The 230,686-nt window shown below is 64.1% G+C and carries 185 protein-coding genes, 6 rRNA genes and 5 pseudogenes (2 of these 196 cut by a window edge); 90 read left to right on the top strand and 106 right to left on the bottom strand.

What is annotated here, in order from left to right; translation table 11 throughout:
- Positions 1-762 carry the end of a heavy metal translocating P-type ATPase gene (locus tag B843_RS12145; RefSeq protein WP_025253764.1) on the top strand. The gene continues 1,125 nt to the left of window position 1, outside the view, so only the last 762 of its 1,887 coding nucleotides appear in the window; its start codon lies off the left edge, out of view; the stop codon is at positions 760-762.
- Between the two features lie 88 nt (positions 763-850).
- On the opposite strand, the gene B843_RS12150 is transcribed toward B843_RS12145, so the two are convergent.
- The 18 genes and pseudogenes from B843_RS12150 to B843_RS12230 form a co-directional block, all read right to left on the bottom strand.
- Positions 851-2,098: a DUF4185 domain-containing protein gene (locus B843_RS12150; protein WP_025253765.1), complete on the bottom strand. Its 1,248-nt coding sequence runs from the start codon at positions 2,096-2,098 to the stop codon at positions 851-853.
- Between the two features lie 193 nt (positions 2,099-2,291).
- Positions 2,292-3,845, bottom strand: coding sequence for an acyl-CoA carboxylase subunit beta (locus tag B843_RS12155; protein ID WP_025253766.1), 1,554 nt, complete (start codon positions 3,843-3,845; stop codon positions 2,292-2,294).
- Between the two features lie 64 nt (positions 3,846-3,909).
- Positions 3,910-5,007 (bottom strand): annotated as a pseudogene (locus tag B843_RS14305) (alpha/beta fold hydrolase); the annotation flags it as partial.
- 125 nt (positions 5,008-5,132) lie between these two features.
- Positions 5,133-8,787: pseudogene (locus tag B843_RS12160) on the bottom strand (beta-ketoacyl synthase N-terminal-like domain-containing protein); the annotation flags it as partial.
- Positions 8,788-9,026: 239 nt separating this feature from the next.
- A complete protein-coding gene (locus B843_RS12165) occupies positions 9,027-9,482 on the bottom strand; it encodes a YbjN domain-containing protein (RefSeq protein WP_025253768.1) in 456 nt (151 codons plus the stop codon).
- On the bottom strand, positions 9,479-9,913 hold the full coding sequence (locus B843_RS12170) for a YbjN domain-containing protein (RefSeq protein ID WP_025253769.1): 435 nt from the start codon (positions 9,911-9,913) through the stop codon (positions 9,479-9,481). Before B843_RS12170 ends, B843_RS12165 begins: the two co-directional genes overlap by 4 nt.
- A gap of 53 nt (positions 9,914-9,966) precedes the next feature.
- Positions 9,967-11,556, bottom strand: coding sequence for a hypothetical protein (locus B843_RS12175; RefSeq protein WP_155895163.1), 1,590 nt, complete (start codon positions 11,554-11,556; stop codon positions 9,967-9,969).
- Positions 11,557-11,571: 15 nt separating this feature from the next.
- Positions 11,572-12,462 (bottom strand): ABC transporter ATP-binding protein, encoded by an 891-nt coding sequence (locus tag B843_RS12180; RefSeq protein WP_025253771.1) that lies wholly within the window; start codon positions 12,460-12,462, stop codon positions 11,572-11,574.
- Between the two features lie 140 nt (positions 12,463-12,602).
- Positions 12,603-14,447, bottom strand: a complete 1,845-nt coding sequence (locus B843_RS12185; protein ID WP_025253772.1) for a FadD32-like long-chain-fatty-acid--AMP ligase — start codon at positions 14,445-14,447, stop codon at positions 12,603-12,605.
- 329 nt (positions 14,448-14,776) lie between these two features.
- The gene (locus B843_RS12190) at positions 14,777-15,691 is read right to left on the bottom strand and encodes a cutinase family protein (RefSeq protein ID WP_025253773.1); all 915 of its coding nucleotides are present in this window, start codon (positions 15,689-15,691) and stop codon (positions 14,777-14,779) included.
- 5 nt (positions 15,692-15,696) lie between these two features.
- Entirely contained in the window at positions 15,697-16,233 is a 537-nt protein-coding gene (locus B843_RS12195; protein WP_244877333.1) for a DUF732 domain-containing protein, read from the bottom strand.
- Entirely contained in the window at positions 16,233-18,161 is a 1,929-nt protein-coding gene (locus B843_RS12200; protein WP_025253775.1) for an alpha/beta hydrolase-fold protein, read from the bottom strand. Before B843_RS12200 ends, B843_RS12195 begins: the two co-directional genes overlap by 1 nt.
- A gap of 531 nt (positions 18,162-18,692) precedes the next feature.
- Positions 18,693-20,216, bottom strand: coding sequence for an IS1634 family transposase (locus B843_RS12205; RefSeq protein ID WP_025251850.1), 1,524 nt, complete (start codon positions 20,214-20,216; stop codon positions 18,693-18,695).
- 317 nt (positions 20,217-20,533) lie between these two features.
- Positions 20,534-21,532: an alpha/beta hydrolase gene (locus B843_RS12210; RefSeq protein ID WP_025253776.1), complete on the bottom strand. Its 999-nt coding sequence runs from the start codon at positions 21,530-21,532 to the stop codon at positions 20,534-20,536.
- Positions 21,533-21,756: 224 nt separating this feature from the next.
- Positions 21,757-23,673, bottom strand: coding sequence for a flagellar motor control protein ZomB (gene zomB, locus B843_RS12215; protein ID WP_025253777.1), 1,917 nt, complete (start codon positions 23,671-23,673; stop codon positions 21,757-21,759).
- A 185-nt stretch (positions 23,674-23,858) separates the two neighbouring features.
- Positions 23,859-24,836 carry a decaprenyl-phosphate phosphoribosyltransferase gene (locus tag B843_RS12220; protein ID WP_025253778.1) on the bottom strand — a complete coding sequence of 326 codons (978 nt, stop codon included), beginning with the start codon at positions 24,834-24,836 and terminating at the stop codon, positions 23,859-23,861.
- A gap of 2 nt (positions 24,837-24,838) precedes the next feature.
- The gene (locus tag B843_RS12225; RefSeq protein ID WP_025253779.1) at positions 24,839-25,351 is read right to left on the bottom strand and encodes a phosphatase PAP2 family protein; all 513 of its coding nucleotides are present in this window, start codon (positions 25,349-25,351) and stop codon (positions 24,839-24,841) included.
- Between the two features lie 2 nt (positions 25,352-25,353).
- Positions 25,354-27,390, bottom strand: a complete 2,037-nt coding sequence (locus B843_RS12230) for a glycosyltransferase (protein WP_025253780.1) — start codon at positions 27,388-27,390, stop codon at positions 25,354-25,356.
- Between the two features lie 224 nt (positions 27,391-27,614).
- Between B843_RS12230 and B843_RS12235 the strand changes: the two genes are divergently transcribed.
- The gene (locus B843_RS12235; RefSeq protein WP_025253781.1) at positions 27,615-28,958 is read left to right on the top strand and encodes a DUF5129 domain-containing protein; all 1,344 of its coding nucleotides are present in this window, start codon (positions 27,615-27,617) and stop codon (positions 28,956-28,958) included.
- On the opposite strand, the gene B843_RS12240 is transcribed toward B843_RS12235, so the two are convergent.
- The 3 genes from B843_RS12240 to aqpZ all read right to left on the bottom strand — a co-directional run bounded on the left by B843_RS12240 (position 28,913) and on the right by aqpZ (position 30,951).
- Positions 28,913-29,440, bottom strand: a complete 528-nt coding sequence (locus tag B843_RS12240) for a phosphatase PAP2 family protein (protein WP_025253782.1) — start codon at positions 29,438-29,440, stop codon at positions 28,913-28,915. The two genes, B843_RS12235 and B843_RS12240, sit on opposite strands and share 46 nt — an antisense overlap.
- A complete protein-coding gene (locus B843_RS12245; protein ID WP_025253783.1) occupies positions 29,441-30,043 on the bottom strand; it encodes an arsenate-mycothiol transferase ArsC in 603 nt (200 codons plus the stop codon).
- Between the two features lie 197 nt (positions 30,044-30,240).
- On the bottom strand, positions 30,241-30,951 hold the full coding sequence (gene aqpZ / locus B843_RS12250; protein WP_025253784.1) for an aquaporin Z: 711 nt from the start codon (positions 30,949-30,951) through the stop codon (positions 30,241-30,243).
- Positions 30,952-31,392: 441 nt separating this feature from the next.
- Here aqpZ and B843_RS12255 point away from each other — a divergent pair, with 441 nt between their 5' ends.
- The gene (locus B843_RS12255; protein ID WP_025253785.1) at positions 31,393-33,441 is read left to right on the top strand and encodes a YhgE/Pip domain-containing protein; all 2,049 of its coding nucleotides are present in this window, start codon (positions 31,393-31,395) and stop codon (positions 33,439-33,441) included.
- 133 nt (positions 33,442-33,574) lie between these two features.
- On the opposite strand, the gene B843_RS12260 is transcribed toward B843_RS12255, so the two are convergent.
- Complete coding sequence (locus B843_RS12260; RefSeq protein WP_025253786.1) at positions 33,575-35,065, bottom strand: ATP-binding protein; 1,491 nt, start codon at positions 35,063-35,065, stop codon at positions 33,575-33,577.
- Between the two features lie 618 nt (positions 35,066-35,683).
- On the opposite strand from B843_RS12260, the gene B843_RS12265 reads away from it, so the two are divergent.
- The 5 genes from B843_RS12265 to B843_RS12280 all read left to right on the top strand — a co-directional run bounded on the left by B843_RS12265 (position 35,684) and on the right by B843_RS12280 (position 44,235).
- Entirely contained in the window at positions 35,684-36,103 is a 420-nt protein-coding gene (locus B843_RS12265; RefSeq protein WP_169729857.1) for a hypothetical protein, read from the top strand.
- A gap of 287 nt (positions 36,104-36,390) precedes the next feature.
- Positions 36,391-38,163 carry a hypothetical protein gene (locus tag B843_RS12270; RefSeq protein ID WP_155895164.1) on the top strand — a complete coding sequence of 591 codons (1,773 nt, stop codon included), beginning with the start codon at positions 36,391-36,393 and terminating at the stop codon, positions 38,161-38,163.
- A gap of 45 nt (positions 38,164-38,208) precedes the next feature.
- Positions 38,209-39,798, top strand: coding sequence for a class I SAM-dependent DNA methyltransferase (locus B843_RS12275; RefSeq protein WP_038595547.1), 1,590 nt, complete (start codon positions 38,209-38,211; stop codon positions 39,796-39,798).
- Positions 39,799-39,815: 17 nt separating this feature from the next.
- Complete coding sequence (locus B843_RS13615) at positions 39,816-41,015, top strand: restriction endonuclease subunit S (protein ID WP_169729858.1); 1,200 nt, start codon at positions 39,816-39,818, stop codon at positions 41,013-41,015.
- A gap of 1 nt (position 41,016) precedes the next feature.
- Positions 41,017-44,235, top strand: coding sequence for a type I restriction endonuclease subunit R (locus B843_RS12280; protein ID WP_038595550.1), 3,219 nt, complete (start codon positions 41,017-41,019; stop codon positions 44,233-44,235).
- A gap of 752 nt (positions 44,236-44,987) precedes the next feature.
- Here B843_RS12280 and B843_RS14310 read toward each other — a convergent pair.
- The 3 genes and pseudogenes from B843_RS14310 to glf all read right to left on the bottom strand — a co-directional run bounded on the left by B843_RS14310 (position 44,988) and on the right by glf (position 47,079).
- Positions 44,988-45,305, bottom strand: a complete 318-nt coding sequence (locus B843_RS14310) for a Fic family protein (protein ID WP_404825236.1) — start codon at positions 45,303-45,305, stop codon at positions 44,988-44,990.
- Positions 45,279-45,431 (bottom strand): annotated as a pseudogene (locus tag B843_RS14315) (DUF5635 domain-containing protein); the annotation flags it as partial. The gene B843_RS14310 and the pseudogene B843_RS14315, both read right to left, overlap by 27 nt.
- Before the next feature lie 451 nt (positions 45,432-45,882).
- Entirely contained in the window at positions 45,883-47,079 is a 1,197-nt protein-coding gene (gene glf / locus B843_RS12290; RefSeq protein WP_025253792.1) for a UDP-galactopyranose mutase, read from the bottom strand.
- Positions 47,080-47,388: 309 nt separating this feature from the next.
- Here glf and B843_RS12295 point away from each other — a divergent pair, with 309 nt between their 5' ends.
- The gene (locus B843_RS12295; protein ID WP_038595553.1) at positions 47,389-49,500 is read left to right on the top strand and encodes an N-acetylmuramoyl-L-alanine amidase; all 2,112 of its coding nucleotides are present in this window, start codon (positions 47,389-47,391) and stop codon (positions 49,498-49,500) included.
- 78 nt (positions 49,501-49,578) lie between these two features.
- Here B843_RS12295 and glpK read toward each other — a convergent pair whose 3' ends face one another.
- Both glpK and B843_RS12305 read right to left on the bottom strand, forming a co-directional pair.
- The gene (glpK, locus tag B843_RS12300; RefSeq protein WP_034649273.1) at positions 49,579-51,057 is read right to left on the bottom strand and encodes a glycerol kinase GlpK; all 1,479 of its coding nucleotides are present in this window, start codon (positions 51,055-51,057) and stop codon (positions 49,579-49,581) included.
- 24 nt (positions 51,058-51,081) lie between these two features.
- Complete coding sequence (locus B843_RS12305; RefSeq protein WP_025253794.1) at positions 51,082-51,570, bottom strand: GNAT family N-acetyltransferase; 489 nt, start codon at positions 51,568-51,570, stop codon at positions 51,082-51,084.
- Positions 51,571-51,736: 166 nt separating this feature from the next.
- Here B843_RS12305 and B843_RS12310 point away from each other — a divergent pair, with 166 nt between their 5' ends.
- Together B843_RS12310 and B843_RS12315 are read left to right on the top strand one after the other, a co-directional pair.
- Positions 51,737-52,582, top strand: a complete 846-nt coding sequence (locus B843_RS12310) for a universal stress protein (protein ID WP_025253795.1) — start codon at positions 51,737-51,739, stop codon at positions 52,580-52,582.
- Positions 52,583-52,585: 3 nt separating this feature from the next.
- A complete protein-coding gene (locus B843_RS12315; protein WP_025253796.1) occupies positions 52,586-54,121 on the top strand; it encodes an APC family permease in 1,536 nt (511 codons plus the stop codon).
- 20 nt (positions 54,122-54,141) lie between these two features.
- On the opposite strand, the gene B843_RS12320 is transcribed toward B843_RS12315, so the two are convergent.
- Genes B843_RS12320 through serS form a run of 3 tightly spaced genes read right to left on the bottom strand, consistent with a single transcriptional unit; the run spans position 54,142 to position 57,279 of the window.
- Positions 54,142-54,975, bottom strand: a complete 834-nt coding sequence (locus B843_RS12320) for a Cof-type HAD-IIB family hydrolase (protein ID WP_025253797.1) — start codon at positions 54,973-54,975, stop codon at positions 54,142-54,144.
- A gap of 35 nt (positions 54,976-55,010) precedes the next feature.
- On the bottom strand, positions 55,011-55,973 hold the full coding sequence (locus B843_RS12325) for a lysophospholipid acyltransferase family protein (protein WP_025253798.1): 963 nt from the start codon (positions 55,971-55,973) through the stop codon (positions 55,011-55,013).
- A gap of 46 nt (positions 55,974-56,019) precedes the next feature.
- Positions 56,020-57,279 (bottom strand): serine--tRNA ligase, encoded by a 1,260-nt coding sequence (gene serS, locus B843_RS12330; RefSeq protein ID WP_025253799.1) that lies wholly within the window; start codon positions 57,277-57,279, stop codon positions 56,020-56,022.
- A 145-nt stretch (positions 57,280-57,424) separates the two neighbouring features.
- On the opposite strand from serS, the gene B843_RS12335 reads away from it, so the two are divergent.
- The 4 genes from B843_RS12335 (at position 57,425) to B843_RS12350 (ending at position 60,689) form a co-directional block, all read left to right on the top strand.
- On the top strand, positions 57,425-58,174 hold the full coding sequence (locus tag B843_RS12335; RefSeq protein ID WP_025253800.1) for a GntR family transcriptional regulator: 750 nt from the start codon (positions 57,425-57,427) through the stop codon (positions 58,172-58,174).
- 46 nt (positions 58,175-58,220) lie between these two features.
- Positions 58,221-59,243, top strand: a complete 1,023-nt coding sequence (locus B843_RS12340; RefSeq protein ID WP_025253801.1) for a septum formation family protein — start codon at positions 58,221-58,223, stop codon at positions 59,241-59,243.
- Complete coding sequence (locus B843_RS12345; RefSeq protein WP_025253802.1) at positions 59,240-59,587, top strand: metallopeptidase family protein; 348 nt, start codon at positions 59,240-59,242, stop codon at positions 59,585-59,587. The genes B843_RS12340 and B843_RS12345 overlap by 4 nt, the downstream gene beginning before the upstream one ends.
- 100 nt (positions 59,588-59,687) lie before the next feature.
- Entirely contained in the window at positions 59,688-60,689 is a 1,002-nt protein-coding gene (locus tag B843_RS12350) for an HNH endonuclease (protein ID WP_025253803.1), read from the top strand.
- 19 nt (positions 60,690-60,708) lie between these two features.
- Here B843_RS12350 and B843_RS12355 read toward each other — a convergent pair whose 3' ends face one another.
- Positions 60,709-61,356 carry a histidine phosphatase family protein gene (locus tag B843_RS12355; protein WP_081751590.1) on the bottom strand — a complete coding sequence of 216 codons (648 nt, stop codon included), beginning with the start codon at positions 61,354-61,356 and terminating at the stop codon, positions 60,709-60,711.
- On the bottom strand, positions 61,357-62,283 hold the full coding sequence (gene pheA, locus B843_RS12360; protein WP_210766215.1) for a prephenate dehydratase: 927 nt from the start codon (positions 62,281-62,283) through the stop codon (positions 61,357-61,359).
- Positions 62,284-62,328: 45 nt separating this feature from the next.
- Between pheA and B843_RS12365 the strand changes: the two genes are divergently transcribed.
- The 3 genes from B843_RS12365 (at position 62,329) to B843_RS12375 (ending at position 65,752) form a co-directional block, all read left to right on the top strand.
- Positions 62,329-63,576 carry an amidase gene (locus B843_RS12365; RefSeq protein ID WP_404825199.1) on the top strand — a complete coding sequence of 416 codons (1,248 nt, stop codon included), beginning with the start codon at positions 62,329-62,331 and terminating at the stop codon, positions 63,574-63,576.
- 53 nt (positions 63,577-63,629) lie between these two features.
- The gene (locus B843_RS12370; protein WP_025253805.1) at positions 63,630-64,310 is read left to right on the top strand and encodes a CPBP family intramembrane glutamic endopeptidase; all 681 of its coding nucleotides are present in this window, start codon (positions 63,630-63,632) and stop codon (positions 64,308-64,310) included.
- Positions 64,311-64,480: 170 nt separating this feature from the next.
- Positions 64,481-65,752, top strand: a complete 1,272-nt coding sequence (locus tag B843_RS12375) for an LCP family protein (RefSeq protein WP_038595560.1) — start codon at positions 64,481-64,483, stop codon at positions 65,750-65,752.
- Between the two features lie 84 nt (positions 65,753-65,836).
- Here B843_RS12375 and B843_RS12380 read toward each other — a convergent pair whose 3' ends face one another.
- From B843_RS12380 to B843_RS12400, 5 genes are all read right to left on the bottom strand, one after another.
- Positions 65,837-67,375, bottom strand: a complete 1,539-nt coding sequence (locus B843_RS12380) for an alanine/glycine:cation symporter family protein (RefSeq protein WP_025253807.1) — start codon at positions 67,373-67,375, stop codon at positions 65,837-65,839.
- Positions 67,376-67,655: 280 nt separating this feature from the next.
- A complete protein-coding gene (locus B843_RS12385) occupies positions 67,656-68,570 on the bottom strand; it encodes a DUF5926 family protein (RefSeq protein WP_025253808.1) in 915 nt (304 codons plus the stop codon).
- A 42-nt stretch (positions 68,571-68,612) separates the two neighbouring features.
- Positions 68,613-69,329: a glycerophosphodiester phosphodiesterase family protein gene (locus B843_RS12390; RefSeq protein ID WP_025253809.1), complete on the bottom strand. Its 717-nt coding sequence runs from the start codon at positions 69,327-69,329 to the stop codon at positions 68,613-68,615.
- A 16-nt stretch (positions 69,330-69,345) separates the two neighbouring features.
- The gene (locus B843_RS12395) at positions 69,346-71,184 is read right to left on the bottom strand and encodes a pyruvate kinase (protein ID WP_025253810.1); all 1,839 of its coding nucleotides are present in this window, start codon (positions 71,182-71,184) and stop codon (positions 69,346-69,348) included.
- 255 nt (positions 71,185-71,439) lie between these two features.
- The gene (locus B843_RS12400) at positions 71,440-72,978 is read right to left on the bottom strand and encodes a catalase (RefSeq protein ID WP_025253811.1); all 1,539 of its coding nucleotides are present in this window, start codon (positions 72,976-72,978) and stop codon (positions 71,440-71,442) included.
- Positions 72,979-73,158: 180 nt separating this feature from the next.
- On the opposite strand from B843_RS12400, the gene B843_RS12405 reads away from it, so the two are divergent.
- The gene (locus tag B843_RS12405) at positions 73,159-73,722 is read left to right on the top strand and encodes an RNA polymerase sigma factor (protein ID WP_025253812.1); all 564 of its coding nucleotides are present in this window, start codon (positions 73,159-73,161) and stop codon (positions 73,720-73,722) included.
- 155 nt (positions 73,723-73,877) lie between these two features.
- On the opposite strand, the gene B843_RS12410 is transcribed toward B843_RS12405, so the two are convergent.
- Positions 73,878-74,909, bottom strand: a complete 1,032-nt coding sequence (locus B843_RS12410; RefSeq protein WP_025253813.1) for an aspartate-semialdehyde dehydrogenase — start codon at positions 74,907-74,909, stop codon at positions 73,878-73,880.
- A gap of 354 nt (positions 74,910-75,263) precedes the next feature.
- Between B843_RS12410 and B843_RS13960 the strand changes: the two genes are divergently transcribed.
- The gene (locus tag B843_RS13960) at positions 75,264-75,404 is read left to right on the top strand and encodes a hypothetical protein (RefSeq protein WP_169729859.1); all 141 of its coding nucleotides are present in this window, start codon (positions 75,264-75,266) and stop codon (positions 75,402-75,404) included.
- A 56-nt stretch (positions 75,405-75,460) separates the two neighbouring features.
- On the opposite strand, the gene B843_RS12415 is transcribed toward B843_RS13960, so the two are convergent.
- Positions 75,461-76,726, bottom strand: coding sequence for an aspartate kinase (locus B843_RS12415; RefSeq protein WP_025253814.1), 1,266 nt, complete (start codon positions 76,724-76,726; stop codon positions 75,461-75,463).
- Between the two features lie 272 nt (positions 76,727-76,998).
- Between B843_RS12415 and B843_RS12420 the strand changes: the two genes are divergently transcribed.
- Together B843_RS12420 and B843_RS12425 are read left to right on the top strand one after the other, a co-directional pair.
- Entirely contained in the window at positions 76,999-77,850 is an 852-nt protein-coding gene (locus B843_RS12420) for a DMT family transporter (protein ID WP_025253815.1), read from the top strand.
- Positions 77,851-78,116: 266 nt separating this feature from the next.
- On the top strand, positions 78,117-79,070 hold the full coding sequence (locus B843_RS12425; RefSeq protein ID WP_025253816.1) for an L-lactate dehydrogenase: 954 nt from the start codon (positions 78,117-78,119) through the stop codon (positions 79,068-79,070).
- A gap of 5 nt (positions 79,071-79,075) precedes the next feature.
- On the opposite strand, the gene B843_RS13870 is transcribed toward B843_RS12425, so the two are convergent.
- The 3 genes from B843_RS13870 to leuA all read right to left on the bottom strand — a co-directional run bounded on the left by B843_RS13870 (position 79,076) and on the right by leuA (position 83,777).
- A complete protein-coding gene (locus tag B843_RS13870) occupies positions 79,076-79,666 on the bottom strand; it encodes a hypothetical protein (protein WP_155895165.1) in 591 nt (196 codons plus the stop codon).
- Positions 79,667-80,315: 649 nt separating this feature from the next.
- Positions 80,316-81,629 (bottom strand): ISL3 family transposase, encoded by a 1,314-nt coding sequence (locus B843_RS12435; RefSeq protein ID WP_025253818.1) that lies wholly within the window; start codon positions 81,627-81,629, stop codon positions 80,316-80,318.
- A 330-nt stretch (positions 81,630-81,959) separates the two neighbouring features.
- Positions 81,960-83,777, bottom strand: a complete 1,818-nt coding sequence (leuA, locus tag B843_RS12440) for a 2-isopropylmalate synthase (protein ID WP_025253819.1) — start codon at positions 83,775-83,777, stop codon at positions 81,960-81,962.
- Positions 83,778-83,779: 2 nt separating this feature from the next.
- Here leuA and B843_RS13875 point away from each other — a divergent pair, with 2 nt between their 5' ends.
- From B843_RS13875 to B843_RS12465, 6 genes are all read left to right on the top strand, one after another.
- Positions 83,780-84,052, top strand: a complete 273-nt coding sequence (locus B843_RS13875; protein WP_155895166.1) for a hypothetical protein — start codon at positions 83,780-83,782, stop codon at positions 84,050-84,052.
- Between the two features lie 105 nt (positions 84,053-84,157).
- Positions 84,158-85,273, top strand: coding sequence for a hypothetical protein (locus B843_RS12445; protein WP_025253820.1), 1,116 nt, complete (start codon positions 84,158-84,160; stop codon positions 85,271-85,273).
- A gap of 48 nt (positions 85,274-85,321) precedes the next feature.
- The gene (locus tag B843_RS12450; RefSeq protein ID WP_025253821.1) at positions 85,322-87,091 is read left to right on the top strand and encodes an alpha/beta-hydrolase family protein; all 1,770 of its coding nucleotides are present in this window, start codon (positions 85,322-85,324) and stop codon (positions 87,089-87,091) included.
- 143 nt (positions 87,092-87,234) lie between these two features.
- On the top strand, positions 87,235-88,275 hold the full coding sequence (locus B843_RS12455) for a LacI family DNA-binding transcriptional regulator (RefSeq protein WP_025253822.1): 1,041 nt from the start codon (positions 87,235-87,237) through the stop codon (positions 88,273-88,275).
- The gene (locus tag B843_RS12460; protein WP_025253823.1) at positions 88,272-89,180 is read left to right on the top strand and encodes a ribokinase; all 909 of its coding nucleotides are present in this window, start codon (positions 88,272-88,274) and stop codon (positions 89,178-89,180) included. The genes B843_RS12455 and B843_RS12460 overlap by 4 nt, the downstream gene beginning before the upstream one ends.
- 43 nt (positions 89,181-89,223) lie before the next feature.
- Positions 89,224-89,913, top strand: coding sequence for an HAD family hydrolase (locus B843_RS12465; protein ID WP_025253824.1), 690 nt, complete (start codon positions 89,224-89,226; stop codon positions 89,911-89,913).
- Positions 89,914-89,944: 31 nt separating this feature from the next.
- Here the strand turns inward: B843_RS12465 and B843_RS12470 are convergent, their stop codons facing one another.
- From B843_RS12470 to msrA, 5 genes are read right to left on the bottom strand one after another with little or no spacing between them, the layout of a single operon-like run.
- Positions 89,945-90,661 carry an ABC transporter permease gene (locus tag B843_RS12470; RefSeq protein ID WP_025253825.1) on the bottom strand — a complete coding sequence of 239 codons (717 nt, stop codon included), beginning with the start codon at positions 90,659-90,661 and terminating at the stop codon, positions 89,945-89,947.
- A gap of 48 nt (positions 90,662-90,709) precedes the next feature.
- Positions 90,710-91,657, bottom strand: coding sequence for an ABC transporter ATP-binding protein (locus B843_RS12475; protein ID WP_025253826.1), 948 nt, complete (start codon positions 91,655-91,657; stop codon positions 90,710-90,712).
- A 59-nt stretch (positions 91,658-91,716) separates the two neighbouring features.
- Positions 91,717-92,394, bottom strand: a complete 678-nt coding sequence (locus tag B843_RS12480; RefSeq protein ID WP_081751591.1) for a response regulator — start codon at positions 92,392-92,394, stop codon at positions 91,717-91,719.
- A complete protein-coding gene (locus tag B843_RS12485; RefSeq protein ID WP_081751592.1) occupies positions 92,391-93,602 on the bottom strand; it encodes a sensor histidine kinase in 1,212 nt (403 codons plus the stop codon). Before B843_RS12485 ends, B843_RS12480 begins: the two co-directional genes overlap by 4 nt.
- A gap of 58 nt (positions 93,603-93,660) precedes the next feature.
- On the bottom strand, positions 93,661-94,323 hold the full coding sequence (gene msrA / locus B843_RS12490) for a peptide-methionine (S)-S-oxide reductase MsrA (RefSeq protein ID WP_025253829.1): 663 nt from the start codon (positions 94,321-94,323) through the stop codon (positions 93,661-93,663).
- Positions 94,324-94,601: 278 nt separating this feature from the next.
- On the opposite strand from msrA, the gene B843_RS12495 reads away from it, so the two are divergent.
- On the top strand, positions 94,602-95,204 hold the full coding sequence (locus B843_RS12495; RefSeq protein ID WP_025253830.1) for a superoxide dismutase: 603 nt from the start codon (positions 94,602-94,604) through the stop codon (positions 95,202-95,204).
- Positions 95,205-95,707: 503 nt separating this feature from the next.
- Here the strand turns inward: B843_RS12495 and B843_RS12500 are convergent.
- On the bottom strand, positions 95,708-96,976 hold the full coding sequence (locus tag B843_RS12500; protein WP_025253831.1) for an O-acetylhomoserine aminocarboxypropyltransferase/cysteine synthase family protein: 1,269 nt from the start codon (positions 96,974-96,976) through the stop codon (positions 95,708-95,710).
- A gap of 161 nt (positions 96,977-97,137) precedes the next feature.
- Between B843_RS12500 and B843_RS13335 the strand changes: the two genes are divergently transcribed.
- From B843_RS13335 to B843_RS12515, 4 genes are all read left to right on the top strand, one after another.
- The gene (locus tag B843_RS13335) at positions 97,138-97,443 is read left to right on the top strand and encodes an AEC family transporter (RefSeq protein ID WP_051483515.1); all 306 of its coding nucleotides are present in this window, start codon (positions 97,138-97,140) and stop codon (positions 97,441-97,443) included.
- Between the two features lie 39 nt (positions 97,444-97,482).
- Positions 97,483-98,067, top strand: coding sequence for an AEC family transporter (locus tag B843_RS13340; RefSeq protein ID WP_051483516.1), 585 nt, complete (start codon positions 97,483-97,485; stop codon positions 98,065-98,067).
- A gap of 67 nt (positions 98,068-98,134) precedes the next feature.
- Positions 98,135-99,355: an MFS transporter gene (locus tag B843_RS12510; RefSeq protein ID WP_404825201.1), complete on the top strand. Its 1,221-nt coding sequence runs from the start codon at positions 98,135-98,137 to the stop codon at positions 99,353-99,355.
- Positions 99,356-99,401: 46 nt separating this feature from the next.
- On the top strand, positions 99,402-102,050 hold the full coding sequence (locus tag B843_RS12515; RefSeq protein WP_025253833.1) for a multicopper oxidase domain-containing protein: 2,649 nt from the start codon (positions 99,402-99,404) through the stop codon (positions 102,048-102,050).
- Positions 102,051-102,057: 7 nt separating this feature from the next.
- On the opposite strand, the gene B843_RS12520 is transcribed toward B843_RS12515, so the two are convergent.
- Entirely contained in the window at positions 102,058-103,617 is a 1,560-nt protein-coding gene (locus tag B843_RS12520; protein ID WP_025253834.1) for a TM0106 family RecB-like putative nuclease, read from the bottom strand.
- 81 nt (positions 103,618-103,698) lie between these two features.
- Between B843_RS12520 and B843_RS12525 the strand changes: the two genes are divergently transcribed.
- Positions 103,699-104,331, top strand: coding sequence for a DUF6474 family protein (locus B843_RS12525; protein WP_025253835.1), 633 nt, complete (start codon positions 103,699-103,701; stop codon positions 104,329-104,331).
- Positions 104,332-104,794: 463 nt separating this feature from the next.
- Complete coding sequence (locus B843_RS12530) at positions 104,795-105,127, top strand: histone-like nucleoid-structuring protein Lsr2 (protein WP_025253836.1); 333 nt, start codon at positions 104,795-104,797, stop codon at positions 105,125-105,127.
- Between the two features lie 6 nt (positions 105,128-105,133).
- Here B843_RS12530 and B843_RS12535 read toward each other — a convergent pair whose 3' ends face one another.
- Both B843_RS12535 and B843_RS12540 read right to left on the bottom strand, forming a co-directional pair.
- Positions 105,134-105,772, bottom strand: a complete 639-nt coding sequence (locus B843_RS12535; RefSeq protein WP_025253837.1) for a LuxR C-terminal-related transcriptional regulator — start codon at positions 105,770-105,772, stop codon at positions 105,134-105,136.
- 56 nt (positions 105,773-105,828) lie between these two features.
- Complete coding sequence (locus tag B843_RS12540; protein ID WP_169729867.1) at positions 105,829-107,100, bottom strand: sensor histidine kinase; 1,272 nt, start codon at positions 107,098-107,100, stop codon at positions 105,829-105,831.
- 25 nt (positions 107,101-107,125) lie between these two features.
- On the opposite strand from B843_RS12540, the gene B843_RS12545 reads away from it, so the two are divergent.
- Positions 107,126-107,713: a DUF2020 domain-containing protein gene (locus B843_RS12545; RefSeq protein WP_025253839.1), complete on the top strand. Its 588-nt coding sequence runs from the start codon at positions 107,126-107,128 to the stop codon at positions 107,711-107,713.
- Here B843_RS12545 and B843_RS13880 read toward each other — a convergent pair.
- Together B843_RS13880 and B843_RS12555 are read right to left on the bottom strand one after the other, a co-directional pair.
- Positions 107,710-107,862 (bottom strand): hypothetical protein, encoded by a 153-nt coding sequence (locus B843_RS13880; protein ID WP_025253840.1) that lies wholly within the window; start codon positions 107,860-107,862, stop codon positions 107,710-107,712. The genes B843_RS12545 and B843_RS13880 overlap by 4 nt on opposite strands.
- On the bottom strand, positions 107,862-108,701 hold the full coding sequence (locus tag B843_RS12555) for a class E sortase (protein WP_025253841.1): 840 nt from the start codon (positions 108,699-108,701) through the stop codon (positions 107,862-107,864). Before B843_RS12555 ends, B843_RS13880 begins: the two co-directional genes overlap by 1 nt.
- A gap of 145 nt (positions 108,702-108,846) precedes the next feature.
- Between B843_RS12555 and yidC the strand changes: the two genes are divergently transcribed.
- Positions 108,847-109,986, top strand: coding sequence for a membrane protein insertase YidC (yidC, locus tag B843_RS12560; protein WP_025253842.1), 1,140 nt, complete (start codon positions 108,847-108,849; stop codon positions 109,984-109,986).
- Here the strand turns inward: yidC and B843_RS12565 are convergent.
- From B843_RS12565 to B843_RS12575, 3 genes are all read right to left on the bottom strand, one after another.
- Entirely contained in the window at positions 109,983-110,618 is a 636-nt protein-coding gene (locus B843_RS12565; protein WP_025253843.1) for a TetR/AcrR family transcriptional regulator, read from the bottom strand. The two genes, yidC and B843_RS12565, sit on opposite strands and share 4 nt — an antisense overlap.
- A gap of 173 nt (positions 110,619-110,791) precedes the next feature.
- The gene (locus B843_RS12570) at positions 110,792-111,052 is read right to left on the bottom strand and encodes a GlsB/YeaQ/YmgE family stress response membrane protein (protein WP_025253844.1); all 261 of its coding nucleotides are present in this window, start codon (positions 111,050-111,052) and stop codon (positions 110,792-110,794) included.
- A gap of 105 nt (positions 111,053-111,157) precedes the next feature.
- The gene (locus tag B843_RS12575) at positions 111,158-112,372 is read right to left on the bottom strand and encodes an MFS transporter (RefSeq protein WP_025253845.1); all 1,215 of its coding nucleotides are present in this window, start codon (positions 112,370-112,372) and stop codon (positions 111,158-111,160) included.
- 101 nt (positions 112,373-112,473) lie between these two features.
- Here B843_RS12575 and B843_RS12580 point away from each other — a divergent pair, with 101 nt between their 5' ends.
- Positions 112,474-112,869 carry a VOC family protein gene (locus B843_RS12580; RefSeq protein WP_025253846.1) on the top strand — a complete coding sequence of 132 codons (396 nt, stop codon included), beginning with the start codon at positions 112,474-112,476 and terminating at the stop codon, positions 112,867-112,869.
- A gap of 89 nt (positions 112,870-112,958) precedes the next feature.
- On the opposite strand, the gene rrf (B843_RS12585) is transcribed toward B843_RS12580, so the two are convergent.
- The 5 genes from rrf (B843_RS12585) to B843_RS14230 all read right to left on the bottom strand — a co-directional run bounded on the left by rrf (B843_RS12585) (position 112,959) and on the right by B843_RS14230 (position 120,125).
- Positions 112,959-113,075 (bottom strand): 5S ribosomal RNA (gene rrf, locus B843_RS12585).
- A gap of 100 nt (positions 113,076-113,175) precedes the next feature.
- Positions 113,176-116,259, bottom strand: a 23S ribosomal RNA gene (locus B843_RS12590).
- A 481-nt stretch (positions 116,260-116,740) separates the two neighbouring features.
- Positions 116,741-118,260 (bottom strand): 16S ribosomal RNA (locus B843_RS12595).
- Together the 16S, 23S and 5S rRNA genes form the textbook arrangement of a ribosomal RNA operon.
- A 589-nt stretch (positions 118,261-118,849) precedes the next feature.
- Positions 118,850-119,749, bottom strand: a complete 900-nt coding sequence (locus B843_RS12600; protein WP_025253847.1) for a universal stress protein — start codon at positions 119,747-119,749, stop codon at positions 118,850-118,852.
- Positions 119,750-119,993: 244 nt separating this feature from the next.
- The gene (locus tag B843_RS14230) at positions 119,994-120,125 is read right to left on the bottom strand and encodes a hypothetical protein (protein ID WP_269319759.1); all 132 of its coding nucleotides are present in this window, start codon (positions 120,123-120,125) and stop codon (positions 119,994-119,996) included.
- Here B843_RS14230 and B843_RS12605 point away from each other — a divergent pair.
- Positions 120,061-121,116, top strand: coding sequence for a pseudouridine synthase (locus tag B843_RS12605; RefSeq protein ID WP_038595569.1), 1,056 nt, complete (start codon positions 120,061-120,063; stop codon positions 121,114-121,116). The two genes, B843_RS14230 and B843_RS12605, sit on opposite strands and share 65 nt — an antisense overlap.
- Before the next feature lie 130 nt (positions 121,117-121,246).
- Here B843_RS12605 and rrf (B843_RS12610) read toward each other — a convergent pair.
- From rrf (B843_RS12610) to B843_RS12625, 4 genes are all read right to left on the bottom strand, one after another.
- Positions 121,247-121,363: ribosomal RNA gene (gene rrf / locus B843_RS12610) — 5S ribosomal RNA — on the bottom strand.
- Between the two features lie 100 nt (positions 121,364-121,463).
- A 23S ribosomal RNA gene (locus B843_RS12615) occupies positions 121,464-124,549 on the bottom strand.
- Between the two features lie 481 nt (positions 124,550-125,030).
- A 16S ribosomal RNA gene (locus B843_RS12620) occupies positions 125,031-126,550 on the bottom strand.
- A gap of 525 nt (positions 126,551-127,075) precedes the next feature.
- On the bottom strand, positions 127,076-127,450 hold the full coding sequence (locus B843_RS12625; protein WP_025253849.1) for a GntR family transcriptional regulator: 375 nt from the start codon (positions 127,448-127,450) through the stop codon (positions 127,076-127,078).
- 215 nt (positions 127,451-127,665) lie between these two features.
- Between B843_RS12625 and B843_RS14320 the strand changes: the two are divergent.
- Both B843_RS14320 and B843_RS14325 read left to right on the top strand, forming a co-directional pair.
- Positions 127,666-128,103 (top strand): annotated as a pseudogene (locus B843_RS14320) (NYN domain-containing protein); the annotation flags it as partial.
- 444 nt (positions 128,104-128,547) lie between these two features.
- Positions 128,548-128,979, top strand: a pseudogene (locus B843_RS14325) (NYN domain-containing protein); the annotation flags it as partial.
- Positions 128,980-129,029: 50 nt separating this feature from the next.
- Here B843_RS14325 and B843_RS12635 read toward each other — a convergent pair.
- Positions 129,030-129,893: a PspA/IM30 family protein gene (locus B843_RS12635; RefSeq protein ID WP_025253851.1), complete on the bottom strand. Its 864-nt coding sequence runs from the start codon at positions 129,891-129,893 to the stop codon at positions 129,030-129,032.
- 256 nt (positions 129,894-130,149) lie between these two features.
- A complete protein-coding gene (gene trxA / locus B843_RS12640) occupies positions 130,150-130,521 on the bottom strand; it encodes a thioredoxin (RefSeq protein ID WP_025253852.1) in 372 nt (123 codons plus the stop codon).
- A gap of 182 nt (positions 130,522-130,703) precedes the next feature.
- On the opposite strand from trxA, the gene B843_RS12645 reads away from it, so the two are divergent.
- Positions 130,704-130,904 (top strand): heavy-metal-associated domain-containing protein, encoded by a 201-nt coding sequence (locus B843_RS12645; RefSeq protein ID WP_025253853.1) that lies wholly within the window; start codon positions 130,704-130,706, stop codon positions 130,902-130,904.
- 104 nt (positions 130,905-131,008) lie between these two features.
- Entirely contained in the window at positions 131,009-132,340 is a 1,332-nt protein-coding gene (locus tag B843_RS12650) for an MFS transporter (RefSeq protein ID WP_025253854.1), read from the top strand.
- Here the strand turns inward: B843_RS12650 and dnaB are convergent.
- Positions 132,337-133,788 (bottom strand): replicative DNA helicase, encoded by a 1,452-nt coding sequence (gene dnaB, locus B843_RS12655; protein ID WP_025253855.1) that lies wholly within the window; start codon positions 133,786-133,788, stop codon positions 132,337-132,339. The two genes, B843_RS12650 and dnaB, sit on opposite strands and share 4 nt — an antisense overlap.
- 176 nt (positions 133,789-133,964) lie before the next feature.
- On the opposite strand from dnaB, the gene B843_RS13345 reads away from it, so the two are divergent.
- Positions 133,965-134,921, top strand: a complete 957-nt coding sequence (locus tag B843_RS13345) for an HNH endonuclease (RefSeq protein ID WP_025253856.1) — start codon at positions 133,965-133,967, stop codon at positions 134,919-134,921.
- 13 nt (positions 134,922-134,934) lie between these two features.
- Here B843_RS13345 and B843_RS12665 read toward each other — a convergent pair whose 3' ends face one another.
- The 8 genes from B843_RS12665 to B843_RS12700 all read right to left on the bottom strand — a co-directional run bounded on the left by B843_RS12665 (position 134,935) and on the right by B843_RS12700 (position 143,643).
- A complete protein-coding gene (locus tag B843_RS12665; protein ID WP_025253857.1) occupies positions 134,935-136,812 on the bottom strand; it encodes a glycoside hydrolase family 15 protein in 1,878 nt (625 codons plus the stop codon).
- A gap of 564 nt (positions 136,813-137,376) precedes the next feature.
- A complete protein-coding gene (rplI, locus tag B843_RS12670) occupies positions 137,377-137,829 on the bottom strand; it encodes a 50S ribosomal protein L9 (RefSeq protein WP_025253858.1) in 453 nt (150 codons plus the stop codon).
- A gap of 118 nt (positions 137,830-137,947) precedes the next feature.
- On the bottom strand, positions 137,948-138,544 hold the full coding sequence (locus B843_RS12675) for a single-stranded DNA-binding protein (protein WP_025253859.1): 597 nt from the start codon (positions 138,542-138,544) through the stop codon (positions 137,948-137,950).
- 79 nt (positions 138,545-138,623) lie between these two features.
- Positions 138,624-138,911 carry a 30S ribosomal protein S6 gene (gene rpsF / locus B843_RS12680; protein WP_025253860.1) on the bottom strand — a complete coding sequence of 96 codons (288 nt, stop codon included), beginning with the start codon at positions 138,909-138,911 and terminating at the stop codon, positions 138,624-138,626.
- A 147-nt stretch (positions 138,912-139,058) separates the two neighbouring features.
- The gene (locus B843_RS12685; RefSeq protein WP_025253861.1) at positions 139,059-139,250 is read right to left on the bottom strand and encodes a hypothetical protein; all 192 of its coding nucleotides are present in this window, start codon (positions 139,248-139,250) and stop codon (positions 139,059-139,061) included.
- A gap of 15 nt (positions 139,251-139,265) precedes the next feature.
- A complete protein-coding gene (locus tag B843_RS12690; RefSeq protein ID WP_025253862.1) occupies positions 139,266-140,720 on the bottom strand; it encodes a glycosyltransferase family 87 protein in 1,455 nt (484 codons plus the stop codon).
- Between the two features lie 144 nt (positions 140,721-140,864).
- Positions 140,865-143,009 carry a transglycosylase domain-containing protein gene (locus B843_RS12695; protein ID WP_025253863.1) on the bottom strand — a complete coding sequence of 715 codons (2,145 nt, stop codon included), beginning with the start codon at positions 143,007-143,009 and terminating at the stop codon, positions 140,865-140,867.
- 253 nt (positions 143,010-143,262) lie between these two features.
- Positions 143,263-143,643 carry a DUF5318 family protein gene (locus B843_RS12700; RefSeq protein ID WP_025253864.1) on the bottom strand — a complete coding sequence of 127 codons (381 nt, stop codon included), beginning with the start codon at positions 143,641-143,643 and terminating at the stop codon, positions 143,263-143,265.
- Between the two features lie 127 nt (positions 143,644-143,770).
- Between B843_RS12700 and B843_RS12705 the strand changes: the two genes are divergently transcribed.
- The 5 genes from B843_RS12705 (at position 143,771) to B843_RS12725 (ending at position 147,956) form a co-directional block, all read left to right on the top strand.
- The gene (locus tag B843_RS12705; protein WP_025253865.1) at positions 143,771-144,223 is read left to right on the top strand and encodes a MarR family winged helix-turn-helix transcriptional regulator; all 453 of its coding nucleotides are present in this window, start codon (positions 143,771-143,773) and stop codon (positions 144,221-144,223) included.
- 47 nt (positions 144,224-144,270) lie between these two features.
- Positions 144,271-145,230, top strand: coding sequence for a universal stress protein (locus tag B843_RS12710; protein ID WP_025253866.1), 960 nt, complete (start codon positions 144,271-144,273; stop codon positions 145,228-145,230).
- A 16-nt stretch (positions 145,231-145,246) separates the two neighbouring features.
- Positions 145,247-145,906, top strand: coding sequence for an SDR family oxidoreductase (locus tag B843_RS12715; RefSeq protein ID WP_038595580.1), 660 nt, complete (start codon positions 145,247-145,249; stop codon positions 145,904-145,906).
- A gap of 73 nt (positions 145,907-145,979) precedes the next feature.
- The gene (locus tag B843_RS12720) at positions 145,980-146,441 is read left to right on the top strand and encodes a hypothetical protein (RefSeq protein WP_034651788.1); all 462 of its coding nucleotides are present in this window, start codon (positions 145,980-145,982) and stop codon (positions 146,439-146,441) included.
- A 90-nt stretch (positions 146,442-146,531) separates the two neighbouring features.
- Complete coding sequence (locus tag B843_RS12725; protein ID WP_025253869.1) at positions 146,532-147,956, top strand: lamin tail domain-containing protein; 1,425 nt, start codon at positions 146,532-146,534, stop codon at positions 147,954-147,956.
- Here the strand turns inward: B843_RS12725 and trhO are convergent.
- The gene (trhO, locus tag B843_RS12730) at positions 147,953-148,882 is read right to left on the bottom strand and encodes an oxygen-dependent tRNA uridine(34) hydroxylase TrhO (RefSeq protein ID WP_025253870.1); all 930 of its coding nucleotides are present in this window, start codon (positions 148,880-148,882) and stop codon (positions 147,953-147,955) included. The genes B843_RS12725 and trhO overlap by 4 nt on opposite strands.
- Positions 148,883-148,919: 37 nt before the next feature.
- On the opposite strand from trhO, the gene B843_RS12735 reads away from it, so the two are divergent.
- Complete coding sequence (locus B843_RS12735; protein ID WP_025253871.1) at positions 148,920-149,732, top strand: Fpg/Nei family DNA glycosylase; 813 nt, start codon at positions 148,920-148,922, stop codon at positions 149,730-149,732.
- Positions 149,733-149,746: 14 nt separating this feature from the next.
- On the opposite strand, the gene B843_RS12740 is transcribed toward B843_RS12735, so the two are convergent.
- From B843_RS12740 to B843_RS12750, 3 genes are all read right to left on the bottom strand, one after another.
- The gene (locus tag B843_RS12740; protein WP_025253872.1) at positions 149,747-150,271 is read right to left on the bottom strand and encodes a VanZ family protein; all 525 of its coding nucleotides are present in this window, start codon (positions 150,269-150,271) and stop codon (positions 149,747-149,749) included.
- 64 nt (positions 150,272-150,335) lie between these two features.
- The gene (locus B843_RS12745) at positions 150,336-151,100 is read right to left on the bottom strand and encodes an aldose epimerase family protein (protein ID WP_025253873.1); all 765 of its coding nucleotides are present in this window, start codon (positions 151,098-151,100) and stop codon (positions 150,336-150,338) included.
- Between the two features lie 38 nt (positions 151,101-151,138).
- Entirely contained in the window at positions 151,139-151,651 is a 513-nt protein-coding gene (locus tag B843_RS12750; protein ID WP_025253874.1) for a VanZ family protein, read from the bottom strand.
- A gap of 49 nt (positions 151,652-151,700) precedes the next feature.
- Here B843_RS12750 and B843_RS12755 point away from each other — a divergent pair, with 49 nt between their 5' ends.
- Both B843_RS12755 and B843_RS13620 read left to right on the top strand, forming a co-directional pair.
- Complete coding sequence (locus B843_RS12755; RefSeq protein WP_025253875.1) at positions 151,701-153,386, top strand: FAD-binding dehydrogenase; 1,686 nt, start codon at positions 151,701-151,703, stop codon at positions 153,384-153,386.
- A 131-nt stretch (positions 153,387-153,517) separates the two neighbouring features.
- Positions 153,518-154,489 (top strand): SLAC1 anion channel family protein, encoded by a 972-nt coding sequence (locus tag B843_RS13620; RefSeq protein WP_081751596.1) that lies wholly within the window; start codon positions 153,518-153,520, stop codon positions 154,487-154,489.
- Positions 154,490-156,383: 1,894 nt separating this feature from the next.
- On the opposite strand, the gene B843_RS12775 is transcribed toward B843_RS13620, so the two are convergent.
- Positions 156,384-156,596 (bottom strand): helix-turn-helix transcriptional regulator, encoded by a 213-nt coding sequence (locus tag B843_RS12775; protein ID WP_025253879.1) that lies wholly within the window; start codon positions 156,594-156,596, stop codon positions 156,384-156,386.
- A gap of 178 nt (positions 156,597-156,774) precedes the next feature.
- On the opposite strand from B843_RS12775, the gene B843_RS12780 reads away from it, so the two are divergent.
- From B843_RS12780 to B843_RS12790, 3 genes are all read left to right on the top strand, one after another.
- Entirely contained in the window at positions 156,775-157,497 is a 723-nt protein-coding gene (locus tag B843_RS12780; RefSeq protein ID WP_025253880.1) for a hypothetical protein, read from the top strand.
- A 32-nt stretch (positions 157,498-157,529) separates the two neighbouring features.
- Positions 157,530-158,099: a TetR/AcrR family transcriptional regulator gene (locus B843_RS12785; protein ID WP_025253881.1), complete on the top strand. Its 570-nt coding sequence runs from the start codon at positions 157,530-157,532 to the stop codon at positions 158,097-158,099.
- Between the two features lie 375 nt (positions 158,100-158,474).
- Entirely contained in the window at positions 158,475-159,548 is a 1,074-nt protein-coding gene (locus B843_RS12790) for an AbrB family transcriptional regulator (RefSeq protein ID WP_025253882.1), read from the top strand.
- Between the two features lie 25 nt (positions 159,549-159,573).
- Here the strand turns inward: B843_RS12790 and B843_RS12795 are convergent, their stop codons facing one another.
- The gene (locus B843_RS12795) at positions 159,574-161,007 is read right to left on the bottom strand and encodes a plasmid pRiA4b ORF-3 family protein (protein ID WP_025253883.1); all 1,434 of its coding nucleotides are present in this window, start codon (positions 161,005-161,007) and stop codon (positions 159,574-159,576) included.
- A gap of 232 nt (positions 161,008-161,239) precedes the next feature.
- Complete coding sequence (locus tag B843_RS13350) at positions 161,240-162,808, bottom strand: plasmid pRiA4b ORF-3 family protein (protein ID WP_025253884.1); 1,569 nt, start codon at positions 162,806-162,808, stop codon at positions 161,240-161,242.
- Positions 162,809-163,548: 740 nt separating this feature from the next.
- On the opposite strand from B843_RS13350, the gene B843_RS12805 reads away from it, so the two are divergent.
- A complete protein-coding gene (locus B843_RS12805) occupies positions 163,549-164,355 on the top strand; it encodes a PTS sugar transporter subunit IIA (RefSeq protein WP_025253885.1) in 807 nt (268 codons plus the stop codon).
- Between the two features lie 12 nt (positions 164,356-164,367).
- Positions 164,368-165,945, top strand: a complete 1,578-nt coding sequence (locus tag B843_RS12810; RefSeq protein WP_025253886.1) for a PTS ascorbate transporter subunit IIC — start codon at positions 164,368-164,370, stop codon at positions 165,943-165,945.
- Positions 165,946-166,061: 116 nt separating this feature from the next.
- On the opposite strand, the gene B843_RS12815 is transcribed toward B843_RS12810, so the two are convergent.
- A complete protein-coding gene (locus B843_RS12815) occupies positions 166,062-167,846 on the bottom strand; it encodes a GmrSD restriction endonuclease domain-containing protein (RefSeq protein ID WP_025253887.1) in 1,785 nt (594 codons plus the stop codon).
- Between the two features lie 769 nt (positions 167,847-168,615).
- On the opposite strand from B843_RS12815, the gene B843_RS13635 reads away from it, so the two are divergent.
- Positions 168,616-171,408, top strand: a complete 2,793-nt coding sequence (locus B843_RS13635) for a DEAD/DEAH box helicase (RefSeq protein WP_081751600.1) — start codon at positions 168,616-168,618, stop codon at positions 171,406-171,408.
- 176 nt (positions 171,409-171,584) lie between these two features.
- Positions 171,585-172,532, top strand: coding sequence for a restriction endonuclease (locus B843_RS12825; protein WP_025253889.1), 948 nt, complete (start codon positions 171,585-171,587; stop codon positions 172,530-172,532).
- 437 nt (positions 172,533-172,969) lie between these two features.
- On the opposite strand, the gene istB is transcribed toward B843_RS12825, so the two are convergent.
- Entirely contained in the window at positions 172,970-173,767 is a 798-nt protein-coding gene (istB, locus tag B843_RS12830) for an IS21-like element helper ATPase IstB (protein WP_025252294.1), read from the bottom strand.
- Positions 173,764-174,309: a Mu transposase domain-containing protein gene (locus B843_RS14330; protein ID WP_404825237.1), complete on the bottom strand. Its 546-nt coding sequence runs from the start codon at positions 174,307-174,309 to the stop codon at positions 173,764-173,766. The genes istB and B843_RS14330 overlap by 4 nt, the downstream gene beginning before the upstream one ends.
- Between B843_RS14330 and B843_RS14145 the strand changes: the two genes are divergently transcribed.
- Together B843_RS14145 and B843_RS12840 are read left to right on the top strand one after the other, a co-directional pair.
- Positions 174,232-174,438: a hypothetical protein gene (locus B843_RS14145; protein WP_244877334.1), complete on the top strand. Its 207-nt coding sequence runs from the start codon at positions 174,232-174,234 to the stop codon at positions 174,436-174,438. The two genes, B843_RS14330 and B843_RS14145, sit on opposite strands and share 78 nt — an antisense overlap.
- Positions 174,439-174,486: 48 nt before the next feature.
- Positions 174,487-175,827 carry an IS256 family transposase gene (locus tag B843_RS12840; RefSeq protein ID WP_210766213.1) on the top strand — a complete coding sequence of 447 codons (1,341 nt, stop codon included), beginning with the start codon at positions 174,487-174,489 and terminating at the stop codon, positions 175,825-175,827.
- Here B843_RS12840 and B843_RS13645 read toward each other — a convergent pair.
- The 5 genes from B843_RS13645 to B843_RS14040 all read right to left on the bottom strand — a co-directional run bounded on the left by B843_RS13645 (position 175,778) and on the right by B843_RS14040 (position 182,575).
- Entirely contained in the window at positions 175,778-176,419 is a 642-nt protein-coding gene (locus B843_RS13645; RefSeq protein ID WP_280512675.1) for a helix-turn-helix domain-containing protein, read from the bottom strand. The genes B843_RS12840 and B843_RS13645 overlap by 50 nt on opposite strands.
- Before the next feature lie 284 nt (positions 176,420-176,703).
- Entirely contained in the window at positions 176,704-179,259 is a 2,556-nt protein-coding gene (locus B843_RS12845; RefSeq protein ID WP_025253891.1) for a DEAD/DEAH box helicase, read from the bottom strand.
- 2 nt (positions 179,260-179,261) lie between these two features.
- Entirely contained in the window at positions 179,262-181,109 is a 1,848-nt protein-coding gene (locus tag B843_RS12850; RefSeq protein WP_038595592.1) for a site-specific DNA-methyltransferase, read from the bottom strand.
- Between the two features lie 316 nt (positions 181,110-181,425).
- The gene (locus B843_RS12855; RefSeq protein WP_025253893.1) at positions 181,426-182,277 is read right to left on the bottom strand and encodes a hypothetical protein; all 852 of its coding nucleotides are present in this window, start codon (positions 182,275-182,277) and stop codon (positions 181,426-181,428) included.
- A gap of 154 nt (positions 182,278-182,431) precedes the next feature.
- A complete protein-coding gene (locus B843_RS14040) occupies positions 182,432-182,575 on the bottom strand; it encodes a hypothetical protein (protein WP_155895167.1) in 144 nt (47 codons plus the stop codon).
- Positions 182,576-182,726: 151 nt separating this feature from the next.
- Between B843_RS14040 and B843_RS12860 the strand changes: the two genes are divergently transcribed.
- Entirely contained in the window at positions 182,727-183,293 is a 567-nt protein-coding gene (locus tag B843_RS12860) for a Panacea domain-containing protein (RefSeq protein WP_025253894.1), read from the top strand.
- A 526-nt stretch (positions 183,294-183,819) separates the two neighbouring features.
- On the opposite strand, the gene leuS is transcribed toward B843_RS12860, so the two are convergent.
- From leuS to B843_RS12875, 3 genes are all read right to left on the bottom strand, one after another.
- A complete protein-coding gene (gene leuS / locus B843_RS12865) occupies positions 183,820-186,687 on the bottom strand; it encodes a leucine--tRNA ligase (protein ID WP_025253895.1) in 2,868 nt (955 codons plus the stop codon).
- Positions 186,688-186,984: 297 nt separating this feature from the next.
- The gene (locus B843_RS12870; RefSeq protein ID WP_025253896.1) at positions 186,985-187,689 is read right to left on the bottom strand and encodes an ABC transporter ATP-binding protein; all 705 of its coding nucleotides are present in this window, start codon (positions 187,687-187,689) and stop codon (positions 186,985-186,987) included.
- 32 nt (positions 187,690-187,721) lie between these two features.
- Complete coding sequence (locus tag B843_RS12875) at positions 187,722-188,786, bottom strand: ABC transporter permease (protein ID WP_025253897.1); 1,065 nt, start codon at positions 188,784-188,786, stop codon at positions 187,722-187,724.
- Between the two features lie 237 nt (positions 188,787-189,023).
- Here B843_RS12875 and B843_RS12880 point away from each other — a divergent pair, with 237 nt between their 5' ends.
- The 5 genes from B843_RS12880 (at position 189,024) to B843_RS13895 (ending at position 194,947) form a co-directional block, all read left to right on the top strand.
- Positions 189,024-190,238 carry a sensor histidine kinase gene (locus B843_RS12880; protein ID WP_051483599.1) on the top strand — a complete coding sequence of 405 codons (1,215 nt, stop codon included), beginning with the start codon at positions 189,024-189,026 and terminating at the stop codon, positions 190,236-190,238.
- A 3-nt stretch (positions 190,239-190,241) separates the two neighbouring features.
- On the top strand, positions 190,242-190,859 hold the full coding sequence (locus B843_RS12885) for a response regulator transcription factor (protein WP_038595598.1): 618 nt from the start codon (positions 190,242-190,244) through the stop codon (positions 190,857-190,859).
- Positions 190,860-193,764: 2,905 nt separating this feature from the next.
- Complete coding sequence (locus B843_RS13890; RefSeq protein WP_155895168.1) at positions 193,765-193,908, top strand: hypothetical protein; 144 nt, start codon at positions 193,765-193,767, stop codon at positions 193,906-193,908.
- 342 nt (positions 193,909-194,250) lie between these two features.
- A complete protein-coding gene (locus tag B843_RS14235) occupies positions 194,251-194,382 on the top strand; it encodes a hypothetical protein (protein ID WP_269319752.1) in 132 nt (43 codons plus the stop codon).
- Between the two features lie 424 nt (positions 194,383-194,806).
- Positions 194,807-194,947, top strand: a complete 141-nt coding sequence (locus B843_RS13895) for a hypothetical protein (RefSeq protein WP_155895169.1) — start codon at positions 194,807-194,809, stop codon at positions 194,945-194,947.
- Positions 194,948-195,175: 228 nt separating this feature from the next.
- Here B843_RS13895 and B843_RS12890 read toward each other — a convergent pair whose 3' ends face one another.
- Entirely contained in the window at positions 195,176-196,669 is a 1,494-nt protein-coding gene (locus B843_RS12890; protein WP_025253900.1) for a DUF1846 domain-containing protein, read from the bottom strand.
- A gap of 84 nt (positions 196,670-196,753) precedes the next feature.
- Between B843_RS12890 and B843_RS12895 the strand changes: the two genes are divergently transcribed.
- Positions 196,754-197,416, top strand: a complete 663-nt coding sequence (locus tag B843_RS12895) for a cation diffusion facilitator family transporter (RefSeq protein WP_025253901.1) — start codon at positions 196,754-196,756, stop codon at positions 197,414-197,416.
- A gap of 73 nt (positions 197,417-197,489) precedes the next feature.
- Here B843_RS12895 and B843_RS12900 read toward each other — a convergent pair whose 3' ends face one another.
- From B843_RS12900 to B843_RS12910, 3 genes are all read right to left on the bottom strand, one after another.
- Entirely contained in the window at positions 197,490-198,161 is a 672-nt protein-coding gene (locus B843_RS12900) for an NAD(P)H-binding protein (protein WP_034652160.1), read from the bottom strand.
- 207 nt (positions 198,162-198,368) lie between these two features.
- A complete protein-coding gene (locus B843_RS12905; RefSeq protein WP_025253903.1) occupies positions 198,369-199,907 on the bottom strand; it encodes a multicopper oxidase family protein in 1,539 nt (512 codons plus the stop codon).
- A gap of 23 nt (positions 199,908-199,930) precedes the next feature.
- Positions 199,931-200,557, bottom strand: a complete 627-nt coding sequence (locus B843_RS12910) for a CueP family metal-binding protein (protein ID WP_025253904.1) — start codon at positions 200,555-200,557, stop codon at positions 199,931-199,933.
- Between the two features lie 307 nt (positions 200,558-200,864).
- On the opposite strand from B843_RS12910, the gene B843_RS12915 reads away from it, so the two are divergent.
- Complete coding sequence (locus B843_RS12915; protein WP_025253905.1) at positions 200,865-201,590, top strand: response regulator transcription factor; 726 nt, start codon at positions 200,865-200,867, stop codon at positions 201,588-201,590.
- Positions 201,587-202,810: a sensor histidine kinase gene (locus B843_RS12920; RefSeq protein ID WP_025253906.1), complete on the top strand. Its 1,224-nt coding sequence runs from the start codon at positions 201,587-201,589 to the stop codon at positions 202,808-202,810. Before B843_RS12915 ends, B843_RS12920 begins: the two co-directional genes overlap by 4 nt.
- Positions 202,811-202,909: 99 nt before the next feature.
- On the opposite strand, the gene B843_RS12925 is transcribed toward B843_RS12920, so the two are convergent.
- Positions 202,910-204,154, bottom strand: coding sequence for a dicarboxylate/amino acid:cation symporter (locus tag B843_RS12925; protein WP_025253907.1), 1,245 nt, complete (start codon positions 204,152-204,154; stop codon positions 202,910-202,912).
- Between the two features lie 372 nt (positions 204,155-204,526).
- Between B843_RS12925 and B843_RS12930 the strand changes: the two genes are divergently transcribed.
- From B843_RS12930 to B843_RS13650, 10 genes are all read left to right on the top strand, one after another.
- Positions 204,527-204,979 (top strand): SdpI family protein, encoded by a 453-nt coding sequence (locus B843_RS12930; protein ID WP_025253908.1) that lies wholly within the window; start codon positions 204,527-204,529, stop codon positions 204,977-204,979.
- A 271-nt stretch (positions 204,980-205,250) separates the two neighbouring features.
- Complete coding sequence (trpB, locus tag B843_RS12935) at positions 205,251-206,603, top strand: tryptophan synthase subunit beta (protein WP_025253909.1); 1,353 nt, start codon at positions 205,251-205,253, stop codon at positions 206,601-206,603.
- Between the two features lie 48 nt (positions 206,604-206,651).
- Positions 206,652-208,199 (top strand): anthranilate synthase component 1, encoded by a 1,548-nt coding sequence (locus tag B843_RS12940; RefSeq protein WP_025253910.1) that lies wholly within the window; start codon positions 206,652-206,654, stop codon positions 208,197-208,199.
- Positions 208,199-208,834 (top strand): anthranilate synthase component II, encoded by a 636-nt coding sequence (locus tag B843_RS12945; RefSeq protein WP_025253911.1) that lies wholly within the window; start codon positions 208,199-208,201, stop codon positions 208,832-208,834. The genes B843_RS12940 and B843_RS12945 overlap by 1 nt, the downstream gene beginning before the upstream one ends.
- 35 nt (positions 208,835-208,869) lie before the next feature.
- Positions 208,870-209,898, top strand: a complete 1,029-nt coding sequence (gene trpD / locus B843_RS12950; protein WP_025253912.1) for an anthranilate phosphoribosyltransferase — start codon at positions 208,870-208,872, stop codon at positions 209,896-209,898.
- A complete protein-coding gene (gene trpCF, locus B843_RS12955) occupies positions 209,885-211,297 on the top strand; it encodes a bifunctional indole-3-glycerol-phosphate synthase TrpC/phosphoribosylanthranilate isomerase TrpF (protein ID WP_025253913.1) in 1,413 nt (470 codons plus the stop codon). Before trpD ends, trpCF begins: the two co-directional genes overlap by 14 nt.
- A 20-nt stretch (positions 211,298-211,317) precedes the next feature.
- Positions 211,318-212,571 carry a tryptophan synthase subunit beta gene (gene trpB, locus B843_RS12960; RefSeq protein WP_025253914.1) on the top strand — a complete coding sequence of 418 codons (1,254 nt, stop codon included), beginning with the start codon at positions 211,318-211,320 and terminating at the stop codon, positions 212,569-212,571.
- Between the two features lie 2 nt (positions 212,572-212,573).
- A complete protein-coding gene (trpA, locus tag B843_RS12965) occupies positions 212,574-213,410 on the top strand; it encodes a tryptophan synthase subunit alpha (RefSeq protein WP_025253915.1) in 837 nt (278 codons plus the stop codon).
- Positions 213,411-213,575: 165 nt separating this feature from the next.
- A complete protein-coding gene (locus B843_RS12970; protein ID WP_025253916.1) occupies positions 213,576-214,001 on the top strand; it encodes a helix-turn-helix domain-containing protein in 426 nt (141 codons plus the stop codon).
- 27 nt (positions 214,002-214,028) lie between these two features.
- The gene (locus tag B843_RS13650; RefSeq protein WP_081751603.1) at positions 214,029-214,241 is read left to right on the top strand and encodes a hypothetical protein; all 213 of its coding nucleotides are present in this window, start codon (positions 214,029-214,031) and stop codon (positions 214,239-214,241) included.
- A gap of 268 nt (positions 214,242-214,509) precedes the next feature.
- On the opposite strand, the gene B843_RS14045 is transcribed toward B843_RS13650, so the two are convergent.
- Entirely contained in the window at positions 214,510-215,775 is a 1,266-nt protein-coding gene (locus tag B843_RS14045) for a TM2 domain-containing protein (protein WP_025253917.1), read from the bottom strand.
- Between the two features lie 262 nt (positions 215,776-216,037).
- On the opposite strand from B843_RS14045, the gene B843_RS12980 reads away from it, so the two are divergent.
- The 7 genes from B843_RS12980 to B843_RS13010 all read left to right on the top strand — a co-directional run bounded on the left by B843_RS12980 (position 216,038) and on the right by B843_RS13010 (position 223,916).
- Positions 216,038-216,601 (top strand): hypothetical protein, encoded by a 564-nt coding sequence (locus tag B843_RS12980; protein ID WP_025253918.1) that lies wholly within the window; start codon positions 216,038-216,040, stop codon positions 216,599-216,601.
- Positions 216,602-216,757: 156 nt separating this feature from the next.
- Entirely contained in the window at positions 216,758-217,105 is a 348-nt protein-coding gene (locus tag B843_RS12985) for a Rieske (2Fe-2S) protein (RefSeq protein ID WP_025253919.1), read from the top strand.
- A gap of 246 nt (positions 217,106-217,351) precedes the next feature.
- Positions 217,352-218,836: a cytochrome ubiquinol oxidase subunit I gene (locus tag B843_RS12990; RefSeq protein ID WP_025253920.1), complete on the top strand. Its 1,485-nt coding sequence runs from the start codon at positions 217,352-217,354 to the stop codon at positions 218,834-218,836.
- A gap of 3 nt (positions 218,837-218,839) precedes the next feature.
- The gene (gene cydB / locus B843_RS12995) at positions 218,840-219,823 is read left to right on the top strand and encodes a cytochrome d ubiquinol oxidase subunit II (protein ID WP_025253921.1); all 984 of its coding nucleotides are present in this window, start codon (positions 218,840-218,842) and stop codon (positions 219,821-219,823) included.
- Between the two features lies 1 nt (position 219,824).
- Complete coding sequence (locus tag B843_RS13000; protein WP_025253922.1) at positions 219,825-221,372, top strand: ABC transporter transmembrane domain-containing protein; 1,548 nt, start codon at positions 219,825-219,827, stop codon at positions 221,370-221,372.
- Complete coding sequence (cydC, locus tag B843_RS13005; protein WP_038595603.1) at positions 221,369-222,880, top strand: thiol reductant ABC exporter subunit CydC; 1,512 nt, start codon at positions 221,369-221,371, stop codon at positions 222,878-222,880. Before B843_RS13000 ends, cydC begins: the two co-directional genes overlap by 4 nt.
- Before the next feature lie 55 nt (positions 222,881-222,935).
- Positions 222,936-223,916, top strand: a complete 981-nt coding sequence (locus B843_RS13010) for a bile acid:sodium symporter family protein (protein ID WP_025253924.1) — start codon at positions 222,936-222,938, stop codon at positions 223,914-223,916.
- 37 nt (positions 223,917-223,953) lie between these two features.
- Here the strand turns inward: B843_RS13010 and B843_RS13015 are convergent, their stop codons facing one another.
- Positions 223,954-224,949 (bottom strand): LacI family DNA-binding transcriptional regulator, encoded by a 996-nt coding sequence (locus tag B843_RS13015; RefSeq protein WP_025253925.1) that lies wholly within the window; start codon positions 224,947-224,949, stop codon positions 223,954-223,956.
- Between the two features lie 130 nt (positions 224,950-225,079).
- On the opposite strand from B843_RS13015, the gene B843_RS13020 reads away from it, so the two are divergent.
- Entirely contained in the window at positions 225,080-225,394 is a 315-nt protein-coding gene (locus tag B843_RS13020; protein WP_025253926.1) for a hypothetical protein, read from the top strand.
- On the opposite strand, the gene B843_RS13905 is transcribed toward B843_RS13020, so the two are convergent.
- The 5 genes from B843_RS13905 to B843_RS13040 all read right to left on the bottom strand — a co-directional run bounded on the left by B843_RS13905 (position 225,391) and on the right by B843_RS13040 (position 228,836).
- Complete coding sequence (locus B843_RS13905) at positions 225,391-225,570, bottom strand: hypothetical protein (protein WP_155895170.1); 180 nt, start codon at positions 225,568-225,570, stop codon at positions 225,391-225,393. The genes B843_RS13020 and B843_RS13905 overlap by 4 nt on opposite strands.
- A 99-nt stretch (positions 225,571-225,669) precedes the next feature.
- Positions 225,670-226,032: a branched-chain amino acid transporter permease gene (locus B843_RS13025; RefSeq protein WP_038595605.1), complete on the bottom strand. Its 363-nt coding sequence runs from the start codon at positions 226,030-226,032 to the stop codon at positions 225,670-225,672.
- Entirely contained in the window at positions 226,025-226,753 is a 729-nt protein-coding gene (locus B843_RS13030; RefSeq protein ID WP_025253928.1) for an AzlC family ABC transporter permease, read from the bottom strand. Before B843_RS13030 ends, B843_RS13025 begins: the two co-directional genes overlap by 8 nt.
- On the bottom strand, positions 226,753-227,358 hold the full coding sequence (locus B843_RS13035) for a YqgE/AlgH family protein (RefSeq protein WP_025253929.1): 606 nt from the start codon (positions 227,356-227,358) through the stop codon (positions 226,753-226,755). Before B843_RS13035 ends, B843_RS13030 begins: the two co-directional genes overlap by 1 nt.
- Positions 227,359-227,360: 2 nt before the next feature.
- The gene (locus B843_RS13040; RefSeq protein WP_025253930.1) at positions 227,361-228,836 is read right to left on the bottom strand and encodes a CCA tRNA nucleotidyltransferase; all 1,476 of its coding nucleotides are present in this window, start codon (positions 228,834-228,836) and stop codon (positions 227,361-227,363) included.
- Between the two features lie 114 nt (positions 228,837-228,950).
- On the opposite strand from B843_RS13040, the gene B843_RS13045 reads away from it, so the two are divergent.
- The gene (locus B843_RS13045) at positions 228,951-229,748 is read left to right on the top strand and encodes an NUDIX hydrolase (protein WP_025253931.1); all 798 of its coding nucleotides are present in this window, start codon (positions 228,951-228,953) and stop codon (positions 229,746-229,748) included.
- Positions 229,745-230,686, top strand: partial view of a hypothetical protein gene (locus B843_RS13050; protein WP_025253932.1) — the start only. Its footprint extends 1,854 nt past the window's final position; only the first 942 of its 2,796 coding nucleotides appear in the window; its start codon is at positions 229,745-229,747; the stop codon falls past the right edge of the window. The genes B843_RS13045 and B843_RS13050 overlap by 4 nt, the downstream gene beginning before the upstream one ends.

The following is a 230,686-nucleotide window of genomic DNA, read 5'->3' on the forward strand; positions in this document are numbered from 1 at the left end:
GGCATCCGCGCCCAGGTTGGCGGCAGGGAGGTCACCGTCGGCTCCGCGGCGCTGCTTGCGCAGCCCCCGAGCACCGATCTCACCGAGCTCAACGAGCAGGGCAAGACGGCGATGTACGTCGGAATCGACGGTAGCGCGGTCGGGATCGTCGCCGTCGCCGACACCGCCCGCCCCGAGGCCGCCGCAGCGATAAGGTCGTTGCACGATAAGGGAGTCCGCGTCATCATGGCCACCGGCGACGCGCGCCCGGTCGCGGAGAGCATCGCACGGCAGCTGGGCGTTGACGAGGTCCACGCGCAGCTCATGCCCGAGGACAAGCAGACCATCGTCACCGACTTGCAGTCGCGCGGCTACACCGTTGCCATGCTCGGGGACGGCGTCAACGACACCCCGGCGCTGGCCCAGTCGGACATCGGCGTGGCCATGGGCGCCGCGGGCTCCCCCGCCGCCATCGAGACCGCCGACATCGCGCTCATGGCCGACCGGCTCACCCGCCTGCCCTACGCTCTAGGGCTCGCCCGCCGCACGGTGCGAACGATGCGCCTCAACATCTCCATCGCGCTCGCAACGGTGGCGCTGCTCGTCGCGGGCGTCATCGCGGGCGGGGTGACCATGGCGATCGGTATGCTCGTCCACGAGGCCAGCGTCCTCGTCGTCATCGGCATCGCGATGCTGCTCCTGCGCCCCACGCTCAAGGAAGTTGGCGTTGCGACGCCTACGGCACCGCACCGCAAGGACACGGCCCAGCCGCTGCACTCCTAAGCCACCGCAAAGTCGCTGCAAGCGCCCGGATCCCAGGTCAGCTGGGGTCCGGGCGCTTGTGCCGTAGGCGTCGATAAGCGATGCGAAACTACAAGACGGTCGTGTCGCTATCGGTGACGGTGACGTCGACGTCGGCCTGGTTCGTGGTCGGCGCCGGGTCGGGACCTGCGAGGTTGATGCCGAAGAAGGTGTCGAGGCCCTTCACGTTGAACTGCGTGCTCGTGTAGGTGGAGTTGTTGCTCGTGTTCCAGTGCGAGACGATGAGGTCCATGTTGTCGATCGTCGAGCCGGGCACGATGTAGCCGCCGTAGAGCTGCGTGAAGTTGTTCGGGGACTGGGCCGATCCCCAGCCGCCGGTGCCCGCGACGACCACGTAGGCCGGCGCGATCTCGTTCCAGTCGCGGGCGATTTCGTCGGAGATGCGCACCTCGATCGCCATGGTCGCGGCGTTGAACATGACGTGGACCCAGTGGCCCTGGATGTAGCGCAGGCACATCTCGCCCGCGCTGACGTTGGTCCTAAGGATCGCGGTCCCTTCGTTGCTCCAGACGCCGGTGGTGGGATCGTAGATCTCCCACTTGGTGCGGTCGCCGATGTCCTCGATGCGGAAGCGCGACAGGTACACCGGGTCCTTGCGCTTGAACTCGGAGGAGGTGACGTAGATGTAGCCGTCGGGGCCGCGGTCCCAGGAGATAAGGTTGCCTTTCCCCTTCATGTACGAGGTCGAGGTCTTGCCCTCCGACTGCCAGGTCATCCCGTAGTCGGCGGAGGAGAAGATCTCGGTGGACAGCACGTTGCCGATGCCCTTGTTCCACATGCCCTGCATGTAGAGGGTGCCGTCGATGTTGATGATGTCCGAGGGGATGAGGGTGAGCCCGTCGGTGTGCGCGTAGTCGATGAGCTGCTGCACCTCCGCGCCGTCGTTGAGCGGGCGGGTGATGGTGATCGAGCCGTCGGCGCCCATCTGCGCAACGACCCCCACGGGGCTCATCCACGTACCACCGAGCCTCTCCGCGGTAAAGGAATCGCCGAAGACGATGGCGAACTCCTCGCCCGCGCCCACCGGCGCCATGACACCCAGGTCCGCGCCGACGAGGCCGATTTGGCCCGTCTGCGCGCGGCCCACGATGTCGCCGATGAGGGTGACGTCGAGGCCCTCGGAGATCGCGCGAATCTGCTGGCCGATGGGGTCGGAGTTGTTCACGAGCGAGGATCCGGAGCTTCCCGAGAGGTTTGAGGATCCGGAGGACTGGGCGTGGGCGGGGACGGTCGCAAAGGTCGCTGACGCGGTAAGCGTTGCGGCGACGGCGAGGCGCGCGAGGCGGGTCTTAAGCATGAGGAGGGGATTTTCTTCAGGTTGTTATTGGGGTTGGGCCGTTGTTAAAGATAATGGAATCGCCACCCGTCAATAACGCGAGCGGCGTTTTTACCCCCTCCGCTTGTCGACGCCTTCGGCGCCGTAGGCGTCGGAAAGCATGAAAAAGCTCCCCTGCCTGTAACGGCGAGGGGAGCGAAAGTCGTTGCAACGACTACATCGGGGCGATCGTGTGCTTCTTCTCCAGGTCCTTTTCCTGCTTGTCAGAGAGCTGGCGCAGCGCCTGGCGCAGCATGAGGCGGGTCTGGTTCGGCTCGATGATGGCATCGAGGTACCCGCGCTCGGCGGCGACGTACGGGCTGGTCATGTTCTCGTCGTAGAAGTCCATGAAGACCTTCTTCATGTAATTGCGCTGGGCCTCGTCCTCGATCTTGGCCAGCTGCTTGCCCTGGATCATGACCACGGCGGCGGACGCGCCCATGACGGCGATCTGCGCGGTAGGCCACGCGAGATTGATGTCGCCAGTCAGGTTCTTCGAGCCCATGACCGCGTACGCTCCGCCGTAGGCCTTGCGCACGATGAGCGAGACCTTCGGCACGGTCGCCTCGACGAGCGCAAACGCGAGCTTGGCGCCGCGGTGGATGAGTCCCACCTGCTCCTGCTGCACGCCGGGCAGGTAGCCGGGGGTGTCCACGACGAAGATGAGCGGGATGTTGTAGGCGTCGCAGATGCGGATGAAGCGCGCGGCCTTGTCGGCGGCGTCGGCGTCGATGCAGCCCGCAAACTCCAATGGCTGGTTGGCCACGATGCCTACGCTGCGGCCGTCGACGCGGGAGAACGCAGTGATGATGTTCGACGCGTAGTTCGGCTGGATCTCTTGGACATCATCGTTGTCGAAGAGCTTGTTGAGCAGATCGTGCATGTCGTAGCCGGCGTTGGTGTCGTCCGGCATGAAGGTGTCGAGCGTTTCGTCGACTGCTACCGCTTCGTCCGCTGGCGCCCAGTATTCGGGGACGGGATCGTTGCAGGTCAGCGGCAAGCGATCGAGAAGATCATGCACCCAGTTGAAGGCATCCTCCTCGTCGCGGGCGACATAGGAGACGTTTCCGTTGAGCTCCTGCTGGCGGGCGCCGCCAAGTTCGGCGGAGGTGATCTCCTCGCCGGTGACCTCCTTGATCACGGCGGGGCCGGTGACGTACATCTCGGCCTCGCCGTCGACGGCGATGACGAAGTCGGTGGTCACGGGCGCGTAGACCGCACCACCCGCGGACTTGCCCATCATGATGGAGATCTGCGGGCTGCGGCCGGACAGCGGAAGCTGGCGGCGGGCGATCTCGGAGTACATGGCCAGAGACGTCACGGCGTCCTGGATGCGGGCGCCGCCGGAGTCCTGGATGCCGATGACCGGGCAGCCGATCTTGATGGCCATGTCCATGACCTCGCACACCTTGCGGCCGAAGGTCTCGCCGACGGAGCCGCCGTAGACGGTCTTGTCGTGGGCGTAGATGGCCACGGGGCGGCCGTCGATGCGGCCGTAGCCGGTGACCACGCCGTCGGAGTACGGCGCGTCCTTGTCGTCCGGGGTGCGGCCCAGCGCACCGATCTCCACGAACGAGCCCTTATCCAACAGCCTGTTGATGCGCTGGCGCGGGGTGGTGCGTCCGGCCTCGTCGCGCTTGGCGCGAGCGCGCTCGCTGCCCGGGTCCTGCGCCTTTTCCAAGCGTGCGCGAAGATCCGCCAGCTTCTCGGCGGTGGTATTCAGGCTCACTGTGGTTTCCTGCCTTGCTTTCCTAATTCTTGATGGTGCTGCTTTCGCGCAAGCACTAGGGGTGTTACTTGCTCAGCTCGGCGATGCGCTTGCTGAGCGCCACGCCCACCTTGCCGATCTCCGGCTCGTCGACGACCGCGAGGTGATCTCCCTTGAGGTGAATGATGTCCAACTCGTCTACGATACTCGACCAGCCGCCATCCTCCGCAATCTCAGCGTACGCCGGCTCCAGCTCGATGGCGCCGTCGTGCATGCGCTCCGCACGGAAGAGCATGACGGGCACGTCCACGTCCGCCCAGCGCTGCATGTCCATGCGGTCCAGAATGCGGTTGTCCACGAAGGAGGCGCGCTGGTGCTCGAGGACACCCGCGGACAGGCCGTGCTCGGAGGCGTCGGTGTTGGCCAAGAACTCGGCCATCATCGTCAGCAGCGCGTCCTCGCCCGCGGTCTCCAGCAGTTCGTAGGGCACCGGGAAGTCGAGGCCGTAGGTCTTCTTGGCGAAGGTGGAGTAGCGCTCCCAGCGCTTCTTGGTCTCCTCCATTGTGTCCGGTGCCGGGTTCTTCGGCGAGACGGTGTCCAGCAGCGCAATGGTGGCGACCTTCACGCCGGTGTTCTTCACCGCAAGCTGGTGGGCGACCTCGTAGGCGAGCGCGCCGCCGAAGCTCCAGCCGCCGAGGATGACCGGGAGGCCGTCGGAGTACTGCTTGATCTCGTCGAGGTAGTGGGCTGCGCGGTCCTCGAGCGAGCCCTCGAGGCGCTCGACGCCGTAGACCGGGACCTCGGCGGGAAGTCGTCGCATGAGCGGCTGGTAGACCACCGAGGAACCGCCCGCCGGGTGGAACATGAACACCGCGGGCGCGGTGGATCCCTCCGGGCGCGCCCGGAGCACGCGGATGTTGCCCTCGACCTCGGTCTCGAGCCCCTCGCGCACAATGTTGGCCAGCGGCTCGAGGGTCTCGGCCTCGAGCACCTGCTTCGTGGTCACTGTGGCGCCGGAGCGCTCGGTGAGCCGCTCGGCGATCTGGGTGGCGGTGGCCTCGTCGATGGACGGCAGCTCGCTGGTCACGCCAGCCGCTGCGGCGCCGGTGATGCCCGCCCAGGTGGCGAACACGAGGCGCTCGGAGGCGTCGCGCGGGGCAACACCCACGCCCTTGGCGCCCTCGTGAGCATAAGCAGGCGCTGCAGCAGAATCAGGCTCAGCGGAAACAGGCTCATCCGCAACAGATTCATCGGCAACAGGTTCCTCGGCGGCTGCCTCGGCCTCAACGGCCACCGGCGCCGCCCCCCGCTGCGCGACGAGATCCTCGACGAGCTTCACAGCGTCGGCGACAGACGCGTCGCGCAGCGCCTGCACCTGCAGCTCCGGGATGTCGAAGTCGTGCTCGATGCGGTTCTTGATACGCATGCCCATGAGCGAGTCTAGGCCCAGGTCGATGAGCGGCAGCTCGGCGGGCAGGTCCTCGACGTCGTAGCCCATCGCCTCGGAGACGATGGTGCGCATGCGCTGCTCGACCGTCTCGCCGCTGGTGGGATCCCACTTGAAGGTCTCCTCGCCGACGAAGTCCGACGGTGCCTCGTCCGCCGTGGCCGTGCCCGCAGCGGACTCCGGGGAGGCGATGACCGGCGCGCCCACGTTGAGGCCCGCCTTCACGGCGAAGCCCTCGGCGACGAGCACGCTGGCCTCGTCCATGACGCGGTGCACGGTCACCGACAGGCCGCCGACGTTCTTGCTTACGACGGTGGTCAGCTCGCCGGTCGGCGGCAGCGTGCCGCGCTCCTCGACGGCGATGAGTGAGGCGTCCGGGTTGACCGCCGCCACGGCGGCCTCGATGAGCGCCACCGGCGACGGGACCAGCTCGGCGCTGACGGAAAAGGCGACGCTGCCGTCGGGCAGGACGACCTTCGCGCCCGGCATCTCGGTGGTGCCGCCGCTCGACGGGCGCGCGGCGGTCCAGTAGCGCTGCTTCTTCCACGGCATGTGCGGCGCGGCGAGCATCTCGCCGTCGCCGTAGAGCTTGGAGAAGTCGATCGGGGCGCCCGCGACGTACATCTTGGCCAAAAGGTCGCGCAGGGACTCGCCCGCCGGGACCTTGCGCTTCAGCGAGAACAGCAGCTGTGCATCAGGCTTGCCGACGCTAAAGGCGGTGTTCATCATGCCCATGAGCGCGACTGGGTTCGGGGAGATCTCCACCATCATGGTGTGCCCGGCGGCAAAGGCCTGCTCGGTGGCGTCCTGGAACCACACCGACTGGCGGGTGCAGGTCAGCCAGTAGTCCTCGTCGTGGACGACGGAACCCGGCTGGTAGACCGCGCCGCGGTGGACGGAGCTAAACAGCGTGGTGTGCAGCGGGCGGGCTTCGATGCCCGCAATCTCGCCGGCGAGCTCGCCGAGCAGCGGCTCGACGGCGCTGGTGTGGCCCGCGCCCTTGACGTTGAGCAGGCGGGCGAACTTGTTCTCGGCCTCGAGCTTCTCGACGAGCTTGACCACGGCCTCGCGCGGCCCGCCGACGGTGGTCATGCCGGGGGCGGCGTAGACGGCCGGCTCGATGCCCGCGAACTCGGGGTTCTCGGCGATGAAGGTGTCGAGCGCCTCGACGGAGAACTCCACCACGGCCATGGCGCCGAGCTGGTCCTCTGGCAGGGACTTCTCGCCCTCGCCCATGAGGCGGGAGCGGTGGCAGGCGATGAGCATGGCGTCCTTGTCGGACAGGCCGCCTGCGGCATACGCCGCGGCGATCTCGCCCATGGACATGCCCATGACACCCGCGGGCTTCGCGCCGAAGCTGGCGAGCAGGTCGGTGAGCGCGATCTGGATGGCGGTGATCGCCACCTGCGCGGTCTCGGTGTCGTAGGTCTGCTCGTCGTCGGCGACGAGATCCATGATCGACCATCCGGACTCGAAGTCGACGATCTCGTCGAGCTCCTCGAGGCGGGCCCTGAACTGCGGCGACAGCGCGACCAGGTCCTTGACCATCTTGCGGTGCTGCGAGCCGAAGCCGGAGTAGACGAAGACCGGGCCCATGGCGCTGGGCGAATCGGCGGCGGCGATGCCCACCGAGACCTTGCCGTCGGCCACCTGGCGCAGGCGCTTGACGGCGTCGGCGACGGTGTCGGCGAGCACGACCGCGCGGGAGCGGCCGTGGTTGCGCTTCGCCAGCGAGCGCGCGAGCGGCACGAGGTCGGCGTCGTCACGCCCCTCGAGGAAGTCGGCGACGGCGGCGGCCGCCTGCCGACGCCTCGACGGCAGCAGACCCGAGACCGGCAGCGCGACGGCGTTGCCGTCGGCAAGCTGCGCCTCGACGGGGCTGCCCGCCTCGTACTCGGAAGGATCGAAGGAGGAGAGCACGACGTGGGCGTTGGTGCCGCCGAAGCCGAAGCCGGACACGCCCGCGATCTTCTTGCCGGAGTACTCCGGCCACTCGCGCGGGTCCTCGATGACCTCGATGTGCTCGGCGTCGAAGTCGACGTAGCGGTTGGGGGCGGTGAAGTTCAGCGACGGCGGGAGCACGTCGTTCTTGATGGCCAGCACGGTCTTGATGAGACCGGCCGCGCCGGCGGCGGACTCGGTGTGTCCGAAGTTGGTCTTGGCGGAGCCCAGCAGGGTCGGGGCGTCGTTGCTGCGGCCGCGGCCGAGCACGGCGCCGATGGCGGTGGCCTCGATCGGGTCGCCCAGGATGGTGCCGGTGCCGTGGGCCTCGACGTAGTCGACGGATGCCGGGTCAACGCCCGCGTCGGCGTAGGCGCGCTGGAGCACGTCGACTTGCGCGTCCGGGTTCGGGGCCGTAAGCCCGTTGGAGTGGCCATCGGAGTTGACGGCAGAGCCCTTGATCACGGCGAGGATGTTGTCGCCGTCGCGCACGGCGTCGTCGACGCGCTTGAGCACGAGCACGCCCGCGCCGTCGGAGCGCACGAAGCCGTCGGCGTCGTCGGAGAAGGCGTGGATCTTGCCCGTGGGGCTGAACACGCCGAGCTCGCCGAAGGCGGTGGACACGAACGGGGAGGCCAGGATGTTCACGCCGCCAGCGATGGCGACGTCGGCCGCGCCCTCGCGGAGGGCGCGCGCGGCCTGGTGGGTGGACACGAGCGAGGAGGAGCAGGCGGTGTCGACGTTGACCGACGGGCCGCGGAAGTCAAAGGCGTAGGAGACGCGGTTGGCGATGATCGAGCTCGCCGTGCCGGTCAGCGCGTACGGGTGCGCCTCGGCTGTGTCGGCGGAGATGAGCATGCCGTAGTCGTTGTTGGAGGAGCCGATGAACACGCCCACCGGGGCGCCGCGCAGGTCGCTCGGGGCGATGTGGGCATTCTCGAGGGCCTCCCACGTCAGCTCCAGGATGATGCGCTGCTGCGGGTCGATGTTGACGGCCTCTAGCGGGGATAGCCCGAAGAACTCGGCGTCGAAGGAGGCGATGTCATCGAGGTAGCCGCCGGTGAGGTTCTGCTCGGCCATGCGCTTTTGCATGACCTCGTCGCCCGCGTACTCCGACCAGCGCCCGATCGGCAGCGGGCCGACGCCGTCGCGGCCCTCGACGAGCATGGACCACATCTCGTCCACGTCGTTGGCGCCGGGGTACTTGGCCGCCATGCCCACCACGGCGATGTCGTGGGTGCCCGGCGACTGCGTCAGCGCCGTGGGGTTGAAAGCCGTAGGCGTCGATACGCGAGAAACGGATTCGCCTTCCACGAGGCGCTTGGAGAGCGCGGCGATGGTCGGGTACTCGTAGGCGATCGTCGCGTCGAGCTGGGTGCCGAGGAGGTTTTCCAGCTCGCCGGAGAGGATGACGACGTCGCGGGAGGACAAGCCGAAGGACTGCATCGGTTTGTCGTCGGTAATCTCCTCAGCCGGGAGGCCGGTTGTCTTAATAACCCAGTCGCGCAGCCACGTGCGCAGCTCGTCGACTGTCATGGCCTGGCTGCCGGCAGCGGCAACGTGCTTTTCTTGCATCGGAGATTTTTCCCTCTATCTCGGCTCTACGTTGACCCGCGCCGCGGTTTTGACGCCTGACGCGCAAAGTTAACGATTTAGAACATAAGTCCGTCTATTCTATATCGCCACAATGGTCACAATCGTTTCACGGGATTCGCCACACATTACTCCCAGAAACTTTTTATCTTTTCCACTGACAAATTCTATTTCGCCCCGGTCCGCACTCGTTCCACCGGGGGAGCATGTCGCGGCAGATTCTAGGTTTGCTTTTCGCTTATCGACGCCAAGGCCACCCGCTCGTAGTCCCCGATCGCGGTGGCGGCCTGGTTGATCGCCGTGGCCACCCACGCGGTGAGCTGGGCATCGCTCGCCCCGGCGGGTAAAAGAATGACCACCTCCACGGCCGCGGCGACCGCCGTGGGGGTGTCGATCGACCCCTCGTAGAACAGGTGGGTCGAGCACAGCCGGTTGACGCTGGCGAAGCGGTTGCACCACGCCATGACCTCGGGTTTCTTCTCCAGCGCGAGGAAGGTCGTGGGGTAGGCCGTGACCACGAGCGCGTGCGTGGCGATCCCGGCACCCACGCTTATTCGCGCCCCCTTGTACTTGACCGCGAGCATCTGCTGCTCCTCGTTGGCCAGCGCCTGGAAGCCGAGCCTGTCGACGGCCGCGCGGACGCGGTCAAAGTCGACCTCGCGCACGTGGTCACTCATGGTTTTCCCCCGTTAGCGTGGGACTCGACGAGCTCGGGGAACCGGGCCGCGAGCATGCCCGCGGCCGCGGCGTGCAGCTGGATCTGGGTGTCCAGCAGCGCCACCAGCTGCGGGGTGGAAAGCCCCCCGGCAATGGGGTGGTCGCTTTTGAGGGTGAGGACGTACCCGGAACCGGTGTCTTGAAAGGTAAACGCGGGCGCGATGAGGTGGGAGTTGCGCTCGGCGACGAAGTCCGCGAGCTCCGCCCGGCGCGAGGCGGGGATCTCGTAGCGCCAGCGGGAGGTGGACATAAACAGCAGGTCGCTGACGGTGAGGTACAGGGAAAAGTCGGAGTAGGGAACCACCACTCCCCCGGCCTCCGTCTGACTGAACGTGAAGTTTCCGCGCGTGAGAATCTCTGCGACCCTGGCCATCGTGATCGGGGTGGTCATGCGCGCCCTCCTTCCGGTCGTGCTCCGCTTCGGGCATCACCTCGACTCTATAGCTAGGTGGTCACCTCGCGCCTGCGAACTCCCCACACGCCCACGCCCGCGAGCGCGAGCCCCAAGAGGGAGAGCACCACCGCGTGGGCCACGTGCGCGTTCTCCAGCGTGTAGGTCATGCTAAACGGCGAGTAGTCCACCAGCCACGAGGGCAGGGAGAAGATCTCGCCGAACGCGGTGACGAACGCGGAGGCCACCACCGGCGCCCACGCCCACAGCGACCACCTCGGCCACAGCCCCACCAGCGCCGCGGCCAGCCCGACGAAGAAGGCGCCTGGGCCGAACAGGCTCAGGGTCACTTTGGCAAGCACGTCGTACAGGTCGCCCAGGTGGGTGGACAGCCCGATGGCCCCGCCGAGGAAGAGCCCGACCAGGAGGAGGATAAACGCCGCGAAGACCACGATGAGTTCCTCGAGCAAGGGGCTGTGCCTCGGCCTGCCCGTCGAGCGGACGATCTCGACGATGCCGGCCTGCTCGAGCCTGCGGTGGGTGAGCACGAGCTGCACCACGGCCACGGCGACGAGGATGGAGGTAAACGTGGTCATGTAGATGAGGAAGTTGGTGATGAGATCGCCCTCGGGGAGGAGGTCGACGAAGACCTGGCCCGCGTGGTCGTCGGACTCGATCATCTCCTTGATGCTCGCCGACAGCGAGACCATGAACGCCTCGATGGCGGTGACCACCACCAGCCACGTCCACACCTGTCCCCTGCTCACCCGCCACAGGATGCCGGGCACCGTGCGGAAAGCGCGCGCCTCGGTCGATTCCGCGTGCCTGCGCTCGCGCACGAGGCTTGCGCCGAAGGGCCGAAGGCCGTCGACAAGCACGAGCAAGGCGGCGACGACGCCGCACGCGCCGCACAACAGAAGCCCCTTGCGCCAGTCGTTGTCGTTGTAGGGGTCTATGACGGATTTCCATCCGAGGGGGCTGAGCCAGTTGAGCCAGCCGTGGTTGCCGGTGCCAGCGCTGTCCGCGTAGGCGCGCACGACGTAGTTGAGCCCCAGCGAGGACATGCCGATGCGCCCCGGCGAGGAATGCCCGCCCGCGAAGAGCTGGAAAACCCCCGCCAGCAGCACGGAGCCGAAGGTCGACAGCCAGACCATCCAGGAGAAGTACGCCGCACCGGTCCAGTCGAACTCGTCGAAGAAGTAGACCTGGACGCCTAGTGACAAGAAGGTGAGCACCGCCAGCGCGCCGGTGAGTACGAAGCTGGAGACGAGCGCCGCGATGATCGGCGTCCTGCGGCGCATGCCGCCCGCGCGGACCAGCTCGAGGCGGCCGTCGTTCTCCCACGTGCGGTAGCTTGCCGAGTAGTGCAGCACCGCCATGACCGCGCCGAGGAGCACGACCCACATGGCCATCTCCCAGTTGATGACCTGCCCCAGCGTGCCGGGTTCCTCGAGGGTGCCGTAGAGGGCGCGGGTGGCCTTGTTCGAGCGCATGCTGGCGACCAAGACCTGCCGGTCCGAGACCTCCGGGTAGTAGTCGAAGTAAGACCACGGAAAGATCGAGACCGCGAGCGTGAGGCACAGAAGCCAGACGAGGTTGACGCGGCGGCGGGCCCGGAGGTGGAAGGCCGCGAGTGCGGACACGGAGCGCAGCATCGCTTAGCCTCTCTCGCCGGGTGCGGATTGGTAGTGCGCGACGAAGGTCTCCTCGAGGCTCTCGGTCTGGCAGCTAAAGTCCGTGGCGCCGAGGTCGACGAGCGCCTTGAGCAGCGCGGGGACCTCGTCGCGCGGGACGGCGCGTTCGATGCGCTCGCCGTGGCGGGTCCACTCCCCCAGCTCGGCGGGCGGCTCTTGTGCGAGCCGGACGGCGACCTTCTCCGCGCTGAGCCTCGCGATGCGCTCCATCGTGTCAGACTCGATGGCACGGCCGTCCTTGATGAGCGTCACGCTGTCGCAGAGCTTCTCGACCTGGCTCATGATGTGGCTCGACAGCAGGACGGTCACGCCGCTGCTGCGCATCCGGTGCACCTCGTCGACGAAGACCTGCTCCATCAGCGGGTCGAGACCCGCCGTAGGCTCGTCGAGAAGCAGCAGCTCGGCAGGCGCGGACAGCGCGGCGACGAGCATGACCTTGCGCCGATTGCCGGTGGAGTACTCCTTGACCCGCTTGCCGGTGTTGAGCTCGAAGACGTCGATGAGCTCGCGCTCGCGGGCGCGGTCGCTCGGGGTGCCGCGCATGCGCTCCAGCACGCGCAAGGTTTCCGCGCCGGTGAGTGTGGGCCACAGCGACACGTCGCCGGGCACGTACGCCGTGCGCGCCAGCACCCTGGGCTTTCGCCACGGGTCGCTGCCGAGCACGCGCACAGTGCCGCGGGCGGGCTTGAGCAGCCCCAGCAGCGTGCGGATCGTGGTGGACTTGCCGGAGCCGTTGGGACCGAGGAAGCCGTGGATGCTTCCCGTGTCGACGAGGAGCTCGAAGTCGTCGAGGACGGTGGTCTTTCCGTAGGCGACGGTGAGCTCCTGTACCTCGATGGCGCGCGATTCGCTCATGAGCGGCCTTTCATAAGTAGTTCGTTAACCATCATGGTATGGCCTTCCACGCGGGCAGGAGGTGGCAGTGAGAAAAGCAATACCCCCGCTCCCCCTCGGCGAGAGGGAAGGCGGGGGTATGCGAAGAAGGCGCCGGAAGCTTACTGCTCCAGGTAGCGCTTCTTGGCCACGCGGCGGGCGATCTTGCCGGAGGAGGAACGCGCGATCTCGTCGGGGTTCATGATCCGGATGTCGCTCGGCACCACGCCGTGGGCCTCGGAGACCGCGGCGCGGATGGCCTCGACGGCGGCGGCGTCGCCCGAGGGATCCTTGTCCAGGTCGCGCTCGGCGAGAATGATGAGCTTCTCCACGTCGTCACCCTCGACGGCGAAGGCGGCCACGCACGCCGGGCGGACCTGCGCGGAGGCGTGATCGACGGTGAACTCGATGTCCTGCGGGTAGTGGTTGCGGCCAGCAATGATGATGAGGTCCTTCAGGCGGCCGGTGATGTAGACCTCGTCGTCGATGATGACGGCGAGGTCGCCGGAGGCCATCCAGCGGTCGTCGTCTGGGGCGCCCTCGGCGCGGGAGTTCTCCGGCAGGCGGCCAGCCAGGGTGTTGCGGAAGGTCTCCGCGGTGTCCTCCGGGCGGTCGAGGTAGCCCGCGGCGGTGTTCTCGCCGTGGGTCCACAGCTCGCCGATCTGGCCGTCGGGAAGCTCCTGCTTGGTCTCCGGGTCGACGATGACCAGCTGCTGCGGGCGCACGACCTGGCCGCAGGAGGCAATGGCCACGGTGTTCGGGCCCTTCTCCACGATGACGGCGCGGCCGGCGGCCAGCTCCTCGCGGTCGAAGTGGGAGATCAGCGGGCGGTTCGGGGTCTGCGGGGTGGTCACCAGCAGGGAGGCCTCGGCCAGACCGTAGGACGGGCGGACCGCCTCGGTACGCAGGCCGTACTTGGAGAACACCTCGAGGAAGCCCTCGACTGCCTTCTCGGTAACCGGCTCGGAGCCGACGATGAGGCCCTCGATGGCGCTCAGGTCGAGGGTCTCGCCCTCGGCCGGGACGGCGTAGCGGGCGGCGAGCTCGAGCGCGAAGTTGGGCACCACGGTGTAGGTGTTCACGTCGGTCTCGCGGCGGTTGAGCTGGTCGATCCAGCGGGAGGGCTGCTGGATGAAGTCGCGCGGGGCCATCATCTCGAACTCGAGGCCGATGATCGTGATGAAGGCGGCCAGGATGATGCCCATGTCGTGGTGCAGCGGCAGCCAGGAGACCAGGCGCAGGGGGGTCTTGAGCTGAACCGCGGTGAAGATCTGCAGGACGTTGGTGACGATCGAGCGGTTGGTCAGGATGACACCCGCCGGGATGCGGGTGGAACCGGAGGTGTACTGCAGGAACGCGGGCAGGTCCACCGGCATGGACTGGGACTTGGCCAGCATGACCTGGGCTGCCTCGGTGGTCAGCGGGTTGACGAAGCTCGCCGCCAGCGAGTCCGGCAACGAGTCCACGGACAGGATGCGCGGGCGCTCGCGGGAGGGGACGTCGGCGAAGAACTTGCGCACCGAGCCCGCGGAGCGGGAGTTGGTGAGCACGACCTTCGGGTTGGAGTCGCCGATGACGGCCTTCAGGTGGTCGGCGTGGCCGGGCTCGTTCGGGTCGTACAGCGGGATCGGGACCATGCCCGCGTACAGGGTGCCCAGGAAGCTGTACAGGTACTCCGGGGAGTTGTTGGCCAGGATCACCGCGCGGTCGCCGATGGTGCCGACCTGCTGCAGGCGGGCCGCCACGGATTTGATGCGGGTGTTGACCTGCTGGCGGGTGAAGTCGACCGGGGTGCCCTCGCGGGACTCGGAGAAGTCCCAGAAGCGCAGGGTGTGGCGGTCCGCGCCGCCCTGCATGGCGTCTGCCTGGTAGAGGACCTCACACAGCCCTGCGAGAGTCAGCTCCGGCTTGAGGGTGATGTTCCCCTTCTCGTCAAAGAATTGGCTCATGACCGCATGTAAATCCATTTTTCTCCTTATTTGTTGGCGATTTGTTGGCGGGCGTCCCGCAAGGCTTCGGTAGGCAAGGCGAAGGAAACTCCGTGCACCCTCGCGGCGCGGGCCGCAGGCCGCGGGCGACGACGCTGGTCATCGTTTCCGGTTACTACATCGTAGGTTTTGTACAGTGTATTACTTCCCGCACAAAACTACTTAATTTTCTTTTGCAACAGACGGCAACAATTCTAACACCGCCCCTGAAATGAGGGGATGGAAAAAGGGCCGCGAACTGCGCCTCCGTAGAAAAAGGAATGCGCGTCCGCGACCCTTGGCCGTCGGCAAGCGAAAAGCAAGAACGCCTAGGAGTTGATGAGCCCCTCGGCCCAGCCAACGATCCAGTCCGAGGCGGTCGAGCCGGGGACGACGTTGGGGTTGGTCGCGTAGAGCGAGTGCGCCACGTTCGGCTGCACCAGCTGCTGCGCGCGGGCGATCGCGTTGCCCACGTCCTGCGGCGCGTCGCAGATGGAATCGTCCGGCGCGCACAGCTCGAAGACCTTGTCGTTGAGCGTGCCGAAGCCGCTGCTGCGCGCGCCACGCATGGTCGCGCCCGGCACGACCGCCTGAACGACGAGGTCGAGCGGCTGAAGTGCGATCTCCGCGCCGACACCGGCGACGAGGTTGCCGACATTCTGGCCCACACCAGCCTGTCGGCGGCCGTCTGCGACGAGGGCGACACCCCTCACGCGTTCGGCCGGGATGACTCCCGTCCCCGTTCCGATCTGATTGGCCACGTCACCAGCGATCACGGCGCCCTGCGAGAATCCCGTGAGGATGAAGTCCGTCAGCGGGCACTCCGCATGCGTGGCGGTGAGCTCGGCGTTGAGGGTGTTGGTTCCCTCGGTGCGCGAGTCGTCGTAGGTCATCTCGGCCATCGAGTTGATGTTGCGGAACTGAGCCGTGTACGGCAGCGTCCACACCTTCACCTGGTCAGCGGAGTAGGCCTGCTGCAGCGGGCGCGTGATCGTGAGCATGTAGGAGTTGGGGTTCGCGGTCGGATTGACCGGATCGTCATCCGCCTTCGACTCCCACGTTCCCGGTGCCGCCACGACCTCCACGCTGGGGCACCAGTCAGGCTGCGCGGGCGACTGCGCCGCGCTCTGCTCCGTGCCCGAGCCCCCAGAGGAGCCGCTGCGCGAACTGACCCACCGACCGATCCCCGTGAGGATCAACACCAGCACGAGGATGGTCGCGATGACCGTGAGGAATTTTTTCATGTTCTCTAGCAGTACGCGCTTTTCGCCGCGGATTCAATCGTGGAAACGACCTGATCGAAGGCCGCGGTGCTACGCCCCTGCTGGATGAGCTGGCCGGCGATCGCCTGAATGGTGGCGGGCGTCAACTGATCATTCTGGCCCTGGCACACGACTCCCGCGGCACCGAGCATCTGGTCCTCGACGCCCGCGATGTTGATGCCGTCGGCGGTCAGCTTGTCCAGGTACGCCTTCTCCTTGTCCGTGCGGTTGTCGGAGGCCTGCGGGATCGCGGAGATCTGCTGCCCCTGATCGAGGTTCGGCTCGCTGGACTGCGCAGACGCGCTCGCGGAACCCGACTGCGAGCTCGACGAGGCCTGGGAGCTGGCCGAGGTGCTCGAGCTCGCCGACGCGGTCGCGGAGCGGGTCAACGGCGCGATCGAGGAAGGCTCGTTCGACACCGTGGCCCCGCCGCAGGCAGCCAGCAGGGAGGAGGCTGCAAGAAGCACTCCCGCTGCTGCCGCTTGTCGACGCCTTCGGCTTGCACTCTGAAGGTTAAGACGCATTACTTCTTCTCTTCCTTGACCTGGCCTGCCACGACGCTGATGGTTCCGTGCTGGAAGTTGATGCTGCCGTTAGCATCGCTCTGGTCGGAGGTCGGGTAGCCGTACTCGCCCTGCTCGTAGCCCTTCGCGCCCCAGGCGTCGAAGACCTGGCCCTTGTAGATGACGTGTGCGCCGGTGGAGGCGGACCAGTAGATGTTGCCGTTCTCGAAGGCCTGGTAGGCGCCGCCGTTTATGAGCACCTCGTTGCCGACCGGGTAGCCGAGCGCGGAGTTCGCGGTGCCCAGCTCGCCGTACTTCTTGGCGATCTCGCCGCGGACCCAGTAGTCCTTGTTGTCTGCGGTGCGCGCGACGTAGCCGCCCTGGAACTGCTGCACCAGGCCGCCGTTGATGGCAACGGCCTCGGCGACCGGGTAGCCCAGGGAGCCGTTCTCCCAGCTCAGCTCGCCCCAGGCGTCGACGATGTCGGCCGGGACGGCCACGGCGCCGAGGGTGGGGGTCCAGTAGATGTTGCCGTGCTCGAAGGCAACGAAGCGGCCGCCGTTGACAAGGCCACGCTCCTCGGAGGTCGGGTAGCCGAGCCAAGAGGTCTCGCTGCCCATCTCGGCGTACTTGGCGCCGATGCGGCCGTAGACGGTGTGCGCGCCGGTGGCCTGCGACCACATGACGCGGCCGCCGACGAAGTCCTCTGCCTTGCCGCCGGTGACGTCGTACTCGTTGTTCACGCAGGTACCGAGGATCTCGGACTGCGCGGTGGCCAGGGTGGCGATGTCGCCGACCGGCAGGCAGTCCGCGCCGCGGTCGTCCTCGGACAGGCCGAGTGCGTCGGCGGTCTGCGACCAGGACTGTGCCATCTCGAACTGCCAGTACGGCCAGTTGTGCACACCGGTCGGGCGGAACACGGAGGTCACCGGGACGCCAGCGCGGTTGGCCACGTCGACGAAGGTCTGGGTGGTCATGCGCGAGATGACCTCGAGGCCCACGCCCGCGTAGTTGGCCGGGCCGGTGGCGACCGAGCCGGGCTGGCCGTAGTCGTCCTGGCCGGAGCCAGCGGAGACGTAGACGGACACGCCCTCGAGGTTCTTCACGCCGGTCTTCGGGTCGTGGTCGATCCAGTCCTGGGAGCCGAGCGCGCCCCACATGGCGGTGGCGTCGTATCCACCAGCGTCGGCCTGGGCGGCCTGGATGGCGTTCGGCATGCCGGGCGAGGTGGTGTCGAGGTAGCCGGAGTAGGAACCGACGAACTTGAACTGGCTCGGGTGGCGCTCGGCCAGGTTGATGGCGGCGGTACCGCCCATGGACAAGCCGATGACGGCGCGGTCGTCGTTGGTGCGGAAGCCCTCGCGCAGGACCGGGATCATCTCGTTCATGAGGAAGGATTCCCACATGTAGTGCTTGCCGTTGTCTTCCTTCTGCCAGTCGGAGTAGAAGGAGGACTCGCCGCCGACGGGCAGGATCACGTTGACGTTCTTGTCGGCGTAGAACTGCTCGATGTTGGTGTTGATGGTCCAGCCGTTCTCGTCGTCCTGCGCGCGCAGGCCGTCGAGCATCCACACGGACGGGAAGGTGCGGGACGGGTTGCTGGCCCAGTCGCGGGCGAGCAGGACCTGAACCTGGATCGGGTCGCCGGGCATCGCGGCGGACTTGATGTAGATGGCGATGCGGCGGTTGGTCAGCCACTCGACGCGGTCGACGCTCACACCGTCCGGCAAACCCTGAACGACGGGGTGCTCGGTAGACAGCGGGGTGCGCTTGGTACCGGGGTTGTCGAGGTAGTCGGTCGACCCGGCGATGATGCCCTGCAGAGAGGAGCTCTGCGCGCTAGCGACGGCCGGCATGATGGCCGCGCCGAGGGCGAGGGAGGTGGGCACGGTGATCGCGGCGATCCAGAGGGAACCACGCTTCTTCATTCGGGATGCGGTGTCGCGCATGAAAGAACATCCTTTGATTTTTCTGGAGGAAAGAAAACTATTCGTTGATTACTAATCGCCGACGCTTCTTCCACTCTCCGAGGGTTCCCCTCCCCCGGCACAGCAGATATCCGCATTGGAGTAGTAGCCAGCGGCACCGTCCGAAGTCGGCCCCGCGATTTCGCCCGGCGTCTGCGGCGGCCTGTAATACAAGCGTGTGGGCACTATGTTCACAGAGAACGCCGAGACAAGACGGATTTAAGTTTAAGTTGAACTTTAGACTTTTGGAAGTGACACTCCGCAACTCACGTATAAGAATGTCGCTCTAGCGAACATATCGCCACTTGCGTCACAACTATTACATTTCGCCGTGGGAAGGGGTGAACCCTTCCCACGCGAACAGGGCCTTCCCACGCATACAGGCCCGTTACAGGTACATGAAAGGCGCCGCCCACCGGGTTAGGGTAAGCGGCGCCGCAGGTCGTGGGCAGCCCTAGCGGCTTACCACGCGTTCATCACGTTGACCCGAGTTAGGTCAGATTAGTGCCGAAATTAGGGTTGGAGGATTTTGGTGACGATGGCTTGGGTGTCAGCGGGTAGCGGTGTCGCGGCGTGGATGGCGCGGCCGGCGACGGTGAGTTCGAAACTCCGGTACTTTTTCAAGGTTCTCACGAGTCGTTTGATGGTTTCCCCTGTGGCGTTTTCCATCATTTTGCTGATCGCGAGTGCAGCCATCACGATGTTGAGGTGAGCGTTGATGGAGTCGTGCTTGCGCGCGTATATCGGCCTGGCCTGGAGGTCTGATTTTGCCATCCGAAACGACCGCTCAATGTTGAGCAGTCGACGGTACATCCCCAACACATCAGAAGCAGACATGCTGGTCAGGGTGGTTTCGTATCCTTTGATTCCTGCTAGCTGCCGGTGTTTGGCAGCGAGTGTGAAGTTGACTTGTTTGTTCGGGGCTTTCAAATCAACGTAGCGATTGCGTTTGATGGCTACCTCACCGTTGACAGCACGCTTGGCTTTGGCGAGCTGCTCGTCGATCCCACGGACGGTTCGCCTAGCTCGATCAAACGAGTAGTGATAATGCGTCACCGAGTTCGGGGTACCGCTTTGACGTCCGTCGGAAAACGACGGCTGTGACCAGATCTGCCCGTGGGTGTACTCCAGTCCGGGATGTTGACGTACCCAGGAGGCAATAACCTCAGGCACGTTGGGCACTTTGGTGGACAAAATATAGTCCAGACCAGCATCGATAATCGCTTGCTTGTTACCAGCAGAAAACATGCCCGCATCAGCGACGACAGTGACCTCGTTTAAGTTGTAGGCCTGCTGGAAAGCTCGAATCATCGGCAGCATCGTGTGCGTTTCTGCTTTGTTGCCTTCGAACGCCCCAATATGCAGTGGAAAACCGGTTTGGTCGGCGAGCAACCCGACCAAGATTTGGGGTTCGACTCGCCGTTCTTTGGAGTACCCAGATTTGCGAAGATCATCCGGGGTGTCAGTTTCGAAATACAAGGTCGTGACATCGTAGAGAATGAAACTTCCCCGACCAACACCTGCGTGACGAGCCAAGCACTGGGACAGGATTTCCCGGAAATCATCCGTCGCGTACCCGGGTAGTCGGCGTTGGATCGTTTTGTAGCTTGCCGACGCAACACCTACTTCCGCAAGAGTTTCAATCGAGTCCAATTTCGATCCGGGTTGGATAATCCGAGCCCTGACTAGATCCAAAAACACCTGATCGTCACCGGTTGCAACATCCAAACCAAGCCGCTGGTAACACGCGTCAATACAGTCAAGTAGATACCCGGCCTTCTGCCCCGTCACCGGGAGTGGATTGTCCTTCGAACCGGATCCGCCTAGGGCTGTGCCCAAGCCCCCTAAGGGGAGATCTAAGACCAGCTGGTCCCCGTCGATGATGCGCTGCGCTTGAGCCTTTAACAACGACAATTCATGCTCATCGTGAGCTGATCCGACATGCCGCAGCGTCTTTTTGCCCGCATGCTCACCAAAAACAACTTGCACAGCGGTAGCCCCAGAAGCAGTCTTCACAGTACGGACATAGGGACTCATAAAAGATCACACTAACAGCTACCCCCACGACCGCACCCTTAGTGCCGAAAAACCACCACCAACCAACACAAACCACCAGGTCAACACGTCAAGGACTAATATGTCACACCAAAATGACCTAAGTCAGGTAAGAATGTCGCTCTAGCGAACATATCGCCACTTGCGTCACAACTATTACATTTCGCCGTGGGAAGGGGTGAACCCTTCCCACGCGAACAGGGCCTTCCCACGCATACAGGCCCGTTACAGGTACATGAAAGGCGCCGCCCACCGGGTTAGGGTAAGCGGCGCCGCAGGTCGTGGGCAGCCCTAGCGGCTTACCACGCGTTCATCACGTTGAGGACCTGATCGTGGGTCTTGTTGAGCTGGTAGCCCCACTGCAGCCAGTTGTGCAGGCCGGTGATCGGGTAGTCGACGGTCGGGTTGATGCCGGACACGCGCGCCTTCAGCTCCCACTGGACGGTGGTGAAGCGGGAGAAGGACTCGAGGACTGCACCGTTGATGACGTCGCCCAGGTTGTAGGCGGCGAAGTCGGCCGGGGCGGCCAGGCCGTTACCGGCGGAGATGTAGACATCCTTGCCGCGCAGGCCGTCCATGTTCCAGAACGGGTCGTTGGCGAAGCGGTCCGGGCTGATGATGGTGCCGTACATCGCGTTGATGTTGAAGCCGCCGACGTCAAGCATGGCCAGACGCAGCAGGGTCTGCATGCCCGGCATGGTCATGTTGAGGTAGCCGGACCACGACATGGCCTGCTTGAACTGCTCCGGGTGGCGGGCGGCCAGGTTCAGTGCGGCGGTGCCGCCCATGGACAGGCCAGCGATGGAGTTGTTGGTCGGGTCAATACCGAAGTTTGCCTGCAGGTACGCGGGCAGCTCGGAGGTCAGGAAGGTCTCCCACTTGTAGTTGACCGAGTCCGAGGAGTAGGTCGCGGGCGCAATCCAGTCGGAGTAGAAGGAGGCCGCGCCGCCCACCGGCATAACCAGGGTGATGTTGCTTCCGTCGTAGACGGCCGGGGCGTTGACGTCCTTGGTCCACGCGCTGGCCTCGTTGGTGGCGCGCATGCCGTCGAGCAGGTAGAAGGCCGCGTTGCCGCCGCGTGCGGCGGGCTTGATCTGAACGGTGATGTTCTGACCCATGGACGGCGACCACACCTCACAACGCTGAACGCCGTAGCCGACGGCGTCATCGACACAGCCGGCGCCGAGCGCCGATGCCGAACCCGCCCCCACGACCATGAGGGATGCTGCGGCAGCCACAGCGGTGATGGATGCAGCTACTTTCTTGCTTGCGTTCCTGAGTCGGGCCACAAAACTCATGTTTCTCCTCGGTGTACTTTAAGCTTTGGTAGCGCGCCGAGCCCCGCAACCACGCGGCTGCACGGCGGGACACACACGTTCCTTATCTGACAGAGATATCTGCGAATTGTAACGCTTCGTTACATTCGATCCGAGTTAATCCTAGACCATGTAACGAACAAATAAACAACGCCGACAGATTTCATTAAGGGAAAACCTCGGCCTTTCCTTAATATATATGCCACCTAACGCGGGGCGTCTAGCTTGATTTCGTGCTGCCAGTAAATCGGCAATACCGGGTTGACCGGCAGCTGGTCGTAGTAGTCCCACGGATCGTCGCTGAGCTCGAGCGTGCGGCCGGTCGTGAGCGCAAATTTAAGGTTTGCCACGAATCTTCCGGGCGTCAGCGGGGCACGATAGGACTCAAACAGCTCGCGGAAGTCCTTCGTGTAGAGCACCCAGCGCGCCAGCTGCGCCTCGTTCTTGTCGATGAACGGCGGCAGCAGATTGAGGTCGTCGGCCGAGTCGGCGGCCTGCCACTCCATGGGCAGGAACTTGTCGTGGCCGATGCGCCCATCCTCGATGCGCGGCTGGCGCGCGGCGAGCGGGTTGGCCAAGCCCACGTTGTCCACGACGCGGACGTCCAGCGGCGCGTTCATGCTCGTCATGCCGAGGTTGAGCAGCACGACGGTCATCGGCATCTGCGCCAGGTCGGTGGCCTCGCTCGTGTGCCACACCGGCACCCACGAATAGGAGATGGGGTCCTGCGTGGCGAGGATGGACGTCATCTGTCCCGCGTTCTGCTGACGGCTTTCCTCCATCTTCTCCTCCCAGTCGTTCATGAGCGGGATGGTGAGGAAGTCGGAGGCCACCAGCGGCGGGGTGTCGCGCTTGGCGTACTGCGTCCAGAACTCGCGCTCGTCGACCACGCCCAGCGGCTCGGTCGAGCCCGTCGGCGGGATCTGGTACGGGTGCCCGCCGAGAACGGCGGCGATCGACCACCACACCCCGCCCGCAAACAGCGCGAGCGAGCCCCAGTGCGCGAGCGTCATGCACCCGCCCAGGTCGTAGACCTTCACCACCGACACCGGCAGCAGCAGCGTGAACAGCGGGAGCAAGAGCATGCGCCCGTGCATGAAGTCGCCGCCGACCTTGATCACGTAGACCACGTGCAAGACACCGCAGATCAGCATGAGAATGACGGCGCTGGCAGGGCGTCGCAAAGCGAAAAAGCGCTCCTTAGTAGTTGCTTGTCGACGCTTCGCTGGCGAGTCCGCTGCCGAAGAACGGACGTGGAGCAGCGCGAGCGCACCGGCGGCCGCCGCAATCGCCAGGCCCAGGTAGAGCGCGTAGGGCTCGGCGAAGTTCTGCACGTACTCCCAGCCCACACCCCACTCGGAGCCGGACGCGGACTTCGCCACCGCGGTCTGCGGCACGAGCAGCCCGTAGTAGCCCATGCGGAAGAACTCGTAGCCGCCGGGAAGCGGCAGGGCCCACGCGAGCACCACCAGCGCCTTGCGCCAGGAACCCGCGGTGGCCAGCAGCAACAGGATCGCAAGCCCGCCGTACATGGCCAGCTCCGGGCGCACGAGCCAAGACAGGCCCGACCACAGGGCGAGGAGATAGAGGCTCCCATCGCGCCCGCGGGCCTCGCCGCCTTCCGCGGCGGTGGGAGCCGACTGCGCCCAGCGGACGAGCAGCAGCCACTGCACCGCGATCCACAGCAGGCACAGGCCCCACTCGAGTCCGGAGGTGGCGAAGTCGCGCGCGGGCGGGAGCGAGATGTACATGAGCCCGCCGAGCGGGAGGAAGAGGGCGCCCGCGCCCTTGTACAGGCGCGAGGTGGCCCACGCCGCGATGAGTAGGGCGGCGGTGGTGAAGATGAGCGCGCACCACATGGCGATGTACTCGAGCTTGGCATCGCTCAGGCGGGCCACCGCGTAGATGACGTACTGCCACACGGTGGAGGTGTTGGCCTCGACGCGCTCGCCGGCGTTGAAGACGGGGCCGTTGCCCGCGAGCAGGTTCCGGACAGTGCGCAAGACGATGAGCCCGTCGTCGCTCATCCAGCGGCGCTGCCAGCCGCCGATGAACGTCAGTACAGCAACCGTCACCGCGGAAAGGAGGGCAGTGACAAAGTTGAGGTTGCGCGCTTTACTCATGAAGAAACACCCTAGCACCGGGGCGGATATAACCCCGGCACCCTCCGCCGATGGCCAGGCGATCGTGTCCATATCGTTGCCGACCAAAGTGATGCATGCGGCGCCGCGCGCTCCTCAGGTCGCCGCCTCAGTCGCAACAAAAATGGCCGCCCCGAGGGGCGGCCACATTCAAGGTTCCGGTGAGGCTAGAGCGCCGGGATGACGTAGACGGCCATGCCGATGCAGGCCACCCACGCGAGCGCGAGGACCTGCAGCGCGCGGTCGGACAGCGCGAGCTCGTCGGGGGCGCCGCCGTTGCCGCGGTCGATGTCCATCGCGTAGCGCAGGATGGCCACGGTGAACGGCACCATGGACACCTGGTACCACACCGACGCGGAGCCGCTGGCGCTGCTTGCCATCTCAAAGCCCCACAGGGAGTAGGAGATGACCACGGCCGAGGCAGACAGCGTCCACACGAACCGCAGGTAGGTGGCGGTGTAGCCCTCGAGCGACTTGCGGATCTTGGCGCCGGACTTCTCCGCGAGCAGCAGCTCCGCGTAGCGCTTGCCGGAGGCCATGAACAGCGAGCCGAAGGCGGCGACCAAGAGGAACCACTGCGAGAACTCGATGCCCGCCGCCACGCCGCCGCCCATCGCGCGCAGCATGAAGCCGGAGCTGACCAGGGCGATGTCGATCACCGGCTGGTGCTTCCAGCCGAAGCAGTAGCCCAGCTGCAGGACGATATAGACGGAGATGACGATGGCCAGACCGAAGGAGCTGGCCAAGAGGCTGACGCCGATGGCTGCGATGATGAGCACGATCGCCATGGCGTAGGCCATGTTCACCGGCAGCACGCCCGCCGCGATGGGGCGGAAGCGCTTGGTCGGGTGCGCGCGGTCGGCCTCGACGTCGCGGGCGTCATTAATAAGGTAGATGGACGACGCCGCGAGACAGAAGACCACGAAGGCGATGACCACGTCGATGAGCGTGCGGGTGTCGAACAGCGCGTCCGCGCCAGCCGACATCGGGGCCGCCAAGACGAGGACGTTCTTGACCCACTGCTTCGGGCGCAGCGCCTTGATCATGCCGTCGAGGAGGTTCTTCGGCGGATGGTGCTTCGTGTCTACCTCATCCAGGCCGCTGGTGTGCGGCTCGGAATCAATGATGCCGTTTTGCTCGGCCATTTCTAGATTGCCTTCCCAATTCGAGCGACCGCCTCTGCAGTCGCGGCTCCCACGACCGCGCCGGTGAGCACGTCCGTGGGGTAATGCACTCCGAGAACCATACGCGAAATCATCATCACGGGCACACCCAACAGGGGCAGGGGGTTCTTGGTCAGCTTCGCCAGACTCACCAGCGCCGCCGAGGTCGACGTGGCGTGCGAGCTGGGGAAACTCAGCTTGCTCGGGGTGCCCACGCCGATCTTGATGCGCTCGTCGTGGGGGCGCTTGCGCCGCACGATGCGCTTGACCACCACGCTGATCGCGTGCGAGACGAACGCGGCAACCGCCAGCTCGATCCACTGCTTGCGCCGTTGCTTGTCGACGAGGGCGCCTACGGTTCCCAGCCCCATCCAGCCGAGGGCGTGCTCACCGAAGTGGGACAGCCCCCGCGCGGTGGCCAGCACGCCCGGCTTGTCGCCGATGGCCTCCTGCAGCGCGACGAGGACGTCGGCCTCGCTCCTGATCGTGGTCGCCACCTTTAGCTCTCCTCACCTGGTTCGAAGATCTCGGACCACGCCTTGCGGCTGGTCATCTCGGCGTGCGCCGCGCGGTAGCTGCGCTTGAGCTCCTCGAAGCGCTGCGCCACCTCCTTCTGCAGGCGGCGGGACTCGTTGAGCAGCTCCTTGGCCTGCTCGAGGTTGCGCTTGCGGTAGACCACGCCGCGGCCATCCGCAGTGGTCACGGTTGCGCCATCCAGGCGAGACAGGCTAAACCAGCGAGCCTCGACCGGAGCCAGGTTGGCCTGCGGCACCTCGTAGTGCTTCGGGTCCGCCTTGCTCAGCGAGTGCTTGAGCCCCTTGGCCAGCCACACGGCCTTCTTGATGGGGGCCAGGCGCCCGCCGATGTCCTGGATCGGCACGCCCGGGATGCCGGACGGCGCGGGCAGGTCGGCTGCGGTCGGCAGCACGACGGCGTCCGAGTAGGTCTTGCGGATCGCGGCGATCCGCGGCAGGGAGGTCTCCAGGATGTCGAAGAAGTGGTCGGGACCCGCGAGGAAGTCCTTCATAGCCTCGTTCTGGATGGCGACGGTGGAGTACTCCAGGCAGAGCAGGTGCTTGAAGGTGGCCTTCTGCATGCTCTTGATGATGCCGTCGACCGGACCCTCGTGGTAGTTCGCTGCCACCACCAGGCGGTTGCGCAGGTGGAAGTAGGCCTGCCAGTCGATGGCGTCGTCCTTGTCCGACCAGGCCATGTGCCAGATGGCGATGCCCGGCCAGGTGGCCGTGGGGTAGCCGTGCTTGCGGGCACGCAGGCCGTACTCGGCGTCGTCCCACTTGATAAACAGCGGCAGCGGCTGGCCGATCTCCTCGGCGACGACGCGCGGGATCATGCACATCCACCAGCCGTTGAACTCGGCGTCGATGCGGCGGTGCAGGTCGATGGAGTCGGTGACGACCTTGGGGTTGCGGGCGTCGATCGGGTTGGCGTTCTCGCCACGATCGGACAGCGGGTGCGCCGAGAAGTCGTGGTCGTAGTGCACGTGCGGGGCGGACGTCCACATGAAGTCGTGGCGGCCGATGACCTCGCCCATGGTGTGCAGGTGGCTGCGCTCCTGCAGGTTGAGCATCTGCCCGCCGACGAGGATCGGGCTCTTGGCGTAGCGGGCGACCTGGAGGGCACGCAGCACGGAGTCGGGCTCGATGGCGATGTCGTCGTCCATGTAGAGGATGTACGGGCTCTTCTTCGCGCCCGCGGGCTTGTCGCCGTCCACTCCGCCGAGCGCCTCGTACATGATGCGGGAGTAACCGCCGGAGCCGCCAAGGTTACCCTGGCGGAACTCGAAGAAGCGGTCGCCGAAGGCAGCGGTGGCGGCGGCGTAGCCGGGCTCGTCGGCCGGGTGCTTGTTGCCCTGGTCGGGCATGATGACGGTGTCGATGATCGCGTCGACCTCGGGGTCGGAGGCGAGCGCCTCGAGCGCCGCCACGGCGTCGGCCGGGCGGTTGAACGTAGGAATACCCACGGTCACGCGCGGCTCGAAGGGGCCGACCTTCTCGCCGTTGGGCAGGGTCTGTGGGCCCGGCGCGCACGGCGCGAACCAGCCGGCGTTGGCGATGGTGGCGTCGGTCTCCGTGGTGATCTCGTACCACAGCCAGCCGCCGTCCTCGAAGGGCTGCAGGGACAGCTCGAACTCGATCGCGTCGTTGGAGACCACGGCGCCCTCGACGGCGATGCGGGCGCCGTCGATCTTGGAGCGGAACACGTCCACGCGCACGGTGCCGGTCACCTCCAGCCGCAGGACCACGGAGTCGAGCTGCGACCAGCGGCGCCAGTAGCTGGCGGGAAAGGCGTTGAAGTAGGTCTGGAAGCTGACCTCGCTGCGGGCGGGGATGCTGAGGCTCGTGCGGGACTCCCACGTCGCGCGGTGGTGGTTGCGCTCGGACTCGATGAGGTAGAGCATGCGCACATCGAAAGGCTCACCTGCGCGGGGCAGCAGGAATCGCTGCAGCTTCTCCACTGCCTTCGATTCCTTCTGCTCCTTGGGTGCCTTCGTTTCTGTGCTTGTGTCAGCGCTCATAGGAGGCGGAAACCTTTCTGAAAAGTCTGTTCTGCCCGTTATCGGTGACGGGCACAGTTCACGTTTCAAGCATAGTTGCCCGCACCCACGCCGACGCTCACAAACGCACCTTCTGTCACAAAAACCGCAGCGTCCGGCGCGCGTGGGTTACGCGTGTCGGCCGCTTTAAGTACAGTCGGTTTCATAAAGCACTGTCGCCGTTTCCTCGAAGGAAGGACGAACTCATGCGACGCACCGCGCAGCTATCTGCACTGCTAGGCGCCCTGTTCATGGCGGTCGTGGCCTTGGGCCTTGCCCCGCACGCCGCCGCCGCAACCCCGCAGCAGGTTACCGTCTACGACCCCGACGACGTGCTGAGCGACCAGGAGGAGGCCACGCTCAGGGACGAGACCGCAAAGCTCGACTTCCCGGTCGACGTGCCGCACGTGGACTACATCGTCAGCGCCACCGCCACAGCCCCGTATGACGACTGGGTCAAGGACTTCGGCCTCAATCAGCACCGCGAGCTCATCAACGCCGAGGGCAACAAGTGGGCCGACGGGCACGTGCTGTTCACCGTCGACGTCAACCTCCGCAAGATGGGCACCTACGTCGGCGAGGACCTCAAGGAACCGCTGGGGTACACCAGCGACGCCACCAAGTACGTCGACTCCATGCAGAGTGACTTCAAGAAGGGTGACTGGGTCGGCGGCCTGCTCACCGGCGCCCAGACTGTGGCCGATCACGGCTCCTCCAGCGGCTTGTCCGCTACCCAGGGCGCGCTGCTCGGCGGCGGCATCGCGGTGCTGGGAGTCGGAGCCGCGGGCGTGGCGGTCGCTGCCACGCGCAAGAAGCAGCGCAGCAAGGCGCTTACGGACTACGACACCGTGGCCACGGACTACGCGCGGCTCGCGGGCGAGCTGGACTCCATCGACGTGCGCGCGCATTCGCTCCGCTCGCCCATCGCGGATGCCGCTTTACGACGCCAATGGGAAGAGATCAAATCCGGATTCCTTAACTATCACGACGCCATGATGCACCTTCCCGAGAAGGCGGATGAGAAGGCGATCTTCGCCCGGCGCAAGGAGTTCGCGTCCGCCGCCGGCAGCGTCGAGTCGCTGCGGCATGCCGAGGCCAACATCGAGACGATGTTCAAGATGGAAAACGGCGACACCGACACCCGCCTGCGCGAGCTTCTCAACCTGCGCGAGGACATCCTCAAGGCCCGGGTCGAGGCAAAGGATTCGGCGATCGCCGAGCGCATCGGCGAGCTCGACGCCCGCAGCCAGGCGCTCATGAAGAGCCTCGACTCCCCCGCGCTCATGGACGAGTACTCGCAAATCGTCTCCGAATTCGGAACGCTCACCCAGGCGCTGGCCAAGAAGCAGCTGACCAAGGCCAACCTGGACAAGCACGAAACTCCCTCCCTGGGCTCGGCCGACTGGCACCCGGGATACGGCTACAACAACTACGTGCCGTTCATGCTCATGAGCACCTGGCACAGCGAGGCCGTCCAGGCCGCGAGCTCGTCTAGCACGGCCTCCTACTCCGGCGGGTTCTCCGGCGCGGGCGCGTCGGGAAGCTTCTGACCCGGCCACAACGCCCACGCGGCGGCGGCCACCCCGACGCCGAGGGCGGCGCCGGCGAGCACGTCGCTGGGCCAGTGCACGCCGACGTAGAGCCTGCTTGCGCCCACCAGCACGGCAAGCAGCCACGCGGGAAGGGTCCACCAGCTGCGGAAATACAGGGTCAACGCCATCGCGAGCGCGAACGACGCGGTGGCGTGCCCGGAGGGAAACGAGTAGTTGTGCTCGGCCACCAGGTGCAGGGCGGCGTCCGGGCGGGCGCGCCCCACGAGCTGCTTGATCGCGCTGCTCGCGGCCCACGCGGCACCGACGGCCACGAGGGGGAAGGAGGCGCGGGCGTAGCGTCGATAAGCAAGAAACGCCGACAACCCGCCGCCCGCGACGAGGATGAAAAACGGGCGGGTCGACTGCGTCAGCGCCACCACCGCTGGCGTGAGCGCCGGGCTGCGGTGGGCGATGATCGCGTCGAGGATCGTGGCATCCACCTAAGAAACGCCCAGCTCAGCCAGCAAACCGCGGACCTTGCCCTCAACCTGATCGGCGATCGCGCGCACCACCGCGATGTCCTTACCCTCGGGATCCTCGACGTCCCACTTCACGGTGCGCTGGCCGGGGACGCCCGGCACCTCGTCGACGCCCATGAGCACGACCACGTCGGAGGCGTGCACGACGCGCGGGACGATGCCCTTCTGGTAGAGGAAGCCGTGGTCGATGCCGCGCTCGGTGAGCACCTGCAGCACCTGGGGGTTGATGCCGCCGGTGGGGTGCAGGCCGACGGAGCGGTAGACCACCTTCTCCCCCGCGAGGGCGTGGGTGAGCGCCGCGGCGAGCTGGGAGCGGCCGGCGTTGCGCTCGCAAACGTAGAGGATTTCCTTGCGCGAGTTGGCGCCCTTTCCGCCGGACTCCGCCAGCTCGTGGAGGCGCTCGGAGGCGTCGCGCTCGACCATGACGGGCACGAAGTCGGCGATCTTGGCGTCCTTATTCTCGTCGATGGCCTCGTCGACGATCCGGTCGATCGTGGCGGCATCGAAGGCGTGGCCGTAGCGTCGGTGGAGGTCTTCGCGGACGATGGCAAACTTGTCGATCATGTTAGTTAACCCCGTGTTTAGATTGTTTACTCAGAATTAAGATTACCGCAGGTAAACGCGTATAAATAACCACGCAACACTAACATGATGTCGCCAATAAATTTGCACTGGGGAGGGCAGAAATGCAAAAACCCGGCCCCGCCGTGAGTCGGGGGGGGCCGGGCACATGCCTCAACTAGCGCGTGATACCTAACGCCTTACTCGTCGTCGCCGGTCAGCGCGTTGTGCGTGAAGCCAGCGATGAGCGCGCCCAGGATCGGCGCGACGAAGAACAGCCACACCTGGCCGAGCGGCGCGGAGCCCGCGTAGAGGGCGACGCCGAGGGAGCGGGCCGGGTTGACCGAGGTGTTGGTCACCGGGATGGAGATGAGGTGGATGAGGGTCAGCGTCAGGCCGATGGCCAGCGGGGCGAAGCCCGCCGGTGCGCGCTTGGAGGTCACGCCCAGGATCACCCACAGGAACACGGCGGTGAGCAGGGTCTCGATGATGAATGCGGAGAGCATGGAGTAGCCGTGCGGGGAGAGGTCGCCGTAGCCGTTGGTGGCGAAGCCGGACTTCACGGCGTCGAAGCCGTCCTTACCGGAGGCGATGACGAACAGGACGCCGCCAGCGACGATGCCGGCGACCAGCTGGGTCACGATGTAGGGGATGACCGCCGCGGACTCGATGCGCTTGGCGGCCCAGCAGCCCAGGGTGACGGCCGGGTTGAAGTGGCCGCCGGAGAGGTGGCCGAAGGCGTAGGCGCCGGTGAGCACGGTCAGGCCGAAGGCGAGCGCCACGCCGAGGTATCCGATGCCCGCCGGGAACCCGGCCGGGGTCTCCGCGGTCGCGGCCAGCACCGCCGAACCGCAGCCGCCGAAGACGAGCCAGAAGGTGCCGAGGAACTCGGCCCACAGTCGCTTAGTCATAGGAACCTGCACAGAAAATGTCTCCTCACAAGAGTTGGTGCGCAGGGGCGTACGTATTAGACGTGCAACATAATAGCCAGCCTTTTTCTTATTTGCACCTCAGGTTTCTGGCTCCACCCAAAAACCTAACTGAATCCCCATGTCAATAGGGCTATTCTTGATCGCAACTCTTCGGGCAAAAAGCACTCGACCAACACTCCCCTTCCGGCGCGCGAGCAGCGCGCGCCACCCTCGGCGCACCGGCATGGCGTCGGCAAGCAAAATGCCATTGCCATGGCGAGAAATCTCTGTAGTATGGGCTAAATCACATTCTGTTGCGCAAAATGCAAAAATGAGCCTTTCCTCAAGTTTTCCGCATTCCCGCAGGGAGTGGCGCTTTTACATTCGCTTTCTGTCCGTTTATTATCTTCCCCGAACTAAGTAATATTCACGGAGGATCACATGTCTCAGCAGTCCCTCGGCTGGCATCGCCTTCTCGACTGGCGGCCCACGTCTGTGCTGGCCCGCATCGGAATCGTCTTGCTACTCGTCGCCCCCATCTCCATCGCCGGAACGCTCATGTGGGCGATGTGGGACCCCTCGAAATACATGCGCGACATCAAACTCGCCGTGGTCAACGAGGACGCGGGCGTGACCAGCCGCGGCGAGTACACCAACTACGGCGACCAGATCGTCGAGGGCCTGCTCGACACCGATTACCTGAGCTTCACCGACACCAGCGCGGACGACGCCCAGGAGGGGCTCACGCGCGGCAAGTACATGATGGTGGTGACCATCCCTAAGGTCTTCTCCGAGGAGGCCGTCACCATCATCAGCGACAACCCGGTGCGCCCGACCATCAAGTTCGCCACGAACGACTACTACGGCACCAACAGCTCGGTGATCACCGCCAGCCTCGTGCCCAAGGTCCAGACCAGCGTGGAAAACGCCATCACCAAGAAGTACGCGGATAAGGTCATCGCGGGCTTCGGCAAGCTCTCGGGCGGGCTGAACCAGGCCGCCGACGGCGCGGGCCAGCTCGACGAGGGCGCGGCCAAGCTGCAGGACGGCGGCGCACAGGCGGTCGACGGCATCGCCAAGCTCGACGACGGCGCGGGCCAGCTGGCCGACGGCACCACCCAGCTGACCGGCGGCATCGGCGAGCTCTCCCAGGGCGCCAACCGCCTCCAGGACGGCGCGGGCCAGCTCTCCACCGGCATGGACACACTCGTCGGCGGCACCCAGCAGCTCGCCGACGGCGCGGGACAGATCCAGGGCGGCGTCACCCAACTCACCGACATGCTCATCCCCCTGCTCACCCAGGCTCAGCAGGTCAGCCCCTCCCTCAGCCAGGCCGAGCAGATCCTCCGCCAGGCGGGGATGACCGACCAGGCCGACCAGATCCACGGCATCGCCAGCAAGCTCGACCCCGCCAACAGCGAGAACATGGTCAATCAGCTAGGCCAGCTGCGCGACGGCACCGCGCTCCTGCACGACAACCTCGCCAACCCCGACTCCCAGTACCTGGGCGGCGTGCTCAAGCTGCAGGACGGCGCGCACCAGCTCGCCGACGGCACCACCCAGCTCACCGCGGGAATCGGGAGGCTCAGCGACGGCGCCACCGCGCTCGACAGCGGCGCCCACCAGCTCGCCGACGGCACCGGTCAGCTGCGCACCGGCGGCGACCAGCTGAAAGACGGCCTCGACCAGCTCAAGGACGGCACGGGCGAGCTGTCCACCAAGCTGTCCGAGGGCGCCGCCTCCGCGCCGACCATCACCAAGCCGGACGTCTCCGCGCAGAACATGGCCGTGCCGATCACGTTCACCTCGTCGAACGAGCACCCGGTCCAGACCGTCGTGAGCGAGACCGACCCGACCGCGAAGAAGATCACCGGCGGCGTGTCCATGCTCCTCGTCTTGGTCTTCGGCTCGCTCATCATGCTGCTCATCTCGCTGCTGCTGCCCTACTACTTCGGCCGCGGCACCCGCACCGGCGCGTCCATCACCAGCGCCTGGCTGACCAAGACCGGCGCGAACACCGCAGCACTCGCGATCCTTGCCGTCATCTCCCGCGCGCTCGGCTGGCACCCGGTCTCCTGGCTCGCGATCGTCCCGGTCATCATCGCCATGGCCGCCACGGGCGCGGCCGTCTACCAGCTGCTGCAGGTGCTCTTCGGTCGCCGCGCGGGCGGCGCGGTGGGGCTCGCCTTCTACGCACTCGGCATCATGGTCTTCGGCGGCGTCTGGCCGGTCGCGGCGATCCCGTCCTTCCTGCGCGCCTTCCACTTTGTGCACCCGATGACCTACGCGAAGATGGCGTTCACGCGAGGTACGGACGGCATCCTCGACTACTCCTACTGGGCGCCGCTGGCGGCGCTCGCCGCGTTCACCGCGATCGCGCTGGCCATATCCGTTGCGGTGCTTCACGCCCGCCGCGTCGGCGCCGCCCAGCCCATGCACGGCCAGGAGAAGGTCAAGGTGGTCTCGGAGGGCACGTTCGCGCCAGCGTAGTTGGCCGTTGCTTGTCGACGGCCAAAGGTGGCTTTCCTTTCATTTGAGTGGTGGTCAGATGGCGCCATCACCAAACATGCCCGAGGCTGCGCACCGCGCCTCGGGCATGTGACTTTGCTTCAGGATTGAAGTCTCACGGTATCGACTCCACCAACCGGTACCGTTGCTTCGGGCTTCGCAAAGCCTCCATTCGCTCTACCATCCCTTCCTCAATCAATTGATTGAGAATCTTCCGGACCCCATTCTGGGAAAGACCCGCTGCTGCGGCCAACTCCCGCGAGGTTGCGGAGTAGTGCTCCCGTAGGTAGCTGATTATCAGTTCCTTGTTGCCGCCGAAGGTCGCCGCAGCTCGTTCGGGTTCGGTCATCGCTCTCCGCAGGAACGTCAAGCTAAACGACGTCAGTGAATCCCTTGGGGTTGGGGGCGGGAGCAGTTCTCTTGCCAGCTCATCAATGATTTCTGCATAACCAGTGCCGCGATTGTCTGCGACAAAGCCCCTCCCAGCGACGCGGCTGGGCGTTACCTCAAGCAGTGCAGAAAGGTGCTGGTTCCTTGTGCTTGAGATTCCGTACTTGCCGAGGCTCTCAATCGTCACAGCACCGTAGAGCCCACCGGGATTCGTGATTTCCAGCCGGTCAACGAAGAGATCGACTTGGACTTGGCTTCCCCGCGCCTGCGGCGAGTAGTCCCTGTGCATGAGCGCGTTCGTGATTGCCTCACGGACCGCGACCGGCGGGTAGTCCGGCAGATCCTTCCGGAATGCCCCCTTGACTACCCCTCCCAGCCGGGTATTGCGAGCCACAGCTTGCACCGTCTCGTACACCAGCGTTGGGATCGGGCCGATGAATGATGCGGTATCGACGAAGCGCTGCCCCCGCGAATCTGAAGATCGATCCGTGCCGGTGTATGCCGCAAATGTGACGTTGAGTCGAGGGAAGAATTGCTGCGGATAAATACCCGCAGCAAGCAATCCGGCGAGAGTCGGCCGCAGTTTCCCGCCTTCATCCTCAACAACCATGCGAAGGCTCTTCATCGCTTTCTCATCGCTCAGTTTTCCGAAGACTTCTGCGTGGATCGTCCGCTCCCGTTCTAGGATCTTCACGACTAGATCCGGATCGAGATCATCCAGACCCGCCTCTCGGACAGGTTCTAGATCCCATGCTGGCTGGTACTTGTTCTCCTCCAAGCGGTCGATCTCATATGGTTTGAGCAGACGATCTCCGTCATGCCCGCGGAAGTAACTCCCCGCGTACTTTCCTACCGTTGCGATGTAGCAGGGTTTTTCGGATGTGGCGAGCTCGGGAACATAGGCAACGACGACCGGTGCCCCTTCAAATTCTTCGATTGAGATAGTGGCTCGGACCGGAGGCACCATCTTCTCAGAGCATGCCTCGGCAAGAGCATCAGCGATGGCATTGGCATTGAACCCCTCGGCGGGCACAAATCCAGCTTCTTCATCGATCCCAAGGATGACTGTCCCACCAGCAGTGTTTGAGAAGGCCGAAAGTGAGTGCACCAAGTTCTTCGGCAAACCACGCACCGCCGATTTCGCCTCTACCTGAGCCGTGTCAGTACGCCGCAATCGAAGACCTTGGATGAGTTCCGCCAGTTCCTGCGCTTCCATTTCCCCGCTACTTCCATCTCAACACCACACTACTTCGCACAACACTACACTCAACATCACACTGTGTGAAGTAGTGTGGAGTACATGTCTTCAGCAGAGCTGGGCACTTAGAAAGTCGATAGCCCGCAGGTCAACGCCCATTATTGATGCATCTTACCCCCCAAGCGGCTCGACATGATCGTCAATATTAGGAGAATACACCACACATACTTCACACTTAACACTTCACTTGGCGAAGTAGTGTTGAGTTCACGTGCGAGTCACTGTGGTAAGCACCACTTTCCCTAGAGAGGACCGGTGGAATTAGCAGCCCTTCTAGCAGCAGGAACCCATTCAGCCGGCACTTCTCGTCCAGCACAAAGAATCTAGACACCACACCTACTCCACACTCAACACCCCACCGTGTGGTGTTCAGTGAGGCGTTGCGCAACGTCGCCTCACCCCTCCCCAATCCAGAAGGCAATCACGCCGGTCCTCAAGCATCTGCACCCCCAACCATCTCGAATAATGAACTAATATCCTATGCGACTCCCCATTCGCGCGTAATAGTGCTCTGGATGGTTGCCGTACCCGCCACGGGCCGATATCTTTGGCTCATACACAACAAGGTTGGCCATAGTGGCAAGCCAGAACCACGCAAGAGACAACACGATGAACCAAAGGAGGCGCGCGATGTTCTACTTCCAACCGCGTTTTCCCGACTCCACAGTCACAGCACTTGTCGAGCTCCATCGCCTCACCGAGCCTTCCTCCTCCCGCGCAACCATCGAGCAGGAACTCAACAAGCGCCGCCAGAGCTACATTGCGGAGCTCAAGGCCTGCGGCGTACCTCGCGCCAAGCGGATAGCTACAGAGCTCACCATCGCGGAGGCCGAGGTGGAGATCGATGCTCTGGTCAGATTCTCCACAGCCTGTGCCCGATCCTTGAAAGCCGCGGTCGAGGTCCAAGCATTCCTCGCAACACTTCAGATCCTCCGCGCCCATCCAGACATGTCGAACGAGCAGTGGCTACTGTGCCAATTACGTGAAGGCGGCTAAGAGTGCGAGCTTCGCGAAGCACTCGCAGAGAATGCGGGAATTCATCCAGCGGCGTAGCCGTCCCTTCCGCCGCCACTAACCCAACAAGAACAATCACGGTGGTTACCACTGAAAAACTGATCCTCGATTTGCAGGGGATTGCACGCCTCGCAGGGGTGAGGCGGCACACTGTCACCACATGGCGTCATCGCTATGGCAAGGACTCGGACACGCCATTCCCCGCTCCGTTAGACCGACGCACCACAAACAAAGCTCGACTCTTCGATTGCACACAGATCATCGAATGGTTGGAAGCTACAGACAGAGCACCACACCGCGATCTCCGAGGTGACGCCCCGTTCTACTCCATCCTCTTCGATGAGGTAGCGGAGAATCCCGGCACCGCCAAAGCCCTCATCCACTACGCCAAGAACGGCAATTGGCCTCAAGGCACAAGCCTAAGCACACAGAATTCCCTCGACGCCCTTATCGAAGCGGCCTACGGCCTCGAGCCGCTCATCCGTGCGCTGCGGCTGCGTGCGGAGAGCCACCGCTCCGAAAGCCTGAGCCCGCAGGCACTGTCCACTCTAGGTCGAGTTATTGCGCGTTCCTCCGAGGCGATGCGCGTTCCAAGCACCCAGTTCCCACTGTCCGTGACTAACGACATGGGGCTCGCCGCGCTGTGCCACGCCACGGAGTTCCTTCCGCAGGGTGAATACGCCGTCTACTATCCAAACGCCGCCGCTCAAAGCGACCTAGGCCGCCTCGCGCTCGCCGAGCTCGCCGCAGCCCAGGACGGCAGAGCCTTCACTGAAGTACACGTCCCCGACGGTCCCGGTTTCGCCGAAAGCATCCCCGCCAGTACCCTCCTCGTACAGGTTGATCTGAATGCACACCAAGAACCAGAGCAGCTATTCAACGACCTCGAGAACCTCATGCTCAGCCTCGACCGCAAGGGCGCGGCGCTCGTGATCGCCCCGGCGCGGCTTCTCACCGAGAACACCGACGACAACGCCACATCAATGCGGCGGAAGTTCCTCTCCCAAACGGAAACCTCCCACATTGCGCCCCTTCGCTACAGCGCGCGGCTACCGCGCTCGTGGCAGGTAGGCGGCGGCCAGCTTCAGCCCGCGGTCTGGGTCCTCAAACAACACCACGACCCCAACTTCCCTGTCGCGGTGGCAGACCACAGCGGCCTCTCCACGAGCCAACCAGAGCTAGAGGCCTTCACCTCTGACCTAGTCACGGCGCTATGCACGCCAGATCTGCTGCCACGAGCGAACCTCCACAATGCGGAGATCGTCGAGGCGACAAGGGCGTGGCGCTCGGATCGCGTCGCGCCCGGTAGCGCACGCCGCGCCGACGTCGACGCACCCCGACTCGGCGACCTTTGGGCCACCGCGCGGGCTGCGGGCCTCGAGGAGGCGGACTTCGACTTCGTCGACGCCACCGTCGAGCCCGGCCCGAGCCGCCCCTATTCCGTCATGACGGTGCCATGGGACAAGGCGACCAAGCGCGGAGCATCGCAAGTCCTGACAGTATTCCGCGGGACCCGCATGGACACAGCCACTCCGAGCACAACCGGAGGCATCGGCGTCGTAGGCCCAGACGAGATCGCGGATCCCCGTCGCTGGAACCACCGCTCAATATCGATCTTCGAGCTCGCTGAGAGGTACCCCCGCGCGGAGATCTCGCAGCCCATGGACGTGATCGTTTGCCCCGACCAACGAAACAACCTCGCGGTTGCTGCCGTGGACTTAGAGGGGTCACACGTGGCGCAGGCTCCCGCGTTCATCGTTCGGTGTAAGACCACGCGGGGCCGCAGCAAGGAACCGCTTCGGCGCCTCGCGGTGCCGGCGCTCGTGGCGCAGGCGATTTCCGATGCGGGGACGTCGACAAGAAAAGCATGGCAGATCCCGCTTATCGACGCCGCCCAGGTGCCAGCGCTTACTCGCTCGCTCGCCGCGATCGAGGCCGAGCGCGCACGGCTTGCGGACAACCTCGCCCGGCTTCAGCGTCTTGAGCGCGCCACCCTCCACGCCGCGGCAGCCCACACGATCGCTGCGCGCGCACCAAACTAGGCCTGACTACACCTCATAACAACAATCCCAACAATAAGGACACTGATGACAACCTCGACGACATCGCAAGACCTCAAGGACACCATGTGGAAGGCCGCCGACAAGCTCCGCGGCTCCATGGATGCCTCCCAATACCGGGAGATTGTGCTGGGCCTCATCTTCCTCAAATACGTCACCGACTCTTTCGCCGCCCGTCAGGCAGAGATCCGCAAGGAGGGCGAGGAAGACGGTCTGAGCGAAGAGGACATCCTCCTCGATTTGGAAGACCAAGACGCCTACCTGGAGAAGAACATTTTCTGGGTCGCGCCCAACGCGCGCTGGTCGTTCCTTCAGCAGAACTCCAAGGGGCTTTCGGGCGAGAACGGTGTGGAGTTTAGAAGCGTCGGCAAGCTTATCGACGAAGCCCTCGAGCAACTCATGAAGGACAACGAGTCCCTCGTCGGCACGCTGTCCACCGGCTTCGCTCGCGACAGCGTGGATCAGCGCCGTCTCGGCGAGCTCGTGGACATGTTCAGCCAGACCTACTTCACCCAGGATGGCCCGGAGCGCGCCCGCGACCTGCTCGGCGAGGTCTACGAATATTTCCTCGCCAGCTTCGCCCGCGCGGAGGGCAAGCGGGGCGGCGAGTTCTACACGCCGGCTCCTGTCGTGCTCACCCTCGTGGAAATCCTCGAGCCCACCAAGGGTCGCGTCTACGACCCCTGCTGCGGCTCAGGCGGCATGTTCGTGCAGGCGGAGAAGTTCCTCGCCGCCAAGCACGAGGACCCCACGAACATCTCGATTTTCGGCCAGGAATTCAACGAGCGCACCTGGCGGCTGGCGCGGATGAACCTCGCCATCCACGCCCTCGGCAGCCAGGGCCTCGGCGACCGCTGGCAGGACACCTTCGCCCGCGACATCCACCCGGGAATCCAGATGGACTACGTCATGGCCAACCCGCCCTTTAACATCAAGGACTGGACGCGCCGCGAGGATGACGAGCGCTGGACCTACGGCGTGCCGCCCGTGCGCAACGCGAACTACGCCTGGATGCAGCACATCATCTCCAAGCTCGCACCTCACGGTGAGGCGGGCGTGGTGATGGCCAACGGAACCATGACCTCCAAGACCTCCGGCGAGGGCGAGATCCGCAAGAATATGCTCGAAGACGACATCGTCTCCTGCGTCCTCGCGCTCCCCTCGCAGCTCTTCCGCGGCACCCAAATCCCCGTCTGCGTCTGGTTCTTCGCCAAGGACAAGAAGGCCGGCCCCAAGGGCAAGTCCGACCGCACGGGGCAGGTTTTGCTTATCGACGCCCGCGAGCTCGGCCACATGGTCGACCGCACCGAGCGCACCTTCAGCGATGACGACATCCAGAAGATCGCCGGCACCTTCCGCGCCTGGCGCGGCCGCGCCTCCGCCGAAACCGAGTACGAGGACGTCCCCGGCTTCTGCAAGTCCGTCTCCATTCAGGACATCCGCGACGCCGACTACGCGCTTACCCCCGGCCGCTACGTCGGCTTCGCTGAGCAAGAGCAAGACGACGAACCTATCGCCGACAAGATCGAAAGACTCACACAAGAACTCACAAAAGCCCTCGACGAGTCCGCCCGCTTGGACGCCGTGGTGCGCGAGCAGATGGGGAGGTTGCAATAATGTCCCATCCTCGGAGCATGCGTGAACTTGTACAAACTGCCATTGGTGGAGGTTGGGGTGCAGAAGACCCCTCCGAAAGTGAATCGACTAAAGTTCGAGTGATTAGGGGAGCTGATTTTCCAAATGCTCGGGAACAGGTCGTTTCAAGCGCACCAGTTCGCTGGGAATCCCCATCAAGAGCTTCGAGCAGGATCCTCGAACCAGGCGATATTGTTCTCGAAATCTCTGGGGGGACAAGAGTCCGCCCGACGGGCCGTGCCGTTTTCATTACAGAGAAGATGGTTGGCGCTTCGCCTGAACCACTAATACCGGCTAGCTTCTGCCGAAAGCTGCACATTGATTCCGAGTTGGTTGAACCTGAATTTGTTTACTATTGGCTTCAAAATATGCATGACCAGGGACGCGCTTGGTCATATCAAAACCAGTCAACGGGCATCGCAAATTTCAAGTTTGAAAGTTTTCTTGACGAAGAAATTATCAATCTGCCAAATCGAACAACTCAAACTGCAATAGTTCAAGTTCTCAGATCGCTTGATGACAAGATTGCTGCTAACAATCAAATTGTTCGCTGTTCCATTGAGCTTTGTTCTGCCTTAATCGACGCGACTATTGGTGGAGGTACGGTCCCGCTTTCGGATGTGGCTGAGGTCAATATGGGCACATCTCCCAAGGGCGAGTTTCTCAATGAAACTGGAGATGGGAAGCCATTCTTCCAAGGCGTTAGAGACTTTGGAAAGCTCTTCCCATCGAACCGTGTTTTCACCCAGAATGCAGTTAGAGTAGCTAACTCTGGCGACATCTTGTTTGCAGTTCGGGCACCGATTGGGCAAGTCAACATAGCGAACGAGGACTGTGCAATCGGACGCGGTGTTGCCGCTATTCGGGGCAAAGAACATCATCTGACATTGTTTTATCTTCTCTTGAGCCATCAGGAGATTTGGGACATTTTCCAAGACAACGGAACTGTCTTTGCCTCAATCAATCGCGCCGATTTGAATGGTGCACCGATTCCCTGGCCGTCAGATCCAGCAAGAACCGAAAAAACTATTGCGCCAATTCATGCGAGAGCTATGGAAGCACTTCGTGAAAATGAAGTCCTCGCCAGCACCCGCGATGAGCTCCTGCCCCTGCTGATGAGCGGGAAGATTACGGTCGCGGAGGCGTCTGAAAGCGGTATGGGTAACGGGGTTGAAGGAATGTTGGAAGGGATGAGTTGAGATGTCGCTGTATTCGGAGGCGCAGTTCGAGTCGGACTGCATGGAGATTCTGGGCGACCTTGAGTGGGTGCCCATGCAGGGTGCTGCCTTGGCGCCGGGATCGGGGGAGCGCGAGTCGTGGAAGGATATTGTGCTGCGCGGCAGGCTGTCGAACGCGGTGCGAAACCTGAACCCGGGAGTGCCGGAGACGTACCTTGAGCAGGCGATTGGTGAGGTGCTCACGCCGAAATCGCAGAGTGCGATCGCGGAGAACGAGCGGCTGCACAAGATCCTGGTGGAGGGCTACCGGGGCATCGAGTACACCGATGACGACGGTCAGCTGCGCAACCCCACCATCACGTTCCTGTCGGCGAACCCGAACAAGAACGAATACATTGTGGCCAACCAGATCACGATCCGTAACCAGGACTGTGAGCGGCGTTTTGACTTGGTGGCGTACGTCAACGGGCTGCCGCTGGCGGTGCTGGAGCTCAAAGACGCGAGCTCGTCGGTCGGCGTGGAGGGCGCGTACAACCAGCTCCAGACGTATGTGCAGGAGTTTGGAATGGCGTTCCGCTTCGCCAACATCGTCGTGGCCACCGACGGTTTAAGCGCCCGCTACGGCACGCCGTTTACACCATTCAACCACTTCGCACCGTGGAACGTGGACGACGACGGCGCGCCGGTGGTCGCTAGCGAACTCGCTGAGGATGGCTCGGCGATCACGGAGACGGAGCTGCTGCTGTGGGGTCTGTTTAACGTCGAGAGGTTCACGCAGATCTACCGCGAGTTCACCGCCTTCGACGACACCGCGGAGGGGCTGGTCATGCGCATCGCCAAGCCGCACCAGTACTTCGCTGTAACCAAGGCGGTGGGCTCCACCGTCATGGCGATGCGCGGTGACAAGCGCGCGGGCGTAGTGTGGCACACCACGGGGTCGGGAAAATCCATGGAGATGGAGCTCTACACCGCGAAGATCATGCGCACGCCGGAGATGGGCAGTCCCACGGTGATCCTGCTCAACGACCGAACCGAGCTGGACCAGCAGCTCTTCGATACTTTCCAGGCATCCACGCTTCTGCCGGAGGCGCCGACGCAGATCTCCTCGCGCGAGGAACTCCGCGATGAACTCTCGAAACGCACGTCGGGTGGTATTTATTTCTCCACACTGCAGAAGTTTGGGCTGCGCGGCGAGCACAAGGATGATGTTGGGGACGTCGTCAAGGCCGAAGACGCACACCCCCTGTTGTCCGCACGGCAAAACATCGTCGTCATCGTCGACGAGGCGCACCGCTCGCACTACGGCTTCGGCGCGAACAAGCCGGATGGCTATGCGCAGCACCTGCGTAGTGCCCTGCCCAACGCGACGATGCTCGCGTTCACGGGCACGCCGCTGCGCACGTGGGACCGCGACACCCGCCGAGTCTTCGGCGACGACATCGACGTCTACGACATGAACCGTGCGGTCAACGACGGCGCCGTGGTCCCCGTCTATTTCGAACAGCGGCTCATCACGCTGGGCAAGGTCGAGGGGCTAATCGACGCCGACCTCGACGCCGCCGCGGACGCTCTTCTCGACGGCCTCGACGAGGCAGAAAGCGAGCGCATTCAGCGCTCCGCCGCCGCGCTCGAGCAGATCTACGGTTCCGACGAGCGCCTCGACACCTTGGCAGCCGACATTGTTGCGCACTGGGAGCTGCGGCGGGAGACCATGCGCGAGTTCATCGGTGGTCCCGGCAAGGCCATGATCGTCGTGGCCACCCGCTCCATCGCGGCGCGGCTCTACGAGCGCATCGTGGCGTTGCGCCCCGACTGGCACGACGACGCCGACGACAAGGGCATCATCAAGGCCATCTACTCGGCGAGCCCCTCGGACCCGGAGTACATCAAGAAGCACATGCGCAGGCCATCCGCGCTGGCCGCAGTGCGCAACCGCGCGAAGGACGGCGACGACCCACTCGAGCTCGTCATCGTCCAGGGCATGATGCTCACGGGCTTCGACGCGCCCGCGTTGCATACTCTCTACGTCGACCGCCCGCTCAAGGATGCCCTGCTCATGCAGACACTCGCGCGCGTCAACCGCACGTACAAGGGCAAGCACGACGGCCTGCTCGTCGCCTACGCGCCCATCGCGGAGAACCTCAACGCCGCGCTGCGGGAGTTCACGTTCGATGCCAAGGAATCCGGCGAGAAGGTCCTAGGCCAGGACGTCGAGGAGGCGCTCGCCCTGTGCGGCGGCTTCGTCGGCCAGATCGACGCTTTGCTTAGCGACGTCGACTGGCGCGCACTCCTGAGCGAGGGGCGCACCCGCGACGCCCTCCTGCGGGTCGTCGCCCACCTCCGCGACTCCCGCACCGAGGGAAACAGCGACCCTGAGAACCCCAACGCGCGGCCGCTGGCCAGCCAGTTCAAGTCTCTCGCGAGCAAGATGGCCCGCGCCTGGGCGTTGGCTGCCTCTGCCGAGAATGCTGACCAGCTCGCTGGCACGGTGAAGTTCTACACCGAGGCCAAGACCTGGCTTATCAAGATGGACGCCGCCGAGCGGGTCGCCACCGGCCTCCCCATCGGCGACGACATCCGCACTGCACTCGGCAAGCTCGTCGTCGATAGCACCGAGTCCACGGGCGTGCTCGATGTGTACAAGGAGGCGGGCATCCCCCTGCCCAACCTCCAGGACTTGAGCCTCGACCTGCTGCAGGAGGACAAGAGCGACTCCCAGATCGCGCTCACGATCGACGCCCTCCGCCGTTCGCTCTTGCAGGAGGCGCGAACGGTGACCGGCAACAACGAAACGCGGCACCGTCTGTTCTCTGAGCGGCTTGCCGAGCTCATGAACCGCTACACCAACTCACAGCTCACGTCGGCCCAGGTCATCGCCGAGCTCATCGAGCTCTCCAAGGAGATCGTGGCGGAACGCAACCGCGGCCAGCAGTTCACCCCGCCGCTCAACAACGACGAGCTTGCTTTCTTCGACGTGGTCTCCCTCAACGAGTCAGCCGCCGAACTCATGTCGGATACGACGTTGGCTCAGATCGCCCGCGACCTCGTGGAGACCCTGCGTAAAGATGCCCGCACCGACTGGACCGTCCGCGACGACGTGCGCGCCAAGCTACGACGCTCCATCAAGCGGCTGCTGCGCAAGTACAACTACCCACCGGACAAGCAGCAGGAGGCGCTCGCCCACGTGATCGAGCAGATGGAGAAGTTTGCGCCGCGGTTTGCGGAAGGCAGCGAAAGGTAGGCGTCGTGGGGAAACTCCCGCGACTGAAACTGCCGAACTTATGGTGCTGGAGACGCCCAATCGTGGAGGTAAACCGATAACATTCACATCCCTAAGAAATTGCATCTACCTGGCTTTATACACTCAGACTTACACTCTGACAGTGAATCTTTTGTAAAAGTGAGTGTAGGTTTGCACGTTTGTCAGTTCCTTTGATTTCGCTACCCGTTGTATAGCTCTGCTGCCACCAACTGGCTTCCCCGGACGTGATTGGCTGCGGTTCGCGATCGGAAGCCATACGCGCCCGCCGAGAACGACATCCTCGCCGGCGAGTGCACGCCCCTCAGAGAAGGAGAGGTTCACTCTTGGGCAGGTCACACGGAACGAACACCCGGCCATAGAATATGCGCCGCGTCCGCCAGCTCGGCTTCCAAGCTGGAACCCTGGCGCGCGAGGTTGTAAGTCGTCTAGCCGTTTCGAAGAAACTCATCGAGGTGATAGTCCACTTAAGCCGTCAGGTCGATTAGTCCCAGTAAGCCCGCCGTGAACAAGCTTCCTGCCATCGTCCAGCGTGGTAGCACTCTTAAGAGCGCAAGAATTGGCTGGGACCAAGCTCTTGCAAGCTTCACATTTGCGCTCGGCCGCTGCCCGATCGAGATGGATGGGGCGACAGGCATGCCCATTGCCGCAGTCGCCGGTCTCCGTTTCCGCACCTCACCCCTGCACAGACAACGGCACCCACCTGCAGATTGTTAGATTAGACATCCCCTAATCTAACAATTTCTAGGCACTTCGCGATTTCTTGGTGGATTTCCGCCCTTACTGAGCCGATATCTCGTTGCGCGACCGGCGCCGACTGCCACGATAATCTCTCGTGCAGCCATGTCATCGAGTCGACTCTTTGCAGTGCCGCGTGACACGCCGGTCATCACCATGAGGTCGCTGGTAGCGATATCCCCGACCTCTGCGAGCCATAGAAGCGCAGCTTTCTCCATCTCGGCAGTTTCGGTGGTGAGGTAGGCAGCGGGCCGCAACGCTGTCCGAGGTGCTCGCCGTAGAATCTCGCGTGCCGTTTCGCCGAGGATCCGCACCCCATTGTGAGCAAAAATGAGCGGTTTTCCAGACACAGACGTCTGCAGGGCGGCCTCCACTGTTACTTCGGCCGCTTCGCGACCGGACTGTAGCCCCTGAGCGACAGTGTCGACGGCAACAAACGGGCACTGGAAGACGCCGAAGAGTTAAAGCGCCACGGCCTCCGGAGTGCCGTAGGAACGAACTGCTGGTCGAAGGCCCCACCGGGGATCTCCCTGCGGGTGGTCTTGTGTCTGGTGATCTCGCCAGCGACGATCGCAGAGCCGATGCTGTGGAACTTGTTCTCGCCCATGATGTTTGTCGGGATGACGAGGACTTTGTCGGCGCTCCGAAGGCGTCGAAAAGCGCAGTTAAGCAAACACCACCACGGCGGCCTTCTAGACGAAACATGTCGTTGTTTTAGCAGCTCACGGCACTAATCGCGGATTTACCAGCATTTGCTCGGAGATTCACCGGCGTTTGCTCGAGGATTTACCGCCCTTTCGGCCGCGCTATTGCACTCGCGGGTACCGGCCAAAGGCAAGCGTCGACAAGCAAAAGCGCCGCACGAGGCGACGCTTTCTGACTTAGGTGGGGCTAGTGGCCGCGCTCCTGCTCGAGTGCCACGCCCTCGTTCCAGTAGGGGGCGAGCTTGTTGTCGAACATGCTCAGCGCGCTGGCGATCGCCATGTGCATGTCGAGGTACTGGTAGGTGCCCAGGCGGCCACCGAAGAGCACCATATTATCGCGCGCCTCGTCCGCCGCGCGCTTGCGGTAGGCCTCAAGCTTCGCGCGATCATCGGGCGTGTTGATCGGGTAGTACGGCTCGTCGCCCTCCTCGGCGAAGCGGGAGAACTCCTTCATGATGACCGTCTTGTCCTTGGGGTAGCGGGCCTCGCGCTCGGGGTGGAAGTGGCGGAACTCGTGGATGCGGGTGAAGGGGTACTCCGCGTCGTTGTAGTTCATGACCGGGGTGCCCTGGAAGTCGCCGGTGGGCAGGACCTCGGTCTGGAAGTCGAGGGTGCGCCAGCCGAGCTTGCCTTCGGCGAAGTCGAAGTAGCGGTCGAGCGGGCCGGTGTAGACCACGGGGGCGTCCGGGCTGGCCGCGCGAATCTCGTCGCGGACCTCGAACCAGTCGGTGTCGAGGCGGACCTCGATCAGCTCGTGGTCGGCCATCTTGTTCAGCCACGCGGCGTAGCCGTCGACGGGCAGGCCCTCGAAGTCGTCGTTGAAGTAGCGGTTGTTGAAGGTGTAGCGCACCGGCAGGCGGGTGATGTTGCCGGCGGGCAGCTCCTTCGGGTCGGTCTGCCACTGCTTGGCGGTGTAGTCGCGGATGAACGCCTCGTAGAGGGGGCGGCCGATCAAAGAGATGGCCTTCTCTTCGAGGTTGGTGGCGTCCTCGGAGTTGATCTCGCTGGCCTGCTCGGCGATGAGCTTGCGGGCCTCGTCCGGCGAGTAGTACTTGCCGAAGAACTGGTTGATGAGGCCGAGCCCCATCGGGAACTGGTAGGCGGTGCCGTCGTGCATCGCGAACACTCGGTGCTGGTAGCCGGTGAAGTCGGTGAACTGATTGACGTACTCCCACACGCGCTTGTTGGAGGTGTGGAACAGGTGGGCGCCGTACTTGTGGATCTCGATGCCGGTCTCGGGCTCCGCCTCGGAGTAGGCGTTGCCGCCCAGGTGGCTGCGGCGCTCGACGATGAGAACCTTCTTGCCCAGCTGGCTGGCGGCGCGCTCGGCGACGGTGAGTCCAAACAGGCCGGAGCCCACGACGATCAAATCAAATTCGCTCATGCACCAAGCGTATATAACGAATCGGCCTAATGTTGGGGCGCCACCGCAACAAAATGGAACAAATTCACAGGAAGCGGCCGATCGGGGCGTTTGTGGTGGTCACGGCCCCAAGAGCCCCATTCGTCACATTGCTTAACAGTAATTTATTCGTGAAGCTTAGATAACTAGCGTTTCAAAAGTCACAATTCTGTACTAAAGTTGCCAGAGATTAACCAGAGAAACAGAGAGATTTTCACAGCCGGGCCCAATCCCGGTGCGAGGTCCCTCGCTGAACTGTTGCCAAAGCTGCACTGCATTAGGGAGAAGATTGTGCTGCACAAACGCCGCTTAGGCACCCCCCAGGCACGTCCGGTCACCTCCGCGATCCTCGCGGCCGCACTCGTCGCCTCCGCCGCCGCGGGCGTCGAGGCCACCAAGATCCTGCAGACCCAGGGTTCCTCCATCGACCCGGTCACCCCGACCATGTCCACCGAGAGCCTCGCCTCGGGCGACAGCGTCGTCGTCGACGATCCCGCCATCGCCGCCCAGGGCGAGGGCGACGGCCCGCGCACGGTCAAGCAATTCACCAAGGACCAGGAGTTCTCCCAGTTCGCGCTGACCTGGACGGGCCAGAAGGACATCGCGGCCTACTTCCGTGGCCAGCGCGCCGACGGCTCGTGGACCGAGTGGTTCAACGCCGAGCCGCTCGACTACAGCTCCGACGCCCCGGGCGCCAAGAACGGCACCGACCTCATCTACATCGAGCCGACCAAGACGGTCCAAGTCTCCCTCTCCGGCGTCGATCTCACCAGCGCAAACAACTCCGCCTCCGTGCAGACGCCTGCCGACGGCCAAGGCTCGCAGACTCCGTCCGCCGACGCCGCCGCTCCGGCTGCTCCCGCCGCTCCTGCGGCGGAATCCACTACCGCTACCACGGCCCCCGCCGCCACCGGCGGCACCGCGCCGCTGCCGACCAACTTCGGCGACATCAAGCCGGTCGCGGAGACCGACTCCACCGCGACCTCCGCGAATGACATCGAGGCCGTCTTCATGGACGGCGGCGAGTCCGAGCTGCCCGCCAACGGCATCAACCTTGCCGCCGACTCCGACGGCATGCCGCGCGTGATCTCCCGCGCCGGCTGGGGCGCGGACGAGTCGATGCGCTGCAGCAACCCGGAGTACGACGACCACACCGCGGCCATCGTCATCCACCACACCGCGGGATCGAACAACTACACCGAAGCCGAGGCCCCCGGCATCGTCCGCGGCATCTACGCCTACCACGCCCAGACGCTCGGCTGGTGCGACATCGGATACCAGTCGCTGGCCGACAAGTACGGCAACCTCTACGAGGGCCGCTACGGCGGGCTGAACAAGTCGGTGCACGGCGCTCACGCCGGCGGCTTCAACTCCAACACCTGGGCGATTTCCATGCTGGGCAACTACGACACCGTTCAGCCCACCGCCGCGATGATCAAGTCCGTCGGCGAGCTCGCCGGCTGGCGCGCCAAGGTCGGCGGCTTCGACCCGACGGGCACCGATACCCACTACTCCGAGGGCTCCTCGTACACCTTCTACCCCTCCGGCACGAAGGTGACGCTGCCGAACATCTTTGCCCACCGCGACGTCGGCACCACCGCCTGCCCCGGCCAGTACGCCTACGCGCAGATGGACACCATCCGCCAGTACGCCAAGAGCAAGTACAACTCGATCCTCAGCGGCACGAGCACCAGCGGCGGCGGGCTGACCACCACCACGCCGAAGGCCACCGCGACGGCCGCCGCGCCGACCACGACCCAGGCGCAGAGCACCGGCGGCACCACCAACACCGGCAATACCGGCGCCACCAGCAACACAGCCACCAACGCGACCACAGCGACGGAGCTGCTGGACACCCTCATCAACTCCTCCTCCAATGGCAACACCTCGAACGCCGCAAGCCTGGGTACCGCCGGTTCCCTGGCCGCCCTCGCGCTCGGCCTCGCCGCCTCCCAGGGCGCGCTCGGCGACGTGTCCACCGTGGGCAACGTGCAGGTGGTCGACGGGCTCAAGCTCTCCCAGATCACCCCGATCCTGAGCGATGTTGCCACCGTGCTCGGCGATCCGCAGATGAGCACCACCATCAACTCGGTGGCCTCCACGCTCGGCAACGTGCTGGGCTCCCCGCGCTCCGGCGTCACCACCTACGCCTCCACCAACGGCGAGACCGTCAAGTACGCGCTCTTCGACAACGGCATCGTGGTCGACTCCCCCAGCACCGGCGCCCAGGCGCTGTGGGGCGCGATCGGCGACGCGTGGGCTTCCCAGGGCTTCGACCTCGGCCCGCTCGGCCTGCCGACCACCCAGGAGTACTCCACCGGTTCGCTTACCCGCGTGGACTTCCAGAACGGCTACATCACCTACGACCCGGCCACCGGCAAGGTGGACATCCAGACCAAGTAGTCACACTGACCTAGAAAAGGGGATCGGCGAGCAGCCGGTCCCCTTTTTTCGCGCGCCGTAGGCGTCGGAAAGCAACCGCTAGAGGCTGCGCGCGACCGCCTCGTTCCACTGCGCGACCAGGCTGGCGACTTTCGCCGCGTCCATGGCCGGGGCCCACGTCTTGGCCGCCTCCGCGTGGCTTGCCACCACCTCGAGCGTCTCCCACAGCCCGGCGCCCAGGCCTGCGGCATAGGCCACGCCGCTCGCGGTCGTCTCGATGTCGACTGGGCGCAGGACGTCCACGCCGAGCACGTCCGCCTGCAGCTGCATGAGCAGCTCGTTGGCCACCATGCCGCCGTCCACGCGCAGGACCTCCAGCTCGACGCCGGAGTCGGCGACCATCGCGTCGGTGACCTCGCGGACCTGCATCGCCGTCGCTTCCAGGGCCGCGCGGGCTAGGTGCGCCTTCGTGGCAAAGCGCGTCAGCCCCGTGATTATGCCGCGCGCGTCCGGCACCCAGCGCGGGGCGAACAGGCCGGAGAAGGCTGGCACGATGGTGACCCCGCCGTTGTCCGGCACGGTCTGCGCGAGCCGCTCCACCTCCGGCGCGATGCGGATGATGCCGAGGTTGTCGCGCAGCCACTGGATGAGCGCCCCACCGACCGCGACGGAGCCCTCCAGCGCGTAGACGGGCTTCTCGCCGCGGATGCGGTAGCAGACCGTGGACAGCATGCCGTTGGCGCTGGTCACCTTCTGAGACCCCGTGTTGAGCAGCAGGAACAGGCCGGTGCCGTAGGTGCACTTGGCCTGACCCGGGCTGAAGCAGCCCTGGCCGAACATGGCCGCCTGCTGGTCGCCGAGCACCGCCGTGACCGGGATCCCCTCGAGCAGGCCGTGGTGGGTGACGGTGCCGAAGTCGTCGACGCTCGAGCAGATCTCCGGCAGCATCGAGGCGGGCACCCGCAGTTTCTCACACAGTTCGGGGTCCCATTCCAGTGTGTCGAGGTTCATGAGCAGCGTGCGCGAGGCGTTGGTCACGTCGGTGCGGTGCTGTCCGGTGAGCTTGAACAGCAGCCAGGCGTCGATGGTGCCAAAGGCCAGCTCGCCGTGCTCGGCGCGCTCGCGGGCGCCGTCGACGTGGTCGAGGATCCACGCGATCTTCGGCCCCGCGGGGTAGGAGTTGATGAGCAGGCCGGTGCGCTCCAGCCAGGCGGCCTGGTCGAGGCCGAGCGCGCCCGCGGCGCCGGCGGTGCGGGTGTCCTGCCAGACGATGGCGTTGTAGACCGGCTCGCCGGTCCTCTTGTCCCAGACGACGGTGGTCTCGCGCTGGTTGGTGATGCCGATGGCGCGGATCGTGGAGGGGTCGACGTCCGCGTCGGCGATGGCGGTGGCGATGACTAGCCTCGTGTTGTCCCAGATCTCGTTCGGGTCGTGCTCGACCCAGCCCTGCTCGGGGAAGATCTGCCGGTGCTCGCGCTGCCCGATGCCCACGCGCGCGCCCTGCTCGTCGTAGATGATAGAGCGGGTCGACGTGGTTCCTTGGTCGATGGCGAGAACGAACTTCGGCATACTCCCCATTGTCGCCCACGCGCGGCGGGCGTACTAGCTAAACCGCAGGACTTGCAGGAAGTAGCGGTTTTTCTCGTCGAAGGAGACGTCCTCGAAGCCCACGCGGGTGTACAGCTCGTGCGCTCGGGGGTTGGCCTCGTCCACGCACAGGGAGATCCCCGGCGCGCCGGACTCCCGCGCCAGCTCGATGGCGGCGTTGAGGAGACGGGTGCCCAGGCCCTGGCCCTGGTTGCGGTTTTCCACGGCGATGGCCAGCTCCGGGATGCCCTCCTCGACGTGCCCGTAGCCGTGCCGCTCGTCGGTTCCGTAGATGAGCCACACGCCTCCGCAGGGGATGCCGAGCTCGTCCATGGCGATGAATCCGCCGCCGTCCGGCTTCCACCCCTCGACGTAGAGCCGGTAGTCGTCGACGAAGTGCGCGCTCGGCGGCGCGGTTTCGTCCCCGAAGACGTCGGTGAGGAAGTTGAGCCGGGCGATGTAGGTCCGGTCCGACTCGCTGGTTGGTCGCAGGGTGGTTTTCATGCACCCAGCCTAGCGCTTTGCTTGTCGACGCTCACCTACGGCCTAGCAGCGCAAACGCCTGAGCTGGCCGTTAATCCGGACCGGGGGTAGCATTTTCTACCTATTGACCTATAGGTATTGTCCTGCTTTAGTGGTCTTAGCCCGATAACTCGAGAAAGGACAGGCGATGACCGACACGAACCACCCCATCCTCGTGGGATACCTCGCCAATGAACAAGGACGCTCCGCGGTCGCTTTGGGTTCCGCCCTCGCGCGCAGCCTCGGCGCGCCGCTGGAGATCGTCATGGTGACCGGCCGCTACCCCACCCCGATCGTCGAGAGGCAGATGAGCACCTGGCTTGGCGACGCCCTCGCCCTCGTACCAACGGGGGTCACCGCCCAGGCCCGGCTCGTCGAGGGCCGCCCCAGCGCCAAGGCGCTCGCCGACACCGCCCAGGACCTCGGCTGCCAGCTCATCGTCGTGGGCTCGGCCGAGTCCTCGCTGCTCACCCGCATGCTGGCGGGATCCGTGAGCCAGGCGCTCCTGGCAGGCTCCCCCGTGCCGGTCGCGGTGGCCCCGCTGCGCTTTAGCGATTCAGGACCCGTCTCGCGCATCACCTGCATGTACGACCCCCAGCACGGCGACTTCCAGCTGTTCCGCTACGCGCTCGAGCGCGCGATCGAGATGGGCGTGGAGCTGCGCGTGGTCACCCTCGACGTCGGCGACGACATCAAGGGCTCCCCCGGCGCCCACCCGGACGCCGCCAACAGCCTGCGCCGCCTCGGCATCGACGTCGACGGCCTCGTCCGCGGCGGCCACCTCTCCTTCCTCAAGGCCACGGGCCAAAACACCCCGCGCGCCATCGCAGAGCTGACCTGGCGCGAGGGCGAGGTCACCATGATCGGCTCCACCCGAGAAGCCGCCGACGGGCGCGTCTCCGCCGGCCCCTTCGCCACCAAGCTCATCTCCTACATCCCCACCCCCATCGTGATGGCCACCGCAGGCCAGCTCGTGCTCCCCGGAACGAGGTAGACCGTGACCATCCTTGAGAAACCCGCCGTAGGCGTCGAAAAGCAAGGCAAAGGACTGTCGCTGGGCAAGGTCGGGCTGGTCGGCGCCGTCATGATCGGCATCAGCTGCATCGCCCCCTCCTACACGCTCACCTCCGGGCTCGGCCCGACGATCTCCGCCGTCGGCGCCTACGCGCCCGCGATCTTCATCTTGGGCTTCATCCCCATGCTGCTGGTCGCCTTCGCCTACCGCGAGCTCAACAACCGCATGCCCGACTCCGGCACCACCTTCACCTGGGTGACCAAGGCCTTCGGGCCGTGGGCCGGCTGGATGGCGGGCTGGGGGCTCATCGCCGCCACCATCTGCGTGCTGTCCAACCTGGCGGCGGTCGCGGTGGACTTCTTCTTCCTCTTGATCGGTGAAGTGTCGGGAAGGCCCGAGCTCGCCGAGCTGGCACAGGTCACGTGGATCAACATCCCCATGACCATTCTGTTCCTGCTGCTCGCCTCGGGGATCGCCTACCGCGGGCTGGACGCGACCCAGAACCTGCAGGCGGTGCTGGTCGTGGTGCAGATCGCGGCGCTCTCGCTCTTTATCGGTTTCGCGCTCTACAAGGCCTATACCGGCGGCGGCTTCGACTTCACGCCGGTGTCCGCCTCGTGGTTCAACCCCCTCGCCGCGGGCGGGCTGAGCGTGATCGTCGCGGGCGTGTCCCTGTCGATCTTCATGTTCTGGGGCTGGGACGTCACGCTCACCATGAACGAGGAGACCAAGGACCCCGAGAAGACCCCGGCGCGCGCGGCCACGGTCACCGTATTCATCACGATCGCGCTCTACATCCTGACCGCCGTCGCGGTGGTGGCGTGGGCGGGGACCGGCACCGAGGGGCTGGGCGCGGGCAACCCCGACAACCAGGAGTCGATCTTCGCGGCGCTGGCGCACCCCGTCATGGGCCCGTGGTCGATACTGATGTCCCTGTCCATCCTGGCCAGCTCCTTCGCCTCGCTGCAGTCGACGATGGTCTCCCCCGCCCGCACCCTGTTGGCGATGGGCTACTACGAGGCGCTGCCGCCGAGCTTCGCCAAGGTCAGCCCGCGCTTCCATTCCCCGAGCACCGCGACGCTCGCCTCGGTCGTGGCCACCAGCGTGTTCTACACCGCCACCCGGCTGATCAGCGAGAACGCGCTGTGGGACACCATCTCCGCCCTCGGGCTCATGGTCTGCTTCTACTACGGCATGACCGCGCTGGCCTGCGTGTGGTACTTCCGCCACGAGGCCTTTACCTCGGCCCGCGATTTCGCCTACAAGCTCGTGTGCCCGCTGCTCGGCGGGCTGGCGCTCATGGGTATGTTCGCGCTGACCGCCTACGACAGCATCGATCCGGACTACGGGTCGGGGTCGTCGACCTTCGGGGTGGGCAACGTGTTCGTGCTGGGCATGGGCGTGCTCGGGCTCGGCGCCGTGGTGATGGTGTGGGTCGCGCGCAGGCACCCGGCGTTCTTCCGTGGCGAGGTGATCAGGCGGGCGTCCTCGCTGGAGGATGCGGCGCTTGAGGCGTAGCCGTCGACAAGCAACGCAAGCTAGCGATAAAGCGCCTCGATGACGCGCGCGACGCCGAACTCGTCGTTGCTGGTGGTGACCTCGTCGGCCGCCGCTTTCACGGCCTCGCGCGCGTTGCCCATGGCATAGCCGCGGCCGGCCCACGACAACATCTCGATGTCGTTGGGCATGTCGCCGAACGCCATGATCTCCGCGCGCTCGATGCCCAGGATCGCCGCGAGGTCGGCCACGCCCGTCTGCTTGGTCACCCCCGGCGCGGAGACCTCCAGCAGGCCGTAGCCGATGGAGAAGGTTACGTGCGCGAGGTCGGCGGGGATCGCGGGGCGAACGAGGTCGTACATCTCCTGCGCCGTGAGCTTGTCGTTGCGCAGCAGCAGCTTGATCGCGGGCTGGCTTAAGACCTCCTCCTCGGAGCCCATGCCGTGCTCGTCGCTGACCCAGGCGTGCTCGTACTCGGGCGTGACCAAGAACAGCTCGGCCTCGCGGTCGAAGGCGGACACGCCCGCGCGCTCGACCGCCACCCCCACCCCGCCGTGCGCCGAGAGCGCCTCGCGCGCGCTGCCCACCAGCTCGAGCATGGCCGAAGGCGAAAGCGCGCGGGTGGTGAGGATGCGGTCGCTGTCGGAGTCATAGAGCACCGCGCCGTTCGCGCACACGCAGATGGGGCGCAGCGGGAGCTGCTCGAGCACCGGGAACAGCCAGCGCGGCGGGCGGCCGGTGGCCAGGGCAAAGTAGCCGCCGCCCGCGGAGAAGGTGGCGAGCGCCTCGCGCAGCCTGCGGCTGACGCGCTCGCGGGAGTCGATGAGCGTGCCGTCGACGTCGCTGACGATGAGCTTGGGGGCTGCGAGACTCATGGTGCTGCGTGAACTCCTTGCAGGAACGTAGGAACCTAGGGCTTCTTGCTCGGGGCGAGCTTCTTTGCTGCCTTTGCCGCCTTTGCCAGCACGCCTTGGCGGCCGATCACGGCGCGCAGGCCGCGGGGTCCCTTCGCGGATTTCGCAGCCTTCGCCGCCTTACGCTCTGCGCGCTGCCGCTTCTCCTCCGCGTCGATGCGCGCGGCCTGCTCCAGCGACGGCGCGGAGCCGCCCATGGACGCCGGGCGCCAGTACTCGCCGCCGGGGAAGGGCCCGTAGGCCTCCTCGTAGCGGGTGCGCACCTCGTCGACCAGCGCCTCCATCGCCTTCTTCAAGCGCGCGGTGGCCTCTTCTGGGGTGCCGGAGATGTCCACCGGCGAGCCGACCTTGATCCATACAGGGAAGTGGTTGCGCCCCAGCTGGCGCGGGTGGTCCTTGGTCCACACGCGCTGCGAGCCCCAGATCGCCACCGGGATGAGCGGCGCGCCGGACTGCGCGGCGATGCGCACCGCACCCGACTTTAGGCCCTTGATCTCGAACGCGCGAGAGATCGTGGCCTCCGGGAAGATGCCCACGAGGTTGCCCTCGCGGAGGCTGCGCACGGCCTCGTCGAGCGAAGCCGCACCGGCCGCGCGGTCGACGGAGATGTGCCGCATGCCGCGCATGATGAGCCCCACCACGGGGACGTCGAAGATCTCCGTCTTCGCCATGAATCGCACGAGGCGGTGCCCCTTGAGGCTGGCCACGGTGCCGCCGAAGATGAAGTCGAAATACCCCGTGTGGTTGAACGCGAGCAGCGCGGGGCCGGTCGCGGGCAGGTTCTCGACGCCTTCGAGCGTGAAGTCGATGCCCTGCGCCGCCAGCATCCGCTTGATCAGCGGCACGACGATGCGACCGTAGAACGGCTCCTTCGCCTCGCTCGGGTGCGGCTCGTAGCTCGGGGTGTTCTTGGCCACCCAAAAGATGCTGCGCTTTTCCCAGATGTCGCGGTCGTGCACTAGGTTTCCTTCTTCGCTTGCTTTGCTTGTCGACGCCTACGGCTTGCTACTTAATGGGCTCGAGGACGTCCTTGCCCACGAACGGGCGCAGCGCCTCGGGGACCACGACGGAGCCGTCGGCCTGCTGGTTGTTCTCGAGGATGGCGACCAGCCAGCGGGTCGTTGCCAGCGTGCCGTTCAAGGTGGCCGCGGTCTGGGCCTTGCCGTTCTCGTCGCGGTAGCGGGTGGACAGGCGGCGGGCCTGGAAGGTGGTGCAGTTCGAGGTGGAAGTCAGCTCGCGGTAGGTGTTCTGGGTGGGGACCCAGGCCTCGGTGTCGAACTTGCGGGCGGCCGAGGAGCCGAGGTCGCCGCCGGCGACGTCGATGATGCGGTAGGGCACCTCGACGGCGGAGAGCATCTCGCGCTCCATCTTGAGCAGCTCCTGGTGCTGGGCGACGGCGTCCTCCGGCTTGCAGTAGACGAACATCTCGACCTTGTCGAACTGGTGCACGCGCAGGATGCCCTTGGTGTCCTTGCCGTAGGAGCCCGCCTCGCGGCGGAAGCAGGAGGACCAGCCCGCGTACTTGATCGGTCCCTTGGACAGGTCGATGATCTCGTCTTGGTGGTAGCCGGCCAGCGCCACCTCGGAGGTGCCCACGAGGTAGAGGTCATCGCGCTCGAGGTAGTAGATCTCCTCGGCGTGCGCGCCGAGGAAGCCGGTGCCTTGCATGACCTCCGGGCGCACCAGCACCGGCGGGATCATGAGCTGGAAGCCGTGCGCGCGAGCCTTCTGGGCGGCGAGGGTGAGCATGCCCAGCTGGAGGAACGCGCCGTCGCCGGTGAGGTAGTAGAAGCGGGCGCCGCCGACCTTGGTGCCGCGCTTGACGTCGATGAGGCCGAGCGACTCGCCCAGGTCCAGGTGGTCCTTGGGCTCGAAGTCGAACTTCTTCGGCTCGCCGACGTGCTCGAGGACGATGAAGTCGTCCTCGCCGCCCGCGGGCGCGCCCTCGACGATGTTGCTGATCTTCATCTGCAGCTCGAAGACCTGCTCCTCGGCAGCCTTCTGGGCCTCGTCGGCCTCCTTGACCTTAGCCTTGAGCTCGTTGGAGCCCGCCAGCAGCGCCGGGCGATCCTCGGGGGCCGCCTGGCCGATCTTCTTTCCGAACGCCTTCTGCTCGCTTCGCAGTTCGTCGGCGGTCTGGATCGCCTCGCGGCGGGACTCGTCGGCGGCGATGAGCTGGTCGACCAGCTGCGGGTCTTCGCCACGAGTACGCTGGGACTCGCGGACAACATCGGGGTTTTCGCGCAGGAACTTGAGATCAATCACGCACTCAGCCTACCTTGTTTGCCCCCTCCATACCTGCGTGAGGCGGGGTTGTGGCGCGCTTCAGCCCTGATGTGACCACCACCGTTGGGGTGTTTATCCCCGAAAGGGGATGCTGGTCATAACCAGTTGCACTAGACTGGGGTGCATGGTCGATACTCCGCTGGAGTTGCCTGCCAGGGCCCTGACTGACGGATCGAGCACTCCGAAACACGCTCAACTCAGGGAAATCCTGGAGGAGATCTGCCGCGATCACCTCCGACCCGGTGACATGCTGCCCGGAGAAAGAATCCTCGAGGAGACCTACGGGGTCAGCCGCATCACCGTCCGCCGCGCGATCGGGGACCTGGTCGCCTCCGGGATGCTCCGGCGCGCGCGGGGCAAGGGCACCTTCGTGGCGCACTCGCCGATGATCGCCCGCCAGCATTTGGCGTCGTTTAGCCAAGAAATGGCCCTGCAGAACCTGGAGGCCACCTCGAAGATCCTCGCGTCCGCGTGGACGGCGGCCCCGAACGAGGTCTCCGTGTTCTTCGACTCGGCCGCGGACGCGCCGCACACCCACCTACGCCGCCTGCGCCTGGGCGACGGCGAGCCGCTGGCCATCGACGACGCCTGGTACAACTCTCGGTTCGCCCCCGACCTGCTGGAAAACGACGTGTATAAGTCCGTGTACTCGATCCTCGAGGCGCATTACGCTGTACCGATCACGGACGCCGAGCAGATCATCACCGCCGTCGCCGCCGACGAGGCGGTGGCAGCGCTGCTCGACATCGAGACCGGCACCCCGCTGCTGAAGGTGATCCGCAAGGCCCGCTCGGAGGGCCGCCCCATCGAGTGGTGCACAAGTTTCTACCGCACGGACCGCTACTCGCTTTCCACCGTGGTGACCAAAGAATAGGAAAACTGGGGTTTTCGGGGCCAAAGGTGGCAAAATTGGTGGCACTATGAGCAAAGCGAGCCGATCCAAAGTGGCCACCCCCCTGGTAATCGTCGTCGTCCTGGCGGTCGTGGCGGGCGTGGGTGCCTACCTCTACACCAACGCCAAGGACAAGTCCGGCGGGGTGTCCGTCTCCCAGAACGCCTCCGCGACGGCGTCCGTGGCCTCGTTCACCTCGGCGGACGCCGGAACCTGCCTGACCTGGGACGCCTCCAGCGGCGCGGTCAGCGGCTTCGAGCAGACCGACTGCGCCGGCGAGCACCGCTTCGAGGTCTCCTCCCGCGAGGATCTGGCCACCTACCCGAACTCCGAATTCGGAGCCTCCGCGCCCATGCCCGACCTCACCCGCCAGGCCCAGCTGCGCGAGGAGCTGTGCCTTGCCCCCACCCTCGCCTACCTGGGCGGCACCTTCGACCAGCTGGGCAAGTACTCGGTGGCCTCCATCCTGCCGCCGCAGGCCGCGTGGGACCAGGGCGACCGCACGCTCCTGTGCGGCGTCCAGGCCACCGACGAGAACGGCGCCGTCATCGCCACGATCGGCAAGGCCGCGACCCAGGACCAGTCCCGCGTCTTCGACCCGGGCACGTGCGTGAGCATCGACGCCTCCAGCGCCACCCACAAGGTCGACTGCGCCCAGGCACACCAGATGGAGACCACCCAGATCGTCGACCTGACCACCGTCTTCCCGCAGGGCACCCCCAGCATCGATGACCAGGACAACTACCTGCGCGGCGTGTGCACGCAGGCCGCCCGCGACTACCTCGGCGGCGACGACCCGCTCTATTACTCCACGCTGCAGCCGTTCTGGAGCACCATCCAGGCCAACTCGTGGACCGGCGGCTCCCACAGCGTGAACTGCTCGCTCGTGTTCGCCAACCCGGACAACTCCTTCGCCGTGCTCACCGGCTCCGCCAAGGGCGGGCTCACCATCAACGGCGCACCGCCCGCATCCCGCCCGGAGCGCAGCCCGATCGTCAACCCCGACGCGCTGTCGGCCACCGCCGCCGCCCCCGCGCCCGCGGCCCAATGATCGAGGTCTCCGACGAGCGCTTCGAGGAGCTCGTCGACCAGGCGCTGGCGGCCATCCCCGAGTCCGTGATCGATCACGTAAGCAACGTGGCCATCCTCATCGAGGACTTCAACGAGGCCTCCCCGTACATCCTGGGCCTCTACCACGGGGTGGCGCTGACCGAGCGCACCTTCGATCACACCGGGTTCCTGCCGGACACGATCACCATCTATCGCGGCGCGCTGAAGAACTACTGCCACTGCGAGGCGCAGCTGGTCGAGCAGGTTCGCATCACCGTCATGCACGAGATCGGGCACTACTTCGGCCTCGACGAGGACGATCTCCACCGCCTCGGATACGCCTAGCCTGTGGATAACTTTTCAAAGTAGAAAGTTATCCACAGATTTCGGGCCGTTTTCGAGGGGACGGTTGCGCGAATTTATTCCCTTTCCTAGCGTGAGGGCCATGCAGTCACTGAAGGCGATGTTTGCCCTCCGCGCGAACCCCATGAACCTCCTTGCCGAGGCCCATGGGGCAAGCGTCGACGAGCTGGTCGCCGCCGGTGCCGAGCGCCCCGAGGCCGCCCGCATGGTCTCGCTCGCCGAGACCTACCTCGGCCGCACGCCCTACACGCGGATGCAGGCCGACTGTGCCCGCGGCATCGAGGCCAACGGCCACAGCCTCGGCGTGGTGGAGCTCATCGAGCATCTCGCCTCCCGCGTCGCCGACCAACGCCACAAGTGGCGCCTGCGCCTCACGCTCTGCCAGTCCAGCGGCACCCTCGACGAGCTCGAGCGGCTGGGGCGTTCGCTTCTCGACGAACTGAAGAAGCAGCCCGAACGCACCGAGGGAATCTCGATCACCCGCCACGACGACAAGACCTGGTCCGCCCGGCTCACAGGAGACGCCGCGCTCATCGCGGAGATCTGCGGGGCCTTTACCGATAAGGAAGCCCCGGTCCGCGCCATGCACGAGGCGCTGACCACCGGCGCGGGCGTGACCACGACGCTGCGCCCGGTCGTGGTGGTGGAGCTGGACAAGCTCTACCAGGTGCTCGACGGCACCCGCGACGAGACCGTGTTCCGCTGCACCGACGGCGTCGTGCGCTCGAGCACGCAGGTGCTCAAGCTGCTCATCGACGAGGACGACTGGGACTTCGCGCTCATCCACCCGCTCGAGGGCCCGGTCGACCTCGTGCGCACCAAGCGCACGGCCAACCTCAAGCAGCGCATCCTCGCCGCGGCCGAGAACCCCACCTGCGCGTGGGACGGCTGCAAGAAGCCCGCCGACGAGTGCCAGGTCCACCACCTGGTGGCCTGGCAAAACGGCGGCCACACGACCAGCTCGAATCTGGCCACCTGCTGCGCCTATCACAACGGCGTCAACGACGATAACCCCAACGCCCCTCCCCGACGCGGCGCCCTCGCCCGCATCGGCGGCAAGGTCAGGCGCGTCTGGCGGCCCTAGAAGAGGGCTCGCCGCGCGCCTACAGGCGCACGCCCGCCCAGCTTTCGCACTCCCACGAGCCGAATTCGCCGGTGGGATGCAGCACCACCATCGCGCAGTTGGCGAGGTAGGTGTCGAAGGCGACATCCGCCGGCACATTCGAGGAATAGCGCCCGGCGATACGGATGGCCGCCCCATGGCCGACCAAGAGGTAGTCCCGGTCATCCTCCGCGATCCGCGCGGCCAGGCCCTCCATCACCGGACGGTATCGGTCAAGAACCTGTCGCGGGTTCTCGCCGCCGGGCATGGACACACCCAGCCCGTCATGCATCCAGCCGTGCAGCGCCTCGCGGTAGGCCCGGTGCGCCCCCGGCTCGCTACGCCCCTCGTAGTCACCGACGAAGATCTCCTGCAGCCCCGGCGTGACCTCGATCGAGACCGAGCCGCGCGCGAGGCCCTTGGCCTGCTCGTAGGTGTTGATCACCCGCAGCGCCGTCTGCTGCGCGCGGATCGCCACCGAGCACAGCGCCCCGCCCAGGTCGTCGGTGACCTCCGCCAGCTGCGGCCCGGCTAAGCGCGCCTGCTGCTTGCCCACCAGCGTCAGCTCCGCCCCCGGTGGCCGCGTGTCGAGGATCCGCGACGCGTTCGAGTACGTGCGCCCGTGGCGCATGAGGATGATGCGACCCATCTACCTCGTCCCCTCCTTCAGCGCCCGCACCCAGGCGGTCGCCTCCTCGAGCCGGGCCGTGTCCCGGGCGAGCCGCTCGTCATCGCGGGGCACCTCCGCCGGCCACGAGCCTAGGAACTGGATCTCCGCGCAGCGCAGGTAGAGCGCGCGCAGCGCCTCCGCGACTGGGGCGTCGTCGATGTGCCCATTGATGTCCACGTGGAAGCGGTAGGTGCCCAATCCGCCCTCGATCGGCCGCGACTCGATGCGGGAGAGGTCCACGCCGCGCAGCGCGAACTCCGTGAGCGCGTCGACCAAGGCGCCCGGGACGTTGTGGACGACAAAGACCACACCCGTGCGGTCGGCGCCCGTGCGCGCCGTGGGCACCCCACTGCGCCCGACCACCACGAAGCGCGTTCGCGCGCCCACCACGTCCGCCACGCCATCTTGAACGATCGAGAGCCCGAACAGCTCCGCCGCCCGCGCGGGCGCGACGGCCACGTCGGCGCCGCCAGCCGCCACGATCTGCGCCGCGGCGGCGTTCGACGACGCCGCCACGAACTCGTGGGCGCCTAGGTTCTCGCCCAGCCAGCCCTTGACCTGCTGGTAGGCGACCGGGTGGGTCGACACCGTCAGGCCGTCGACAAGCGACGTGCCAGGGCGCACCATCACCGCGAACGCGATGGGAAGGTCGAGCTCCTTATATATCTGCACGCCGGGGGCGGTCGCTAGCGCGTCGAAGGTGGGGGTGACCGGGCCGTCGACGGAGTTCTCGATGGCCACGCACGCGAAATCCGCCCTCCCGGCGCGCACCGCGTCGATCGCCTCGCGCGGACTGGAACAATCAAGAGGGATTACTTCATCGGTTCCGAAGTCGCCGCGGCGGGCGAACCCCCACAGGGCGGCCTCGGTGAAGGTTCCACGCGGGCCCAGATAGGCAACAGTCACACTCATGACTTACTAGCTTAAACGCACGCTGTACGCTTTAGAAGCATGTCCATGCTCTCTTTTGACGCGCTGCACCGGATCGTCGACGACCACGCCCGCGCGGTGGGCGCGCTGGACGCCACGGAGCATGGCTACGCGCAGTTCGCGCCGGACTTCGCCCACGAGCGCCTCGAGAAAGAGGCATTCCGCGAGTCGCGCGATGCGGGTTACGTCTCCCCCTGCCGCCGCAGGGACCTGGCCGGCTGGATCATGCCTGCGAAAGACCTCTCCGACGTCGCGGGGCTTGTGACCTCGAAAGGTTCAGTACACCGCCGCTACCTCGCCCGCGAGACGGACCCGTTCATCTCCGCCTACGAGGCGCGCGGCGGGCTGGTCACGGGCAAGACCCTGGCGCCCGAGCTAGGGCTTTCGGCCTACACGGAGCCGGTGGGGATGCCCGCGCCGGTCAATCCGCGCTTCCCCGGGGCGACGCCGGGCGGCTCGTCCGGGGGCGCGGCGGTGATGGTCGCGCGCGGGCTGGCGCGGGCGGCACACGCCTCCGACGGCGGCGGTTCCATCCGCGTTCCCGCAGCGTGCACGGGGCTCTACGGGTTCAAGCCCGCGCACAACACCGCCCACGCCAACCCCGTTGCGCAGGGTTTTCTCGCTTCTTCGCTTGCCGACGCTGCGCTGCTGGCCCGCGTCCCCCTGCGCGCGGGTGCGCCGCTGCGGGTGGGACTCTTGACCGTTCCAGTGCACGCGGAGGCGACGGTCGCCGCGCACATGCTGGAGGCGGTGGACCGCGCGGCGAGCGCCTTGAGCCGGGCGGGGCACTCCGTGCTGCCGGTGGGGGTGCCCTACGGCGACGCGCCGTTTCGGGCATTTACCGACATCCTGTCCCTTCGCTCGGCTCCCATCCGCGGCGAGGCGTCCCCGCTGGTAGCATGGCTGCGCGAGCGCGGCCGGGGCGTCTCTGAGCTGCGCCGGGAGGAGGCGATCGCGCAGTTCCTCGAGGTGAAAGGGCGGCTCGAGCGCGCCTTCGACGGCGTGGACGTGCTGCTCACGCCGACTCTGGCCTTCGACCCGCCCGCGATCGGCTATTTCTCCTCGATGCCGCCGGAGGAGGACTTCCACGCGCAGACGACGTGGACGCCGTGGGCGACGATGTTCAACATGTCCGGCGGGGCGGCGCTGAGCATGCCGGTCGCGGCGCCGGGCCACCCGGACGTGGGCGTACACCTGGGCGCCGTGCGCGGGTCGGGCGCCGACGTGTTCGCCGCGGCGCTGGCCGTGGAAGGGCTGCGGTGCTCATGAGGCGCAACCCGCTGGCGGCGGAGATTGCTCTGGTCCTGACCATCACGTTCGGGATGTCGGGGCTGCGCTCGGCGCTGCGACTGATCGCGGCCGTCATCGACCCGACGCCGCTCAACGAGCAGACGACCAGCCTCAACGCGTCGCAGTCGAGCGTGCCCGTGATCGATTTAGCACTCCAGCTGTGCAGCGCAGGCGTGCTCACGGCGTGGGGCCTGCTCGCGCTGTTTCTGTTGTCCATCCACCGACCGGTGCCGCTGCCCCGCGGGCTTTCTCGCGCCTCGACGTGGTTGCAGGGCGCGGCAGGCGCCGCCGCGATCGGGATCCCGGGGCTTGCGCTCTACGTGACCGCGGTGCACCTGGGCTGGTCGAAGCAGGTGATCCCCGCGCCGCTCGAGCACCTGTGGTGGACGGTGCCGATGCTGCTGGTGTGGTCGTTTGCCAACGCCTTCGCCGAGGAGATCGTGGTGGTCTTCTGGCTTTCGACGCGGTTGGGGCAGCTCGGCGCGTCCCGGTGGGCGATCCTCGCCAGCACGGCGCTGCTGCGCGGCAGCTACCACCTCTACCAGGGGTTTTCGGCGGGGCTCGGCAACGTGGCCATGGGGCTGGCGTTCGGCTACTTCTACCTGCGAACGGGCAAGGTGTGGCCGCTCGTGGCGGCCCACTTCCTCATCGACGCGGTCGCGTTCGTGGGGTACTCAGCGATCGGCGGGAACCTTAGCTGGCTCGGATTGTAAATCGTCGGCACGCCATCATCTTCGCCGCCATCCTGGCTGGGAAAACCAGCATCACCCGAAAACGGCCACCGCACTCCAGCCCTGAAATGATCAAGTAGAAGTAGTAACTTTCATTTTTCGGGCGCTTCCAAAATGGAGCCCGGGGCGCGCCTGCCGCTACGCTTATACCCATGACTTCTGAGGGACCATCCTTCCGCGACGAGTACGTGCGCGGCCCCGACGGCAAGCCGATCCTCGATAGGTACGGTCGGCCGGTTCGTCGGCGCCCCGCGCAGCGCCGCCCGCGCACGAGCGGGACCGGTGCCAGCGGGACCGGCACCAGCGCCGCCCCCGGCACCCCGCCGCGCCCCGGGCAGCCGCGCGTCTACCCGCCGCAGCGGCCCCAGGTCTCCCGCCCGGAGCCGACTCGGTACGAGCCCGTGCCGGCGGTACGCCCGTCGACAAGCAACCAGCAACCGGGACGGGTCGGACAGGCCCGGCAGCAGGGCACCTACCTTGCGCCGTCGCCGCAGCCTCAACGGCGCATGCCGAGGGTGCGCGTGCGGCCGTCAGGATGCCTGTCCGGCGCGGTGTGGGCGCTGGTCATCGCGCTCGTGCTGGCGCTCGCGAGCATCATCTGGGTGGATACCAAGCTCAACCGCACCGATGCGTTTCCTTCGCAGCACGTGGCCAATACCGCGGGCACGAACTGGCTGCTCGTGGGCTCCGACTCGCGCGAGGGGCTGACCGACGAGGAGGCCGCGCGGCTCGGCACCGGCGGCGACATCGGCTCCATGCGCACCGACACAATCATGGTCCTGCACCTGCCCCTCAGAGGCAAAGCCACGCTCATGTCCATCCCGCGCGACTCCTACGTCAACATCCCCGGCTACGGCCAGGACAAGATCAACGCGGCCTTCAGCGTGGGCGGCGCGCCGTTGCTCACCCAGACCGTCGAGCAGGCGACCGGGCTTCGGATCAACCACTACGCCGAGATCGGCATGGCGGGGCTGGCCAACGTCGTCGATTCCGTGGGCGGCATCCAGGTCTGCCCCACCGAGGCGATCGACGATCCGCTGGCCAACCTCAACATCCAGGCCGGCTGCCAGACGGTCGACGGCCCCACCGCGCTCGGCTACGTGCGTACCCGCCACACGGCCAACGGCGACCTCGACCGCGTCGCCCGCCAGCGCGAGTTCTTCGCCGCGCTCGTAGACAAGATCACCTCGGCCAGCACGATCGCGAACCCGTTCCGCTTCTGGCCCACCGTCAACTCGATCGCGGGCTCTTTCACCGTGAACAAGAACGATCACGCATGGCACCTGTTGCGCGTGGGGCTGGCGATGCGCGGCGGCGTCGACACGGTCACCGTCCCCGTCGGCGGCTTCGAGGACACCGACGTCGGCAGCGTGGTCCTGTGGGACGACACCGCGGCACAGCAGCTGTTCGATTCCCTCAAGTAGTTCGCTTTCCGACGCCTATCGGCGCCGAAGCGCAGGAAAGCCCCCACCTTGCGGTGGGGGCTTCGTGGTTCGCGGAGCCAAAGACTACTGAGCCTGCTGCTCCTGTGGCTCCGGCTGGGCGGCCAGCGCCTCGCGCTCGCGCTTGCGCTCAACCCAGAAGTCGGCGTTCTTGATGCCGAGCGCCTCCGGATCGAACTGCGGGTCGAGCCCGGCCTTCTTCTGCTTGCGGTAATCCCACAGGCACTTGTGCGCGGGGACCTGCAGGATGATGATTGCCAGGATGTTGAGCCACGCGGTGGCACCCACGCCGATGTCGCCGAGCGCCCAGGCCTCGCCCGGGGTGGTGGTAGCACCGATGTACACGGAGATGATCACGAGCGCGCGCAGCAGACCGATGATGGCCTTACGGGCGGTGGGGTTTTGCACCCAGCGGTTGAGATAGGTGAAGTTGACCTCGGCCATGTAGTAGTAGGCCAGAACAGTGGTGAAGGCGAAGAACGCGATGGCCACGGCCACGAAGGTCGGGCCGAAACCCGGCCAGAAGGAGTCCATTCCGGACTGCACGAAGCCCGGGCCGACGGAGACGTCGCTGGGAAGAGAGCCGGCGTAGCGCACCGCGCCGTCCTCGGACTCGCCGTCGAAGACCTTGTACATGTCGGTGGAGATGATGATGAACGCGGTCGCGGAGCACACGAACAGGGTGTCAACGTAGACGGCGAAGGCCTGCACGAAGCCCTGCTTGGCCGGGTGGGAGACCTCGGCGGCGGCGGCGGACTGCGGGCCGGTGCCCTGGCCTGCCTCGTTGGAGTAGACGCCGCGCTTGACGCCCCACATGATCGCGGAGCCGAGCATGCCGGAGAACATGGCCTCCTTGTCGAAGGCGGACTTGAAGATGAGCCCGAACACGTGCGGGATCTGGTCGAAGTTCACCAACAGGATGATGATGGCGAAGATGATGTAGACCACGGCCATGACCGGCACGACGAGGGTGGCGAAGTTAGCGATGCGTTTGACGCCGCCCATGATGATGGAGCCGAGCAGGACCGCCAGCACGAGGGCAGACACCGTCGGGCTCACGTTCCAGGCGTTCTCCACCGCGACGGCGACGCCGTTGGCCTGGATGCCGGGCAGGAAGTAGGAGGTCGCCAGGATCATGCAGATGGCGAAGATGATGGCGTAGACCAGCCAGAGCGGCGCCCAGATGGTGTGCTTGTAGGCCTTCTCGATGTAGTAGGCCGGGCCGCCGCGGTACTCGCCGGTGTCGCGGTCCTTTTCCTTGTAGACCTGGGCGAGCGTACATTCGATGAAGCTCGTCGCGGAGCCGAGCAGCGCCACGGCCCACATCCAGAACACCGCGCCCGGGCCGCCGAAGGCGATGGCCGTGGCCACGCCGGCGATGTTGCCCACACCCACGCGCCCGGCGAGCGAGATCATGAGCGACTGGAAGGAGGAGATGCCGTTATCGGACTTCTCGCCCTGCCGCAGCTGCTTGATCATGTCGGGGATGCAGCGGATCTGCAGGAACGCAGTCGCCAGGGTGAAGAAGACGCCCGCGCCAAGGCAGAGGAAAACCAGCGCCGGGGACCAGATGATCCCGTTTAGTTTATCGATCGCGTCCGTCATCGGAACCGCCTTTCCTTACTCGTTCTCTCGGGGCTTGCGCCCACTCCCGAAATCACAGCGAACTGTGATCCGAGTCACGAATCACAGAATAGTCACATTCTTGCACAAAGTGACACTCGCGCGTAATTTTCCCTAAGCCTGACGGCTTAAGATTTATTAACTATAGAACGATAGAAATAAAAGTCCACGTCAGTCCCCCAGCCTTTACCCCCGCGCCCCGCCCCCGGGAACAAGGAAGCGGCGCCGCGTGATCGCGACGCCGCCTAAAAAGAAACCGCTGCTAGCGGATGGTCACCTGGCGGGACTTGATGTTCTCCAACTGGCGACGCTCGTCGGCCGTGAGCTGCCCCTCGTTACCCAGCTCGGCCTCGATCTTCTCGTTGAGGGAGGTCAGGTCGGCGGCGTAGTCCTCGTGGGAGCGCTCGGGATCGAGGTCCCACACCGGCACGACCATCCCGTGGGTGCGGAACACGCCCGCGAACTTGGTCTCCTCGCCCAGCTTCAGCTCGCCGCGGGCGGCGATGCGGGCCAGCGCGCGCAGCAGCGCGTCCTCGTTCTCGCCGCGGACCCAGCGGATGTGCGCCTTGCCGCCCGGGTTGATCCACCACACGGTGCCCGGCACACCCGCCTCGATGCGGCGCGAGGGCAGGATGGAGTCGTTCGCCGCCTGGATGGCCTGCGCGTACTGCGGGTCGAGCTGGGTGCCCTCCGGCAGCCACCAGTTGAAGTCGTCGTACTCGGCGATCTCGAGCTCCTGGTCGGCGACCAGCAGGTCCTTCAGGTCCGGCTGGGAGCCGTCGGCAATGCCCTTCTCCAGCGCCTGGCCCGGCTGGGCGCCCTTGACCCAGTTGAGGGCGAAGGCGAGGTCGCGGTTGGGGTTGTTGGAGCGGGCCTGCGTCTGCAGCGCGACGAAGGCGTCGCCGCCAGCCTGCTCGTCGCGCACGAGCGCCGCGCTGCCGCCCGGCAGGACGGTGCACAGGTACACGTCGCGGTCGATGCCCTTAACCTGCGCCTTGGCGGTCGCGGACGGGACGAACTCCTGGAGGGCGACGAGGTCGGTCTCGAAGGACAGACCGCCGTACGGGCGCGGGTCGCGCTCGAGTGCCGCGCGCTCGGCGGCGCGGGCCGCCAGCTTCGCCTGGCGGCGGCTCATGCCCTCGGGGAGCTGCTCATTCTTCTTGTTCTTCTTGGCCATGCCCTACAACTTACCGGCAGGAGCGCCCGCGGGCGCCATCGGCTAACCCCCAAGCACGTCGAGCGCGAGGTCGGGAAAGTCGGTGGCGATGACGTCGACCCCGTGATCACGGGCGTAGGCCACGTCCTCCGGCTCGTTGACCGTGTACAGATACGTCGGCAGCCCGCGCCGCCCGATGAGCCACGGGTCCTTCTTCGCCCGCTCGATGGACATGCCGGACCCGCGCGGCCGCGAGAGGAACAGGTCCTTGGGGTTCACCCTTTCCTCCCATTCGCGGCGCAGGTAGAAGGTCTGAAGTTCCGGCGCAAGCTGCGCGATCCGCCGCATAGAGGCGTGGGAGAAGGAGATCACGTGGACGCGCTCGCTCGCCTGCAGCCCGCGGTAGCGCAGCCGCATGACCAGCTGCTCCTCGAGCATCCGCCCGGAACGCGTGGGGTGCTTCGGCTCGATGTAGATGTGCTTGTCGTCGTGCGCAAACACCATGTCCAGCAGCTCGTCGAGGGTGAGCAGGCTCTGCGGCGCGTCTTCCTCGCCGATGTTGCAGCTTCTTAGCTCGTCGACGCCTTCGGCCGCCACCACCAGCTTCTCCCCCGCCACGCGCTCCATCGTCCGGTCGTGGGTGCACACCACCACCCCGTCGCCCGTGAGCCTGATGTCGCACTCGACGCCGTGGATCGGCAGCTCGAGGGCCTTCTCGTAGGCCAACGGGCTCATCTCCGGGTAGCGGCCGTTGAACCCGCGGTGGGCGATGATGTGCACGTGTGGTTGTCCCTTCCTACTTGTCCCAGCTTCGAATCTTACGCAGCAGGATGCGGTTCTTGCGCTGGGAGCGGCCGAGCTTGCGGCTTAGGTAGGCGAGGACGCCGATGGCGTCGTTGATGTGCGGGCCCTTGTTGAGCATGACGCACTCGGCGCGCAGGGCGTAGGCGGCGTCGGTGATCTCGGCGCGGGAGGGCAGGCCGGACTTGGCCATCGTCTCCAGCACCTGGGTGGCCAGGATCGTGGGAACGTGCCCGGCCTCGGCCATCGCGGAGATGAACCGGGGCACCTCGCCCATGCGCTTGAATCCCAGCTCGACGGCCAGGTCGCCGCGGGCGATCATGATGCCGAGGTTCTTGTAGCGCATGCCCTCGAGCAGCACCTCGCGGATGTTCTCGTAGGCCGGGATGGTCTCGATCTTGAGCACGAGCCCGGTCTCGGAGTCGATGCCCATGGCGTCGATGACGGCGGCGACGTCCTTCGCGTCGCGGATGAAGGAGATGGCCGCGATGTCGGCATTGGCCTTGACGAACTCCAGGTGCTGCAGATCGAGCGGGGTCAGCGACGGCAGCGGCAGCTCGGAGTCGGGGAGGTTGATGCCCTTGTTGGCGGCCAGCGTGGTCCCGCCCTCGAAGGCCCGGGTGACCTTGAGGTGGGCCTCGGCGCCGTCCACCTTGGTGACCACGGCCGCGATGCGGCCGTCGTCGAAAAGCACCTGCTCGCCGGGCTTGATGGCGGGGATGATCTCCGGGAGGCTGAACGGGATGCGCAGGGTGCCGGGCTGGTCGGGGTCGCAGACGGCCACCTCGCCGGACAGAATCAGCTCTTGGCCGGGGTAGATGCGCAGGCGGCGCTCGGTGTGCGGGATGCCGGTGGCGCGGGTGCGCAGGTAGTCGTGCTCGAGAAGGGTGCCCTCGGCGACGTAGGCGTTCTGCTTGCCCTCGGCCAGCGCCCCGGCCTCGCTCAGCCGGGTGACGGTGAACGCGCGCCTCGAGCCGCGGTTGTCGTAGAAGCGCACCTCGGAACTCACCTCGAGCTCGGCAAACCAGTCCGGCTTGACGCCCACCGGCAGGGCCGGGCGGCCCTTGAGCCCCTCGGGCACGACCGGTTCGGTCCCCTCGGGGTAGAGCCACAGCTTCGCGGGCGAGGTGATCTCGCCCGCCTCGGTGCGGGTGACGCGGGCGCGGCCGACCTGCGGGCCCGGGGTGATGGCGCCGGTGCGCAGCTTGGGGCCCGCCAGGTCCATGCTCACCTTGATCTCCACCCCGGCCTGCGCGGCGGCGGTGTGGACGTTGGCGATCATCTTGGCCCACACCGTCTCGTCGTCGTGGGCGCAGTTGATGCGGGCCAGCTGCATGCCGGAGGCGACGAAGCCGCGGACCAGGTCGAGGTCGTCGGCGGCCTCGGCGGGAAGGGTGACCATGATGCGCGAATGCGCCTCCTGCCGCCCCGGGCCCAGCAGCGTGGTGGCGTGGTGCTCGAGAACCTCGTCGGCCAACGCGAAGGCGCCCGCGACCTCGGCGTGCGGGTAGACGAAGCCCTCGCCGATGATGGCGCCCAGCACGTTGCGGGCGGCCTTCAGCCGCGAGCGCACGTCGGGCTCGGCGGTGGTGAGCCTAGTCGCACCCAGATCGGAGAGGCGGTCCTGGAGCTCCGAGAGGTCCTGGGAGCGCAGGTACGCGTAGTCGACGAGGTTGCGGGCGCCGAAGGCGTGCTGGGGCGCGACCTGGGCGATGGCGTCGGCAAACTGCGCCTGCTCGGCGTCGAGATTGGCCAGCAGCTCGTCGATCCGCGCCGCGAGCGACCGCGCGAGCTCCTTCTCCGCGCCCGGGGTCTGGTTGTCTTCTGCACTCATCTTCTTGCTCTTCTATTCGTGGCTGACGGTTGGTCTTACCCAAGCATTGTGCCCCGCTTCACGGGAGTTGGCAGCGCGAGCGACCGCCCCGCCGCCCCGCGCGGTCGTCGCCGCCCCGGTCCAGGCACGGCGAAGGCCCTCCCCACCTGCGCGTTTGCAGGAGAGACGGGCCGAATCCCTTCCGCACGCGAGGGGAAACCCCTCGCGTGGTTTAGGTCACGCCGCCGAAGGTGAACGTCGAAAAGCGAAAGCGTATTACTTCTTCTTCGCGAACTCCTCGCGCACGCGCTGGCCGAGCTCGGCGTCGACGTTGGTCCAGTACTCGTAGACGCGGGCCTCCACACCCTCGGAGATGCCCCGCATGGCGTTGGTGATGTTGTCCACGAGCCGGGCCTTGGCGCCGTCGTCCATGACCTCGCGGTAGAGGATGCCCGCCTGGATGAAGTCGTCGTCCTCGGGGTGCTTGACGTAGGCAGCGCGGACCAGATCGGTGCCGTGCGGGTCCGGGTTGACGTAGTAGTCGGCCGCCTGACCGTAGGAAACGCCCGACGAGGAGGTCTCGCCGTCGTCCAGGTAGCCCGCGCCCTTGTCGAAGCGGTTCGGCGAGTACACCGGCGCGTCGGCGGGGTTGAACTGGTACGCCATCGGCCCCTGGTGGGAGTAGGTGTTGACCGGATGCAGCGGCTGGTTGACCGGCAGCTGGCGGTAGTTCGGGCCGATGCGGTAGCGCTGGGCGTCCGCGTAGGCGAACGCGCGGGCCATGAGCATGCGGTCGGGGCTAAGCCCCACGCCTGGCACTAGGTTGCCGGGGTCAAGTGCCAGCTGCTCGATCTGCGCGAAGAAGTTGCGCGGGTTGCGGTTGAGCACGAAGTAGCCGACGTCGATGAGCGGGTAGTCCTTCTGCGACCAGGTCTTGGTCAGGTCGAAGGGGTTCCAGCGGTAGGTCTCCGCCTCCTCGAACGGCATGATCTGCACCTTGACGTCCCAGATGGGGAAGTCGCCGCGCTCGATGGCGTTGAAGAGGTCCTCGCGCTGGTAGTCGGCGTTCTTGCCCGCCATCTCCTCGGCCTCGGCGTCGGTGAAGGTCTCCCAGCCCTGGCGGGTCTTGAAGTGGTACTTGATCCACACCGGGGTTCCCTCGGCGTTGATCCACTGGAAGGTGTGCGAGCCGAATCCGTCCTGGTGGCGGGAGGTCTTCGGGGTGCCGCGGTCGCCCATGAGGTAGGTGACCTGGTGCGCGGACTCCGGCGTGCGGGTCCAGAAGTCCCACTGGGCGTCGGCGCTGCGCAGGCCGGAGGGCCCGACGCGCTTCTGCGAGTGGATGAAGTCGGGGAACTTGATGCCGTCGCGCAGGAAGAAGGTGGGGGTGTTGTTGCCGACGATGTCGTAGTTGCCGTCCTCGGTGTAGAAGCGCAGCGCGAACCCGTGCACGTCGCGCCAGGTGTCCGGGGAACCCTGCTCGCCGGCGACGGTGGAGAAACGCACGGCCATGGGCGTGACGGTGCCGGGCTGGAACAGCTTGGCTTTGGTGTACTGGGACACGTCGTGGGTGATGTGCAGCTCGCCGAAGGCCCCGTGGCCCTTGGCGTGCGGGTTGCGCTCCGGCACGCGCTCGCGGTTGAAGTGCGCGAGCTTCTCGATGAGGTGGATGTCGTTGAGGATGTTGGGGCCCTGCGGTCCCGCGGTGATGGAGACGTTCTCGCTGGCCACGGGCGCACCGTTGAGCTGGGTGGTGTGCCCGGTGGGGGCTGGGACCTCGCCGCTGGCGAGGATCTTGTCGGTGGGGGAAGTCATGATAACTCTCCTCTTTTTAAATTGGCTTATAAAACCGGGAATGATTAATAGCCTACATTGAGAAGAAAAACTTCGCAACAGCTAGAAACAATTAATGTTTTCCTTTTAATTGCTTTCGCTTAACGACGCCTACGGTCACTAATCCGATGACGCACGGCGCCTTTGCTAGGATTGTTATCCATGAGACGAAGCGAGCACACCGATGCGCACGATGCGCGCGTGACCGAGCTCGCCCTCAAGGCCGGGCGCGGCGACCGGGTCGCGCTCACCGAGTTCATCAAGGCCACCCAGAACGACGTCTGGCGCCTGCTCGCCCACCTGGGCGGCACCGAGATTGCCGACGACCTCACCCAGGAGACCTACCTGCGCGTCATCGGCGCGCTTCCCCGCTTCGCGGCCCGCTCCTCGGCGCGCACGTGGCTGCTCTCGCTGGCCCGGCGCGTGTGGGTGGACAACATCCGCCACGACATGGCCAGGCCCCGCAAGTCCGCGGCCGAGATCGAGTCCGTCGACGCGCCCGCGGAATCCACCTGGTCCGAGTGGGTGGACATGCGCATCCTCATCGATCAGCTGCCCGCCGAACGCCGCGAGGCGCTCATCCTCACCCAGGTGCTCGGCTACTCCTACGAGGAGGCCGCCAAGATCGCCGACGTGCGCATCGGCACGATCCGCTCGCGCGTGGCCCGCGCACGCGCCGACATCGTGGAGGCCGCGGGCACCGGCGGCCAGCGCGAGGCCATGTAGAACCAAAACGAACCCGCTGCGATGCAGCGGGTTCGTTTTATTTAGTAGGTACGCCCCTGTCACGGGTACGTCCTTATGACGGGAACTTCGTTATCACGGGAACGGCCCTATGACGGGAACGACCTTATTACGGGAACGGCCCATGGCCGTTCCCCCTAGACGAACAGCTCAGCGATCTGGATGGCGTTGAGCGCGGCCCCCTTGCGCAGGTTGTCGCCGGAGACGACCAGCACGAGGCCCTTGTTGTCGTCCACCGTCTGGTCCTGGCGGATGCGCCCAACCAGTGACTCGTCGTGGCCTGCGGCGGCCAGAGGGGTGGGCACGTCGACAACCTTGACACCCGCGGCCTTGCCGAGGATCTCGCGAGCCTCGTCCGGGGTGATGGCCTTGTCGAACTCGGCGTGGACGACCATGGTGTGGCCGGTGAAGACCGGGACGCGCACGCAGGTGCCAGCGACCTTCAGGTCCGGCAGGCCCAGGATCTTGCGGGACTCGTTGCGCAGCTTCTGTTCCTCGTCGGTCTCCTCGGTGCCGTCGTCAACGAGGTTGCCGGCGAACGGCAGCGCGTTGTAGGCGATCGGGGCGACGTAGGGGCCGAGCTCCGCCGGGGCCATGACGGATCCGTCGTGGACCAGCTCGATGGCACGGTCACCGATCTCGGCGACCTGCTTGATCAGGGTCTCCACGCCGGCCAGGCCGGAGCCGGAGACGGCCTGGTAGGAGGCGACGTGCATCTTGTTCAGCCCGGCGACGTCGTGCAGGGCCTTCATGACCGGCATGATGGACATGGTGGTGCAGTTCGGGTTGGCGATGATGCCCTTGACCAGCCCCTCGCGGGCCTCCGGGTTCACCTCGGAGACGATCAGCGGGACCTCGTCATCCTTGCGCCACGCGGAAGAGTTGTCAACGACCTTCACGCCAGCCGCGGCGAACAGCGGGGCGTACTGCTTGGACGTGCCGCCACCCGCGGAGAACAGCGCCAGATCGATACCCTTGAGGGTCTCTTCGGTCTGCTTCGCCAGATCCTCGACGACGATCTCCTCGCCACGGAAGGACAGAGTCGAGCCTGCGGAACGGGCGGAGGCGAAGAAACGGACGTTGGTGCACGGGAAGTTGCGCTGCTCGAGCAGGTCGCGCATGACGCGACCGACCTGTCCGGTGGCTCCAACTACAGCGACAGTCGTCATTGTTTTCCTTTCTCATACGGCATGATCGCGCTTTCTCCTATACTAGCCTCCCCGCCCCATCAAACGGCACTATGGGGAACGGCTCACAAAGAGAGCTGCCACCTGCGACATTTCTACCCACACCGGGCTCGCGACCCACTCGTGGCCCACCAACACCGCAGAAAAACACACAAGGAGCCAGTATAAGAGGCGGGATCCTGAAAATAGCTTAGAGTTGAAGGCCCGCCTGCTTGTCACTTCTTGGTGAATATAATCCTCACGCCACGGCGTTTCCGGGGCTCCAAACCGAAACGCTTCCGAAGTCTAGGATGGGCGCCAAGACAGTTGATCCACGACTCCGCAAAGGAGAAAGTCATGATTATCTTCCCACTCCCCATCATCATTCACGGTGTTCCAATAACGGGATCGTCGCTTATCGACGGCCTAGGTGGGCTATTTTCCCACATCTATGACCTCGTCTCGGGGCTCGGCAGCACGCTACTGTCCTCCTTCTAACCCAAAGGGGCCCTGCTTCCGCAATGGAAGCAGGGCCCCTTTGGTTTCCGAATAAACTAGCGGCCGGTGCCAGCGTAGACGGTGGCCTCGGTCTCGCCGCCGAGCTCGAAGGCCTCGTGGATGGCGCGGGCGGCCTCGTCGAGGTCGGACTCGCGGATGAGCACGGAGATGCGGATCTCAGAGGTCGAGATCAGCTCGATGTTGATGCCCTTGTCGCGCAGCGCCTCGCAGAAGGTCGCGGTGACGCCCGGGTGGGACTTCATGCCCGCGCCGACCAGCGAGATCTTGCCGATCTGGTCGTCGTAGAGGACCTTCTCCCAGCCGAACTTCTCCTTCAGCGGGTTGAGCAGCGCCATGGCGCGGGGGCCGTCGGCGCGCGGGCAGGTGAAGGTGATGTCGGTCTTGCCGTCCTCGAGGGAGGAGATGTTCTGCAGCACCATGTCGATGTTGATCTCGGCATCGGCAAGCGCACGGAACACGGTGGCGGCGGCGCCCGGGGAGTCCGGGATGCCGAGGACGGTGATCTTTGCTTCGGACTTGTCGGTGGCTACACCGCTGAGTACTGCTTCTTCCACAGGAATATCCTCCATTGAACCGGCGACCAGGGTGCCGGGGTCGTTGCTGTAAGACGAACGGACGCGCAGGGGCACGCCGAATGCGCGGGCGTACTCGACGCTGCGCAAGACAAGAATCTTGGAGCCCACGGCCGCAAGCTCGAGCATCTCCTCGAAGGAGAGCTTCTCGAGCTTCTGCGCGTTGGGCACGATGCGGGGATCCGCGGTGTAGACGCCGTCGACGTCCGAGTAGATCTCGCAGACGTCGGCGCCCAGCGCCGCCGCGAGGGCGACGGCGGTGGTGTCCGAGCCGCCGCGGCCCAGGGTGGTGACGTCCTTGGTCTCGCGGTTCACGCCCTGGAAACCGGCGACGAGGCAGATCTTTCCCTCGTCGAGGGCCTCGCGCACGCGGCCCGGGGTGACGTCCACGATGCGGGCGTTGCCGTGGCGCTCGGTGGTGAGCACGCCGGCCTGCGAGCCGGTGAACGACTGCGCCTGAGCGCCGAAGGACTCGATGGCCATGGCCACCAGCGCGTTGGAGATGCGCTCGCCGGCGGTGAGCAGCATGTCCATCTCGCGGGCCGGCGGGACCGGGTTGACCTGGGCCGCGAGGTCGAGCAGCTCGTCGGTGGTGTCGCCCATGGCGGAGCAGACGACCACGACGTCGTGGCCCTGCTTCTTGGTGGCGACAATCCGTTCAGCAACACGGCGGATGCGTTCTGCGCTCTCCAGCGAAGAACCTCCATACTTCTGTACGATCAGTGCCACGGGCGTCACCCTTTCCTTAACAGGCCTAACAAGCTTCGAAGAGATCATACGATGCCCGCGCTGCGCTCGCAGTTTGGGTCGCGTGAGCCCGTCCTCGGCCGTCACCTGCGTCATAGTTGTCAGTTGGTTTTTCAGTTTAGCAATAGAAATACCCCGGGCAGCTCTCCCACCCGATAATATGCACCATCTCACAGAGTAAGACGCGCGCGGGATTTGTACCCCCGCCCCACGTCGATCCCTTAATCCAAAGTTTTCCCCGCTAACCTTGGGACGTGCACTCCAACCTTTTGGCAGCTTTTTTCGCCCTTGCCTCCGCGCTCACCATCGCCTGGGGCACCGTTGTGAGGCACCGCATCGCGGAGCAGGCCCCCGCCGACGGCTCCGTCCACGGCTCCCCGATCATCGCCGCAGCCTCGCGCCCCATGTGGTGGGCCGGCACCGCCACCGCCCTGCTCGGTTACGCGCTCCAAGTGGTGGCGCTAGCCTTTGGCACGTTGCTTGTGGTCCAGCCCATCCTGGTGTTGTCGCTGATGTTCACGCTCCCGCTTTCCGCGCGTTACGACGGCCGAAGGATGGCGACCGACGAGCTCGGCTGGGCCACAGCCCTGACCGTGGCCGTGGGCGTGCTCGTCATCATGGGCGATCCGCTGCCCGGTAACCCCCAGCCTCCGATGAACCGGTGGCTTCCGGCGCTGGCCGTAGGCGTCGTCACGCTTGGCGTGCTACACCTCCTCTCGCGCCGCAGCGACCCCAACCGGCGCGCCCTACTACTGGGCACCATCACCGGCGGCATCTACGGCTACGTGGCCGTGCTGTCGAAGGCGACCGTCGACGTGATCACGCACGAGGGGCTCCTGGCCTTGGCGACCACCTGGCAGGGCTACTCGCTGGCCGCGGGAGCGATCCTGGGCACGATCGTGCAGCAGTACGCCTTCAACGCGGGACGGCTGCGCAACTCCCTGCCCGCGATGACCATCATCGAGCCGATCTTCGCCTTCGTGCTAGGCTACACGGTCCTCGGCGAGAAGTTCCAGGTCAGCGGGTGGAACTGGGCGATCATGGCGCTGTCGCTGGTGGTGATGATTCTCTCCACCATTGCGCTGTCCAGCCGCCGCGTCGGCTAACATTTTTGGTTCTTTTTTGGTTTTTCCAAAACGCGCTCTTAGGCCCCTCACCGGGCCTTTTCTTTTTGGCTTCGTGTGAAAAATGCCATATTTCGGCCCCAAACGGGCACATTCGCACATATTCGGGCATAATGGGGTGCGAAGGGCACGGTAGCTTCTCGAAGTCTTTCTTGACTGTTCTAACCACAGCCTAGGTGAGCGGACACGTGCCTGCAGGACTAGCACGCTTTGACCCCAGACCACACGGTCGAACCAGGAAGGTAACCATGAAGGAAATCGTCGGAAACAAGGTCGTTCTCATTGGCGCTGGCGACGTCGGAGTCGCCTACGCATTCGCACTGGTCAACCAGGGAACCGTTGACCACCTGGCCATCATCGACATCGACGAGAAGAAGCTCGAGGGCAACGTCAAGGACCTCAACCACGGCGTCGTGTGGGCCGCCAGCCGCACCAAGGTCACCAAGGGCACCTACGAGGACTGCCGCGACGCCGCCATGGTCGTCATCTGCGCGGGCGCCGCTCAGAAGCCGGGCGAGACCCGCCTGCAGCTCGTGGGCAAGAACATGAAGATCATGAAGTCCATCGTCGACGAGGTCATGGCCAACGGCTTCGACGGCATCTTCCTAGTCGCCTCCAACCCGGTCGACATCCTGACCTACGCCGTCTGGCAGTACTCCGGCCTGGATTGGCACCGCGTCATCGGCTCCGGCACGGTCCTCGACTCCGCACGCTTCCGCTACATGCTCGGCGAGCGCTTCAAGGTCGCCCCTTCCTCCATCCACGCCTACATCATCGGCGAGCACGGCGACACCGAGCTCCCCGTCCTCTCCTCCGCCACCGTCGCCGGCATCTCCATGCGCAAGCAGCTCGAGCGCGACCCGAACCTCGAGGGCGAGATGGAGAAGATCTTCGAGGACACCCGCGACGCCGCCTACAAGATCATCGAGGAGAAGGGCTCCACCTCCTACGGCATCGGCATGGGCCTGGCCCGCCTCACCCGCGCCGTCATCCACAACCAGGAGGTCGCACTGCCTTGCTCCGCACTCCTCGAGGGACAGTACGGCCAGGACAATATCTACATCGGCACCCCGGCCGTGATTAACCGCGGCGGCATCAACCGCGTCATCGAGCTGGAGCTTTCCGACTCCGAGATGCAGCGCTTCACCAAGTCCGCCGAGACCCTCCGCGCCATCCAGGAAGAGTTCTTCCCGGCCAGGTAGTTTCTCTACCTGCTCCACAGCTCCCGCGGGAACTCCCCGCGGGAGCTGTTGCTTTTCCGCGCCGCCTCCAGCGATCTCAGCCACCTTCCCGTGCGCATCGACTCCGAGTCGACCCTAACGACCGTGAGCCCCACGCTGCTCAGCGCGTGCTGGCGCGCTAGGTCTTTGCGCATCGCGTCCACCGGCTCGTCGCCGAAGGTGCCCCGATACTTGTCCTTGCCGTCGTATTCCACCGCCGCCCACAGGGCCGGGAACAGGAAGTCGACCCGGCCGATGAACTCACCGTCGTGCCCGCGGACGGTGACCTGCTGAATGAAGTCCCGGAAACCTGCCTCCTCCATGAGGTAGCGCAGCCTCGTCTCCTGCGGGCTTTCCGACAGCGCGCTCGCCCTCACCAGCACCTCCCGCGCCGCCCCGATGCCCGTCATCCCCGTCTTCGACTCGACGTTGCGCTCGAGCGCCGCCATCGAGACGAGCTGCCGGTTGAGGCACGCGTCCGCGGCGACGAGGCCGTCGACGACGCCGTGCCAGCGGGCGCAGTCGACCACCGCGTCAACGATGCTGGTTACCCGGACCGTGAGCGGCTTCAGCGCCATCCTCTGCGCAGTTAGCTGCGTTTTCCTTGGTGGAGGGTGCACGATAATCGACTTCCTGCGCGAACGCCCGATCCCGTATGCCTCGACCTCCCAGGGAACATCGCCATAGGGCAGCCCTCGGATAGCCAACGCCGCCTTCCCAGCACCAATGAGGCTCGGGTTGGCGTGCAAATGCGCCAGCGAGCGACACATGAACTGGTGCCAGGCCGGCAGCTTTGAATAGAGCCCGCCATTGATATAGACGCCCGCGCAGAGCTTGGCCAGCTCTCCCTTTCGCGCCTGCGCGTAGATTTCCTTACGGCGCTTTTCGGGCTGCCCTCTCGTGAGATGAATCCCCGACCTCATGTTTGCTCCCGTCTATCGCTGGGTCTTTCGGCATTCCCAGCACGCATAGACGTAGACGCGCGGATTCAGGATCCGCCTCCCCAAAATCCGCGCGCACAGCCACGCTTCTCCCACAAAACCCCAGGTCGCTTTCCTTGAATGACCGCAGATGCGCGGTGTCCGGTTTCGGCAGCGCCAAAATCCGCGCATTTGCCGTTTTCGAGATTCGAAGCCAGTCTTGGGCTTGAGAAATACGGGCCTCTTTGCACATCGGCAGACGCGCGGATTCAGGATCTCCCCACACCGAAATCCGGCTCTTCTCGATTTAGAGTGCGTTGATCCGGTCCTGCAGCTGGCCGGAGTGGATCAGCGACCGCAAGATGTAGTGGTCGAGGTTCCTGAACCCTAGGGCGATGCCGCGTAGATGCTCCAGCCTGCCGTTGATGGCCTCGACCGGACCGTTGGATGCGCCGATATCGAAGTACGCCAGGATGTCGTGCCGTCGGCGCCACAGGGTCCGGCCGAGTTGCGCCAGCTCCTCCAGCCCCGTCGGTAGGCCCTTGCGCAGGGTGCCGATCACCCTGCCCATCAACTTCTTGCCCCGCGCTCTGTCCGGCTGACCATAGGCACTGACCAGGTCCTGGTAGAACTCCCAGGTCACCTGCAACGCGACGTAGTCATCGTCGGTGTCCCACAGCCGATCCAGGCGCTGGCGCTGCCGGTCGGTGAGGAAATCGGTCCTGGTCAGCAGCGCCCGGCGGTGCTTGTACAGCGGATCGTCTTTCTGCCCCCGACGTCCGGTGGTTTCTCGCTGCAGGCGTTGCCGACACCCGCTGAGCTTCTCTGCAGCTAGGTGGACGACGTGGAACGGGTCCATGACTTTGCGCGCCGCAGGGAGAGAGTGGTCGACGGCGGTGGCGTAGCCGGTGAACCCGTCCATCGTCACGACCTGCACCCCGGCCCGGAAGTCCGGGTCCCGCTCACCCAGCCAGGTCTTCAGGACGTCTGCGGACCGCCCCGGGCGCATGTCGATCAGACGTGCCGGGCCTGCCCCGTCGGTCAGCGGGGTCAGGTCCACCAGCACGGTGACCATCGAAGACGGCTCGCCGGGTCGGCGGGTGTGTTTCCAGACGTGCTCATCGACGCCGAGGACCCGGACCCCAGCCAGGTGGGAGGGGTCAGCGTAGACCATGCTCCGGGCCGCGGTGACGGCGACGGTATTGACCAACTCCCAGCCGATTCCGAGAGCCTTCGCCGTGGCGGCCACGCTCATACGGTCGATGGCGAGGCGTTGGAGGATCCAGCGGGTCACCCGGTGGGTGAGTTTCGCCCCGTCGTCAGCGCAGGCCAGTGAGGTCTGGAAGATCTTCCTGCTGCAGGTGGGGTTGGTGCATGTGAAGCGGGGTACCCGGACGTTCAGGCGGGTGGGGAACCCCACGACCGGTAGGTCGACGAGTCGACGTCGGATGTGGTCCCGCTTCACCCCAGGCATCGCGCAGTCCGGGCAGGTGTCGGCTACGTCCACCGGCTCGGCGTTGATGATGGTGAGGGTGCCGGCGTCGGCGGCATCGGTGATCGTCAGACCGAGTTCTGCGGTGCGGCAGATGGTGTCGGCGACGAGGTTGCCAGTAGGGTGCACGGTAGGGTCCTGGTTCGGTCAGATGGAAGCTTCGCAACTCTCATCTGGTACCGGCCAGGGCCTCTGTATGTTGTACCACCCCGCGTCCCGCCCTTCAGCTATCTACGCACTCCGAACCGCGAAGAGCCCGAAATCCGCGCATACGCGCATACGCACTACCTAAAATCCCAGGTGGCGGCTCCCGCAACAACACAGATGCGCGGCTTTTGGAGAATGCCAGACCGAAACCCGCGCATTTGCCCAACTGCCATTCCCCTAGAAAAGGCGAAAACCGCCGTGCCACCGTTCCAAAGAAGAACGGCAGCGCGGCGGCTCAAGAAGCCTTGCGGCCTAGCGCAGCGCGCGGTTGACCGCGGAGGTCACGGCCTTCAGCGAAGCGTAGGTGATGGAGCCGGCGATGCCGACGCCCCACACCTTCTGGCCGTTGACGTCGGCCAGGATGTAGGCGGCTGCCTCGGCGTCGTCACCAGCGGTGCGGGCGTGCTGCTCGTACTCCTGGACCTCGACGTCGATGCCCAGCTTCTCCAGGGCGTTGGCGTAGGCCGCGATCGGGCCGTTGCCGTGGCCCTCGATGACGATCTCCTCGCCGTTGTAGACGACGGTCGCGGCGACGCGGGCCTCGTCCTTCTCGGTCTGGGCCGCGTCAACGCGGACGGAGATCTGCTCCAGCGGGGCGGTGGCGTCCAGGTACTCGCGGGCGAAGATGTCCCACATGTTCTTGGAGTTGACCTCGCCGCCCTCGGCGTCGGTGACCTCCTGGACCACGCCGGAGAACTCGACCTGCATCGGGCGCGGCAGCGCCATGCCGTGGTCGGTCTTCATGATGTAGGCGACGCCGCCCTTGCCGGACTGGGAGTTCACGCGGATGACGGCCTCGTAGTTGCGGCCGACGTCCTTCGGGTCGATCGGCAGGTAAGGAACCTCCCAGACCTCGCCGCGCAGCTCCTCCCAGGCCACGTCGGTGTGGGTCGCACCCGGGCGCAGGCGAGAGGCCATGGCGTCCAGGCCCTTGTTGACGGCGTCCTGGTGGGAGCCGGAGAAGGCGGTGAACACCAGCTCGCCGCCGTAGGGGTGGCGCTCCGGCACGCGCAGCTGGTTGCAGTACTCGACGGTGCGGCGGATCTGGTCGATGTCGGAGAAGTCGATCTGCGGGTCCACGCCCTGGGTCAGCATGTTCAGGCCCAGGGTGATCAGGTCGACGTTGCCGGTGCGCTCGCCGTTGCCGAACAGGCAGCCCTCGATGCGGTCAGCGCCAGCCATGTAGCCCAGCTCGGCGGTGGCCACGCCGGTGCCGCGGTCGTTGTGCGGGTGCAGCGACAGGATGATGGAGTCGCGGCGCTTCAGGTTGCGGTCCATCCACTCGATGGAGTCGGCGTAGACGTTCGGGGTGATCATCTCGACGGTGGACGGCAGGTTGATGATGATCGGGTTCTCCGGGGTCGGGTCCATGACCTCGACCACGGCGTCCACAACCTCCTTGGCGTACTCGACCTCGGTGCCGGTGTAGGACTCCGGCGAGTACTCCCAGCGCCAGTTGGTGTCTGGGTAGTCCACGGCGATGGTCTTGATCAGCTCGGCAGCGTCGGTGGCCAGCTTCTTGATGGCCTCCTTGTCCTTACGGAACACGACCTCGCGCTGCAGGATGGAGGTGGAGTTGTAGAAGTGGACGATGACGTTCTTGGCGCCAGCGCAGGCCTCGAAGGTGCGGCGGATCAGGTGCTCGCGGGCCTGGACCAGGACCTGGATGGTGACGTCGTCCGGGATCATGTTGTTCTCGATGATCTCGCGCACGAAGTCGAAGTCGGTCTGGGAGGCGGACGGGAAGCCGACCTCGATCTCCTTGTAGCCCATCTTGACCAGCAGGTTGAACATGCGGCGCTTGCGCTCTGGGCTCATCGGGTCGATCAGGGCCTGGTTGCCGTCGCGCAGGTCGACCGCGCACCACTGCGGGGCGACGGTGATCTTCTTGTCCGGCCAGGTGCGGTCCGGCAGGCTGAAGTCCTGCACCTCGACGGAGTAGGGCTGGTAGCGCCCCACCGGCATGGCGGAGTTGCGCTGCTTGTTCCACTTTGGCTGGCCCGGCGCGAAGTCGCCGGACGGGGTGGTGATGTCTGCGGGGGCGGAGATGAATGCGTCAGAAGGAGACATGGGTGTTTATTCCTCAAGAAGATAGAAAAGAGCAGGGATTTCGCGTGATGGGGGCCCGGGGTGTTAATCAGGCAACGGGGCTACCGCCGCAGCTTATGAAAGAGGGCAGTAACACGACCGGCGTACACCAAACTCCGCGACGGGATGCCGGCCGAAAATTTAAGCCTGTGACCCGCCGCGGCGTAGAAGGAGAAGTCGTCCGCGAATATCCGCGCGACGCTGAAAACCGCGTTGCATGCGTCACAGCATACACTCTTGTTCGCAAAAGTGCGTAGCGGAAAGGAAAAAATTAGCACCGCGGCGCAGACGGGTGTAACCGCCGTGTCGCGGGGATTCGATAGGCTTTCACGGTGTGGGGATCCATGAGCTAAGGAAAACGAATGACGAGTGAAACCGTAGGCGTCGACAAGCGGGAATGGGGCATTGCCGCGGCGCTGTTCGCGCTGACCTCGGCGATCCGGCTCGCGTTCGTTATGTGGATGGCCAACGGCTCGGTGCTGGCGGCGCTGCGCAAGTGGGACGGGTCCATCTACGAGGAGATCGCGCACTTCGGCTACTTTTCCGCGAATGGAACCGGGCCCGCGGACCCGTCGGTCTATGAGAAGCGGCTGGCGTTCTTCCCCGGATTCCCCGCGCTCATTCGCGCGCTCACCCAGGTCACGGGCATGAACGCGACCGCGGCAGGCCTCGTCGTTGCCTCCGTCGCGGGCGTGGCCATGACGGCGGGCATGATGGCGCTGGCGGGCACGCTCGGGGCGGGCCGAACCGGGCGCATCGCGGCGGCGATCCTGCTGCTGGGGGCACCCATGTCGCTGACGTTCAATATGGTCTACACGGAGGCGCCGTTCCTCGCGCTGTCGCTCTGGGGGCTGGTGGCGATGGTGCGCAGGAGGTGGCTTCTCGCGGCCGGATTCGTGTTCTTTGCTGGCTTCTTCCGCCTCACCGCGGTCGACCTGTGGCTGGCGTTGCTGCTGGTCCTCGCGGTGTACGCCCGCCGCGAGTGGAGGGCGTGGCTGGCGGCGGTCCTAGCCGCGGCACCGCTGGTCGGCTTCATCGCGTACGCGTCGAGCTTCACGCGCGACGTCGGCGGCTACTTCGGCCTGCAAACGAAGGGGTGGCACTCCACGTTCGACTTCGGCCGCGCAACGGTGCGCTGGATCGCGGCGCAGCTGCCCGACACCCACGAGTTCGGCTACCTGTTGTCCATCGGCGTCATTTTCGCCGCGGTGGCCAGCTGCTTTTTCGCTTTTCGACGGCTACCGTGGGCGATCTGGCTCTTCGGGGCGGGCGTGGTGGCCAACGTCGTGCTCTCCGACGGGATCATGCACTCCCGCCCGCGGCTTTTGCTGCCCGCCATCGTGCTGCTCATCCCGCTGGCGCTGCGGATAGCGGGCGGCACCGGGCGCGGCGAAAGGATCGCGCTGGGGCTCGGTTGGGTCGTGTTCGGCGCGTGGGCGTCCGCGCACATGGTGCTGGTCTTCCAGTGGGCGATCTAGGCCTTCGCTTGCGCTGCGAACTCGCGCGGCCCGTGTTCTAATGCTGCTATGCCTTTCCGCCCGCGCATGCCCGACGCCTCCTGGCGCCGCGCGGGCGTGCTGGGCGCCTCGATCGGCCTGATCGCCACCGAGGTCGCCCCGGGTTTCCGCCTGCTTCGGCGCGGGCTGCTCCCGCGCAAGCTCTACGCTGGGTTCCTCGGCGCGGAGCTGGGGACCTGGGTGGCGCTGACCCCCTCCCTGCTTCCCCGGCCGTGGTGGTCGATCGCGCTGAGCGTGGGTGCGGCACAGGTGTTGGGCCACGCGGGAGGGGCGGCGCTGGGGCATGCGACGGGCCGACCCCGCCGTGTTTCCGCCCATCCCACCGCCCTCGACCTGGCGCTGAGCAGCATCACCTTCACGCTCAGCCTGCGCAGCTACGCCCGCCAGCACCAGCAGGCGGCGCTGGTCACCGGGCGTCAAACCGGCGCGCGGGCCGCCATGCTGGGCGTGGGTCTCGGCACCGTGGGCTACGGCGGCTGCCTCCTGGGTGGGGAGATGGTGCAGTTCGTCTTCGACGGCACGGTCCGGCTCTTGCGCCACCGGATCCCCGACTGGCTGGCGGGAATGATCGCCGCGGCGGGCATCGGGTGGCTGGCCTTCGTGCTCTCGGACAAGGTCCTGGTCACGAGGGTGATCTCCACGCTCACCCGCCGCGCGCAGCAGCTGAACCTGCTGGTCTTCCAGGGCACCCGCCAACCGTGGGAGCCCGAGCGCTCGGGCTCGCCCTGGAGCTTCGAGCCGTGGACGGCGGTCGGCTCGCAGGGGCGGGCGGTCCTGTCCGGCGGGCCGCGGGCTCGGCACATCGAGAAGGTGACCAAACGCAGGAAGGTACATGAGCCCATCCGCATCTACGTCGGTCTCGTCCCAGGGCGCGGTCTGGAGGGCGCGGTCGAGCAGGTGATCCAGGAGATGCTGCGCACGGGCGCGCTGCACCGCGAGGTGATCGTCATCCACACCTCCACCGGCACCGGCTGGGTCAGCGACTGGCACCTCGATCCCGTGGAGTTCCTCACCAAGGGCAACTGCGTGAACATCTCCATGCAATACTCCTATGTCCCCTCCCCGGTCGCCTTCGTCACCGAGCGCGAGCTGCCCGCGCAGGCGGCTAGCTTGCTCATCGAGGCGGTGCTCGACCTCGTGGCCGTCATGCCCACGCGCCCGCGGATCTACGTGGCCGGCGAGTCGCTCGGGGCGTACGGCACCGCCTCCGCGTTCGGGTCGCTGGAGGAGCTGCGGATGCGGGTCGACGGCTGCGTCCTCAGCGGCGCCCCGTACTTCACCGGGCTGGTTCGGGAGCTCAGCCGCCGCCGGGAGCCGGGCTCGCCCGAGCGCCTGCCGCTGGTCGGCGGCGGGCAGCACGTGCGCTTCATCGCCCACCCGGCCCACCTCGAGCGCGACTACCAGGGAAACCCCTATCCCCTCGAGTGGGAGTTCCCCCGGGTGGCCGTGGTCCAGCATGCCTCGGACCCCATCGTGTGGTGGGACCCGGCGCTGTTCATCCGGCCGCCTGCGTGGCTGCGGGAGGTCGGCGCCGCGGGAAAGCCCGCGCCCGGATCCATGCACTGCGACGTGCCCTTCCAGATGCGGTGGGTGCCGATCGTCACCGGCATCCAGGTCGCCCTCGACATGCTCATCGGCACGACGCCCGCGGGCGATCACGGGCACAACTACCGGCAGTCGATGATCCAGGTGTGGGCCGCGGTCTTGGGCGTCAAGGTCAAGCCGAAGCGCTTCCGGAGAATCGCCAAGTGGATCCGCAAGCATTCGGTGAAGCGCTAGGGTGTTGCGCGGTTTTGTGACCAAAAACGCGTTTTGAGCAGGCTTGAAAACTTCCACCTTTTGCATTATTTTTGAATTCATCACAATAATGCAAACGATTGCATACACCCCACTCGAGCAGATTTCGGAGGTGCGGCGGGCACATGCCTCGATCAACCACCCTCAAGGACGTCGCCGAAGCGGCGGGCGTCTCCATCTCGACGACGTCTCGGGCGCTGGCCGACAACCCGGCCATCTCCGAGGAGACCCGCCGCCGCATCAAGAAGCTGGCCAAGCAGCTCAACTACCGCCCCAACGCGCAGGCCCGCGCCTTGCGCAAGTCCAAGACTAATACCATCGGCGTCGCGGTCCCCAGCCTCATCAACCCCTACTACGCCGAGATGGCCACCTCCATCCAGCAGGAGGCCGCGGCGCGCGGCTTCGCCACCATCATCGCCAACACGAACGAGAACCCGGACGAGCTGCGCCGCAGCCTCCAGGTGCTGCACAACCAGCGCGTCGACGGCATGATCATCGTCCCCAACGAGGGCACCGAGGACTTGGTCGAGGAGCTGCACACCTCCGGCGTCCCCGTCGTCGCGGTCGACCGCGAGCTGGCCATCGACGGGCTCATCTGCGTGGTCTCCGACCCCTCGCGCGGCATGAACGCCGCGGTCAAGCACCTTTCCGAGCACGGCCACACCCCGATCGGCTACCTGTCTGGCCCGATGAGCACCTCCACCGGGCGCAAGCGGCTCGAGGCCTTCCACGAGGCCTGCGCCGAGGCGGGCCTGCCCGAGCAGCCGGTCTACGTCGGCGGCTACCGCCAGTCCGAGGGCCGCATGGGCGCCACCGAGCTGCTGGGTCAGGGCGTCAAGGCGCTCCTAGCGGGCGACTCCATGATGACCATCGGCGCGATCGAGGCCTGTCAGGCCCGCGGCATCGAGATCGGCGTGGACATCGCGGTCATCGGATTCGACAACTACCCGCTGTTCGAGCTGCTTCCGAAGCCGATCACCATCATCGACCAGGACGTCGCCGCCATGGCCATCCGCGCCCTCGACCTCGTGCGCCAGCAGATCGAGGAGCCCAACCGCCAGCGCCTCGACTCCACCGTCAAGGGCAAGATCTCCACGCTGACGCAGCTCATCGTCCGCGCGTCCTCGGACTTCGACGCCCCGGCGACCGCGGGAGGTGCCCGATGAGCGCGATCACCGTCGTCGGCTCCATCAACGCCGACCTCACCGTCCACGTCCACCGCCACCCGACGCCGGGCGAAACCCTCCTGGGAACCACCGCCACCGTCTCGGCGGGCGGCAAGGGCGCCAACCAGGCAGTCGCCGCGGCGCTCCTAGGAGCGGACGTCGCCATGGTGTCCGCCGTCGGCCGCGACGCCTACGCCGAATCCGCGACCTCGATCCTGCGCAGCTCCGGCGTCGACCTGTCCGGCGTCGCCGAGGTGGACGGCCCCACGGGGCTGGCGGTCATCACGGTCTCCGACGACGGCGAGAACTCCATCATCGTCATCCCCGGCGCGAACGCATCCGTCGGCGCAGACTACGTGGAAAGCCAGAAGGCGCAGGTGGAGGGCGCAGACTTCGTCGTGCTCCAGGGCGAGATCCCCGCCGACGGCTTCAAGAAGGCCGTCGAGCTCTCACGCGGCCGCGTCGTCATCAACCTGGCCCCGGTCGTCGAGGTCGCCCGCGACGCGCTCCTGCGCGCCGATCCGCTCATCGCCAACGAGCACGAGGCCGGGCTCATCCTCGACCAGCTGGGCATCGCGCACCCGGACGACTCCCCCGATGCACTGACCAAGCAGCTGCTCGAGGCCGGTTTCGCCAGCGTCGTGCTCACCCTCGGCGGCGCGGGCGCGCTCGTGGCCGTCCCCGGCGGAGCCACCGCCATCCCCACGCCGAAGATCACCCCGGTCGACACCACCGGCGCGGGCGATGCCTTCACCGGCGCGCTCGTCGCTCGCCTTTCCCAGGGCGATTCGCTTGTCGACGCCGCGCGCTTCGCCGCGCGGGTCGGCGCCTTCGCCGCCTCCGGCCAAGGCGCGCAGAGCTCCTACCCGCACGCGGACGACGCGCTGCCGGAGGTCGAGCGGTAGCATTTCCTCACACCGCTTTAGGAAGGACGCCACCGTGCCCGACATGACCACCGCCCGCGCGCTCGAGCAGCTCCCCGCCTTCAGGGGCATCCTCTTCGACCTCGACGGAACGCTCGTCGACCACGCGACCGCGGGCTGGGTCGGCGCGGAGAAGTTCGCCCTCGAGCTGGGGGCCACCCCCGACCCGCAGCGCTGGATGGACATCGAGGCGAAGTGGTTCGAGGCCTTCGAGCGCGGCGAGGTCAGCCACGCGGGCCAGCGCCGCGAGCGCGTGCGCGAGTACCTCGACCGGCCCGGCCTTTCCGACGAGGAGGCCATGGCGCTCTTCGACGTCTACCGCCGCCACTACGCCGACGCCTGGCGCCGCTACGACGACGCCCTGCCCGCTCTCCAGCGCGCCTGCGCCTTCGCCCGCACCGCGAGCGCGACCGTCGCGGTGTTCACCAACGGCGCAGAAGACCTGCAAAACGACAAGCTCGTGCGCACCGGGCTCAACCTCGAGGGCATCGTCATGATCGCCGCCGCTGAGCTGGGCGCGGCCAAGCCGCAGCCGGAGTCCTACGAAAAGGCGAGCGCGCTCATCAACCTCGAGGTAAGCGAGTGCGTGCTCATCGGCGACAACCCGGTTAACGACATCTCCGGCGCGCGCGCAGTGGGCATGCAGGCCATCTACCTCGACCGCACCGGTCAGACCCCGGACGCCATCGCCACCCTCGACCCCCTGCGCTGGTAGGAGGCCGGAAGCCGTAGGCGTCGGAAAGCAACTACTTCACGGCGCGGCGCGCGACGATACAGGAAGCGGCGACGAAGGCGACCCCGAGGAGGCATGCAAGGATGGTCGCTGCAGCCCAGCGGCCGTGGTCGTAGCCGGGAAGGGATCCATTGGCGAGGATGCTCGCATTGGCCAGCGGCAGGACCGCTTGTACGGGCTTGAGCCAGTCGACCTGAACGGCACCGAGCATCACCTCGAGGACGAAGACGTCGGCGAGCAGCAGCATGGCCGCGAAGGTGCCGCTGCGCAGGATGTATGCGAGCAACCCCGCGAGCAGGCTAAACACGGCCCACCGGGCAAGCGAACCGTAGATAGGGGTCATCGAGCTCAAGTCGACGTGTCCGCCAAACATCGTGATTCCCAGCCAACCGAGCAGCATCCCGACGATGCCCGCGAGCATGTAGAAGATAGTTGTGAGCAAGGTCGATGCGGTCACGACCCCGGTGCGACGGGTGGTGTGTAGGAAGGTCCACGCCTGCGTTCCCTTGCTCATGTCCGCCCCTACGGTGTTGGCCACGGCGAAGATCATGACAAGCATCGCCAGATCCGCGGCTGCGGTGAGGGCGTCGGCGGTGAACGCCGTATCGAAGCCGTAGAGCTTGGCGCTAAGGACGTCTCCGCCGGCGACTCCCAGCAGGATAATGATCGCGTACACCCAGGTAGAGCGCACGGTGATGAGCTTTCGCAGCTCAGCGTTGACGATGTTCATGGTGGTTCCTCGTGTCTTTCTGTAATTCGTGCGGCGGCCTCGGCGGACCTAGTTGGCCTGGTAGACGACCGATCCTGCGGTGGTGTCGAGGAACGCGTCCTCGAGGCTGACCTTCTTGGCGGATAGCCCCGTGATGAGCAGGCGGTTGTTGAGGGCGAGCCGCGCAATGTCGTCGGCGACGGCGCCGTCGACGCGCAGGAGCGCCTTCTTCGCGGCACTCGAGCTGGCGTCCGAGCCAGCCCCGCCGGAGACCACCGACACCCGCAGCCCCTCGGCCTCCAGCAGCCCGACCGCGCGGAACACGTCCTCGGCCAGCACCTCGACCTCCACGGTCCCCGCCTTGCCCCGGCTTAGGAATTCCTCGACGGTCCCCTCGGCGATGAGCGCGCCCTTGCCCACCACGATGAGCCGGTCGGCGGTCAGTTCCATCTCGGACAGCAGGTGCGAGGACACCAGCACCGCGCAGCCGTCCGCGGCCAGCGCTCTGATCCGCTCGCGCATCCAGTGCACGCCCTCGGGGTCGAGGCCGTTGACGGGCTCGTCGAGGAGCACGTGCTTGGGGTTGCCCATGAGCGCGCAGGCCACGCCGAGGCGCTGCTTCATGCCGAGCGAGAAGCCGCCCACGCGCTTGGTGGCCACCCCGGATAGGCCCACGGCCTCGAGGCACTCCTCGATGCGCGTCTCCGGCAGCCTCATGAGGTCGGCGAGGATGGCCAGGTGCTGGTAGGCGCTGCGGCCCGGGTGGAACCAGGTGGCGTCGAGCAGGCTGCCCACGACCCGGCCGGGGTTGTCGAGCTTGCGGAAGGGCACGCCGTCGAAGGTCGCCTCGCCGCTGGTGGGGCGCTCGAGGCCCACGGCCATGCGCATCGTGGTGGACTTACCGGCGCCGTTGGGCCCGAGGAAGCCGGTCACCTGCCCGTCGGGGACGGTGAAGGAAAGGTCGTTGACCGCGGTCTGAGCGCGGTAGGTCTTGGTGAGGTTTCTGATTTCAAGCATGCCTCCATGCTCGCCGCCTCCGCGACGGAAAACATCGCCCTGCGGGCTGAAACCTAGGCTCAGCCCTGGGGATGACGCAGGAGCTCGCCGACGGTGACCAGCCCCGTCCGGAACGCGAACAGCACGGCCTGCACGCGGTCGCGCGAGCCGGTCTTCATGAGGATGTGCCGCACGTGCGTCTTCACCGTGGCCATGGACACGAACTCCGCCGCCGCGATCTCCTCGTTGGTCAGCCCGCGCGCGATGTGCTTGAGGATCTCCGACTCCCGCGGGGTCAGCCCCACGTCCACGCTTTCGCTTTCCGACGCCTTCGGCCGCCACATCTTCATCACCTGCGCGGTGACCTTGGGTGCAAGCACCGCATCCCCCTCGTACACGGTGCGCACGGCGTGCAGCAGCTCGTCCGGGGTGGCGTCCTTGAGCAGGAACCCGCTGGCCCCGGCCTCGATGGCGCCGCGCACGAACTCGGCATCATCGAAGGTGGTCAGCATGATGATCCGCACCGACTCATCGGAGACGAGCAGCGCGCGGGCGGCGGCGATGCCATCCATGCGCGGCATCTGGACGTCCATGAGCACCACGTCCGCGGGCCGGGCAGCGGCCGCCGCGGCGACCTCGTCGCCGTCGCTGACCTCCCAGACGACCTCCATGTCGTCCTGGGAGCCAACGAGCATGCCGAAGCCCGCCCTGACCAGCGGCTGGTCATCGGCCAGGCCGACGCGAATGATCTCGCTCATGCGGGGATCTCCACCTCCACCACGAAGTTGCCGTTCTCGATTGCCTGTTGCATCCTACCGCCGTGCGCCTGGGCCCGTTCGCGCACGCCGCGCAGCCCGTAGCCAGCGCCCTGCTGCCCCGCCCCTGTCCCCGCGGCAATCGGGTTTTCCGAGCGCAGCACGATCCGGCCGCTCGCACCCGAGATCGTGATTCTTCCCGCCTTCGTGGGCGAGTAGCGCAGCATGTTGGTCAGCAGCTCCTGGAGCACCCGGTAACAGGTGAACTGCACGAGCTCAGGAGCCTCCGCCGGGACCTCGTCTAAGCCAGTCACCTCCACGTCGAGCCCCGAGCGCCGGGCCTCGGCCACCAGCTGCGCCATCTCCTTGGCCCCCGGCGCTGCGTTAAGCTCGCGGGTGGACTCGTCCCGCAGGACGCTCAGCAGCCCGCGCATCTGCTGGAGCGAGCTCCTGCCCTGGGCAGAGATCGTCTCGAGCGCCTCGGTGGCCACCTTTGGGTCTTTTGCGGCCGCGAAGCGGGCGCCGTCGGCAAGCGCGATGATGCCGGAAAGGTTGTGCGCGATGATGTCATGCATCTCGCGGGCGATGCGGGTGCGCTCGATGACGCCCGCCATCTCCGCGCGCTCGCGCAGGAGCTCCATGCCCTCCACGCGGCGCCGTTTTTGCACGCCGAGCAGCCAGAAGAAGCCGACGCCCAGCCACGAGCTGCCGATGAAGGCGATGGCCGTGGGCAGCGGCTGGGTCTCCACGGTGCCGACCGTGACGGGCAGCCCACCGGTGACGACGCCGCGCACGGCGAGCAAGTCAACGAGCGCGACGCCTGCCAGCAGGAGCGGTAGCCACACGCGGCGCCACGAGGGCCGCGACCACGCGCTGGCCAGGTAGGTCGCGTACGCGGTGGGGACCATCGCCTCGATGGAACTGCGCAGCTCGAGCGACGCCGTGGACACAAACAGCAGCGCCGCGACCACCCCGATCGCCCCCTCGCGGAAGCGCGGGTGCACCAAGAACGCCGCGGTAACGCCCACGATCACGACGACCCCCAGCCACCCCTGTGCCGCGCTGACGTCGAAAACGCGCGGCAGCACGGAATCGGCGATGACCGCGGCGAGAAACACGATCGCCGCGACCCGCCAGGGGGAACCGAAAACCCCGCGCGGCCACGTCAACGGTGACCGCAGCGGGCGGCTGGAACCCTGAAGAAAACTCATGCCTTCAACCCTAAAGAAGGCACCCGACACGCGGCGTCATCCTGCGGGCTTAAGTCCCCTAGGCTTCGGGGATCCCGCAGGCCACGCCGGTGGAGTGGTGCGGGCAGTAGCCGCCGGGGTTCTTGAACAAGTACTGCTGGTGCTCGTCCTCGGCCAGGTAGTACTCGCCCGCCGGGGTGTCCTTGAGCGGCAGGACCTCGGTGGTGATCTCGCCCAGGCCCGCGGCCTTGAGCTTCGGGGCGTAGTGCGCGATGAGCTCGCGCACGCGCTGGGCCTCCTCCTCGGTCTGCGTGTAGAAGGCCGAGCGATACTGCGTGCCCACGTCGTTGCCCTGGCGGTAGCCCTGGGTGGGGTCGTGCGCCTCCAGCGCCTCGACCACCAGCTCGTCGAAGCTCACCCGTGCTGGGTCGTAGATCACCTCGACCACCTCGACGTGGTTCGTGCGCCCGGTGCACACCTCGCGGTAGGTGGGGTTGGGGGTGATCCCGCCCGCGTACCCCACCGAGGTCGATTCCACGCCGGGGGTCTCCCAATACATCTTCTCCGCGCCCCAGAAGCAGCCGATCCCGACGAGCAGGCTGCGCTGGTGCGGCGCCCACGGCCCCGTGATCGGCGTGCCCAGCACCGCGTGCGGCCGCGGGTTCGCCAGCACCGGCGTCTTGCCGCCGCGCAGCGCCTCGTCCTCGCCCACCAGTTTCGGCGCGGCAAACATCCAACCCATGTGCGTTCCTTTCGTTTTCGTCCACCGTACTCCGCTTCCGCTTGTCGACGGCCAAGGTTTTGATGACGTATCACCTTTTACCGAGCTAGGCGCCGCTTTTACCCCCGAACGGCGCCCCGCGCACGCGCAAAGCGGGTGTTCACTGGTAGCGAAATTGATTCATTCTTTGGAAGTTAGGCCTTGCTACTTTCCGTAATTGACCTATCATGGGTGCCAGTGCGGGGCGGCCGCACAGTTGCCCGCCCACGCGAGATAGCTTCCCTACGAAAGGACACCATATGGCTAAGTACGAACTTCCTGCGCTCGACTACGACTACGACGCGCTCGAGCCTTACATCTCCGCCGAGATCATGGAGCTGCACCACTCCAAGCACCACCAGAACTACGTCAACGGCGCCAACGCCGCTCTGGAGAAGCTTGAGGATGCACGCAAGAACGGCTACGTCGGCGCCGCCGTGACCGCCCTGTCCAAGGACCTGGCCTTCAACCTGGGTGGCCACACCAACCACTCCATCTTCTGGAAGAACCTGTCCCCGAACGGTGGCGGCGAGCCGACCGGCGCCCTGGCTGACGCCATCGCCCGTGACTTCGGTTCCTTCGAGGCCTTCAAGGAGCACTTCTCCGCAGCCGCTCTCGGCCTGCAGGGCTCCGGCTGGGCGGTCCTCGGCTACGACAAGATCGGCGAGCGCCTGGTCATCGAGCAGATGACCGACCAGCAGGGCAACCTGTCCATCGATCTCGAGCCGCTGCTGCTTCTCGACATGTGGGAGCACGCCTTCTACCTCCAGTACAAGAACGTCAAGGCTGACTACGTCAAGGCAGTCTGGAACGTCTTCAACTGGGAGGACGTCGCTGCTCGCTACGAGGCAGCCACCAAGTAATCTCCGATGAGGTGATTTACGCGCCCGGGCGCTGAGGCTTCGGCCTTGGCGCCTTTTGTGCGTTTCCGGGCGTTCAGCCCTCCGCCCCCCGCCAAAATGCGCGCACCTGCGCCCGCGCCGAAAGAAAACGCGCAGGTGGTCAAATCTGAAGCCCCGCAGACGCGCGGCGTTTGGCCCAGCGAAGATTAAGACCAGACCCCCTCACCTCCATCGCGGCGGGGCTCCTCGCCTTCGCCTCGACCCTATAGCCGTAGCTGAAGCCGTGGCCGCCGAACATCCCCAGCCGCAAACAAGCGAATTTTTGACACGTAACCACCCACAAAAGCCCAGGTGGTCAGATGTGCAGCTCATCAAAGATTCGCTTTTTTGCGCGAAGCGCCCCGCGCCCTGCCAACATCCGCGCACCTGCGCCCGCGCCGGACGAAAACGCGCAGGTGGTCAAGCCTGAAGCCCCGCAGACGCGCGGCGTTTGGCAGCGCCCCGCACAAGCACGCCCCACCCGATTACTCGATGGCTGCCAGCGCCTGCTCGATGTCCTCGATGAGGTCCTCGACGTTTTCCAGGCCGATCGACAGGCGAACCAAACCCGGGGTGATGCCCACGGAGGGCAGCTGCTCGTCGGGAACCTGGCGGTGCGTGGTCGACGCCGGGTGTAGCACGCAGGAGCGCGCGTCGGCGACGTGAACCTGGCGGGTGACCAGCTTCAACGCGTCCATGAACTTGGTGCCGGCCTCGCGCCCGCCCTTGATGTCGATGGTCACCACGCCGGAGTTGCCCTTGAGCTGCTTGCGCGCGAGCTCGTAGTACGGGGAGGACTCAAGCCCCGGGTAGCGGACCTCGCTGATCACGTCGGTGCGGGTGGCCAGGTACTCGGCCACCTTTTGCGCGTTCTCGCAGTGGCGCTGCATGCGCACGTCCAGGCTCTCCAGCGAGTTGCTCAGCATGAACGCCGAGTGCGCCGCCGGGTAGGCACCGAAGTCGCGCTGCAGCTGCATGCGCGCCTTGATCACAAACGGCGCGACCGCGTAGTCGCGGGTGTACACCACGCCGTGGTAGGACTCGTCGGGCTCGGTGAAGCCGGGGAACTTGCCGTTCGTGTAGTCGAACTTGCCGGAGTCGATGATCATGCCGCCGACCTGGATGGCGTGTCCGTCTAAGTACTTCGAGGTCGAGTGCACCACGATGTCGGCGCCCAGCTCGATCGGCTTGCACAGCACCGGGGTGGCGAAGGTGTTGTCCACGATGAGCGGCACACCCTGCGCGTGCGCGATGCGCGCGAACTTCTCCACGTCGAGCACGCTCATCGCGGGGTTGGCGAGGATCTCGCCGAACAGCGCCTTGGTGTTCGGCTTGAACGCGGCCGCGATCTCCTCCTCCGGCGCGTCCTGGTCAACGTAGATCACCTCGATGCCGAAGCGCTTGAGCGTGGTGGAAAACAGGTTCGACGAGCCGCCGTAGATCTCCGAGGACGCCACGAAGGAGTCGCCCGCCGAGCACAGGTTCATGATGGTCAGCGCGGTCGCCGCCTGCCCGGAGGAGGTCGCCATCGCCGCTGCGCCGCCCTCGAGGTCGGCCATCTTCTCCTCCACCGCCATGACGGTCGGGTTGGCAAAGCGCGAGTAGATGAGCGCGTGCGTCGGCTCGTCGAAGACCGCGGCGATGTCGTCGGAGGAGTCGAACGTGTAGGTCGTCGACTGGATGATCGGCACCTGGCGCGGGTCCTTGTTGCCTGGCTTGTAGCCGGAGTGGATGAGCTTGGTCTCGTCGTGCATGGCGTCCCTTCTTCGGATCTGGCGGTGTGAATAATATCGATCATAGGCCCGGTGAAACCCGTTACCCCCGCTCATCCGCGTTTTATTCGCTTCGCTTTCCGACGCCTTCGGCTCGCCGCCCCAGTTGAACCACACCGCATCGATCCAGCAAACTAGAGGCCATGAACGTGATGGATGTGGCGACAAGCGCGATCGTGCCCGTCGTGGCCCTGCTGGCCATGGGATTCGTCCTGCGCCACCGGTTCCTCACCGAGCCGGCCCTGTGGAGCGGTCTGGAGAAGATCAGCTACTACCTGTTCACGCCCGCCCTCTTCGTCACCTCGATCTCCACCACGGACCTCTCCGCGGTGCGGGCCGGACCGCTCGTCCTGAGCCTCACCGCGCCGCTGGCGCTGACCACCGGCATCCTCCTGCTCCTGCGCCGCCCCCTGCGCGCTAGCGGCCCCGACATCACCAGCGTCGTTTAGGGCGCGATCCGCATCAACACCTACGTCGGCCTCATCCTCATGGGCTCGCTCTACGGCAACGAGGGCGTGGCCGTGTTCGCGCTGGCCTGCGCCGTCGTCGTGCCCACGGTCAACCTCCTGTGCGTCGGCGCGCTCACGGCCTTCGGCGAGCCCGAGCGCCCCGGCGAGCAACGCCCCTCGATGCTGAGGAGCCTGGCCACCAATCCGTACCTGCTCGCCTGCCTGCTGGGCCTTGCGCTTAAGCTCGGCGGGATAGCCATCCCCGACCTTCTGTTCAATCCCCTCAAGCTTCTAGCCCAGCCAGCCATGGTCGTCGGCACGCTCGTTAGCGGCGCCGCGCTCTCGCTCCGAATCAGCGCCCGAGACACCGCGCACATCGCCGTGGCCAGCGTCTTTAAGCTCGCGCTCGTGCCTGTTGCGGGCACGTGGATCGCGACGTCGATGGGGGTAACGGGCACCGCGCTGGCGGCGATCGTGGTGATCCTGTCGATCCCCACCGCGACCTCGGCGACCATCCTCTCCTCGATCATGGGCGGCAACACCCGGCTCATGGCCAGCATCACCGCAGCCCAGACCGTGCTCAGCGTGTTCACCCTGCCCGTCGCGCTCGCGGTTTTGCTCTAGCTTTCCGACGCCTACGGCCCCCAAACCCCCACCCCGATGGTGGCGCCGGTCACGCGGGAGGGGCACCATGGGTTACATGTCCACTTCCGCCTCCTCGCTGCCACCGGGATTGCGCAAGGGCGAACCCGCCTACACCAAGGCGGTCATCGCGACGCTCATCGCGGGACTTGCCACCTTCAACGCCCTGTACAACACCCAGGCCATCCTGCCCACCCTGGTCACAGCCTTCGGAATCGACGCCGCCACCGCGGCGCTGACGGTCTCGGCGGCCACGGGCATGCTCGCCGTGTGCATCGTGCCGGCGTCGATCATCTCGGAGAAGCTCGGGCGCGGGCGGGTGCTCATCGTCTCGGCGCTGCTGGCCACGCTGTGCGGCCTGGTGATCCCCTGGTCTCCCACGGTCGGCGTTCTCATCGCGCTGCGAGCGCTTCAGGGCGCGTTCCTCGCGGGCGTGCCCGCCGTGGCGATGACCTGGCTGTCGGAGGAGATCGACCCCCGCGACCTCACCGCGGCGATGGGCGTCTACATCGCGGGCAACAGCGTCGGCGGCATCACCGGCCGCCTCATCCCGGCGGTGGGGTTGGAGTTCACCACCTGGCGCGGTGCGATGCTGCTCAGTGCGGTGCCCGCGCTCATCTTCGCCGTCCTCATGGCCTACCTCCTGCCCAAGCAGCGCAGGTTCAGGCCCCGCCCGATCAGCCCGCGGCGGGAGTTCACCGCGATGGTCTCCCACTGGAGCAACCCGCTGCTGGCGGCCAACTTCTTCATCGGCTTCGCGGCGCTCGGCGCCTTCGTCTCGCTGTACAACTACTTGGGCTTCCGCCTCATCCACGACTTCGGGCTCTCCTCGGCGCTGGTCGGCGTGCTCTTCCTCATGTACTTCGCCGGGACCTGGTCGGCGACGCGGGCGGGCAAGTGGACCGCGCGGATCGGCCGCGGCAACCTGGTGCTCGCCGCCGCCGCGGCGATGGGGCTGGGCGCGCTGCTCGTTTTGTGGCACAACCTCCCGCTCACGCTCATCGGGCTGTTCGTCTTCACGGCCGCGTTCTTCCTCCTGCACTCGCTGGCCTCGAGCTGGGTGGGGGTGCTCGCCACCGCCAACCGCGCCGAGGGCGCGAGCATGTACCTGTTTTGCTACTACGTCGGTTCGTCGGTCGTGGGCTGGCTGTCCGGAATCGTGTTCGGGCACGTGGGCTGGCACGGCTTCGTCCTGTGGGACGTGGGCTGGACGGTGCTGCTCGTGGCGCTCGCCGCGTTCCTGAGGGCGCGCACAAAAAGGGCAAAGTAGCCTCTCATATTGTGGGAAATTAACCCGGACATTATCGTAAGAAAGTATGACTGCGAACCCACCGTCCGGCGCATCCAATCCCTTCGACGCCACCGACGATAGCCCCAAGGAGCAGCGGCTCAAGCGCGCCGCGTGGCATCGCAAGGCCAGCAAGCCGGTGAGCGTGTGGATCGGCATCCTCATCCTGTTCAGCTTCATTCACTGGATGTTCCCCAACTACCGGTGGCTGCTCATCCACATGTTCACCCTCGGCGTGGTCACCAACTCGATCATGCTGTGGTCGCAGCACTTCACCGAGAAGTTCCTCCACAACCACATCGAGGACTCGGAGCGCGCCTGGCAGCTGCGGCGCTTCTGGATCCTCAACGCGGGCATCGTCACGACGATCACCGGCCAGTTCCTGGAGACCTGGTGGGCCCGGCACTGGATCGTCACCTGCGTCGGCGCCACCCTGGTCGGCTGCTCGCTCGCTTACCACGCCTTCTACCTGGGTCGGCAGTACCTAGGCGCCAAGAAGGGCCGGCGCTTCGCGCCCTCGGTGCTCGCCTACGTCGCCTCGGCCGCGTGCCTGCCCTTCGGCGCGCTCATGGGCGGGTTCATGTCGGTGCCGATGAGCTCGCCGTGGCAGGAGCGGCTGAAGCTCGCCCACGTCGCGGTCAACGTGCTGGGCTTCGTGGGCTTCGCCGCGGTGGGCTCCCTCGCGCTGCTGTTCGCCACGGTGTGGCGGGCGCAGTCGGGCAAGGACCGCATGGCGCACGTGGTCGCCTTCATGGGGGTCGGTGTCCTCACCGCGGCCACGGGCGCGCTCCTCGGGTTCGGCGTCGTGGTGGGCATCGGGCTGGCCTTCTACCTCGCCGGCGTGCTGATCGCCTCCGCCAGCTGGGCGCACACCGTGCGACTGGTGGCCCAGGATCCCCGCGACCGGGTGACCTTCGCGGCCATGTCGGTCGCGGCGGCGGCCGTGTGGCTCTTCGGCGCGCTCGCAGTGTTCACCTACCGCGCGTTCACCGCCCCCGACGTCACCGCCATCACCCTGCCGACGATGGCGCTGCTCATCGGCTTCGCCGCCCAGCTGCTCGCGGGTGTTATGAGCTACCTCCTGCCCTCCAACATCGGCGGCGGTCCCGCCGCGACAAGGACCGGCATGATCGTCATGGATCGGGCGGGCCTGTTCCGATTCGCGCTGGTCAACCTGGGGCTCGCCATCTGGCTCTACACGCAGGACTCCTGGCTGCGCGTGGTCAGCTCGCTGCTGTCGATGGGCTCGCTGGCCATGGTGTTCTTCCTCATCCCCTTCTCCGCCAAGGCGCAGCTGGGGGTCATCCGCAAGCAGCGCGAGGCCCTGGAGCTTCCCGCCAAGCCGAAGTGGGGCCAGCTCACCGCCGCCTGCGCGGTCGTGGCCCTGGTGCTCGCCGCCTCCGGCGGGCTGGGCACCACCGGTACGAAGTCCGCCACCACCACCTCGAACGTGGCCACCACCGGCCAAACCACCGAGGTCTCGGTCGAGATGCAGGACATGCGCTTTAGCCCCGACACCATCACCGTCCCCACCGGCAACGCGCTCACCGTCAACGTCACCAACACCGACACGATGGTCCACGACCTCACCTTCGCCAACGGCGCGACCTCCGGCCGCCTCCAGCCGGGCGAGTCGGCCACCGTCGAGGTCGGCGTCATCGGCCAGGACCTCGAGGGCTGGTGCTCCATCGCAGGCCACCGCCAGCAGGGCATGGTCATCCACGTCACCGCCGAGGGCGCCTCGTCGGGTTCCGCGTCCGACATGAGCACGATGTCCGGCAGCCCTGGTTCGTCGACAAGCGAAACCGTGACGGCGGCAGACAAGCTGAACCAGGACAACTTCGTCGACCCCAGGCTGCAGCCCGCGAGCAGCGAGACCGTGCACAAGGTCACGCTGGACATCTCCGAGATCGACGTGCCGATCGCCGACGGTGTAAGCCGGGGCCGCTGGACCTTCAACGGCGGGGTCCAGGGCCCGACGCTGCGCGGCAAGGTGGGCGACACCTTTGAGGTCACCCTCGTCAACAACGGCAGCATTCCGCACTCCATCGACTTCCACGCGGGCATGGTCTCCCCCGATTCGGTCATGCGCTCGATCAACCCGGGCGAGTCGCTGCAGTACACCTTCCGCGCCGAGCACGCGGGAGCCTGGCTCTACCACTGCGGCACGATGCCCGTGAGCATGCACATCGCCGCGGGCATGTTCGGCGCCGTCATTATCGACCCGCCGAACCTCGCGAAGGTCGACCACGAGTACCTCATCGTGCAGTCCGAGGTCTACGGCCTTTCCTCCACGAAGGACAACCCCGTCGACTCCACGCTGTTGCAGGCGGGCACACCCTCGGCGACGGTGTTCAACGGCATCGAGAACCAGTACGTGGCCAAGCCGATCGAGATGAACGCGGGCGAGACCGCGCGCTTCTGGCTGGTCAACGCTGGACCGAACCTCTCGGAGAGCTTCCACATCATCGGCACGCAGTTCCACACCACCTACAAGGAGGGCGCGTACCTGCTCAAGGACGCGGAGGACCAGGGTGGGTCCCAGGCGCTCGACCTGCTCGCGGCCCAGGGCGGGTTCGTGGAGGCCGCCTTCCCCGAGGCGGGCACCTACACGATGGTCAACCACCAGTTCATCGATGCCGAGCGCGGGGCGAAGGGCAAGATCGTCGTGAAGTAGCGCCCTGCTACAGCGTCATGAGCGGCGCCCCCGGCGCGCCCGCGCCCAGCCACTCGCGCACGGCGCGGGTGGCCCGGCAGTCGTCGCGGTTGTAGCCGAGAAGCCGCTGGCGCGCGGCCGCGACGTCGGCGCCCACCTCGACGCCCGTGGCCTCCCGGTAGATGTTCACCGACTCCTCGCCGTCGACGTCTTCGGCCTCCCAGTGGAAACCCGCGGCCGGACCTACCTGCTTGAGCCCCAGCCCGCTCGTCCCGGCGAGGTTCTGCTTGACGTGCACGAACACGTCGATCCAGTGCCCGGAGCCGATGAACTCCTCCACCACCTCGGGGCTGGGCACGCCCTCGACGCGGCCGAAGAAGCGGCGGGCGCTAAAGCGCAGCCAGTGGTTCTCGCCGTTGGCCGCGTAGCAGAACACCCCGAAGCTCTCGCCCGCGGCGGCGGCCTCCTCCCGGCGCGCGGCGAGCCACCGCCACAAGCGCGCGAAGTTGCGCCCCTCGGCCTCCTCGCCGCCGCCCACCCCCTCCCAGGTCACGAAGGGGCGGTACTGCTCGCCGTCGTAGGTGCCCCACAGGTAGGCGCCCTGATCTAGGTAGGCCTCGACGTCGAGATCGATCTCCCGGTCGAAGCGCGGCACCTCGATGTCCTCGCGGCGGCGCAGGAAGTGCACGCCGTCGCGCCAGGCGGCGGCGAGGACGGAGGGCTCGCCCACTTTAGCGTCGACAAGCGAGGCGACGGTGGTGATGCCCTCCTCGCGGAAGGCTCTCGAGCGGTCTCCGGGGAGGAAGAGCGAGATGTCGTCGCGGGCCTCGAGCTCCTCGCGGCAGACCGGCCAGAAGCGGCACGCACCGCACTCCTTGATGCGGCGCGCCTCGGCGGGCACCGGCACCTCGAGGGCGCGATCGAGGCCCTGCTGGAGCATGTCGGTGTCGAGCAGGAACGTCAGCTGGCGGTCCTGACCGATGAGCCCGCCGCGCTGGCAGCCCAGCCCCAGCTCGTCGAGGGCGCGGGAGGCGAGCGCCAGGGTGTAGGAGTCCACGGCGTGGCTCTTGAGCTTGTAATTGGCCCAGCCCGAGTTCCCGAGCCCGAGCCGCGAGGTGGCCACGACTTTGACTCGACGACGCGGGTCGGGGCGCGCGACCCGGTGGTTGGTCACCAGCACCGGGTAGTAGGCGCCCGACTTCCGCCGCACGAGGGCGTCGACCCGGACGTACCAGGGGACCCCCGCGCTCACGCCCTCCAGCACGGGGTTGGTGATGAAGTGCGCGCCCGCCGCGAGAGCCTCGAGGGTGAAAAGGTAGGCCTCGTCGATCTTGTCCACGTCCTCGCGCGACCAGGCCGACAGCTCGGGCGACACCTCGGGCAGGTCGATGCGGAAGAAGTGCCGGTTGTCACCGATCTCCGGGCGCTCGGGGAACAACCCGAACACCACCTCCCGCGCCGTCTCCAGCCGCCTGCGGCGGTGGTGCGAGCTCTCCGGCGCCTCTATCCCGGGGTGCCTGCGCTTTTGCACCTGGCGGTAGCGGCAGCCCACGAGGTCGAGGGGCGAGATGAGGTGATCAGTTTCCACAGTTTCTCAAGCCTATTGCACTTTCACAGGTAGTGTGGAATCTAGCAGTTTGTTGATAACAGGAGATTGAGAACGTAAACCATGGGTATCTGGAAGTCCATCCGTGCGGCTCGTACCAAGAGGAAGGCCGAGATCAAGGCCGCCAAGGCCCGCGCGCGCCAGGAAGTAAAATCCGCCGCGAAGCTCGAGCTGAAGAAGGATAAGTTCCTCGCCAGCCAGGAAAAGCGCCTGCTCAAGGAAGAGAAGAAGGGCCAGAAGGTGCAGCGCAAGCACGAGCTGCAGCTGGCCAAGGCCGAGCTAGCCAAGCGCCAGGCGGGCAGGTTTAACAAGGATCGCGTGGTTCGCTACACCACCGCCGCGCGCGCCATCGCCCCCTTCCTCGTCCCGCTGGTCTACCGGGGCGTGACCGCTGCCCGCGAGCAGATCAACTCCTCCCGCGCGCAGAAGCTCGGCATTACCACCGAGGAGCTGTCCAAGTTCGCCGGCCACGGCGCCTCACTCAAGGCGCGCATCGCGGGCATGCGCAAGTCGGTGAGCGTGTCCTCCCTGCCCAAGGGGTTCGTCAAGGACGTCACCGATCGCCTCGACGAGCTGACGGCCGCCGTGGACAACGCCGAGTTCATGACCCCCGAGCACCGCATCCGCACCCACCGCAGCATCACCAAGGACTTGGACGCGCTGGCTTCCCAGATCCAGGACAAAATCTCCAACTAGGTTTCCTTTTAGTTCTTCCCCGCGCCGGCTTTTGCCGTGCGCGGGTTTTCGCTTTTCGACGCCCAAGGTGCGCAAACTAAATCCAATTTCGCGATTCATAAATGCATTTAATTGCGTAAATCGATATCTTTCGATTCATATTTTCTTTAGGTTTTTGCGGCCGGTGCCCCACAGTCTCCAGCCCCCTACCTCAGGGGCACCCGCACGATGTGCGTGCAAAACCGTTTTGGTGACGTATTTTCAATAAGCCATTTATCCCGTTTACTTTTACAAAAAGCGGGGCGACAGATAGTGTTTTAAATAGCAAAAGGCCCTTTTAAGCGATTTAGAATTCCATTTACCTCCGTTCTGTAATACGGGGTCTCATGGTGATTCCCAAACGCTCGCGCGAAAGGGCGGGGGTGCGCGCTTCGCGATGCGGGCACTCGAGCAGGAAACCCAATGGAGGAGTTGTAAACAAGGGATGGCACGCCGCGAAGTGACCCAGATTTTTGACGACCTCGACAACTCCCCCCTCGAGGAGAAGGACGTGCGCGTCATCCGCTTCAGCGTCAACGGGACCGACTACGTCCTGGACGTCTCGGAAAAGAACGCGGCAGCCTTCCACGCCCAGCTCGCCCCCTACATCAACGCCGCCCGCAAGGTCCCCAGCCTCCGCGGGCGCAAGCCCGGCGCGATCGCCCCCTACGATCCCCGGGAGGTCCGCCAGTGGGCCTCCAAGAACGGCTACGCCGTGGCTAGGCGCGGCAAGATCTCGCAGGAGATCATCGACGCCTACCTCGCCGTCACCAGCTAGGACCCCCTAGAGCACGCCCTGCTCGCGGGCGGCCGCCACGGCCGAGGTGCGCGAGCGCACGCCGAGCTTGTCGTAGATGTGTACGAGGTGGCTTTTCACCGTGGCCTCGGACAGCAGGAGCAGTCGACCGATCTCGCGGTTGGACGAGCCCGATGCCACGAGCTTGAGCACCTCCAGCTCGCGCGGGGTGAGCGAGGTCCGCGGCGTGCGCACGCGGGTCATGAGCCGGTTCGCCACGGTCGGCGAGAGCGTCGAGTCGCCCTCCGCAGCCGAGCGCACCGCCGCGAGCAGCTCCTCCGGCGGGGCGTCCTTGAGCAGATAGCCTAGGGCGCCCGCCTCGATGGCGCCGAGGATGTCGGCGTCGGTGTCGTAGTTGGTCACCACGAGCACGTGCGGCGGCTTGTCCATGGTGCGCTTGATCTCCGCGGTCGCATCCGCGCCGGTGGCCAGCCTCGTGCCCTCGACGCCCGCGCCGAAGCGCAGGTCCATGAGGATCACGTCGATGCCGCCCGCCTGGGCCGCGGCGATCGCGGCCTCCGCGGTGGCAACCTCCCCAATAACCTCGATGTCATCGGCGCTTTCGAGGACCGCACGCAAACCCAGCCGGACGATCTCGTGGTCGTCAGCAAGCAACACTCTGATCATGGACGGGAGTCAAGCCTTTCACATCGGGGATTCAACTCGTCCCAGTGTAGCCCTTTTCATACCTCGGTTTGAGTTTCTCCTATCCTTTCGTAGGAATCTTTGGGCGCATCCGTTTCTTCTTCGGAGATTGGGATGGAGACCGACAAGGCGGTCCCCTCCCCCGGCGCGGACTCCACGACGAGCGCCCCGCCCTGCTCCTGGGCGCGCTGGCGCATAGCGTCGATGCCGATGTGGCCGAGCCCCGCAGGGCGCTGGGCCACCGCGGCCGGGTCGAAGCCTCGACCGTTGTCCACCACGTCGAGGCGCACCTCGTCCTCGGCGTAGGTGAGCGTGACGTGGCAGCGGGTGGCGCCTGCGTGCTTGGACACGTTGCCGAGCGCCCCCTGGCCGATCCGCAGCAGCGCCGCCTCCGTGCGCATCGGCAGCTGACGCTCCGCGCCCTCGACCTCGATGGTGACCTCGGGCCCCACGATGTGCTCGGCCACCCGGTGGAAGGCACCTTCCAGCGAGGTCTTCGACAGCGCCGCCGGTTGAAGGGCGGCGATCATCGCGCGGGCCTCCTGCAGGTTGTCCGCGGCCGTGTTGCGGGCGAGCTCCATGCGCTGGAGTGGCATCCGCTTCTCCTCCTCGCTCAGCGGCGTGGAGTTGATCTCCTGCTCGGCCACCCGCAACAGCATCTGGATGCTCGAGAGCCCCTGGGCCAGGGTGTCGTGGATTTCGTGGGCGATGCGCTGGCGCTCGGCGGCGACACCGGCGGCACGCTCGGTCTCCGCGAGCTGCTGGCGCGTGGCGATGAGCTCCTTGATGAGCAGCTCACGCTCGTGCCCGGCCTTCCACAGCGCCAACAGGGTGAGGTGGATACCGATGCACACCAGCGCCGAGACGAGCGGCCCCATGACCGCGCCGATGGTGATGTGCCCCCACTGGCTCAGAATCGCGACGGCCGTGGCCCCGATGACCGCCACGATTCCCCGCAAGTCCGGCAGCACCCGCAGATAGAGGAAGAAGATGGAAAACACCAGGTAGACCGACACCGGCAGCATGGGCAGCAGCACGATCCACACCAAGGTGAGCACGGCGACGCTGGCCAGCTGCTGAATCCGCTCGTCTGTGCGTACCACGCAGTTGCCGTAGGCCGCGGCGAAGGAGGCGAGCAGGAGCACGCCGATGACCGCGACGTGCCGATCGATCCCCACGAGCCCGCCGAGGCAGGCGATGAGCAACACGACCGTGAGCACGTTCATGGCCCGCCGGAAGCTGGCCGCCCCCGGTTGGGTCTCGTACTCGATCGTGCCCACCGCCACGTGCGGGCTTAGGCTCCGCAACATGCCCCGAGGATCTAGGCTTAGACTCATGAGTCGTACCTTACCTGCCCGTCGTGTGCTCCCCCTCCTCGCCTGCACCCTCGCAGGTGTGATCCTCTCCGCCTGCGGATCAAGCTCGCAGGCCCCCTCGCAGCAGGCCACCGCCGCCCCGTCCGAGGCCGTCTCCACCGAGGTTCTCGACCAGAACCTGCCAGTCGATGCGATGCCCGAGGTTCCGGACGGCAAGGACGGCTTCGTCGACTGCCCCTACCTCGACTCTACTTGGGTGGCGGACACCAACGGCCAGCGCATGACCGGCCAGGGCATCGACACCCGCTTCGACACCCCCGCCTGCGTGTTCTGGTCCTACCCGGACGACCCCCAGGCCACGGTCATCGTGCGGCACATGCACTCCACCGACGAGGCCATCGCCGTCGTCGACTGGGCGGCACCCATCAACACCACCGAGCCCGCCGAGGAGCCGGAGGGCTGGTCGGGCGGCCGCATCGGCAACGAGAACGGCGCCATCTACGCGGTTCAGAAAGGCCCCGTGGCCGTCGTCGTCTTCTCCAACCAGCAGCAGTCGCTCAAGGCCGAGCTCATCGCCAAGGAGGTCATCACCAACCTCGGGCTCTAGACGGAGACGTCGTTGTAGGGCATCAGCGTGGACACCCAGGGGAAGACGACCTCCATGAGCAGGAAGAACACCCCCACCGCGAGCGCGATCGTGACGAGGAGCTTGACGTACCACGGTCCCGGAATGACGTCCCACAGCAATCCGTACATTAGCTTTCCTCCAATACTGCTGGTCGGGTGCCGCTTGAGTTCTTCGGGATCTGCTCGGTGAGCATCCCGTGGACGATCATGCGCTCCGCGTTCGAGAACTGCGGGTGGCAGGTGGTCAGCGTGATGAGCGACTCCTGCGTCGGGTCCGGGGTCTGGTCGGCGGTCTGCGCCAGGTCGGTTCCCGGGATCGCAGCAATCGTCGACACGTCGCCCGGGTCGGTGATGTACCTACCCTGAACGTTCGCGTAGGCGCCCGTGGTTACCTCGTCGACTTGCTTGTCGCTCAGGCACCCGGCGGCCTCCTGCCTGCGCTGATCGCCGCTGGAGTCGATCGGCAAGATACGGTAGACGTTCCATGCGGTTTGCGTTTCGACGACCACGGCATCGCACACCTTCAGGTTTCCTAGGTCGTTAAACGGCGCGCCTTTGCCCACTCGGTGACCAGCGACGGCGAAGTTGCCCGGAACGCCCGGAAGCGGGGTGTTGACATAGTGGCCGGGCCCCGCCTCGAGGTCAGAGTCCTCCGTGCCCTCGACAATGGCGAACTGGAAGTCGGAGCCGAAGCTCGGGATGTACATGCGCGCGAACGCCGAGCCCAGCTCCGGTGTGATCTTCTGGCGCGGGTTGACCCGCTCGCCCCACTGCTGGTTGAGCTGCTCCGAGGCCTGCGCCTGCTCCTTCCCGGAGGCGATGTTCGTCCAGTAGGCCTCGTAGAAGGCGAACAGGAAAAAGACCACGCCGAGCGTCAGCAGCAACTCGCCGGTGATCTGCAAGAAGTCCGCTTTCCGACGCGCAGGGCGCGCGTGTCTCGCACCAGTTGGGGCCACGCTTTTCCTCAGCAATTCTTAAGTCTTGGAATACCTATGGAAAGTGTAGCCAAGATTCTCGGTTCCTCCCACTTCTGCGCATAAGCGGCTACGATTTCAGTGTGGCGCTCTGCGCCCTGGTTTTTCGTCAGTACCGTGAAAGGACATTTGTCCCCCCATGCTTGAGTTGTTCATGTACCCCGTCTCCGCCGTGATGAAGGCGTGGCACATTCTTCTCACCAGCGGCCTCGGTATCAACGACTCGACGGCGTGGGCGCTGTCGCTCTTCGGCCTCGTCGTCACGGTTCGAGCGATCATCGCGCCGTTTAGCTGGATGCAGCTCAAGGCGGGCCGGATCACCGTGCTCATGCGTCCCAAGCTGCGCAAGCTCGAAAAGGAGTACGAGAAGAACCCCAACGCGGACACCCTGGAGCACTACCAGCAGCGGCAGAAGGAGATCCGCGAGGAGTACGGCTACAACATGTCGGCGGGCTGCGTGCCCGCCCTCATTCAGATCCCCACCTTCCTGGGTCTCTACCAGGTGCTGCTGCGCATGGCGCGCCCGGCGGAGGGGCTGGATTCGCAGGTCCACGCGCCGATCGGAATGCTGAGCGGCGGTGATGTCACGAGCTTCCTTCAGTCGCGCATCGCAGACATCCCGCTGCCTGCTTACTCCAAGCTTGGCGACGCCGAGCTGGCGCACTTGGGCACCACCGCCCAGGCGGTTCACGACTTCACGCTGCCGTTCGTCCTCGCCGCCTGCGTGTTCACCTTCCTCAACATGGTGATGTCGGTCATCCGCAACGGCTACTCGCTCGACCGCGACTCCAAGCTGGCCATCCGCCTCAACCGCTTCCTGCTCGCGATGATCCTGCTGGCGCCGTGGGCGATCTACAACGGAGGCGTCAACGGCCCCATCCCCGTGGCCATCGTCTTGTACTGGGTGGCCAACAACCTCTGGACGCTCATCCAGAACGCCATCCTCTACACCGGAATCCGCCTCAAGTACCCCTACGACGAGGACTACTTGGAGTTCCAGCGCGAGCGCAAGGCCGCGATCAAGCAGGCGAAGGTTGAGTCCAAGCAGGAAGACAAGCTACTCAAGCAGCTCAAGCGCAAGGCCCGCCGTGACGAGGCGGCCAAGGAGGAGTACGAGGAGCTACTCGCCAAGCGGAAGCAGGCGCAGGAGGACGCCAAGGCCCTCCGAAAGCAGAAGTCAACGGCGATGCGGGAACTCAGCGCGCGCCGGAGGGAAGAAAAGGCCAAGGAAAAGGCCGGGGAGGACCCCCAGCCAAGTCAGGACGAAGAGGAAGCCTAGATCGAGTAGTCCGCCGGCGGCGCGGACAGCAGCTGGACCGCGAGCTCGCGCGCGGTCTTAAGCGAGTCGACCGAACGGTTGAGACGACCCCCAGCAAGCCCGCCGTCGAGGAAGATCATGAGCTGCTGGGCCTGGGTGTTGCCTGGGTAGCCGTTCTTTTCCTCGAGCAGGTCGGTGAGCGTGTCGATGCACCACTTGCGGTGCGCCATGACGGCGGCGACGATGCCGCGCTCGCTGTCGGTCTCCGGGCGCGGATACTCGTTCGCGGCGTTCTGGAAGTGGGAGCCGCGGAAGTCCTTCGCCGGCTCCTCCTCGATGCACTGATCGAAGAAGGCCAGGATCTTGTCGGCTGGGTCCTTCATGCCCGCGGTCCTCGCGGCGTAGTCCTCGCGCCACTTGGCATCGAGCGCCTCGAGGTAGGCGATGACCAGCGCGTCCTTGGATCCGAAGAGGGAATACAGGGAAGCCTTGGCCACGTCGGCCTCGCGGAGGATACGGTCAATGCCGATGACGCGGATGCCCTCGGTGGTAAACAGGGCGGTCGCGCTGCTGAGCAGGCGCTGACGCGGGCTAGGACGATTGCGCCTCTTGGACGCCGTCTTTCCTGCCTTAGTCGCTTTCTCCTCGGCCACGATCTCGACCATTCCTTTCCGCTGTTTTCTCGCCCGTCCGATTAGGGGCCATAAGCTGGCACATTCCACTATATACAAACCGGTTGGTCTAGTTCACCTTTGCCTGTCTAATTGTGACCAAGGCATGAACAAACCCGGCGCCTCGACGCCGGGGTGAAGGGAATGTGTATCCGCTACTTCCTGCGGACCAGCTGCACGATCGAGATGAGAATCACCGCGCCGATCAGGCAGGTGATGAAGCTGAAGATGAGGCCGCCACCCGCGACGTCGACGCCGAAGAGGCTCAGAAGCCAGCCGCCGAGGAGGCCGCCGACGACGCCGACCACGACGTTAAGGAGGATGCCTTGCTGGGCATCGGTTCCCTTGATCTTGGAGGCGATCCAACCTGCCAAGCCGCCGATGATGATCCATCCGAAAAAGCCCAAGGTAAGCATGGTGGTTCCTTCCTGGAGCGCGGTGGCGCCCCTCATAGTGGGCATTGCATGGATGCGTGCCCGTATTCCCACCCTAGTTGGAAATGAACCCGCCTGCACGCTCCACTATTGCGAAGCGCGCACCACGGTCGCCGTCCCGCGGCCGATCATTGCGCTCATGATCGCGGCGAAAACACACAGGACGACGTCGATGAGCCACACCGGGACATAGCTCTCGCTCCAGTCCAGGAGAACGCCGCCCAAAGACGCCGAGAAAAACGCCCCCACCTGGTGAATGAGGAGGAGCAGGCCGATGAGCGTCGGGGCCCAGGACAAGGGGAGGTAGCGGTTGACCAACCCCGCCGTCGGCGAGACCGTCGCGTCGCCCGTCATGCCCAGCCCAATGGCGAACAGCACCGCAAAAGGGACCGTGTGCGGCATGATGAATAAAAAGGCCAGCGTCCACACAGCCCGAAACCCGTAGTAGTACACGAGCAGCCTCCCCATCGACATCCTGGTCGACAGCCACCCAGACAGGAGCGCGCCGGTGATCGTGGCGATCCCGTAAAGGGAGAAGGCCCACGAGGCCTGCTGCGCGGGGATCCCGTCCTTCACGAACTCGTTGAACAGGTGACTTTCGATAATCACCATGTGGAAGCCACAGGTGGAAAACCCGAGGAACAGGAAGACGAATACTCGGTGACGTGCCACCTCGCCCCAGCGGATGGGCGTCGAATGTACCCCGGCCACCCGTTTGGGATCCCTGGAGGTCACCACCCACGCGATCGGCAGAAGCAACGCCACCGGCACCAGCATCGCGCCGGCGACACCGGTCAGGCCATTGGCGTCGATAAACGACTGCATGACTGGCGCCAAGACGAAGGAGCCGAGCCCAGCCGCGGCGTTGAGCATGCCCGCAACGAGCATCGCGCGCTCCGGACCCACGAAGTAGGTGGCAGAGGCGAGAACGAGCCCGAAGGCAACCGCCCCAGACCCGATCGCGTACAGCCCGCCGAGAGACATCATGAGCAGCGGGAACAATGTCGAGACAAGCAGCGCCGCAAGGGAACAGAAGATGAGAACCACGCCCATACTCATGACGAAGCGGTTCGACGTACGAAGCGCCAGCATTCCCATGAGCGGCTGCACCGCGCCAAACACGAGGTTCATCACCGCAAACACGAAGCTCACCTGCGCGTAGCTCGAGTGTGAATGCTCCATGAGCGGAGCGAGCAGGATTCCCATATTCGTTCGGGTGCCGCCGTTGAAGCCGTACAGGAGGCAGGCGATGAAACCGAAACCGACGGCCACGGGAAGGCTGGTGGGAGTCTTCTGCGTCATGCAACCGGTCTAAATACGCTGACTGCTGTATCGCAAAAGCGCCCCCATGCTGCGCGAATAAAACCACAAAACCGTTCACGTCCCCTCGCCGTTAAAGAAGCATGACTACATTGACTCCGTACCTCGCGTTCGCCGGCAATGCCCGCGAAGCCATGACCTTCTACCAGTCAGTCCTCGGTGGCCAGCTCGACCTCGTCACCGGCAAGGACTTCGGCCTCCCGCCCGAGCAGCACGATCGCATCATGCACGCATTCCTGCGCACTGAGGGCTGGAACCTCATGGCCGCGGACTCCGACAAGGCCGCAGAACGCTACCAGGGATTCAGTCTTTCCGTCATGGGCACCGAGGACGAGGCCGCCGAGGCCGAGAAGCAGATCGCGCAGTTGGCCGAGGGCGGATCGGTGGAGATGAAGTTCGAGCAGCAGCAGTGGGGCGCGCGATTTGGCATCGTGCGCGACAAGTACGGCATCACCTGGCAGTTCAACTTCGGCGAGTAGCACACTGTGCTTTTTGCTTTTCGACGTCTATAGCAACGAAGGCCTCGGCAGGGGGTTCCTGTCGAGGCCTTCTTGTTTTTTGAGTTTTTGGTCGGCGGTGTCTTACTCTCCCACACCCTCCCGGGTGCAGTACCATCAGCGCTGTTGGGCTTAGCTTCCGGGTTCGGAATGGGACCGGGCGTGTCCCCAATGCTATAACCACCGACACGATTAATTTGTGGTGTTTGTGTTATGCGGGATACTGCATAGTGAACGCGATACGTTGTGTTGTTTTTGTTTTGTTCTTGTTTTGTTTGATTATGTGTGTTGGTTGTTTGTCGGTAAATTAGTACCAGTCGCCTTCACACCTTACGGTGCTTCCAGGTCTGGCCTATCAACCCCATAGTCTGTGGGGTACCTCAAGTGAAACCTCATCTTAAAACAGGCTTCCCGCTTAGATGCTTTCAGCGGTTATCCCTTCCGTACGTAGCTAACCAGCCCTGCCACTGGCGTGACAACTGGCACACTAGAGGTACGTCCGTCCCGGTCCTCTCGTACTAGGGACAGCCTTCTTCAAGTTTCAACGCGCGCGGCGGATAGAGACCGAACTGTCTCACGACGTTCTAAACCCAGCTCGCGTGCCGCTTTAATGGGCGAACAGCCCAACCCTTGGGACCTACTCCAGCCCCAGGATGCGACGAGCCGACATCGAGGTGCCAAACCATCCCGTCGATATGGACTCTTGGGGAAGATCAGCCTGTTATCCCCGGGGTACCTTTTATCCGTTGAGCGACACCACTTCCACACGTAGGTGCCGGATCACTAGTCCCTACTTTCGTACCTGCTTGAGCCGTCACTCTCACAGTCAAGCTCCCTTGTGCACTTACACTCAACACCTGATTGCCAACCAGGCTGAGGGAACCTTTGGGCGCCTCCGTTACATTTTGGGAGGCAACCGCCCCAGTTAAACTACCCACCAGGCACTGTCCCCAACCCAGATCATGGGCCAAGGTTAAGGTGCTCAATCCGATCAGAGTGGTATTTCAACTTGCGACTCCACCCCACCTAGCGATGAGGTTTCATAGTCTCCCACCTATCCTACACAAACCGAACCAAACACCAATACCAAGCTATAGTGAAGGTCCCGGGGTCTTTTCGTCCTGCCGCGCGTAACGAGCATCTTTACTCGTACTGCAATTTCACCGGGCCTGTGGTTGAGACAGCAGGGAAGTCGTTACGCCATTCGTGCAGGTCGGAACTTACCCGACAAGGAATTTCGCTACCTTAGGATGGTTATAGTTACCACCGCCGTTTACTGGGGCTTAAATTCTCCGCTTCGCCCACACAAGGGTGGGCTAACAGGTCCTCTTAACCTTCCAGCACCGGGCAGGCGTCAGTCCGTATACATCAACTTCCACGTTTTCGCACGGACCTGTGTTTTTAATAAACAGTCGCTTCCCTCTATTCTCTGCGACCACCACCAGCTCAACCAGTCTGTCACCAGCAGTGGTCCCCCTTCTCCCGAAGTTACGGGGGCATTTTGCCGAGTTCCTTAACCACAGTTCACCCGAACGCCTTAGTATTCTCTACCTGACTACCTGTGTCGGTTATGGGTACGGGCCATGTATACACATCGCTAGAGGCTTTTCTTGACAGTACAGGATCACCAACATCCCCAAAAAAATGGGTACGCATCACGCCTGACCCTTTATATGCAACGCGGATTTACCTCTCGTTGCGGGCTGCACGCTTACACCACAATCCAATAAGTGGCTTGGCTACCAACCTGTGTCACCCCATCGCTTGGCTACTACCACGTCAGGTCCCACGCAGCCCCACACACAATCAACAAGTTGACAACGTGTGGTTTTGGGTGGTTAGTATCCATGATTCACCAGTGGGCGCATATACACGGGTACGGGAATATCAACCCGTTGTCCATCGACTACGCCTGTCGGCCTCGCCTTAGGTCCCGACTCACCCTGGGAAGATTAGCTTAACCCAGGAACCCTTAGTCATCCGGCGGATATGTTTTCCACATATCAGTCGTTACTCATGCCTGCATTCTCACTCGCACACACTCCACACCATCAGTTACCCGGGCGCTTCACAGCGTGCACGACGCTCCCCTACCCAACCAGAAAAACTGATTGCCGCGGCTTCGGCGGTGTACTTGAGCCCCACTACATTGTCGGCGCAGAACCACTCGACCAGTGAGCTATTACGCACTCTTTCAAGGGTGGCTGCTTCTAAGCCAACCTCCTGGCTGTCTTCGCGATCCCACATCCTTTCCCACTTAGTACACGCTTAGGGGCCTTAACCGGCGATCTGGGCTGTTTCCCTCTCGACCAACGGAGCTTATCCCCCGCAGTCTCACTGCCGTACTCTGACTTCACTGGCATTCGGAGTTTGGCTGACATTGCTAAGATTGTGGTCCCGCTCAACCAACCAGTAGCTCTACCTCCAGGAAGAAACACACGACGCTGCACCTAAATGCATTTCGGGGAGAACCAGCTATCACGGAGTTTGATTGGCCTTTCACCCCTACCCACAGCTCATCCCCTCAGTTTTCAACCTAAGTGGGTTCGCGCCTCCACAGCATCTTACTGCTGCTTCACACTGGCCATGGGTAGATCACCCCGCTTCGGGTCCAGAACATGCCACTACAAACACCCTGGTTAGGATTCGCTTTCGCTACGACTACCCCACACGGGTTAACCTCGCGACATGCCGCTGACTCGCAGGCTCATTCTTCAAAAGGCACGCCATCACCCCACAAAGAGGCTCTGACGGATTGTAAGCACACGGTTTCAGGTACTATTTCACTCCCCTCCCGGGGTACTTTTCACCATTCCCTCACGGTACTTGATCCGCTATCGGTCAACTTAAGTATTTAGGCTTACCGGGTGGTCCCGGCAGATTCACAGCAGATTCCACGAGCCCGCTGCTACTCGGGGACAACAACAACCACCACCATCACACATCAACGTACGGGACTGTCACCCTCTACGGCAGGTCATTCCAAACCACTTCCGCTCGCGCAATGATAAAAATGGCTTCTAGCTGGCAGACTAAAAACATCGAAACCCCACAACACCACACACACAACCCCTGCCAGGTATCACATGCGCATGGTTTAGCCTCATCCACGTTCGCTCGCCACTACTAGCAGAATCATTATTTATTTTCTTCTCCTACGGGTACTGAGATGTTTCACTTCCCCGCGTAACCCCCACACCGACTATGAATTCATCGGCAGGTAACCGCACATAACCACGGCCAGGTTTCCCCATTCGGACATCCTCGGATCAACGCTCTATTGGCAACTCCCCGAGGCTTAACGCAGCCTTACACGTCCTTCATCGGCTTAAGCTGCCAAGGCATCCACCGTGTGCCCTTAACCAAACAACACAACAACAGATACTTACAAACAAAAAACACTAAGAACAAAGAATAAAAAACAACAAACCCCCACCCCCAACACCACACAACAAAGTGCAGCGACATAAAAGGGGGTGGAAACAAATTGCATCGCGTCCACTATACAGTTCTCACACAACACACCCACACCACACAACAACAACCCACCACACAAACGTGGAAACGATCATCACCGCATCATGCAGGCCACCAGAAACACACATCATGCATGTTCCAGACACCCAACAGCATGCCAACCACAACGCACTTTCTTTGCCACCCTTACAGGTGCGACTTGTTTAACGTGTACTCCCACGATCAACGATGCCCCCCCTTTACGCACCCACAACACTTGCAGGCACCAACAACACGATGTTGTAAGGAAACATCCTTTAGTGGTGTGATCCACCTGGATAAAAACAAAATAAACAATTTGGTGGCAAACCTGCCACCACAAAATAAAACTCCATAGAAAGGAGGTGATCCAGCCGCACCTTCCGGTACGGCTACCTTGTTACGACTTCGTCCCAATCGCCGATCCCACCTTCGACCACTCCCTCCCAAACGGGTTGGGCCATGGGCTTCGGGTGTTACCAACTTTCATGACGTGACGGGCGGTGTGTACAAGGCCCGGGAACGTATTCACCGCAGCGTTGCTGATCTGCGATTACTAGCGACTCCGACTTCATGGGGTCGAGTTGCAGACCCCAATCCGAACTGAGGCCGGCTTTCAGCGATTCGCTCACCCTCACAGGCTCGCAGCGCGTTGTACCGACCATTGTAGCATGTGTGAAGCCCTGGACATAAGGGGCATGATGATTTGACGTCATCCCCACCTTCCTCCGAGTTAACCCCGGCAGTCTCTCATGAGTCCCCACCATCACGTGCTGGCAACATAAGACAAGGGTTGCGCTCGTTGCGGGACTTAACCCAACATCTCACGACACGAGCTGACGACAACCATGCACCACCTGTATACAGACCACAAGGGAAAACGTATCTCTACGCCGATCCTGCATATGTCAAGCCCAGGTAAGGTTCTTCGCGTTGCATCGAATTAATCCACATGCTCCGCCGCTTGTGCGGGCCCCCGTCAATTCCTTTGAGTTTTAGCCTTGCGGCCGTACTCCCCAGGCGGGGCGCTTAATGCGTTAGCTACGGCACAGAAGTCGTGGAAGACCCCTACACCTAGCGCCCACCGTTTACGGCATGGACTACCAGGGTATCTAATCCTGTTCGCTCCCCATGCTTTCGCTCCTCAGCGTCAGTTACTGCCCAGAGACCTGCCTTCGCCATCGGTGTTCCTCCTGATATCTGCGCATTCCACCGCTACACCAGGAATTCCAGTCTCCCCTACAGCACTCAAGTTATGCCCGTATCGCCTGCACGCCCGAAGTTAAGCCCCGGAATTTCACAGACGACGCGACAAACCACCTACGAGCTCTTTACGCCCAGTAATTCCGGACAACGCTCGCACCCTACGTATTACCGCGGCTGCTGGCACGTAGTTAGCCGGTGCTTCTTATACAGGTACCGTCACAAAAGCTTCGTCCCTGTCGAAAGAGGTTTACAACCCGAAGGCCGTCATCCCCCACGCGGCGTCGCTGCATCAGGCTTGCGCCCATTGTGCAATATTCCCCACTGCTGCCTCCCGTAGGAGTCTGGGCCGTATCTCAGTCCCAATGTGGCCGTCCACCCTCTCAGGCCGGCTACCCGTCGACGCCTTGGTAGGCCATTACCCCACCAACAAGCTGATAGGCCGCGGGCTCATCCCTAACCGAAAAAACTTTCCACAACCGACACTAAACGATTGTCCTATCCGGTATTAGACCCAGTTTCCCAAGCTTATCCCGAAGTCAGGGGCAGATCACCCACGTGTTACTCACCCGTTCGCCACTCGAGCACCCAGCAAGCTGGGCCTTTCCGTTCGACTTGCATGTGTTAAGCACGCCGCCAGCGTTCGTCCTGAGCCAGGATCAAACTCTCCACAAAAAACAAGAAAAAAACCTTGTCCAACATTCTGGGAAAGCCCAAAACCAAGCAAAAAAAACAAACAACCAGCACACCACCACACAAACAATGTGCAATGGCATAAAAAATGATTGTCCAAAAAAAATAGATGATACATGTGCACCCACCCGACGGGGCAAAAAGGCACACACAAAGCCACTCACCAGTACCAGTAAGCACCCACCATCACAGCACAGTCTTTAACAAGCAAGCCACACTTGCCAGCCACACCACACCATAACAGCACACACAAACCACACCAACAAGCAACAAAAAAAGTACAAAATTGGCACACTATTGAGTTCTCAAACAACACAACCACACCAGCAACCACACACAAACAACAAGGATGGTCAACCGATGAGAAAAAATATGTTTCGTCCCGCTAGTTTTCCTCCCGCCACACACTCTCCAAAAGAGGGGGCGCTGTCGGTCGCGGCGACTCACATAAAGCTACACACCCCCACCCCACAACACAAATCCCCAGCTCACACACACCAAACCAACGGCGTCGACAAGCAAAAATAAAAGACGGCCGCAACAAACGTTGCGACCGCCTTTAGCTCACAAACTACTTGTCCGACTTGGGGCGAACGACCACCATCGGGCACGGCGCGGACTGCAGCAGAGCGCGAGAGGTGGAGCCGAGCAGCATGCCGCGGAAACCGCCACGGCCGTGCGAGCCAACGACCAGCAGCTGCGCGCCTTGGGAGTTGTCAACCAGCGCGCGGATCGGCCGATCGCGGGTGATCACCATCTCGACCTCGACGTCTGGGTACTGCTCGAGCAGCGGGGCGAGGCGCTCGTGGAGCAGGTCGGTCTGCTCCTTCTCGATCACGGTCCACTCCTGCTGCGCGGCGGCGAGGCCGGCGAGGGAGGCCTGAACCTGCATGTCCATCCAGGTGTGCACTGCCACGACCTTGGCGCCGCGAGCCTTGGCCTCAGCAAAGGCGAACTCCGTCGCGCGCTGGGAGATGTCCGAGCCGTCCACGCCGACGACTACGGGACCGTACTTGTTCTCATCGGTGACGTGGTTGTCCTCGCGGACCACGACGACTGGGCAGTGCGCGTGGCTGACAACCGCGCCCGAGACCGAGCCCATCACCATGCCGGACAGACCGCCCAGACCGCGCGAGCCCATGACCAGCATGGTCACGTTGTCGCTCATCTCGAGCAGCATGTCGATCGGGGAACCCTCGGCGATGGTGTAGCCGATCTTGATGTCCGGGGCGACCTCGTGCGCGATGGTACGCGCCTCCTCGATCTTCTCCATGGTCTCGTTCTGCAGCTCATCGAAGAGCTCCTGGGGAGGAACCATTCCCTCTGCGTAAAGGAACTGGGGCATCGTGTACGCCGCCGCCAAGCGAAGCGGGATGCCGCGCTTCAAAGCGGTGTTGGCCGCCCAGCGCACAGCATTCTTGGAGGCGCTGGACCCATCGACGGCAACAACAACAATGTCTTCAGCAGTCATTTTGAATCGACCTTTCTCGTGCGCACTAGGCAGCTGCCCAGAAGCGTCGACCCACCGAGACTTCCACGAAGCCCCGAGCGGGGGATGGATGCCGAGCTCTCACTCGGCGTTGGCACCTCCCATTGTATCGCCATATATCCACCGCGCTACCCTGGTTAATACCAGTTGGGGGAATGTATTATTGCCCCACCCCCAAAAGTCAAAAACCGAGCCATTTCTGACTCGGTTTTGCTGTTTAACGTCACTACACGTGCGCGGCCTCAGAGTTGGCCGGGTACAGCAGCGCGTAGAAGAACTTCATCACGCTGAAGATCACCGCGCCGACGCCCTGGCTAAAGAATTCGACAAGGGGGTTCACGATAGCATTAATATCCATGGACAACAGGGTAATACATATCCCCCGCGGGCACGCACCTCTCCCCATCAAAAACGGGTTGAACCCTACCCGCGCCCGCGTCCCCGAGGAATTCGCCGGCCGACCGGCCTTCGATTTCCTGTGGCATCTCATCTCCACTCAACGCCGGCGCAACCCCGCTGACACCGTTGAAGCAGCCCGCGAGCGCTTCACCCAGGGGCAGGTCGTTGCCTCACGCGGTCAACGCGGCACCGTCCTCTCGCAGTCCACGTTGCTTTCGCTTGACGACGACCTATGGTTCTATCGCATGCCGACGGAGGAAGCCCCCATCCCCTTTAGCTGCGAGATCATCCACGAGGATGACAGGCTGCTCGTCGTGGACAAGCCGCCCTTCCTCGCCACGATGCCCAGGGGCAAGCACATCACGCAGACCGCCACGGTGCAGATGCGCCGGTCCACGGGCATCGAGGACCTCGCCCCAGCCCACCGGCTCGACCGGCTGACCTCCGGTGTCTTGGTGTTCACGAAGGAGCGGAAGTACCGCGGCGCTTACCAAACGCTGTTCGCCGAGCGAAAAGCACAGAAGACCTACGAGGCGGTCGCGGCATACGATTACTCGATCGAGCCGGGGACCGTCTGGCGACACAGGATCGAGAAGATCCCAGGAGTCATGCAGGCCGAGATCATCGAGGGGCAGGCAAACTCCGAGACCCTCCTCGCGGAAATCAAGCCCCTTCCCCAGGAACGCAGCGAACGGCTAGCGGCCCGCTACGGAGTGGACGCGGAGCTTGCCACATACGTTTTGAAACCCGCCACGGGCAAGACCCACCAGCTGCGGGTGCACATGTTCGCCGCCGGCGTCCCCATCCTCGGTGACCCCACCTACCCGTGCCTGCTGCCGGAAACCGAGGAGTCGTTCGCTCACCCCATGCACCTCACGGCCCGCCAGCTCGAGTTCGTCGATCCCATTACAGGCGAAGCGCAGAGGTTCGAGAGTACGCGAGTGCTCTAGCGTTTGCTTGTCGACGCCAACGGTGTCTGGTGCACATCGCCAATCGGCGCCTGACAGCCGCACCAGACGCAAACGCGTTGAAGGCCCCTGGACTGTTGTGTCTAGGGGCCTTCTTGTTTTTTGAGTTTTTGGTCGGCGGTGTCTTACTCTCCCACACCCTCCCGGGTGCAGTACCATCAGCGCTGTTGGGCTTAGCTTCCGGGTTCGGAATGGGACCGGGCGTGTCCCCAATGCTATAACCACCGACACGATTAATTTGTGGTGTTTGTGTTATGCGGGATACTGCATAGTGAACGCGATACGTTGTGTTGTTTTTGTTTTGTTTTTGTTTTGTTTGATTATGTGTGTTGGTTGTTTGTCGGTAAATTAGTACCAGTCGCCTTCACACCTTACGGTGCTTCCAGGTCTGGCCTATCAACCCCATAGTCTGTGGGGTACCTCAAGTGAAACCTCATCTTAAAACAGGCTTCCCGCTTAGATGCTTTCAGCGGTTATCCCTTCCGTACGTAGCTAACCAGCCCTGCCACTGGCGTGACAACTGGCACACTAGAGGTACGTCCGTCCCGGTCCTCTCGTACTAGGGACAGCCTTCTTCAAGTTTCAACGCGCGCGGCGGATAGAGACCGAACTGTCTCACGACGTTCTAAACCCAGCTCGCGTGCCGCTTTAATGGGCGAACAGCCCAACCCTTGGGACCTACTCCAGCCCCAGGATGCGACGAGCCGACATCGAGGTGCCAAACCATCCCGTCGATATGGACTCTTGGGGAAGATCAGCCTGTTATCCCCGGGGTACCTTTTATCCGTTGAGCGACACCACTTCCACACGTAGGTGCCGGATCACTAGTCCCTACTTTCGTACCTGCTTGAGCCGTCACTCTCACAGTCAAGCTCCCTTGTGCACTTACACTCAACACCTGATTGCCAACCAGGCTGAGGGAACCTTTGGGCGCCTCCGTTACATTTTGGGAGGCAACCGCCCCAGTTAAACTACCCACCAGGCACTGTCCCCAACCCAGATCATGGGCCAAGGTTAAGGTGCTCAATCCGATCAGAGTGGTATTTCAACTTGCGACTCCACCCCACCTAGCGATGAGGTTTCATAGTCTCCCACCTATCCTACACAAACCGAACCAAACACCAATACCAAGCTATAGTGAAGGTCCCGGGGTCTTTTCGTCCTGCCGCGCGTAACGAGCATCTTTACTCGTACTGCAATTTCACCGGGCCTGTGGTTGAGACAGCAGGGAAGTCGTTACGCCATTCGTGCAGGTCGGAACTTACCCGACAAGGAATTTCGCTACCTTAGGATGGTTATAGTTACCACCGCCGTTTACTGGGGCTTAAATTCTCCGCTTCGCCCACACAAGGGTGGGCTAACAGGTCCTCTTAACCTTCCAGCACCGGGCAGGCGTCAGTCCGTATACATCAACTTCCACGTTTTCGCACGGACCTGTGTTTTTAATAAACAGTCGCTTCCCTCTATTCTCTGCGACCACCACCAGCTCAACCAGTCTGTCACCAGCAGTGGTCCCCCTTCTCCCGAAGTTACGGGGGCATTTTGCCGAGTTCCTTAACCACAGTTCACCCGAACGCCTTAGTATTCTCTACCTGACTACCTGTGTCGGTTATGGGTACGGGCCATGTATACACATCGCTAGAGGCTTTTCTTGACAGTACAGGATCACCAACATCCCCAAAAAAATGGGTACGCATCACGCCTGACCCTTTATATGCAACGCGGATTTACCTCTCGTTGCGGGCTGCACGCTTACACCACAATCCAATAAGTGGCTTGGCTACCAACCTGTGTCACCCCATCGCTTGGCTACTACCACGTCAGGTCCCACGCAGCCCCACACACAATCAACAAGTTGACAACGTGTGGTTTTGGGTGGTTAGTATCCATGATTCACCAGTGGGCGCATATACACGGGTACGGGAATATCAACCCGTTGTCCATCGACTACGCCTGTCGGCCTCGCCTTAGGTCCCGACTCACCCTGGGAAGATTAGCTTAACCCAGGAACCCTTAGTCATCCGGCGGATATGTTTTCCACATATCAGTCGTTACTCATGCCTGCATTCTCACTCGCACACACTCCACACCATCAGTTACCCGGGCGCTTCACAGCGTGCACGACGCTCCCCTACCCAACCAGAAAAACTGATTGCCGCGGCTTCGGCGGTGTACTTGAGCCCCACTACATTGTCGGCGCAGAACCACTCGACCAGTGAGCTATTACGCACTCTTTCAAGGGTGGCTGCTTCTAAGCCAACCTCCTGGCTGTCTTCGCGATCCCACATCCTTTCCCACTTAGTACACGCTTAGGGGCCTTAACCGGCGATCTGGGCTGTTTCCCTCTCGACCAACGGAGCTTATCCCCCGCAGTCTCACTGCCGTACTCTGACTTCACTGGCATTCGGAGTTTGGCTGACATTGCTAAGATTGTGGTCCCGCTCAACCAACCAGTAGCTCTACCTCCAGGAAGAAACACACGACGCTGCACCTAAATGCATTTCGGGGAGAACCAGCTATCACGGAGTTTGATTGGCCTTTCACCCCTACCCACAGCTCATCCCCTCAGTTTTCAACCTAAGTGGGTTCGCGCCTCCACAGCATCTTACTGCTGCTTCACACTGGCCATGGGTAGATCACCCCGCTTCGGGTCCAGAACATGCCACTACAAACACCCTGGTTAGGATTCGCTTTCGCTACGACTACCCCACACGGGTTAACCTCGCGACATGCCGCTGACTCGCAGGCTCATTCTTCAAAAGGCACGCCATCACCCCACAAAGAGGCTCTGACGGATTGTAAGCACACGGTTTCAGGTACTATTTCACTCCCCTCCCGGGGTACTTTTCACCATTCCCTCACGGTACTTGATCCGCTATCGGTCAACTTAAGTATTTAGGCTTACCGGGTGGTCCCGGCAGATTCACAGCAGATTCCACGAGCCCGCTGCTACTCGGGGACAACAACAACCACCACCATCACACATCAACGTACGGGACTGTCACCCTCTACGGCAGGTCATTCCAAACCACTTCCGCTCGCGCAATGATAAAAATGGCTTCTAGCTGGCAGACTAAAAACATCGAAACCCCACAACACCACACACACAACCCCTGCCAGGTATCACATGCGCATGGTTTAGCCTCATCCACGTTCGCTCGCCACTACTAGCAGAATCATTACATTTATTTTCTTCTCCTACGGGTACTGAGATGTTTCACTTCCCCGCGTAACCCCCACACCGACTATGAATTCATCGGCAGGTAACCGCACATAACCACGGCCAGGTTTCCCCATTCGGACATCCTCGGATCAACGCTCTATTGGCAACTCCCCGAGGCTTAACGCAGCCTTACACGTCCTTCATCGGCTTAAGCTGCCAAGGCATCCACCGTGTGCCCTTAACCAAACAACACAACAACAGATACTTACAAACAAAAAACACTAAGAACAAAGAATAAAAAACAACAAACCCCCACCCCCAACACCACACAACAAAGTGCAGCGACATAAAAGGGGGTGGAAACAAATTGCATCGCGTCCACTATACAGTTCTCACACAACACACCCACACCACACAACAACAACCCACCACACAAACGTGGAAACGATCATCACCGCATCATGCAGGCCACCAGAAACACACATCATGCATGTTCCAGACACCCAACAGCATGCCAACCACAACGCACTTTCTTTGCCACCCTTACAGGTGCGACTTGTTTAACGTGTACTCCCACGATCAACGATGCCCCCCCTTTACGCACCCACAACACTTGCAGGCACCAACAACACGATGTTGTAAGGAAACATCCTTTAGTGGTGTGATCCACCTGGATAAAAACAAAATAAACAATTTGGTGGCAAACCTGCCACCACAAAATAAAACTCCATAGAAAGGAGGTGATCCAGCCGCACCTTCCGGTACGGCTACCTTGTTACGACTTCGTCCCAATCGCCGATCCCACCTTCGACCACTCCCTCCCAAACGGGTTGGGCCATGGGCTTCGGGTGTTACCAACTTTCATGACGTGACGGGCGGTGTGTACAAGGCCCGGGAACGTATTCACCGCAGCGTTGCTGATCTGCGATTACTAGCGACTCCGACTTCATGGGGTCGAGTTGCAGACCCCAATCCGAACTGAGGCCGGCTTTCAGCGATTCGCTCACCCTCACAGGCTCGCAGCGCGTTGTACCGACCATTGTAGCATGTGTGAAGCCCTGGACATAAGGGGCATGATGATTTGACGTCATCCCCACCTTCCTCCGAGTTAACCCCGGCAGTCTCTCATGAGTCCCCACCATCACGTGCTGGCAACATAAGACAAGGGTTGCGCTCGTTGCGGGACTTAACCCAACATCTCACGACACGAGCTGACGACAACCATGCACCACCTGTATACAGACCACAAGGGAAAACGTATCTCTACGCCGATCCTGCATATGTCAAGCCCAGGTAAGGTTCTTCGCGTTGCATCGAATTAATCCACATGCTCCGCCGCTTGTGCGGGCCCCCGTCAATTCCTTTGAGTTTTAGCCTTGCGGCCGTACTCCCCAGGCGGGGCGCTTAATGCGTTAGCTACGGCACAGAAGTCGTGGAAGACCCCTACACCTAGCGCCCACCGTTTACGGCATGGACTACCAGGGTATCTAATCCTGTTCGCTCCCCATGCTTTCGCTCCTCAGCGTCAGTTACTGCCCAGAGACCTGCCTTCGCCATCGGTGTTCCTCCTGATATCTGCGCATTCCACCGCTACACCAGGAATTCCAGTCTCCCCTACAGCACTCAAGTTATGCCCGTATCGCCTGCACGCCCGAAGTTAAGCCCCGGAATTTCACAGACGACGCGACAAACCACCTACGAGCTCTTTACGCCCAGTAATTCCGGACAACGCTCGCACCCTACGTATTACCGCGGCTGCTGGCACGTAGTTAGCCGGTGCTTCTTATACAGGTACCGTCACAAAAGCTTCGTCCCTGTCGAAAGAGGTTTACAACCCGAAGGCCGTCATCCCCCACGCGGCGTCGCTGCATCAGGCTTGCGCCCATTGTGCAATATTCCCCACTGCTGCCTCCCGTAGGAGTCTGGGCCGTATCTCAGTCCCAATGTGGCCGTCCACCCTCTCAGGCCGGCTACCCGTCGACGCCTTGGTAGGCCATTACCCCACCAACAAGCTGATAGGCCGCGGGCTCATCCCTAACCGAAAAAACTTTCCACAACCGACACTAAACGATTGTCCTATCCGGTATTAGACCCAGTTTCCCAAGCTTATCCCGAAGTCAGGGGCAGATCACCCACGTGTTACTCACCCGTTCGCCACTCGAGCACCCAGCAAGCTGGGCCTTTCCGTTCGACTTGCATGTGTTAAGCACGCCGCCAGCGTTCGTCCTGAGCCAGGATCAAACTCTCCACAAAAAACAAGAAAAAAACCTTGTCCAACATTCTGGGAAAGCCCAAAACCAAGCAAAAAAAACAAACAACCAGCACACCACCACACAAACAATGTGCAATGGCATAAAAAATGATTGTCCAAAAAAAAAGATGATACATGTGCACCCACCCGACGGGGCAAAAAGGCACACACAAAAGCCACTCACCAGTACCAGTAAGCACCCACCATCACAGCACAGTATTTAACAAGCAAGCCACACTTGCCAGCCACACCACACCATAACAGCACACACAAACCACACCAACAAGCAACAAAAAAAGTACAAAATTGGCACACTATTGAGTTCTCAAACAACATGAACACACGTCAAACACGGAACGTCTTTTGTTCATCCTCTGTTCGAACGCGGTAATAGAAAACTTTACACAAATTTACACAAAACAGTGAAAAACTGTCAAATCATGTGCTAGGAAGCTTTCCCCTAGCCGCCGAAGCGACCCGCATTAAGTTACACACCCCACCACAAGAACACAAACCCGCAGGCCAGCCTATCGATAGAGGCCGCGGCTTGAGGCCACCTTCTCCAGCAGCTCATGCAGGTCGGCACGAGACAGGTCCAGCTTCACCGCCTCGTCCACCAAGGGCGCCACGTAGTCGGCGGCGATCTCGCGATGACGCCGCTCCCTGATGAGGTCTCCGGCGGAGTTCGCGACAAACATGCCCACGCCCCGCCTCTTCTCCAAGATCCCCTGCCCCGCCAGCAGCACCAGCCCCCGACGGGCGGTGGCCGGGTTAATTCGATGGAACTCCGCCAGCTCGTTCATGGAGGGCGCCCGCTGCCCCTCGGCCAGCCGCCCCTCGAGGATGAGGTCTTCGATGAGGGCAGCGATCTGCCTGAAGAGTGGCGCGTTTTGCTCGTCCATAGGATCCCCTCTCCGACATGGCAATGGTTAGTTAGTCTGATAACTAACCAATGTAGCTTGCTTCCTCCTAGAATGTCGCGCCGCACTATAGACGTCGATAAGCAACCTGCAAGCTTGTAACGTGGAGTAATCGACGCGAGCACCCCTCATGAGGCATGCTAGAGGGGCGTGAAAAGATTTTTAGAAATGACAAACGATATAGGAATTCAGGAGCCATGCTTGAACGCACACAAATTTTCGTCGACACTAGTTACCTACTCGCTAGCTTTTATAACTCCTGGGAAATTGGTGCCCGCGCACAATTAGAAATTGATCTGCCGGAGGTTGTGGCGACCCTCGGGCAGATGGTGTCCAACCAGCTCGGGCAGCCGGTGCATCGCCAGCTGTGGTACGACGGCATCCCCGATTCCGGGCCGCATCGCTACCAGCGGGCGCTGCGCACCTGCGACGGCGTCCAGCTGCGCGCGGGGCAGCTAATCGAGTGGGGCGATCGCCGCACCCAGAAAGCAGTAGACACCCGGCTCGTCGCGGACATGGTTTTGGCCGGAGTCCGCCGCGAGTTCACCGACATCGTGTTGGTCTCCGGCGACGCCGACATGATTCCCGGGGTCCAGGAGGCCGTCAACGCGGGCGTCCGCGTCCATCTATACGGATTCGGCTGGGACTCGATGTCTTCGGCGCTGCGCCACGCCTGCGACTCGACCACCATCCTCGATCCGCGCGAGGACTTCGCGGACTGCATGCAGCTCGAGGTGCTCGAGGGGCCGCTGCCGCCGGTTGTCCGAGGAAACCTTGGCTGCGCCGACGCGGAGCCGGGCGAGCCCTGTGCCGAGGTCGCCGACGATCCCAGCGCGGAGCCACAAAGCGAGGACACCTCGAGCTCCGCAAAGGCTACGTCGGCCCCCGATCCCGAGGCGATCGCCGACGCGGAAGCCGAGATCCGCAGCGCGGGGCTCGAGGGACCAGCCGCCGAGAAGAGTGACCGGCTCCTGGCGCCGCCCCCGGGCGAACCCGCGCTGAGCGCGGAGGACTGCACCGCGGAGATCGGCGGTCCGAGCGTCCCGCAGGCGCCGAAGCCGGGGCCACACCACTCCATCACCGTGACGTCCTCGGTGGAGGAGTCGGTGGAGCTTTCCATCACGGAATCGGATGACGAGCCGTCGGAGGAACCCGCTCCGAAGCCTGCACCCAAACCGACCCCGAATCCGTCCATGATGGCCCCGCGCCGCAAGCTGCGCTCGCGATACGTTCCGCTGCCCAACGAGGTGTGGTCCTCGGCTGGGTTCCAGACCCCCTTTGACGTGGGCCAACAGTACGCCGTGTGGTGGTACGAAAACGCGGCTACCAGCGACCAGCGTGACTCCGCGCATCTCCTGTCCGGCGGCGGGCTCCCGCCCGAGATCGACCGGCCGCTGCTCCAGTTCGCGTGCGAGACGCTGCACGAGTACACGCTCACAGAAAACCAGCGGGTCAACCTGCGCGACGGGTTCCACTCCGGGATCCGCGGCATCCTGTTGAACGGCAGCTAGACGCAAAAGGCCAGCCCCCGGGCTGGCTTTTTGCTTTTCGACGCCTACGGCTACTCCGCGTCCTTCTTCTCAGACGCCTCTTCGGCCTTGGCTTCATCCGAGGCGTCCTCGGTTTCCGCCGGGGTGGTCTCGGCCGGGGTGGCCTCCGCCGCCTCGGCGTCCGACTCCGGCTTGGCCTCGAGCGCCGCGGTCTCCTTCTTCATGGACGCGCGGATCTCCTCCAGCCGGCTCGCGGCCTTGACGTCGGCACCCGTGGCATCGATCTCGGCGAGGCGATCCCCCATGCTCGACTGCATGAGCTCCTGGGAACCGAGCGCGTTCGCGTAGCGGCGCTCGATCTTCTCGCGCACGGCGTCGAGGGAGGGGACGTCGTTGTCCGGCTCGAATTCCTTCATCGAGTCGAGCGCCTTGTTGCTCGCCTCCTGCATCTTGGTCTGCTGCACCTGCTGGGTGAGCTGGTCGATCTGGGAAAGCTGCTCGGTCAGCCGCGCCTCGGACTGCTTGACCTGCTCGGTCGCCTGCGCCGCGGCCTGCACGGACTGTGCGTGCAGCGTCTTGGTCTCCTCGAGCTGCTGCTCGGCGGTGACCAGCTGGGTGGCGTAGATCTCCGCGACGTTTCCGTACTCGGTGGCCTTCGCCGCGTCGCCGTCTGCCTGGGCCTTGTCGGCGAGCTGGATCGCCTGGCGCGCCTTCTCCGTCAGCGTCTTCTGCTCCTCGAGGAGGCGGTTGAGCTTCATCTCGAGCTGGTTCTTGTTGCCGATGACCGAGGCGGCCTGCTGCGCGATCTGCTGGTGTTGCTGCTTGGCGGCGTCGGTGGCCTGCTTGATCTGCACCAGGGGATCGGCGTTCTCGTCGATCTTCTGGTCGAGCGAGGCGGTGAGGTACTTCCAGCCTTTGGAAAATGGGTTAGCCATGAGTTGTCATCCTTTTCGATTGCGCTGTCACTCCGGGCACGCCGATCATGTCAGCCGAGTTGATAGGCCAGCACCACATGGGGGACGCCAGCGTAGCAACGCTACCTAGCCCAGCTTAATGGCAATTTGTGGTTTTCGTCAGGCTAAGCAAAGCCGAAAACAGCGGCGCGCCGCCCCGCGGGCCCCAGCATTGAGGTGCCGGTGGGGCCAATCGGGGCGGCGCGCCGTCGAAAAAGAGCGAGGGTAAACGCCAGGCTTAGGCGTTGCCGGAGTTCTGCTCGGCGATCTGACGCTTCACGTCCTCCATGTCCAGGGCCTTGACCTGGGTGATCAGGTCCTCGAGCGCCGCGGGCGGCAGCGCGCCGGCCTCGCGGTAGACGAGGATCCCGTCGCGGAAGACCATGAGGGTGGGGATGGACTGGATCTGCAGCGCGGCGGCCAGGCCCTGGTTGGCCTCGGTGTCGAGCTTGGTGAAGGTCGCATCGGTGTGCTTCTCGGAGGCCTTCTCATAGGTGGGGCCGAACGCGCGGCACGGGCCGCACCAGGATGCCCACGCGTCCACGAGGACGATGCCGTCCTGGGTCACGGTAGCCTCAAATGTGTCTTCCGTTACATCGATGGTTGCCACGAAATAACTCCTTTTCCAAATTTGTCGTGTTCTAATGAAGGCTAACGACACAGTATCTGAAGTTATTCCCAGCCTGCAGGTGGCGGGTCCGCACTCGTTGTCGCGCTATGCTGTTGTGGTTGCTTTCGCGGGCTGCTTTCCGCGGCCGGTCGAAGATGAATCCGTACGAAAGGACCCCGAACATGACCAAGAATTACTACGTCGAAGGCATGACCTGCCAGCACTGCGTCGCCTCCGTGACCGAGGAGATCGAAGAGGTCGCGGGCGCGCAGGGCGTCGACGTGGATCTTGAGACCGGTCGGGTCACCGTCACGGGCGAGGATTTCACCGACGCCGACATCGAGGCCGCCATCAAGGAAGCCGGCTACTCGCTCAAGGCATAAAATATCATTTATTTTTTCGCCGCAATCGGTTCCCTCCGGTTGCGGTTTTTTGCTTGTCGACGCCAAGGCGCGCCGCCCAAGGCTCTCGAATAAAATGTAGAATTATGAATAACGAAGGCGCCGCACGCACCCGCAATTTCCGGCTCGACCACATGCCCGTGACCGCCAAGCACAAGCGCATGCTGGTGGGCTCCGGCCTCGGCTGGGCGCTCGACGCCATGGACGTCGGGCTCATCTCCTTCATCATGGCGGCCCTTGCCGCCCAGTGGGGACTTACAGCCACCGACACGTCGTGGCTCGCGTCGATCGGCTTCATGGGCATGGCGCTCGGCGCCACGTTCGGCGGCCTGCTCGCCGACCGCTTCGGGCGCCGCCACGTCTTCGCCGTCACGCTGCTCATCTACGGCCTAGCGACGGGTGCGTCCACCCTGTCGACGGGACTTGCGATGCTCATCGTCTTCCGCTTTGTGGTGGGTCTGGGCCTCGGCGCCGAGCTCCCCGTTGCGTCGACGCTCATCTCTGAGTTCGCGCCCCTGCGGGTGCGCGGCCGGATGGTCGTCGCGCTCGAGGCGTTCTGGGCCCTAGGCTGGATCGCCGCCGCCGCGATCGGGGCCTTCGTGGTCTCTGCCAGCGCCAACGGCTGGCGCTGGGCGCTAGCCCTCGGCTGCGTCCCCGCGGTCTACGCCCTCTACGTCCGCCTGGGCCTTCCGGAGTCCGTGAGATTCCTCGAGTCGAAGGGCCGCCACGACGAGGCGGAGCAGGTGGTGCGGGGATTCGAGGCCGAGGTTCCGGCGGGCGAGCTTGCCGCGCTGCGTTCGGAGGCGCCCGCGGAAAAGCCCGACGAGGCGGCGGGCACCTCGATCTGGGCGCCCGCGCTCCGCGCCCGCACCGCTGCGCTGTGGACGGTGTGGTTCTGCATCAACCTGAGCTACTACGGCGCCTTCATCTGGATCCCCTCGCTGCTGGTCCACGACGGGTTCAGCTTGGTGAAGTCCTTCCAGTACACGCTCATCATCACGCTCGCGCAGCTGCCGGGCTACGCGGCCGCCGCATGGCTCATCGAGCGGTGGGGGCGCCGGGTTACCCTCGGGGTGTTCCTCGTCGGCTCCGCCGTCGCCGCTGGCCTCTACGGCTTCGCCGGAACCACCTCCACGATCATCGCGGCGGGCTGCCTGCTGAGCTTCTTCAACCTTGGCGCCTGGGGGGCCTTGTACGCCATCGGGCCGGAGCTCTACCCCACCGCGGTGCGCGGCGCGGGCACGGGTGCCGCCGCGGGGTTCGGGCGTATCGCCTCCATCATCGCCCCACTCATCGTCCCGCCGATCGTTGCCGCGGCGGGAACGAACGCGCTGTTTGCGCTGTTCGGGGCGGCATTCGCCATCGCCGCCGTCGCCGCGTTCACGCTGCCGGAGCAAAAGGGCAAGGCGCTGGCCTAGCCGCGCGCCATGTCCACGAAGCGCGAGTAGTGCAGCTGGTGGGCGACCTGGACGGTGTCGATGGGGCCGCCGCGGTGCTTGGCCAGGATGATGTCGGCCTCGCCAGCGCGCTCGTTGTCCTTGTCCTGTGAATCGGGGCGGTAGAGCAGCATGACCATGTCGGCGTCCTGCTCGAGCGAGCCGGACTCGCGCAGGTCGGCGATCTGCGGGCGCTTGTCGGTGCGCGACTCCGGGCCACGGTTGAGCTGCGAGATCGCCACCAGCGGCACGTCGAGCTCCTTGGCCAGCAGCTTGAGCTGGCGAGAGAACTCGGAGACCTCCTGCTGGCGGGACTCGACACGCTTGCCCGAGCTCATGAGCTGGAGGTAGTCGAGCACGATGAGTTGCAGGTCGTGCTTCTGCTTGAGCTGTCGGGCCTTGGAGCGGATCTCCATCATGGTGAGGTTCGCGGAGTCGTCGATGAACAGCGGCGCGTTCTCGATCTGCCCGACGCGGGTGGCGAGCTTCGCCCACGCCGCGTCGTCGAGGCGGCCGGAGCGCATGTCGGAGAGCTTGACCTCGGTCTCCGCGGACAGCAGGCGCATGACGATCTCCGACTTCGACATTTCCAGGGAGAAGATGACGGCCGTCTTGTTGTGCTTGATGGAGCACGAGCGCACGAAGTCGAGGGCAAGTGTCGACTTGCCCACGCCGGGGCGGGCCGCGACGATGATCATCTGGCCGCCGTGCAGGCCGTTGGTGAGGTTATCGAGGTCGATGAAGCCCGTGGGGATGCCCATGGCGAGGCCACCGTTGGTGGTGATCTCGTCGAGCTCGTCCATGGTGGGCTGCAGGATGTCCATGAGCACCGAGTAGTCCTCGGTCTTGTTCTTCTTGGCGATGTCGAAGACCTGCTGCTGGGCCATGTCGATGACCGCGTCGATCTCCGCGCCCTCGGTGCCCTCGTATCCGAGCTGCACGACGCGGGTGCCGGCGTCGACGAGCTTCCGGAGCAGCCCCTTCTCGGCGACGATCTCCGCGTAGTACCGCGCGTTCGCGGCCGTGGGCACCGACGAGATGAGCGTGTGCAGGTAGGGGGCTCCGCCCGCACGCTCGAGGTCGTTGTTGCGGTCGAGGCGGGCCGCGACGATGACCGGGTCGATCTCCTTGTTGTCGGAGAACAGGTCGATGATCGCCTGGTAGATGAGCTGGTGGGCGGGACGGTAGAAGTCCTCCGGCGAGAGCACCTCGATGATGTCGACGACCGTGGAGGGACTCAGCAGCATGGCGCCGAGCACGCCCTGCTCGGCCTCGTTGTCGTGCGGCGGCTGGCGGAATTCTCCGAAGGGGGTGCGGTTGTTCTCCCGGCGCTGGAAATTGCGGTCTGACGGGCGGAAATCCGGTTCCTCGTCGAGCGGCGGCGGGACGAAATCGTCGTCGAAGCTTGCGCCCTCAACCCCAGTTGTCATCGAACCCCTCTTTCTTGAGTCAATCTCTACAGATTGTAGCGACGGCAAGAAATACCGCAAGGTTCCCTGGACGGGCCTGGGGATAACTACGGTTGCTAGGCCAATAGGAGGGGGTTATCCACAGGCGCGCGACACTACGCTCGCGCGCGGTGCGGAGTGTTTGTAGCGTGAGGCTCATGGATCCGATCGACGCGTTCGCCGCCGCCTTCACCTACCCCGTCGCCCTCCTGCGCGCCGTGACAGGTGCCAACGTCGCCAGCCTGACAGCCCGCGGAATACCAGCCACCTACGCCCGCGAACTCACAGACCTCGCCCCCATCTACACCCGCGGCCACCTCGCGGCCGCCCTCGAAGAAAACGGGCACGGCCTAGCCACCATCCAGATCATCGAAAAACTCGCCCGCCGCCTCCCCACCGGCGCACGCCACACCTTCCGGCTCACCCTTGCCCGCATGGTAGGCGACGTCGACCACATTCACGCAGCAGGCCGCGCCCTACTACCAGCCACCCCACCACCGAAAACCGGGGCTAGAATCACCAGACGCAAAAACCACGTCTGGTCCGTAACATTCACCGGACCCGCAGCCACCATCGCGCAACTCTACGACCCGTTCAAACACACCCGCGACCCCGCAACCGCCCTCCGCGACACCATCACCCGTGGTGGGGTTCGCACCGTGCTGCGCCCCCTCGTCGTCATCCCCCTTCACCACACAACGAAAGTGCTAGACGGCACCAAAGACGAAACCACCTTCTGCTGCAGCGACGGGGTCATCCGCACCAGCACCCACATAGCCAACATGGAGTTGGACGAAACCTGGGGGTTTGCACTCACCCACCCCGTAGCTGGCCCCGTCGACCTCGTACGCACCCAGCGGTTTGCCAACACCAAGCAACGCATCCTCGCCACCGTGGACAATCCCACCTGCGCCTGGGACGGATGCACCACCCCCGCCGACGAATGCCAAATCCACCACCTCGTTGCCTGGCACCACGGCGGACACACCACAAGCAGCAACCTAGCCACCTGCTGCGCCTACCACAACGGTGTCAACGACGATAACCCCAACGCCCCACCACGCTACGGGCACCTGACCAGACACAACGGAAAAGTCACCCGCGTCTACCACTAAACCCGCAGGCGAATCACGCCCCGCGGGCTAGACGCGCGCGCGAAATCGCATCCGCGGCTCGGATGAGCGCGAGGTGGGAGAAGGCCTGGGGGAAGTTTCCGGCCAGCCGCTTGTTGATCGGGTCGTATTCCTCGGCGAGCAGGCCGAGGTCGTTGGCGACCCCGGTGACCATGTTCATCTTCTCCTCGGCTTCCTCGAGGCGGCCGGAGGCGGCGTACTGCTCGATGAGCCAGAAGGTGCAGATGAGGAACGGGGATTCCCCGCCTTGGAGCCCATCCACGCCGCCTTCCGTTCGGTACCGGTACACGTAGCCATGGTCGTCGACAAGCTCCTGCTCGATGGCAGCAACCGTACCTTTCATGCGGGCGTCGTCGGCGGCGATGAACCGGGTGTGCGAGAGCTGGAGGAGCGAGGCGTCGACGGTCGTACCGCCGTAGAACTGCGTGAACGTGCCGAGCTCCTCGTTGAAGCCGTGCTCAAGGATCTCCTCGGCGAGCCGATCGCGGTAGAAGCGCCAGCTCTCCACGTCCCCGTCGAGGCCGTGCAGCTCGACCGCGCGGATGCCCTCGTTGAAGGCTGCCCACATCATGACGCGGCCGTGCGTGAAGAACCGCGGAAGCCCACGCATCTCCCAGATGCCGTGGTCCTTCACGTGGATGTGCTCGGTCTGGTAGTCGAGCAGGCGCTTTTGCAGGCCCCAGGAGAACTCGTCCTCCTCGTAGCCGCTGTCGCGCAGCCGCGCCAGCGCCAGCATCACCTCGCCGACCACGTCGGCCTGGTACTGGCCCGCCGCCCCGTTTCCCACGCGTACCGGCGTCGAACCGGCGTACCCCTTGAGATGCGTGAGCTCCTTCTCGTCAAGCTCGCGCTCGCCGCCGAGGCCGTACATGATCTGAAGGTTCTCCACGTCGCCGGCGACGGCGCGCAGCAGCCAGTTGCGCCAGTCGAGGGCGCCGTCCACGAAGCCGTGGCTGGCCATCACCTCCACGGTGAGCGCGGCGTCGCGCAGCCAGGTGTAGCGATAGTCCCAGTTGCGCTCGCCGCCGAAGTCCTCCGGTAGCGAGGAGGTGGGCGCGGCCACGATGCCGCCGGTGTCCGAGTGCGTGAGCGCGCGCAGGACGAGGAGCGAGCGCTCCACCAGGCCCGCCCACGGGGAGTCCACCGCGAGGTTATCGATCCACGACTGCCAGAAGTCGGTGGTCAGCGTCAGCGCGGCCTCGGCCGCCACGGGCTCGGGCACCTCCTGCCAGGAGGGGAACCACGTCAGCGACCAGTCGAGCTTGTCGCCAGCGCTGAGCTGGAAGTCCCCGACCAACCGGGGCAGGAGCCTGGACTCGCCCTCCTCTAGGTCCTCGGAGGTGGCGCTGAACAGCCTGGGACCGCGGAAGAGGAGGCCGTCGGGTCCCGCCTTGCACACGAGCACCTGCTCGCCGGAGGACGGCAGGACCTGGTTGGAGAACCAGGGCAGCGCCCGGGCATAGCTGAAACGGACGCGAAGGTCGTGGGTCACGGTGACCTCGCCCTCGAGGCATTCGACCATGCGGATGACGTCGGCCTGGATCGACGAGGGCGGGAGGAAATCCGTCACCTTGGCGCGGCCGGTGGGGCACGCCCAGATTGTCTCCACGATGAGGGTGTTCTTTACGTAGCGGCGTTCCTCGACCATGCCGCCGCGGACGGAGAGCTTCCAGCGGCCGTCGTCCGGGGTACCCAGCAGGCTGGTGAACACCGCCGGGGAGTCGAAGCGCGGCAGGCACAGCCAGTCGATGGACCCCTCGCGGGACACCAGCGGGCCGGTCTGGAGGTCGGAAAGCAGGGCATAGTCCTCGATCGGCGTCGAGTGGTGGCGACTGGGGCTGCCGGAGGCGTCGGTGTGAGTCTTCGAGGTCATAGTCTTCCTTTATACGCGCGTTTGCGGGCGCGAGAGACTAAGACTTTCCTGAGAATGAGCTGACGCTGCCGCCGCCCGGAGCGCGCACGGGCCCACGGAAAATGGGGGCGCGCGAGGCGGTTCTTCACAAAGTTATCCACAGGCGTTGTGCATGGCTCACAAAAACGGTGGAGTTTTTCCACAGCGGCTGTGGATAACTTGTGGAATCCGAAGCATCGAATTTCAACCAGATCGCGAAAGTCGCTGTTCAGAGCATTTTTTCGCCCGGTGGACAACTGTGGAATTGCCGCTCGTGGCGGTGGATAACGCCCTTACCTGCGGGTTTGACAAAGCCGAAAAAGGCACTCCGAAACCCACACGACGGTGAGCTGCGGCTTCCCCAAACCGGGTTGTCCCCACGTTTATTCACAGGGCGTTCCACACCCTAAAATGCGCAGTTTTGTAAGAGCCTTTACCCCCGCAGGCTTCTCAGAAAGACGAGCGGCCCCGAACCACGCTAGGTGGTCGGGGCCGCTCGAGTGCTGTTGTCGTTGGGCTAGAGTTCTAGCCGTTGCTGGTGCCTAATTAGGCAGCAACAACCTCAAAGTTCACCTTAGCTGCGATGTCGGAGTGCAGCTTCACGTTCACGGTGTAGTTTCCAGTGGACTTAACCAAGCCCTTTGGAAGCTCGATGGAACGCTTGTCCAGGGACGGGCCGCCAGCCTTCTTCACTGCTGCCACGATGTCCTCGGCGGAAACGGAGCCGAAGAGCTTGCCCTTCTCGGAGGTGCGAACTGCGACGGAGACACCCTCGAGTGCCTCAACTGCAGCCTTAACCTCTTGTGCGTGGTCGAAGTCGCGGATTGCGCGAGCTTCCTGAGCACGCTTGATGCCCTCGATCTGCTTCTCGGCACCACGGGTGGCCACGATGGCCAGGCCGCGAGGAAGCAGGAGGTTACGTCCGTAGCCGTCCTTGACCTCGACGATGTCGCCAGCGACACCGAGGTTGTCAACGTCGGCGGTGAGGATCAGCTTCATGATCCCTGCCTTTCGTTTTACGGCCTCGAGCGCCCTCCGCCGAAGAAGCGGAAAGAATCTGGCGCCCGAGGAAAAGTGTGAAAATCAGTTGATAATAAGTGCGAAATGACTTGGCCGTTTAGAACGGCGGCTCGTCATCGGCACCGCCAAATCCGCCTGCCGGTGGTGCGCTGCTCCACGGGTCGTTCTCGGGCGCTGCTCGGTGGGTCTGCTGCGATGAGCTCGGCTGACCCTGGAATCCGCCGGAGTTGCTCTGGTTAAAGCCACCCTGGTTTCCTCCGCCGAAGCCGCCCTGGGAACCGCCGCCGAAGCCACCACCGCTGTTGCCGTAAGAGCCGCCGCCTTCACGAGGATTGCGGTTGATCTGAGCGGTCGCGTAGCGCAGGGACGGGCCGACCTCGTCGACGTCGATCTCCATGACGCTGCGTCGCTCGCCCTCGCGGGTCTCGTAGGAACGCTGCTTGAGGCGGCCGGTGACGATCACGCGGGTGCCCTTCGTGAGGGACTCCGCCACGTTCTCGGCGGCCTGGCGCCAGATGTTGCAGCTGATGAACATGGCCTCGCCGTCCACCCACTGGTTCGTCTGGCTGTCGTAGCGACGCGGGGTAGAGGCGACGCGGAAATTGGCCACCGCCGCACCCGCCGGGGTGAAGCGAAGCTCTGGGTCGGCGACAATGTTGCCGACAACAGTGATGTTGACGTCTCCCTGTGCCATGTTCTTCTTCCTTAAAGTCGACTGTTCTTAATGCTGATGCGGGATTGGATGCTCTAGCGCTACGTTCGGGCGCGAGGCCTTACTTGTCGTTGCGCAGAACCTTGGTACGCAGAACGCCGTCGTTCAGGTTCAACACGCGGTCGAGCTCCAGAACGGTAGCGGACTCGCAGTTGAGGTTCACTACAGCGTAGATTCCCTCTTCCTTCTTGGCGATCGGGTAGGCCAGACGGCGCTTACCCCAGATATCAACCTTTTCCACGGTGCCGTTTTCCTTGCGGACGATCTCGAGGAACTTGTCCAGGGACGGGGCAACAGTGCGTTCATCCTGGGAAGGATCCAGAATGACCATAACTTCGTAGTGACGCACGGACCTCATCACCTCCTATGGTCTTGTAGTAATTTGATTCGGCCACAACCCGAATTGGCTGTGGCAGGAGGGTTCGTTGCGTCAGCAACCTTTCTAAGATAACGGACTCGCCTGCAAAAGTCCACCCCCGCGGGGCCGTGTTGGCCGCTAGGCGGGGTTGTTGGCCACGTAGATCGCCAGCCCCACGGGCACCACGGTGATGAGCACGACCGCCACGGCGAAGCACCCCCACGTCAGCTTCTTCGACTTCTTGTACATGAAGCTGACGAACGCAGCCATGAAGAACAGGAAGCCCACAAACACGCTTCCCATGGTGGTGATCATGATGGGCATCGACATAAGTAATCCTTTTGACTAATTCCTTGATTCCGCAAACGAGCCCGCCAGCGGGTCCCGGCCGTCGTGGGCGTCGAGGACCGGGTCGGGGCGCAGCCCCAGCATCTGCCGGACGATGAGCACCGCGATCGCGATGATGAGCCCGTCCCTGCCGAGCACGAATAGATCCAGCAACTCACCCGGCGCGCCCTTGTTGTCCTGCCCGAGCATGTGCCACATGAGCACCGGCCACGTCAGGGCGTCGACAAGCGCCCAGGAAAACAGCAAACGCCAATTCGGCAAGGCCAACGCCGCGAGAACGACCAGCCAGAGCGAATACTGCGGGCTCCACACCTTGTTCGTGAGCAGGAAGGCCGCGACGATGAGGTAGCACAGCTCCGCGACGCGCGGCTGGCGGCTGACCCGCAGGCCGAGGACGGCGATGGCCGCGCAGAGGCCGAGGAACAGGGCGAGGCTGACCGCGTTGAGGATCACCGGCGTGCCGGAGCCGTCGAAGCCCGACCAGCCGAACTCGCGCGCGATCACCGCGTAGATGGTGGTCCACTCCCAGCTGCGCTGCGAGTTGAGCCGGAAGAACTCCGCCCACGCCTGCGGGTACACGATCGCGACGGAGACGTTGCACACCAGCCACGTGACCACCGTGGCGGCGAACAACTTCGCCAGCGGCGCGTAACGCCGCGTGCGCACCGCGAGCACGAGAAACGCCCCGAGCAGGAACAACGGCCACAGCTTGAACGCAGTGCCCAGCCCGATGAAAACACCCGCGGCGACCGGCTGCCTGCGGGAGAAACACCACAGCGCCAGCGTCGCGGCGAGGATGGACGGGATGTCCCAGTTGGTGAACGCGTGCGCGATGACCAGCGGCGACGCGGCAACCAGCAGCGCGTCCCACACGCGATTGCCGGCCAGCTCCGCGACGAGCCGGACCACGCCGACCCACATGAGCGCCATGACCAGCGCGGTGAGCGCGAAGTAGACGCTGGCCTCGGGCACCGCACCGGGAACCAGCGAAACCACCGGGTAGACCGCGCGGGTGAGGATCGCGATGAGCCACTGGAACATGCCCGCGAGCACCGGGTACTCCATGTACCTCGTGTGGCCGTCTTCCTCCCAGCTAAACGCGTACGGGAACCCCGGATGGTCGAGCCCGCGCCCGCTAAAGAGCGGAATGATGTCGTTGTAGCAGGCGGACGTGTACTGCCGGTTGCCCGCCCAGTTCAGCTGCGCGACACCGTCGACGAGCGTTCCCCCCAGGCAGTTGGCCTTGGCCATGTACCCCAGGCTCAAGAAGGTGAGCGCGACCACCGTGAGCACGCGGATCGGGGTCCATATCCGCTGCGTTCCCGGGCGCGCGAAGCGTCCGAGCGGACCGCCGAGGAAGCGGGCGAAGTCGCGGGCGATGGGCTCCGTGCGGGTCGGGGAGACGCGCCGCGAGGGGTCGCCGAGGTACGCGGGCGAGTGTTTGTCTGCCACCTTTGCTTTCACCCTCTCAACCGTAGTGCATCGCGTCCAGCGGGGGTTGCTTGTCGTGCTTTACGACGCTTCGCCGGTGGCCACAAACACAAAGGCGGGTGCCCCGAGTTTCCTCGTGACACCCGCCGCACCATTCGTGGGGGCTTATCCGCCTAGGCCCGGAATGACCAGGCCGGGTAGGACCTCAATCCCGCCGGTTCCGCCTGTGCCTCCGGTTCCGCCGGTGCCGGTGCCGGTATTGGGGACGGGGACGGCCGGAACCCCGACCTCGGGCACGGTGGCCGCGGGATCCTCCGGCGTGACCGGGGTCGCCTCGGCTGGGGCCGCCGGCGCGATGCTCTCTGCACCCGTGCCCTGCGTGCCCTGGCTCGTGCCGGTGCTGGGGGCGTAGCCCGATCCGTAGCTTCCGCTCTTGACGTAGTCGAGCGGCTCGGCCGCCTTGAACTGCTCGTAGTCCTTGCCGTCGAGGGCGTTGTCGAGGATGTCCTTCCACGTCGACGCGGGGAGGCCGGAGCCGTACATGAGGCCGCCGTAGGAGTTGGTCAGCGGGGAACCGTCATCGGTGCCGGCCCACACGGCGGTGGCCAGCTGCGGGGTCGCGCCGATCATCCAGGCGTCCTTGTTGGACCCGGTGTCGCCGAGCTGGGTGGTGCCGGTCTTGGCCACGGACTCGCGTCCGCCCGCGAGGCTGTTGCCGTTGGAGTAGGCGGCAATCGGCAGCATGGCGTCGAGGACGTTGGTGGCCACCGCCTCGCTCACGCGGCGCTCGGCCTTGGAGCCGTCGTGCTGGTAGAGCACCTCGCCGGTCGCCGTCTCCACCTTCTCCACGAAGTAGGCGTCGTGGTAGACGCCGTAGTTGGCCAGGGTGGACAGGGCGTGGGCCATGTCCAGCGGGCGGGTCTGGTACTGGCCCAGGATGACGCCCTCGTAGGGCTGCCCGCCGTTCTCGGTCAGGGTCTCGGGGATGTCCGGCAGGGAGCGTGCCACGCCCAGGGCGTGCGCCATGTCTGCGGTGTCCTGGCTTCCATGCTCCAGATCATCTTGCAGGCGCAAGAAGGAGGTGTTGTAGGACTTCTTCAGCGCTTCCTTGATCGAGCAGGAGCCGCAGCCGGCCTCCTCGACGTTGGTCACGAGCACGCCGCCGCGCAGCTGGTACGGGTCGGAGCTGTAGTAGGTCGAGGTGGGGATGCCTTGCTGCACCGCCGCGGCGAGGCCGAAGATCTTGAAGGTGGAGCCGGTCTGCAAGCCCGCGTTGGCGTAGTCGTAGCCGTTTGGGTCCTCGCCGCCATAGTAGCCGCGCACGGCACCCGTCGCGGGCTCCACCGACACGGCCGCCATGCGGATGTTGCTGTTCTCGCCCTGCAGGTTGTTGTGGATGGAGTCCACGGTGGCCTGCTGGGTCTGCGGGTCGATGGTGGTGGTCACACGCAGGCCCTTGGTCTCCACGTCCTCCTCGGTGATGCCGAGGCTGTTGAGCTCCGCCATGACCTGGTTCTTGATGTGGCCGTTGGTCCCGTCGGCCTCGGTGTAGGCGCTGTTGAGGGCCGGATCGATGGTGTCCGGGTAGGTCAGGTTTGCGCGCTCGTCGGCGTCGAGCCAGCCGGAGGAGACCATGCCATCGAGGACGTAGTTCCAGCGATCCTCGGCCTCCTGGCGGTTGGTCCACGGGTCCAGCTGGCTGGGGCGCTGGATGGAGGCGGCGAGCACGGCCGACTGCGCGACATTGAGCTGGGAGGCAGGAATTCCGAAGTAGGCGTATGCCGCGGCGTCGATGCCGTAGGCGTTGCGGCCGAAGTAGATGGTGTTGAGGTACGCCTCGAGGATCTGATCCTTCGACCACTCGTTGGTCATCTTCACCGAGTAGACGAGCTCCTTCGCCTTGCGCATGTAGGAGCGCTCGTTGCCCACGACGCTGTTCTTGACGTACTGCTGCGTGATGGTGGAACCGCCACCGGCGGAAGAGTTGCCGGTGAGCTGGCCGAGCGCGGCGCGCGCGAATCCGGTGAAGGAGAAGCCGCTGTTCGAGTAGAACTCGCGATCCTCCGCGGCGAGAACCGCGTGGCGCGTGGTCTCCGGGATGGAATCGATCGACACCTCGCGGCGGTTACCCTCCGGCGGGACGATGCGCGCCAGCTCGGTCGTGGAATCGGAGGCGTAGATCTCGGTGACCTGCTTGGTGGTCAGCTCGCCCGGCTTGGGCACGTCGGTGACGGCATACGCCACGCCGAAGACCAGCAGGGGGATCATGATCAGCGCGACGATCACGCCGATGACAGAGTTCCTGACCATGTGCTGCTCGGCTTTCGCCCGGCGCTTGGCGGGCTTACTGCTCCCCTCGGAGCTCTTGCCTGAGCCCTTACCCGACGAAGAAGGCTTCGATGAGTTGTTGTTTCCTGCCACTTATCTTCCGTGCTTCCTAAAAGTCTTCCTGCTCACGCAAGACTGCCAACTAACGCCCCGATCGTCGATCGCGAGCCACACATACCTAAAGAGTCTAGGGCCCACGGCCGCGATTATTAAGGCCGCCACTCAGATTCGCAGTTTATCCCCCGTCACTGGCCCCGCCATTAGTGACCGTGACCTCGCTGAGGAGGTGGTTCCAGCGGCAGGAGGGGCAGACTTCTACGGTGTGGACGCGGAAGGTCTTCCCCTCAGCCACGAAGGCCTCGATCTCCTCCATGCTGCGGGCCGTGGAGGAGGCCTTGCCCAGTTCATCGCCGTAGACCCAGTACACGATCCGCAGGTCTTTGCCTTCGCACACGGGGCAAGGGTACCCCGCCGGGTTTCCGTGGAAGCGCGAGGCCGTCACCAAGATGAAGTCCGCATCGCAGAGATCGCGCCTGGCGATCGCCCCGGCCCGCCACTGTCCGAGCGTCCTCGCGCGGGTCAGCCGGTGCGAGATCTCGCCGCTTCGTTGCATCATTCGAGACAGTCTATTCCCTTCGCACGCGTCGGGAGCCAGGCGAAAAGCGAAGGCCCAACCCCCAGTTTTTCGTTATTTTCTTGTGCGAATCTATCAACTTCGCACCCTGGCCTTATAGAATGCTGATATGACGTCGCAAACCCCTCATGACATAGCCGCCAGCATCCGACCCGCGCTCACCCAGCTGTACGTGTTGTATTTCCGGCTCGCCGGTCAATCGGACCTCACCGGCCCCCAGATGACCATCCTCACTCGCTTGGATGAGCACGGCCCGGCGCGCATCAGCCAGATCGCCCAGGCGGAGGGGATTCGCATGCCCACAGCGTCCAACGCGCTCCACCAGCTCGAGCAGCGCGGAATGATCGAGCGCATCCGCGACGAGGAAGACCGCCGCGGCGTCAAGGTGCGGCTCACCGAGTTCGGTCACTCGGAACTCAAGCGCGTCGGCGAGGAGCGCACCGCCCACCTCGCGCGGATGCTCGAGTCTCTGCCCGCCGAGAAGCTGGCGGAGACCGCGCGCCTCGCGCCGGTCATCAATGACTTAGCGGAAACCTACTCTGATATTCTTAAGCAGCAGTAGCCTCCACTTTCTTGAGGGGGCGCCCATGAGTTAAGCACGACGGCGAGATGACGAAAAAGAGTTCCACTGACGATTCCCCCGACCATGCGGCGGACCCCATCCACGTCCTCGTCGTGTGGTCCCCCAACGAGGGCGGCAATGAGGCGATCCAGGTTGCGGCGTGGCTCGCCCGCACCACCCCGGTGGAAATCCGCTGCGTAACCACCTTCCTGCGGCCGTGGCCCTCGCCGTCAATCTCCAAGCTGGGAGACAAGTACAAGCGCTGGTTCAAGAAGGAAGCGTCCCGGCTCGAGAAGGTCGTGCGTAGCGAGCTGAGCAAGGAGGGCCTCGATTCCGAGCAGCTCAACAAGCGCGTCTCCATCTTCGCCGACGGATCCAACGAAGCGGCCCTGCTCGCCGAGGCCGCCGCCGACTACCACGCAGACGTGATCCTGCTCGGCTCCAACGCCACTGCCCCGAAGGGGCGATTCCTCCCCAGCACCACGGCCGACACGCTGCTGCACTCCTCCCCGATCCCGCTCGGTCTGGCCCCGCGCAGCCCCAAGCTGTCCAAGCGCGGCATCACCCGCATCAACTACGCCCACGTCAGCGACGAGGACCCCTCCAAGGATCTGCACCGCGTCGCCCTACTCGCGCGCCAGTGGGACGTGCCCTTGCGCATCGTCGCTCTGTCCCCCAGCGGGTTCGGCCAGGCCCCCATCAGCCAGTCCCTCGAGCTCCCGAGCGATCTCACCCTGGAGTGGCGCGAGAACACCCTCGCCATTCTGGATCGTCTCAGCGACTCACTCCACGATGAATTCCCCGAGGTCTTCGTCGAGACCGAGGTGGCGTCCGGTTCCGGGTGGGCTGGCGCGCTCGACGCCGTGAAGTGGAAGAAGGGCGACCTGCTGTGCCTGCGCTCCACGCCGATGCGCGCCATCGAGCGCGTATTCGTCGGCTCCCAGGCCGCGGAGATCCTCCCCCACGTGCGCGTTCCCGTGCTCATGCTCCAGGCCGCCGCCTCCTAACCCGAAAGGTCGACCCATGTCCTCTCCCGTTGCAGTCGTGACCGGCGCCAGCCGCGGGGTTGGCCTCGCCGTCACGCGTTTGCTTATCGACGGCGGGTACCGCGTCCACGCCCAGTACCATAGGAAGCCCGCGGACTTCTCTCACGAGCGACTGTCGTGGTGGCAGGCCGACCTCCGCGCGCCGCTCGGCGACAGAGCCCCCGCCCTCGAGCGCGTCGACGCGCTCGTCCACTGCGCGGGCGTGTGCACGCTCGGGACCTGTGCCGACACCCCGCGAAGTGAGTGGGAGGAACACATGGCGGTCAACCTCCACGGCCCCGTCGAGCTCACCGCCGCGCTCCTGCCCGCGCTGCGCACGGCCCGCGGGCACGTCGTGTACATCAACTCCGGCGCCGGCAAGCACGCCAACCCCAATTGGGGGACCTACGCCGCGAGCAAGTTTGCCGCCCGCGCGTGGTGCGACGCGCTGCGCCAGGAGGAAAAGAACATCTCCGTGACCGGCATTTTCCCAGGTCGCATCGCTACCGACATGCAGAAAGCCATCGTCAAACAGGAGGAAAGGGTCTACGATCCCACGGACTTCCTCGCACCGGAGACGGTCGCCCGCAGCGTCCTTCACGCCATCGGCACCCCTAAAGATGGGCAAATCCACGAGATCGTCTTGCGCTCTCGCTAATAGAGGGAAGATTATCTTCTCACAAGGGCACAACCCCCTACCGAAGGAGTTCGATTAGGTGAACAGCAGGCACATGGATCACCCGGAAAATGACCTGACTTCGGACGCCGACTACGCTAACCGCTTCATGCCGCCGCCCACCACGTTCGACGAGCTCGCCGACGCCCCCGACCCGCTGCTCCAGGCTCAGGCCAACAAGCGCTCGACGAAGCAGGCCATCGTCTACACCTTCAGCGTCATCTTCGGGACGATCCTCTTCGGCCTGGCGCTCGCGTTCGTCTCTCGGGCGATGGGCGGGCCCCAGTGCGACTCCGGCGAGGCGAAGTGGATGTGCACCAGCGCCGCCGAGATCTGGTGGCCGCTGGCCACCAGCCTCGTCCCCGTCTGGGGTGCGATCGGCTGCGGCATCATCCTCTACCGCAAGTACGTCAACTACATCCGTTGGCGCCCGTGGATGGGGGCCTTCTGGACGCTCATCCCCTGGTCCATGCTCTGGATGACCACCACCTTCCAGATGAGCATCTCCAACCACTAGGTTCGCCAAGCGTTCTTTTCGCCTTCACCTCCGCGAAACAAACGGCTCCTACGCTGCGAGAATCCCCTCAGAACGAAAAGGATTTCTCACATGCGTCATCGCCTAGCCCTCCTCACGGTCCTCGCCGTCTCCACGTCCACCGCCATCGCCGCGCCCGCGGCGCTCGCGCAATCCACCTCCCCCGTCGTCATCAACGAGGTCGAATCCAACGGCGACGCCGTGGGCGACTGGGTCGAGCTGGCCAACACCAACACCTCCGAGTCCGTGGACATCTCCGGCTGGACCATCATCGACGGCGACGCCACCCACACCCCGATCACCATCCCCGAGGGCACCTCCATCGAGTCCGGCGGCTACTACGTCTTGCACACCGAGCCTTCCTTCGGACTCGGCGGCGCGGACTCCGTCACCCTGTCCGACGCCTCCGGCACGGTCATCGACACCGTCTCGTGGACCGCGCACGCCGCCACCACCCTGGGCCGTCTCCCGGACATGACCGGCGACTTCGCCGAGACCCCGGCCCCCACCCAGGGCCTGCGCAACGATGACGCCACCGCGGACAACCCGGTGCAGACCGTGCCTTACTCCCCCGCCGGGCTCACCATCTCCCCGGTCGACTTGGGCGCCGACTTCACCGGCGAGGACTTCTCCGGAGCCGACTTCGACGCCACCGGCCGCGCCTGGGTGGTCAACAACGGCACCGGCGAGCTCTTCGCCCTCGACTACGACGAGGCCACCAAGACCTACACCGAAGCAGGCCACTGGACCCTGCACTACGCCGACGGCACCGGCACCCCGGACTCCGAGGGCGTGGCTGTCACCGACAGCGGCATTTACGTGGCCACCGAGCGCAACAACGACGACAAGGCGGTCTCCCGCCCCTCTGTCCTGCGCTTCGACCTGCCCACCGGCACCGACGGCGAGCTGAATGCCGCCGCGGAGTGGAACCTGACCGAGTTCACCGGGGAGCTTTCCGCCAACGGCGGCGCCGAGGCCATCGAGTACGTCCCCGAGGCTGGCCTGTTCGCGGTGGGCATCGAGTCCACCGGTGAGGTGCTCTTCCTCAACCTCGACGGCGAGAAGGCCGAGCTTGCCCAGCGCTACGCTTCCCCCTTCGCCGCGGTTGCCTCGCTCAACTACACCGCCTCCACCAAGGAGCTGCGCGTGGCCTGCGACGACGCCTGCGACGGCCAGTCCCTCCTCATGACCTACGATGGAACCGAGTTCGTGACCGACGGCACCATCCAGGCGCGCCCGGAGGGCATCGACAACCTAGCCACCGAGGGCTTCGCCTCCTACGAGGGCACCTGCGAGACCCGCTACCTGTGGGCCGACGACGGCGCCACCCTGGGCTCCGGCATCCTCGCCGCTAGCCAGCAGACCTGCGCCGACACCCCGGCTGGATCCTCGACCGGGTTCTTCGCCTCGATCCTCGCCTTTTTCAAGGGCATCGGCAACTCGCTGTCTTCGTTCCTGCCGCAGCTGACCGCCCTGTTCAAGGGCAGCTCGCTCTAGAGGGTAGCCGCCAGCTTCGCCGCGACCTCCGCGCACTCGGGTTTGCCGCAGTGGCGGGTCTCGATGTGCTCGTAGCACTCCGGGCACATGAGCACGAGGTCGCGGCAGTTGTCCTCGTTGATGCAGTGCTCGAACTTGTTGGTGGGCTTGCCGCACTTGCAGTGGCCGAGCTGGATGAACCCGGGGTCCTCGGTACCCGCGCCGAACTCCACGTGCATCCGCTTGTCAAAAACGTACAGCGAGCCCTCCCACAGGCCGTCGTTGCCGAACTTCTCGCCGTAGCGGACGATGCCGCCGTCGATCTGGTAGACCTCCTTGAAACCGCGGTTCTTCATCAGTGCGGAGAGGATCTCGCAGCGGATGCCGCCCGTGCAGTAGGAGACCACCGGCTTGTCCTTCATCCAGTCGTACTTGCCTGACTCGAGCTCGGCGATGAAGTCGTGGGTGGTGCGCACGTCCGGGACCACGGCGTTCTTGAACTTGCCGATCTGCGCCTCCATCGCGTTGCGCCCGTCGAAGAAGACCACCTCGTCGCCGCGCTCCGCGACCAGCTCGTTGACCTGCTCGGGTTTGAGGTGCACGCCGCCGCCCATGACGCCGTTGTTGTCCACCTTCAGCTCCCCCGGCGCGCCGAAGGCCACGATCTCGTCGCGCACCTTCACCGACAGCCGCGGGAAGTCCTCCGCCCCGCCGTCCGACCACTTAAACTCCGTGCCCTTGAAGCCCGGGTACTCGCGGAAGCGCTTGATGTAGGCTTTGCAGGCGTCGATGTCTCCGCCGACCGTGCCGTTGATCCCGTGCTCGGAGATGAGGATGCGGCCCTTGAGCCCCAGCAGCTCGCACAGCTCGCGCTGCCACAGCATGACCGCCTTCGGGTCCGCGATCGGGGTGAACTTGTAATAGAGGAGAATCTTGCCAACAGTCACGCCTTCATCCTAAACCACCGGTCGTAGGATGTAGGCCATGCCCGAAGGTCATGTGATCCACCGTCTCGCGCGCGAGCTGCGCACCCACTTCGCCGACACCACGCCCGAGGTCTCCTCGCCGCAGGGGCGGTTTGCCGCGCAGGCGTCGCTTATCGACGGCCACAGGCTGGTCGGCGCGCAGGCCTTCGGCAAGCACCTGTTCGTGGAGTTCGACTCCCCCACCCCCGAGCGGATCGTCTACATCCACCTAGGTCTTATCGGCAAGCTCCACTTCGAGCCGCTCGCCGAGACGAAGGGCCAGATCCGCCTGCGCATCGCGGGCGAGGACGTGGCGGCCAACCTGCGCGGGCCCCAGTGGTGCCGCCTCATCACCGAGGAGGACCAAGGCGTAGCCGTCGGCAAGCTGGGCGAAGACCCCCTGCGCGCCGACGCCGACCCCGAGCGCGTCAGGGCGAAGGTGGCGCGCTCGAACCGCTCGATCGGCTCGCTGCTCATGGACCAGCACCTGTTAGCCGGCGTGGGCAACATCTTCCGCGCGGAGACGCTCTTCCGGCTGGGGATCAGCCCGTTTATGCCGGGCCGCGAGCTGGGCGAACGCTTCGACGCGGTGTGGGAGGACCTCACCGGGCTCATGGCCTACGGCGTCGACCACGGTCGCATCGACACCGTGCGTCCCGAGCACACCCCAGAGGCGATGGGCCGCCCGCCGCGCAAGGACGACCACGGCGGCGAGGTCTACGTCTACCGCCGCGCGGGGATGCCCTGCCACGTGTGCGGCACCCCGATCCTGGAGAAGGTCATGGAGGGCCGAAATCTGTTCTGGTGCCCTACCTGTCAGCCCGAGCCGTAGGCGTCGACAAGCAACTAGAGGGAGGAACTGGCCGCCATGAGCGCGAGTGTGGCGAGCGAGCCAATGAGCGAGACGGTGACGAACATGCCGCGGTGACGGGCGCCCATGCGGGTAAAGGCGAAGGCGCCGATCGCGCCGCCGAGCGAGTTGAAGATGAGGTCGTCGATGTCGGAGTAGCCCACCGCGAAGACGAACTGCGCGACCTCGATGCTGAAGCTTAACGCGACGCCGATCGCCGCGGCCAGCAGCGCGGGGTGGTCGACGTGGCGCCGCAGCAGGCCGGTGATGAGGAAGGTGAGCGGGACGAACAGGAGGATGTTGCCGAAGGTGTTCATCCACGGCCCGTACCAGACGGTCGCGTGGTACCAGCTGTAGAGCGGCTCGAGGTTGAGCGAGCGGTGGTTGGCGTGCGCCGCCGTCGACCACAGCCCGCCGATGGTCAGCTTGTCCTTGAACAACGTCAGCGCCATGACCCACGTGAGAACCACCCCAAAGGTGAAGGTGGTGATTCTCTGCGAGGCCATTCGTGTAAACGTCATGGCCTAAAGGCTAGGAAGCGCGTCTGGCAACAGCCTGTGCCCGCGGTTACCGCGAGCGTAGAGCCTACAGGGAGGACAGTGCGACCTGCATGACCACCTGCGCGCTCTCGCCGGGGCCCAGCTCCACACCGTCGAGGTCCTTGCCCAACCTCGCGGGCTCGACGCACAGGAAGTGGCGCCAGCCGCCGGGTTGGATGTCGGAGATGTTCGCGGCCAGCGCGCGGCCCGGGTTCCACACCACGAAGGCGTCGTTGTCCTGGCCGGTGACGTCGATCCGGCGGCCTAGGACGGGGTCGATGATGCTCACGGTCTTCGCCGTCCCGCGGCAGATGCGATCGAACTCGCCGTTGAAGGTGGTTCGGTTGGCGCCGGTGTAGCGCCGGTTGCTCGCGCGGTCGTAGAGGTCCGCCCCCTCCAGGCCCACAACGTGCAGCTTCTCGACGTCGCCGACCGCGAAGTACGGGTGCAGCCCCACCTGCACCCGGCGCGGGGCGAGGCCGGTGTTGACGGCGCGGAGGCTTACCTCCACGCCCGTGCGGGTGGTCACGCCGAAGAACTCGAGCAGCAGGTCGTCGTAGTCGGCGATGCTCAGGGTGCCGTGGTCGACCGGCGTGAGCTGCCAGTTAGCGGTGCGCGCCCAGCCGTGCTTGGGGCCGTCCATGAGGTCCGCGAACTGCGGGGCGATGAGCGGCACGCCGCCCCGGATGGCGCCGGGCCCCTCGAGCGAGGCGAGCTGGCTGAGCCAGAAGATCTCCCCGAGTTTCTCAGCCTCAGCCCCCTCCGCGCGGGCGGCGACGATGTGACTACCAAAAGGAACTACCGTGAGCATGCCCACTATTATGGCAGCTTGACACCGCCAGCGGGGGTTTACGCGGCGGCCCCGAACCGCCCAAATACGGCCACCACCACAGCAAACACCGCCTCGAGCAAGATGGCGAACCAAACCCACACCGGCTGCCACCTGGTTCCCGCCTTGGTCGCCAGCCACGCGCCGAGGAAGGCGCCGAGCGTGTTGCACCAGAGATCGTCGATGTCGGTTCGGCCGATGGCCAGCGCAAACTGGGTGGCCTCGATGACAAGGCTCACGGCAAAGCCCATCAGCGTGGCGGCGCGCACCGGGTGCTTCCGGCCTCCCAGGAGCACGGCGAGCAGCAGCCCGAGCGGGACGAAGAAAGCGACGTTGCCGGAGTACTCGAACGCGGGCTCGAACCACGAGCGGGCGTAGACGATCATGTCGAGCGGGATCAGCTCGAGCGAGCGGACGTGCTGGCGGTGTTGGCTCCACAGGTGCCCGATGCGGTAGTGGGTCTTGAGAAGCGTCAGCGCCGCGATCACCAGCCCATAGCTTAAAAGCGATCCCCACACGACACCCTTTTTCATGCGACCAGACTACCGGGTGGCCCCGCAGCGCCGCCGATAGAATACGGGTATGCATCCAGAACCCCAGGCGGACATCATCGTCGTCGGCTCCGGCCTCGCCGGCCTCGTCGCCGCGCACGAGGCCCTCAAGGGCGGCAAGCGCGTCGTCATCCTCGAGCAGGAAAACCGCAACAACCTCGGCGGCCAGGCGTTCTGGTCGCTCGGCGGCCTGTACTACGTGGGCAGCCCCGAGCAGAGGCTCATGCGCGTGCACGACTCCCACGAGCTGGCGTGGCGCGACTGGCAAAACTCGGCCCAGTACGACGACGAGGCGGAGGACGGCCGCGACTACTGGCCGCGCAAGTGGGGCGAGGCCTACGTCCGCTTCGCCGCCGGCGAGAAGCGCGCCTACCTCAAGGAGCTGGGGCTCAACGTGCTGCCCACGATCGGCTGGGCCGAGCGCGGCTCGGGCGACGCCTCCGGCCACGGCAACTCGGTCCCCCGCTTCCACCTGACCTGGGGCACCGGGCCCGAGGTGGTGCGCGTCTTCCGCGAGCCGCTGGAGCAGGCCGAGGCCGAGGGCAGGCTCGAGTTCCGCTTCCGGCACCGCGTCGACGAGCTCATCGTCGGCGACGAGGCGGGCGACAGGGGTGGCGTGGTCGGCGTGCGCGGCAGCATCCTCGCGGATACCGACCTGCCCCGCGGCGAGGCTTCCTCCCGCACGGTCGTGGGCGAGTTCGAGCTGCGCGGCGCCGCGGTGGTGATCGCAACCGGCGGCATCGGCGGCAACCTGGACAAGGTTCGCGCCATGTGGCCGCGCGAGCGCTGGGGCGAGTGCCCGAACGACATGGTCACCGGCGTACCCGCGCACGTGGACGGCCGCGGCATCGACATCGCGAGCGCGGCGGGCGCGCACCTAGTCAACACCGACCGCATGTGGCACTACCCCGAGGGCATGATGAACTGGGACCCGATCTGGCCAGGTCACGGCATCCGCATCATCCCCGGGCCGTCCTCGTTGTGGCTCGACGCCACCGGCCAGCGCCTGCCCACCAACCTCTTCCCCGGCTCCGACAACCTGGCCGCGCTCGCCCACATCGGCCGCACGGGGCACGGCTACTCGTGGTTCGTGCTGAATAAGGCGATCGCGGACAAGGAGTTCATCTTCTCCGGCAGCGAGCAGAACCCGGATCTGACGGACAGGTCCTTCAAGAAGCTCGCGGGCAAGGTCGGGCCCGGCACGCACGTGGCGGTCAAGGCGTTCATGGATCACGGCGAGGACTGGGTGCTGGCGGAAAACCTCGCCGACCTGGTCCGCGGCATGAACGAGCTCACCGGCGAGGGCCTCATCGACGAGGCCGCCTTGCGCGCGATAATCGAGGACCGCGACTCGCAGCTGGGCAACCCGTTTTCCAAGGACGCGCAGGTCAACTACATCCGCATCGCTCGCGGCTTCCTCGGAGACAAAATCGTGCGCACCGCCGCCCCGCACCGCCTGCTCGACCCCGCCAAGGGCCCGCTCATCGCCGTGCGCATCCGCGTGCTCACCCGCAAGACGCTCGGTGGCATCGAGACCGACCTCGACGGGCGCTGCCTTGACGCCGACGGCACCGTGCTCCCCGGGCTCTACGCCTGCGGCGAGGCGGCCGGCTTCGGCGGCGGCGGCATGCACGGCAAGAACGCGCTCGAGGGCACCTTCCTGGGCGGTTGCATCCACTCCGGAAAGCGCGTCGGCGAGGCGCTTGCCAGGTTGTAGCATTCGCTTGTCGACGCCAAGGCGGGCGGCCACCCAGTCCCGTGCCGCGTTGACTTCGCCACCAAGCGTCATTACATTAGCCGTATACCCCAGGGGGTATACGCGATATGAAACCCCGATGAAGGACCACCGTGAACGACTCAGCCACAGTCCAGCCCATCCGCAACTTCCCCGTCCAGCTCTTCGCTGGCGTCATGGGCCTCGGCGGCCTGAGCCTCGCCTGGCGCCGCGCCGCCGCCGCGTGGGGGTTTCCCGCGTGGACCTGGCAGGCCCTGCTGTGGCTCAGCTGCATCGCGTTCGTGCTGGTCGCGGGCGGTTACCTGGCCAAGCTCGCCCGCTTCCCCCAGGCGGTGCGCGCGGACCTCACCCACCCCATGCGCATGGTCTTCGTTCCCACCATCACCATCTCCATGCTCATCCTCGCGGCGGGCCTCGCCGACGCCGCGCACGGGCTCGCGAGCGTGCTGTGGTGGGCCGGCGCGCTGGGGCACCTCGTCGCCACGGTCTACGTCATCGGCGCCTGGTTCAACCGCCCGGACATCACCCGGGACGCCATGACCCCCGCGTGGCTCATCCCGATAGTCGGTAACGTGGTCACGCCGCTGGCCGCCCCCAAGGTCGGCGACATGGGGGTGGCGTGGTTCTCCTTCGGCGTCGGCGTCGTCTTCTGGCTCGGCCTGTGGCCGATGCTGCTCAACCGGGTCCTGGTCCACGACAACCCGCTTCCCCCCAAGCTCGCGCCGACGCTCACCATCTTCCTGGCCCCGCCGTCGATGATCGCGTTGTCGTGGCAGGCGCTCACGGGCGTCGAGGTCGATCCGGTGGTGGTCATCCTTCACGACGCCGCCGTCTTCCTCTCCCTCCTGCTCTGCGCGCAGCTGCACAAGCTGGTGAAGCTGCCGTTCGCGCTACCGGTCCTGGCCTACACCTTCCCCTCCGCCGCGCTCGCCTCGATCACCGTCGCCATGGCCGGCGCCACCGGCTCCGGTTTCCACACCGCCGTCGCCACCATCGCCCTCGCCGCGGCGACCCTCATCACCCTGGGCGCGGTCGGCCGCGTTGCCTTCGCCGCGGTTCGGGGCGACATTTTCCGCCCCGAGTAGCCCGGCCTTACTGACCACCGCCGAGCGCCGCACCGCGATCGTGAGCAAAACGATGCCGCACAGCAGGAAGGCAAAGGCCCGGGCCACGCCGTTGAGCGCCGAGAGATCGAAGAACACCAGCTTGATCACCGCCACGATGGCCAGCACCGCGCCCACGTTGGTGAAGCGGCCGCGCGGGGAGAGCATGAACCTCGCGGCCAGCACCATCCACGCGATGGACACCAGCGCGTGCGCGCCTAGGAACGCGCCGTTCTCGTGGCCAAAGACGGATCCCACGCGCATGAGGATTCCCACGACGGAAAGCATCGATAGGTAGAGCGCCACCAAGAGGCCCGCCACCTGCACCCACTTGTCGCCCACCTCGGGCAGGCGACCGGGGATCGTCGCCACCACCACGAGCGCGACAAGCAGCACGACGGCCACGAGGAAGGCCTCCACGCTGATCGCGTGGGAGCGCCAGCCCAAGACGTAGTCCGCGAGGGTGCCGGTGAGCATCACCGTCACGAACGCCCACGTCGACATGGCCCACGCCTCGCGCAGCTTGGGCAGCAGCGCGACCAGCAGGCCGAAGAACACCACGACCGTGGCGGCGCGCCAGTACAAGGGAGAGCCCGCCACCTGCTGCCGGTAGACGGCGTCGGGGTAGGCGGTGCACAGCACCACGATGGGCAGTGCGGCGAGCGCCCAGACGCGAAGCACCGCGGCCTCCTTCATCCGCAGCCCGATAGAGAGCAGGGCGAGGGCAAGCACCACCGCGAGCCAGTTCGGACCCACGGCGTCGAGGTAGATCGCCGCGGCCGGTAGCAGCACCGCGGGCACCGCGCCGGTGGCAAAAACCCTGCTCCATTCCTCGCCGCCGAGCGGGTACTTCGCGCCCGCCGAGCCGAGCGCCAGGGCGAGGATGCCCGCGACGAGCGTGAGTATCCATGGCTGGCCTTGGCCGTCGGCAAGCAGGAGCGAACCGAGCGCCAGCAGCGCGGAAAGGGCCGCCAGCCTCTGGATGGTGTGGCTGCGGAAGGCCACCGCGAAGGCGGCCATGACCAGCGGGAACAGGAACACGGGCAGGGGGTTGATGCCCTCGTCGGCGGCGAGCGGGAAGAAGAACGTGGAAAGCGCCGCGCCCACCGCGAGCCAGATTGCCGTCACGTCGCGGCCGCCCGCGCGCAGGTCGTAGGCGCCGATGGCGGCGTAGAGCGCGACCATGACCACCGCCGCGAGGAAGACCGGCAGCCATCCCAGCCACGTCGTGGTCAGCCACGTGGTGGCGAGGGCGGTGTACAGCGAGGTCACCACCAGCGCCGACGTCGCGGCCGGCGGGGCCGACGCCCGGAACCGGTGCGCCGCCGCCAGCAGCGCCGCGGCGACCAGGTAGGCGAGCACCACGCGTCCCAGCGGACCCAGCAGCCCCGCCTGGATCGCCACCGCGACGAAGAAGGCCACGCCCACGAGCGTGATGAGCGCGCCACCCACCGCGACGGCCCTGATCAGAGTGGACTCGCGATCGCCCTGCGCCTTTTTCGCCTTGGCTGGGCGCGGCGGCGCTGGGTAAGGGGCGATCGGCGCCCGCCCGCTGCTCAGCGAGCCGTGTTCCCCGCCGAGCAGAGCCCTGGAGGTTGGCTGCGGCGCAGGTTGCGCGGCGGGCGGCGCAACCGGGGCGTCTTGGCTTCTGACCAGCGCATCGAGCAGGCCGCGCGCCTCGGCGAGCGCCCCCTCTGCCGCATCAAGGCGCCCCAACGCCGCGCGCAGGGCCTCGCGTTCGTTTTGAAAACGTGTGTCCCTATTGTCCATACTGAATGTTTACCGCACCCACGCGACACCGCGCCCGCCGAGGCGGTACTTCGTTACGGTTTTGTTGCTTGTCGACGCCAAGGCGGCGCACAAACGACCCCACGACCTACCGCAGCGCCTCGGGGACATGCTGCACCACGGCGAGTTCCAGCCCCAACACCGCGAGGACGGCAGAAACCTTGTCGAGGCGAACCGTGGGTTTCCCCGATTCCAGCTGCCGCACGAACCTCTCCGAGACCATCGCCAGCTCGGCGAGATCAGACTGCGTGAGGAGCAGCTCCTTTCGGCGCGTACGCGCCGTATCCCCGATCGAGTCCACATCCCACCTCCCTTCGGACAGGCATGATCTTGCCGGTTTCTCCAGTTTTGACTCTCAAAATACCTCAACTGACGCCAGACCGGAACGATCGTGCCGTTTTCTCCCACTACGCTTAACGATTGGATACCGCCTGCACTAGCCGGGCCCCCGCGTCCGGTCTGGTTGCTACGGTGGACTCATGAAAAAGATCACCGTTTCCGTAGCTGCCCTCGCTGCTCTCTCCACCCTCGCGCTCACCGCCTGCTCCAGCGGCACCTCCAGCGACCCGGGCGCGCCCGCCTCTACTGTGACCGTCACGCAGTCACCGGCGCCCGCCAGCGTCGAGCCCCCGCCACCATCAACATCGCCGAGCGCGCAGCCCACGTCCTCTGCCAGCGCGAACAAGATCATCCCCGTCGAGGCACTGGAGACCCTGTGGGTGCCGTCGCTGTGCGGCAACGACGCCGCGACCCTCGTCGACGGCATGCTGCCCGCCGCCGCGATGAGAAACGTCGGCTCCGTGCCGGGGCTGTTGCGCATGGAGGACGAAACGCCGATGGGCGCGTACACGGACATCAACGGCGACGGCCGCGACGAGGCCGCGGTGGCCTATTACTGCGACATGGGCGGCGTCTCCTGGCCCGCCCACCTGCTCGTTTACGACAACGACCTCAACTACATGACCACCGTCGACTTCAGCGACCTCGGCGGCTACGTCCAGGGCCGCGGCAACTTCATCTCGCTCCACTGGAACGACCACGCCATCCAGGTCGAGATGCTCGCAGGCACCGCCAACGACGCCGCCTGCTGCCCGAGCCGGAAGGTCACCGTGGAGCTCACCATGCCCGGAAACCAACCGGTCACGCGAATAATCGACGATGTCCCCTTTGAAGAACGCGTGTCGACACCTACGGGGGTTTGACCAGATTTCTTTACAGGTGTAACTCTTTACACATGGCAAGAAATTCCGCGTACCCGCAGCTCCTCGAGGCGGTCATCCGCCTCGCCCACGAGCGGGAGACCGCAACCATCACGGTGACCGACATCGTGAGGGAGGCGGGGGTCACCCGACCTACCTTTTATGCCGCCTTCACCGACCCGGCCAACGCCTTCACGCACGCGGCGGCCGAGGAGATCACGCGGGCGTTCGCCAGCTCCCCGAAGCCCCAGGCCACCCGCCAGTTCACCGAGGATGAGCTCGCGGCCTTCTTCGCCGAAGTGCTCGCTTACGTCGACGGCCACCGGTCCTTCTTTCAGCACGTCTCGCAAGGGCCCGGCGCGCACGACATCCTCAAGCACCTCATCGCCGCGCTGAGCGGACGCATCGCCGACTACTCACCCGCGGGATTGGCCCTGCAATCGGGCCCGCTACCAGCAGAGACAACCACAGAGGCCGTCGCGGCCGCCGTCGCCTGGACCACTCTCAGCTGGGTCAACGAGTCCTCGCCGCGCCGCGTGCAAGAGATGGCAGACATCCTCGCGGGACTCGTTCTGCGTTTTTCTGCTCCAGGAGGAAAGGAATGACCACCTCCACCTTGACCATCATGCACACCGGCACCGTCGTCATCGACGAGGGGCCGCGCCCTGGGGTGGTCGTCGACGCCGCACAGGCGGAACGCTCCCAAAAATGGGCGCTCGGTGGAAAAGGACCCGCGCTACCTGGGACCCATCGCCGACCGCGCCCCAGAGATCGCGCCCGCGGCCATCGGCTTGTAGCGGAAACGCAACACACCCTTCCACACCAGTTCGTGGAAGGGCGATTGCGAACCTTGGCCGTCGATAAGCACGCTATGCCACTTCGGCCTCGCGTTTCTGTTCGGTCAACGCGCCGCGCCTACAGTGGGGGAGAACACGATTCGAACTCCGTGAAGCACCACAACTAACGCGTGAAAGGACGCCATGCCACACCCCGAATCCCGCGCCCCGTGGTCCGACGTCCTCCGGTGGCTCATCGTCGTGCCCGTCTCGGCCGGGATCGGCTACGTTCTCGACGACCTCGGCATCCACGCTGCTTGGATCGTGGCGGGCATCCTCGCCTCGGGCGCGATGGCGCTCGTCTCCCGGCGCGAGCTGCCGCTCAACGGCGCGGTCGAGCGCGCGGCCCGCGGCGTGATCGGCGTGCTCGCGGGACTTTCCCTCGTGGGCGTCGACTACGGCTCGATGCTGCACTTCATCGTGCCGGGCATCGTGGTCGCGCTGGTCACCGTGGGGATCGGGGTCGGCTCGGGCGTGCTGCTCTCGCGCCACGAGAAGGAGGTGAGCGTCGAGACGGGCATCCTCGGCATGCTCCCCGGCGGCTCCTCGACGCTGCCGGTCATCGCGCGCGACACGGGAGCGGACTACCGGCTCGTGGCACTCTCGCAGTACCTGCGGCTACTCATCGTCTCGCTCACGCTGCCCGTGGTCGGCGGGCTCACCTTCGGCAGCCCCCTCGATCTCAGCGGCCACGCCACGAACCCGCAGCTAGCGCCGACCCTCGTGCTCATCGCCATCGCGCTCATCGGCCCCTACATCGGCAAGGCGCTGCATTTCCCGGCACCCCACATCTTCGCCCCGCTTCTCATCACGCCGCTGGCCGCTCTCGCCTTCCACGACCCGAGCTCGATCGTGCTGCCGGAGCCGGTGCGGATCGTCGCGCTGCTCACCATCGGCTGGATGTGCGGCGGCGGGCTGTCGACCCGCTCGCTGAAGCTGTTCGGCAAGCAACTGCCGATGACCATCGCCTGCATCGCCTTCACCATCCTCGCGTGTGCCGCGTCGGCGTGGGCGCTCATGCTGGTCACGGGCTCGACCTACTTCGAGGCCTACCTGGCGACCAGCCCCGGCGGGCTGGAGACGGTCCTCGCGCTCGCCTCCGAGGGCGCGGTCGGCCCCATCGTGGTCAGCCTGCAGATCATCCGGCTCATCACCCTGCTCATCATCGCGGGCTACCTGCCCACGATCATCGCGGTCATGCGCCGTTTCGGCCGCTAGCAACACCCCTGCCAGACCCACACCCCTAGCTCAGCTCCGCCACCAGCTCCTCAGGCAGAAGGTTGCCGTGCTCGAGCCCGGCCAGGCACTCGCGCGCGAACGCCGCCAGCGCCACGTTGGTGACGTAAATCCCCGGATCGTGCGGGTCCTCCTCCTTTGGCACCACCCTCGCGAGCGGCTCGGAGATGGCGTAGATCCGGTCGAAGACTAGGTCGCAGGCGAGCGGGTAGGCGCGCCTTCGGGGGAAGTATCCTTCGCCGAGGTCATCGAAGAGCTGTTCGTGCTCCTCCAGCCGGGTGCGGCTGCGCAGCTCCGCCAGGCGCGCTGCCGCCGCGTCCCCGTGGGCGATATAGAGGAAGGCGAGCACGGCGGTCACGAAGCGCTCGCCGCGCAGCGAGCGGAATCGCCCCGCGAGATGATGGGTGAACTCGATGTCCGTCAGCCGCAGCGCCCGGCGCGCGTCCACCGTGAAGACGATCCCCGGCTCCTCCTGCTCGCCCAGCCCGACCAGGCAAAACATCCTCTCGAGCAGGACCAGCGTCTCGCGATTGCCCCAGCCGGGATTGATCTCGTCGACCATCTCGAACGCCTCGGCCTCGGTCTCCTGGGATCGCACCGTGCCCGGCAGGATCTGCAGCAGCCCTTTGAGGGTGCGTCCCACGCGCTTCGCGTGAACGTCGGAAAGCATCGTGCAAACGGTTGCCTCGTGCCGGTGAATCATGGCCGTGAGCAGGGGACTCCCGAAATACTCGCCGAGCGCGTGCAGCACGCCGCGGCGGTCGGCCGCCCCCAGCAGGTTCTCCGCCACCGCCGGATCCAGAAACGCCGGTTGCTCCGAGAGCCTTCCGCTTGCGCGCTTGCTTGCCGACGCCTTCGGCTCCGCAACCACATCCACCTTCTTCACCGCGGGCATGGCGAAGCTCTTCTCCCACTCGTCGAAGGAGGCGAAGTCGCGCTGGACCTCGAGCGGGCAGATCTCACCGAAGGTGGCGCGGTAGGCCTCGGGGTTCTCCAGCGCGGCGAGCTCACCCGCAGCCGCGCGATCGATGTCCCGCAGGATGGACGCCCAGGCCCGCGCGCCGCCGCAGTCCTCCAGCGGCGAGGTGCCGTGCCCGCGGACCAACGTCGCGCGCTTGCGGTAGCGCCGGTCGGTGCCCACGAGCCGGATGCTGTGGCGCCACTCATCATTGAAGTCGTAGGTGTAGACCAGCTCGCCCTCGGCAGATTCGAGCAGGTCACCGGCGGTAACTCCCCACTCGGGCAGCTCGTCGCCTGCGGACTCGGCGACCCAGCGCGACGGGCCCAGCGTGAAGGAATGCTGCTGCTCGTCGCGCCACGAGAACGCCTTTTGCAGCACGAGGTGGAGGCCGTGGAGGGTGGTTTCCACGGGGATGTCTAGGATGCGAACGACTGGGCGGGGCACGTCGAGGAGCTCGACTCGCAGGCGCAGAGTGGGCATGCGCCTCATTGTGGCAGAGGCACCCGACATCGGCAGCGCGAGCGCGAAAGCGGGGGGATTTCGATGCTTCCTGCGTATCGACGCCAAGGCCCCGGCCAACCGACCGCGGCGACCCACCGGAGTCCGGCAAAATCGCAGGTGGACCGTCCCGAATGATCAAGCTCGGCCACGCCGACGTCTACGTCCTCGACCCCGAGGGCAACGACATCGAGATCGTCGCGGAGCGGGACGCTTACGCGTAGCGGCTCTCGCCCACCCCGAACGGCAGCAGCCACCGCGCGTCGAGGCTGCTCAGGCACTCCTTCGCAAAGGACACCAGCGCTGGGTGCTCCCTGACGCTGTTGGGGTCGAAGGGGTGGCTCACCGGAGGCATCACGAGGTGCAGCGCCTCCCGCAGCAGGCTGAACCGCTCGAAGAACTCCATTGCGCGCTGGCCTTCGCCGTCGATGCCCGGCGCGACGGGGAAGTAGGCGTCGATGATGGCGGAGAAGAACACGGCGAGCTCCTCATCGGGCGTGTGCCCGCGCAGCGCGCCGAGGCTGCGCATCGAGTCGTCGCCGTAGGCCAGCAGCAGGAGCACCAGTACCGCGGTGATGTAGGGTTCGCCCTGGTCGCCGGGGATCCGCGCGGCAATCTCCCTGGCGAAATCGGGCTTATCCAGGGCGAGCACCTTGACGGTGTCCTCGGTGACGACGAACTCGTTGAGTCGGGCGTCGGCGACGCCGGAGGTGACGAACAGGAACTCGAGCTGGTTCCACGCCCAGTAGATGTCCTCCTCGTCCGTGCCGATGCCCAGAATCGCAAACACCTTGCGCATGACCTTCGTCGTCGAGCGCTTTTCCGTCATGGCGCGGAGCACGTCCTGCATCCGGCCGCCGATGAGTGCTAGGTGCTCCTCGGTGGGGGCGGACGCGGTCTCGTGGCGGTGGATCATCTCGGTGAGCAGGGGAGTGCCGAAGTAGTCGCCCAGCGCGCCGAGCACCCCGCGCTCCTGGGCGCGCTCGTAGAGCCGGCGCGCCACCTCGGGGTCCTCGAAGGCCGCCTGCTCGAAGGCAAGGTCCTCGCCGAGTTCGGGCAGGTGGCGGATCTGCATGCGCTGGTTGTGCATCGCGATCGCCTCCTCGTACGACAGGCCCTGGGTTTCGACCATGTCGCGGATCTGCGCGCCGACCAGCTCGGCTATGTTGACGTTCTCGAGGCTGCCCGGGTCCTCCGGCTCCGCGGCGACGTCGACCTTCTTCACGTCGACCGACGCCCAGTGGCGGTCGACGTCGCCAAACGACGCGAAGTGGGCATGCACGGCGGCGGGGCTGTCATCGCCGAAGGTCAGCTCGTAACCGGCCGGGTTGGCGAGCTTGTCGAACTTGCCCTGAGCTGCGAGATCGATGTCGTCGAGCACGCGTTCCCAGCCGCCCACGCCGCCGCAGTCCTCCAGGGGCGCGGCGCCTTGGCCGTCGACAAGCGTGGCCCTCTTGCGCGCGCGCCGATCCGTGCCGACGAGCGTGAGCCGATGCCGCCAATTGTCGCCGAAGTCGTAGGTGTAGGTGAGCTCGTCGCCGATCTCGTGCAGGAGCTCGCTGAGCAAGACGCCCGCCTCGGGCAGCGCCTCGAACTCCTCCGGCACCGGCGACCAGCGCCTCTCGCCTTGGGTGAACTCGTGCAGGTGGCTGTCGTGCCAGAAAAAGGCTGCTTGGAGCACGAGGTGGAGACCGTAAAGTGTGGTCTCAACTGGGACGTCAAGGGTGCGGACGACGGGTCGCGGCGCTTCGACAAGCTCCGCTTTGAGGCGCAGGGTAGGCATGCGTCCATTGTGACAGAAATCAAACTAGCGCGAGCGAAAAGCGGCCCTAAGGTGGCATTTTCGCTTATCGACGCCAAGGTTCTCCCCGTAATTCGCAAGAATTCACACAATTCATAAAAATCATAAAAATCACAAGACTTCATAAGCTCGCGGTCGCGATCGTTCGCGTGAGCCCCTTCCGGGTGGCTCTTCATACGACTCCACCCTGCTGCCCTGGGCTGTGACCGAGCGTGCTTTCCCAGAATCCACGCATCTGCGGGGTAGCACATCTGACCACCTGGGTGTTTTCGGTCGCACACCCCACAGATGCGCGGCGAAAGGTGGGCTGGACACCCCGCGCTGAAAATAAGCGCTTCTTTGACAGGCTTCAGATCTGACCACCTGCGAGTTTGCGATCTCTCACCCGTCAAAGATTCGCGTTTTTGGCACGAAGGCACAAGAGACGTCCGAAAAGCCGGGCCACCTAGCATGGCCGGGAGTAGCTGCCGCCCAGCCAAGCCTGTCCGGAGGCCACGAGCACGGGGCTAGTTACCGAGCCGTACGGAACGGAAACAGCAGCTAAAGCGGGATGTTGGCTGCAAAGAACTGGGCCACCCCTGCCTCCTTGCGCGAGTCATTTCTTCCAACGCCAAGGTTTCTCGCCCTAGGGTCTATCCACCGCCCCTTTTAACTGGTAATAACAAGTATAAGTGCCAGTTCATAAGCCTATTGCTGGCCCCATCAGTAAGAGGAGGACATCTATGTCCATGCTGAATGAATTGCTCGCGAAGGGCGCCGTGGATCTCCACGGCCGCGCGAGCACCTGGGAGGAGGCCATCCGCGCCGCGGGCCACCTCCTTGAGGACGCGGGTACCATCGCCCCGGCATACACCGACGCGATGGTCCAGTCCATCAGGGACAACGGGCCCTACATCGTCGTGGCGCCAGGCTTCGCGTTCGCCCACGCCAGGCCGTCTGAATCGGTGCTGAAAACGTCCATCTCGTGGGTTCGCCTCGACACGCCCGTCGAGTTCGGGCACAAGTCCAACGACCCGGTGAGCCTCGTCGTGGCGCTCGCGGCCCAGGATTCCACGGCCCACATCAACGCCATGAAGGAGCTGGCAAGCATCCTCGGCCACCCGACCGCCCGCGCGAAGCTCGACACGGTCGGCTCGGAGGAGGAATTGCGGGCGGTGCTCCTTGGCGTCGATAAGCGGGAAAGTAGAGGGGATACGGCCGCAACCGCGGCGGCGACCGGGCACCACGCCGACTCCGTCGCCTCCAAGGGCAAGATCTTGACCGTCTGCGGCAACGGGCTGGGCACCTCGCTGTTCCTGAAAAACACCCTTGAGCAGGTGCTCGACGAGTGGGGCTGGGGCAAGTACCTCTCGGTCGAGGCCACCGACACCATCTCAGCGAAAGGCCGCGCCAAGGAGGCCGACTTCCTGCTCACCTCCGGCGAGATCGCCGCAACCCTTGGCGACGTCGGCGTCCCCGTCCATGTCATCGAGGACTTCACCTCCATGCCCGAAATCGACTCCGCCCTCCGCGAGCTCTACGACGTGTAAAGGAGAACCATCATGGACGTCATACTCGCCATCGCCAACTTCCTCGTCAACGAGATTCTCTCCGTGCCGGCCTTCCTCATCGGCATCATCACCGCCGTCGGCCTCGCCGCGCTCGGCAAGGGCACGGGCCAGGTGCTCGGCGGCGCGATCAAGGCCACGCTCGGCTTCCTGCTCATCAGCGCCGGCGCCGGGCTGGTCACCGCCTCGCTTAAACCGCTCGGCGCCATGATCACCGGCGCGACCGGCGCCCAGGGCGTGGTGCCCACCAACGAGGCCATCGTGGGCATCGCCCAGGACCAGTTCGGCAGCCAGGTCGCCTGGATAATGATCCTAGGCTTCGTGGTCTCGCTCATCTTGGCCAGGTTCACGCCGATGAGCTACGTGTTCCTCACCGGCCACCACGTCCTGTTCATGGCCACGCTGCTGACCATGGTGTTAGCGCCCGCGGGCTACGCCTCGTGGGTCGTGATCCTGTTCGGCTCCGTGCTCCTAGGCATCCTCATGGTGTCGATGCCCGCGCTTGCGCACCCGTGGACCCGCCGGATCACCGGCGACGACTCCATCGCCATCGGCCACTTCGGCTCGCTCGGCTACATCGCCGCAGGCGCCGTGGGCAAGCTGGTCGGCGGCAAGGGGGCAAAGCAGTCCAAGTCCACCGAGGAGCTCAAGCTGCCTGAGGGCCTGCGCTTCCTGCGCGACTCCATGGTCGCGACCGCCTTGTCCATGGCGCTCATGTACGTGGTCCTCGCCCTGCTGTTCATCGCGCGCGCTGGCACCGACGAGGCCTTCCAGGCCTTTGAGGGCGGGGCCACCAACGTGGGCAACTACCTCATGCAATCGGTCACCCAGGGCCTGCAATTCGGCGTGGCCGTGGCCGTGATCCTCTTCGGCGTGCGCACCATCCTGGGCGAGCTCGTCCCCGCCTTCCAGGGCATCGCCGCCAAGGTGGTCCCCGGCGCGATCCCGGCGCTCGACTGCCCGATCGTCTACCCGTACGCCCAAAACGCCGTGCTCGTGGGCTTTATCTCCTCCTTCGTCGGCGGGCTCGTGGGGCTCGCGGTGCTCTCGCTGTGGCTCAACCCGGCCTTCGGCGTAGCCCTCATCCTGCCGGGGCTTGTGCCGCACTTCTTCACCGGCGGCGCGGCGGGCGTCTACGGCAACGCCACCGGCGGGCGCCGCGGCGCGGTCCTGGGCGCCTTCGCCAACGGCCTCATCATCACCTTCCTGCCCGCGTTCCTGCTCGGCGTGCTCGGCTCCTTCGGCTCCGCCAACACCACCTTCGGCGACGCCGACTTCGGCTGGTTCGGCCTCCTGCTCGGCTGGTCCTCGAAGGCCGGCGGCGCAATCGGCCTCGTCCTCATCGCCGTGCTTGGCCTCGCGGTGCTCGCACTCGCTTGGTTCACGCAAAAGAGGCTGGTCGAGGGCAACTGGGACCCCACACCTGAGCGTCCACGTGCTGGCTCCTCCGGTGGCGCCGGTTCCGACGACGCCGTCGCCCCGCTCGCGGCAGGCGCCACGGCCGCCTCGAGGAAGTATCCCAAGGTGCTGCCGCCCGCAGGCGCGCCGGTGCCGCCAGCGCGGATATCCTAGGGTAAGCAAGCGACTCGCGGTGGCGGGCCGCTTTGCTTTTGCTTTACGACGCCTACGGTTAGCGGACTAGGGGAGAGGGAACCCAAGAGTTGATCAGGTTCCGCAACTACTCCTCCTCAGAGCCTCTCATAGTAGCGGTGAATGTACTCGGCCATGAGCACACGGCGTTCCTCAAGGAATGCCTCGTAATTGGTGACGTCCGTGTTCTCGAGAGACATGGGTATCGCATTCTCGGCGAAGGTCTGGGCTAGCTCGGCTTCGGTCACGATCTCGCCTAGAGTCGCGGTACCAGTTGCGATTTGTTCCCGCACCTCACCAAGGTATTCGGCTGGTGTCCGGTTACCAATCCGAATGTTGATGCCAGATTCCGTCATGGCGAAGTTAGCGATCTGATTGTATTGCGACTTGTCGTTCAGTCCTTCCTTACGCAGGTACCCTTTCGGCACAAGGTGGTGAACATCGCCCTGGAGCTGGATGAGAGACTGCACGTCGTGTTGGCGTGAAAGAAAACCATGCGCTCGTTGGTTTACCTGAGCGGCAAGAAACACCTTGAAGTGAGGATTAATCGTACTGGACGATTGCAGACGCGCTGGCAGCTGGTGCTTCCAGAAGGCTTCCGAGAGCTCCGATTCCTCGAGTCGCTTGAGGGCCTCAACGGGGCCGAGCTTATCGATAGACGCAAGGTCTCGGTCGAATGCAGATTCGAAGGAACCCGTCGCGCGCCCTGTGAGCTGGAGCAACACGCACCACCGGCGGACGGTGTGATTAATCTCAGCCTCCGTGTGGCCTTTCGCGCGCATGTCAAGGAACAGCGCATAGGAAAAATTGACCGCGTTGGTTGAGGTCAACATTGACGGTGAGACAAACCCTGCCGACTTCAGTAGCGCGACGAACTTCTGGAATTCATATGGCCTAACGAAGCTCAATAGCGCCTTCTCAAAGGCGTCGTACGCCAACGGGATACGTTCTGGCTCAAACTCTCGCGTCTCTGGGTTAATGCCAGACAGCTCACGGACCACTGAGTTCATCCGCCCGCGACGGAATCCCAGAATGGCTGCCACACGAATGATGTCTACGTAACTGGGATCATAAAGATCTTCCGTATCATTCTTGAGCCAGGAAATCGCCCTCCAGTAGTCCGTTGCGGCGAACTCGGAGTCTTGCTCAAGATCCTTGAAGGCTCCCGGGTGTACAGCGAGGTGTGCGAAGTAGTCGATGAGCTTGCGCAGGTTACGCCCCTGCTCTCCGTTCGCGGAGATTTTGCTCATGACAAAGTCCGCCGCCGAGAGCGGAACGCCCTTTGAGTTAATTCGAACGAAAATCTCGGCAACGGTCTCGATATCGAGATCGTCGTTGAGGGAGATGATGCCGATCTGCGACTCAACTAGAGCATTTAGTTTTTGCAAGGAGGCATAAACCTTGTCCTCATCTGCCTCAGGGTTTCGGGACATGTAATCACGAAGCGCGGCAAGGCTCGCGGGCTTGTTAACCTGCTCGGAGATGTCGTAAATCCACTCCGGCTGCTTCCTGAGGACCGGCGTGGCCGTCTCAAACGACTCCGTCTGTGGGTTGAAGGCGATGATCACCCGCTCTGTCTTGTAGTTCTTGTTGATCACTTCCTCGCCTGCAATTGCCGCCCGCAGGGCCGTCACTCGTTGCTGTCCATCGATCAGAATATGCTGGTAGCCAGCATTCCCGCCGCCTTTGACCGGCACAGCCTTTGACTGCCAAGTAATGAGATACCCCACGGGGAAACCACGGTAGAGGGAATCCATGAGATCACGAACCTTGGTCTTCGACCAAACAAAAGGCCTCTGCATCTCGGGGATTGCGATGTTGTCGCTTTCGATCCAACTAAGCAAAGTCTTAACCGAATGCTGGTTTACCGCGTACTGCGCCATCTCATTCCTTCTCTTGAAAGTCATCCTGATCGCTGAAGATTCCAGACTGATCTTAACAACGCGGAGGGAATTACCTGCCCAAAGAGCGCAATTTGAGAAGATTCCGGCGTTTTTCTCCTGCAACTTCTGATCCCAGCATTCTCTCGTTTCCAAACCTTTGAAAGTGACGTATCAAGCCCCCGAATCTTGGGCTGAATTCTGAGTAGCTGCCAAGCGAGTTCGGTTGGAGACGCATATTGCCTGACCCAAGCGCGAGGTGATGGGCAGTCATAACCCAATCTCGGTGGAGGTCGGAATCAGCGAGAGTTCTCCATTTTTCTCATAGAACATGGAGGCCTCGCATCTCAACCGGCTGGGATGCATCTTAGGCATGGCTGGGGAGTTTGACACTCTTTCCACTCGGCGAGGAGGAGACATCGGATGTCTTTCCAGCAAGGTCCATCGCCCTGCGGAGACACTCTAACCAGAGTCATTCAAATCTCGTACAGATCTGACGGTTCTTTTTGACCAACGATGCCAGAATAAAGGCTAACCTATATGACACAGGCCCAGCTATCCGGTGGGGTCTGTCTTCATGCACGCCTATGCGCCACGAGGTTCAATGCACTTTCCCTCACACCGCCCCCCCTCAAGGCGGTTCTTCTACTCCGGCTTCTACGACGGTCTTAAGGCCTCGCGGCAATTACGAAATCCGTAGCAAGCCAAGTAGAGAGCCTCGTGCTACCTAAGATTTGAATTTCCAGAAAGAAAGCCTAGCCTCCGTCTCCCCATGATTTCGCAAGTCCATATCACCGACGAAAGACTGACAAAGCTTCGAGAGCTGCTGGAACAAGCAGAAAATATTCGAGGTGAACTCGAAAAGCTAAACAACAAGTTCTCGATCCGTCGGAAACTACAACTTAGTGTAGGAGGCAAAGATTTCCTCTTGATCCCCGCAAATGAGATAACTCTTCCGGAAACCTTGGCGATCAGGAGCAAGTATCGTAAGGATGTACCTAACCTTATGGACGAGATCAGCTCGCAAATCTCTGCTAATGCGAAGTTGATTGAAGACTTAAACGCCTATAGGTCGGCTGCGATCACTAGCGTACCGACGCCGCCAAAAGGATTCTTCAAAAGGCTTACATGGTCGCAACCGACAACTTGGCCAGAACTCGAAAGCTATCGAAAAGCCATCAGAAGCGTTTTCGAACACCCCACGAGGTCCGAGCTGCGCAGTTTCGTCAAAGGTTGGGATCCAAACATTGAAGTCGAGCTAAAAGAGGCCTTTACTCTTGGCAAGGGAGGGTATCAACTCAAACCAGAATATGAAGCTTCTCTTAAGCGCGCTGCTCATTGTTCTCCGAATGCTTCTGTCACATTGATCGCAGGCGACCACCTAGGTCGTGCGCTTAAAGCATGTGAGGATTTCACGAGCCAATCAAAGCCAAGCCAAGATAGTGGGGAAAACGCCACCGTTAGGGATATCCGCCAGCTTCTAGAAAGCTTGCGCCACGATCGTGCGGTTTCAATAATCGACCGTCTTGGAACGGAGAAACTACGCGAAGCAACCACCGAAAAATTGCGCTTGCCCTCAGGTCTTTCTGAGCGCGGAATCCGCTCCGTCGGTGACGTGTATCGGGCGAAGCTCCATCGTCTGCAAAGCATTCCGGGCATCGGCGAGCAAACCGCCTCGCGTATGAAAGCAGCAGCACAATCGCTTTACAACGAAGAACACAACTCAAATGACTACAGAATCGGCAGCTCAGGTGCCCCAGCCGAGAGGGAAATTGTTGCGTTACTTCGCGAATACCAAACGAAACTAGAGTCGACCGACAGAATTCGTCCACTATTCGATGCTTATGCAAGACCGTTCAGAAGACTAGTCATTAACGTCGACTGCCGCTCCAGAGATTTCATTCTGGTCGCACCCACCAAGGCCGATCAAAATGAGCTTCTTACAAGCCTAACCAAGCTAGGCGCCTGCAACCTAAGAACCCAACGCGCATCTTGGAGCCCTAGTGAATTGAGCTTGGCCTGGAAGGACTATCTTTCTCGTCCTGCAGAATTCCAGGCGCTCCTAGCCAAGCTACTTGGAGTTGATTCGACGGACGCGGGCCTCGAGTACTTAGACAAAGACACAATTGAGGCTATTCGCCGACTTAATCTGGACACAAGCTTAATGCGTGACAGCTACCTCCGTGGCTATCAGCTGTTTGCCGCAAAGTTCTTGGTAGTACAACGCAAAATGCTGCTCGGTGACGAAATGGGTCTAGGCAAGACCCTGCAAGCAATCTCCGCGGCCGCCCATGTCTGCGCCAAGAACAAAATGCGCAAGGGAACTGCCCGCGTCCTCATTGTGGCTCCCGCCTCACTCTTGATCAACTGGGAGCGTGAAATTCAGAAATTCTCGCTGCTGAGGGCATTCGTCGCACATGGTCAGCAGCGCGCCAGCGCCTCAAAGGAGTGGAATACTCGGGGCGGCATGCTCATCACGACGTATGAAACCTTAAGAACATTGGATCTTCGTGAGCCCACAATGGTGATTGTGGATGAGGCCCACATGATTAAGAATCCTGAGGCCCAGCGAACCAAGGCAGTGGTGGAGCAGCTCGAAGTAGCAGAGTACGCGATGCTTATGACCGGAACCCCCATTGAGAACAAGCTCGATGAGTTTTCCACCCTGCTAACTTTGCTAGATCCCGAGATGGGGCAGGAAAGCAGCAAAGTCACGAGCCCCAGAGAATTCAAGAGGATCATTGCCCCGTTATATCTTCGACGCAACCAATCCGATGTGCTCGATGAACTTCCCGAAAAAGTGGAAGCAACGGACTGGGTTGAGCTCACCCAACGAGATCGAGAAATCTATCGCGAAGCGATTGTAGACGGTGCTTGGATGGCGGCGCGCCGCGCCGCCATGATCAGCGGGCCCAATTCGGCAAAAATGACCCGCATCCGAGAGCTTGTAGAGGAAGCTAGGGAAGAGGGCCGAAATGTCCTCATCTTTAGTTACTTCAGGGATGTCCTCGATCTGCTTCAACGAGAATTTCACCAATGCAGCGTCGGCATAATTGACGGCAGCGTTTCAGCGGGACGCCGGCAAAAGCTTGTCGATGCTCTAGGGAATTCCGGTCATTTGTTGCTCGCACAGATCACAGCTGGCGGCGTGGGATTGAACATCCAACATTCCAGCGTGGTCATCTTCACAGAGGTGCAGGTCAAACCAAGTTTAGAGGATCAAGCTATCGCGCGTTCCCACCGCATGGGCCAGATTAACGTTGTAAACGTCCATCGCATCGCGGGGCGCAACACCATAGACGAACGACTGCTTGAAATCGTCGCGAACAAACGTGAAGTATTCAACAAGTTTGCCAGGGAAGCAGAATCCGCGCGCATTTACGACGCCAAGGACATCACCGAAATCAAGATCGCTCAATCCATTATTGAGAGCGAGCGTATTCGTTTAGGCATCCGTTCCACTACACCCGTAACTATCGGAAATCCAACCGATTCCGGCCAAAACGCATCGCCATCAGCAAAGAGTCCGAGCAGATCCGCGCAATCGAAACGGAACAATCGCTAGTTTAAGGAGGAAGAAAACACGCGACACCACAAGCGGAATTAACTGCGAGACCAATCGGCTTGCTCCAGTTTCGCGTATGCAACCTATCCAAGTACTAAGACCGCACTATGTCCTCTGTCTTACCTAAACTATTTTTAGTTATTTTTCCAAGACAACCGAAAGGATAGGCTCAGCACATGACTCTAGAACAAATTCCCACAATTGATGGTTTTAGGCCACTTATCCTTCGTGTCCTCAATGACAAGGAGGCTCGTCCGGTACAAGAAATCGTGACCCTGGTCGCAGACCTCGTTGGGCTTAGTCAAGATGCTCGCGCGGAAAGGGTGCCTTCAGGGGAGAAGCGCTATGCAAACCGAATCAATTGGGGACTATCGTCACTTACACAAGCAGGTCTTCTTGTTCGTCCAAAGAGAGCTTGGTACCAAATCACTGATGATGGTTTAGCCGTGGATAGGCGTGGGTTGACCACATATTCTGAAAAGGATCTGTTGGAATGGCCCAAATGGGTCGCCTACCAGGAGGAAATCTCCACACGCAAGAAGCCACAAGACAGTGAGCTCCCCGCATCTATATCCACGATCGGTGTGGACGTTGATGAACCTGAAGAAATCATGGCCAACAAGAGCCGCGACTTCAATTCACTAGTAGAAACCAATCTTCGGCGTCGGCTTCAAGAGTCCTCCCCCGCATTCTTCGAAAAGGCCGTTCTCGAGTTGCTCTGGGCTATGGGTTACGGTGGCGCCCACGGCTCCAAAGAACATCTTGGTCAAAGTGGCGATGGAGGTATCGACGGCGTTATCCGTCAAGATACTCTTGGATTGTCTAAGGTATACGTGCAGGCCAAACGCTACTCGGACGGCAACAACGTTGGCAGCGGAGAGATCCGTAACTTTATTGGTGCACTTGACTCAAAGGGATCGAATCAAGGTGTGTTCATCACCTCATCGAAATTCGCACCAGCTGCAACAACTACTGCAAACAATTACCGACACGGCACTATTGTCCTTATCGACGGCATCGAGCTAACCCGCCTTATGCTTGCCTACGGCGTAGCCGTGCAAACCCACCGCATCTACACGCTTTATGAGATCGACGAGGACTTTTTTGACGACTCGGACACATAAAGCGCAGTAATTCGCCCCGGACTGCCTTTGAATACAAAGGTCCTAAGCCTAAACAATCTAAAGGAGTACAGCCTTGGCATTCCGAACCTCCATATTTTCTGATGCGATTTGCCGGTTACATCAGCTGAGAAGTCAAGACACTGGTGCCCTCGGACATTTTCAGAACAGACAGCTCAGCTGCTAGTTCTGAATATCAGCCTCAATTCTGTGGCAAGAAGCCTCAGATTTGGGCTACTTTTGCACCTTTACTGAGACCTCGACACACGACAGGTGTTTTCCGAAATAATTCCTCGCTCACAGACTCGGCATATGGCCGTAGTAAGAGCAGCCAATCGTCGGATTAGGGTTTGGAAATCTAACAAGAGGCCAACTGTCAGCGGCGGTTGAAATGTAGCCCAGTTTCGACGGTTGAAATGTAGCCCAGTTTTTGTGTGTGGTTAGTTTATCTGGTGTTCTCGCTCGGCGGCGATCGAGGGGAGTATGTCTTCATGTCCTGTGATGCGGTAGCTGTTTCCTTTGTGGGTGAAGATTTCCGCGTGGTGGACTATTCGGTCAATCATTGCCGCTGCGATAGTCGCGTCACCGAAGCATTCACCCCACCTGGAAAACGGCAGGTTAGATGTCATGATGAGCGAGGCTTTCTCGTATCTGGTCGACACTAGCTGGAAGAACAGGTTGGCGGCTTCGGCTTCTATGGGGATGTAGCCCACCTCGTCGACGATGATGAGGTCATAACGGCCCAGCTTGGCTAAGAGTTTCGGCAGACTACCTGTGGAGTGGGCGTGGGTGAGTTGCTGCACCCAGCCGGCTGCGGTATCGAACAGGACTCGGTGGCCGTGCCGTGCAGCGATGACCCCTAGCCCGATGGCCAGGTGGGTTTTCCCTGTCCCGGGTGGGCCGAGGAAGATGACATTGCAGCCTTGAGCAATCCACGCAGATGTCTCCAACCGGGCGATTTTGGCCCGGTCGATGGCTGGCTGAACCATAAAGTCAAAGTCTTCAATAGTCTTGATGTGGGGAAAGCCTGCACGCTTAATCCGTGCCTGCGCCCCTGATGCCTGACGGGCTGAAGCCTCAACAGACAAGACAGCGGCTAGGTACTCTTCATAGGTCCACCCACCGTCACGGGCTTGTTCGGCCGTGTCATGGTAGGTGCTGCGGATGCGTGGGGCTTTGAGCACTGTGGCGATGTGGGCTAGCTCGGCATCGATTTGCTTGTAATTGATGGCGCTCATGCCGAGTACTCCTGCCAGCCGGTCAGTCGGTCATAGACGTTTAAGTCCGCCGTTTCTACGACAATGTCTCCTAGACGCGGTGTGGGTTGTGCAAGCTGTTGGCGCATCTGTTTCGCCAACCTCTGATGCTGCGGGTCGGTGACCGTGTGGTTTTTGCCCCACACCCTTTCGTGGTCGGCAACAATCAACCCGGTGCCATCGGTAACTAGTACCCGATCGAGTTGTACAAAGATGGTGACAATCTTGCCGATGGCTGAAGGCGATACCGAGTACCGATTAGCGTCCACAGACACGTAGTAGTTCCTCGGTAACCGTACCTGCCTGGTCAAACCGGTCTGCGGTGGATACGGGGGAAGCGGATTCATAGCAGCCTTGTCGACTACCCATCGGTCTACCGGGCGTTGCGCCAAGCTGGCGTGCACACGAGTGTTCGCAATCGTGTCAATCCACCCATCAAGCTGTGCTTGCGCGTCCTGATGATCGGCAAAGTGCCGGCCGGGGAAAAACGATGTTTTCAGGTACTCGTTGTGGCGTTCGACAATGCCTTTCGTTTCCGGATCCCTCGGCGGGGCTTGTTTGATGCGCACACCCAACGTGCCGGAAAACCCGACGACCTGATCGACGAGGCGTTTCTGGCCGATGCCGGATTCGTGATCCCAGAGAGTGTCTGATGGTTTGTGTGTGGGTGCCCGACCCGCATAAGGAGATAGACCAGAATGATGACTGTGGCACGACGAGACCCAGCCGATAAGGCCAAGATTGACGCAATCGAGCAGAAGCTGCTTGCTAACCCAGAAATCGCGAAGTTGATTGATGAGCTCGGTACCTCTACCACTGATGCGAACGACCTAGTTCGAGGCATGTTACAGGCCTCGATTACAAGGGGTTTGAACGCTGAAATGGATGCCCACCTGGGGTATCAGGCTGGTGATCGAGACGGTAAAGCCGCTGTCGGTACGGATAATCACCGAAACGGCAGCTACCCGAAGACCATTGACTCGAACTACGGGCCGGTCACCGTGGACGTCCCAAGAGACAGAGCTGGCACGTTTGTCCCCACGATGGTGCCGAAAGGCTCGAGGCGTTTAACCGATATCGATGATCTGATCATCAGCTTGTACGCAGGTGGCATGACAATCCGTGATATCCAGCATCATCTCGCCACCACGATGGGTGTGGATATCTCCCACGAGACAATCTCGGCGATTACCGACGCCGTACTTGATGAAGTCATGGTGTGGCAAAACCGCCAGTTGGATGAGTTCTACCCAGTCATCTTCCTTGACGCGTTGCGAATCAAGGTCCGTGATGGGGGCCGTGTGATCAACAAGTCTGCGTACATGGCCATCGGAGTGGATCTCGAAGGAATCAAGCACATCCTGGGCTTGTGGATCGCCAAGGAGGAAGGAGCATCGTTGTGGGCCCAGGTGTGTTCCAACCTCGCTAACCGCGGTGTCAAAGATGTCTTCATCGTCTGCTGCGACGGGCTCAAAGGCCTACCAGAAGCCGTGGAATCCACCTGGCCTGGGTCCATGGTTCAAACGTGTATCGTGCACCTGATCAGGGCGGCAAATAGGTGGGTTTCCTACGGGGATCGTAGGGCCGTATCTGCAGCGTTGAAAAAGGTCTACACCGCACCGGATGAGCCAACCGCTGCCGCAGCCTTGGATGAGTTCGAGGCGTCTGAACTAGGTGAGAAGTACCCGAGGTCGGTGAAGGTGTGGCGGGATGCGTGGGAGAGGTTTACCCCGTTTCTGCAGTTCCCACCGGCTGCGAGGAAGGTGATCTATACGACGAACTCGATTGAATCTTTCAATAATGAGCTGCGGAAGGCCACCCGGAACAGGGTGCAGTTCACTAATGATGAGTCAGCGATGAAGACGCTGTGGCTGATGATCTGCCATATCGAAGACAAACGAGCAGTCAAGCGGGCTAGGGAAGGCAAACGCGTCTCCGCCTCTGCTGGCCGGCTCGTGGAAGGTGGACGGGTTGCCGGATGGAAACACGCCATCAACCAGATGGCTGTGGCCTACCCCGACCGCTTCGACAAATACATGTAAGATTCAGCCCCACACACAAACAACTTGACACCCTCTGATCCCACAACAGTTGCTTGGGTACTACGCCAAAACGTTGCTGAAGCAACAGCCACATCCCAGACACCAGATCACCGGTTGTCCTAGTGGGAAGAACACACGCGGCCATGAACCTGGAATACGATGCCACCATCACCAACACCGGGAACACCCCCGCGTGACCGTGCGTATCGGGGATACCGTCATCGGGGAACATGAGGTCACATTGAATCTGCACACCTGGCTTATGGTCGAGGGCATCGACTGGGTCGTGGGGGAGATACTCGGGGCGAATTCGCCGGATGTTTTCCCTAAACCACGACATCGAGCCCTGCCAGGCGACGCGCTGTGCAATAACCGTGGCTTTCATATCAGGGACCTCGTCGAGCAAGGCCCTAACTTCCAGTTCCACCTCGTCAAACGCGGTCTTTTGTGGAGCTCGTTTCGAATACGACGCAGGTGTGTTGCTGGCTAAGGCCCGCTCTACCGTCTTTTTCGCGCAGCCAACTGTTGCTGCGATCTTGCGAATCGACATGCCATCTTTGCGCAAAATCCTGATCTGCGCCCAATCATCCATGCAAATCACCCATCCAATTCTTCTCGGATGGGCTACTTTTCCACCGTCATTCTTGGGCTACTTTTCCACCGTCACTGACACCAACAACTTCACGTCGCATTCACTACCCTGCTGCAAATGGCAGCCCAGCATCAGGTGGTAGATGGAACTGGAAGTTCACCAAAGGCCGTAGGCTAACAAGACTACGAAAAGCCGGAACAGGCAATTTGAAACTTAACCATTTTTGCTTTTAGGTCGACTCTTCGGCGAGAAGAAGCAGAAGACAGGGGCGATCGAGTTTTCTCTCACACGAGCGGTCGCACCACTCCGTCCATCGAAACGAGGTCGGCAAGCGACTCGGCGCGCTTAATGTCGCCCTCGAAGGCGAGCACGTAGCCCCATGCTTGGCCGATGAACTCCGGGTGGGCGACGAGCATCCTCAAGACCTTTTCGGTCGCAGAACGCTTGGCCAGCACCACCGCGTCGTCGCGCATGTCCTCGCGCTTGCCCTCGATAATCCAAAAGGTCCCAACCTTGTCACAGACCACAAAGTCGGGAATGTAGTTGTCCCTCGTCGTGTACGCAATATGCGCTCCGGACTCTGGGTAAATGCGCGTCCACCACTTTACGTCCGAGTCATAGTTCAACATGTACGCAAGCGCATACTCCGCCGAGTAGGAGTCGAACTTTGCGGCCTCAAACAAACCTTTGTTCCACGTGCCGTAGTGGCGACCGGGCATAAAGCCCGTGGATTGCTTTGTTGCGTTGTGCCCAACGGCAAGCTGCTCAAACACCTTCTCACCCAAGGGCAGTTCATACGAGCGTGTCACCGGCACTCGCTGCGGGCGCACCTCAACTTCCGTCAGCGTGTTCTTTGTCGCGGCCTTCTTCGACTCTTCGGCAACCAAGCGACACAGCACCTCCACCGCAGACTGCTTCGCCTTCTCCGTCCATTGGGTAATGCCCGTCGCCTCCATGAACCTCGGAACAATCGACAAGCGAAGCTGCGTGTCGTTGTCTTTGGTCGGTTCAATGCCGCGTGAATGAACCACCCTCCGGATCAACTCGCGCTTCACGGCCTCCGTAGACTGACGGAAACTCGGCACCGCCTGGCGGTCGAGCTGGTCACCGGCAAGGCTACCTTCTTCGGTAGCGACAATGGCGGTGCGCTCCAACTGCTCTTTAGCGTCATGCACCTTCTTCGCCGCGTCCTCAACCGCCTGCAATTCAATATCCACCAAAGCGAACGCGCGCTTCGTCTCCACCATGGCCGACGTGGGGAACAAGAACGACGTGTCAGCGAACTGCTCGTTGACCCTCACCGTCACCGGCTTCACCACAACAGGCGGCACAATAGGCTTGTCGTCACCAAGAGGAGCAACGACCAACGGGTTCGGCACCGAAGCAGGGTACGGCGACGTCGCACCGCCATCCGTCTCGATGCCCGTCTCGGTGGGCAAACCACCACCCGTTGAGGTTTCCAAACCGCCGCCGAACGGCGAAACGCTATTCCCACCGGGAACCGCGTCGGGGTCTACCAGCGTCGGCTGCTTAGGCATGTCCTCTTCGATACCGAACTCGCGCAGCACATTCTCCGACTCAAGAAGAGACACGAAGCTCTTGTGGGAAATAATGTCCAGCTGGTCAATAGCCGGTTCGTTCGTCTTCTTCTCAAACGGCAACCGCAACCCGCGACCCATGACCTGTTGGGTCAGCACCTCCGACCCCATTGCGCGCAGGGTGCACATGACCGCGATCCTCTTCGTGTCCCAACCCTCGCGCAGCTTATTCACCGACACAATGGCACGAATAGGCGAGTGGTCAGCGTCCAAATTCGCCAAGAGTGCCTGCGTCGCTGCGTCGTCGTGCTGGTTGTCCACCTGCAAGACCGAACGCCCCAACGTCGGGCTGTCCGGGAAGTGGGTGTTCTTGAGGTATTCCGTCGTTTCCGTTGCGTGGTTCACATCGGAACACACCACAAACAGCAACGGTTTCGTCTGCTTACCCTCGGGGTGACGGGCGCGGTAGTCGGCGTACTGCTCTTCTTTGAAGCGTAATAGCGACACCGCGTCTTGAAGCTGGCGTTCCGACGAGTCGTAACCAGACTTCCGGTACACCAACACCGGCTGCTTCACGTAGCCGTCCACAATGGCGCGCCACAGCGGGTACTTGAACACAATGTCATCGTTGCTGTCCGGGGACGCGGTAAGCCCCACGGTGACCGCAGGTTTCAGGTTCGTCAGCGACGAACGGAACACCTTCGCCGACGAGCCAAACAGGTGCGACTCGTCCGCAATGACCACGAGGTCGTCCATGTCGATAAGCCGCTGCGCCAAGACACCAGTGTCCTCCTGGAACAAGTAGACCTTGCGGCGTGCCGCTTCCATGCCTGTTGCAACAGACTTACCACCCTCTTTTGGCGGGAACAGCTGTTGCACGTTGAACACGAACACAGTCGAAGCACCACCGTCGCCAAACAGGTTCTCTTGTGTTCCGACAACAGTAAGCTCGCGCATACTGTCCGGGGTCACCACACGCGGCGGAACCTCGAAACCACCGACATAGCGGTTCGAGCCTTCTCGAAGGTCACGCACCGTCTTGTCTTGAACGACCGTGCCGGGAGTAACGACCATGACGTTTCGCACGCTCTGCCTGCGCAGGTACTCAATGAACGAAGCCATGACATACGTCTTGCCGGCACCCGTCGCAAGGTTCATCACCAGTGGTTCCCGCGGGTCGAACTCGCCCGACTCAATGCGCTTTACCAGCGCAGACAGCGCTTCCACATTCGGGGTGCGCAGGTCGAACCTCGTTGCCAGTTCGGCGACAAGGTTCTCGTCATAGGAAACCGCAAAAGACATGGCTAGTTCTCCTCCTGGTCGTAGTCGAACGGGAACAGGTCAAGCGGCACCGCGACCACGCGGGAACCATTCTTAAACGTGCGGACGTGCTCACGCACGCCCTCGTCGAGCACCGTCGCAGCAATAACGGCACTGTGGTTGCCGGGGAGGTTCGCCATAATGTCGTCCACCTTCCTACTGTCTAGGACACCCTCAACAACGCATAGCAACTCGCGGTTTCGCTTGCCAACAAAATAGGGGTTCTCGTCGCTTAAGAAGAAACCCAAGTGCGCCGCCAACGACCGGCACAGCACATCACCCGTCGCCTCGGGCGTAAGTATCGTGTACCCGACCTCCGGGTCATAGTCGAAACACGTCGGCGAGAGCTTCGCAACGGTGAATGCACCGCCGCCGCGCCAGTTCACCGTGTCGGGGGACTTAGCGGTCTTGGAGAGGGCTTTCAGTAGTTTTACGTCGGCGGACTTCTTGAGAGCGTCGTTGTCCTTGAGGAGCTTGTTTAGCGCCGAGGTGAACTTCTGCGCCTCGTCCGCCGTCATGCCCTCCGGTAGTCCGTCCTCCGTTGCGTCCACACGCTCACCCTTGGACGTGGAAATACCACCCATGTCCTCGCCACGAATGACCTTCTCAAGACGCGGGCGAGTAAACCGATTGAACGTGTCCTCCACCAGCTCGCACGTCACCCAGCGCCGCCCCATTTTCTGCGCAACAGCGGCGGTCGTACCAGAACCAGCGAACACGTCCAACACAATGTCGCCGGGTTTCGTGGCAATGTGGATAATGCGCTCTAGTAGCCGTTCGGGCTTGGGAGTTGCAAAAACGTCACTCTTGGTAAAAAAGCTGGAGACATGACTTTTCGCTTCGTCGTTTGTACCCACCTCATTTGCCAACCAAGTTGTGGGCGGCACCAAGCCATCTTTTTCGTTTAAGAATGACTTGACTCTAGGGCGTCCACTCCCGTTTTTCGGGAAATGAATTCTGCCGTCTCTTAACAATGCCTTGTAACCATCTTCAACTGATCCCCAGCAGCGGCCTTCAGGCGGAAGGTAAGTCACTCCAGTGGGAGTAGTTATTGAATACATCTGATTTGGGCGAAAACCCTGAGCAGTAAAAGGTGAGCTAGTCCAAGGACCCCGAGGATCTTGGTCGAGATTACACCCGTCCTCTTTTCTCAAGAGCTTATTTCTGTGCATTTTCCACTCAACGTTGTTGAGTTTTCCGTAAACCAAGATGGTGTCATGATCGCTACTGAACGCGGCACGATTTTCGCGAGTCGTTCGTTTTTGCCAAGAAATCTCAGCCAAGAAGTAATTCATGCCAAAAATCTCGTCCAACAGCATTCTCATACGGTGGTTCTCCACGTCGTCGAGGTGCACCCAGATCGAGCCATCATCGCTGAGCAGGTTCCGCAGGTGAACAAGGCGGTCGCGCATCATGGTCAACCACACGGAGTGTTCGAGGTTGTCCTCGTAGTTAGTGAACGTCTGCGCGGTGTTAAAGGGTGGGTCAATGTAGACGCACTTCACTTTGCCGAGGTACTTGGCCTTCAACTCGGGTACTCGGGTTAGCGCTTCGAGAACGTCTCCCGACTCGCCGAGAATAAGCAGGTTGTCTTCTTGTGGCGTGAGGTCGGCGCGCTCCGAATAAGTCGTGCCGTCTACCTTCTCGGCCTGCGAGCCGACAACCGTCTCTCCCATTTCAAGGTAGTGCGTCTCGCAGTAACGCGGATCACGAGGATCAACCCACGTGTAGCCATAGCGTCCACGTTCCGTCGGGATCAGTGCACGATCTTTGTTATACCAAGTCAGTTCTAGTTTTTGGGCGCTCACAAGCAAGGTCCTCGACGAGTTCATGCGTTATCGTTTAACAAAATCCCATACTATCGGAGGGGGTTAGTGATACCCATTTCGGTTGTACTTTCGAAAGAGTTTCCTTTCGCTTGATCCACTGTAGTCATAGCCGCGATGAAACGCGTGAGTTGATCACATGAAAATCCTGAAGGAAGACTTGCGAAGGCAGAGAATCCACTAGATGGCCTTCACCATGACTAAGAGGCGGTCACGAGACGTGTATCTTGCGGACGGGACTTTGAAAACAAGGCTGATAGTGCCTTCATAAGGCTCAGTTAGGAAATCATGAATGCGGGAGTTCTTAGCTGTCGTCGTCTCCCTACGCTTCAATGTTTTGCTGGAAGTCGTTGAGCATACGTCCTAATCCAATGAGCCGATCTATAGAAAAACGTAGACCCTCCAACAGGTCTGAGGTTGCATTTGAGTCGCGATACTTTGCCAAGGCAAACCCTCCCGCAGTGACGGCCCTGGCCGCTTCAAAAGCGAAAAACAAACTATCCAGCTCCAACTGAGTTGGGTTTACTCCCGCAACAAGGAACTGATAGTAGGCACGCCAAGCATTGTGGTGGGTGTAACTGCACAAATCACCGTAAAGGTCCTCGCCAATCACCCCGTTGAGCGTCATACGCACCATATCCGAATAGCTGACATCCTCTTGTTTTAGTTCAAGAATGGTGTGCTTTGCGGTGTATCGCTGCACTACAGTGTTCAATTCCTGGTGCAACTCAGCGAGTCCACCCAGAGTATGCACTTTGTCGCGGGTCATTCCGCTGCGGATGGCTCGGGCTGCCCGGACCGTTCGAACCTCTGGCGAATCTTCGTCACGGTTAATAAACAGCAGCAGTGCGACGTTCTCAATACAACTGCGGGCGAGGGGAGCCACCGTGGCCGGAGAAGTGAATCCGTGTTCCATCATCTGACCAATTTGGTGAAGATTTGCTCCTGCAACCTGAACAATTGCTCGGGAGAGCTCGTCAGGCAGGCGCGCAATGTTGCTAATCGAAGGGTCAAGGTTCTTGTTCACTGTATCGGTAGTTTCTGGCCCCCATTCGGGTGTCGAAGTACCGATCTTATTGACGAGATTGGCTATGCCGGTGACGAGGTAAAACACCTCATTCTTAAGGGCCGCCATCTGTGGATCGAGATTTGAAGGTTCGCTCGTGGTCATCATGAGTTTGATTGTGCCAGTTCTGGCCAAAGGCCTCGTTTACCGTGTGGGGTCACTGTGAGCTGTTGTCGCTGTGAGCATCGGGATGCACACGCCAAGTAGGGCGGAGCCAACCCCCTCGGCTGGCTCCGCCCGCTTTAGCGTCGACAAGCAACTGCTACTTCACCACCAGATTCACCATGCGCCCCGGCACGACGATCTGCTTGACCAGGTTCTTGCCCTCCACGTGCGCCTGCACGTTGGCATCGGCGAGCACGCGCTCGGCGAAGGCGTCCTGCGCGGCGTCCGCCGACATCATCACGCGGGCGCTCGGCTTGCCGGTGATCCGAGTTAGGACTTCCCAATCAAGATCGGCAAAGGGCAGGTTAGTCCTCTCCTATTCCCAATGGCGTCAATTCAGTGTAAAATCCCTGTTCCCAGCCTTTAAGTACGTAGGCCCCGGAAGGAGCATCGTGGCCAACATTCTTGACGTCGGGCAGTACATCGTCGAACTGCGCGGCGGCAGGGTTGATAGGCACAAGCTGGCCAAGCTTTGTTTCTTCGCTCAGGGGTGGCATTTGGCGTGGACTGGGAAGCCTCTCACGGACAGTCGCTTCCAAGCTTGGAAGTTTGGGCCTGTGCCCACAGAGCTCGGCCGGTTCAGTATGGTGGCCGAGGGGTCGAATGATGTGACGGGAATCGTCAACGGTGACTCTTCACGTCTGAGCGACTACGAACACGCGGTGATCGCCAGCATCGTCGATTTCTACGGCGACATGGATTTCGCTACCTTGACGAAGCTCAGCCATGGCCTGTCGTGGGAAGAGGCTCGCCAAGGTATTCCCGAGAATGCTCCTTCGAGTGAGAACCTCAGCGTCACCACCATGCTGGAGGAATTCTCCCATCTGGTTCATGACGGCGGGGAGCTGCCGCAGGCCCCCACGCTTAACGAGGATCTTGATCTTGAGGCGGCCTTGGCAGCCTCCGAGCTGGTTGAGGCCGATTGGAAAGCAACCTTTCACCTCTTGGCCACCCGTTAACCCGTGACCATCGCTAACGAAGAAGAGTGGGTTCAGCTACTCACGATCCTTGCCCTCAGGCTCAACCAAGAGTGCGGAACGCGGCAGAATGGCTCGTCCCATGATGAATACGCGGGATTCGATTAAAATGAAGGCGCTTTGAGTTCTGCCATCGCAGCCCCATTTCAAAGCGTTTTCGGTCCACGTTATGAATCGGTTTACGACCGCGCAGCCGCGTTGATGGCTCACGCATTTAGAGACGGGATAAGCGGACCGCTCTCAAGCGGTCCTTGGTGTATCTCACCATGAGGAGTTTCAGGGTGGTGCCTCCCAACGCTGAGCTTGGTGCTCAGCTCGTTGAGGAGTGCGTGCTGGCCAACGGCAGCCAGTTCGAACAGGTGGTCGTCGAGGTCAGCACACGCCTCATCGCTTGGGCAGCTCCAGACCGGATTGCGCGCGGGCATCGAAGGAATGCCCGAGGGTGAAAAAGGCGAGGCCACCGGCATGGGTTGGCCTCGGCTTGAGCTATCGCTAGGTTTCCTAGCCCTTACTTCACCACCAGATTCACCATGCGCCCCGGCACGACGATCTGCTTGACCAGGTTCTTGCCTTCTACGTGCGCCTGCACGTTGGCGTCGGCCAGCGCGCGCTCGACGATGGCGTCCTGCGCGGCGTCGGCCGGCACCATGATGCGGGCGCGGACCTTGCCGTTGATCTGGACGGGCATCTCGATCTCGTCGTCTTTGAGCCACTTCTCGTCGAAGGTGGGGAAGTCGACGAAGGTGATGGTGTCCTCGTGGCCCAGGCGGGCCCACAGCTCCTCGGCGATGTGCGGGGCGACCGGGGCGACCATGATCACCAGCGGCTCCACGGCGGCGCGGGGGGCACCCGCGTTCTGCGCGCCGTACGCGCGCGTGAGGTAGTTGACGTACTCGATCGCCTTGGCCACCACGGTGTTGATCCGCAGGTTCTCGTAGTCGTCGCGGATGCCCGCGATGGTGCGGTTGAGCTGCTTCAGGTCGTCGTCGGTGAGTGCTGCGTCGGAGACGGAGAGCTCGCCGGTGTCCTCGTTGACCACCAGGCGCCACAGGCGCTGGAGGAAGCGCTGGGAGCCCACCACGTCCTTGGTCGCCCAGGGTCGGGAGGTGTCCAGCGGGCCCATGGCCATCTCGTAGACGCGGAGGGTGTCGGCGCCGAAGTCGCGGGCGATGTCGTCGGGGGCGACGGCGTTCTTGAGGGACTTGCCCATCTTGCCGTACTCCTGATTGACCTCCTCGCCCTGGTAGTAGAACTTGCCGTCCTTTTCCTCCACCTCAGCCGCGGGGACGTAGACGCCGCGGGAGTCGGTGTAGGCGAAGGCCTGGATGTAGCCCTGGTTGAACAGGCGTCGGTACGGCTCGCGGGAGGAGACGTAGCCCAGGTCGAAGAGGACCTTGTGCCAGAAGCGGGAGTAGAGCAGGTGCAGCACGGCGTGCTCAACGCCACCGACGTAGAGGTCCACGCCGCCCGGGTCGTTGGGGCCGAACTTCTCCGGGCGCGGGCCGGTCCAGTAGCGCTCGTTCTCGATGTCGCAGAAGGCCTCGTCGTTCTTCGGGTCGATGTAGCGCAGCTGGTACCAGGAGGAACCGGCCCACTGCGGCATGACGTTGGTGTCGCGGACGTACTGCTTCGGGCCGTCGCCGAGGTCCAGGGTCACGTGCGTCCAGTCGGTGGCCTTCGCCAGCGGCGGGTGCGGCTCGGAGGAGGCGTCGTCGGGGTCGGCGGCCACCGGCTTGTAGTCCTCGACCTCAGGCAGCTCGATGGGGAGCATGGACTCGGGCAGCGCGTGCGGCAGACCGTCCTCGTCGTAGACGATGGGGAAGGGCTCGCCCCAGTAGCGCTGGCGGGCGAACAGCCAGTCGCGCAGCTTGTACTGGATCTTCTCCTTGCCCGCGCCCTGCTCGGCCAGCCAGTCGATGGCGGCGGCGATGGCCTCGGCCTTGCCCAGGCCATTCAAGTCCAGGCCGCGGTCGTTGGCGGAGTTGATGTGCGGGGCATCATCGGTGAACGCCTCGGTGGAGACGTCGCCGTCGAGGACCGGGATGATCGGCAGGCCGAACTCGGTGGCGAACTCGTAGTCGCGGGTGTCGTGGGCGGGCACGGCCATGATGGCGCCGGTGCCGTAGCCGGTGAGCACGTAGTCGCCGATGAAGATCGGGATCTCGGTGCCGTTGACCGGGTTGGTCGCGTACGCGCCGAGGAAGACGCCGGTCTTCTCCTTGTTCTCCTGGCGCTCCACGTCGCTCTTCGCGGCGATCGACGCCCGGTAGGCGGCGACCGCCTCCGCCGGGGTGGCGGCACCGAAGGTCCAGCGCGGGTCGATGCCTTCGTACGAGCCCGTTCCACCGGCCACCAAGGCGTCGACAAGCGAATGCTCGGGGGCGAGCACCATGTACGTTGCGCCGAAGAGGGTGTCGGGGCGGGTGGTGAAGACGGTGATGTCGTTGCCCTGCGAGACGAAGTCCACCTCGGCGCCGCGGGAACGGCCGATCCAGTTGCGCTGCATGGACTTGACCTTCTCGGTCCAGTCCAGGTACTCGAGGTCGTCGATGAGGCGATCCGAGTAGGCGGTGATCCGCATCATCCACTGGGAGAGGTTCTTGCGGAAGACGGGGAAGTTGCCACGCTCCGAGCGACCGTCGTGGGTGACCTCCTCGTTGGCAAGCACGGTGCCCAGTCCCGGGCACCAGTTGACGGTGGAGAAGGAGCGGTAGACCAGGCGGAAGGAATCGACGACCTTGCGCTTGTCCTGCTCAGACAGCGACGCGTACGGCGCGCCGAACTCCTCAGGGGTTGCCACCTCGCCGGACTCGAGCAGCGGGATGAGCTCCTCGATGCGGCGGGCCTTCTGCTGCTCCTTGTCGAACCACGCGTTGTAGATCTGCAGGAAGATCCACTGGGTCCACTTGTAGTACTCGGGGTCCGTGGTGGCGAACTTGCGGCGGCGGTCGTGGCCGAGGCCGAGCAGGCCCAGCTGGCGCTCCATGTTGTCGATGTTGGCCATCGTGGTGGTGCGCGGGTGGGTGCCGGTCTGGATGGCGTACTGCTCGGCGGGCAGGCCGAAGGCGTCATAACCCAGCGTGTGCAGCACGTTCTTGCCCAGCATGCGGTTGAAGCGGGCGAAGACGTCGGTGGCGATGTAGCCGAGCGGGTGGCCGACGTGCAGGCCGGCGCCGGACGGGTACGGGAACATGTCCTGAACGAAGAGCTTGTCCTTGGGCAGCGGCTTGCCGTCGGCGAGCTCGCCGACCGGGTTCGGGGCGTTGAAGGTGCCGTTGTCGATCCAGTACTTCTGCCACTTCTTCTCGATGCCACCCGCGAGCTCCGGGGTGTATCGGAAGGAAGGTCCTGCCAAATTCTCGCTCGGATTAGTCATGGGTAAACATAATAGTCGCTCCCCGCCCGGCACGCGCTCATCAGTGCACCGTTACCTGCCGAAACCCGGTTTTCAGGCGTCGGTGTTGCTCGCTTTCCGACGCCTACGGCTCGTGGCGTTTGTATCCCCGAGATGACCCTCAATGATGGAATGTTTCCGGCACCCCGTGGGAGAGTAATAATCCCAGTTCAGGGCGTTTATCGGGCCGGGACGGGCGGCGTATTCCATCATTCTTGATGGAATGATTAAATCATTTTGGAGGGGTTCCAAAATGATTTAATCATTGGCGCATCGGGCTCACGCCGCCGGCAGCTTGTCGAGCACCCGCGGGCGGCCGTCGACCATCTCCACGACCTGGTCGGCGGCGGCGAGCTGGCTGCGGTCGTGGGTGATCATCATGGTGGCCACGCCGAACTCGTCGGTGACCCGGCGCAGCAGCTCGACGATCTCGCGCGAGAGGCGCTGGTCGAGGGCGCTGGTCGGCTCGTCGGCGAGCAGGAGCTCGGGGCTGCCCATGAGCGCGCGGGCGATGTTGACGCGCTGGCGCTGGCCGCCGGACAGCTCCGCGGTGCGGCGTTTGCCGAAGCCCTTGAGCCCCACCTTCTCCAGCAGCTCGTCGGCGCGCTCGGCCCGGGCCTTGAGCCTCCCGCGGCGCAGGCCGCGGATGTGGTCGGTGATGAGGAGCTGCTCGCGGGCGGTGAGCGATCCGAGCAGGTTGGGGGACTGGAAGACCACGCCGATGTGGTCGCGGCGAATGGCGGTGCGCTTCTTCTCGCTGGCGTCGTGCACCGGGATGCCCGCGACCTCCACCTCGCCGCTGGTGGGGGTGACCAGCGCACCGGCGACCGAGAGCAGCGTGGACTTTCCGGAGCCGGACTCGCCGACCACCGCGGTGAGCTGTCCCGGGAGCAGCTCGAGGGAGGCGTGGTCGAGGGCGGTGACGGTGCTGGTGCCGTCGGGGTAGACGACGGAGACGCCGCGCAGGGAGAGGACGGGGTTCATGATTTTTCGCTCCTTATATATAGGTACGGGTTCTAGACTGCGGCGCCGAGGGCGGCCATCGGCTCGACCTTGGTGGTCTGGCGCACGGCGATGAGTGCGCCGACGATTCCCAAGCCAAACACCCCGGCCGCGGGGACGAGGACGGTGGACCAGCTGAGCAGGAAGGGGACGCTGCCCTGGACGAGGGCTCCCAGGCCAAGTCCCACGAGCGCACCGAGTCCCGTACCCGCGGCGAGCACGATCGCGGCCTGGGTCAGGGCGTCGATAAGCACATAAGAAGGAGAGGCGCCGAGCGCGCGAAGAACGGCGATGTCGCGCGTGCGCTGGAGCGTCCACACGGTGAGGAAGGAGATGGTCACCAGCGCGGAGATGCCGTAGAGGAAGCCCTGCATGCTGGTCAGCGACGAGCGTTCGGACGTGTAGGCGGCAAGGCCCTGGTAGGAGCCCTTCGTGTCGGTGATGGCGGTGTGGGTGTCGGCGGCCATCTGCTGCCACTGGTCCTTGGTGGCGTCGCCGTACGCGACGAGCACGGTGCCAGCGTCTTGGGTGTGGTTGACCGCCTGCCACGTGGCGGTATCTACCCAGACGGCGGGGGAGTGGCTGTAGTACTCGTTGTCCACGATCTGTCCCACCTCCACCTTCTGCCCGGCGAGCGCGATGGTATCGCCAGCGTGAATGCCCAGCTTGTCGGCCACCTCTCGCGCGACGTTGGCCTTCTCGCTCACGGTCGCGCCCGCGGCGGTGGTCCCGTCCGGCAGGCCCATGACGGCGACAGGCTCGGCGCCGCTTCCAGCCTCCAAGCGCGTCTGCCCCACGCCCAGCGGCAGCGCGCTCACGCCATCGCTTGTTGCAAGCTGCTTTGCGACGCCAAGGTCTGCGACCGAATTGCTAAACGACACCTCCGGGTTGTCGGTGTACGGGTCGCTAAACACGACGGCGTCCGCGCCCAGCGAGTCGAGCGCCGAGGTGTTGCGGCTGGCGAGCCCCTGGGTGAGCCCGGTGAGCATGACGATGAGCAGGGTGATGAACATGGTGACGCTGCCGATGAGCAGGAAGCGCCCGCCCGCGGTGCGGATCTCGCGGAGACTGAGGAACATGGGTGGTTCTCCTTTTCTTACTTCTCTTTGCTACCCATTTCACCGTTTTCGCAGGCCAGCCGCATCGACCGGCTGGGTTTTATTGCGATCAACCGTGTGGTTGATTCGTCATCGGCTACCTGGCGGCTGGGTGGCTACTTGCCGCGCGCAGCCAGTAGCGTTAGGGGTGTGAACGACTCTGCGCCTCTAGCCCCAACGCCCACCGAGATCGACGCCACCCGCGCGCTCAGCCGGATCATGATCTTCCTGCGCGTGAGCCTGCACATCGTCTTCGCCTTCCTCCTGGGCTTCGCGGTGGTGCAAAACGTCGCCGCCGGAAACGGCTCGTGGCGGCTTATCACCGCGGCGGGCGTGCTCGCGGGCGTCTACATGGCGGGCACCACCTGGGAGAACCGGCGGGCGCACTCGCTCGTGGCCGTGGAGGACACCGACCGCCGCTGGGCGATCCTCGCCGCGTGCTGGCTGGCGGTGGTGCTTGCGCTGTGGGTGGGGCTGGTGGCGTTGTCCATGGACTTCGTCTGGCTGCTGTTCCCCCTGGTCTTCCTCATCCTCCACATCCTGCCCACCGGGGTGGCGATCGTGGGCGTGGCCGCCGCGTGGGCGGTGGCGGCGTTTCTTCCCGCCTGGCTGCACACGCCGTCGTGGAACGTGGCCAACGTGGTGGGCCCGCTCATCGGCACGGTCTTCGCCATCGGCGTCTACTTCACCTACCGGGCGCTCGGCCGCGAGGTGCAGACCCACGCGCTGCTCACCCAACAGCTGCTCTCCGCGCAGCAGCAGCTGGCCATGAGCGAGCACCAGGCCGGCCGGATGGAGGAGCGCGAGCGGCTCTCCCGCGAGATCCACGACACCGTCGCCCAGGGGCTGAGCTCCATCGTCCTGGTCTCGCGCGCGGCGCGCTCCAACCTGCAGAAGGGCAACCTGGAGGAGCTGTCCGCCCAGCTCGACACCATCAACGAGCAGGCGAGCACCTCGCTCGCCGAGGCCCGCCGCTTCGTCCGCGACCTCGCTTCGCCGGATCTGACCCAGTCGCTTCCCGAGGCTCTGGAGAAGGTCGTCGCCCGCACGCGCGCCCGCCAGGGGGCGCTGGGTGAACCGCTCGACCTCGCGCTCAACGTGGTCGGAGAGATCGACCCCGCCGCCGTCCCCGAGCCCGTCTCGCGCACGATGGTGCGCGTGGCCCAGGAGGCGCTCAACAACGTCGTTAAGCACGCCCACGCATCGAAGGTCGTGGTCACGCTCGGGCTCTGGGACGATCAGCTCAGCCTCGACGTGGTGGACAACGGCTCCGGCTTCGATCCCGCGACCGCCAGCGGCTACGGGTTGCCCGGGGTCAGGGCGCGCGTGGCGGACCTCGCCGGCACCGTTACAATCGAATCAGCACCAGAATCCGGCACCGCGCTGGCCTGCTCGATCCCGCTCACATCCCGTTCGACCTCGGCGGAAGGTTAGATCATGAAGCCCATTGCAGTCATGCTTATCGACGACCACCCCGTGGTGCGCGCCGGCTTACGTTCTATCGTGGACGGGTTCGACGACGTCCGCGTGGTCGCCGAGGCCTCTAACGGGGACGGCATCACCCCGGAGTCCCTCGCCGAGCAGGGCATCGACGTGGTCGTGACCGACATCCAGATGCCCGGCACCGACGGCATCACCCTCACCCAGCGGCTTGCCGAGGCCGGCCCGCCGGTGCTCATCCTCACCACCTACGACACCGAGGCCGACATCGTTGCCGCCGTCGAGGCCGGCGCGATGGGCTACCTGCTCAAGGACGCGCCGGAGGAGACTCTGCACGCGGCCATCCTGGCCACCGCCCGCCGCGAGCGCACGCTGGCTCCCGAGGTGGCCAGCGCGCTGATGAACCGCATCTCCAAGCCGCGCCAGGCGCTGTCTGCCAGGGAGATTGAGATCCTCCAGGCCCTCGAGTCGGGCGCGACGAATCGCCAGCTCGCGGCCAGCCTGTTCATCTCCGAAGCCACCGTGAAGACGCATTTGGTCCACATTTACTCGAAATTGGGCGTCGACAATCGCACCGCGGCGATCACGACGGCCCGTCAGATGAAGCTCATTTAGACCCATATAGGGGTAGTTTAGGGCCCCTTTGGTCTGACCACGAGAATCCTTTTTCGCGGCTTTGTCGGAGTGAAAAGCCTTAGGGGAACTCATTTTTCGGGCCCATTGTATTAATTATACATAAGCCGGAGCTGTGTGTTTATTAGCTTACGGGGCCAATGTTTACGCCCTGTCGTTCGCCGGAGCCACATCGTTACATTCATCGAAGAATTCTCTTTCCGTCTAGTACACCTCGAATCAACCTCGACCGCCGGCGTGGAGACCGCGCCAAGAACGCCCTGCTGCAAGCTTGAGGCGTCCTCTCGTTCCAGATCTTGAGACCCCATCCGCTCCGCAGGCACCACAGCCGCCACCCACCGCCGACCTTTTGGCCACAAACCCATTTTCATATCATTTCCATTACTTTTGCGACTTCATTCCGACAAGACTTTCAGGCAACCGATCCTGCTCCGAGACCTTCCGACACGGACGCGCGATCTTCCGCCACCAAGGCGTCTGACACGAGTCGCCATTCCATAATTCTCAAGGCATTCGATGGCCCCTCGACCAATCATTGGCGAAACGAGAATAACCTATTTCGGGGGTGATATTGACTCGCGCAGAACGCCTCGTGTTGCCGTGACCAGCACGTTGTCGACACCGAGTTGAACGCTGTACGGTCGTTCCGGAGCGGAATTCTTCTTATTCTGTTTTCACTATGTGGCAATACTTTTCACACATAAGTGATAGCGATTGACCTAGTTCCCTTTTCAACTAAATCCGCTTTTCCCTTGTTAGTGGGCACCGATCTTGATTAGATTCGAAGTCAACGGGAGCACAAGTTCTCGGTCAAACTTCAATCCGAAAGGAAAGAACATGTCCTCTGATATCCTCGACTACTTCGTTAACATCGCCGGTACTGCTTTCTGTGGCATCGTTGCCCTGCTGAACAGCATCATCTCCCTGCCGTAATAGCGCTTAGTGCGCCGCATCCGTTCGCGGATGTGTAGATGGCACGCAAACCAAGCGTTCGTCTCTCCAGTTGGGTGGGCGCTTGGTATCGATTGACAAAGCCTCGTCACTTGGCGGTTTCCGCCAGTGGGGGGCTTTTTGCGTGCCTTGAATCTGCATCACCCACGATTCATCACACTCCTACAACGGAATACCTGCGGCCCAGGCAATAACCTCCGGCAACAGATCATGCTTGACAGCCCTAGCCTGAAATTCTTTCCGATACAAACACATCTAGGAACCGTTAACGGAAACTCAGTGTTTTTCAAATAAAGTGATAGACCTCTCCCTTTTCTGTATCAAAACATCTGGTTTTTCTATTGTTTCCGCATGTGAGAGCAGTTAAATTCAGAAGTAGCCGGAGCAACCGCTCCAACCCCACCCACCAGAAAGGAAGAGATCATGTCCGCTGAAATCCTTGGCTACCTTGGAGGCATCGTCTTCACGGCCCTGCTTTCTCTCTACAACATCCTCGCCACCATCATCGCATTGCCTTGATCTCGGTGAGGCAACAGAGACCTCGCCGTCCCGGATTCGGGATGGCGAGGTCTCTGCTTATCGCCCGTAATTCTTGACCGCACCCGCCTATTTCAAGGCTTGAAAAGTCACCTGTACTTTTCGTTCGAGGCTCTTACACAATCTCCCTAAGCGCCTTGACCTGCACTTTCGCCGATGCCTCCCCAAGAGACAGCCGATTGGCAGGGTCCTGCCAGACAGACTTCTTGCCCCTCGTGCGGCGGTTCTGTTTGACCCAAAAACTTGCCTATGCGCTGGCGATTCGCGCGCCTTGAAGCAAGCTGCGAATGCTCACAGCGAACTTCTAAATTTCGATTAATTTCTTGTTTTCGCAGGTAGAGAGGATTTCAAGGGTCCTTGCCGTTGTCCGATGCCGCTGGTTTACTCGTTCTCAGCGGCGGCAAACAGCAGTCGCGTTACCAGACCTACGAAGGGATAAACCCATGAGCTCTTACGTTACTAACCTGTTCGACACCATCGTCAGCGCTATCTCCCACGTCTTCAACGCTGTCATCTCCTCCCGCTAAGTCGGGCAGCCACGGCATCTCCTTGAGAGTGTCGAGGGATAGCTGAAGCCCGCTTCGGCGGGCGAGGTTAAGGGTTGAATCTAGGGAGCGTAGCTCCCAGAAGTTTTCCGCAAAGTCCACAGTTAGGCGCGTCTGCCAGCTGTGGGTTCTTTGCGTTTGCACGGGTCCCACGTTTCGTTCGAAGCGTGGGCCTTTGCCGTACCTAGGCTCTCACCTCCCATTGCCCGCCTCGGCCACGCTGGTTCGCGCGTCGCTAGAGTTATCCCGCAACTTGGTGGTCATGTGCAAACAGATTGTGGTTAAGCATGGGCGGGGTTTCGCGGGAGTTCGAATACATCCGGCAAGACGCTTCGCAGGCGCCCAGTGCTGCAAGACCTCGGTGTCTGTTATTCAACGCTGGCGTAGGGGAGGTCCCCGACCGCCTAACCCCTCGGCAAACGCTGTTCCCGTTGGCTCCATCCATCTCTCCCCATACCTCTGTGAAGCGGCTGCCATTTTCACGCCCCTCAGCCGACCCGGCGGGGAGGTGATGGCAGATGGGCAAGCGACAACTCCCAATCGTTATCATTGCGCTCAACTTAACGGAACGTGAAGGTGAGCTAGGCGCCAAAAGGCCCATTTTCATCGATCTCCAAAACACCTCGCAGTGAGCTCGCAGCAACACTTTTTCGACGCATTTCCATCACCGATCGCGGTGGCAATGACATGCATTTTCTTCGCGCCGAGGGCACTTCAAGCTGGCTCCAAGGTTCGGTGTTTGCGCAGGTCAAGGCGGTTTTGTCCGCCATTGACGGTTCCGTTGACCAGGCCTACCATTCAAGTCATCGGCAGCAAGAGCTACCACTTCTACTTCCCACTCAGAGGAGACAACAATGTTCGACCAGCTTTCCCAGATCGCAGAGCACGTCCAGAACCTGCAGCAGTTCAACCCGGCTCAGCAGATCCAGCAGTTCGTCCCGCAGGTTACCGAGCACCTCAACCCCAGCAACTGGCTGGTCTCCCTGTCCTCCCGGTAGTCGGCAACTGATCTAGTTATCTACCCAAGCCGCCCCTTGGCGCTCATGCGTCAGGGGGCGGCTTACGCATGCGGGCCACGGGTCTGCGCGCATTCCTACCAAGCTTGCAGATGCTTCACAGCCACCCGACGAACCAAGCAAATCGGGCGCAAAGAGGGACCTTCTACCTCGGGGTTTGCGATCCTGTCAGCACTCCAAGCCAGCTCCAAACTAATCCATTTACGCAGGTAGCGGCGTTTTTTGGGTCCGTTGACCGGCCTCTTGCCCGGTCCTAGTATTCACTTCATCGGCAGCAACCGCCGCCGACAATAACGACACTTTCCTTGTGAAGGAGAAATCACTATGTTCGATCAGTTCAACCACATCGCTGAGCAGTTCCAGCACTTCAACCCGTTCCAGCAGGTCCAGCAGTGGGGCGCACAGGTCCAGCAGAACTTCCAGCCGCAGAACTGGTTCAACGGCTTCCGTCGCTAAGCGCACGCCAAGACTCTTTGAAAGCCCCATCCCCGGCGTTCTCCCTCGCCGCGGGATGGGGTCTTTTCGTTTTATTGTCCACAATGAAAACTGTACGTTCGCTGTATGCCCTTTGGGTGGACGCCAACGGCACGTCGGCAAGCGAGTAGCAAACGCTCAGCGCTTTGACCTGCGACTTTCACTCTCCTGCAATCTTGGCAGGGTTTTCGCAGTCAAGCCGATTTCGCTGACGTACCGAGCTTCGGAATCTGCCCCTGAGCTGCGGTTTTAAGATTTTGACAGAACTTCCAAGTTTCTCCAAACTTCGGCATTTGTGCAGGTAGAAGGCTTTTTTCGACCCGTTGACCGGATTAGGGAGCGGTCGTAGTATTCAACTCATCGGCAGCACAAGCGCCGTGTTTCTACTAATCAAGGAGATTCCTCCATGTTCGATCAGATTCCCCAGATCGCAGAGCACGTCCAGAACCTGCAGCAGTTCAACCCGGTCCAGCACATCCAGCAGTGGGCACCGCAGGTGCCGCAGTTCTTCCAGCCGCGCGGTTGGGTCCCGGGCCTTTCCTCCTAGTATTTAGCGGTTAGGGTCTGCGTGGCGTAGCTTCCCCTATGCCATACGGCGGACCGTCCGGAGAGAGTTTCTGAATAGACGCATAAAGCTTCGTCCTTCGACCTTGGGGGTTCACCTCCTGTGATCCGAGGCGAAAGACGAAGGAGGCTCGGGCCGATGGGAGTCCCGAGCTTGAAGACCCAAGGACTTGTGGGAGTCCTTGGGTCTTTCCTTATGCCCGCGGGCTAGCTAGCGCTTCTGGTACAGCGACTTCTTCTGGAACTTCGGGTCGCTGGTGACCAGCACCCCGAGGTTGCGGAAGATGCCCTCGTCCACCGAGCCCAGGATGGTGGTGGTGTGGGCGATGCAGCCCTTGAGGTGCTGCAGGTGATCGAGGGCCCGGCGCGCCTCCTCGTTCGTCGAGGCCGACACCGACAGCGCGATGAGCACCTCGTCGGTGTGCAGGCGCGGGTTGTGGCTGCCCAGGTGCTGGATCTTCAGCGTCTTGATCGGCTCGATCGACTCCGGGGAGAGCAGGTGGCTCTCGTCCGGGATGCTGGCCAGGTGTTTCAGCGCGTTGAGCAGCATCGCGGCGGAGCAGCCGAGGAGGGCGGAGGTGCGCCCGGTGATGATGGTGTCGTCGTCAAGCTGGATGGCGCAGGCGGGCTCGCCGGTCTCCTCCGCACGGGCGCGGGCCACGCCGACGACGGCGCGGTCGGTGGCCTTGATTTTCGCCTTGGCCATGACCACCGCCGCGCGGTCCGACTGGGTGGAGTCCAACCTGCCTCTGGCCTCGTCGACAAGCGCCTTGAAGTAGCGGCGAATGATCTCTTGGCGGCTGGCCTCGCGGCAGACCTCGTCGTCGACGATGCAGAAGCCCGCCATGTTCACGCCCATGTCGGTGGGGGACTGGTACGGGGTGGTGCCGGTGAGCTTCTCCAGGAGCACCTTGAGCAGCGGGAACGCCTCCACGTCGCGGTTGTAGTTGACCGTGGACTCGCCGTAGGCGCTGAGGTGGAAGTGGTCGATGACGTTGGCGTCGTTGAGGTCGACCGTCGCGGCCTCGTAGGCCAGGTTGACCGGGTGATCCAGCGGCAGGTTCCAGATGGGGAAAGTCTCAAACTTGGCGTACCCGGCCGATCCGCCGCGCTGGTACTCGTGGTAGACCTGCGAGAGGCAGGTGGCCAACTTGCCGGAGCCCGGCCCCGGGGCGGTGACCACCACGAGGTCGCGGGTGGTTTCGGCGAACTCGTTGCGGCCGAGCCCCTCCTCGGAGACGATGAAGTCGGTGTCCGAGGGGTAGCCCGGGATGACGCGGTGGCGGAACACCTTCATGCCGAGGCGTTCCAAGCGCTCCTTGAACTCGGCCGCCTGGCGGTTGTCGTCCTCCATCTGCGTGAGCACCACGTTTTCCACGAGGAAGCCGCGGCCGCGGAAGACGTCGACTAGGCGCAGCACGTCCTCGTCGTAGGTGATGCCGAGGTCCGCGCGCACCTTGTTGCGCTGCAGGTCCTTGGCGTTGATGCACACGAGGATCTCCACCTCGTCCTTGATCCGGTCGAGCATCGCGATCTTGTTGTCCGGGGTGAACCCAGGCAACACGCGCGAGGCGTGCATGTCGTCGAAGAGCTTGCCGCCCATCTCCAGGTACAGCTTGCCCCCGATTTTCTCCCGGCGCGCTTTGATGTGCTCCGATTGCAAGTCGATGTATTTTTCGCGATCGAAGCCGATCCCGTGCGCCATGTAGCATTCCCTTCCGAGGTCCGTTTTGGGTTTAGTTTAATTCGCTTACCGACGCCTACGGTAACCGGAATAGAATCAGCAACTATGACTTCAGCCTCCGCAGCTCGCGATGACTTTGACAGCGATGACGATGACAATGACGACGATGAGATCAACGCCGCTAACCTCACCAGCCACTCCCGCAAGATCGTGGCCATCGTTGCGGGTCTGAACCTGCTCGGCTTCGCCGGGGAGGTCATCATCGCCTCCATCATCGGCTCGGCCTCGCTTTTCGCCGACGCCGCCGACTTCCTCGAGGATTTCCTCATCAACCTGCTCGTGCTCACCGCCCTCGGCTGGTCAGTGGCCTCGCGCCGCAAGGCCTCGGTGGGTTTGGCAGGACTCATCCTCATTCCCGCGCTCGCCGCGTTCGGCACGGCGATCTGGAAAATCATCACCGGCACCCCGCCAGAGGCCTTTACCTTGTCCGGCACCGCCATCGCCGCCGGACTCATCAACCTCGTCTGCGCGCTCCTGCTGCTCTCCCTGCGCAACGGCGGGGAGGCGCTGGTGCGCGGGGCCTGGCTGGCCGCGCGCAATGACGTGCTCGCCAACATCCTCATCCTTGCCGCGGGCATCGTCACCATCTTTTGGGCCACCATCTGGCCGGACGTGGTGGTGGGCATCATCATCGGTTTGATCAACCTTGGCGCGGCCAAGGAGGTCTTGGAGCAGGCCCGGGCGGAAGTCCCAGAGCTCGAAGACTAACTCCCTGCGCTGAAATGGCGCGCTTCCCAGCCAAAGCGGAAAGCGCGCCATTATTTTTTGCTCAAAGCATCATTTACGCAATGCTGCTGACCGGATCCTGGCCATCAATAAAGGCCAGCGGGCTAGCCGGGAACTCCTCCCGGCCTGCAACCTCCGCAATCACCTGCGCCACCAGCTCACGCGCAGTGTGCGTGCCCGCGGCCGGAGAATCATCAGCCACCACCTCGATACCCACGGCTGGCTCATCTGTCAGCGACGAAGGGCCAAGAATGAGATAGTCCAGCTTGCTCGCACCCAGGCGCAGATCCACCGCCTTCTTCGCCTTCACATAGGCATCCCACGAGCTACCGTCATTGGACTCCTCGCGCAGCGTGGCCCCGAGGTAGGAGATCATGACATAACGCGGCGGACGATCCATCGACTCCAACGCGTCAATGGTGGCAAGGGCGCCGTCACGGTCAATATCCAGCGTCGCCTGCGCGCCCGCGCGCCCACCGTTGCCCGCACCCCAGATCACCAGATCGTAGTTGCTAAAAAGCTCGGCCCAATCAGCAGCTGCTTGCTTGGTCAGATCGCGTACCACCACGCCCGCACCGAGTGCTTCCAACTCCGGAGCGTAGGCGGGATTGCGCACCAGCGAATCCACGCTGTGGCCTGCCTGCACCAGCAAGGGAGTGGCCAGCAGCGCTACCTTGCCGTGGCCACCGATATAGAGAATCTTGCTTGCAGTCGTGTTTGTTGTCATGGCGCCCAACCTACCACCGTTGGTGCGAACTGCTCGGGGCACCTCGGCATCACCTCATTCACGAGGGCCGCATGATCCTGCTTCGATAGGCGCACAGACGACCCAGCTTTGTCTCTTCTCCCACACGTCTAAGCGGGCAACTGCCTCCCCGACTAGGAGCCACACTGCTTGTGCACGCTTTCCGATTCGCGTGCGATGCACAAGCCTTTAGTAGTTCAGCTGCGCCATCATGCCGGTTGCCATGTGGTAGCCGTTGTGGCAGTGGAACACCCAGTCGCCGGGGTTGTTGGCTATCAGCTCCGCGTTCACGGACTGGCCGGGCAGGATCAAGATGGTGTCCTTGCGCAGGCCCCCATTGTCCGGCAGGGACCAGGTATGACCGTGGATGTGCATCGGGTGCGCCATGGCAGTGGTGTTGCGCATGGTCATCAGCACGCGCTGGCCGGAATTGACCGTGGCTAGGGTGTCGCCGTCAATGGACATTCCCCACTTATACGGCATCATCTGTCCGGTCAGTTCCACATCCAGACGGACGTCGGGTTCGCCTGAGGCAAGACGCGCGGAGTCGGCAGCGACGAGATCAGTCAGGAATGCCGCAGGGGCTTCGAGCTGCACGAAGCTGGCCTCGGGACTGGGGGCCTCACCGGAGGCGGTGCGCACCAGCGCAAAGGCGCGCCCGTCTTTGCCGGCCGCGAGCGCGGTTAGCGGGAACACCCCGTCGGCAAGCGTGACCTCAACGTCGGCACGCTCACCCATGCCAAGGTAGAAGGAATCGACCTGCTTGGGCACGACCGGATAACCGTCGGTAGCAATGACAGTCATCGAGTGCCCGCCGAGGGCGACTTTGAAGATGGTATCGGCGCCGGCGTTGATAAAACGCAGCCGGGCCTTCTGACCGACCTTGGCCTCAAAGGTGCGGCAGGCCGCCGGAATGCGCTCATTGAGCAGGTAATGCGGGTAGGCCAGATCGCCCGCGTCGCCGCCGAGCGCAGGATCGCCCGGGCCTGCGTGCATGCCCGCCATGGCTGCCGACGCCGCACCGGCCGAAGGTGTACTTGCAGATTCCGTCGTGGCGGCCATGTTGTGCATGGAATGATCCATGCCCTCCATCGAGGCGCCACTCGTGCCGCTCATTGAGTCAAACATGGCTAGCTGCTCATCCGGGGTGTGCCCATCGATGCCATCAAGCCAATCGTCGAGGAAGATCGTCCATTCGACGTCATAATCACCCGGATCGGAAGGATCGCGCACGATCAAAGGAGCGTGCAAGCCGCGGTCGAGCTGAATGCCGCTATGTGAATGGTAGAAATACGTGCCCGAATGCGGCACCTGAAAGCTGTAGGTAAAGGCCTCACCGGGCTCGATGGGGTCTTGGGTAATACCAGGGACGCCATCGGATGCCATGGGCACCGCCAGTCCGTGCCAGTGGATGGAGGTGGACTCCGGGAGCTGATTGTCGATGTCGACCTGCAGGATGTCCCCGGCGGTGACCTCGATGGTGGGGTTGCCGTCTTGCGACTCATAGCCCCAGGTGCTGGCTTCAATTCCGCCGAGATCAATACTGCGCTGTTTCGCCACGAGCTTCTTGTGAACCGCGGGATCAGGCAACACCGAGGGGGTGGGGAAGGCTTTGGTGACAGACGGGCTCGAGGAGGAGCCACCCGTTTGCCCGCCGCAGGCGGCAAGGGTGACCCCACCCGCAATGCCGAGGCCGCCGAGGAGGAATTGCCGTCTCGTGACATTCATTACTGGGTTGATTTCCCTTCTGCTTAGGAGAGCTTGAGTGTGGTGACGCAGGTAGCACCGTCGGCGGTGGAATCGAAGTCAACCGTGCCCGTCTTGCCTTCGGACTGGACGGTGATCGTTCCCGTAGTCTCCTCCGGCACCCAGAACCCGGCGAAGCCGTTGTCAAAGGTCGTGGTGTCCTCGTCGATGAGCGTGTTTCCGTCCTTGTCCGTGAAGGTGACGTGGATCGGGGTGTTGGCCAGCTCCCCCTTGCAGGTGGTCAGGCTGTGGTAGAAGCAATCGTGCGTCTGGAACTCATAGGGGGCCACGGAGATGTAGGTGGTGTTGTCCGGAAGCGGGAGGCTGAGAAACTCCTCCTTATTGTTCGCGTTGGCAATCTGAAGCTCGTCCGGGCGCACAGATGCCCGCAGGTCGCTGGGGCGATCCGCCACCACCAGGCGATCGAGCTCGTCGATGATCGTGGTCGCGTCCTTGTCCTGCAGCTCGTACTTGGCAAGCAGCTCGTTGGCGCCGGCTGAGGAGCTGCTTGATGCGGAGGCGTTCGACGCTGCAGAGTCAGCTTGCTCGCTGCCGCAGGCTGTCAGCCCTACGAAGCTGGCTGCAGCGGTCAGAATCGATAGCGTTGCGATTGTTGCTTGCCGACGTTTCACGGCTTCTCCTTGGTTGCTTGCTCGAGGTCAGCCACTAACGCGGAAGCGTCATGCGTGGCACGGGACTTGAGGAAGTTCTAACACCCCCGAGGTGAGAAAAGTAAGGCCGTACCTCACCCGTGGCGCACCCCTTCGATCGTAAGTGGTGATCTCCCTCACACACATTGGGAGGGCACGCCGAACACGGAGCTGAAAAGCCCAGCCTGTGACGCCTTGTCACCGTCGGAAAGCAAGAAAACTCGGGCACAGATGGTGAATATGAAGATTATGTAAAGATTGCCCGGGTGATACTGGCGATACTGGAGTAATGACCCTTCCGACACAGCCGGAGCAATACGTGCTCATCGTCGAAGACGAAAGGCCCCTATCGAAGATGATCGCGGCCTACCTCGAGCGGGCAGGATTTCGCGTGGGACAGGAATTCACAGGCCCCGACGCGGTCGCCACCGCCCGCCTGACCGCGCCCGATGTCATCATCCTCGACCTCGGCCTGCCCGGGATGGACGGGCTCGAGGTATGCCAGAAAATCCGCGAGTTTTCCGACTGCTACATCCTCATGCTCACCGCCCGGGGTGCCGAAGAAGACCGGATAACGGGGCTGACTACCGGGGCGGATGACTACCTCTCCAAGCCCTTTAGCGTGCGCGAGCTCGTCACCCGCATTCACACGCTTCTGCGGCGCCCCCGCGCCCGGCAAGCCACCAAGGAAACGGCCAGCACAGCGATAGATCCGGCACACACAGTAGTCGAGGATCTCACCATCGACACCGCCGCCCATCAGGCCTGGTGTGCAGGCCGCGAGGTGGCACTCACCAAACTCGAGTTTGACCTGTTGCAGGCACTGGCCACCAAACCCGGCCAGGTGCTCAGCCGCGAGGAACTGGTCGCAACCGTGTGGGAGACGGACTGGATAGGGGAGGAGCGCGTCGTCGACGTGCATGTAGGCAATGTCAGGCGCAAGCTCGCAAGCCACGGCAGCCGCGCCACCATCGCCACCGTGCGCGGGGTCGGCTACCGAATGGGACAGCCATGAACCGAGTACCGCTCAGCATCAGATTTCTCTTGGCTCAAATCGCCGTTGCGGCGGCGAGCCTGCTGGCGGCCGGGGCAATCGCCCTTGTTATCGGGCCGCGGCTGTTCCACGAGCACCTGCTCATGGCGGGCCTGTCAGATCCCTCCAGTGAGCTCACCCACGTCGAGCAGGCCTACCGCGATGCCGGGGCGGCTACCCTTTCGGTTGCGATCATTGTCGCCTCCCTGTGCGCCGGTGTCGCCGGGTGGCTTTTGTCGCTGCGCATCAAGCGCCCCCTCACCGAGCTCACCCGCGCAGCCTCGGACGTGGCCCAGGGACGTTACGCTACCCGGGTGCCTACCGACGTCGCCCGTGCCGCAGGCCCCGAGATGGCCATGCTCACCAGCGCCTTTAACATCATGGCCGAGCGTATCGACAACACCGAGGCGCTGCGCCGGCAGCTCCTTTCCGATCTCGCCCACGAGATGGCCACGCCGGTGTCCGTGCTCGGCGTGTATTGCGAGGGGCTTCAGGACGACGTCGTGGAGTGGAACCAAGAGACCCAAGACGTCTTCGACGAACAACTAGGACGCCTCAAGCGCCTCATTGCCGACATCGACGAGGTCTCCCGCGCGCAGGAGCGGCGCATCGAATTGCACCGGCAACCGATCTCCCTAGCGGAGCTGGTGCAGGTGACTTACTCCTCCTATCGCGAGCCCTACGCCACCAAAGGGGTCCAGCTCCACCTGCGCGCCATCCCACAGCAATGGGTGGTCAACGCCGATAGGCAAAGGCTCGGGCAGGTACTGGGCAACCTCCTAGCCAACGCCCTGCGCCATACGCCGCCGGGTGGCACGGTCACCATCTTTGCCGAAGGGCCCGGTATCGAGAGTTCCATTGTTTCAGGCGACGGCGCGGGCGGAGTGGGGGATGGGGTCGTGCCTGTTGCGCACGCGGGCAGCGGAGGGAGTGCCGCTACCGGCATGGTGCGCATAGGAGTCAGCGACACCGGAGAGGGCCTGAGCCCCGACCAGCAGGCGCGGGTGTTCGAGCGTTTCTATCGCGGGGACGGTGCCCGCAGCACCTCCGGTGGAGGATCCGGCGTTGGGCTGACCATCGCCCGTGGGCTCGTCGAGGCTCACGGCGGAACGCTGTCCGTAACCTCACCCGGCCTCGGCAAGGGAGCGACCTTCACCTTCACGCTTCCCCTGGGTGAGGGGATGCCGAACAGCACGCAGTAGCGTTTCGGGCAGCCGGCAACTGGCCGATGTTTCACGTGAAACACCCCGCCTCCCTCATTCTTATGAGGGAGGCGGGGTGTTATTGCGTATAGCTACAGGTTAGTCCTGCTCGTCGAGGCCAGAGATGGCAGCAGCGAGGCCGAGATCGTCCTCGTCGTCAAGTTCGGAGCGCTCGATGTTGCCCTTGGCAAACTTGTCGACGACCATCGCAATGGCGCCGTCGCCAGTGACGTTACAAGCGGTGCCGAAGGAGTCGATGGCGATGTAGGCGGCAATCATGAGTGCAACCTGATCGTCGTTAAAGCCCAGGCTGGAGGAAAGCAGGCCGACCGCGGCCATGATGGCGCCACCAGGAACGCCCGGCGCGGCAACCATCGTCACGCCCAGCATGAGGATGAAGCCGACGGCGGTGCCCAGCGGAATATCCATGCCGTCCATGAACATGATGGCGAAGGCGAACAGCGTAATCTTCATCATCGAGCCGGACAGGTGGATGGTCGCGCACAGCGGGATGACGAAGCCCGCGACCGACTTGGAGATGCCGTTCTTGCGGGCACACTCGTAGGTGAGCGGGATGGTTGCGGCCGAAGACGAGGTGCCCAGCGCGGTGAAGTAGGCGGGCATCATGTTCTTCAGCGCGCGCAGCGGGTTCTTGCCCGCGATGGAACCGGCGGCGGTGAACTGCAGCAGCAGGAGGACGAAGCTCATGCAGATGGCGAGAACTAGGACCTTGGCGAAGGCGGAGAGAGTGTCCACCAGGTTGCCGTTCATGCCCAAAGACAGGAACATGCCGAAGATGTAGATCGGCAGCAGGGGCACGATGAAGGAGGAGATCACCTTCATGACCACGCGGCGCAGGTCGGCGACGCCGCCGTAGAGGGTATCGGACTTCACGCTGGTCATCGCCACGCCCACGACGAAGGCGAGGATGAGTGCGGTCATGACCTCCATCGGGGCCGGCATGTCGACCTTGATGAACGGCTGCAGCGCGCCCTCCTCGATGTCGGAGACGGTCACCTTCGCGTGCCCCGCGAGCAGGGTGGGGTAGAGGGCGGTGGCCACGCCCCAGGCGATGAGCCCGGAGACCAGCGCGGAGCCGTAGGCGATGCCCGTGGTGATCGCCAGCCACTTGCCCGCCCCGCGACCCAGGCCCGCGATGGCCGGGGTGATGAGCGCGAAGATGAGGACCGGGACGAAGAAGCTCAGGAAGTTACCGAACAGCCCGTTGAAGGTGACGAACACGCGGGCCAGCGGCACTGGGAAGAAGAAGCTGCACACGATGCCCAGGATGATCGCGACGACGATCCTGAACAGCAGCGACGATGACAGTCGTTTGAAGTCCATGATGAAACCTTTGTGAGATTCGTGTGATTATGCGGTTGGGAAAGTCCCATCATTCCCACTGCGGGTGGCGTGGGGCGTGGGCTCAAAAAACACGCGCTGGCGCCGCGACTTGGGGCGAGGCCCTTTGGCCGGTGCGCCGTCCCGAAGCTCGATCGATCAAGCTCGGGGGCGGGTTAAGGCATAATTTACGCGGTGGGAAACGAATTACCTATTCATATATAGGTTTCGGGCTGCGAAATTTCTCACTTTTGCAGGCTTAAAGCCACATCAAAGCGCCCGGATGGTCAATGCGGGCACCAACCCAACGCCACGGGGGAGAGGCCGCCCGCGCGGAGTGCGAGCACGGCGCGGGAGGGGGATAGAGTAGGTGCCATGATCATCGGCATTATCCTCTCCGTCTTGGGCATCGCCCTCTTTGTCATCGGCGCGCTAGCGTGGACCCGGCGCCTCCCCGGCAACTCGGTGGTGGGCATCAAGGTCCCCGAGGTGCGCAAGTCCGAAGAGGTCTGGAAGGCATCGCACCAGGTCGCGGGCCCGGTGTGGGTGGTGGCCGCCATCGCGTGGATCCTCGGCGCCTTCCTCGCGTTCATCGCCACCGGCTGGATGTGGATCCTGCCCGCACTGGCGTTTGTCGGCGGCATCATCCTGCTCAGCGTTGGCGCGAACTACGGCGCCCGCACCGCGGTGCTTCTCGACGAGCATCTCAACGCCGAGGACGGCTGCGAGGACGGAAGCTGCGACTGCGGCGACGGCGGCTGCGGGAGCGCCCCCGCCCAGGTCGACCTCGACGCGGCCCGGCGCGCGGCCAGCGCCCAGGACAGCTAGGCACCTCCGTTTCCTCCCCCGCCTTCGCCGTGTCCCCTTGCACGGGACAAAGAAGGTGGGGTAATTTTTCTTTCGTGAACACATCGATGCGTAACTGGTGGTGGCGCGCTTAACCGGCGGGCCATTGTGGTGCATCAATTTTTCCTTGGCTCGCACAAGCTTCTTCGACGAAGCGGCGGGCCTTTTTTGCTAGCAGGAACTGGCCAAGCCGCAGAAGTTGAAGAGGCGACAACCCCCATAGAACCAACTTCTTGAAAGGCTTTAGCAGATAATGTCTCACCAGCACCCAGTCCTCGGCGAGGTCCGCGACACCCTGATCGACGCCTACTTCGGCGAGTTCGGCGGCCAGTACGTCCCGGAGATCTTCTTCCCCGTCCTCGACGAGCTGGAGAAGGCCTACGTCGACGCCCTCAACGATCCGGAGTTCGCCCGCGAGCTCGACGAGCTGCAGCGCAACTACCTGGGCCGCCCGACCCCGATCACCGAGTGCACGAACCTGCCGCTAGAGGGTCGCGGCCGCGGTAAGGCGCGCATCTTCCTCAAGCGCGAGGACCTGGTCCACGGCGGCGCACACAAGGGCAACCAGGTACTGGCGCAGGCGCTGCTGGCCAAGCGCCTGGGCAAGACCCGCCTCATCGCCGAGACCGGCGCCGGCCAGCACGGCACCGCCACCGCCATGGTGGCAGCGCTCATGGGCATGAAGTGCACCATCTACATGGGGGCCAAGGACGTCGCCCGCCAGCAGCCCAACGTCTACCGCATGCGGCTGATGGGCGCAGAGGTCGTGCCGGTGTCCAACGAGCACGGCGACTCCATGTCGGACGCCATCGATACTGCGCTGATGGACTGGGTCGAGAACCTGGAATCCACCCACTACCTCATCGGCTCGGCGGTGGGCCCGCACCCGTTCCCGAAGCTCGTCCACGAGTTCCAGTCGGTGATCTCGCGGGAGTCGCGCGAGCAGATGCTCGAGCGCACCGGCCGCCTCCCAGACGCCGTGGTCGCGGCCGTCGGCGGCGGCTCCAACGCCATCGGCGCGTACGCCGACTACCTCACCGACAAGCCGGGCAACGAGAACGTGAAGATCATCGGCGTGGAGCCCGCGGGCCAGGGCCTCGACTCGGGCAAGCACGGCGCCCCGCTCGAGCGCGGCAAGGTCAGCTTCCTGCACGGCTTCCGCTCCTTCGTGCTGCTGGACGACGAGGGCAACGTCCTGCCGAGCTTCTCTGTCTCCGCTGGCCTCGACTACCCGGGTGTGGGCCCCGAGCACGCATACCTCATGACCACCGGCCGCGCTCAGTACTACGGCATCACCGACGCCGAGGCGCTGCAGGCCTTCCGCATGCTCTCGCGCTACGAGGGCATCATCCCCGCTCTCGAGTCCTCCCACGCGCTCGCCTACGCGCTGAAGATGGCCGAGCACGCCGAGGAGACCGGCGAGGAGATCAACATCCTGGTCAACCTGTCCGGCCGCGGCGACAAGGACGTCGCCTACGTCCGCAACATCCTGGGCGACCTCGCCACGCTCGATCCGGCCACCCACCCCGTCACCCACCCCGACGTGGCCAAGGTGCTCGCCGAGATGACCAAGGAGTCCAACCGCGAAGAGGGACTCAGCGAGTAAGCAATTACCGGTCGCCTTATAGAATGGGCCGGAAGCGAAAGGTATTTTATGATCGTCGATAAGCGAGAAGTGCGCTATCACGAGGACGCCTCGGCGTTGTTCGCCCACTTGGGCGGCCTCGATGCGCAGGACTCGGTGCTGCTGGAGTCCAGCGACATCGAGTCGAAGAAGAACACCATGTGTGTGGCCATCCTGTCCGCGGCCGTGCGGGTGACCTGCGTGGGGCAGGAGGTGACGGCGGAGGCGCTCACCGACACCGGTAGGGCCATCGTCGAGCGGCTGCGCGGCCAGCTGTCCGGGTACGTCACCGCGGGCGCGGGGGACACCGTGACCTTCGGCTTCTCGCTGTCCGACGAGCACGACGAGCGCCGTCGCCTCCAGGCGCCCAGCACGGCCGAGGTGCTGCGCAAGCTGCAGCTCGACGCGGGCTACGCGGGCGAGTACCTGCCCTTCCTCGGCGGCGGCTTCGCCTTCGACTACCTCGACACCTTCGAGAAGCTGCCCGCAGTCGGCCCGGGCCCCAACACCTACCCCGACTACCAGTTCCTCGTGGCGGAGACCTACCTGGTCATCGATCACCTTTCTCGCACCGCCGAGGTGGAAGCCGTAGGCGTCGACAAGCACGAGCTAGACGCCCGCCTCGACGACCTCGCTGACCGCATCGCGAGCGCCCCGACCTCCTACGACGAGCCCGCGACCAGCGCCGATGGGCCGCTGAAGGTGCTCGCGACGGTGACCGACGACGACTTCCGCGACCAGGTCAAGGCGCTCAAGGGCAACATTTACGACGGCGACATCTACCAGGTCGTGCCCGCGCGCGCCTTCGAGATGACCTGCACCGACGCTTTCGCCGCTTATCGACGCCTACGGTCGACCAACCCCAGCCCCTATATGTTCTACGTGCGCGGCCTGGCGGCGGGCAAGACCTACGAGCTCATCGGCGCCTCGCCGGAGTCCAACCTCAAGTTCGATGTCGACACCCGCGAGGTGCAGCTGTACCCGATCGCCGGGACCCGGCCGCGCGGGCTCAATCCCGACGGCACGGTCAACCACGAGCTCGACATCCGCGCCGAGCTGGACATGCGCACCGACGCCAAGGAGATCGCCGAGCACACGATGCTCGTGGACCTGGCCCGCAACGACCTGGCCCGCGTCGCGGTGCCCGCCACCCGCCGGGTCGCCGACCTGCTGCAGGTGGACCGCTACTCGCGCGTCATGCACCTGGTCAGCCGCGTGACCGCGACGCTGGATCCCGACTTCGACGCGCTCGACGCCTACCGCGCGTGCATGAACATGGGCACGCTGACCGGCGCACCAAAATTGCGCGCAATGGAATTGCTGCGTGGAGTCGAGGGGACCCGGCGCGGCTCCTACGGCGGCGCCGTGGGGTACCTGCGCGGCGACGGCTCCATGGACACCTGCATCGTCATCCGCTCCGCCTTCATCCAGGACGGCAAGGCCATCGTGCAGGCGGGCGCGGGCGTGGTTCGCGACTCGGTCCCGCAGTCGGAGGCCGACGAGACGCTGCACAAGGCCTACGCGGTGATCAACGCCATCGCCCTGGCACAGGGAACGACCCCGGAGGTTATCCGCTAATGAACCGCAACCAGGACATCCACGTCGTCCTCTTGGACAACCACGACTCCTTCGTCTACAACCTGGTCGACGCCTTCGCCGTGGGCGGCTACCGCTGCACGGTGTTCCGCAACACGGTCTCCGGGGAGGAGATCCTCGCCGCCGAACCGGACCTCATCGTGCTCTCGCCCGGGCCCGGCCACCCGCTGGAGGCGGGCAACATGATGCGCCTCATCGAGGCGACTATCGGGAAGATCCCGCTCCTGGGCATCTGCCTGGGCTTCCAGGCGCTGCTGGAGCACTTCGGCGGCAAGGTCGGCCCGTGCGGGCCGGTGCACGGCACCACCGACCGGATGACGCTCACCGAGGCGGGGCTTGAAAGCCCCATCTTCGCCGACCTCACCGTCGACGCCGGGCCGGAGAACGGCTTCCAGGGCACGAAGGTGCCGATCGCCCGCTACCACTCGCTGGGCTGCACGCAGGCCGATAAGCTGGTCTCGCTGGGCACCTGCGACTCGGAGATCGGCGAGGTCATCATGGCCGCGCAGACCCCGGACGGAAAGGGCATCGGCCTGCAGTTCCACCCGGAGTCGGTGCTCTCCCCGAAGGGGCCGATCATCCTCGATCGCTGCATCGAGGCGCTTCTTAACGCTTAGTTTTCATTGCACACAATAGTAACGAGGTAAATTTTATGTCCACCGCAGAACACGTCGAGAAGCTCATCGCCTTCCTCGATAACTTTGAGCCCACCATCGAGGAAGCAGAGGAGGTCTTCCGCCCGCTGACCTTCGGCGAGTACGAGGACATCCACATCGCGGCCCTTCTGGCCACCCTGCGCACCCGCGGGGAGACCTTCGCTGACGTCGTGGGCGCCGCCCGCGCCTTCCTCGATGCCGCACGCCCGTTCCCCGTCAGTGGGGAAGGGGTGCTGGACACCGCCGGCACCGGCGGCGACGGCGCCAACACCATCAACATCACCACCGGTGCCTCGCTCATCGCGGCCGCTGGCGGCTGCAAGGTGGTCAAGTGCGGCAACCGCTCCGTGAGCTCCAAGTCGGGCTCCGCGGATGTCCTCGAGGCGCTCAACATCTCGCTCGACCTCGACCCCGAGCGCGCCGTGCGCCAGTTCGAGGCCTCCAACTTCACCTTCCTGTTCGCGCCCGCCTACCACCCGGCGATCGCGCACGTCATGCCGGTTCGCCGCGCGCTGAAGGTGCCCACCATCTTCAACACCCTGGGCCCGATCCTCTCCCCGGTGCGCCCGCAGTTCCAGATCATGGGCATCGCGAAGCCGGAGATGGGTCAGATGATCGCGGAGGTCTTCCGCGAGCTCGGCCGCGACCGCGCGCTCGTCGTCCACGGCGCGGGCACCGACGAGATCGCGGTGCATGGCACCACGCAGGTCTGGGAGCTGCGCGACGGCGAGATCACCCACTACGAGCTCACCCCCTCCGACCTGGGCGTGGGCACCTACCAGCTGTCCGACCTGGCCGGCGGCGACGGCACCGAGAACGCCCGCCTCATGCGCGAGAGCTTCGCCGGCCGCGGCCCGCAGGCCCACCGCGACGCCCTGGCCGCCAACGCGGGAGCGATGTTCTACCTCCACGGCAAGACCGAGACCATCAAGGAGGGCGTGGAGCTGGCCAAGTCGCTGCTAGAGTCCGGCGCGGTGAACAAGTGGCTGCAGTTCCACGAGGAGGCCAACTATGGCGGAAAGTAAGCTTCCCACCGTCCTCGAGGGCATCGTCTCGGCGCGCCGCACGCACCTGGATGAGATTCGGGCTCGGATCGCCCACGTAGACGTCGACAAGCTAGAAAAATCGGACCGGAGCCTCTTCGACAACCTCTACGGCCACAAGAACGCCTTCATCATGGAGTGCAAGTCGGCCTCGCCGTCGCTGGGACTCATCCGCGGCGATTACCACCCAGGCGACATCGCGCGCGTCTATTCGCGCTACGCGGCGGGCATCTCGGTGCTGTGCGAGCCGGAGCGCTTCCACGGCGACTACAACCACCTCGCCACCGTGCGCGCGTCGACCCACCTGCCGGTGCTGTGCAAGGACTTCATCATCGACAAGGTGCAGATCCACGCCGCCCGTTACTTCGGCGCCGATGCCATCCTGCTCATGCTTTCGGTGCTTGACGACGAGGCCTACGGCACGCTTGCCGCGGAGGCCGAGCGCTTCGGCCTCGATGTGCTCACCGAGATCATCGACGAGGAAGAGGTCGAGCGCGCGACGAGGCTCGGCGCGAAGATCTTCGGCATCAACCACCGCAACCTGCACGATCTCTCCATCGACCTGTCCCGTTCCGGGCGGCTAGCCGGGCTTGCGCCGGAAGGGGTGGCGATCGTCTCCGAGTCCGGCATCCGCGACGTGCAGACCGTCCGCGCGCTCGGTGGGCACTCCAACGCCTTCCTCGTGGGCTCGCAACTGACCAGCCAGCCGGACGTCGACGCGGCCGCCCGCGAGCTGGTCTACGGGCCGAACAAGGTGTGCGGCCTTCGCTCCGGAACCGCCGCCCAGGCAGCACGCGCGGCTGGCGCGATCTACGGAGGCCTCATCTTCGAGGAGGCGTCTTCCCGCAATGTTTCACGTGAAACATCGGAGGAAATCATCGCCGCCGAGCCCGGCCTGCGTTTCGTGGCCGTCTCCCGCCACACGAGCGGCTGGGAGGAGCTGGCCTTCCCGGGCATCGCCGCGCTGCAGATTCACGCGCCCTACCAGGGCTCCGTCGAGGCCGAGCGTGCGCTCGTCGCCTCGGTTCGCGCGGTGGCGGGGGGGCGGGAGGTGTGGCGCGCCGTCTCCATGAGCGCACCTTCCGCCGGCGAGCTGGCTCGCGCCCTCGCGGACGACGTGGATCGGCTCGTGCTCGACGCGGGCGACGGCGGTACCGGCGAGAGCTTCGACTGGTCGACGATCCCGGACGAGGTCAAGGCCAAGTCACTGCTCGCTGGCGGCCTGGGCCTGGACAACGTCTCGGCGGCCCTTGAGGTCGGCTGCGCTGGCCTCGACCTCAACTCCGGACTGGAATACCCCGCGGGTGCGGGCGTGTGGGCCGGGCACAAGGACGCCGCGGCCATCGCCTCGGCCTTCCGAACTATCCGCAGCTTCTATTAATAATTCCAAAGGACTAGACAATGACTGATTCCACGCTTCGCGACGGCGGCGCCACGCTGCTGCCCGCGTACTTCGGCGAGTTCGGCGGCCAGTTCGTCCCCGAGTCGCTCATCCCTGCCCTCGACCAGCTGGAGAAGGCCTTCGTCGACGCGCAGAACGACCCCGCCTTCCGCGAGGAGCTGGCCGGCTACCTCAAGGACTACCTCGGCCGCCCCACGCCGCTGACCGAGTGCTCCAACCTGCCGCTTCCCGGCAAGGGCAAGGGCTATGCCCGCATCTTCCTGAAGCGCGAGGACTTGGTCCACGGCGGCGCCCACAAGACCAACCAGGTCATCGGCCAGGCGCTGCTGGCCAAGCGCATGGGCAAGACCCGCATCATCGCCGAGACCGGCGCGGGCCAGCACGGCACCGCAACGGCGCTCGCCTGCGCGCTGCTCGGTCTCGACTGCGTCATCTACATGGGCGCCAAGGACGTCGAGCGCCAGCAGCCCAACGTCTACCGCATGCAGCTCATGGGCGCCCGGGTCGTGCCGGTGGATTCCGGCTCCGGCACGCTCAAGGACGCCGTCAACGAGGCGCTGCGCGACTGGACCGCCACCTTCCACGAGTCCCACTACCTGCTCGGCACCGCCGCGGGCCCGCACCCGTTCCCGACCATCGTGCGCGAGTTCCACCGGGTCATCTCGGAGGAGGCCAAGAAGCAGATGCTCGAGCGCACGGGCGGCCTGCCCGACGTGGTCGTCGCGTGCGTCGGCGGCGGCTCGAACGCGATCGGGCTGTTCGCGGACTTCATCGACGAGGAGGGCGTCGAGCTCGTCGGCGCCGAGCCGGGCGGCGAGGGCTTGAGCTCCGGCAAGCACGGCGCGACCATCTCCAACGGCCAGATCGGCATCCTCCACGGCGCCAAGAGCTACCTCATGCGCAACTCCGACGGCCAGGTGGAGGAGTCCTACTCCATCTCCGCTGGCCTCGACTACCCGGGCGTGGGCCCGCAGCACGCCTACCTCTCCGCCACCGGCCGCGCGAAGTACGTGGCCATCACCGACGCCGAGGCGCTGGAGGCCTTCCAGCTGCTCAGCCTCAAGGAGGGCATCATCCCGGCGCTCGAGTCCTCGCACGCGATGGCCTACGCGCTCAAGCGCGCCGCGCTCGCGGAGGAGGAGAAGAAGCCCATCACCATCCTCGTGTCCCTGTCCGGCCGCGGCGACAAGGACGTCGACCACATCCGCCGTACCCTCGAGGCCCACCCCGAGCTGAAGCTGAAGGAGCAGTAACCATGAGCCGCTACGAGAAGCTATTCGCCGACCTCGCCTCCCGCGGCGAGGGCGCGTTCGTCCCCTTCGTCATGCTCGGCGATCCGACCCCCGCCGACTCGCTGGAGATCATCCGCACGCTGGTCAACGCCGGTGCGGACGCCCTCGAGCTCGGCGTGCCGTTCTCCGACCCGGTCGCCGACGGCCCGACCATCCAGAAGTCCCACCTGCGCGCGCTCGACAACGGCGCCACCGTGGATGGGTCGCTGAAGCTTATCCGTCAGATCCGCGCGGAGTTCCCCGACCTGCCGCTGGGCATGCTCATCTACGGCAACGTCCCGTTCACCCGCGGGCTCGAGCCCTTCTACCAGGAGTTCAAGGACGCGGGCGCGGACAGCATCCTGCTTCCCGACGTCCCCGTCCGCGAGGGCAAGCCGTTCATCGCGGCCGCCAAGAAGGCCGGCATCGCCCCGATCTTCATCGCCCCGGCCCAGGCCAGCGAGGCCACCCTCGAGGGCGTCGCCGCGCACTCCGAGGGCTACATCTACGCCATCTCCCGCGACGGCGTCACCGGCACCGAGCGCGAGTCCAAGACCACCGGCCTAAAGGACGTCGTGGCCAACGTGACCCGCTTTGGCGGCGCCCCGGTGCTGCTCGGCTTCGGCATCTCGACCCCGCAGCACGTGGCCGACGCCATCGCCGCGGGCGCCTCGGGTGCCATCACGGGCTCCGCGATCACCAAGATCATCGAGTCGCACTGCGTAGGCTCCCACCCCGAACCCGCCCGCGTCACCGACCTCGAGGGGCTCAAGAAGGAGCTCGCCGAGTTCGTCTCCGCGATGAAGCAGGCCACCCGCTAGGTTGGCAGGTGTGCGCCCAGGCCTTTTGGCCTGGGCTTTTTGCTTTTCGACGGCCGAAGGCCACTCAGCAATGCCCAAGCCAGAGAGTTTTGGTAGGGGTTGCAGATATAACTGAAACCCTGCTACCGTTCTGCTCAACCGCACTCTAGGAGGGGCACCGCAATCATGAGCACCTTGCCACAGGATTCGCTTCGCTTGAGCGAGGAAGACCAGATTCTTGTTAGAGAGTTCGCCGAGCAGCTCGAAGGCGGCTCGCCTTCGTTTACCGCAAACGGGGGCATGCGCGTCCCGCAGGAGCTCAACGCTGTCTTTGCCACCGTCTTGAAGGCCATTTGCGATGGCCGTGCCATCAGCATTTCAACGATGCCCCCACGTATCACCACCACGACGGCGGCCTCACTCCTAGGCGTCTCTCGTCCAACGGTGATGAAGTACATCCGCAACGGTAGGCTCTCCGCCACCATGGTCGGTTCGCACCACCGGCTGGATACCAAGGAGGTACTCAGGCTTCTGGAGGAGAAGAAGGAAGAGCAACGTCAAGCCGTATTCGACCTCATGTACCTTGAACAGGGATCTTCTGAGCAGGCGTAGACACCCACCATCGCCTAGGATCTTTTCATGTCCTACGTGCCGGTCGAAAATTCTGTGTTGCCGGATGCCAACATCTGGTGTTCGGCAACATTACATGCGTGGTTCGGCCTCCTGGCGGCAGAAACCCGCGGCTCATGGCAGTTTTATTACACCGAGGACATCCTCGCGGAGGCTATCTACCATAGGCGAACACCTTTTCCAGTCTCAAGAATGCCGGGTGCTCAGGATTTGCCGAGGTAGTTCGTTGCCGACTTCAGGCGATTGGATAGTGACTAAACATCCTCCTACGCTCAAAACCTGATCGTTTAACTCTTAAACAATGCGGTTTTGCGGCCTAGGCCCCGCCCCACTCATGATCTACTTCCTCTTGCTTAAATGGGCTAACAGTAGGGAGGGGACTCGGGCCCGTTACCGGCACACCGAGAGCCCGTCCCTATTACGCCTTGAGCCGCGCCGCTATCGCTTTGATAGCCGCTTTTGGCAGCCAAGGCCCCAGAACGCCCACTTTCTAATAGCGCCGTCGGTTGGCAGAATCCACCAGTCCTGGGATGAGTGCGACATCGAGCATCCACCAAAGACCCGCGCCGCCCACCGTGAGCAACTGGAGGACACCACCGACATTCTCGCCCAGGTAGAAGCGGTGCGCGCCAAAGAAGCCCAAGAACAGCCACAGAACGTATGCGACCACAATGTTCTTTTCCCCGTAAGGAATAGGTGCCGGAGCCGCATAGGCTGAGTTGTTGTAGATGTTGTTGACGATCTGGGGAGCTGGCTGCGGCTGGACAAACTGCTGGCCCACGAATCCCTGCTGCACCGAGTTTTGAGCATTCGGCCATGGTTGATTCTGTGGGGAGTTGGCCACCTGGCCGTATGGATTTGCCTGATTACTGGCTGCCACCGGCGGCTGTTGCTGCGGAGCGGGACGGGCCGTGTTGCCTTGCCAGGCATCAGGGACGAAGTAGGTCTCACCCTGCTCGACAAGTCGAGACAGCGGGTTGATCTTCGGAAAACTCAGGAAATCCACGTCCAGCTGATCGGCGGTTGCGCCGTAGATGACGGCCTGCGGAGACTGCCGAGTCCCGCCGACGAGCCCGCGAACCACGAGGCTAAGGCCCATGTTCTGCATCTGCTCAACGGCGCTAAGCAGCCCTGCGCTGGATGTCTGGGGAACGGTGCCGACAGGCCGCCCATTCAAGCGGACTTGGATCACAGGTTCGCCTTCTGGCGAAAATGCCTGGTGGAGGGTAAACAGCACGAGAGCCTCGCCCGTCTGTGGGAGGTACGCGCTCATTCCATGCTCTTCACCCGGAATCTTCAACAGAGGAATGCCTTCGCCCCAGGGGAGCAGGGCCCAGGACTCAAAGGGAGGGGCATTAACCGGGACAACGGTGCCGGGTCGCCCGAGGGCTAATGAAACGTTGGCGTCTGGGCTCTCCCCGTAGGTATTTGTGCCGGGAACAAGCCGTGCAGTGGTGACTGGCCTGAGCGCGGTCGCTGCGATGCGCGCCAATTCCGGCCAATAAGCAGCAGCGGTCGATTCGGGGAGGTAACCGAGAACTTGGTCGTTAAACCGAATCGAAACCGCCTGATTGCGCCCCAACATCGGGTTGTCGGGCTCCAACACGAGTTCAACGGAAAAGTAGCGATTCCCATCGCTGTCCGGAGACACGTTTGCAAGGACCTGCTGGATGACGTGCGGGTAATTCCTGCAACCCACAACGTCTTGGCCAAACCACATCGTTCGGGGCCGAATGTCATAGGTGGGGTATTTCACTTCTTATCTCCTAGAGGGTTGGTTTGAGTTCCTTGGGCGGGGCCGAGAATCATGCATGAGAGGGATTCTTTTGGGGATTGTATAAGGCGGGGGAACATCGATCACAATTTGAGGATTCCGCTCGAATGACCGTTCGAGTATCAAATGGGAGCCGTATCGTTACGCTTCTCCTCGACCCCTTGTAAACAACATTGCACGCGATCCTTCTTCGAGAGTCGAACGCTTGATTGTCCACGGGACATCCATGCTGTTAAATAGCCCTATGGACGACGCACGTTTGCAAGCAAAGACCGGCCGCACCGGTCTCCAGTGGATCGAGTACCTCGAGAAGGTCTCCGGCAAGGACATTAATAACATTGCGCACAAGGAGATGGCACTTCTTGTTATTGACGCTGGCATCGAGCCGTGGTGGGCACAGGGCGTGACCATTAGCGTCGAGCAGCAGATCGGCCGACGCGTGGTGGGGCAGACGTGCAACGGGACCTACTCGGCCTCGGCGAGCAAGACCCTCAACGGCGACTGGCTCGAACTCTTCGATAAGTTCGTCGCCTTCATGAGCGAGAACTACGAACTCATCCCGATCCCGGCGGCCGGGGAGCCCCGCACCACCGAGAGCGAGAAGTGGCGGTACTGGAAGATCGATCTCGAGGACGGCTCCAAGGTGTCCATCAACTGCTCGCCCAAGAGCGCCAAGGACGGTACCCCGAAGGGTTCCTTCGGGGTAAGCCACGACAAGCTCGAGTCGCTCGAGTCCCGAGATGAGCTCAAATCCTTCTGGCAGGAGCTTCTCGGCCGCTTTGCCAAAACCGTCACAGTGACGAAATAGCTTCGCCTGGCAAGGTGCCGAGAAAGGGGAGTGGAAGTGGTTTTCTCGCCCCCCGGAAGGCACCCCACTTTAGCGTCGACAAGCGACGTGCGAGCGCCAGGTGACATACTAGGAACCATGACTCAGAACACTCAGCCATTCCAGTGCTCGCGCCGCATGTTCCTCGTGGGCACCGCCACCACCTTCGCGGGCGCGCTGCTGGCCGCGTGCGGCAGCGCCAAGGAGGTCAACTCCGTCGCAGTGAAGGACGTCCCCGTGGGCAGCGCGGTGATCGTGGGCAAGTACATCGTGGCGCAGCCGACCGAGGGGGAGTACAAGGCGTATTCGACTACCTGCCCCCACGCGGGCGCGCCCATCACCGAGGTGAACGGCGACATCGTGCGCTGCACCCAGCACGGCTCGGAGTTCAGCATCAAGGACGGCTCGGTCGTCCAGGGCCCCGCGCGCGACCCACTGAAGAGCGCGACGGCGAAGGTCGATGGCGACAGCGTCGCGCTGAGCTAGGGCGGCCACGGATCAGGGCCTGGGGACACCCGACGGTGACCTCAGGCCTATTTTCATGCCTATATAGATACACATGGATATAGGATCGTCGATTTTCAATTAGCGCCACAAGGTGTGTTTTTATTCGAAAGGACGAGAACGTATAACCCCGAACGGTTAGCCCCTTAAGTGGTCAATCGGAACTAAGCGGGCGCAGGCAGCGACTACTAATATACCCCCTACCGTATATCGAAAGTCTGTTGCTTCATGGATGTAGTCGACATATCTCGGTGGCAATTCGGAATTACCACCGTTTATCACTTTCTTTTCGTCCCCCTGACCATCGGGCTCGCACCCCTAGTAGCCCTCATGCAGACGCTGTGGACCACGACGAAGAAGGAGTCCTGGTACCGCGCGACGCGCTTCTTCGGCACCCTATTCCTCGTCAACTTCGCCATGGGCGTGGTCACCGGCATCGTCCAGGAATTCCAGTTCGGAATGAACTGGTCCGAGTACTCCCGCTACGTCGGCGACGTGTTCGGCGCGCCGCTGGCCTTCGAGGGTCTGGCCGCGTTCTTCGTGGAATCCACCTTCCTCGGCCTGTGGATCTTCGGGTGGGGGAGGCTCCCGAAGTGGGTCCACCTCGCCTGCATCTGGCTCGTGGCCATCGCCGTGAACCTCTCCGCATACTTCATCATCGTGGCCAACTCGTTCATGCAGCACCCCGTCGGTGCCGTGTACAACCCGGATACCGGGCGCGCGGAGCTCACCGATATCTGGGCACTGCTGACCAATTCCACCGCGCTTGCCGCCTGGCCTCACACCGTGTCCGGCTCGCTGCTCACCGGCGGCACCTTCCTCGCTGGCATCGCCGGTTGGTGGATGATCCGGGAGCGCAAAAACCCCGACGGTGCAGCGCTGTGGCGCCCGGCCGCGCGACTAGGCATGTGGGTCACCGGGCTCAGCGCCATCGCACTGTTCGCCACGGGCGACATCCAGGCCAAGCTCATGTTCGTCCAGCAGCCGATGAAGATGGCCGCGGCCGAGTCCCTCTGCAAGACGCAGACCGACCCGAGCTTCTCCGTCCTTTCCGTGGGAACCCACAACAACTGCGACTCCGTGCAGCACCTCATCGAGGTGCCCGGGGTCTTGAGCTTCCTCGCGGGGAGTAAGTTCTCCGGCGTCACCCTCCAGGGCGTGGAAGACCTGCAGCAGAAGTACGAGGCCCTCTACGGCCCGGGCAACTACTCGCCCAACCTGTTCGTCACCTACTGGTCCTTCCGAATGATGATCGGCCTGCTCGTGGGCTCACTGCTGCTCATGGTCGTGGGCCTCTGGCTCACCCGCAAGAAGGCCATGCAGGCGGGCAGGGAGCCCAGCGCGCGGGTGCTGAAGTGGTTCAGGTGGCTCACGCTGGCCGCGATCCCGTTCCCGTTCCTAGCGAACTCCGCTGGCTGGATCTTCACCGAGATGGGCCGCCAGCCGTGGGTGGTCGCGCCGAACCCCAACTCCGACCAGCCCATTCACCTCATCGTGGATTTCGGCGTGTCCAACCACGCGGCGTGGACGGTGTGGTTCTCGCTCATCGGATTCACCCTCGTGTATGGCGCGCTCGCCGTGGTGTGGTTCTGGCTCATGCGCAGAAAGGTCCTCGAGGGGCCGCTTCCGACCGGGGCGAGCAAAGACATCGCCGCGGACACCTACGGACCGGACAGCGAGGAGCTCGCGCCGCTGTCGTTTAAGGAGGCCTAGGCCATGGATCTCAACACAGTCTGGTTCATCCTCATCGCCGTCCTCTTCGCGGGTTACTTCGTCCTCGAGGGCTTCGACTTCGGCGTAGGCATGCTGCTGCCCTTCCTCGGCAGGAAGGAGCGCGACGCCGCGCTCAAGGCCATCGGCCCGGTCTGGGACGGAAACGAGGTCTGGCTCATCACCGCTGGCGGCGCGCTGTTCGCCGCCTTCCCCGAGTGGTACGCCACGATGTTCTCGGGCTTCTACCTCCCGCTGTTCATCATTCTCATCTCGCTCATCCTGCGCGGCGTCGGGCTCGAGTGGCGCGGGAAGATCCACTCGCAGGCCTGGCGGGACCGGTGCGACATCGGCATCGGCATCGGATCGTGGGTGCCGTCGCTGCTGTGGGGCGTGGCCTTCGCCAACATCGTTCGGGGTGTGCCCATCGACTCGGCGCGCCAGATAGACACCGGGCTCGGCACGCTGGCCGGGCTGCTCAACCCCTTCGGCCTGCTCGGGGGAACGGCGTTCATTCTGCTCTTCTTCCTCCACGGCGCGCTTTTCCTCGGGCTCAAGGCCGAGGAACCGCTGCGCTCCCGGGCGCACGGGATGGCCACCAAGGCGCTCATCCCGGCAATCCTCGTCGTCGGCGGCTTCGGCCTGTGGCTGCAGCTTATGTCGGGTAAGCCCGGAACCTGGGCCGCGCTCGCTGTGGCCGCGGTGACACTCGTCGCCGCGGGGGCGAGCGTGTGGAAGGACAGGGATGGCCTCGCCTTCGCATCCACCGCGCTGGCGGTGCTGGCCGTCGTGGCGCTCTTCTTCGGCTCCCTGTTCCCGAACCTCATGCCGTCGTCCCTCGACGCGGCGGGGACCCTTGACATCCACAACGCCGCGAGCACCCACTACACGCTCGTGGTCATGACGTGGGCGGCTGGGTTCATCACCCCGCTGGTGATCCTCTACCAGGGCTGGACCTATTGGGTCTTCCGGAAGCGGGTGACCGTCTAGCATGTCTTCCGGACCGATCGACGTTCGACTCCTGCGGGTCAGCCCCGCGGCGGCGAAGTACGTCCTAGGAACCGGGATCGCCCAAGCCGCGGACACGAGCCTCATCGTGCTCCGCGGCTTCCTGCTTGGCGGGCTGGCGGCGGGGGCGATCACCGAATTTCCAATGTTTCACGTGAAACCATGGGTCATCGCTGGGCTCGTCGCCGTGGTCTGCGCCCAGGCCGCGGTCTCGTGGCTGCGCACCGTATGGGCGTCGAAAAGCGCCGGAAACGCCATTCACCAGCTGCGCAAGGCGGCAATGCGGGCGCTGGCCCGGCGCGACCCCCGCGAGGTGAGCGCCGACTCCGCGCGCTGGACGCTCACGCTCGGCCGCGAGCTCGAGGGGCTGCGGCCGTACCTCGCCGAGTACGTGCCAGCGCTTGTTGCCGTTTGCTTGTCGACGCCTACGGCCCTCGCTGTGATTTTCTACCTCGACCGCCCGGCCGGCTGGCTCGCCCTGTGCACCGTGCCGCTCATCCCGCTGTTCATGGTCCTCATCGGAAGGCTGACGAGGGGGCACACCGAGGCTCGCCTGAGGGTCGCCAGCGCGCTCCAGCATCGATTGGCCGACATCCTGGGCGGTGCGACCACTCTGCGGCGGTACGGGCGGGAGGAGGCCCCGAGGCGCGAGCTCGAGCAGGCCGGACGCCGCCACGCGACCACCACCATGGGCGTGCTGCGGCTGGCCTTCCTGTCCTCGTTCGCGCTGGAATTGCTGGCGACACTGTCGGTGGCGCTCGTTGCGGTGTCGGTGGGGCTGCGCCTGGTCACGGGGAGCATCGAGCTGCGCCCGGCGCTCATCGTCCTCATCATCGTCCCGGAGGTCTACGCCCCGCTGCGCGCCGTCGGGGCCAGCTTTCACGCGGCCGCCGACGGCATGGCCGCGGCATCCGCGGCGGTAGAGCTGTGCTCGGCCCCCGGCGCGGTGGGCGGCTACCGCTCGCTGGGGACCGAGGTGCGCTGCGAACGCCTCACCGTGCACGGCAGGGAAGGGGACACCCCGCGGGGCCTCACCTTCGAGGCGGCGCCCGGAACGATCACTGTGCTTCGCGGCGCCAACGGCTCCGGCAAGTCCACGGCGCTGCTCGCGATCGCGGGACTCCTGCCGGACGACTCCGTCGAGGGACAGGTAACCGCACCCGGGGACCTGGCCTACCTCCCCGCCGCGCCGGCGTACGTCAAGGGGACGGTGGGTGACAACGCGCGGCTCATGGGTTCCCCGTGGGAGGGCACCCGGGCCGCGATGGGACAACTGGGGTTGGAGGAATCGGAAGCAGATCCCTTCGAACTCTCGACGGGCCAGGCGCACCGCGTCGCCATCGCCCGCACGCTCGCACACCCGCACGCGAGCACGCTGCTCCTCGACGAGCCGAGCGCCCACCTCAGCCCGGAGATCCTCCCCGCGCTGTGCGCCTTGTTGCGCCGCCTGGCGGGGGAGGGCGCGTGCGTGGTGGTCGCCAGCCACGACCCCAGGCTCGCGTCGATCGCGGACCAGGTGATCGAGCTATGAGTGCGTTTCAGTCGCTTATTTCCTTGCTCTCCAGCGCTGGCGTGCGTCGCCGCCAGGTGCTCGCCGCCGTCGCCCTGTCCACGGCGACGCTTTGTTCGGCGCTCGGCCTCACGGTCCTTTCCGGGTGGCTCATCACGCGCGCCTGGCAGATGCCGCCGGTGCTGGACCTCAGCGTCGCGATCACCGCCGTCCGCGCGCTCGGCATCTCCCGCGGCGCGCTCCGCTACGTGGACCGGCTCTACGCGCACCGTATCGCGCTCCGCGCGGAGTCTCGGCTTCGCTGCGTGCTTTTCGACGCCTCGCGGCCGGGGACCTCCGTGTCGGTGCGCGATGCCGATGTCCAGCGGATGACCGACGCCCTCGTGCGCTCGCTCGTTCCCTTCGGCACCGCCGCGGTCATGTCGGCGATCGCCGTCGCGTGGGCGGCGCTGCTGCAGCCATGGGCCGCCATCATCCTGCTTGCCGCCTTCGTGGTGCGCGGGGTCCTGGCACCCATGCTTGCGGCCCGTTCCGCGCGGGCGGTCGAGCAGGTGCGCGACCTCAACGTCGTGGAGGAGGCGCTCGGGCGGCTCACGAGAGATCGCGCCGAGTACACCCTCGCGGGTCGGCTCGGCGCATTGGAGGGCGAGGCCTCCCAGGCGTCACGGAAGGCGGCGGACTCGACGCAGCGCGCCTTGTCCCTCACCGCCGCATCCCGGGCGCTCGGCACCCTCGCCCAGGGCTTGGCCATCGCTGGCGTTGCCTGGGTGGGGCTCAACACCTATGCGGACGACCCGATGTGGCTGGGAATGCTCGTCCTCATCCCGCTCGCCAGCTTCGAGGCCCACGGCGGCCTCGACCAGGCGGCGGTCCACCTCGACGAGGCCTCCCGGACGGCGGTGCGCGTGAGCGGTGCGCTCCACGAGGAGCCAGCGCTGGGCCCGGCGCCTCGGGTACTCGACGTCTCGGCGGAGAACCTCCTCTGCGCGTACGGCGAGAGGCGCTGGACCCTCGACGCTCCCTTCGGATCCAGAATCATCCTCCGTGGCCCCTCAGGGATGGGGAAGTCGACCCTGCTGCGGACCCTGGCGGGGGAGCTACCGGCCCGGGATGGGCGTGTGCGGCCGAGCGCCCTGGCACGGTACCACTCCGAGGACGAGTGGGTCTTTGCGACCACCATCCGCGAGAACCTGCTCCTTGCGAAGCCGGACGCCACGGACGCGGAGCTAGAAGCGGTGCTCGACGCGGTCGGCCTCGGGCTGCCCCTCGACCTGCTTCTCGAGGATGGCGCAGGCTCGCTTTCCTCCGGCCAGCGCCGACGCCTGCTGCTGGCCCGCGCCCTGATCAGCGACGCGCCGATCCTGCTCCTTGACGAGCCGACCGAGCACATCGCCGAGGAGGATGCCCGCGAGCTGCTCGCCATGCTGCAAGCACCGCGGCTACCCGGCACGCTCGAGGACCGAACGATCATCGCCGTCACCCACCTCGAGGACTCCGATGTTTCACGTGAAACATCGACGAGTCTGTGACACATATCGCTTCACGACGCCACAGGCGGCTGGCCCATGGCTAAACTAACTAGCTATGCTCAGCAGATTGAAAAACCCGGATCCCCTGATCGTCCTGATCATATCCGCGGTCATCTTGGCCATCCTGTTCCCGGCCAGCGGCGCCTTCGCCGACTGGTTCTCGACGGCCGTGAAGATCGCCATCGCCCTGCTCTTCTACCTTTACGGTGCCCGCCTGTCCACACACGAGGCACTCGAGGGCCTGAAGAACTGGAAGCTGCACCTGACGATCCTGGCGTTCACCTTCGTGGTGTTCCCGATCATCGGCCTAGCCCTGCGTCCGATCCAGGGCCTCATCGGGCACGAGCTCTACCTCGGCATCCTCTACCTCACGCTGGTGCCCTCCACGGTGCAGTCGTCGGTGGCGTTTACCTCCATCGCCCGCGGCAACGTGGCCGGGGCCATCGTTTCCGCCTCCGCCTCGAATCTCGCGGGCGTGGTGCTCACGCCGCTGCTGGTCATGCTGCTCATGAGCGGGGCGGCGACCGGAGGCGGGGGAGTGCACGTGGACACCAGCGTGTTCATGGACATCGCGATCCAGCTCCTCCTCCCGTTCGTACTCGGACAGCTGACCCGCCGGTGGGTGAAGGGCATCGCCGCCAACAAGGCAACCAAGATCGTCGATCGCGGCTCGATCGCGATGGTCGTCTACTCGGCCTTCTCCGCGGGCATGGTGGAGGGCATCTGGTCGACCGTGAGCGTGTGGCAGATCGTCTTCCTCGTCGCCTTCTCCGCGGCACTGGTGAGCTTCATGCTCTGGCTGAGCCGGGCGATCAGCTCCCGTGCCGGATTCCCACGCAAGGACGTCATCGCCATCGAGTTCTGCGGGTCGAAGAAGTCGCTGGCCTCGGGCCTGCCGATGGCTGCGGTCATCTTCGGCGGCGCGAACCTCGGCCTGTTGATCCTCCCGCTGATGATCTTCCACCAGGTCCAGCTCATGATCTGCTCCTGGCTCGCGGCCCGCTACGGCAGGCAGGCCGCCGAACAATCTGCATAAAGCACCCAACCTCGCAGGCAGCACCTGCGAGGTTTTTTCATGCCTCGATGCGGGTGGTCTCGCGCCAGATGGTCCGGGTGGGGACGGTCACGAGCTGGCCGGTCTCGCCCGCAACGAGCCGATCGAGCTCGCTGAGGGCCTGCATGCCGAGCTCGCGGAAGTTCTGGGCGATGGTGGTTAGCGACGGGGTGAGGTAGCGGGAGACGGTAAGGTCGTCGAAGCCGATCACCTGCACGTCCTCCGGCACGGAGAGCCCCGCCTCCCGCAGCGCACGCATAGCACCGATGGCCATGTCGTCGTTTCCCACGACGATGGCGTCGGGCGCACCCTTTTCCAGCATCTGCTTGGCGGCGCCGTATCCGTCCTCGTTGGCCCAGCCCCAGCCGACGATCCAGTCCGGCTCGATGCCGGCGGCCTCGCAGGCGCGCCGGTAGCCGCCGAGCCGCAGGCGGGCATCCTCGCAGTGCATATCGCCGGTCAGGTTCACAATCCTGCGGGCGCCGCCCTCGATGAGCTGGCGTGTGGCCGCGTAGACCGCCGGTTCCTGATCGAAGGTCACCACGCTCATGTTGTGGCGGGGCTGCACCCCAGCGGCGATGGCGACGCAGGGGAGGGAGGTGCGCGCGAGGACGAACTCGAGCATGGAGGCCTCCGGGGCGAAGACGATGAGCCCCTTCACGTGAGAGCCTTGGAGGTAGTCGATGGCATCCAGCAGCTGGTCCTGCTCGTTCGCGGCCGTGGCGAATGCCAGGTATTCGTGGCGCTCGCGCACCGTCTTCTGCAGGTGGCCGAAGATCTCCGCGATACCGAAGCGCAATTCGCCGTCGACGAGGAAGCCCACGACGGTGGAGTGCTTCGCGGCCAGCTGCTTCGCAGCGAGGTTGATGGTGTAGCGCAGGTCCCTTGCCGCCGCCTCCACCTTCTCGCGCGTGTGATCGCTCACGGAGCCCGAGGAGTTGAGGACGCGGGACACCGTCTGAATGCTGACCCCCGCCAGCTCGGCGACGTCCTTCATCGTTGCCCTTCTCGCCATGATGAGACCCCTCTTGCCTGCAATCGACGCTTCGTAGAACCTGCTGTACGCCTCATTCTAGTGGGAACGCTGCCATTTTCTGGCGCTCACCCCCGACGCTGCACTTAGCCCCTCTTGTATGCTGTTACGCATGAAGGAACTGCTCTACGTGCGCACAGAAATGACCATCCCGCAGGTGGGTACTAGCACCCACCTGGCGGAGCTTCGCCCGATCGATGCCCAGGCCTGCCAGCTCCTGCGCATCATCCAGTTAGACCCCAACGAGGCCGTCCGCGGCGCGGGAACCCAGACCACCACGGTGGGGCTGGCCGCCGCGCCCGAGCCGATCGTGCCGCACCCGGACACCTACTCCGAGTTCCCCGACATCACCGCGACCTACCTCGAGGCCGCCGACTTCGAGGCCCTGTGGACGGAGAGCGTGATCAAGTTCCCGGAGCTTAGCTAGGCGACCTCCCTCAGCTCGACGCTCCGGGCGTGCTCGACGTGGCGGCACTGCAGGCAGGTCCACGTCCGGTGGGGCGGCCAGGACTGCGCATCCCAACCGACGAGATAGGTACCGGGCTTGCGCGGGGCGTGGCACTGGGGACAGGTGGGCGGAACAACTTCGTAGACAACGCTCATGACCCACACGCTAGAACACGCACGCGACACGCACCCCCGAGCGCAAAAAAGGGCCCGCAACCAGCACTGACTCTGGTTGCGGGCCACTTGCGCGAGCGACTAGAACACGAGGTTGACGAGCACCATGTAGATGGCCGTGCCACCGATGATCGACAGGCTCGCGTCCCTGCGCCACGCGTGGAGGGCCATCGTCGCCGCCACCGCGATGAGCGCCGCGCCGAGCCCGCCAGGTGCGGTCCGCGTGGAGTTAAGCGTGTACACCACGAGCACCACCATCACGCCCACCGGCATCGTCTTGGACAGAAGGCCCATGAGCGAGCTTCCCTGTAGCGCGCGAACGGCGGAGAAGGGGATCTGGCGCAGCGCCACGGTTACGATCGCCACGGGAACCAGCACGCCGAGGAACGTCGACAAGCGAACGCCTTCTGGAAGGCCCGCCGAGGCCAAGAGCAGTTCAGTCATCGGTGCCGCCCTTCTTCCAGGTCAGCGCCTCATCGACGCGCGGGGAGGAGTTGCGCAGCAGAAGGACCAGGAAATACAGGGTCAGCGCGATGATGAGCATCTGGCTCGGCGCGAGGACCGCGGCGCCGATGGCGAACAGCCCGGCGATGACCGGGAGCGAGTAGTCGCGGTTGGCCTTGAACGATTCCCATGCCAGGACGACGAAGAGCGCGGTGAGCGCGAAGTCCATGCCGTGGATGCCCTGGGGGATCGCCTGCCCGATCAGCGCGGCGATGGTGCCGGGGATGACCCACAGGCTCTGGCAGAGAAGCTGGATGGTCAGGATCTTCGCGCCCGAGGGGTTCCGGTCTTGGTCCGCGGAGACGATCGCGTAGGATTCGTCGGTCAGGGCGTAGGTGGAATAGGCGATCCCCAGCTTGTTCTTGATCGCGCGACGCGGGAAAGTGAGGCCGTAAAAGATGTGCCGGAAGTTGACCATGAAGGCGGTCACGGCGGCGGAGACCGGACCAACGCCGCCAGTGACCAGGCCAATCGCCAAAAACTCCATAGATCCAGCATAAATGAGGATAGAAAAGATGGGTGCCCACCACCATTGGAAACCCGTTTGAGTAATCAGCAAGCCGAACGCGAGGCCGAGCGGGACGAGACCCAGGCCCACGGCCCAGGTCTCCTTGATGCCCGCCTTGATTTCCTCGCGAACGGACGTTTCACGTGAAACCATCAGTTCTCGCTCACCTCGTCCGGGTAGGTGGAGTAGAGGGGCAGCGGCATCGGCTGGCGGCGCATGACGTCGCCCCAGATGTCCACGCTGCCCGGCGCGATCACATCGGAGGGGAGGGCGGGGGCGACGTACCAGTCGCCGCGCTCAATCTCCTCCTGCAGCTGCCCGGGCGCCCACTCGGCGTAGCCCGCGAACATCCGCATGCCCTGGACGTGGTCCTTGATCTGCTCCGGGTCCGAGCGGAGGTCGACGTGGACCAGCCGGTTTGCCAGCCGGTTGAAGTAGGGATGCTCCGCGATCTCCACGCCGGGCTTGGTCACGCCGAGGCCCACCACGGCCTGCTGGTTGAGCGGGCCGCCGATGTAGAGCGCCTGGGGCTTGGCCGCCAGCGGGGCCCACTCGGGCATGACATTGAACACGGCAACGTCCGAGCGTGCCGCGAGGTTCACGCCGAAGGTCGTGGAGGGGTTGTGCTCGAGCAGCATGATGACGCTGCGGGAGAACTCGTCGCTGGCCAGGCCCGGCGCGGCCACCAGCAGCATGCCCGAGGCCGGCTCGTTGCGGTCCATCGCGTTAAACAGGCGATCGGCGAACAGGTCTGCCATTATCAGTTCTCCTTTTCCTTCTCCCACCACTCGCGCAGGGCGGCGATGGCCTCGTCCTTTTCCAACGGGCCGCGCTCGAGCCGCAGCTCCTTCATGAACGCCCACGCCTTGCCCACCTCCGGACCCGGCGCAAGTCCGAGGATCTCCATGATCTCGTTGCCGTCGAGGTCGGGGCGCACGCGAGCAAGGTCCTCCTTCGCGGCGATCTCCGCGATGCGCTCCTCGAGGGTGTCGTAGGTACGCTGGAGCCTCGCGGCCTTCTTCGGGTTGCGGGTCGTGCAGTCCGAGCGGACCAGCTTGTGCAGGCGGGGGAGCAGCTCCCCGGCGTCGGTGACGTAGCGCCGCACCGCAGAGTCCGTCCACTCCACCTCGCCGTAGCCGTGGAAGCGCATGTGCAGGTACACCAGCTGGCTCACGTCCTGGGTCATCTGCTTGGAGTACTTGAGCTTCCGCATCCGCTTGCGCGCGAGCTTCGCGCCCACCAACTCATGGTGGTGGAAGGAGACGTGGCCCTCCTCGTTGAAGGCGCGGGTGGCCGGCTTGCCAATGTCGTGCAGCAGCGCGGCCCAGCGCAGCACGATGTCCGGCTCGCCATCCTCCTGGGCGATGGCCTGGCGCAGCACCTGCAGCGAGTGCGCGTAGACGTCCTTGTGCTGGCGGTGCTCGTCCTGGGTGAGCTTGAGCGCCGAGATCTCCGGGTAGACGATGTCCGCCAGCCCGGTGTCCACCATGAGGTCGATTCCCTTGGCCGGATCCTTCCCGGCAATGAGCTTGTCCAGCTCCACCTGCACACGCTCGGCCGTGATGCGGCCGATCTCCTCGGCCATGTCGGACATGGCGGCACGCACGCGCTCCGCCACGTCGAAGCCCAGCTGGGAGACGAAGCGCGCCGCGCGCAGCATGCGCAGGGGATCGTCGTGGAAGCTCTGCTCCGGGGTCGCGGGCGTGTCGAGGACCCGCCCCACGAGGTCATCCATGCCGCCGACCGGGTCGTGGAACTCCATCGTCCCGTCGGGGCGGATCTCCACCGCCATGGCGTTCACGCGGAAGTCGCGGCGGATGAGGTCGCCTTCCAGCGTGTCGCCGAACTGCACCTCGGGGTTGCGCGACTGGCCGTCGTAGGTGTCCGCGCGGAAGGTCGTGATCTCGATCTGCTGCCCGTGCTTCTCGGCCGAGACCGTCCCGTACTCGATGCCGGTATCCCAGACGACCTCCGCAAACTCTTCCAAGATTTGCTTGACGACGAGCGGTACCGCCTCGGTGGTGAAATCCAGGTCGTGGCCCAGGGTGCCGAGGAGCGCGTCGCGCACCGAGCCCCCGACGAGGTAGAGGCGGTGCCCCCGGTCGGCAAACAACCTCGCCAGCGGGCTGAGGAAGCCGCTCATCTGCCCGAGCGTCTCCTGGGCGCGCGCAAGCGCCGCGGCGCGATCGAGCTGGGGATTCGGGGTGTCGTGGGATTCGGGATTCACCCGAAACATCCTACCTTCCGCGATGCCCAAGTCCACGCGCGGCGGTCGCCCCCTATATATAAAGCCCCGGAATTGGCGGTTCATATGTGCCGATTGTGGGGCCGAGCGGTTACCATCAACGAGATGAAGGAAAACGAGAGGTCGCAATCGGGCGGATCGTCCGAGAACAAGCGCCGGCGCCGCAAGCGTTCGCGCTCGCGCCGACGCGACCCTCAGCAGGGAAATTCCACCTCCGAGGCGAAGGGCTCCGGCGAGGCCGGGGCTTCGCGCGGGGAGAAGTCCGACAAGCCGAAGGCGTCGGAAAGCAATAGCCGACGCCGCAGGCGGCGCCGCGTCCCGGCGCGCGGAAACGAGAAGCGGCGTACGAACCGCAACCAGCGCGGACGCGCCCCGCAGAAGTCGTACCCGTCCCACAAGATGGAAACGCGCGACGAGACCAGCGCTGGCGGGCTCGTCGTTTCCGGGCTGGCGGAGTCGGTGCAAGAGGACGGAAGCGTCGATCTCAGCCGCGTGTACGTCGCGCTCATCGGCCGGCTCGACCGGCGCGGGCGGCTGCTGTGGTCGATGCCGAAGGGACACGTGGAACCCGGCGAGGACATCGCCGCCACCGCCGAACGCGAGGTCTGGGAGGAGACCGGCATCCACGGCGAGGTCTTCGCGGACCTTGGCGTGATCGACTACTGGTTCGTCTCCGAGGGGACCCGCATCCACAAGACGGTGCACCACCACCTGCTGCGCTACGTCGACGGCGACCTCAACGACGAGGATCCCGAGGTCACCGAGGTGGCGTGGATCCCGGCGTCCGCGCTCATCGAGCACTTCGCCTACGCCGACGAGCGCAAGCTCGCCCGCATCGCGCACGACCTGCTGCCGCAGATGGCGGTGACGGAGCACGCCGCGGGAAGGATGACCCCGCGGTGAATTACGCACGCTCTACCGGATCGGCGCTGCTTCTCGCCTCGCTGATCTGTGCCACCGCGCAGTTTCCGGCGTCGGCGGACGCGCTCCTGCAGTCCCCGAAAGACGCCGCCGCCAGCGCGCGGTGGGTCAACCCGCAGCTGCGGCAGAACGAGGTCGACTCCAACCTCAAGGTCGAGCTCACCGAGGTCCCCTCGGCAATCAACCTGGGCGACAACCTCGTCGTGGCGATGAAGGTGACCAACAACGGCAGCGAGTCCCTCAAGGTCTCCGACCTCGTGATCACCCCGCAGCACGCCGACGCCGAGACCTCGGCGACCCGCGTGCGCAAGGTTCTCGCCAGCGATCCCTCGGCGTTCCCGTACGCCGCCACCGCCGACGTGGCTGGCACCGGGGGCACCGACGGCTCCCAGGCCCTCGCCCCAGGACAGACGGTCGAGCTGTCCGTCTCCGTCCCCACCGCGGTGGGGGAGGCGGGAAGCTTCGGGCTGGAGGGCGCCGGGTTCTACCCCGTGCTCATCGGCGTCAGCGACGGCGTCAACTACGCATCGAACAGGTTCCTGCTCTCGGTAGTCGACACGAAGAGCACCGATGACTCCGCCACGAACACGCAGGATGCCTCGCGGGAAGCGACGTCTAACACCCCGCAGGCAACCCCCTTAAGCATCCTTTACCCGCTCTCGGCGGAGGTCGACATCGTGGCGGGGGAGACGGGCGACGCGCCCCAGCGTTCCCCGCTCATCCTGAGCAGCGAGCAGCTCGCAAGCCAGCTCGCCGCGGGCGGGCGCATCGACTCGCTCGTCGACGCCTACAAGGAAAACACCGCCAAGAACCCGCAGCTCGCGCAGGCGACCTGCCTCGCCCTCGACCCGCAGCTCATCGACGCGCTCTCGCGGATGGCCGACGGGTACTCGGTGTCCTCGGAGCGCCCCAGCTCGGTG

This window comes from Corynebacterium vitaeruminis DSM 20294, from assembly GCF_000550805.1.
Taxonomy (GTDB): Bacteria; Actinomycetota; Actinomycetes; order Mycobacteriales; family Mycobacteriaceae; genus Corynebacterium; species Corynebacterium vitaeruminis.

Excerpts from the sequence above, each read along its gene's own strand:
- B843_RS12885 (WP_038595598.1), top strand. The coding sequence starts at position 190,242 with ATGAAGCCCATTGCAGTCATGCTTATCGACGACCACCCCGTGGTGCGC.
- B843_RS12805 (WP_025253885.1), top strand. The coding sequence starts at position 163,549 with ATGTCCATGCTGAATGAATTGCTCGCGAAGGGCGCCGTGGATCTCCAC.
- B843_RS12380 (WP_025253807.1), bottom strand. The coding sequence starts at position 67,375 with ATGACGGACGCGATCGATAAACTAAACGGGATCATCTGGTCCCCGGCG.
- B843_RS13025 (WP_038595605.1), bottom strand. The coding sequence starts at position 226,032 with ATGACTGAACTGCTCTTGGCCTCGGCGGGCCTTCCAGAAGGCGTTCGC.
- B843_RS12395 (WP_025253810.1), bottom strand. The coding sequence starts at position 71,184 with ATGAGTGCAGAAGACAACCAGACCCCGGGCGCGGAGAAGGAGCTCGCG.
- B843_RS14230 (WP_269319759.1), bottom strand. The coding sequence starts at position 120,125 with ATGGATATTAATGCTATCGTGAACCCCCTTGTCGAATTCTTTAGCCAG.
- B843_RS12335 (WP_025253800.1), top strand. The coding sequence starts at position 57,425 with ATGGTCGATACTCCGCTGGAGTTGCCTGCCAGGGCCCTGACTGACGGA.
- B843_RS12405 (WP_025253812.1), top strand. The coding sequence starts at position 73,159 with ATGAGACGAAGCGAGCACACCGATGCGCACGATGCGCGCGTGACCGAG.
- B843_RS12780 (WP_025253880.1), top strand. The coding sequence starts at position 156,775 with ATGAAAAAGATCACCGTTTCCGTAGCTGCCCTCGCTGCTCTCTCCACC.
- B843_RS12665 (WP_025253857.1), bottom strand. The coding sequence starts at position 136,812 with ATGACCTCGAAGACTCACACCGACGCCTCCGGCAGCCCCAGTCGCCAC.
- B843_RS12905 (WP_025253903.1), bottom strand. The coding sequence starts at position 199,907 with ATGAATGTCACGAGACGGCAATTCCTCCTCGGCGGCCTCGGCATTGCG.
- B843_RS13340 (WP_051483516.1), top strand. The coding sequence starts at position 97,483 with ATGGGCTCGCTCTACGGCAACGAGGGCGTGGCCGTGTTCGCGCTGGCC.
- B843_RS12340 (WP_025253801.1), top strand. The coding sequence starts at position 58,221 with ATGAGCAAAGCGAGCCGATCCAAAGTGGCCACCCCCCTGGTAATCGTC.
- B843_RS12675 (WP_025253859.1), bottom strand. The coding sequence starts at position 138,544 with ATGGCACAGGGAGACGTCAACATCACTGTTGTCGGCAACATTGTCGCC.
- B843_RS12870 (WP_025253896.1), bottom strand. The coding sequence starts at position 187,689 with ATGAACCCCGTCCTCTCCCTGCGCGGCGTCTCCGTCGTCTACCCCGAC.
- B843_RS12855 (WP_025253893.1), bottom strand. The coding sequence starts at position 182,277 with ATGATGACCACGAGCGAACCTTCAAATCTCGATCCACAGATGGCGGCC.
- B843_RS13045 (WP_025253931.1), top strand. The coding sequence starts at position 228,951 with ATGAAGGAAAACGAGAGGTCGCAATCGGGCGGATCGTCCGAGAACAAG.
- B843_RS12850 (WP_038595592.1), bottom strand. The coding sequence starts at position 181,109 with ATGAACTCGTCGAGGACCTTGCTTGTGAGCGCCCAAAAACTAGAACTG.
- B843_RS12255 (WP_025253785.1), top strand. The coding sequence starts at position 31,393 with ATGTCTCAGCAGTCCCTCGGCTGGCATCGCCTTCTCGACTGGCGGCCC.
- trpA (WP_025253915.1), top strand. The coding sequence starts at position 212,574 with ATGAGCCGCTACGAGAAGCTATTCGCCGACCTCGCCTCCCGCGGCGAG.
- zomB (WP_025253777.1), bottom strand. The coding sequence starts at position 23,673 with ATGAGTAAAGCGCGCAACCTCAACTTTGTCACTGCCCTCCTTTCCGCG.
- yidC (WP_025253842.1), top strand. The coding sequence starts at position 108,847 with ATGCTTGAGTTGTTCATGTACCCCGTCTCCGCCGTGATGAAGGCGTGG.
- trpD (WP_025253912.1), top strand. The coding sequence starts at position 208,870 with ATGTCCACCGCAGAACACGTCGAGAAGCTCATCGCCTTCCTCGATAAC.
- B843_RS13870 (WP_155895165.1), bottom strand. The coding sequence starts at position 79,666 with ATGGCGCTGAAGCCGCTCACGGTCCGGGTAACCAGCATCGTTGACGCG.
- B843_RS12735 (WP_025253871.1), top strand. The coding sequence starts at position 148,920 with ATGCCCGAAGGTCATGTGATCCACCGTCTCGCGCGCGAGCTGCGCACC.
- B843_RS12795 (WP_025253883.1), bottom strand. The coding sequence starts at position 161,007 with ATGCCCACTCTGCGCCTGCGAGTCGAGCTCCTCGACGTGCCCCGCCCA.
- B843_RS12755 (WP_025253875.1), top strand. The coding sequence starts at position 151,701 with ATGCATCCAGAACCCCAGGCGGACATCATCGTCGTCGGCTCCGGCCTC.
- B843_RS13020 (WP_025253926.1), top strand. The coding sequence starts at position 225,080 with ATGAAGGAACTGCTCTACGTGCGCACAGAAATGACCATCCCGCAGGTG.
- B843_RS12645 (WP_025253853.1), top strand. The coding sequence starts at position 130,704 with ATGACCAAGAATTACTACGTCGAAGGCATGACCTGCCAGCACTGCGTC.
- trpB (WP_025253909.1), top strand. The coding sequence starts at position 205,251 with ATGTCTCACCAGCACCCAGTCCTCGGCGAGGTCCGCGACACCCTGATC.
- trpB (WP_025253914.1), top strand. The coding sequence starts at position 211,318 with ATGACTGATTCCACGCTTCGCGACGGCGGCGCCACGCTGCTGCCCGCG.
- B843_RS12345 (WP_025253802.1), top strand. The coding sequence starts at position 59,240 with ATGATCGAGGTCTCCGACGAGCGCTTCGAGGAGCTCGTCGACCAGGCG.
- B843_RS13335 (WP_051483515.1), top strand. The coding sequence starts at position 97,138 with ATGAACGTGATGGATGTGGCGACAAGCGCGATCGTGCCCGTCGTGGCC.
- B843_RS12310 (WP_025253795.1), top strand. The coding sequence starts at position 51,737 with ATGACCGACACGAACCACCCCATCCTCGTGGGATACCTCGCCAATGAA.
- B843_RS12410 (WP_025253813.1), bottom strand. The coding sequence starts at position 74,909 with ATGACGACTGTCGCTGTAGTTGGAGCCACCGGACAGGTCGGTCGCGTC.
- B843_RS12895 (WP_025253901.1), top strand. The coding sequence starts at position 196,754 with ATGACTTCAGCCTCCGCAGCTCGCGATGACTTTGACAGCGATGACGAT.
- B843_RS13650 (WP_081751603.1), top strand. The coding sequence starts at position 214,029 with ATGTCCTACGTGCCGGTCGAAAATTCTGTGTTGCCGGATGCCAACATC.
- glf (WP_025253792.1), bottom strand. The coding sequence starts at position 47,079 with ATGAGCGAATTTGATTTGATCGTCGTGGGCTCCGGCCTGTTTGGACTC.
- cydC (WP_038595603.1), top strand. The coding sequence starts at position 221,369 with ATGAGTGCGTTTCAGTCGCTTATTTCCTTGCTCTCCAGCGCTGGCGTG.
- leuS (WP_025253895.1), bottom strand. The coding sequence starts at position 186,687 with ATGACTAATCCGAGCGAGAATTTGGCAGGACCTTCCTTCCGATACACC.
- B843_RS12525 (WP_025253835.1), top strand. The coding sequence starts at position 103,699 with ATGGGTATCTGGAAGTCCATCCGTGCGGCTCGTACCAAGAGGAAGGCC.
- B843_RS12320 (WP_025253797.1), bottom strand. The coding sequence starts at position 54,975 with ATGAGTCTCGCAGCCCCCAAGCTCATCGTCAGCGACGTCGACGGCACG.
- B843_RS12530 (WP_025253836.1), top strand. The coding sequence starts at position 104,795 with ATGGCACGCCGCGAAGTGACCCAGATTTTTGACGACCTCGACAACTCC.
- B843_RS12235 (WP_025253781.1), top strand. The coding sequence starts at position 27,615 with ATGCGACGCACCGCGCAGCTATCTGCACTGCTAGGCGCCCTGTTCATG.
- B843_RS12695 (WP_025253863.1), bottom strand. The coding sequence starts at position 143,009 with ATGGTCAGGAACTCTGTCATCGGCGTGATCGTCGCGCTGATCATGATC.
- msrA (WP_025253829.1), bottom strand. The coding sequence starts at position 94,323 with ATGGGTTGGATGTTTGCCGCGCCGAAACTGGTGGGCGAGGACGAGGCG.
- B843_RS12880 (WP_051483599.1), top strand. The coding sequence starts at position 189,024 with ATGATCTTCCTGCGCGTGAGCCTGCACATCGTCTTCGCCTTCCTCCTG.
- B843_RS12810 (WP_025253886.1), top strand. The coding sequence starts at position 164,368 with ATGGACGTCATACTCGCCATCGCCAACTTCCTCGTCAACGAGATTCTC.
- B843_RS13015 (WP_025253925.1), bottom strand. The coding sequence starts at position 224,949 with ATGGCGAGAAGGGCAACGATGAAGGACGTCGCCGAGCTGGCGGGGGTC.
- B843_RS13635 (WP_081751600.1), top strand. The coding sequence starts at position 168,616 with ATGATTTCGCAAGTCCATATCACCGACGAAAGACTGACAAAGCTTCGA.
- B843_RS12260 (WP_025253786.1), bottom strand. The coding sequence starts at position 35,065 with ATGGAAGCGCAGGAACTGGCGGAACTCATCCAAGGTCTTCGATTGCGG.
- B843_RS13960 (WP_169729859.1), top strand. The coding sequence starts at position 75,264 with ATGATTATCTTCCCACTCCCCATCATCATTCACGGTGTTCCAATAACG.
- B843_RS12920 (WP_025253906.1), top strand. The coding sequence starts at position 201,587 with ATGAACCGAGTACCGCTCAGCATCAGATTTCTCTTGGCTCAAATCGCC.
- cydB (WP_025253921.1), top strand. The coding sequence starts at position 218,840 with ATGGATCTCAACACAGTCTGGTTCATCCTCATCGCCGTCCTCTTCGCG.
- B843_RS12875 (WP_025253897.1), bottom strand. The coding sequence starts at position 188,786 with ATGTTCCTCAGTCTCCGCGAGATCCGCACCGCGGGCGGGCGCTTCCTG.
- B843_RS12305 (WP_025253794.1), bottom strand. The coding sequence starts at position 51,570 with ATGAAAACCACCCTGCGACCAACCAGCGAGTCGGACCGGACCTACATC.
- aqpZ (WP_025253784.1), bottom strand. The coding sequence starts at position 30,951 with ATGACTAAGCGACTGTGGGCCGAGTTCCTCGGCACCTTCTGGCTCGTC.
- B843_RS12150 (WP_025253765.1), bottom strand. The coding sequence starts at position 2,098 with ATGCTTAAGACCCGCCTCGCGCGCCTCGCCGTCGCCGCAACGCTTACC.
- B843_RS13905 (WP_155895170.1), bottom strand. The coding sequence starts at position 225,570 with ATGAGCGTTGTCTACGAAGTTGTTCCGCCCACCTGTCCCCAGTGCCAC.
- B843_RS12745 (WP_025253873.1), bottom strand. The coding sequence starts at position 151,100 with ATGCTCACGGTAGTTCCTTTTGGTAGTCACATCGTCGCCGCCCGCGCG.
- B843_RS12425 (WP_025253816.1), top strand. The coding sequence starts at position 78,117 with ATGAAGGAAATCGTCGGAAACAAGGTCGTTCTCATTGGCGCTGGCGAC.
- B843_RS12815 (WP_025253887.1), bottom strand. The coding sequence starts at position 167,846 with ATGGCGCAGTACGCGGTAAACCAGCATTCGGTTAAGACTTTGCTTAGT.
- B843_RS13645 (WP_280512675.1), bottom strand. The coding sequence starts at position 176,419 with ATGGATGATTGGGCGCAGATCAGGATTTTGCGCAAAGATGGCATGTCG.
- B843_RS12740 (WP_025253872.1), bottom strand. The coding sequence starts at position 150,271 with ATGACGTTTACACGAATGGCCTCGCAGAGAATCACCACCTTCACCTTT.
- B843_RS12350 (WP_025253803.1), top strand. The coding sequence starts at position 59,688 with ATGCAGTCACTGAAGGCGATGTTTGCCCTCCGCGCGAACCCCATGAAC.
- B843_RS12900 (WP_034652160.1), bottom strand. The coding sequence starts at position 198,161 with ATGACAACAAACACGACTGCAAGCAAGATTCTCTATATCGGTGGCCAC.
- B843_RS12925 (WP_025253907.1), bottom strand. The coding sequence starts at position 204,154 with ATGGACTTCAAACGACTGTCATCGTCGCTGCTGTTCAGGATCGTCGTC.
- B843_RS12185 (WP_025253772.1), bottom strand. The coding sequence starts at position 14,447 with ATGGATTTACATGCGGTCATGAGCCAATTCTTTGACGAGAAGGGGAAC.
- B843_RS12475 (WP_025253826.1), bottom strand. The coding sequence starts at position 91,657 with ATGCTTGAAATCAGAAACCTCACCAAGACCTACCGCGCTCAGACCGCG.
- B843_RS12705 (WP_025253865.1), top strand. The coding sequence starts at position 143,771 with ATGACGTCGCAAACCCCTCATGACATAGCCGCCAGCATCCGACCCGCG.
- B843_RS13350 (WP_025253884.1), bottom strand. The coding sequence starts at position 162,808 with ATGCCTACCCTGCGCCTCAAAGCGGAGCTTGTCGAAGCGCCGCGACCC.
- B843_RS12205 (WP_025251850.1), bottom strand. The coding sequence starts at position 20,216 with ATGAGTCCCTATGTCCGTACTGTGAAGACTGCTTCTGGGGCTACCGCT.
- B843_RS12385 (WP_025253808.1), bottom strand. The coding sequence starts at position 68,570 with ATGGCCAAGAAGAACAAGAAGAATGAGCAGCTCCCCGAGGGCATGAGC.
- B843_RS12840 (WP_210766213.1), top strand. The coding sequence starts at position 174,487 with ATGACTGTGGCACGACGAGACCCAGCCGATAAGGCCAAGATTGACGCA.
- B843_RS12790 (WP_025253882.1), top strand. The coding sequence starts at position 158,475 with ATGCCACACCCCGAATCCCGCGCCCCGTGGTCCGACGTCCTCCGGTGG.
- B843_RS12355 (WP_081751590.1), bottom strand. The coding sequence starts at position 61,356 with ATGGGTCGCATCATCCTCATGCGCCACGGGCGCACGTACTCGAACGCG.
- B843_RS12715 (WP_038595580.1), top strand. The coding sequence starts at position 145,247 with ATGTCCTCTCCCGTTGCAGTCGTGACCGGCGCCAGCCGCGGGGTTGGC.
- B843_RS12825 (WP_025253889.1), top strand. The coding sequence starts at position 171,585 with ATGACTCTAGAACAAATTCCCACAATTGATGGTTTTAGGCCACTTATC.
- B843_RS12280 (WP_038595550.1), top strand. The coding sequence starts at position 41,017 with ATGTCGCTGTATTCGGAGGCGCAGTTCGAGTCGGACTGCATGGAGATT.
- B843_RS12180 (WP_025253771.1), bottom strand. The coding sequence starts at position 12,462 with ATGAGCGAATCGCGCGCCATCGAGGTACAGGAGCTCACCGTCGCCTAC.
- B843_RS12580 (WP_025253846.1), top strand. The coding sequence starts at position 112,474 with ATGACTACATTGACTCCGTACCTCGCGTTCGCCGGCAATGCCCGCGAA.
- B843_RS12470 (WP_025253825.1), bottom strand. The coding sequence starts at position 90,661 with ATGAACATCGTCAACGCTGAGCTGCGAAAGCTCATCACCGTGCGCTCT.
- B843_RS12990 (WP_025253920.1), top strand. The coding sequence starts at position 217,352 with ATGGATGTAGTCGACATATCTCGGTGGCAATTCGGAATTACCACCGTT.
- B843_RS12210 (WP_025253776.1), bottom strand. The coding sequence starts at position 21,532 with ATGAGTTTTGTGGCCCGACTCAGGAACGCAAGCAAGAAAGTAGCTGCA.
- B843_RS12485 (WP_081751592.1), bottom strand. The coding sequence starts at position 93,602 with ATGAGTTTTCTTCAGGGTTCCAGCCGCCCGCTGCGGTCACCGTTGACG.
- B843_RS12460 (WP_025253823.1), top strand. The coding sequence starts at position 88,272 with ATGAGCGCGATCACCGTCGTCGGCTCCATCAACGCCGACCTCACCGTC.
- B843_RS13010 (WP_025253924.1), top strand. The coding sequence starts at position 222,936 with ATGCTCAGCAGATTGAAAAACCCGGATCCCCTGATCGTCCTGATCATA.
- B843_RS12365 (WP_404825199.1), top strand. The coding sequence starts at position 62,329 with ATGTCCATGCTCTCTTTTGACGCGCTGCACCGGATCGTCGACGACCAC.
- B843_RS13890 (WP_155895168.1), top strand. The coding sequence starts at position 193,765 with ATGTTCGACCAGCTTTCCCAGATCGCAGAGCACGTCCAGAACCTGCAG.
- B843_RS13895 (WP_155895169.1), top strand. The coding sequence starts at position 194,807 with ATGTTCGATCAGATTCCCCAGATCGCAGAGCACGTCCAGAACCTGCAG.
- B843_RS12710 (WP_025253866.1), top strand. The coding sequence starts at position 144,271 with ATGACGAAAAAGAGTTCCACTGACGATTCCCCCGACCATGCGGCGGAC.
- B843_RS13040 (WP_025253930.1), bottom strand. The coding sequence starts at position 228,836 with ATGTTTCGGGTGAATCCCGAATCCCACGACACCCCGAATCCCCAGCTC.
- istB (WP_025252294.1), bottom strand. The coding sequence starts at position 173,767 with ATGAGCGCCATCAATTACAAGCAAATCGATGCCGAGCTAGCCCACATC.
- B843_RS12915 (WP_025253905.1), top strand. The coding sequence starts at position 200,865 with ATGACCCTTCCGACACAGCCGGAGCAATACGTGCTCATCGTCGAAGAC.
- dnaB (WP_025253855.1), bottom strand. The coding sequence starts at position 133,788 with ATGACAACTGGGGTTGAGGGCGCAAGCTTCGACGACGATTTCGTCCCG.
- B843_RS12540 (WP_169729867.1), bottom strand. The coding sequence starts at position 107,100 with ATGTTGCGGAGCCTAAGCCCGCACGTGGCGGTGGGCACGATCGAGTAC.
- B843_RS12750 (WP_025253874.1), bottom strand. The coding sequence starts at position 151,651 with ATGAAAAAGGGTGTCGTGTGGGGATCGCTTTTAAGCTATGGGCTGGTG.
- B843_RS12625 (WP_025253849.1), bottom strand. The coding sequence starts at position 127,450 with ATGGACGAGCAAAACGCGCCACTCTTCAGGCAGATCGCTGCCCTCATC.
- B843_RS12575 (WP_025253845.1), bottom strand. The coding sequence starts at position 112,372 with ATGACGCAGAAGACTCCCACCAGCCTTCCCGTGGCCGTCGGTTTCGGT.
- B843_RS12720 (WP_034651788.1), top strand. The coding sequence starts at position 145,980 with ATGGATCACCCGGAAAATGACCTGACTTCGGACGCCGACTACGCTAAC.
- B843_RS12465 (WP_025253824.1), top strand. The coding sequence starts at position 89,224 with ATGACCACCGCCCGCGCGCTCGAGCAGCTCCCCGCCTTCAGGGGCATC.
- B843_RS12445 (WP_025253820.1), top strand. The coding sequence starts at position 84,158 with ATGACGAGTGAAACCGTAGGCGTCGACAAGCGGGAATGGGGCATTGCC.
- B843_RS12190 (WP_025253773.1), bottom strand. The coding sequence starts at position 15,691 with ATGAAAAAATTCCTCACGGTCATCGCGACCATCCTCGTGCTGGTGTTG.
- B843_RS13880 (WP_025253840.1), bottom strand. The coding sequence starts at position 107,862 with ATGTACGGATTGCTGTGGGACGTCATTCCGGGACCGTGGTACGTCAAG.
- B843_RS12945 (WP_025253911.1), top strand. The coding sequence starts at position 208,199 with ATGAACCGCAACCAGGACATCCACGTCGTCCTCTTGGACAACCACGAC.
- B843_RS12635 (WP_025253851.1), bottom strand. The coding sequence starts at position 129,893 with ATGGCTAACCCATTTTCCAAAGGCTGGAAGTACCTCACCGCCTCGCTC.
- B843_RS12845 (WP_025253891.1), bottom strand. The coding sequence starts at position 179,259 with ATGTCTTTTGCGGTTTCCTATGACGAGAACCTTGTCGCCGAACTGGCA.
- B843_RS12230 (WP_025253780.1), bottom strand. The coding sequence starts at position 27,390 with ATGAGCGCTGACACAAGCACAGAAACGAAGGCACCCAAGGAGCAGAAG.
- B843_RS12940 (WP_025253910.1), top strand. The coding sequence starts at position 206,652 with ATGATCGTCGATAAGCGAGAAGTGCGCTATCACGAGGACGCCTCGGCG.
- B843_RS12890 (WP_025253900.1), bottom strand. The coding sequence starts at position 196,669 with ATGGCGCACGGGATCGGCTTCGATCGCGAAAAATACATCGACTTGCAA.
- B843_RS12785 (WP_025253881.1), top strand. The coding sequence starts at position 157,530 with ATGGCAAGAAATTCCGCGTACCCGCAGCTCCTCGAGGCGGTCATCCGC.
- B843_RS12500 (WP_025253831.1), bottom strand. The coding sequence starts at position 96,976 with ATGCACGACGAGACCAAGCTCATCCACTCCGGCTACAAGCCAGGCAAC.
- B843_RS12545 (WP_025253839.1), top strand. The coding sequence starts at position 107,126 with ATGAGTCGTACCTTACCTGCCCGTCGTGTGCTCCCCCTCCTCGCCTGC.
- B843_RS12535 (WP_025253837.1), bottom strand. The coding sequence starts at position 105,772 with ATGATCAGAGTGTTGCTTGCTGACGACCACGAGATCGTCCGGCTGGGT.
- B843_RS12510 (WP_404825201.1), top strand. The coding sequence starts at position 98,135 with ATGGGTTACATGTCCACTTCCGCCTCCTCGCTGCCACCGGGATTGCGC.
- B843_RS12400 (WP_025253811.1), bottom strand. The coding sequence starts at position 72,978 with ATGACTTCCCCCACCGACAAGATCCTCGCCAGCGGCGAGGTCCCAGCC.
- B843_RS13030 (WP_025253928.1), bottom strand. The coding sequence starts at position 226,753 with ATGGTTTCACGTGAAACGTCCGTTCGCGAGGAAATCAAGGCGGGCATC.
- B843_RS12725 (WP_025253869.1), top strand. The coding sequence starts at position 146,532 with ATGCGTCATCGCCTAGCCCTCCTCACGGTCCTCGCCGTCTCCACGTCC.
- B843_RS13345 (WP_025253856.1), top strand. The coding sequence starts at position 133,965 with ATGGATCCGATCGACGCGTTCGCCGCCGCCTTCACCTACCCCGTCGCC.
- B843_RS12650 (WP_025253854.1), top strand. The coding sequence starts at position 131,009 with ATGAATAACGAAGGCGCCGCACGCACCCGCAATTTCCGGCTCGACCAC.
- B843_RS14235 (WP_269319752.1), top strand. The coding sequence starts at position 194,251 with ATGTTCGATCAGTTCAACCACATCGCTGAGCAGTTCCAGCACTTCAAC.
- glpK (WP_034649273.1), bottom strand. The coding sequence starts at position 51,057 with ATGGGGAGTATGCCGAAGTTCGTTCTCGCCATCGACCAAGGAACCACG.
- B843_RS12480 (WP_081751591.1), bottom strand. The coding sequence starts at position 92,394 with ATGAGCGAGATCATTCGCGTCGGCCTGGCCGATGACCAGCCGCTGGTC.
- B843_RS12370 (WP_025253805.1), top strand. The coding sequence starts at position 63,630 with ATGTCGGGGCTGCGCTCGGCGCTGCGACTGATCGCGGCCGTCATCGAC.
- B843_RS12275 (WP_038595547.1), top strand. The coding sequence starts at position 38,209 with ATGACAACCTCGACGACATCGCAAGACCTCAAGGACACCATGTGGAAG.
- B843_RS12930 (WP_025253908.1), top strand. The coding sequence starts at position 204,527 with ATGATCATCGGCATTATCCTCTCCGTCTTGGGCATCGCCCTCTTTGTC.
- B843_RS12980 (WP_025253918.1), top strand. The coding sequence starts at position 216,038 with ATGGACGACGCACGTTTGCAAGCAAAGACCGGCCGCACCGGTCTCCAG.
- B843_RS12375 (WP_038595560.1), top strand. The coding sequence starts at position 64,481 with ATGACTTCTGAGGGACCATCCTTCCGCGACGAGTACGTGCGCGGCCCC.
- B843_RS12455 (WP_025253822.1), top strand. The coding sequence starts at position 87,235 with ATGCCTCGATCAACCACCCTCAAGGACGTCGCCGAAGCGGCGGGCGTC.
- B843_RS12245 (WP_025253783.1), bottom strand. The coding sequence starts at position 30,043 with ATGATCGACAAGTTTGCCATCGTCCGCGAAGACCTCCACCGACGCTAC.
- B843_RS12685 (WP_025253861.1), bottom strand. The coding sequence starts at position 139,250 with ATGTCGATGCCCATCATGATCACCACCATGGGAAGCGTGTTTGTGGGC.
- B843_RS12170 (WP_025253769.1), bottom strand. The coding sequence starts at position 9,913 with ATGACCACCCCGATCACGATGGCCAGGGTCGCAGAGATTCTCACGCGC.
- B843_RS13035 (WP_025253929.1), bottom strand. The coding sequence starts at position 227,358 with ATGGCAGACCTGTTCGCCGATCGCCTGTTTAACGCGATGGACCGCAAC.
- B843_RS12600 (WP_025253847.1), bottom strand. The coding sequence starts at position 119,749 with ATGACTGCTGAAGACATTGTTGTTGTTGCCGTCGATGGGTCCAGCGCC.
- B843_RS12195 (WP_244877333.1), bottom strand. The coding sequence starts at position 16,233 with ATGCGTCTTAACCTTCAGAGTGCAAGCCGAAGGCGTCGACAAGCGGCA.
- B843_RS12200 (WP_025253775.1), bottom strand. The coding sequence starts at position 18,161 with ATGCGCGACACCGCATCCCGAATGAAGAAGCGTGGTTCCCTCTGGATC.
- B843_RS12220 (WP_025253778.1), bottom strand. The coding sequence starts at position 24,836 with ATGGCCGAGCAAAACGGCATCATTGATTCCGAGCCGCACACCAGCGGC.
- B843_RS12985 (WP_025253919.1), top strand. The coding sequence starts at position 216,758 with ATGTTCCTCGTGGGCACCGCCACCACCTTCGCGGGCGCGCTGCTGGCC.
- B843_RS13000 (WP_025253922.1), top strand. The coding sequence starts at position 219,825 with ATGTCTTCCGGACCGATCGACGTTCGACTCCTGCGGGTCAGCCCCGCG.
- B843_RS12515 (WP_025253833.1), top strand. The coding sequence starts at position 99,402 with ATGACTGCGAACCCACCGTCCGGCGCATCCAATCCCTTCGACGCCACC.
- rplI (WP_025253858.1), bottom strand. The coding sequence starts at position 137,829 with ATGAAGCTGATCCTCACCGCCGACGTTGACAACCTCGGTGTCGCTGGC.
- leuA (WP_025253819.1), bottom strand. The coding sequence starts at position 83,777 with ATGTCTCCTTCTGACGCATTCATCTCCGCCCCCGCAGACATCACCACC.
- trpCF (WP_025253913.1), top strand. The coding sequence starts at position 209,885 with ATGGCGGAAAGTAAGCTTCCCACCGTCCTCGAGGGCATCGTCTCGGCG.
- B843_RS12700 (WP_025253864.1), bottom strand. The coding sequence starts at position 143,643 with ATGATGCAACGAAGCGGCGAGATCTCGCACCGGCTGACCCGCGCGAGG.
- B843_RS12495 (WP_025253830.1), top strand. The coding sequence starts at position 94,602 with ATGGCTAAGTACGAACTTCCTGCGCTCGACTACGACTACGACGCGCTC.
- B843_RS12450 (WP_025253821.1), top strand. The coding sequence starts at position 85,322 with ATGCCTTTCCGCCCGCGCATGCCCGACGCCTCCTGGCGCCGCGCGGGC.
- B843_RS13615 (WP_169729858.1), top strand. The coding sequence starts at position 39,816 with ATGCGTGAACTTGTACAAACTGCCATTGGTGGAGGTTGGGGTGCAGAA.
- B843_RS12570 (WP_025253844.1), bottom strand. The coding sequence starts at position 111,052 with ATGCTTACCTTGGGCTTTTTCGGATGGATCATCATCGGCGGCTTGGCA.
- B843_RS12165 (WP_025253768.1), bottom strand. The coding sequence starts at position 9,482 with ATGAGTGACCACGTGCGCGAGGTCGACTTTGACCGCGTCCGCGCGGCC.
- B843_RS12970 (WP_025253916.1), top strand. The coding sequence starts at position 213,576 with ATGAGCACCTTGCCACAGGATTCGCTTCGCTTGAGCGAGGAAGACCAG.